Here is a 230,686-nt window from a genome sequence, read left to right as displayed (position 1 = left end):
TCGGATTGCGTTTACGCGAGCTTGGCGGAGTTTTTTGGCAAATCACTCACGCCGCCGAGGCCAAAAAGATCAAAGAGAGCATCGACCAACGAGTCAGGGAAGTCGCCAAACAACTTTCCATTGATCATCTCTTGCATCGACTTCCGAAAGAACTGAGCGGTGGACAGCGCCAACGCGTGGCTCTTGGCAGAGCGATTGTGCGAAAGCCAGCCGTGTTTTTGATGGATGAACCCCTTTCCAATCTTGATGCGAAATTACGTATTCACACCCGCGCGGAACTGATTCGATTGCATCGGGAACTGGGGATTACGACCATCTATGTGACGCACGACCAGGTTGAGGCAATGACTATGGGGCAGCGCGTGGCCGTGATGAAAGATGGCCTGCTGCAGCAGTGCGACTCGCCTGAAAAGGTTTACAACGAACCCGTCAACAAGTTCGTAGCTGGCTTTATTGGCTCGCCACCGATGAATTTTGTCGAAGGATCCATCAAGAAGGAATCTGGCAAAACCTGGTTTGATTGTGGCGATTTCAAGCTCCCGCTTCCAGAAGGTAGGGGCACATCCGCTGCGGACGGGCAGAAGGTTTTCTTGGGCGTTCGCCCTGAGCACATCTATGATGCCTCGATGAATAACCCTGTCCCAACGACCCCTGAGAACACGATTGACGCTAGGGTTGATGTGATGGAGCCTCTTGGGCACCAATATATCGCTTATCTGAAGGCGGGCGAACACCAATTCCAGGCGAGCCTTGATAGCGGATCGAAGCTCAAAGTGGATGACCCAGGCAAATTTGCAATCAATTTGGGTGCCCTTCACATCTTTGATTTCGAATCTGAAATGGCGATCCATTAAGAACCCGTAAATTCCCTGGCAATATCACCAGGTTCGAGTTCTAACTCATGCGAAATTTTTTCATTCGTCTGTATACTTTTGAATGTCTCAACTTAAATCGATTGGGACATTGTGAAAGGGAAGAATTTAGATGAATAAGACACTCGCACTAGCCGGAATGCTGGCGATTACAGTTTGCGCAAATGCACAGGCGCCAACTTTTCGATTGACAAAGACAATCGTGATGCCAACCTCGATCTCGGGTTCCGATCCGTTGTTGGGTCAGCTCGTGAATAGCGTTGTCGTGTTGCCATCAGGAGAGATGTTTATCACTGGTGCACCAACAGGCACAGGTGTAACCTCCGTGAACTTGCTCAAGTTGACAAACTGGTTGACTCCAAACGGCGTGATGACTGTAGCTCGAACCGACACTCAGACCAACGGTCGGTCCACTGAAATCATGTACAACGGCACCTACCTGTTCTGGGCAACCTCGATTGGTCAAGGCGCTACGAGCAGCACCGACTTTGGCACGAACCAGATGGAAGTGTTTAAGGTGAACCCAGCAGACGGTACGCTGGTCCCAACGACGACGGTAACGAATCCGTTCTTTGATGGAATTCTCTCAGCAGCTGAAATGAGTTCACTCGTTAGCTCAGGAACTGGAATTCAAGACATCACGATTGACCCTCAGAACAACGGCGCAGGTGAAGCTCTGGCAACAGACCGAAACGGTAGCCGCGCAGTTCAACGCTATCTCAGCGGTTCGGGCGGATCCACTACTACGATCCTGCCGGGCGCCTCGCCGATCTTGACTTCGCCAAATACTCCTCGATCGCTCTCGTTCGATTCGACTGGTAACGGCGTTTTCATGCGACACGAGAACGACCTGATTCGATTCAATCGCACCGCATTTGGCCAATTGGACAACGGCGTTCGAATCGCAGATCTCACCAACGTGCCAAACGTTCAGTTCCAGAACAGCTTGATCGTTCCAGCAGGTACTGGATACGACGAGTTCTTCATGATGAACGACTTCAGCTTGAATGGCGCTGCAAACCTCGTCACACCAACCGACCCGATCAACTCCAATGGTCTCGTGATCATGGGTAACGCTGCTACTGGCGATCGAACTGGATATCCAACGATCGGTTCTGCAACCTTTGGTTCGCTGACTCCGACCTTCTCGATTCCATTCTCGACCCGCGCAGTTAACTTCTCCTACGCAAGCGTAGGCGGTACTCCATACGTGTTCGTTTGTGCAAACACTTCAGGATTCAAGGCTGTTTACGTTTACCAATTGAACGCTGACGGACAAGTTGACCTGACCAAGACCCTGACGAGCTGGGTGGGTTCGGACCGCACCATTAGCGTCGAAGTTCGCGATCCAGCTAACGCCAATGCAGTTGTCGATGTTCTTAACATTGGCGGCGCTAACGGTACGGCAAGCTCATCAACGATGTACTCCACCTTCCGCGGCACAGCTGATCTGTACTGCAAGCCAGAAGGCTATCTCGGAAAGAAGGTTGCAGGAGTGTCACTTGGTTCTTCAGCAGCTAGCGCTACGTTTAGCTTCATCTGCGGTGACGTGGACGGCGACGACGAAGTCGGTGCAAATGACTTCGATACCGTCGTTCTCAACTTCGGTGTCAGCCCAGCGACCATCGCTCAAGGCGATGTCGATGGCGACGGAGAAGTGGGTTCAACCGACTTCGACATCGTGGTTGCAAACTACGGCCTTACTGGAGACTAATCCAGTTCGGAGATTAGAAACAAAAATGCCCTGCGAGATCACTCGCGGGGCATTTTGTTGTCGTAAAATAGGGTTACTGCCATGAAAGAGCGGTCAGAATTTGACCCCAAAGGCGATTTGCTTTTGAAGTACGCGATGGACAAGAGACGCCGCAGTCTCACCATCAAGGCAGTTCTCTGTGCGGCTTTTTTGGCCTTGATTGGCATCAACTACTATGTTGGGGTCGTCCGGCACGATTTCCGTTTAGTTGGCGTGGAGCTCGCGATGATCGCGGGACTTTTGATCTTCGCCATTTGCATCACCCTGTCTGTGATCTTGTTTTGGCTCAATTGGAACATCGCTGATGCCGCGATTGGTAAAGGGGACACTCGGCCAAAGGCGATTTCTCTGATCGTTATCGCTTTTGTTAGTGCAGCGTCAGCAGCGATCTTTGCTGCGATGACTATTACAGAAAAGGGGTCGCCAATGATCCCTCTTGGACTGTTTGCGCTGCTGTTCTGGCTTTTTGTTACGGTGAATGGCCTAGGCTATCTCTCGAGATTCTGGGCGGAATACTCGCTTAAGCGACCGCGGTTTCGGCAACAGGACGAGGCTTCTTCGCAATCGCAACTCCCGTAAGAACAACGATCATCCCAGCGATCTGCCACGCCGTCGGTGGCGTATGGAGCAGGATTGCAGCAAACAAACTGGCCATCACAGGAACACCGAATTGATATAGCATGGCTTGGCTCGCACCAACCTTTTTGACACCATCGAAGAACGCGAAGAATCCATAAGCGCCTGCTAGGAAGCTGACGTGGGCAAATTGAGCCCAATCGAACGCGGTCAGAGTCGTCCAATGCGTGGAAACGAGCGATTGGTAACCGTAGGGAATCAAGACGAGCAATCCACCCGGCATCGACAAAGTCAGCACCAAGAGAGGGTCGCGTTCCTTGGTGCGATGTCGACTGTAGACGACCGTTGCTGCCCAGCAAAACGCCGAGACAAGAATCAAGATGCTGCCCAACAGCTCATTCGTACCGGCGGCATGAGCCGGACCGACCACCATTCCCACTCCGACAATCGAAAGTGCAACACCGATCAGAGCTGCAAATCGAAACTTCTCATGCTTCAAAATGACATCAATGAATAGCACCCAAAGCGGGGAAGTCGCCAACAAGATTGCGCTTTGGGACGGGAGAATCAGCTTCATGCCTTCAAAGAAGAGCACCGTGTAAATCCCCATCGAAAAGAACCCAAGGAGCAGAAGCCGAATAGATTCCTTAAGATCGGGATAGCAGAGTGGCATTCGCCTGAGTTTGCAAATGACAACAACAGCCAATTGCATGACAAGAAATCGCCCCAACGCAAGCCCCGAGGGCTCAAAGGCGTGATACAACTGCTTGATTGCGATGAAGTTGTAGCCCCAAGCGAGGACTACTCCAAAGAGCGGCCAACTGAACGCTGAATGGCGCTTTTCAGGATTCAAAAGGGCCTGTCCACTGGGGGAACGGGACGCTCCTTCTTGGCTACCTTCACCGCTCGTTTGGCCCGTGAGCTAGCATCGTTTACAGACCAAACGTAGGCCGCGAGCGCAAAAAACAGGGGAATGAGAATCATTCCATTGAACTCGGTAGCTTTAGTTTTGCCGATGCCCACCATTCCCATTAAGCCCGAAAAACCATTTGGGATCAAGGACGCCCAAACCATGCTCGCAACAAATACGCCAGCCATCGTCAAACCGGTAGTCAGATCACCCATAACGATCTGCCCGGCACCAGGAAAGAAGCCAGAGAGAAGGGAAGCGGCCTTGGTGAACTCCGCCTTATCCGAATACGATAAAGGATCTCCGGCACCGAGTTTTCGGAGCACCGCTTCACCATATAGCCCCTCGATTTGAGGATGAATCGGGTAAATCAGAACGGCCTCGCTTAAGAGTGCTTCTGCCTTGGCATACTGCTTTCGAGACATCAAGTCTTCGTGCAACGCCAATATGACTTCGGCGGAGCCGGGAGCAATGGCCGCGGCTTCTTCAAGCGCTTTGGCGGCCAGGTCTTGATTACCACGCATTATAAAAACCGACATTTGCCGCAAAAGCTGTTCGGCTTTCTCTTGCTGCTCTGGGGTCGGCTTTTCCATGAAGATTCTCTATCGCTAGATTAGGTCTGAATTCGGCTGCATCGAGTTCCAGAGCGATTCCAGATCATAGAATTGACGTCTTTCTTCGCGCATGACGTTCAACACCACATCGCCAAAATCGACCAGAGCCCATCCCGAACCGGACGAGAGTTCGCTGCGATGTGCTCGAATACCGAGTTCTCGCATCTTCTCCAATGCGCGTTCTGTTATCGAATTGACGTGGGTGTCACTGTTTCCGGTGCAGACGATGAAGAAATCAGCGACGGAAGTCTTGGCGCGCACATCCAAAACCTCGATGCGATCGGCCTTGATATCGTCGATAAACTCGACGATCTTGTCCTTCTTCTCTTCAGAAGTGAGTGTGTTTTCAGCTTTGTTTGTAGAGTCCATTTTGCAAAATATATTCGGCCACCAGCGGGTGAACCAGGTCGGTTATGTCGCCACCACGGCGAATCAAATCTCTAATTTTCGTGGAGGAAATCTCGTTTGGCTCCATTTCAAAGAGGTCAAGCTTGTGGGCTAGCCTCGATGTGTTGGTCTCCATGATTTCTTCGATATCGGTGCCCGGTCGGACGGTCACCGCCAACCGGCACATTCTCAAAATTCGATCAGGGTAATGCCAACCAAAGAACCCGTTGAGCGAATCGCCACCCAAAATGAGCCAAAAACTCGCTCCAGGCATTCCTTTTTGCAGTTCTTCGATGGTGTCAACGGTGTAACTTGGCCCACCGCGAGTGATTTCTAGGTCCGAAACCATCATGCCAGGCTCGTCCGAAACCGCCTTTTCGACCATCTTCAGCCGCTTGTTTGCACTTGGAGTACCTTCAACTTCGGCTTTCAAAGGATTGCGATTTGCCGGCACCCAAAGGACAGCGTCAAGACCAAGTTCGGCCTTTGCCGCCTTTGCCACTGCCATGTGCCCCAAATGGGGAGGATTGAACGAACCGCCAAGAATTCCGATCTTCATGCTTGATCCGTAAATTGGAAAACGGCACTACCCACATAGACCGTATCTCCTTCTTCTGCGCCCGCCTTGCGCAACGACTCGATGACTCCCATTCGCGCCAATCGGCGATGAAGGTAACGGACCGCATCACGATTGGTGAGTTCGGTCATCGCGACCATGCGATTGACTTTCTTGCTGATGATCTCCCATCCGCCTTCTTGGGCCTTAACGACGTGAATTTCATCCTCAACAACCTTCGGCTTTACCACCAAGTTGACTTCAAGCGGAGCCTCATCTTCTGCCTTCTCGACCTGCTCCAGCATCGCGAAGAGAAGGGGATCGATATTCGTACCTACGGCAGCGGACACGGCGTACATCGGGAATCCGAAGTCAGCAAATTTGGATTTGATATCCTCGAGCTCTTCCGCGCTCACAAGGTCGGTTTTATTCAAAACGATGATGCGAGGGCGATCGAAAAGCTCTTGCTGATATTGCTTGAGCTCGTTTTCGATCAAATGGAAATTCGTGATCGGATCGGTTTCGTCGATCGGGTTGATATCAACAACATGCACCAGAATCTTGGTCCGTTCAGCATGCTTCAAGAATCTGTGGCCAAGCCCGATTCCTTCGCTGGCGCCCTCGATCAAACCCGGAAGATCGGCGACTACGAACGTCTGATCGGCAATGCTCACCACGCCGAGATTTGGCGTGATCGTTGTGAATGGATAATCCGCGATCTTTGGTTTTGCGGCACTGATTCGGCTGAGGAGAGTGCTCTTTCCGGCATTAGGAAGCCCAACCAACCCGATATCCGCCAGCAACTTGAGTTCCATTCGGACCTTGCGGGATTCGCCTGGTTCGCCCTTCTCGGCAAAATTCGGCACCTGGCGTACGCTGGAAACGTAGTGCAGATTTCCGTGCCCTCCACGTCCACCTTTGCAGATGATGAACTTCATCCCGTGGATATTAAGGTCCACGAGCTTTTCGCCCGTTTCGACGTCGTAAACAACAGTACCAACTGGAACCTTGAGTTCGATCGACGCGCCATCTTTGCCACGCTTGTTCAGAATTGCGTGAACGCCGTTATCTGCGCGGAATTTTGAACTCAATTTGAAATCGTATAGGGTGCGCTTATGCTGCTCGGCGATCAGGATGATGTCGCCGCCTTTGCCCCCGTCCGATCCATTTGGCCCGCCTCTTGGGACGTGCTTTTCGCGGTGGAAGCCAACCGCGCCCGATCCACCAGTACCACTGGTGAAATCGACTTCAACTTCATCTATAAAATTACTCATTGGGCCTCCTTTGTTGATTTTTTCTTCTTAAACAACCGATTTCGATTCTTTGACTTTGCTTGTGGAGCAGGCTTTGGGGCGGGTTCTTCGCCTTCCATACCAGGAATCAATTGAACTTCAATCGTGTCGGTATCGAAGTCAATCATCTTCACAAACTCTTTGATCGCAGGGATCATGATCTCTCCGACCACCAAAATCTCATGGGCAGGGTAGTCGAGAACTTCATCCAACCGGCCCAACTCACGGCCGTTTTGATCGACGACTCGCATTCCGATCAGGTCTGCCGTATAAAACTCGTCTTCGTCAAGCTCAGGGCGATCTTCGGCCGGCACGCAGAGAAGACATCCTCTGAGGGATTCTGCTCCCTCTGGAGTGCTGACTCCACTTAGCTTGATCCTTGCTTGACCTTTGTGCCAGCTCGACCAGGTGATTTTGTATTCCGATTCACCTATCCAAAGCTTTTGTCCCACATCGAATCGTTCTTCGAAGGAAGTCATCGATTCGACTTTGACTCTTCCATCAATGCCAAAGACCCCAACCACCTTCCCAACGGGAACCATGTCTGGGGCCTTTGAATTGCGACTCGAAGTCAAGAACTAGTCCGTATTGACTTTGACATAGCTTCGGCGCCGAGCCTTTGCTGCGGCAGCGCTCACCAAAGTACGCAAAGCAGAGATAACGCGTCCATTTTTGCCGATCATTTTGCCCACGTCTCCGGGAGCAACCGAAATGTAGTAAACGGTATCGCCGCGCTCATTTCGAACGTCGACGGAAACCGATTCCGGCTCGCTGACGATGGACTTGACCAAATGATCTACTAACTGTTCGTGATCCATAACAGGAGATTATTCGGTCTTGGCTTCTTCAGCTGCGGGTGCTGCTTCTTCAACTGCGGCTACTTCTTCGGCTGGAGCGGCTTCTACCGGAGCAGCTTCTTCCTTAGCAGCAACTGGAGCTGGAGCAGGTTGCTCAATGACGGACTTTGCCGATTGAGCTGCAACACGCTTATCCAAAAATTTGTACTTTGCCTTTTGATTCGGGCGAGCCTTGAAAAACTCGTCCAAAACGCCTGCTTTCTTGAGCAAAACGGCAGCGGTTTCTGTAGGTTCTGCGCCGTTCATGAGCCAATAGAGAGCGCGCTCATTCTTGACAGTGATGTGCTTTTCTCGTGGGACCGGATTGTAGGTGCCCAAAATTTCAGCAAACGCCCCATCTCGACCAGAAGTGGACTTTGTCACCACAAGTCGGTAGAAAGGTCGTGCCTTTGTGCCTTTTCGTTGAAGTCGAATCTTAACCAATAATTTATCTCCTAAATCGCTTGTTCTTTTTGAGTCGCTGTTCGAGTTTTGAAAACTGCTTGAATTGTTTTCGCGTTTCGTAAAGCTGCTGGATCAATCGGTTCACCTCTTCGACAGGCACACCCGAGCCAGCGGCAATTCTTTTCCGCCTCGAACCATTGATTATATCCGGATTGCCACGCTCTTTTGGAGTCATTGACAGGATAATTGCTTCAATCCGGTTCACATGACCATCATTTATACTGTTCAACGCCTCTTCTGGCAGCGCAGTCGATAGCCCCGGAATCTTCTTCATGATCGACTGGATCGGCCCCATCTTCCGCATCATCTGGAAGTTCTGGAGCATCATGTTGAAGTCCATCTGCCCTTTTTTCAGGGCGTCTTGCATCTGATCTTTGTCTTTTTGATCAATGGCGAATTCGGCTTGCTCGATCAGTCCGAGAACGTCGCCAAACCCGAGAATTCGGTCCGCCATCCGCTCCGGATAGAAAAGGTCCAGCGCAGATACTTGCTCGCCAAGGCCAATAAATCGCACGGGAACGCCTGTCACAGACTTGATGCTGAGAACCGCACCACCTCGGGTATCGCCATCCAGCTTTGTGAAAATCGTTCCGGTCAGCTTGAAACGATCGTCGAAAGCCTTTGCCACATTCACGGCTTCTTGGCCAGTCGTCGAATCCAATACCAACAAAGTCTCATCGGGACTCACGGCCCGATAGATCTGGGCGAGTTCGTCCATCAAGCCCTCATCAATGGTCAATCGTCCAGCGGTGTCCACCACCAAAACATCGCAGAACAGATATTTCGCGCGTTCTAGCGCCTTCTGAGCAATTTGGGGCGGGGAAGAGCCATCTTGCAAAGCGAAAACGGGAACGCCAATCTGCTCCCCCAAGGTCTCCAATTGCTTGATTGCCGCTGGACGCTGGACGTCGCAAGCGGCGAGCATCGGCTTTTTCCCTTGGCGCTGAAGCCATGCACAGAGTTTTGCAGACGTCGTCGTCTTACCGGAGCCTTGCAATCCGCACATCAAAACGACAGTCGGAGGGGAAGAGCTCCAATTAAATTTGGTTTCTGCGCCACCAAGAATCTCGCGCAGCTTGTCCCGGACAATCTTGATCAGTGTTTGGTCGGCATCGAGGCTTCCAAAAAAGTCCTGTCCGACGGCCTCGGCCTTCACGGAGTTCACAAACTCCTTGGCGACCTGGAAGTTGACGTCCGCCTCGAGCAGGGCAGTCCGAACTTCCCTCATGAGCTCGTTGACATCATCTTCAGACAGCTTCCCCTTGCCCCTCAGTCGGGCAAATCCCTGGGCTAAGCGTCGGGTTAAGTTGTCCAGCATATTTTTGACATTGTACCGGGCAGATCAAACCTAAACCTTTGCTTCAAGTTCGCCGACACTTGAGACTAAGGGATTTTGATATTCATGTCGAACAACAACGGTTCAAAGAAGAATTGGAACAGCGCGGCCGCCTGGGCCGCATTTGGAATTGCGATTGGCGCGGGCGTCGCTCTTTACATTGCAACAAAAACAAAGGATGGCGAATCCAAGTTGACGGAAACGCTAGAAGACCTCTTTAAGATTTGTGAAACGGATTGCAACTTGCTCGAGTCTCAGATCGGAAACGCCCGAGCTAGCTAATCCCAGCCCGGGCTTCTCCACCGTGATTATCATTTTCTGATAATCATTATTATGTTACTATTGAATTGTTGCCACGGCTAGTGGCGATTACGCGGCCCTATGCCCACAAGATTTCTGTGTTCAGCGCCGTGATTGTCTCCTTGTATCGCAGCCCTTCTTCATAAGTCATCGTTGGATTCGTGTGCTTGATTCCTCGGTGGCTCAGCAATTTATTGAAAACGGAAATGTTTTCGTTCGGCCCCGCAAAATCTTCCGCGCCCGGCCCGAACGCCGTCAAGATCGTGTATTCGGTGCTGTGTTGACGCCCGCTCCAACAAACGTGAGTTACGTTACTGGTTGCAATCGCCAGCGCGCTATGGACCGTTCGGTATTGTTCGATTCCGATCAGGGATCCAGCGGTGGCAACGGCGTCGGTGACGAGCTTCAGGCCAGACTTGTCGAGCGAAATTCCGAGATACATGTCAATTAGATCATGAATGTCCGCGTCGGACTTGCCCGGGAACAGTTTCACTAGCTCTTCATAGCTCTTCGACATCTTGTGTGGCGTCTTCAGTCCTGCGGTCGAATCGAAATACTCATTGCCTGCGCCGATCAATCCAGGATTCGAATTGCCGTGGTCACTGGTCACAACGATCAATGTGTCATCTCGGCTCATTGCGTAATTCAGCGCAACTTGCATTGCTTCTTCAAATGCGATCTGATCAAATAGGATGCCGCCGAAGTCATTCGCGTGCGCGGCGTGATCTACTCGACCGCCTTCTATCTGCAAAATGAATCCTTCGGGTGATCCGTCTAGCATCTTGATGGCGCTTTCGGCCATTTCAGCCAGCGTCGGAACCGCCTTCACAAGCTTGATGTCGTTATCCCGGTCGATCGTGTAGGGAATTTGATCATCGGCATATAGCCCCAAGAACTTCCCTCCTTGCTTGCTATTCGCTGAATCTGACCGGTTGGTGTGGACTTCGTAGCCCGCCTTGATGAACTTTTCACGCAATTCTGGGCTAAAGAACTTCCCTCCGCCTCCCATCAGCACGTCAACGCCCAGCTTCAAGTACTTTTCCGCGATGATGGCTTCCTCTGCCCTGCTCCAGTGCGAAATGGAGAACCCGGCCGGAGTTGCGTGAGTGATGCTACAAGTCGTCACCAAGCCTGTCCGCATCTTTGCTTCTTCTCTTAACAAAGAATAGAGAGGCCTTAATTCGGTTTTATCGGGCAGCGTGTTGAGCATCCGATTCCAGACGTGGACGCCGCTTCCCCATGAACTGCTTGCCGCAGCAGAATCAGTCACCAGCGAACTCAGTGAGTGGGTGATCATGCACCCACGAATGGCCTGCTCGTGCCGCATGAATTCCATCCAGTGACTGCTCTTGCCATGCTCTTGGCGCATGTATTGGTCACACAACGCCGGAACGCCCGCACTCATTCCGTCGCTAACACAATAAATGATGTTCTTGGCTTTCTTCGGTTTTCGGGACTTTGGGGAGCCCGAATTGGCCAGCGAAGGCAGGCCAAAAGTTGCCAAACCGGCACCAATTCCCAGAATTCCGCGACGACTGATTTGACTGTGTGACATGAGGTTATTTTAGTTGAATCCGATTAAGATTAGGTTACGAGTTTGAACGTTATTTTGTGACCGATTCCGGCGCGGGCCAGTTTTGGAATGTCTTCCTGGATCACCGTCGCCACGTGGGCATATCCCCCGATCGTGGGTCCATCCGGCCCCAAAACGATGACATCTCCCCCTGGAGTCAACTGCACCGCGCCTACAACTGCTGGCCGGCTCTTCTCCAGACCTGGTGCGCCGACCTGCAGCCCTCGGAGTAGCCTTCCCTTTCGATCGCTTCTCATTCCAACTTCAAGTTCAATATTTAGAATTCGACCACAGAACACCGGATCAATTTCTCGAACACTTATTTCTTGGTTTTCGGCCTTGTATCCCAACAACGACTCATCATATTGTTCGGTTCCGGATGCAACATATGTCACTGCTCCTGGAGTCCCAAGTGGCAGTTGCAACCGCTCACCTTCAGCCAATTTAACGATCTGCGAGAACCGTCGCTCACCGGTGACCGCAACAAAGCACTCCTGTTCAGCCACGAACTCAGCCCCGCCGTATCCGTGACACTCAAAAGCCTGAGTCGCTCCGACGGCTTGGATCGCAGATTCAAAACTCTCCCGATCGAGAGGACCTCGAATCGGAACTCCAAACCGCCTCCTCCCGCCGACTGCCTTTCCGACAATTACAATAACATCGGTTGGAAGGAAAACTCTTAGCAAAACTCAAACCCCATTTCTTCGCATGCGATGCGAACATGGCGCGCTAACTTCCCTGCCCCTGGGCGGTCTCCGTGGATGCAGAACGTCTCGATTCCTAGCTTGGACAGCTGTTGAACTTGACTAACCATTTGGTTAATGTCCTCGAGTTCTGCACCAGATTCACCACGAGGAATCAGACCCCTAAATTCCGGCAAATACCCTCGCTCCACGAACCCTTCACGGATGAACCTCACACGCGCTTCGTTGGTAATCGCTTCGATGCTAGAACCAGGAATTCCCATCAAAGGCAATCCAATATCCCGAATGCATTGGACAAACTCGTCGTGGTCAACCCTTAAAAATGAATATGCCGCGCCGTGAGGTTTGATATATTTCGCATCGGGAATAGCAGATGCGCCTCTCCGGCATTGTTCAACCAAACTCTCAATCCAATCCTGAGATTCCTCTAATGAAGGCACGCGGCGACCCATCGATTCTCGGTCAGGAAACCCGGGATGAAGTCCAATTTCGACGCCCGCATCCCGCGACAATTGCGCTGTCATCAGGGTGACATCCGAGTTCCCTGCGTGTTCTCCGAGCCCAATGTTGGCCTGTTGGATGACTGCCAGCAATTCGATATCTTCGCCGAAACCTTCCCCAATGTCCGCGTTTAGCTTCATAACTTCTTGCCAACCATTTGGTTAAATTCAGCTTCGCCAATCCGAGTGAGTTTGAGCGCATCACCGGGTGAAATTGGGAAAAAGTCTGTCCCTTCGTCGGCGATCTGTAACGGCGTTCGGCCAATCAGATTCCATCCTCCCGGAACTTCTGCGGGATAAATCCCAAGCTGACCAGAAGCTATGGCGACCGAACCGGACGGAACTCTTGCCCTCGGCGTTGGGCGCCGCGCCAAGTTTTCGAGAATGCTTGGCAACCCAGAACAATATGGAAATCCAGGGACAAAGCCAATCGCAAAGCAGGTGTACGTCTGGTCGCAGATCAATTTCGAGAGCTGATCGACGTCCAAGAGTAGCCTTTGGCAGACCTCCCGCGTGTCTAGACCAAGCTCAAAACAAACTGGCAATTCGTGTACCCGTTGGCTCAGCTTCGATGAATCCTGAATCGCATCGAGCACCGCGCTTTCCCAAGCCACTTCGTCGACTTCGCCATACAAGCCAATGGATTCGAAGGCACCGACCACTTCGATACATCCTGTTGGAAGTTTTTCGACAAGGCGGGCGACAGCAGCGGGCGCGACTCCAGGCTGGAGTCCATGAAACAACAAGCAATCTTCGGAAAGCCTAATTTTTTGCACAACCTGACCGTAGGACTGTATACCTATTGCGACGTAACGCGAGGAAAGCTAGTACCATCCAATAGCAGGAGAACGAAATGAATCTCTTTAAAACTCTAACTACAGCTGTCGTTGCTTTTTCGGCGCTCACCATTTCGGTGGCACAGTCCGATTTTGTTTCGGGCACATATTCTGGACGTGGAACGGTTGAGCGAGCCGGAGGTTCGCTAAGCGTTGATCGAATCTCGATCAATTACGTTCGCGGTGGTAGCGGCAGCGTGTCGCTGATCGGGTCAAAAACCTGGACCTATACCGGTCGTTGGTTTGAAAGCGGTCGCGACAACTACGAGATGGAGATTCGCTCTGCTTATGGCGACAGCCGTGCAGAAGGAACCGTCATTGTCGGAGTTTCGGACGGCCGTGTCTCTTCCGTACGAGTGATCGACGGCTACGCAAAAGGCGATCGATTCAAAGCCAATTTCTCCGTCAGCCGAAAAGAAGACGATAACGGTGGAAGCGGCGGATCGAACTCAAACGCAATTTCTCTCTCCGATTCCGGCACCGGTTCGGGCCGCTATTCGAAGCCAAAAGGTACCGGAAGCATTTCGCGGATTTCGTTCAAGGCCACCCGTGAGCGGGAATTTTCTCTCAGCTCAAACGCAGGGACAATCAAAGGCACTTACCGCCGAAGCGGAAATGACTTGCTCGTTGAAATCGATAGCTTCGAAGGGCTTCGATCAGTTACCGGATCAGGCAGAGTGATGCTGAGCTCCGACAATCGCACCGTTCTGGGATTCGATGTAAGCGGCAGTGGTCGTGAGGGCCGATTCAATGTGAGTTGGCGCAGAGAGCGAGAAGATAACGGCGGAGGACCAAGCCGCCCGGATACAAATCCGAGTTCGATGAGCTTCACTGCGTATGGTGAAGGTGATGCGCGGTTGCAAACGACTCTGCTGAAGGCCGATACCATCGACCTGGCACTCAATCGAGACCGCAAGTTCGTGCTGATCGTCACCGACCTAAAAACCGGTGAGCGCATCCGGTACGAAGGCGGGTGGGAATACACCAACGGCACCGAAATTGCGTTGGATGTCAAGACTGCGAATGGTCGCCGAACCAAAGCGAGCGGCAAAGTCCAATTGACTTCAGAAAAGCGGCTGTACACCATCTCGCTCGTCGGAAGCGTTGAAGGCAATTCGAGCAACAAGACCACGATCCTGAATTTCAAGAATACGGGTCGAAAACCAGTCAACTAAATTCAATAAACTGGTATCCATCGGGCCAAATCCCCATTCAGGATTTGGCCCGATTTCGTTGCGAAAGGTACACTCTAGGGCATGGATTTTGCCCTGACGCAAGAACACGAATTGATTCGAGAATCGGCCTATAAGTTTGGCCAACAAGAGGTTTTGCCCGGCCTCGCCGAACGTGACCGCGAACACAAATCGGACAAAGGCATGCTGGAGAAACTCGGCAGCGCCGGGTTCTTAGGAGTCTGCGTCCCAGAAAAGTTTGGCGGCATGGGCGCCGATTACATCAGCTTGGGGATCGCTTGCGAAGAACTTGAGCGCGCGGATTCCACGGCTCGCGTCGCGATGAGCGTCCATGTTGGCTTGCACAGCATGACCTTGATGCAATGGGGCACACCGGAGCAGCAACAACGATGGCTTCCAGACCTTGCAGCCGGAAAGCGATTTGCTGGATTCGGCCTCACCGAACCCAATGCAGGCTCCGACGCAAGCAACCTCAAGACAACTGCCACCAAGGACGGAGACCACTACGTTTTGAATGGCAGCAAGATCTGGATCAGCTTGGCCGACTACGCCGACCAGTTCCTAGTAATTTCTCGCCTCGCAAACACCGATGCCAAGGCACCTTACGCCGCGTTTATCGTGGATCGCACGACGCCTGGATTCGGCAGTGCAGCCATCAAAGGCAAGCTCGGCGTGCGCGCGGGCAACACAGGCGAAATCACTTTCTCGGACATGCGCGTCCACAAGGATTGCATGCTGGGTGAAGAAGGCGACGGATTCAAAGTAGCGATGTCTGCGCTCGATCATGGCCGGTACACCGTGGCCAGCGGCGCCGTCGGAATCATCACCGCCTGTCTTGATGCTTGCAATGCGTATTCAAATCAGCGCATGGCAGGCGGCGAACCTATTGGTAAGAAGCAGCTCGTCCAGCAAATGATCGCGAGCATGGCGAAGGGCCGAGACATCGGGCGACTTCTCTACTACCAAGTGGGCTGGATGAAGAACAAGGGATTACGACACACACGAGAATGCAGCATGGCAAAGTGGGTGAACTGTGAAGCCGCGTTTGATGCCGCCAACAAGGCGATTGAAATCCACGGCGCTAACGGATTCTGCGATGAATTCCCAGTGGAACGGTACTTCCGAAACAGCCGAGGAGCGATGATCTACGAAGGAACTCACGAGATTCACACGATCATGCAAGCGGAATACGAGCTCGGATATCGCGCTGATCGACCACTCGCCAAAACTTTGCCAACACATCCTTTCGCCTGACACGAGCGAAAACAAATAGCCCCCCTGTTGCTTCGACAGGGGGGCTTTTTTAATCAATTAGGACTTCTTCGCTCTTCCCTTTAGCCAGAAGATTCCCAGAATCGGCAGCCAGATCGGACTGAAGATGAGTAAGTTGATCAATGTCGCGCCCAGGAATCGGGACGCTCGCATGAAGTTCTCGCTCGCGTTCTTCCAGGTTTGATCGGTCCAATTCTCGCTTTCCTTTTCCGTGAACTTGGATTCTCGGAGCGATAGTGCGATCCTCGAAACGGCGACTTGGCTATTCATGGATTGCAATGTTTGCTTCTGCGAGGTCAACAATCCGTTGATGTAATCAAGATCGTATTGCAATTGAGCCTTTTTGCTTCCGCGGGCACCAATCATCTGCTTCTTGATTTCACGGGCCTTCTTCTCCAAGCGATCGACTTCTGCACGCGAAGCGACGGTGCTCTTCGTGATGTCGTCTGCCGTCGAACTCTCTGAGATTACATCGCCAAACTTGCGAATCCGGTCTAGAGCGGTGGCGTATTTGCTTGCAGGTACGACGACCATCGCGAACGCGGTTGGAGCTGTTCCCTGCTGACGCATGAAATTCTTGTTCTCCAAGAATCCGCCCAAACCACGAGCGACGAGTTCAACTTCATTGATCGTTTCGTATACATCCTTGACCCCCACCTCCATCGAAGAGGACTGAATGACGTCACGATCTGCGCGAAGGGTCTCTGGCTGCCCATTCGATGGCGAAATAGCCATTCCAGATGAGCCCCCGTTGTAAGGCGCATCTGAAACAGCGCTCTTTTCTGACTGGGCGCGTGTTTCAGCATCTTCATGAAGTTGAGCTGACGCTTCCCCACTCTGTTGAGGGGCAAATTCCATAGCCGAGTCGCTGATATTCGGTGCACTTGCCGGAGCTAGACCCGCATCACCGGAGCCTCCTGACGAGAGCATCGGGCTCATCCAAGTGAACGCCATAACGATGAGCACAAACGCGCCAGTCGCGGCAGCCAACCGGTTTTGAACAAACCACGGTTGAGGCTTCGGGGTGGCAGCAATTTTCGATATCAATTCTTCCTTTCCGGTCACGGGCACCGATTGGTGCGCAGCAAATGATTGACTAATTTTTTTGAACATGGCAACCTCGCGTTGCAGTTCGGGGGAATCCTGAATTGCCCGTTCGACCTCAGCCGCCCGACTAGCGGGGAGTTCGCCGTCTAGGTATGCCTTTAAGTCTTCACGAATATTCACAAATTCACCTCCAAGTCTGGTTCAACGCTCTTACGAAGTTGCACGAACGCATAATGTAGCCTCGATTTGACAGTGCCGACCGGCACATTCGTGAGGTGAGCAATCTCCTCGTAGGTCAGACCCTCGAGTTCATGCAGCACCACCACTTCTCTCTGCTCGATCGGGAGGTTTAAAAGAACTTCTTCTAAGAACACCCGATTCAAGATGTCGTCGTTCGGTGCTGTACTACCTTCGAGCAGCACCGCATCGCTAAGGATTTCCCGCCCCAATTTTCGGCTTGTCACCCGGCAATGATTGAGTGCAATACCCAACAGCCAAGTCTTGACCGATGATTCGCCGCGAAATCCCTTCAACGCTTTTTGAGCAGTGATAAATGTCTCTTGTGTCAAATCTGGAGCCAGGTCCTGACCGCATCTTCGGGCACAAAATCGCCAGACCGAATCGTAATGTTCGGCAACCATCGATTCTAGCGATGGCGGGTTCATTTTATGCTTCCAATTTAAGGTCAGCACCTTCAATCTGTGCAACTCCGAAAAGTGAGTGACGCGACGACGCCAAACTGTTCAATAGCCAAGACGAGTTTTTGAAAAAACTATTTTCAAAAATAAAATTGCCCACCGAAGTTCATTCGGCGGGCAATTCATCAGAGGATTGGTCTCGACTTAGCTTATGCCTTTCGTCGCTTTCGCGCGAGAGCTACCACGCCAAGAGCGAGTGCAGTCATCGAAGCTGGCTCTGGAACCACTTCAACTCGGTAGTTATCGAGGTAACCCGAGTCGGTTGCACCAGTTGCGGTCGATACCTGGAAGTCAGCATCAGCGATGTTTGTTGCGGTGAGGTCAGCAAACGGGATCGTTGCAGCACCGGTAACGCTTACGCCATTGACCTTGAGGTCAAGTCGCTTGGTGGTGTAGTTCAAGACTGCTTCGAAGTCAACAAACGTGTTTGCAGCGACCGCTGGGCCAACCAAAACGTTGACTGCACTAGCAGCTGCGTCGAACTGTTGAGTCGTCGTGTTGAATCGTGCGGTGACGTAAGGTCGAATCGCACCGCCCGACATCGTCAAACCAAATCGAGTGGTTCGAAGAGTTGCGGTGTTGTAGACGTCGATCGAATAGCCAAAGCTAGTACCTGCGGATCGAGCGATTGATGCATTGATCTTCACCAATTCGCCCGACGAAGGGGTGTAGGTGATGTCAGGGAATGCCCACGAGGTGCCTGCACCACCAGCAACGCCAACTGCCTTGGTTCCGACAGCAACAGTGCTTTGGACCTGGTAGTTTGCAGTACCGTCGATGAACCAGCCATTCTGGCCGCTGAGCGCACCGTTGGTATAGGTTTCAAATCCGCCTGAGTCAAATAACACCACTGCATTCGCAGAAATTGCGCCACCAATAACTAGGGCGCTCAAAATAAGTTTCTTCATAATTCTCCTTATTCAAAAAACAGCACCAACCTGAATTGATGCAACGAATTGAGTGTATCACGCCAAATTTGAACCTACACCCGTTCAAATACTAGATTGTCGATACAAGAAACGTAGTTACCGCTTTGTTGGCACGCAATTTGAGAAGTCGACTCATTTCGCTCGAAACAATAGTCCCCTAGAGGGCGTCCGGTACAATAAGCATATGCCCAAAGTCGTTTGGCTCAATGGAGTTGTCTCCCCTCTCGAAACTGCTACCGTTCCGGCTGCAGACCACGCACACCTTTACGGAGATGGCCTTTTCGAAGGCATTCGCATGTACTCCAAAAAGGTTTTCAAGTTGGATGAGCACCTCGAGCGGCTTTACCGAGGAGCGCATTATCTCGGGTTTGAAATGGACATCCCCGTTCATCAAATGAAGGAGATCGTGCTCGACATGTGCCGCCAATCCGAATTTGAAGACTGCTACATTCGGCTCAATGTTACTCGTGGCACAGGGCTGGGCCTAGACCCAAAGAATATCGATCGTAAGCCCAACGTGATGGTTATGATCAACAGCCTCGCGCTGTATCCGCCAGAGGCGTATTCAACAGGCCTGGAAGTCATCACCTGCTCTTACCGAGTCATTCCGGCCGACAGCCTTGATCCGCGAATCAAGTGTATCGGCCGCTATGCCAGCAACATCATGGCGAAAGCTGAAGCCAATCGCCGGGGTGCTGGTGAAGGATTGATGCTGAACCACCAAGGCTATGTCGCCGAGTGCACTGGCGATAACGTGTTCATCGTCCGCGGCAAAAAGATTTTGACGCCACATCCAAGCTGTGGAATCTTGCAAGGCATCACCCGGGACACCGTGATCGCACTTGCCAGGGGCGCCGGATACACCGTTGAAGAGACCTTCTTGACTCCATACGACATGCTGGATTGCGACGAAGCATTCTTGACCGGAACCGCCGCCGAGGTCATCGGAATGGTTCGCCTGGACGAAAAAGAAATCTCTGGCGGCAAACCAGGGCCTGTCACCCTAGAAATCACCGGACTTTTCCGAGAGCACACAAAATTGGGTACGCCGATTCATCAAGCAGCTACCGTCTAACTTTATGAACCGGTTTCGCGTTACAACGCCCGAGCAAAAAACTGGTTCATTGAGTTTGTTTGAAGTAGAAGAACAAGTCGGAATTCCAGGAATCTCGGGATTTATTGACCATTTGGTGGGTGCACCGAGCGCAGAAAATTCTCGGTGCCCAGCCTGCAATTTCTCCGTCTTAGAGTTCGTGGCGACCGGTTTGTTAGGTTGCCCGGTCTGCTATGTCGCTTTCGATCGAACTCTCAGGCAACAAGTCGGATCAAAAGATTTGGTATCTTAGCGTGAACGTAATGAATAAAACGTTGTTTGCAGTCGTAGCATTGGGAGCCATGATTGGCCTCCAGGGATGTGGAGGATCAGGCAATTCCAATACCCTGCCAGATCCAGAAGTGATGTTCATTAACGGCATCCCAGACACCACGAACATTGATTTCACCCTGAACGATGTTGCGGAAGCTTCGAACATTCCGTTCATGGGCACTGGCGGAGCGTTCAAGTCGGTCGAGTACATTCTCCCTGATGATGGCGGCTACGACATCGGAATTCGGCGAAACGGAACAACGACCTACCTCGACCTTTTTGGGACCGGATTCAACCGAGATACCGATAACTTGTTGGTTGCGGTGGGCTTGCAAAACCCTGGCAGCGAACCTCTTAAGCGCCCACTCATTTTGAGTTTCACTGTCGACCGAAAGGCTCCAACTGGAACCCGAAGCAGAATCGTTTTCCTCAACGGCTTGATCCGAGCAACTGGATTCGATACTCCGAACGTCACGTTCCAATCTGTGATTCCAGGCGATCCGTCGTCGATCGACAACCCACAGTTCGTCACACGAGACGTACCTTATTCAGAAACCAGAGTCTTGACAGTTGACGCCGGTGCTCGACGGTTCATCGTCCGCCGAGCTGATACCGACGCGCTGGTTCAGTACGCCAGCACTGATTTCACATTCGTCGCAGGCAAGATTTACCTTGCTTTGATCTCCGGCCAAGAGTCCAATCCAACACTGGCTCTGCAACCGACGATGCAATTCATCGAAATCGAAACTCAGGAATAGCTTTCCCAGTCCGTGATCTGCGATTCTTCAACGAGTTGTGGAGCGCGAAAATCCGAAGGCGGTGGCACGAAGAATGCCATCGCCTTCTTTGTTTCTGGATGCTCAAATCCAAGGTAAGCTGCATGCAGCATCAACGGCCCCTGCGCCCAATCACCAGTCGCATAAATCGAATCTCCCAAAATCGGATGCCCGCTCGAAACGCAATGAACCCGAATCTGGTGGGTCCGACCGGTCTCCAATCGTGCGGCGAACAGTGTGTCCCCTTCCACGACCTTCAGAACTTTGAAATGGGTCAGTGCGTGCTTGCCATCGGGATGTACCGCCATTTTTCGACGATCCTTTGAATCTCTGGAAATCGGTGCCTCAATACGCAACCTCGGGTTCGGAAATTGGCCTTTGCACCATCCGACATAGCGCCTTTCTGCAGACTTCTCAGCAATCTGAGTCGCGAGCTGGACGTGGGCTTGGTCAGTCTTTGCGATCACCATGAGCCCGGTGGTTTCTTTATCAAGGCGGTGCACAATTCCCGGGCGAAACGCTTCACTTCCCTGGCTCAGGCTCTGATTCCTCGCGAGTAGTGCATTGACGAGTGTTGCTTCGCGCAAGCCGGGCGCCGGATGAGTCGCTACTCCTCGGGCCTTGTTGAGGACGAGCAAAAAGTCGTCTTCATACACCACGTCCAAGTCCATCTCGATCGGTGTCAAGTCGTGAATCGGTGTTGGCATCACCTCCCCGAGAGACACGGACATCCCTTCGGCGAGCTTGAAACTTGGCTTGCGCTCTACGCCGTTCACCCAGACGCCTTCACTTTGAATCCATGACGAGAGCTTTGAACGTGAAATGTCCGGGATCATCCTGGCCAAAAACTGATCTAAACGTTCTTCTCGATCTGCCGTGAATTCCATGCTCCCCAACGTACCCCAAAGGCGGATAAACTATAGGTTCATGTTTGACCGGTACGAACCCAAAGAATTTGAAGCCAAATGGCGCGACGCGTGGCAGGAGGCAGATCTCTTCGTCACGCGAGAAGACCCCGAAAGGCCAAAGTTCTTTGGGCTCGATTTCTTCCCATATCCTAGTGGAGCTGGTCTTAGCGTTGGGCACTGTCGCAATTACATCCCTACCGACGTGATTTGCCGCATGCGGTACATGCAGGGCTACAACGTGCTGCACCCGATGGGATTTGACTCATTTGGCCTGCCTGCCGAGAACGAAGCGATCAAACGTCAACGGCACCCTTGGCCGATGATTCAGGAATACGGTGCGACCTACCGCCGCCAAATGGACTTGGTTGGCGTGAGCTACGATTGGTCACGCTCTTTCTTTAGCTCCGAGCCGAGCTACTACCATTGGACACAATGGATTTTCAAGAAGCTGTATGAGCGTGGACTGGCCTATCGTCGAAATGCGGCGGTGAACTGGGATCCGATTGATAAAACCGTACTTGCGGACGAAGAAATTATTGGTGGCCGGGCTGAGCGTTCTGGAGCATTGGTCGAAAAGAAGCTCATTCCTCAGTGGTATTTCAAGATCACCGAATATGCTCAAAGGCTGTTGGATGACCTGGATGATCTGAATTGGCCCGAAGGGATCAAGAACCAGCAACGCAATTGGATTGGGCGCAGCGAGGGCGTGCAATTCCGAATGAAGGTTGATGGCATTTCGACCGGAGAGTCTCTTGGCGCAACAATTCCTGGCTCTGAAATTGAAGTGACGAACCTGGACCACGACGTCAGCTTTGAAGTCTTCACAACCCGCGTTGACACGATTTTTGGAATGACGTTTTGCGTGCTCGCGCCAGAACACGCAATCGTTGATACCCTGCTCCAACACGCCTCGGAAGAGACGGTAGCCGCCGTTCGTGACTACCAAGCCAAGGCTAAGGAACTCAGTGACATTGACCGGCAAGCAGAGAGCCGGGAGAAAACTGGCGTCTTCACCGGATCGTATGCGATCAATCCAGCAAACGGCGCGAAAGTGCCGATCTACTTGGCGGATTACGTTCTGATGGGATACGGAACCGGCGCGATCATGGCAGTCCCCGCGCATGACCAGCGCGATTTTGAATTTGCAATCAAGTTTGGAATTTCCGTTGTGCCGGTCATCCAGCCGGATGAACCGTTTCTCAAGAAGTACTCGGCTTCAGAGAGTTTCAACTTCAACCAAGAACTCGCGAACTACTCTGCCGACCCAGCCGCTTACTCAAAGTCCGTTTATGAGGCCAAAGATGGTGTCCTGATGAACTCCGGCGAGTACTCCGGACTTTCCGTCAGTGAGGCCCAGACCAAGCTCGGAGAGTGGATGGAAGCTCTAGAGATCGGACAGCGCAAAGTCAATTTTCGCCTGCGAGACTGGCTGATCAGTCGACAGCGGTACTGGGGTTGCCCGATTCCAGTCGTACACGACCGCGATGGCACTATGTCACTCGTGCCGGATGATTGTTTGCCAGTCGAACTCCCAGACGTCGAGAATTATCAACCCAGTGATGACGGCCAAAGCCCTCTAGCACGAATTCCTGAATTTCTCAACACGACGACCCCGGATGGAACGCTTGGTCTTAGAGAAACCGATACGATGGGCGGATTCGCTTGCTCGTCTTGGTACTTCTTGAGGTTCTGCGATCCGAACAATTTCGAGCAACCTTGGGATGTCGAGAAGGCAAACTACTGGATGCCGGTGGATTGCTACGTGGGCGGCGCGGAGCACGCGGTTATGCACTTGCTCTACGCACGATTTTGGACCAAAGTGCTTTACGATCTGGGGCTTGTCAAGTCGAAAGAACCGTTCGCTCGGCTTCAAAATCAGGGTCAAGTTCTTGCTATGACGCCATATCGCAAACCGAGAGAAGGTGAGCGACTGGATATCGGTGAGGACGGGATTCTCATCAGCTTTGAAGAAGCGAAACAAACCCCTGAAGACCAGTTGATCTGGAAGTGGGCGCGAATGTCCAAGTCCAAAGGCAACGTGGTGACCCCGGATGAAGCCGTCGAGCAGTACGGCGCGGATGCCCTGCGAGTGTACGAGCTATTTGTTGCTCCATTCGATGCGGACGTGCAGTGGAGCAATGAGGGGATGCAAGGTGCGGTCCGGTTCTTGAGCCGAATCTTCAAGTTGGTTTCTGATCTTCAGCCGCACTACGACTTGGAGTGGAGCGCGGGGATCATGCCAGACACCCCAGATGCGCGCAAGATTCGTCGGTGGACTCACCAAACGATTCAAAAGGTGAGCGACGATATCGAAAAGTTCTCGTTCAACACGGCCGTCTCCACGTTGATGATTTTTGTCAATAATCTTTCAGACTTCGTCAAGTCCGCCGATCTGTCCGGCCTGAGACTGCCCGTGAGTGAAGCCATCGACTCGCTGGTTCTTCTGCTTGCGCCAATCGCGCCGCACACCGCTGATGAAATCTGGGAGTCATTGGGGCACAAAGGATTCACATACCACGCGGATTGGCCCACATTTGAGCCTGAACTCACGGTCGAAGATTCGGTGACCGTCGCTGTACAAGTGAACGGCAAACTCCGCGATACGCTGGAGATGTCAGCAAGCGCTTCTCAGGACGAGATGGAATCTGCGGCAAAATCCAGCGAGAAGATCAAGGTCCACCTGGATGGAAAAGAGATCGTCAAGGTGATTGTTATCCCCAAAAAGTTGGTCAACATCGTTGTTAAGTAAGTCGCTCCCCTTGGTCTTTGTCCTCGCCCTCGCTGGTTGTCAAAAATCAGATCAGATCGTTGTGCGAACCGCCCAGGAATACGACGCCAACATGCACAAGGTCGAGCAACTCACTCGGCCGATCTTTGCAAAAGTGGATGCGGGCCAACCCCTCAGCGCTGAAGAAACCAAATCCCTCGAAAAGGCGGAAGCGATGTTCGTGGCGATGCGAGATTTCTTGCCGGACGTTCCAAACAACCACTTCGCCCTGGGGAGAATTTGCCAAGCGCTTGGCAGGCCGTCAGCAGCGCTTGGGCACTATGAACAGTCCTTAGCGATCCTAGAGCCGCTTCCAGATCGCAATACGGACGAGAACACGCTGTACGCGGAATCCAGTGCGAACATCGCCGAAATCCTTATCTTGGCGAATCGGGTCGAAGAAGCCGACCAAGCTGCCTACACGGCCCTGCGGGCGTTCCCGAATGACGAGAAATATCTGACGCTGGCGGCACGAGTGCGGGTTCAGCAGAAAAAGTACGCCGAAGCCAAATCTCTTTTGCAAAAGGCACTTAAATCTAATCCGGAATACTCGCCCGCAAAAACTCTCCTCAAACTGATTGAGGACTGAGGAATTGATCCGGCACCACTGCGCGAGTGTCATCAAACTTGCACGGCACAATCGTGGAGCAGCCCGGTTCTTGCATCGTGACACCAAACCAGATATCGGCAGCCTCAATGGTCACGGGATTGTGCGTGATGATCAAGAATTGAGTCGTGCCTTTGAACGTACGGAGCGCGTCCACAAACCGTTCGACATTTCGCCCGTCGAGAGGCGCGTCAACTTCATCCAGCACTACCAGCGGGCTCGGCTTGACTCGCAACAGCGAGAACAGGAAGGCCACCGCGCTCAAGGACCTTTCGCCGCCACTGAGTAGTTCTAATCGCTGAGTTTTCTTGCCTGGAATCCGAACATCCACCTCAACACCTGCAGTCAACACCGAGTCGCTTTCTGTGAGTCGAAGCGATGCTTCCCCACCTCCAAACAAGAGCGAGAACTGATTCTTGAACTCCTGATTGACCTGCTCAAACGTGGTCAGGAATTTGTCCCGGGTCATTCGATCGAGTTCCTTGACAACTGCCAGAACCTCTTCGACACTCTCGTGCACGTCGGCTCGTTGGACGCTGAGTTCTTCGAATCGCTCAGTTAAGCGGTTGTATGTCTCAATTGCGCCCACATTCACATCGCCTAAGGCGCGCAAGTCGCGGCGGAGGCGTCCTGCCACCATCATCGCATCTGGCGGAATTTCGACATTCGGTGCTTGCTGAAGCGCTTCCTCTTCGGAAATTCCATAGACCTCTGCGAGCCTCTGAGCGGCGTTGGCTCGCTTTGAATCCGCTCTAGCTCGGTCAATCTCAAACCGATGAATCACTGACGCAAAGTTATGGGAATTCTGCTCTGCCTTCTTGATCTCGTCGTTGATTTCAAAGCTGTTTTCGAGCAGCGACTTCTTCAAGTCGTTTTGCGCGTTCAATGCCTCGGTGAACTCTGCGAGCTTATTCCTCGCCTCTTCCTCAGCGATCTTCGCGGCCGCAATTTCGCCATCGATTTTGCTCCGCTCACCTTCAATGTTCTGAATTCGATTCGCGCGCGATTTGGCGCGCTCTTCGACGCTCATCAACGCCTCTTCGGCCCTTCGTCGACGGTCTACCGCATGCTCGAACCGTCTTCGCGCATCCATCAGCTTTTCTTTCGCAGCATCAGAATCAGCCGAGAGTTTGGCGATGGATTCGATCACTTGATTTCGAGAAAGCGCAAGTTGATTCTCGTCCGCTTCTGGCTGCAGTTCAACATTCAGCTGCTGAGCCAGATGGTCACATTCCTTTGCCAACCGGTCTCGCTCGCGCATGGTCGCCGCAAGCTCTTGCTCCAGCCGCCGAATCCAGGTCTGAGATTCATCGAATTCTTGCTTGGCATGTTGCACCGACTCTTCGGATTCCGCCAGGCTTGCCTGCGCAGCCTTGAGCTTTTCGTCATGCGCGGCCAGACCAGAATTTGCAGCCCTGATGCGGCTCTCAAGCGCTTCGATCTGCGATTCCAGTTGCCCGTGTTCGGCCCGGCGGTGAACGATCCCGGAAGTGTGTCGCGACGACTTTCCACCAGTGACTGCACCCGCGCTATGAATCACTTCCCCATCGAGCGTCACGATCCGCGAGTAGCCGCTGCCCTTCCCAAGCCGGAGGCCATCGTCGATCGATTCGACAACAAGAATTCTCCCGAGTAGGCTCTGGATCACCGGCAAGTACTCGGCGTCAACAGAAACCAACTCGCTGGCTATCCCGACGCTCCCTTTTTGGGAAGCTAACTTGCGCAATTCTGCCTGCTCGTAGTAGGGTCGAATCCGGTTTAGAGGCTGAAAAGTTGCGCGACCAGCGCGTCGATCTTTCAGCTTCTGGATTGCCGATTTGGCGTCCTCCTCGTGCGGGACGATCAGATCATGTACTGCGGCCCCAAGTGCGATTTCTATCGCCGTCGCCAGCTGCGGCTCGACCACGACCGCTTCGCCGACCGGCTTGTAAACGGGCTTTAGCTCGCCGGCTCGAACGAGTTCGAGAACAGCTAACGAACCTTGACTCAAGCCGTCATGAGATTCCAAAGTGGCCTCAAGTCCGCGCTTCTTCGCCTCGAGCGTCGCTAGCTGTGTCGCCAGCTCTCGAGCGGCCCGACCGATCTCCACTGATTCTGCTTGTGCGGCGTTGATTTGGTCTTGAATAGCCTGTCGTGAAGCCAGGACTTCATCCAACTTGGCGCGCTTTTGATCGGCATCCGACTTTGCACTGCCAATTTCTTTCTCGACAGGTTGTATATCGTGTTCGATCCCCTCGAGCTCGGAGCGAATTGTTGCCAACCGCGATTCGGCCTGGGCTGATTCTGCAACCATTCGGGCGTTTTTGGACGCGATCTCTCTTGCTGCGGCGATCTGGGCGTCAAGCGACTTCAGATCCGTTCGCAATTCTGCCATTCGCGATTCTTCCGTGCCAGTCGCGGATTGGAGTGAGTCCAAAACCTCCTTGGCGGCGGATTCTTCGGCGCGTGAGTCTTGAAGTTCTTGACTGGCTTTTGCGCCTGTCTCTTCGGAGTGTTGATGCTCCTGATGCAGGCTCTCTTCGAGCTCGTACAGACTCGTTTTGCGAGCTTCGCGCAGTTTTACGTCGGCTTGGGCGCGTTCGATCTCGGTCAACTGACTTTGTCGCAACTCGCGAAACGCATCAAGTTTTCGTTCCGCTTCTGCGATTTCATCACCAAGCACTGCAAGCTGAACCCTGAGTTCTTCGGCTCGGACTGTCTCGCGCTCGGCACCCGCCGCACCTTCTGCGATTTGCTTGATCAACGCATCAGCTTGAGCCACTGCCTCCGCGACTTCGTGCATTAGAAAACCGGATTCGATTTCAGTCAAAGCGCTTTTGAGTTGAAGGTACTTCTTGGCGAGTTCAGCTTCTTCGGCGAGGGGTTCGCGCTGGTACTGGATATCCGCCAAAATTTGGTCAATCCGTTGTAGATGGTCTTTCGCCGTATCCAGTCGGCGGACGGATTCTTGCCGCTTAGCTCGGAACCGTTGAACTCCAGCCGCTTCATCAATCCATGCTCGACGGTCTTCGGGCGAGGCACTCAGTGCTTGGTCGATCTCCCGCTGACCCACAATCGAGTACCCTGCACGGCCTAAACCGGAGTCAGCGAGGAGATCATAAATATCTTTAAGTCGGCAGTTCTTTCGATTGATCTGAAACTGAGAATCGCCGGAGCGCGTCAACCTGCGCGAGATCGCGACTTCTGCGGTGTCCAAAGGGAGTGAGCCGTCTTCATTATCAAAGATCAGGGTGACTTCGGCGTACCCAAGGGGCTTGCGCTTCGCCGATCCATTGAAGATGACATCCTGACTTGTGGCCGCGCGAAGTGACCGAGCGTTAGGTTCGCCAAGACCCCACATCATCGCATCCACGATGTTGGATTTGCCACAACCGTTCGGCCCAACAATCGAACAAAGATCACCGTTGATGTCGAGCTCGGTCCGGTCGGCAAAGGTTTTGAACCCAAAAATTCGGACCTTTTTTAGCCTCATGCAATCAGACTCGAACGTTCAGACGGGAAACCTATCCCGATTTTGTCAATTGTGGAAAACTCCGCTCAAACCTGTAGCAATTGCTGGGAAATCATTCAAACTATCAGGATCATGAAAAAGTTCATCGCTATCCTCGGCATCGCGCTTTTGGCATCGTTCGCTCTTGCCGGTCCAAAGCAATTGACTTCGTTTGGTGCGATCATGAACCACCTCAAGGCCGGCGGCAAGGTCAACCTAGTTCTGGACTACGGCCAAATGCAACTTAAGGTCGACAACGAAGTGGTGGAATCTCCAAAAGCGATTGGCGGGATGACCCTCGAACCTTGGGAGTTCTTTGAAAAGGGCGTGGTTCGAAACGAAAACGCCTACGTTGTCAGCAGCGAAACTCACCTCATTTCCAGTGCCCGCTACGGATTCGTTTTCAATTACGTCCGAGTTCGCATTTATGACAATGACAAGGTCGAAGTCAACGCAAAATACGTGACCACAGATTACAAGCAGACCGTGATGGACGAGACGTTTTATGGCGAAGTCTCTAAGAAGAAAGGCGACAAAAAGGGCGTCGGCGCATTTGCGCAATAATCCTTAGCTGGAATGTCTGCGCTCACCCACCGGCTCTTCATCAAGGATCTTGAGTTTTACGCTTATCACGGATTCTCGGACGAAGAGCAAGCAATCGGCCATCGATACGTCATGCAGTTGGAATTGCGAGTGGGTGGCAATTCTTCCGTCACCGATCAACTGACGGACACCGTGGACTATGGCGCGGTGGCTGATTTGGCTGTGCGAACAGCAACGGAAAGCAAGCATCGACTGATGGAGCATGTTTGCCATCGCGTCGGGACGGCACTGATCCAGGACTTCCCTCTCGTCAAAATTCTCACCGTGACCATCGCCAAGAAGTGCCCACCGATTCCTCACATCGCTGCTGAAGCAGGAATCTCGATGACATTCTCCCAAGGCGAACAGGATGCTTCCGGGAGCGTAGAATAAGCACGTGGACCAAATCGTTCTTGCTGCGCCCAGAGGTTTTTGCGCCGGTGTCGCCTACGCTATTGAGGTCGTCGAGCTTGCATTACAGATTCATGGCGCGCCACTTTACGTTCGACATGCGATTGTCCATAACGAATTCGTCGTGAAGAGCTTCGAACAGAGGGGCGTGATCTTTGTTGAAGATGTCAACGAGATTCCCGAGGGCATGCCGGTGGTTTATTCCGCGCATGGTGTTTCGCCCCAAGTTCGCGCCGATGCCAACGCTCGCGGATTGCAAGTCATCGACGCCACTTGTCCTCTCGTTACAAAGGTCCACAACGAGGCCAAGCGATACGCCGCAAAGGACTTTTTCTTTATCTACATCGGGCACGAAGGGCACGTCGAAGCCGAAGGCACGATGGGAGAAGCTCCTGGCCGAATGGTGCTAGTTGAAACTCCAGAGGACGTCGAAAAGCTCGAAATCCCGCACTACGACAAGCTTGCAGTATTAACTCAAACGACACTGAGTGTTGACGAAGTTACCCTCACCATGTCGGCTCTGAAGGCGAAGTATCCCCACCTCGAAACTCCTAGCAAAGAAGACATTTGCTACGCCACGACAAACCGTCAGGTGGCGGTCAAAGAACTCGCTTACCAGTGCGATTTGGTCCTAGTGGTTGGCAGCAAAATGAGCAGCAATTCAAATCGACTGCGAGAAGTCGCTGAAGCCAACGGCGCAGATGCCTATCTCCTAATGTCGCCTTCTGAAGTGGATCCCGCGTGGAAGTCGAAGTACAAAAAGGTCGGAATCACTAGCGGTGCGTCGACGCCGGAAAGTTTGGTTGAAGACATCATCGGCGCATTGATGGGGCCAGATTCAAAGGTGCCGATTTCCATTCTCGAAACAGTGCGCGAGGACGTGAAATTCATGCCCCCGCGCAACCTTATCGAGCTCGCAGTTAAGAACTAATCTCCTAACTGATCGTAAATGTGCTGAACAATGAGGCGCTGGACGTGCTTTCGCGTCTCATCCAGTCCGATACTGTGATCGTCCCGCGGATAATAGAACATCTCAAAGTTCTTCCCAAGGTCGATCAACTTCATACTCAGTCGCACGCTGTCTTGGAACAGCACGTTGTCGTCGAGCATTCCGTGCACGAGCAACAAATCATCTTGGAGTTTATCGGCGTAGGTGTATGGCGAAGTCTTGTCGAAGACAGCCTTATCCTTACTGGCTAGTCCAAGCCGTTGCCTTGTGTACCAGTGATTGTAGTTCTTCCACTCCGTTGGGCTAGCCACCGCGACCCCAGTCTTGAATTCGCCTGGCTGCGTCATTAGGATCATACAGGTTAAGAATCCGCCGTAGCTCCAACCCCAAACGCCTACACGCTTTTCATCGGCGAATCCTTCCTTCACGAGGTATCGCTTGACGGCGACCGCTTCCTCGCTATCGATCAAGCCCATTCGCTGGTAGTAGCCGCTGTTGAACTCACCGCCGTAACCCCAGCTGGCTCGGAAGTCTACGCACATCACAATGATGCCGAGCTTTGCCATGTAGTTGGCTTGATATCCGCCCCAGGACAGCTTGCCGCTGTTAGCGTACATGTTGTGGAGGATCACAGGATAACGCTTTCCTGGCTGGTAGTCCGGCGGCAAATACATCGATGCATGGATCGTTGATCCTTCTGGCCCAGGAATGTGCACGATCCTTGGTTTCACCCAAGTGATCTTGGAGAATTCGGGCAATTGGCTCACCGTCATCCGCTTAACTTCCGGCAAGATGCCGTAAAGCTCTGGGTTGGTTTTGTACTCGTTTGCCAGAGTAACGATCGATCGTCCATCATAACTAGCGAGCACATCGCCGGATTCCTCAAATTCGGTTGGCGTATTCCAGCCGAACTCGATTGGCATGTACTGCTTCGCGACACCCTTGTTGTCGAGGACCGTGATTTCACCCATCAATCCATCGCGGCTCTGGGTAGCCATGATGATGGAATCGCTATCCTTCGGTCGCTGCAAGCTGGCCACGTCGTAATCCTTCTTGAAGTACGGAGTCGGATTTTTCCCGCTCTTATCGATTTTCAAAATGTATCGATTGGTGAACTTGCCTTCCCAGATGTCTGTCCCGACAAGCACAGAACTTGAATCCCGCGTCCATTCAAACGGACGCCAGTTGTTGATGTAGTTCTTTGGCGCAACCTCGTGCAGGATCGGGAATTCCTTACCGGATGAACGGCTGATATAGCTCAAAGTCCATTCCTTGTGGTCTTCAGACTTCCAGCCGACCAAGAAACCTGAGCTGTCTGGTGCCCAACTCCAGCCGGCACCGCGCGATCCAAGTCCCCAGATTTGTCTTGGAATCGAATCAATGAACTTGATCAACCCGCCATCAATCGACACAAAACCGTATCGCTCGTTCATGGACTCGACATTGCCGTTCCACATTCGTGAGATCGGCCGAACGACGCTCCGCTCGCGCGTGAAGTCCATCATGATGTGGCTGCCGTAGGCGCCGAACGCGCTCCAGTTGATTGCCACCGTCTTGCTGTCTGGACTTATCGCGAAATTGCCCACAGCAGTCTCGCCGCGAGTGACAAAGGTGAGTTGTTTCAGAGCTCCGGACCGACGATCCATGCGCCAGACGTTCGAATTCGACAGGAAGCAAAGATACTTACCATCCGGCGAATATTGAATATTGCTGGCATCAAAGGAGCCGTCAAACAGAGGCTTAATCTGCTTTCCTTCTCGGTTAAAAATCCATGTCCTTCCGCGGTATCCGAGCAAGAATTCTTTGCTGTCCGGACTCCATACGGCACCACCGCCGAATCCCCCGTCGTACTTCTCTTGATCCTTCTTTTGCTCGTCCGTTCGGGCATCGTCTTGGTTCAAAAGGCGATCGATCTTGGAAGCGGCAGCGATCAAATTGATCTTGCCGGACGGGTAATCCATCAAGTACAAGTCGCGCATCCGCTCTCCAGTTTTGTTCCAGGCGAAGACAATGCGGCTACCATCTGGCGACATCGTAGCTCCGGCGGGACTGCGACCATGCAGAACCGGGTAGCTGTTGAGTCGTTCAAACGAGATACCGTCTTGATCTGGGAGAGGTTTTGCGAACGCAAATGAAGCCGACAATGCGGCAATAAAAACAAGGCTCCTCACAGTTTCAATTTACTGCAAAGAGCCTTGTCGAATGTTCCCTCAACTGAGAACTAATGTTCTTCTTCGTGATCTGTGCGAGTTTTCTCGTATGCGGTGATCAGTGCTTGAGACTCCACTGCTGGGAGCTCGTAATAATCGCTGAGCCTTGCTCGGAATCGACCGCGACCTTTGGTGATTGACCGAAGTTCCAGAGCATATCTCATCGTTGTGGCCATCGGCACCATTGCCTTCACGACGGTGCGCCCTCCGGGAAGATTGTCCATGCCTTGCATATGACCCCGCCGACCGTTGAGGTCACCGACGACTTCACCGACGCAGTCGTCAGGCACTTCAATTTCGAAGTCCATGACTGGTTCCAGAATCACCGGCTTAGCCTGTGTTGCAGCCGCTTTGAATGCAAGCGAGCCTGCAATCTTGAAGGCCATTTCGGAACTATCTACGTCGTGGTAAGAGCCGTCGTAGACCACTGCCTTGACGTCAACCACCGGATAACCAGCAAGGAACCCTTTGCCAAGGGTCTCGCGGACACCCTTTTCGATCGCCGGGATGAAGTTCTTTGGAATTGAGCCGCCAACGACTTCGCTTCCGAACTCAAATCCAGTGCCGCGTTGAACAGGCTCAAGCCTCAGCCAGCAGTCACCAAACTGGCCCTTGCCACCCGTTTGTCGCTTATGTCGACCTTGAGCCTTTGCGCTCGACTTAATCGTTTCGCGGTAAGGCACTCGGGCATCTTCAGTTGTCACCGAGACTCCAAATTTTGACTTCAACTTTTCGATGCTGACGTCAATATGAATATCTCCAAGTCCGGCCAAGATTTCCTGATGCAATTCTGCCTCTCGGCTATATCGCAGGGTTGGATCTTCATCCAAAAGTCGCTCGATTGCAGGACCCAACTTGTCTTCGTCCGCTTTGGAAACCGGTTTGATTCCAACGCGATAAGTCGGCTCTGGGAAGTCGATGTGCGGGAAGACAACCTTATCCTTGGTGGTCGAGAGCGTATCGCCGGTCTTTGTGTTTTGGAGTTTGGCGATCGCGCAGATATCACCAGCAACGACGCTGATCGCGCCTTCTTGCACCTTTCCGTGCGGATAGAACAAGTTATGGGCTTTTTCTTCCTGACCACTGGTCGTGTTCAGGAGCATCGCGTCTTGCTTGATCGTGCCGCTAAACACCCGTACGTAGTTGATTTTGCCCACATAGGAGTCAGCCGCGGTTTTGAATACAAATGCTGCCATCGGTCCGGCGGGATTCGGTTCCCAAGTAGTATCTTCGATCGTCTTTGGCACTTCGACTGGCGACGGAAGCTCGCCTACGATTCGGTCGAGCAAGGTTGCAATTCCGATTCCACTCATCGCAGATCCGACCATCACAGGCACAACTCGGCCAGTTTCTGTGCCGACTAGCAAACCGTGTTCGATCTCGTCAGCAGAAAGCTCTTGTCCTTCGAGATACTTTTCGGCGAGGGCGTCGTCACCTTCAGCGGCGGCGTCCATCATCTTTTCTCGCCGCTCCTCTGCCTCGGAAGCATATCCGGCGGGTACTTCTTCGATTTCCACGCCGCGGTCTTTGCCTTTGTAAACCTTCATGTTCAGGAGGTCGAGTACACCAGAGAATGCGGTTTGGTGACCGATTGGAATCTGCACGCCGACGATCTTTCGACCATATCGCTCGTGAAGCGTCTCCATCAGCCCTTCGTAGTCGGCGTTGTCGCGCTCAAGCTTGTTGACAAAAATGCACCGGGCGAGGCCGTGCTGTTCTGCGATTTCCCAGGCTAATTCAAATCCGACGTCCAAGTCTCGCTTTGCCTCACAGACAAAGATCACGGATTCGACGACCCTGGCGACGCCGTGAAGGTCTCCGATGAAGTCGGGATAACCTGGACAGTCGATCAGATTGATCTTATGGCCGTGCCATTCGATCGGCAAAATGCTCGCAGTGATCGAAGCGTGCCGCTTGACCTCCAACGGATCGAAGTCAGCTTGTGAGTTACCAGCATCGGTGGAACCTACGCGTTCTGTCGCGCCTGCGGTGTAAAGCATGTGCTCCACCAGCATCGTCTTTCCGGCTCCACCATGACCTACAATGGCAACGTTGCGAATTTTGTCGGGTGTGTATTGCTGCATAAAATCTCCTAGAAGAAGAGGGATGATTCCCTCCTAACCATACTATTCGACTCCCGATTCCATGGTTCCTTTACTATTGCCGAGGAAAAATGACGCGAATTCCCACTGCAATGAGGATGATTGCCAAGCAGATGTTTAGTCCCAGGCCGCCGAAAAGCCATTCCCAGCGTGAAGTGAAATGAGTGCTCGTCGGCATGATGAACGGGATCAAGCCTAAGACGATCACAATCCCGGCCATGGCAAAGCAAGCGCACCCTGAGCCGATAAAAAGGCAGCCGTTCCCCTTTCTAGGGTCTTCTTCCAACTGGCTAGCCTCCAAACGGAAGGGATTCTTCGAATCCGACCATCACGTTAAGAGCATGGATTGCACCCGCAGCACCGCACTTCCCATGCTTATCCGAAAGTACTTGCACGGTAACAATGCTATGCTGGTCTCCTTCCGTGATACGGATTCGATAGATGGCGAACGGCTTTCCCGAAACCAGAGCCGTATCCCAATCTTCTGACTGGGACTCACGCACAAAGAAACTCCGCTCGAAGCATTCTCGGTAGAGCAGTTCGATCTGGCCTTCGGCGGCCTGCGTCTCAACCTTTACCAACGCGGTCAGTGCGTACGCACTCCCAGTCTCCACTGGTTCTTGCTGATAGGCGACCCCGCCATCCCATCCGAGATCGGCGAGCAAAAGATGTAGGTTGTCCAGCTCACCGGGCACATTGCCAATCAGGACGGGTTCCTCGACGATAAGTCCGGCTCGGGCCAAAGGACCCACGGCGATCGAGCCCAAAATCCCGAGAGGATCGGGCAAGGCAAAAACTTCGGTGCAGACCATCGGATTGTTGTCGATAAGTTCGACCAATCCCCGGCAATCCGAATCGACGGAATCGATCAGGATGGTTCGGGCCCAATTGCCCTGGACAAAATGAATGTCCGGTGAATCAGAATCACCGGACATTTGAACTTGAGGATGCTCGCTAACGGCTTGGTTGAAGCCAGCCAACGAGGATCCTTTTACAACGATCTTGCTCGAGCTCATTATTGACGTTGCATCGTCATCGACATCTTCATAACTTGAGGCTTTGAAGAACTGGATTGACTTGGCACCGTAAAGTTCATGTTGATCGAGCTGTTGAGGAGGCTACCGTCCGCCATCATCAACATCATTCGACCTGCCCCAGACATCTTGCTTCCGCCCATGTCCCCGTTCATCTTCACAGTGATTTCTGCAGCTTGCTTACCAGCGACCGACTTCACGCCGGCGAGAGTGTAAGTTGCCTTGACGTTGCCGCCGCCCATCGACTTGACCGTGCCATTCCAAGATTGCCCGATCTTGACCGGTCCTTCTGGCAAAGTTGGGCCACCGGTTGCGGCCATGCTTCCAGAATCCCCGCCCACTACTCGGCCGCGAGTATCGACCTTGACCGTCGAAGTGCTCGGCTTTGGTGCGGTTTTAGATGGACCACCAGAGATGGTCACCTTCGCTTCAACGGTTGCGATTCCCTTTTGGTAATCCAACACCTTGCTGGCGATATTCATGCGCATCGGCTGTCCCATTTGGGCCATCGTCATGTTCGCGACGTACTTCATGGTCTGCCCTTTCACGTACTTGATTCGAAGCAAGTATCCACCGCCTTGTGCAGTGATTTGGGCATCCGCTGGCTTCGTGGCCATCGGTGACAAGAGGGCCAAGCCCAAAACGGCAGTAAATCCAAGTTTCTTAAACATTTTTAGTTCCTACGGAAAGTATCGGCCATAAGAGGCACTATTTCACGATTTCGAGTAGCTCGATTTCAAATTTCAACACTGAATTGGGCGGAATGTCCTGGCCTTGGCCATCTTCGCCATACGCAATGGCTGGTGGAATGATCAGTGTTCGCTTTCCACCCGGTCGCATTCCTACGACTCCCGCGTCCCAACCTTTGATCACTTCGCCCCTGCCAAGAGTGAACTCGAATGGTTGGCCGCGATCAACAGAGGAGTCAAACTTTTTGCCGTTCAAGAACATCCCCGTGTAGTGAACCTTGACCTTGTCGCCAGTTTTGGCGGCAGGTCCAGATCCGGGCTTGGTGTCCTTTGCGTCGTAATCGCCTTCGGCACCTTTCTTGACAACATAGAGCAACTCGACTTCGAACTTGAGGTCCGAGTTGCCTGGAATCGCTGGTGGGCGGCCTTCTGCACCATAAGCCATCGCTGCCGGAATCTCAAGCGTGCGCTTACCACCGACCTTGAGTCCAACCATTCCCTTGTCCCAACCTTCGATCACATTACCTGCGCCAAGGATGAACGAGAATGGAGGTTTTGAGCCGTCCATGTTTGCGTCGAACTCTGCCTTTGTTCCGCCGTGAAGCGTTCCCTTGTACAGCATCACGAGCAAATCGCCGGGTGCGGCGGCATCACCCTTGCCGGGTTTTGTGTCAGTGATCTTGAGTTCTTTGAGCGTGGCAACTCCTGAAACGGCACCTGAAGCCTGTTCCGTTTGCAATGCTGGGGTTGAGCTCGAAGTTGATGCAGAACCCGAACTTGCGGACCCATCCTGACTCGGAGCAGAATTGCAACCCACAGCGAGGAGCGCCAAGATTGGTATCCAATTGAAACTGATTTTCATGCGTAGCACTTTACCTTTTACGGACTTTTTGGTACACTTGCGCCCCCGATGGCCAAGAAATCCGCTAAAAATGAACCGGCCAAAGGTCCGGCAACCATACAAAATCGCCGAGCCACATTTGATTACCATGTGGAAGATACGCTTGAAACCGGCATTGAGCTTCGCGGAAGCGAGGTGAAGAGCTTATTTTTAGGCAGGGCGAACCTTACAGACTCCTATTGCCGGGTGAAAAACGACGAACTCTGGGTGTACCAAATGGACATCGAGCCGTACGCTTACGCACACCACTTTTTGCCTGAGCGTCGCAGGGATCGCAAGCTGCTGGCGAAACGGAAGGAGATTTCGGTTTTGGAACGCAAGTCTCTTGAGAAGGGGTTATCGCTCGTTCCACTGAAGGTGTACTTTAACGATCGTGGGCGAGCAAAATTGCTGCTCGGACTCTGTCGCGGCAAGAAAGACTACGACAAGCGGACCGCAATCGCTGAGCGCGAAACCAAGAGAGAAACGGCGCGTGTCCAACGCGGCGACTATCGCGATTAGAACAGTGGTTTCTTCTTGATCGCCGCCCAATTTCGCGGGAACGTGAGCGGTGTTCTGGCAACCTTTCGATAAATCGGGAAGACGCGCATTCGGTTATCAGGAAGAGTTCGAGTTTCGACGCGCTCCAATTGAAGCCCAATCTTTTTGAGTGCGGCATGGTCAAAGGACTCCCCTTCGACACGGAAAGGCACCACGACCCCACCCATCTTGACCGCGCGGGCACTGAGTTCCAACTGGATCGATAGCGGAGCCACTGCCCTGCCAGTCACAGAATCAAACTGCTCGACCAACCCGCATTCCTCCATCCGCTTTTCGAGAACCGTGTTGTTGGGTAGCCCACATTCGCGCAGGAAGCCGATCATCTTCCCGTTAGAATCGATCGAGGCAATATGCGAATCTGAAGCAAACAGCGCTAACAAAAACGATGGGAATCCGGGGCCGCAGCCGATATCCAGCCACTCCTTCCCTTCTAAGAACTCCATCACGAGCAATGATTCGGCATAGTGTCGAACGTCTGCTTCGATCTCTGGAATTCGGGTGAGATTTCGTTGCAAATTGACTTCGTATAGCCGTTCATGAAACTTCTGGAGTTCCGCCCACTGCGAGTCAGATGCCGAAATCCCCAGCCGTTCAAGCACAGATTGAGTGATCGGAAAAGGCAAAGCATCCATCAGCCCTGTCATTATGATGGGTGGATGAAGCGAACATCTCCAAAGGTAGGAAAGGTCGGAATCGAGCTGATGATCACCGGCGTACTTTGCGCAGTGATTGCGGCTGCTATCGCCAGATTTAGCATGGCGGGTGCTTGGGGGCTGGTATTTCTTGGCGGAACGCTGTATCTACCAGGCGGGTTCCTCACCGTAAGTCACTTTGACTTCAAGCGAGGAACCAAGATCTTTTGGGCGATGTCGATGATGCGGTTGCTGTTCGCTGCCGCCGTGATGTTAACCATCACCCAGAGCCTCACTCAGGCTTAGCAGTGACTTCCTTACGATCAGCACATTTCTGGCCGTCATAGCTCAACGTATTGATGATCTCTTCGACTTCCTTGGTCGCCCCGAGGTTGTCCGAATCCGAAGTCAGCGCGATCACGATGACCTCGCCCTTTTTGCCGATCACAACAAATTGTGAATTCACGGTCTTCCCAGATTCCTCGACCGAAAGCGAGATGAGATGTGCGGTCGCGCTTCCAAATTTGGCCGATTCGCGGCGCGTGAGTTTGACTTCGCCGCTTGCGATCGAAGCGATACCTTCCGCAGCCATTTCGGACCATTCTTCGGTCACTTCTTCGTGCTCTTTCTTGAGGTGGAATGCCAACACGGTGCCGTAGACTCCGTTTGCTGTCTCAAATCCATGTTGGGAAACGTCCTGCGCGTATTCTGCAAAATCGTCACCAAAGTCTTCAACCGAGGTCTTGTCCTCAGTCAACTTGGCATCAATGGTCAATGAGAGTTTCGTGTTTGGAACGTCGATCTTGATGGCGGTGGCCACCGAGAAGGCGATACACGCAAGAATTCCAATCAGGAATGAAGTCGTCGCTTTAGCACCCATGCGGGGCTTATGCCGCCTTTAGGCCAGTCCGCAATCCTGTAACATTCGCTGGAGTTCAAATAAATCGTAGTCGTCCAGCTTCGCGGCAGACTTCCGAACGATGTCAGCGTTAGCATGATCGCCGATCGTCTCATAAAACGCGAGCATCAATCCGTCGACGACTTTCCTTTCTGGATTGAGATCTCCCGCCAATTGCGCGGCTTTCAGGGCATCTTGGCGTCTTCCTGCGCCCCAAAATGCGACAGCAGTTCGGATGTAGAGGTAATCATCGCCGGGGCTGAGTTCCACTGCTGCTCGAAGCGCGTCCACCGCGGGTTCAAATCGCTTGAGCTGGATCAGCAAATCGGCCATCCAGGTGTGATAAAACGCATCGTCTGGTGCAAGAATCACCGCCATTTCGACATTGCGCAATGCCCGCTCTGGGAATCCGGCCGAGCGCAAAAGTTCCGCAAGCTTATACCGCAGATGAGCGTTGTCTGGATCGGCGTCGATCGCCTTTTCAAGTTCCTGAGCAGCGTCTGAATACCTGCCGTGCTTTCGAAATACTTCGGACAAGCCAACGTGAGGTTCAGGTCGGTTCTCGCCAGCCTTGATCGCCTTACGGTATTGCCGCAAAGCTTGGGGGAGCATATCGCCGTACTGGTATGCGTCAGCAAGATTGGATAGATTCTCTTGGCTCGCTCCGGATTCTTCGATGACCTTTTTGAACTGCTGAATCGCCTTTTCAAGTTGGCCCGCCATCAAGAGTTGATTGGCTTTTTCTTCGCGGGTCAGGTCAGATTCGGCCAAGGCTTCTTCGAGCTCAGGCGAATCGATTGCGGGGATGGCGAGCCCGAATAGGTTCGTAATCTCTTCGTACGACGGATGATCCGACATTACTTCGCCCCCAAAGGACGCACAACCAAAGTCGCTGGATAGCTTGAGCCTGACAGCGGCATTGTTTGAATTTTGATTTGGCGCGATTCTCCAGGTGCGAGCCGAAGCACTTTTACCTGAAGTTCCTCTTTGCTCTGCAAAACGGGTTTGGTTTGAAGTTCGCCATCGATCACGAAAAGCGCTCCCGAGTAGCCCGCACTGGCTTCGTAGGCGATTTCCACTTGGCTGGCCATGTTGGTCAGATTCCTGATCTTTGCCATAACCGTGTACATCACGCCAAAATTCCCTTCGAGGGTGGTGCGGTTGTCAACACTCGGAATCGGCGACTGACCAATCCTGATAAACGCATATTTGCCGCCAACATCGTATGCCGCCTCCAAATCACGGTAAGGCTTAACGTAAATATGTTCGCTGATCGGATGATCGGTCGGCGACCGGAAAACGGTTGTTGGCGCTGCGACGAGCCACGGCTTTACCGCATCATTCGCCTCGTTCCAGGTTGGTTCTTGATTGATCGGCCGGACAGTCTCTGTTCGGACGAGCAATTGCGACGGACCATTTGGCAGAAGCGACAGATAAGCAAGACCCGATCCCACCTGGTTTGGCGCCAGACGCAATGCCGACAGCAGCACTTTTGTTCGCGGAGGAATGGTGATCACATCTCCGGGTGAATACATGATCGCCTTGATAAACTGCTCGCCAGCACTCAGCCCAGCGCGAACGGGATCTTCGTCCGGTTTAGCGGAACTCTTAACCACCATCACCGATGCGGCCACAGGTGACGGATTGTACGCGACCACTTGCAAAACCATCGGATCTGGCGAAGTATTGATGTGATGGAAAAGCAGTCGGACAGGCTTGCCCTCTTCCAAATTTGCGCCAAAGATCGGCCCGAAAATTCTTACTGACTCTGGATAGTTGCTGTACCAAAGCTCTTTTTCTTCGAGCCGCTGTGCTCGAGGATTCTTCACCCAGACATCTACTTGGCCTTCGAAGGTTGATGTGCCCGGTGCCCTTACTCGGACCTTAACCGGAACTTGAAGCGTGACTCCCGAGCCGACAGAGGCCACTTCCATCCCGATGATCTCGAGTGTTGCGCCCTTAGCCATTTGGAGTTCATTTCGCACGGCGCTAATCACGGCGCTTCTCACCGATTCTACTGAAGCCGGATTGCCGTAAACGGTCACTTCAATCTTCTGATTGATTCGGGCTGCCGAAGGCAACACCTTGATTTTCAGCGTCAGGTTGCTGTTCTCGCTCTTCACCGTAATCGTGGTTTCGCCGCCAGAAACTGCCGTGAATTTGAATCCACCAATCACCTTTTCGGTCGTGACGATTTCAGGGTTATCGGAGCTGACTTCCGCGTCTTGCGCTTCGCTTCCGAACACTCGCTGGAACTTGGTCTCGCCCTCAGCCACCGACAAGAAACCGACCGGAATCTGTAACTCAGGAAGGTTGACCGCTTGAATCACGCGTGATTTCCATGTCGCGGCGAGTTCAGAGACTGAAACGCCTTGCGCTTTGGCCTCTGCCGCAGTGATCTTGACGACCGGCACATCGCCAGATTCGATCCACGTTCCGCGGGAAGTCGCGGTTGTCTTTAGCGGTGCGTTCAGCCCCTTTTCGCTCAAAGTCTTCGCGATGTTGGTGGCCCGTTGAACATTCGTCAGACCGTCTTGACCGGTTTTGAGCTCAAACACCGGAAATTCGTTGATGAAAACGGTCGCGCCTTCACTTCGAACGGTCATGGCGTATCCCACCGCAGAAATCACTGCGAAGAGCACCACAAACCAGAATCGAAGTTGGCTTTTCAATGTCAAACCATAGTACCTTTTGCAGGGTTTAGCTCACGGGTTCAAAACGCGCAGAAGACGTCGAAGTTTCCGTTTTGCTCATTTGCAAAATGCTGGCCTGGGCGGCGATCCGTTCGGCAATCGCTTTGAATTCGTGCGCTTGCGGAGAATCTGGTCTATGCAGAACGCTCGGTAATCCTTCGACAGAACTCAGCCCCACTTCAGGATCCAAAGGAACCGAACCGAGGTAGGGTGACTTGATTGTCTGAGAAAGCTCTTCGCCGGTGGTGCCGCCAAAGATTCGGTATTCCTTGCCGTTATCTGGGCAGACAAACACGGCCATGTTCTCGACGACGCCAAGAATGGGCGCATTCAACCTTCTAAATAGTGCCGCCGCCTTGCCTGCGATGCTCGCGGCGACTGGTTGCGGAGTGGTGACGATCACCACACCGGTAATCGGCGCCAGTTGGGCCAGGGACATCGGTGCATCGCCTGTTCCCGGAGGAAGATCCACGATGAGGTAGTCCAGTTCTCCCCATTCGACATCAGCGAGGAGTTGCTTGACCGTTCCCGCGACCATCGGGCCGCGCCAGAGTACGCTCTGCCCTTCTTCCAACAGGAATCCCAGCGACATGATCTTGATTCCGTGACGCTCGATCGGAACGATTTTCTTGCCACGCGTCAGCGGATATTCGCCATGACACCCCGCCATCATTGGGATGCTCGGACCGTAGACATCCGCATCCATCAGGCCCACTTTCGCTCCGGATTGTGCCAGCGCAACCGCCAGATTCAGCGTAACCGTGCTCTTCCCTACGCCACCCTTACCGCTCGCAACAGCGATGACCTGCTTTACATCTGGAATCAGATCCTCGTTCTCAGCAGATCGGGTGCGAACCCGGGCAGTCATCGTCACTGCGACATCCGAAACTCCTTCAAGTTTTCGCACGGCTTCGATGCATTGCGCCTCCAAAATCTCCTTCACTGGGCATGCCGGTGTTGTCAATTCGACGTTGAACGAGACTCTCGATCCGTCAATTTTGACGTCCTTGACGAACCCAAGCGTGACGATGTCGCGGTGAAGATCAGGGTCTTGGACAGCGCGAAGCGCATCCAAAACTTCGGTTTCAGAGATTGCCATGGTATGTAATACGAGAAGGTACCTTCTCGCATTGGACGACTTAGCGCCTGGAGGCCAAGATTTGCCGAACTTCGTCAGCTTGTTCGGGAGTATCCACCGCCAGCTCGGTGCCAGCAGCTTCAGACATCTTGATACGGATTCCGTGCTCCATAAACCTTAGTTGCTCAAGGCTCTCTGCAGTTTCCAGCACACCCATCTTCCAGGTTGCAAAGTCCATCAGCGCTTGCCGGCGGTAGCCATAAAGCCCAACGTGCTTTTTCACCTTCTCGATTCTTTGGTTGCGCTCAAAAGGAATCGCAAATCGGCTGAAATAGAGCGCAAATCCAGCTTCGTCAGTCACGACCTTTACCACGGCCGGATTGTCGAACTCGGATTCATCACAGTACGAATAAACGCTACTCATTTGGACGGAAGCATCGTCCATCAGTGGCTTTGCGCAGGCCGCGATGCTCGCCGATTGAATGAGCGGTTCGTCGCCCTGGACGTTGATGTAGAAGTCGGCTTCGACTAGCGAGGCGACTTCCGCAATTCGGTCAGTACCCGTTTGATGGTCGTGCGAGGTCAGTACCGCTTCGCCACCAAAGGCTCGCGTTGCTTCAACGATCTCCGCATCGGGAGTCGCGACCAAGATTTTGTCCGCGACATTGCTCTGCTGAGCGGCTTCATACACCCATTGGACCATTGGTTTGCCCAACAGATCCACCAGTGGCTTTCCAGGAAAACGGCTTGCGCCCATCCGGGCCGGAATCACAATTACACTTTTCATCTCAAATCAGACATCTAATGGTTGGACGAGGGGTTCGATTTCAAGAAATGCCCGAACAACCCGCTCATCAAACTGTTTGCCGCACTCTTCTTGAAGGATTTTCAGAGCTGCATCAGGCCCGACTGGCTCCTTGTAATACGAGCCAAAGGCGATATGGTCGAATGTCTCCGCGACACCAATGATGCGCGCACCCAGCGGGATCGCGTCTTGGCTGAGGCCGTCTGGATAACCTTTGCCGTCCCATCGTTCGTGGTGATGCCGGATCATCGGCAACGCGTTCTGCAGCCAAGGCAGGTCGCCGAGTACTTGGTCGCACATCGCGGCGTGCATCTGCAACGCACGAATATCGTCGTCGGTCAATTCTCCGAGCTTGTTGAGGAGGTCGCGGTCGATGGCGATCTTGCCGGAATCGTGCAGCAGTGCAGCGCGCCGAAGATCGACGAGATCTTCGTCCGAGAGACCAAGGCATTCGCCCGTGGCTACCGCATAGACAGCGACCCGCTCGGCATGCTCTGCCTCGCCTGGACCTGCTAGGTCAAGCGCACGCAGGATCGCTCGGATCGTGTCGTTTTGCGACGCTTGAAGTACGGATTCAATTTCAAAACCCATTCAGTTTTTCCAATTCACTCGACTAATTTTGTTATCTTAGCCCAGACTTTTGATTCTTGACCGCAACGAGCGAGTTGCATGCAATGTATCATTTGTAAATCATGTCGATGTCTGGAGAATTTGCCAAACCGAAGCCGAAGTCAAACTTGAGCATGATCCTCATTGTTTGTTCGCTGCTTTGCCTGTTATTGTGTGGCGGCGCGGGCTTCTTGGGATACCAAGGATTGCAAAAAGGGGTCAAAGCGATGGGGCCGGTACTCGGCTGCACCGTCGAATTGGCGGTGCTACATGCAAGTTTGAAGGACTACGTAAAGGAACACGGCAAGTATCCGACAGCAGATTCTTGGAAAAAGGAGCTCAAAACAGATTTTGTAAAGGGCGTTGCTGAAGCCAAAAAGGGAATGACGTTCTTTGGGTCAGACAATGGCATCACCTTTTCGGACCCGGAAGGGGTTTGGGGCTGCCGCGTTAATGCAACAAAAATCCATCCTTGGATGATGAATGAGGAAATCGCTGGGAAAGCTCCTGCAGAAATCAAGGGTGGCGACACCACCGTTAGTTTCTTTGAGGGCGAGGGCACCGAAAACGGAACCAAGCCTTATGTCAAGCGGACCGACAAGACTGAACCAATGGTGATGGGCGAACTGCGCGAATGGATGGCCGTTCAACTCGATGGAGAAATGACGACAAAAATCAAAGCGGGCGCTGGTTCTCCAGCTTCAAGATGATCTGGTGGTCATTTTGAGTGACTTAAACGTATAATCAGTACAAGAGCCCAATCATGTTGAATTTCAATCCAACTTCCCTACTCGCCTTTGGCCTAGGTGCCCAAGAACTGATGATCGTATTGGTGATCATCTTGGTTCTCTTTGGCGGCGCGAAGATTCCGCAACTGATGCGCGGTGTCGGCAAGGGCGTTGGCGAACTTCAGAAAGGTCTCGAAGAAGGCAAGAAGGCCATGAGCGACGCTCTCGAAGCTGACAAGCGCGAGGAAGCTGCTCGGCCCGCGCCTAGCAACACCGAGCCCCGATCTTAAAGATCGAATTCTGCAACCACAACGGTATGGTCCGAGGGACGCTCTAGCGCTCTCGGACCTTTGTCTATGTGAGTGTTTACACAGCGTTCTGCCAGACTTGGCGAAGCGTAAATGTGGTCGATTCGCCAGCCAAGATTCCTCGGAAAAGCGCTCTTGATGAACAGTTCCCAATAGGTGAAATGCCCCGCCCCTTGATGCTGTGCACGGTAAACATCAACCAGTCGATCCTTGACGATGTTTTCCAGACGCGAAAACTCCTCGGGGTGATGACAGACCTGTCCTAGCAGGCGGGTGTGATCATACACGTCGTCCGCGGTCGGAGCGACATTGATATCTCCTAGCCATACGAGGTTCGGATTCACCTGAAGCTCTTGGTGGATCAGCTCGGCAATCTTTTCTAGCCACCGGAGTTTGTAGTCCCACTTCTCCGAGCCAACCTTCGTTCCATTTGGGACATACGTGTTAATGATTCGCACGCCGCCGACTGTTCCCCTCAGAATTCGGCAATCTTCTGGCCAAGTCGGATCACCAAATCCATACTGAACCTGGCTGAGCGGCTCCTTTGTAAGAATCGCAACGCCATTGTATGATTTCTGACCCAAAACGGCGGCGTGATAACCCACTTCAAGGAACGCCTCGGTCGGAAATTTGTCATTTTCGCACTTGATTTCTTGAAGGGCCAAAGCGTCTGGTTCGTTCTCCGCAAGCCAGTCCAAAAGTATCTCCAGCCGGACCCGGACCGAATTCACATTGAAAGTAGCGATCTTCATGAGTTTTATTGCAGGTTACCACCCGGTAAAATTGGACGACCCAATGGACCGCTGGAACTCCGAAGCTATGCCTCGCGATCAGATCGCTTACGCTCTGACGCGGCGTGATTGGGTGCGTGTGGCCGTCAGGACCGATGCCTGCCTTATTTGCAAGGGTCCGAAAGTCAACGAAGCTGGCATCTGTTCAGTCTGCATTGCGACTCTCACGGACGTGGAAATCCAGCTTGTCGAGAAATGGATGAGCGGGGTCGGCCCATAAACGCGGCCATTTTCTTCTTTGGATTTCTGGCCGGACTGACCGCTTTCGTACTCTGGAAATCATCTCAGAAAAAGAAATCCAACATCGCCAGAAGTGAATTTTGGATTTACTTTGAAGGAGAAAAGCTGCCGCCTTCAGAGCGGGTGATGAGCTATCTTATGGCTCTCAAAGGGATGACGAGTGCAGAAGGTCTGTACTTCTCGGACGTTCGGTTGCACATTGCGCTGGTCAAACGCTCAAAAAATGTCTCCCTGTTTCGGCCCGACCTGTTCCATGCCAACGTCGAAGTCGATGGTGCCGCGCTTAGCCAGCTTTCCGAGTGCCATTCTCTTGTCCGGATTTCGTTTGTTTCAGAGGCGCCCCTGGTCAATCGCAATTATCTGAAGTTTATGCTTGGCCTCGCGCGGACCTACGCTGAACTTTTGGACGGCAAGGCGATCTACGATCACAACAGATCGATGCTGCTGACGGTCCAAGCATTGCCGAACGCTACGATCGGTATGGCCGAAAATCTGAGGATCATCAAGCAGACAGCGCCCGAAGGATTGGTCTTCTTGACATCGGGACTGGTTGGAATTCAGCTTCCAGAATTAGAAACTCTCCCAGTTCCAGAATCCGAGCGTACCAACGTGGAGGCAATTTTCAACCTGCTCGTTGAACAGATTTGGAACGAAGGATCAATTCCACAGACTGCGGAATTCGTGCATTACGACCAGCTCTTTCGAGCAGAAATCTCAGCCAAAAACAAGGTTCAAATCAGCCGAATTAAACGCTAGATGCGGTTTTGGCACGGGAATTGCTTACTAAGACCGTGAGCGTCACGGCAAAGAATCGTGGCGACGAAAGGAGAACTTAGAACATTCATTGGTCCAGGCCCCCAATTGCCTCCGGGGATTCAATCCTGGACCACTTTTTCTGAGCTTTGCAGCGCGGCAACCAGGTGCAAAATGGCTTCGCGCGGTGGTGGTTGCAGCGGAACTCGTTGTGGACCGATTTCGATATCCAGTTCCAGCATCATCAATTTCGCTATTCGGCTCGCGCCGTATTGCTTGATCGCCGCCGCGTACGCAGATGCTTTGGCGATTCGCTTTCCGCCCGAGCAAGCTTCGCGCACTTCTGAAGCTTCAAAAATAGCCACCGGCGAACAAAATGCGTTTCCACCGAACGTAAACTCGTCCGGCCTTGCAGTTTCGGATGTCGCAATTTCTGCGCAGATCTCACCAATTGGTGAAACAAACTTGATGGCACCGTGGTCCTCGAGTTCCGACCGCGTTTCCGGACCAATCATGTTGCGGTCATCCGCGATCATCACTCCCAAATCACAATAGTTCGCGATCGTCTTGAAGTGCTGTTTGAGCTCTGATTGAGTGTAGTCGCCATACATTGGCGGCGCCACAATCACCGCTCTAGCACCGTGCCGCTTGGCGTGTTGAGCCATATCCAGCGCTCCCATCGTGTTGACCGCAGTAACGTTCTGGATCACTGGAATCGCGTTAGACGACTCGCGAATGACTATCTCAAGCAGAGACTTTCGCTCCGAGTTCGCAAGCGATTGAAATTCTCCAACCGCGCCCGCAGTCAGCAAACCACCAGGGTTTGATTCAGTGAGCCGGCGCACGTGCCGCGCCAACCGCACTTCGCTCACCGTGGACATGTCGTCCGTGAACGGTGTTAGTGTCGGGATAATTAACCCACTGATATCGAATGGCTTCATTTGATCACTATGAAAGCGATTTTTTCGATCTCGCGCTCGCCAACCTGAACTCGGATTGGGAGTGGCACGAGTCCGGTGAATTCAGCTGGAACGATTAGTTCCACGCGAATCCTCGCCAGACCTCGAGATTGGTAGATACTGAAATTCTGGACGCCGCCCTTTCGAACAGCCCATCCTTCCGGCGCATCAACAATCGTCTTCCCCTTGATTCCGTTTTCCGATGCCGAGCGGAGCAAAATCTCGCCCTTGACCACCCTAGGCTCGCCTGGTTTTCCGCCATCAAGCTTCAAGTTAGGTTCAATATTTAATATATCGGTGATTCGATAGCTTGACTGAATAGAAGTTTCTGTTCCATCGACATTGGTGAGCCTTGCGTTCAGCACGGTGTAACCAAATGGTGCGCCGTTTGCAACCCGAGCGTCGTAATCCACAAACGCTCTGCCCTTTCGATCGAATTCAGGGAATGGCAGGTTCTGAATCCCGGTGAAGACGCTCGCAAAACCGGATGTACGCAAGTCGATACGCCCCACCTTGCCTTCGCCCTTGTTGACGAAATTGAGCCGAATCTTGATCGCTTGCCCTGGCGATACCGTGCGCGTGATGTACTCCGGAGCCCATTCTAGACCAGCCGGAATCCCGCTAGCGCGCTCCATGGCGAGCCGGACCGTGGAAGTTTGGCGCGGTGCGTATGGAGCAGGTTCTGCGCTTACATCACCGATCGCATCAACCCTGACGCCAATGTTCTGACCCAATTTGAACTTTGGCAGTACGGTGTCTGGAATCTGGAGTTCATAACGGAATCCGGTGCCTTCGTTAGCAGTCGCGAGTTGGACGGTATCCGCCACGAGCGGAACTTCTGCCCAGCTTGCACCAGTTGTCGCGTCGTTGATTAATCGACGCATCGAAAATTGTGGAGTCAAACGGACTTCGTAATTGTCATCTCCAGCGAGCCACCCGTCCCCGTTCAAGTCGAGCGAAATCTTAACTCCAGAAGCCGATTGGCTCGTGCCCGCGAAGTAGAGAACTCCTGGTTCCCACTGCATATAGGTCGTGCCGTCGACGCCCGTCGCTAGCGGATCCCACTCTTCTGCTTCAATGATTCCGTCTAGTTTGGGAGTCATCGCAAGCCGAATCGGATTGGACACGGAAAACTGCGAGACCGCCGGTGGAACCACTTGGGTCGGCGCAGTATCTTGCTGCGCAATCAGTAGGGCCAAGAATCCATTTAACATCTTGATTTACAAGACGTGGCAAATCGGTTTATCGCTTCAAATTCACGAACCTGGCGTAGGCTGGCTGGAATCCAACTTCGACCTTTCCTGTTGGGCCGTTTCGATGCTTGGCGATGATAATCTCTGCCGCTTCGACGTGGCTCGGCGGCAAATCCTGCGGCTGGTCGGCACCTTCTTCCTTTGCCTTGTAATAGGCATCGCGGTAAATGAACATGACAAGATCGGCTTCAGCTTCAATCGAACCTGATTCTCGAATGTCTGAGAGCATCGGCCTTTTATCCGGCCGGTTTTCTACTTGGCGGCTTAGCTGACTGAGCGCAATCACCGGCACATTCATCTCTTTCGCCAGTCCCTTGAGCGCGCGAGCGATCTCCCCGACTTCTTGAACTCGGTTCTCCGTCCGTCGGTTGCTACGCATGAGTTGCAAGTAGTCGATCACGACTAAGCTAAGACCATGTTCCGCTTTCAGCCTTCGCACTTTTGCCCGGAGTTCAAACGGAGTGATATCCGAGTTGTCGTCAATAAAGATCGGCAAGCTATAGAGCTGCTCGCAAGCATCCACCAGGCGGTCGTAGTCGTCGCCGCTCAGATTCGGCTTCTTCAGGATGCTCATGCTCATTTGGCTTCGCCCGGCGACCATACGCCTCACAAGCTGTTTGGCACCCATTTCAAGGCTGAAAACGGCAACGGCACCCTTCTTTTGCGCGGCGACGTGGGTTGCGATACTCATCGCGAAGGCGGTCTTACCCATCGCGGGGCGGGCGGCGAGGATGAGAAGATCGGTTTCGTACAAGCCACCAGTGATGGCATCTAGATCATAGAATCCGGATGGCGCACCCAAAATCGGCACGCCCGATTCATAGAGCTTGTCCACGTCCTCCATGAAGTCATGGGCGGCCGTACGCAGTTCCACGAAGCTCTTGCGGAGACGTCGCTTGCCCACTTCAAATACCGTTCGCTCTGCGCTTTCCAGCTTTTCATCGGTGGTGTCTTCCCCATCGTGGACTTGCTTAACGATTTCATATCCGGCCGATTCCAAGTTCCGGAGCATCGACTTGTCCAGTACGATCTCGGCATAATCGACCGCGTTGGCCGGAGTCGGAACAGATTCCGCGATTTGGATGAGGTACTCCACTCCGCCCGCGAACTGGAGTTGGCCTCGTTCCAACAAATCTTGCCTCACGGTGACCAAATCCACCGCTCGGCCGTTCATCGCAAGATTCGTGATGGATTGAAAAATCGTTTTGTGCCCGGGACGATAGAAGTCGTTCTCCGTAATCGCTTCCATCACCGGTTCAATCACCGCCGGACTGAGCATCATCGAGCCGAGAACACACATTTCTGCCTCCAAGCTATGGGGCGAAACAAAACTCTCGACGACGGCGTTCATAGGTGTCCATGTTACAGCTAAATCAGGGGTCTGCACTTAGGGAAATTGACAATATCAGGTTACTCCCGAGTTAGCCACATCGCTTTTCCACAAATTCTGGAAAACTATGGATTCTGGGCGATATCGCCGCGGGCGCCGTAGGTTTGAATCCGGGTTAATTCTCCGAGCACCCTACCCTTTCCTACTTCGGATTCGTACCAATCTTCGGCTCTCACGACCACCTCTCCGTACCAGGCATTGTGGGTAACCGCCGTCAGCGGTATTGCGGGAAAGAACTTCCGCAGTGTCCGGCCGCATCGCCCGCTGTGGTGGGATTTTGCGGCAAAGAGAATGCTGTTTGGAGTTCCAAGCAAATCAAGACTCAGGCTCACGTCTTCGAGCGTGTTGGTAGCATGCGGCTGCAGCGAAAGTCGGTCACGATCCACCCCACGGGAGACCAGTTGCTTAGCCATAGTTTCGGCGATCGGCTCGCCAAACTCAAACCACCTAGGGCCGATTTTCCGGTTAGAATCACCCTCTCGAACCAATCGTTTGAGATCATTTCTGCCAGATGATCCCAGTTCGCCTGAACCGTCCCAAAGATAAAGAGCACTTCTGCGGGCACCGGATTGTGGGGCAGGAAAACCGTGTTTGTGATGCTCTCGATCTCGTTCGCCAAGAGCTCCCGAGAATCGACTAATCGAGGAATTTCAAGCTGATTCTCGTAATCTTGGAAATTGTTCAACTGATTCGATGCTCCAATTTGAATTCAACTCAAGGCAATAATGGCGAGTTCCAACTTAGGCACCATCGACTCGTATAAAATAGTGAAATGAGTTCAACGGTTCCGACATCTGGCACAAAGGGGTGCAGTTTTGTTAGCGTGACCCCAACGAATGCGTTTGTACCTGAAGATTTCAAGGGCGATGACGCCTTGATGATCCAAACGGCCGAGGATTTTTCGCGAAAAGAAATCCTGCCAATTCAAGAACGGATCGACACTCAAGAAGAAGGCCTGATGCCCGAACTCGTTCGCAAAGCCGGTGAACTCGGATTTTGCGGTACCGATACTGCCGAAGCCTACGGCGGACTCGGACTTAGAAAGAACCTGTCTGCAAGGATGCTCGAATTCCTCAGTCTGAACGCGTCCTTTAGCGTCACGATCGGCATCACAAGCGGAATCAGCCAAGTCGGCCTCAACCTCTTTGGCACCGAAGAACAACGTCAGAAATACCTTCCGAAACTCACCAGTGGCGAGCAGATTGGAGCGTACGCGCTTAGCGAACCAAATAGCGGTAGCGATGCTCTTAGCATGACTACCCGAGCCGATTTACAAGGCGATCACTACGTGCTAAACGGCACCAAAATGTGGATCAGCAATGCGAAATGGGCTGATCAATTTGTTGTCATGGCCAAGATCGGCGGCGAGAAAGTGTCCGCCTTCATCGTCGAGCGCGATTTCCCAGGAGTCTCGATCGCTCGCGAAGAGCACAAAATGGGGCTCAAGGGCAGCAGCACTGCTCGACTAGTATTGGAGAATGCCAGAGTGCCTGCGGAAAACCTTCTTCACGAAGAAGGCAAGGGCCACCAAGTTGCGTTCAATGCACTGAACATCGGACGATTTAAGCTTGCTTCCATGAGTATGGGCCCAGCCCGAGAAGCGCTCTTCAATGCCGCTCAATACGCACAGGATCGAAAGCAATTTGGCAAGAGCCTTTCGCAGTTCGGACTGATCCAAAAGAAGCTCATCGATATGGCGACCCTGTTCTACGGCGCGGAGTCGATGATCTACCGCTGTGGCGCCGATATTGATCGAGCCTTCGAAACTCTTGGCGGCAATAATGAGGGCAACCGCAAGGCTGCCGAGGAATTTGCAGTGGAGTGCTCTGCCTGCAAGGTCTTCTCAACCGAGGTGGAGGCATTCATCGCCGATGAAGCGGTGCAGATTTATGGCGGCTATGGATTCACGGAAGAGTTCCCTGTCGCCAGGATTTATCGCGATTGCCGAATCAGCCGAATCTATGAAGGCACCAACGAGATCAATCGAATTTTCTTGGCGGATCGCTTGGTTCGAAAGGTCAATTCTGGCGAGGCCACCATCGCTCAAGAATCCGGTTCGTTTGTCGCTGAACTTGTGAACAAAGCGTACTCTGCCTTCATCGAAACCTACGGCACCGAGAACTTCGGAAAGCAGGTTCACCAGGTTCAACTGGGAGCCTTGAGCGACCTCACAATGCTGCTTTACGCCGAGCAAAGCGCACGACTTCGTGCCGCCAAGACAGGTGGTCTGAACCATGCACTCTATGCCAACTTTGTGAATCTGGTCAACTTGAAGGCCGCCAATGCCTATCAGTTGGCGATGGACGAAACGGTGACCCTTCCGAGACCGGCGAAAGTCGATTCCGATGCGATTTTGGCCGCGGTACTAGAAGGCAAAGCCCCGCTACGGCACTAAGACTGCGCAATGATTTCGGTGCCCGATGTGATGGTGGAAAGCACCCAATATCGGGATTGGAGACCTGCGGCTTTGAACGCATCGACCATGGCGTTGCCAATTTGGTCGTGATTCTGGGTTGCAAACGCGATGATTCCTGGCCCGGCACCGCTGAGGCAAGCTGCTTCTGCCCCGGCTGCCAGCGATGCAGTACGGACTTGCTCCGCTCCGGGGATCAACGGCATGCGATAGGGTTCATGGATGCGGTCGCTAAGCGCGCGCCTCAAAGTTGACAAATCCCCCCTTCGCAGTGCGACCAGAGCGAGCATAGCGTGCCCAATATTGAAAACCGTCTGAGATCTGGAATATTCAGCTGGAATCGCTGACCGGGCGGCACTCGTCAAAAAGTGAAAATCAGGAACGCAAACGACGACTTTTTGAGCAGCGAACTCTACTTGCTGAACAATGACGTCCTCGTCCTTGACCACGAGCACTAAGCCGCCCAGCAATGCAGGCGCAACGTTGTCGCCATGCCCTTCGATCTGGATCGCCCGCCGCAAGACACGGTCCAGGTTCTGTTGCGACCGAACGACAGTCAGTGTTTCTTCAGCATTGGAACGATGCACCGCATGCGCTGAGAGTGCGCTGGCAAAGATCAATCCTGCGAGCGTGGCGGTAGAACTTGAACCTAATCCGCTTCCGACCGGGATACCGTTCACGCATTTGATTTTGATCCCAGAATCGGTGGGGAGCATTCCCGGCCAGGTCTCGTCCATCATCGTCTTCGCCACAAGATTTTGGGAGTCAGAACTGAGTTTGCTCGCTCCTTCGCCGGACGTCTCGACGATAATCTCGCCTGGCTGGCCCGCAAGTTCAAGCGTGAATTCGTTCCAGAGTCCAAGCGCAAGGCCGATGCAGTCAAACCCCGGGCCAAGATTGGCGGTCGTCGCGGGGATTCGTACCGTCAACATCCGATCGCTCCTCGAAGTTCATCCTGTACGGCTGCGATCTTCTGCGGTGCTGAACTGGTTGATAATGCGGAATCGGGGTCTTTCAGCCCGTGGCCTGTCAGCACGCAGACCACAGTTTCACCCGGCTGAACTGGATTCTTCCGAAGGCCCGCGATCCCAGCCGCACTGCTTGGCTCGCAAAAAATTCCTTCCAATTGAGCGACCTTTTGATACGCTTCTATAATCTCGGCGTCAGTCACCGCCAGCATTCGGCCGTTTGATTCCTTGATAGCCTGGTTTGCCTGATCCCACCTTGCCGGGTTGCCGATCCGGATAGCGGTTGCCAGGGTCTCAGGTTGTTCAAATACGCGATCATAGACAATCGGCGCGGCACCTTCCGCCTGTGCGCCGAGAACTATGGGTAGAGTGCGCGATTCGCCTTCACTCACCATTTGGTTAAATCCCATCCAGTAAGCGGAGATGTTTCCTGCATTGCCAACTGGGAGGCAGAGCCAATCTGGAACTGCTGAAAGTTGCTCAACGACTTCAAACGCCGCAGTCTTTTGGCCTTCGAGTCTGGCCGGATTGAGTGAGTTTACGAGCACAACGTCTGTGTCATTGGTCAGATCGCGTACCATTTTGAGCGCGAAGTCAAACGAACCTTCGATCTGGAGCACCTGCGCGCCGTAGGCCATGGCTCCGGCCAGTTTTCCAAGTGCGACCTTGCCATCTGGAATGAGAACCACACAGTGGATGCCAGCCCGAGCGGCGTAGGCGGCGGCACTTGCGGCCGTGTTTCCGGTACTCGCGCAGATGACGGTTCGCGCGCCATGATGGGCTGCCTCAGTGATCGCGGTCGTCATTCCGCGGTCCTTAAAGGATCCTGTCGGATTTAACCCTTCATATTTGATGTACAGATTTGCGCCGGGACACGCCCATTCGGCAAGACGCGGGCATGGAATGAGTGGTGTGTTCCCTTCGCAGAGAGAAACCGCCTCGCCATGAATGTTCATGCGAGATCGATATCTGTGGATCAATCCTTGCCAAGCTGCCATTTGCAATCCTTATTTTTGGCGCAAATCGCCGCTGAGACAACCTTGGATTTACTTGAAGAACTCGAAATTCTCTAGTTTCTTCTTCACTGATTGCAGGAACTTGCCAGCAAGCGCGCCATCGATGATTCGGTGGTCGTAAGTCAAAACCAAGTTCATGATCGATCGAATTGCGATCATCCCGTCAATGATTGTCGGGACTTGCTTAATCGTATACGTTCCCATGATCGCGGCTTGTGGAGCGTTGATCATTGGCGTCCCAAGGACAGCGCCGTACGAGCCAGGATTGGTGAGCGTAAAGGTTCCGCCTTGAACATCTGAGACGCCCAATTGGTTGCCGCGAGCCTTTGCCGCAATCGCTTCCAAGTCCTTCGCAATATCGATCAGCGACTTGGTGTTACAGTCACGAATGACTGGAACGATCAGCCCTTCATCGCCATTCTTTCCGAGCGAGACCGCGACGCCCATATGCACGTTCTTGGTCATCACGATGTTGTTGTCTGGCATCAGGGCCGCGTTGACAAGCGGGAATTCAATCAGAGCTTCGGTGATCGCCTTGATAAAGAACGGAGTGTAAGTTAGCTTGACGCCGAATTGTTCGGCAAAAGTCTCTTTGTTCTTGGCGCGGAAGTTCACCATGTTGGTGACATCGACTTCGCTCAAGGTGCTCACGGTCGGTACAGCGTGACTTCGCACCATGGCTTCGGCAATCATCTTGCGCATACCGACCAGTGGCACGAGTTGCTGGTCTGCGCCAGCAACGGTTGGAGCCGGAGGCTTGGTCGGTTCTTGGAGTTTTGGCGCGGCGGCGGCAGGTGCGGCACCTTTGGCACCACCGGCAATCAGTGATTCCACGTCCCGCTTAGTGACGCGGCCACCGGCGCCCGATCCTGCCAGCGAATTCAGTTGTGCATCGCTGAGGTTATGGGCTTTTTGCATGGCACGGACGACCGGACTAAACCAGGTTCGCTTGCCAGCTTGCAATGGGTTCGGTTCGTCTTTCGCTACCGACGAGAACATCGAGTCGGCAATTTCGATTGTTGGAACATCGTCGCTCGAAGCCTTTGCCGCAGGAGCTGGGTCAGCAGAAGGTGCGGCGGCAGGAACTTCGCCAGCCTCACCAATTAGTCCCATGGCCTTGAAAACTTCGACTGGATCGCCTTCGGGAATGAGAATCTGTAGTAGGACGCCCGAAGCAGGTGCGCCCAATTCTGTATTGACCTTGTCCGTCATGATTTCGACGACCGGTTCGTCTTCTTTGACGGTATCGCCAACTTTTTTGAGCCAGCGGCTGACGGTTCCTTCGTGAACGCCTTCACCAAGTTCCGGCATTAAGATCTCTACAGGCATAGTTTTAAGTTTAGCCCAACAGGGCTTCCTTCATCAGGGACGAACGTCCAACTGATTTAGTCTTTCTTCCAAATTTTGTTTGACAATAGGCCATTCGGAGTCGATGATGCTGAACATCACCGTATCGCGTATGTACCCATCGGTCTGTATTCCGTGTCTTCGCAAAGTGCCTTCATATTGGGCACCGAGCTTCTTGATTGCCGATTGGCTGTGAGTGTTTCTGCCGTCCGTCTTGAGCTGCACCCGAATTGCGCCAAGTTTCTCGAACGCGTGTTGGAGCATCAAGTACTTTACCAGCGGATTCACCCATCCGCCGCGTACCTCGGGCCGGTACCACGTCAGCCCAATCTCGAGCCCTTTGGCTTCATCGCGAATGTCCATGTAGGCTGTTTCACCGACGACTTCTCCGTCTGCAACCACGGTGAACGAAACCGTCCTTGGGGAATCGATCCGGGCTTTTACGTACTCTTCCCACGCTTCGACCGTTGGCTCACTTGGCCGCAAAGTGACAAAGTAACCAAAAGTTTCGATTGGACAAATGGCACACAAAGCCGCTGCATCGTCAACAGACAGCGGTCTTAGTTCGAGCCGAGGCGATTTCAGCGTTATGGGTTGAACCCAAGAAGTGGCGCTCACTTCATTGCATCGAGGAAACTCGCGATATCTTCCTCGTTGACCCCGGGTTCGCCACCGGCCACATTGTTCAGCTTCCCTTCTTTCATCCAAGTTTCCAGTTCATCGACGAGCGAAAACAGATGATCAAATGAATCGACAACGAAGAGGAGTGGCTGATACTTATCGATCTCGAAATATTGGTTGATCACCCATTCGAGCTGAATTGGATACCGCTGGACATCAGGGGATTCGATGCAATATTCGATCTCACCGTAGCTGCTGAGCAAACCGCTGCCATAGACTTTTAGGTCGTAACCGTTTCCACGCATCAATCCGAATTCGATCGAGAACCAGAAGAACCTGGCCATGGCTTTGATCGTGTTTGCCAGCCGGTGGGCTCTGACTTCGTGATCCTTCGTCTCGTGCGCGATTTGTGCGGCTGTCAAAGCGCATTCGCCAAAGCGAACCAAGGTGTCCGCAAACGCCTTGTCGGTGTGCATCGGGACATGCCCAGCGATGTCGTGAAAAATATCCGGCTCTGGCAAGTAATCCAACTTGTCTGATCGCCGAATGGTGATCGTGGTTGGAAACTCTCGATTGCGAATGCTCTCGAAGAAGTTGAATGCCGGAACGTACCCACTGACGGCCTTGGCTTTGAATCCTGTGAGGGGATCTAGAAACTTGTTGACATCTTCCAGGCGTGGAACCCGGTTTGGATCGAGTGCTAAGTTAGAAATCCCGCGCATGAAGTGCTCATTGGCATACTTTTCCCACTTGGGCAGCATCCGAGCATAGAGCTTTCGCCACGATTCGTGATTCTCTTCAGAATACAGATCGTACGGTTGTTCGATGTACATTTCGCCATTAGCAATGGCGTTTTCGATAAAGGGTGCTTCGGTTGTGGTCAGGCCTGAGCCGGGTCCAAACGACGTTGGTTGAACTTGTGCCAATGAGGTCTACTCCTAGGTATTCGGCTTCCGCCGGAACTTAGGAATAGTTTAGTCCAATTCTCGTCTTTGCGATTCTCTTCGGTCCAGGAAAATACCGACCACGATGACGAGCGCGAGCATCACCATCGACACAAACGGCGAGATCTTGTAGATCACTTCGCGGTTGCCGGCCATGATTCCGGTCGCTCGGTGAAAATCATCTAGGGAGAAGGTGAAATATTCCCAAGAGAAGAAGACCGCGGCCAACATCGGGAGTCCGCCAAAGACGAACTTGGACCATCGCTTCCCTTTCTTCAACTGGCTCAGATAGCCGAGCACAAAAAAGATCCCGCCGACCGCATAAAACAAAATGAGTCGCATGAGCAGGCCGGTGCCGTCCAGCTGTCCTGCTTGAGCAAATGAAGAATTCAGTACGGAAATCATTTTTGTTAGCTATAGACAAGCAAATCTTGTGCCAATCGGTATCTTACTCGCTCGGAGTGCAGCTTGGGCAAGAAGCAGGCTCCCCAGTACAAATATCAGGACTATTTGTCGTCGATGACCCCGCGTCGGTCACATAGAATCCAGGGCCATTGAAGATCACGAGCGGCTTTTGAATCAACCGCTTTAAAGAATTTTCTGCACCACAATCGCAATCGGTGAGAGCATCTTCCGTGATTCGCTGGTCAACTTCGAAATTCTTGCCGCAGGTCCGGCACTCGTAAGCATACGTCGGCATTTGATGCTAATTGTGGCAGAATGAGAGTTCGACTTCATCCCCATGTTTGGAAATCAAGTTTTTACAATTGGTGATCTCGGCACCATCGGGCTGCTGGTTGGCCTAGAAATCCTGCTCTCAGCGGACAACGCGATCATCCTTGCGCTGTTGGTCCGGCATCTTGGCCCCACCGAACAAAAACGGGCTCTTACAATCGGACTGGCCCTTTCCTTTATCTTCCGGGCGATTGCAATTCTGTTCGCCAGCATCCTCAGCGGTCTTTGGTGGGCGCAATTACTGGGCGGGTTGTACTTGGTCTTTCTCGCTGTCAAGCATTTCTTGCCTGGCCATACCGAAAAAGACATCAAGGTTTCCGGGGCATCGTTTCAAAAGACGGTTTTTATCGTCGGACTTGCGGACGTAGCGTTCGCCATTGACTCGGTTCTGGTGGCGGTCGCAACAGAACCACATAAAGAGAAGATTTGGGTGGTTTACGCTGGCGCGCTATCCGGGGTCATTGCTCTGCGCTGGGCGGCAACCGTTTTCCTCAAACTTCTTGAACGGTATCCCTCAATTGAGTCGATGGCCTACCTGCTGGTGGGTTGGGCTGGGCTTAAGCTATCCTACCTCTCGCTCCACACCTTTGAGCACTACTGGGAGCATGATCTTCACAAATCATGGCCGCTTGGGTTCCATTTTCAAGAAGCTCCGACGTGGCTTTTCTGGGGTGGAGTCGCTGCGATTGTGTTGTGGGGATTCTGGAAAGCAAAGCAAGACAAACCGGATTCGCCTGAGGCCGACGTGATAGAAGAAGCCGAAGAAGTTTGGGAAGATTCGACGAAGACCGAGTAGGACTTTTGAACCCATTTCAACCTAAAAACAGTTGAATTTTGGCACTCTCGCCGGTATACTGCTAATAAGGATTCTGGCTCATTCGTAGAGCCTAATGATCCATTACATCCAATAGGACAATCTATGAAACTACAGCCATTACATGATCGAATCATCGTGAAGCGCGCTGACAAGGAACAGGTCACGGCCTCCGGCATCTTCCTTCCAGACAGCGCCCAAGAAAAGCCACAACGAGGCGAAGTGTTGGCAGTGGGTCCAGGCAAACAACTGGACAGCGGTCAAATTGCGCCGATGGATATCAAGGTCGGCGACTTTGTGCTTTACGGCAAGTACGGCGGCACGGAAGTCACCGTGGGTGGCGAAGAATTTATCATCCTCCGCGCAGACGACGTTCTCGCGATTGTTGACGGAGTTCCAGCAGGAGCAGCGAAGTAACGATGAGCGCTAAAGAACTCAAGTTCAGCGATGACGCACGCAAGATGCTCGAAGCTGGCGTCGACAAGCTGGCGAATGCAGTCAAGGTCACTCTCGGCCCTCGCGGACGCAATGTAGTTTTGGAGCGAAAGTTTGGTTCGCCAACCGTGATCAACGACGGTGTGACCATCGCTAAGGAGATCGAAGTCGAAAATCGATTCGAGAACATGGGCGCGCAACTCATCCGTGAAGTGAGCAGCAAGACCAATGACCTCGCAGGTGACGGCACCACGACGGCAACCGTTCTTGCCCAAGCAATTTTCAAGGAAGGTACGCGAAACGTCGCTGCCGGTAGCAACGCGACTCAAATCAAGGTTGGCATCGACAAGTCTGTCGGCTTGATCGTCGCCGAGCTAGCCAAGATGTCGATCCCAGTGACTAGCACCAAAGACGTGGCGACCATTTCAGCCAACGACGCTGAACTGGGCGAACTCGTTGCAGGCGTGATAGACAAGGTCGGCAAAGATGGCGTCGTCACCGTCGAAGAAGCCAAGTCGATGGAGACCACTGTCGAGCACGTCGACGGTTTGCAATTCGACAAGGGTTACCTCTCTCCATACTTCATCACCGATCCTAATCGAATGGAAGTCGTGTACGAAGATCCTCTTCTTTTGTTCTATGAGAAGAAGATTGCTAGCGTCCAAGACTTCTTGCCACTTCTTGAGAAGGTCGTGCGAATGGGCAAGCCGTTCATTATCGTTGCAGAAGATGTCGAGAATGAGTGCCTTGCTACATTGGTGCTGAACCGGTTGCGAGGCAATCTCCAACTGGCGGCCGTCAAGGCTCCAGGCTTCGGTGATCGACGAAAGGCGATGCTCGAAGACATGGCAATCCTAACCGGCGGTCAATTCATCACCGAAGACTTGGGTCTCAAGCTCGATAGCGTCACTCCAGAAATGCTTGGCACTTGCCGCAAGATCGTGATCACTAAGGACTCAACGACCGTGGTTGACGGCAAGGGCGATGCGGCTCAGATCGAAGGTCGAAAGAAGCAGATTCAACAACAGATCGAAACCACCGACAGCAACTACGACAAGGAAAAGCTCCAAGAGCGATTGGCAAAGTTGAGCGGCGGCGTCGCCGTCATCAAGGTCGGAGCTGCGACTGAAACCGCACTGAAGGAGCGAAAGGCTCGCATCGAAGATGCGCTTGCTGCAACTCGCGCGGCGTTGGACGAAGGCATCGTTCCTGGTGGCGGAACAGCTCTGATCACCGCTGGAAAGGTGCTGGACAACACCAGCCTGGAAGGCGATCAGCAAATCGGCCTCAACATCATCAAGAAGGCAATCGAAGCTCCGCTTCGCACGATCGCTGAGAACGCTGGTGCCGAGGGCTCTGTTATCGTCGATAAGGTCAAGACCAACGGAATCGGATTCAACGCTTCCACGCTTGCCTTCGAAGATTTGATGAAAACCGGTGTTGTCGACCCAACCAAGGTTGTTCGAACAACGTTGCAAAACGCGGCCTCCATTAGCGGCCTGCTGCTGACTACTGAAGCTGCAGTCGCCGATCTTCCGGTCAAGGAAGACGAAGGTCACGACCACTAAGCTAAGTTCAAATCCTAAGCTGTCCCCCTTGTTCTCTAGCTTAGAACAAGGGGGATTTTTGTTTTTTCTCTCAGTTCCGGTGATGCTAGCAACCTGCGATTGCTACTTTCGCAAGAATTCTTGCTCAATTTGGCGCAACCTTAACCTACTTCCTTCATTGGCACAATTTGAATATGGAATTCGAATTTTGGGAGAACGCGGTTCAATCGATTCGATACCTACCTTGCCATGTACAGGTTTGCGAATACCAAAGCGAAGATAACCACATTGGATCGATCAAAGATCAGTGGATGGGTTTCCATTGACTCGACCGCTCACCTGTGCATCGAAGACTATGGCGATCGCAAGTTCATCGTCGGGCAGGTACTGAAAGTTGCCCTATCAAACGCGGCGTTCAGAACAGAATTCGGCTCCCAAGTCCTTTCTGTCGAGAACGATCGAGCGATTCTGTCGGCACCTTCACATTTCCCTTACGTCGCACCAGACCCAGAATTCGAAATCCGAGGATTGCACCTCAAGATGAGTGTCTCGCAAGGGTCGGTCATCTCCGTTGGCTCAGTTGTCCAGACCGGGCTGATGAAGATGACGATTCAACTGCCGTTTCTTCTGGAGCAAGACAAACCTATCGATATCAAAGTTTCGAGCTTTCCAATCGCGGACAAAACCTACGACTTTAGAGGGCTTGTCATTGGGATGAAGGAGATTCGCGGCGGCGAAGACTCACTCTATGAATTCCAAGTCGCGGTCGAGTGTCAAAGCCGAATTGAACTTGTTTACTGGCAAAACCAGCTAGCCATGCTTCACGACCCTCATCATTCGAAGCTGGCGGGCCACAACGGTTCGAGATCGAGAGTCGGATAGCTTTCAGGAAGTTCGCCAGATTTTCGGAACAAGGCGGCAAATGCACCGGCACCGATCCCTTGGTGAGGGTAGAGCCGGTAACAAGGATGCTCCGAAAATCGACTCTTAAAATCAACATGCCGTGGAGATTCGATCCCTTGGATGCCTTCTAGCTCGCGGTGCATCCAGTTCACAACCTTCTCGTTTTCTTCGCGGTTGAACGTACACGTCATATACAGCAGATAGCCGCCCGGTGCCACGCAATCCCAGCTGTAGCCCAAAATTCTGCGCTGGCGGTTGACACAGAGCCCAATGTTGCGATTGTCAAACGCATCTCCGGGGTCGGTACCCTTGCTGAGCAAAGATTGCCCGCTGCAAGGTGCGTCCACAAGTACGAGATCAAATGCGGCCTTCGCCCGGCTTGAAAGTGCCGACGGGTCCATCGAAATCACTTCTGTCCGATCTAGCTTGCATCGCTCGATGTTGCTGATGAGCAAGTTGGCCCGCTTCCGCAAAACTTCGTTGCAGACCAACATCCCGTCCTTTTTGCCGCGCAAGAACGCGGTCCATGCACAGATTCCTTTGCCACCTGGCGCGGAGCACACATCAAGTATGCGCTTAGGTTCCGGTTCGCAGTTCAGCATCAAACTCGCCGCAAAAGCACTCGAGAGATCAAATGTGTAGATATGCCCTTTCTCATACGCGGGAGTTTTGGATGGCTTGAATCCATCCACCGTCCTTACGATGAATTCGGGTTGCCAAGGCAGTGGGCGCAGCTTTGGGAAGGTTTGGACTTCCGGTTTGCCATGCACAGAAATTATTGCCTGCTCCTTGGACTCGCCGTCAATTAACGATTCAATGAACCGAATCTGCTCCGACTCTTCTGTGAAAAGTTGGACTGAGAGCCGGCGCATTCCAGCGGTCACTCGAAGTCGTGGCTTAGGAATGGAGCACCTTTCTTGCAGCTTCCGCGAGCCGGTTCAGATCATCCGATCCGGTGAGGATATCTGGGCCAAACCGAACCAATCCTTGGCGTCCGTCCACCACAATCTTCTCGTCTCGGAATCGCTTGATGACTTTTTTGAACTCAGGCGTAGCAAATAACGCGTATCCAGCCCATTCATCTGGATTCTCAGGGACAAACCCACCGTATTGCGCCAAGATTTCGCGAATCTTGCCGAGCGTTTGCAGGTTATAGTCCCTCGAATTCTGCACTCCGACTTCGAGCAAGAAACGGAGTCCGGGCAGTGCCTGAGCTAGCGGAATGACCGAGAAAGTGGACTCATACCATCCCCACCCGCCTTCCGATCTCAGTGGCTCATTCTCTCGTTTGAACTCGAATGGATCCTTCTTGGCGAACCATCCGGTGTCCAGAGTTTTCATGCTGTAACATGCCGGATTCACGGCCAAGAAGCAGGCTCCTGGTCCTCCACGTAGATACTTGTAACTCCCACCGACGATGAAATCCGCTTCCGGATAGTTGAAGTCGATGACGCCAGCCGCATGGTAGCTATCGAGCACTACTTTCGCGCCAACCGAGTGTGCCTTGGTGATGATCTCCTGCACCCCAGGCATCACTTGCCCCGTGGTAAAGAAAACGAGACTCAGCACGACGAGGTCCGTGCCTGGAGCGATGCGGCTCAGCACATCCTCCGCCGTGAACTTCGGAATCCCTTGCTCGTTGGACGAGGGGTGCACCCAGTCGATTGTTGCGGCGCCATGCTCGGCGTACGCCTTGAGCACGAAGTCAATCGAATCAAATTCTAAGGTGGTGCTGACGACCTTTACGGGTCGATTCGGGTACGCATTTAATACTGCACGCAGTCCTTGACCAGCGCTTGACTTCGGGATGATCCCGTCACTGACCGGCCAATGCAAGAGTTGCGCAATGCCAGAAGTCCATTCGTTGAGCACTTTCATCCAGTGACTCCACGCTTCGTCCATGAGGTCCGGCCATGCGTCAAGTGCCTGAATCACGTCCTCTTGATACACATCAAGAGGTCGCCCAAGGGAGTGGTTTGCCAGATAAACCTCGTCCCTAGCCAGCACTCGCGAGAATCTAGGCCGGATGGTTTGTGCGATGATTTGCTCGTTCAGGGCACTCACTTGATTTCAGTCCTGACATCCCACAACTCAGGGAATAATCGAATATCGAGCGCCTTCTTGAGGAAGTTGACGCCTGAAGAGCCGCCGGTTCCAGTTTTGAAGCCAATCAACCTCTCCACCGTTTTCATGTGTCGGAAGCGCCAAAGAACAAACTGCTCTTCCACATCGACCAGCTTTTCGCACATCTCGTAAGCATCCCAATTGTTTTCGGGGTGCATGTAGATCTGTTTGAACACTTCGATTAGCTCTGGCGTAGCGGTGTAGGGCTTAGACCAGTCCCGATTCAGCGACGTCGCTGGAAGATCAAATCCTCGCCGGCTGAGATGCTTCAAGAATTCGTCGTAGAGACTCGGCGCATTGAGAGTGGCTTCAAGCTCTGCTTTGACTTCTGGCTTGTGTTCAAAGACATTGACTGCCTGGGGATCCTTGTTGCCCAACATGTATTCGATCAGCCGGTAATGGTAGCTTTGGAATCCACTTGCCCGACCAAGGAATGACCGGAATTGGGCGTATTCGGTTGGGGTCAAGGTTTCGAGGACGGCCCACTGCTCAAAAAGCATCCGCTGGATGTGCTTTACCCTAGCCAAGATTTTGAAACACGGCTCCAGATGATCGTTTTGCACGTGAACTAGAGCCGCTCGAAGCTCGTGGACAATCAACTTCATCCATAGCTCGCTCGTTTGATGCTGAATGATGAACAGCATCTCGTCGTGATGGACTGGCGCGCTTTGTGGGATCTGAGCGGCGAAAATCTCATCTAGCCGAAGATATCCGCCATAGTCCAAATCCTTCTTGAAATCGGTGTGAATCGAAGCTTCATATTCACGTGTGTTCATGGCTTCATTATCTCACGCGGCGAAACACTCGAGCGAAATTTTGCGATTGTAATACCGATATTGCACGCTTTTCGGAAAAATGATTTAGAATGCGGTATGCCGAAGAACAAAGGCTTTACTTTGATTGAGCTGCTCGTCGTGATCGCGATCATTGCGATCCTTGCTGCGATTCTATTTCCGGTTTTCGCGCAGGCGCGCGAGGCGGCAAAGAAGACTCAATGTCTGAACAACACCAAGCAGATTGCGCTCGCTGTCGTGATGTACAACACCGATAACGATGAGCGTTACCCGGCCTGGGCTGCGCTTTCCGCGCCTGTGAATGGTGGAAACACGAGCTTTGTCTCGCCAGATATTCAGATTTTGCCGTATATCAAGTCGGTCAACATTTTCACTTGCCCAGATGACGCAACGCCGCGAATGCCAGCGACGTCGGTTCCTTTCAACGACGGGAACTATCGCAAAATGGCTCTTCGAAGGTCGTATCAATATGTTGGCAATATCCACACTCGGGAAGCAAACGGATTTGACGCGAACACCGGCGTGACAACCTACATCGGCCCGACCACTTGGCTCTATTCAGGCCGAACCGATTCGGACATCGATGAGAGCGCGAATACGGTTTCGTGGCTAGAAGTTTGGCCAGTCGACCAGAACGACCCATACGTGGGCGGTATTTGGGGTAGCGGATTCATTGACTGCGATACTTACAAACTCGCTGGACGAAAGGTTGGAACCGGACCAGCACCTCCTGGATGCACCAACTGGTTGAATCGAAAGCCGACCCCTGGTCACAATGGCACCCTCACAAACACGGCGTTTTGCGATGGTCACTCCAAGGGCCTGACCTGGGGCAAACTTCGCGAGAACGACTTCGCAATGTTCAAAGCGAAGAAGTCAGCGACTGTATTCGTCCCATAAAAGCAAAATCCCGGCATGGCTCAAAGAGCTGCCGGGATTTTTTGTGCCTGATTGGCGTGCTTACTTGTCTTCTTTGAACTCAGCGTCGATCACGTCGCCGTCGCTCTTTGCGCCGCCAGCGGCCGCACCCACAGGCTCTTCCTCTTCAGAAGCTTGAGTCTGCTGGCTGCCTGACTTATACAGCTCTTCTGCGATGCGATGGCTCACCGATTCAAGTGCTTCGTGAGCGGCCTTGATCTGTGCGAGATCATCGGTCCCAATCGCCTGGCGAAGTTCTCGAACTTTGTCTTCGGCTTCGGTCTTGTCAGCATCGCTGAAGATGCTTGGATTGTCGCGCAGTTGCTTTTCGACCTGGTAGCAGAGCCGATCCGCTTCGTTCTTGACTTCAGCCGCTTCTTGCGCTTGCCTGTCCTTCTCAGCGTTGGCTTCGGCTTCCTTCATCATGCGATCTATTTCTTCGCGGTTCAAGTTGCCCGATCCGGTGATTGTGATTCGCTGCTCGTTGTTGGTTGCCTTGTCCTTCGCGGTCACTTGCAAGATGCCGTTCGCGTCGATGTCGAAGGTCACTTCAATCTGCGGAATCCGAGCTGGTGCTGGTGGCAATCCGGTGAGATTGAACTTACCGATGGACTTGTTATCCCGTGCGAGAGGTCGCTCACCCTGAAGAATGTGGATTTCCACTTCAGGTTGGTTGTCCACAGCCGTGGTGTAGACCCGGCTCTTCTTGGTAGGGATCGTCGTGTTTCGCTCGATGATCTTGTCGCAGATGCCGCCCTGGGTTTCAACACCCAAGCTCAGCGGAGTGACGTCCAGCAGCAAGATGTCTTTGACTTCGCCGCCCAGGATTCCAGCTTGAATGGCTGCGCCGATTGCGACCGCTTCATCCGGATTGACGCTCTTGTTTGGTGCCTTGCTGGTCATGCTCTGAACCAGCTCTTGCACCATCGGGATTCGTGTCGAACCACCGACCAGAATCACTTCGTCGATGCTCGAAGTACTTGCCTTCGCGTCATCGAGAGCCTGCTCGATTGGCTTTCGAATTCGATCCAACAAGTCAGCGCAAAGCTCTTCAAACTTTGCTCGGGTGAGCGTCATATCGAGGTGCTTTGGTTGGTTATCAACCGCGGTGATAAACGGCAAGTTGATATTCGTCGAGACTTGAGTACTCAGTTCGATCTTTGCCTTTTCGCCGGCTTCTCGCAGTCGTTGCAACGCATCGCGCTGCTGCAATAGGTCAATTCCCTGCTCTTTCTTGAACTCCGTAGCGATCCAATCCACGATCTTTTGGTCGAAGTCATCGCCGCCCAAGTGGCTGTCGCCAGCACTCGATCGAACTTCGAAAACGCCATCGCCAACATCGAGGACCGATACGTCGAACGTTCCACCACCAAGGTCAAAAACCATGATCGTCTCGTTCGCTTTCTTATCCAAACCGTAGGCGAGCGATGCTGCAGTCGGCTCATTGATGATTCGCAAGACCTTGAGCCCAGCGATTTCGCCAGCATTCTTGGTCGCCGTTCGTTGGCTATCGTTGAAGTATGCCGGAACGGTGATCACCGCTTGATCCACAGAAGTGCCGAGATACGATTCAGCGTCACCCTTCAGCTTTTGAAGGATCATCGCACTGATTTCTTCTGGAGTGAAATCCTTGCCAACCGCAGGAACTTCAACCACACAGTTACCCTTTGAATCTTGCTTCACGCGGTATGGCATTCTTGACGCTTCTTGGCTCACTTCACTAAACTTGTGACCCATGAATCGCTTAATGCTCTGGATGGTGTTTTCTGGGTTTACAACTGCTTGACGTTTTGCAGTCACACCCACCAATCGCTCGCCGTTGTTCTTGAATCCTACGACGCTTGGGAGCGTACGGGTGCCTTCTGCTGTCGCGATAACAATTGGCTCACCGCCTTCCATCACAGCAACAACCGAATTCGTCGTTCCAAGGTCAATTCCTACTGTTCTACCCATTCTGATTCTATCTCCTCAGTGAGACACTATCAAGATACTTGAGTGCTCTACACTAAGATTAACGCCTATTGTACCTTTCCCGTTCCAAATCCAGGACCCTTAGTCCCAAAAATTCCCACGAGATTTGCGGGTAAACCTCGTTTCATGCGTTTTGACTTGCGGATTCTAGGCGGCACGGTGGTGTCGAGTGCGGGCCAATCGATCATGGATGTCGGAGTGCGAAACGGCTCGATCATCGCTCTCGGCGATCTCTCTTTGGACACTAGCGACCAGACCATCGACGCGGCCGGCAACCTCATATTGCCGGGTGGAATCGACACGCAGGTTCACTTCCGCGAACCTGGTCCAACGCACAAAGAAGATATCGAATCTGGGTCGCGCGGCGCGATATTAGGCGGCATCACGACATTCTTAGAGATGCCGAATACGGACCCAACGACGACCACCGCGGAAGCTCTTCAAGCGAAAGTGGATTCCGCGCTGGCGACGTCTTGGGCAGATTTTGGGTTCTTTGTCGGTGCCTCAACGAGCAATATCGACGAGCTCGCCCAACTCGAAATGTTGCCCGGAACTCCCGGCGTGAAGATTTTCATGGGTTCATCGACGGGCACCTTACTCGTTGACGATCCGGACGATCTCAGGAGAGTTTTTGAGAACACTAAACGCCGAACGCCACTTCATTCAGAGGACGAGGCGCGGCTTCGTGCACGCAAGTCGCTAATCAGTAACGCACCGCACCCGCGCGAGCATCCCTTCTTGCGCGATGCTGAAGCCGCTGTGATCAGCACAAAACTCGCGATTGATCTGAGCGAGAAAACGGGTCATCCAATCCACATTTTGCATGTTTCGACAGGGGACGAGATTCGGTTGATTGCCGACGCCAAAGCACGCGCGCTCGGCACAACCTGCGAAGTGACCCCGCAACACCTGTTCTTCTGTGCAGAAGATTACGAGCGGCTCGGCACCCGGCTCCAAATGAATCCCCCGATACGATCCGCAGAACATCGAGATAGGCTTTGGGAGGCTCTAAATGCGGGGATATTCGATGTGTTTGGAAGCGATCATGCCCCCCACACGCTGGAAGAAAAGGCAAAGCCGTATCCCGAATCGCCGAGCGGAATACCGGGCGTCCAGACAATCTTGCTGATCCTATTAGAATTTGTGTCACAAGGCAGATTGACCCTTGAGAAGCTCGTCAAAATGCTCTGCGAAAACCCTTGCGCCCTCTACGGAATCGAAAGGAAGGGGTATATCCGAGAACGCAGTGATGCCGATTTGGTCATTGTCGATCCGAAGTCGGAATGGACCATCACCGATAACTGGATTCAGTCGAAGTGCGGCTGGACCCCCTATGATGGCGTTCACGCCCACAACAAGATCGAACACGTCTTCCTTCGTGGGCAGCACGTGGTGAGCGACGGAAAGCTGATGGATCGCCCGGCAGCCAAAGCCGTGACTTACAGTTGGAAAGGTACCCTTTAGGGAATGACCCGACAGGAACTTGTCCAGCTCTTCAACTACGATCTATGGGCAAACCGGCTCTGGCTCGCCGCGATCCCAAACCTTCCCTTCTCTGCGGAGGCGATTGAAATCATGGATCACGTTTTTCGAGCGCAAAGAATCTGGTTGGAGCGTTGCCTGAACGAACAAGAGATCGCTGTTGATGCCTCGAAGCACGATGCCCTGGCAGAAGACTTGAACGCGAAATGGATCGATTTAGTGACCATCGGCGATCCAGAAGCATTTGTTAGCTATGAGCGGTCGGGCGAAGTGCATTTTCAAACCCTCGAGCAGATTGCGCAGCATGTGATCAATCATGGGACTTATCACCGAGGACATCTGCGAGGACTTTGCCAGGCCGCAAACACGGCCGATTTCCCAGAAACGGACTACATTCTCTTCTGCCGCGAATCCGCTTGATTTAGGTAAATTGAAGCCATGCCAACTCTCGTTCTCGTCCGTCACGGTCAATCCTTGTGGAATCTGCAAAACCGCTTTACGGGTTGGGTGGATGTGCCGCTGACCTCTCAAGGCGAATCAGAAGCGAGGGCCGCCGGACAGAAGCTTAAGGGCATGCCGTTTGACGTCGCTTACACGAGTGCGCTTACACGGGCACAGCGCACCTTGGCTCTGATTCTGGAAGAGATGGGCAACCCAATCCCCATCATCCGCGACGAAGCGCTGAATGAGCGACACTACGGCGACTTGCAAGGGATGAACAAGGATGACATGCGGGAGATGTACGGCGAAGATCAAGTCCACATTTGGCGCCGAAGTTATGACATTCCGCCACCAAACGGCGAGGCACTCAAGAACACGGCAGAGCGAACTATCCCGTTCTACAATCGGTGCATCTTTGGCGACTTAAAGCAAGGTCGAAATGTCCTCGTGGTCGCTCACGGGAATAGCAACCGGTCCATCGTCATGGCGCTTGAAAAGCTGGATGGCGATTCGATTATGAAAGTCGAGCTCGCGACCGGAATCCCATTGGTATACGATGTCAGCTTGACCGGCGAAGTCATCAACAAAAAGATCCTGGACTAAACGGCGGCCTTGGCCGCCAATTCGGCAGCGAATTTTCCGCTGAGGGTGACCATAGGCATTCCAGCTCCAGGCTGGACTGATCCTCCTGCGTAAAAAAGGTTCTTGACCTTTTCATCGCGGCATCGTTGCGGCATAAACCCCCAGAGCCTCTGAGCCTCATCTGGGCCATAAAGCGATCCACGATAGTTCCCATCCCGCTCTTCAAAGGTTATCGGGGTTTGGACCCTGGTGACTTCAATTTCGGTTGGATCAACGATGATTCCGTACTTCGCTAGTTCAGTGATCAGATGCTCCACCGCAGTGGACTCCGTTGCCTTCCAATCCAAATGCGGCTCAATTGCGGGAACGGTGAACACCGCAAAGAGGTTTGAGCAGCCTTCTGGTGCCGTAGATGGGTCGTGGTTGCTGGTTTCGTTGATGTAAACAATGGGTGGATTGGGAATCTGCTTCTGGGAATAGAGCTGTTCAAATCCTTGTTCAAATCCATTCGGGATGAAAAGGTTGTGGATCTTAAGATCGGGATATTTGCGCCTAACTCCCAGGTGCACGGTGAAATAGCTATAGCTGGGTTTCGGACTGAGTTGATCGCCTAGCATCCGGCGCGTGATAGTTCGGTCCATATTGCTGATGACTACACCGGCTTCATGCGATCCGTTCTCGGTTTGAATTCGAGAAATCCGCTTATCGAATTGCATGATTGAAGTGACCTTTTGGCCGAATTCAAACTCCACTCCTAAGTCCGATGCTAGGTTGAATAGAGCTGTTGGGATCGCCGATATCCCACCACGGGGCCAGAAAACGCCTTCACGGACCATGAAGTAAGGAATCATGAACGCGCCAGGCGACGGGCTGTGATAGCTCTGCCCAGAGTAGCTAGGAAAGCCGTAAAAGAACGCTCGCAACAGCGGTGATTGAAACAGCCGATCGATTTCGGACTTTGCAGATTTTCGGACGCTGACGACTTTGGCGAACTTCATCAAGCCGGGATGAATCATGTCCCAGGGTTGGTTTATCGGTCTGCCAAAGATTGCATCCTCGACGCCAGGAACGACCGACTCTAGCCCTTGCATCAGCCGCCAGAAGTTCTCGTAGTCTTCTGGCGCGATCTCTTTGAGCGTGGCAAAGAGTTGAGACTCGTCAGCGCTTAGGTCGATCGGTTGCGCTTTGCCTTCTTGGTAGATCGTAGTAAAAGGATCGAGGCGGTCGAATTGGAGATAGTCCTCCATTCGCTTACCAGCACTCTTGAAGACTTCTTCGTAAATCCTCGTCAGGATGACGATGCTTGGGCCAGGATCGAACTTGTAGCCGCCAACAAGAATCTGGGCAGCTTTGCCTCCTGCCTTTGAACGCTGTTCAATGACTTTGACATCGAACCCGCGCAATCTGAGATGAATTGCGGCAGAAAGACCTCCAATGCCTGCGCCGAGAACCAAAGCATCTCGTGGCATCTTGGGAGTTAGTTGAGAATGGGCTGCAGATTCTCTTCGAGCGCGTCAAGTCGCTCGGTAATCGAGTCTTCTAAAGACTCCAAGCTGATCTGGTTATCGTCAACCAGACGCTTTATTGCCAGCGCGCCTACAGCTCCTGCGAGAACGCCTACCAGGAATATTCCTAATCGGTCCATGTGAATTCGTTTTACCTCATCTGAGACGCTTCAATATACGCACATCGGCCCTGGCAGGTTGCCAGGGCCGATGTGATTTTTATCCGTAAGTTCAGGTTACGGATGCGTTGTAATGGTCAGCAACGCCGTGTAGCTTTGAGCTCTTGCCGGCAAGGTTGCTGTCATCGTCACCGAGATGTTTCGAGTGACTTGCAACGTGTTGATTGTGAACGTTCCTTCGGTCTGACCAGCAGGAATCACGATGGACGAAACGTGTGTGACGAACAACGGATTGTTATTCGTGATGTTCACGAGCGTTCCACCGGCAGGTGCTGGTTGGTTCAGGACGATTCGGCCTGTCGATGAGGTGCCCCATGGCACAACATTCGGCGTTAACGTGAAGCTCGAGACTCCAGGAGGCAGCAACCGGATGGTAGCTGTTCGCGAAGAGCTGAAGAGCGACGCGGTGAGCGTGACATCATCAATCGCCGCAACCACTTGTGAAGTGATTGGGAAGGTGATCGATGTTTGACCAGCAGGAACTGTAATCGATGCAGGCATCGACAAGTTCGAGCTAGTGTCCGACAGGTTGAACGTGAGATCAATCGGCGCGGCCGCTGCCAACGCGATGGTCCCAGTTGCGTTTTGTCCGCCCGTCATGATGGTTGGCGACACGCTGAACGTGAAGCTCACCACTAGCGGGTTGATTGTCAGGTTGGCCGAAGCAACGGCGTAGCCTGGCTTGTTTGTAGTAACCGTGAGGATCTGTGGCGAAGCGACTGGCTTCGTTTGGATCTGGAAGTTACCTGCGGTTGCTCCCGGAGGCACCACGACCACGTCTGTGGCGAGTGGGTCATTAGGATCACCGTTGATGATGTCGCCTGCACCAGGATTGCTATTGGTCAGCGGGATTCGCAGACCGGTCAATCCGGCAGGTCGAGTCAGGTTCACCTGACCATTGACGATTCCACCAGCTGTGATTGTTGTTGGGTTAAGAACAACGTTCACGATTTGTGTATTGTCAACGAACAGGGTATCGGTCGCTGTCGATCCGTTCAGCAGAGCGGTGATGACAACCGACGAGTTTGTAGACACAAAGTTCGTTTGGATCGAGAACTCGACCTCATCATCACCTTGTGGGATTTGTACCGTCGCCGGGATCGTCACCGAAGTGGTGCCAGTCTGGCTGAGCGATACGATTGTGTTTGGACCAGCGAGACCTTGGATTCGGATGAATCCGGTGGTCACTTCTCCGCCGCTCACGCGGTCTGGAGCGATCGTCAACGATTCGACAATCGGTGGCAACAGCTGCAATGGCTGAGTGACACCGACACCACCGATGGTGGCTGTGATGTTGACGTCGGTCACCACATCGACTCCTGCGGTTGGAATACCGAAGGTGATCGAAGTTTGACCTGCTGGGATAGTGAGGTTTGTTGGCAAGGTCACCAAGGTGCTGTCAGCGTCCATGGTCACCGGAATTCCGCCTGCAGGTGCTGCCTGCGAAATGGTGATTGTGGCGTTGACGATTTCTCCACCAGGGATAGCGTTGGTACCCAACGTGAACGATTCCATCCAAGGACGAACGTTCAACCTTGCAGTCTTCGCGTCACCGTCGAGTTCGGCTCGGATATCGACGCTGGTTGGAGCAGCGACCAACTTGGTGGCTACTGTAACCGGAGTCGTGAACGAAACCGATCCTTGTGGGATGGTGATTCGAAGGTTAGTAGGACCGTTCTCGGTGTTAAACCGTGCAACGGTTGGGTTGCTCAATCGGAGGGTGACTGTTGCACCACCGTTTGGAGCTGGCGATCGCAACGTGACTTGCACGAGTGCGGTCGATCCAAGACCACCGGCCACATCTTGTGGAGTGACGGTGATCGTGTCAAGAATCGGCTGAATCAGCTTGAACTTGACGAGATATCCATCGTAACCGTCAGCCGAGAACTTGAATGCAAGTGGGCTTAGGAACGCGTTTGGAAGTCCCCATGGAGCAGTTGGGAGGCGGGTCAGTAATTCTCCGCCACCGACCCACGCTGCACCAGCACGGTCGCAAACGACCGTATTGACCCATTCCGCCGAATCTTCAGATCCCATCAACGTGCTGAACAGAAGTCCAGTTGCGGTTGGGTTGAGAACGGTCAAGAATGCATCTTGAGTGCCAGCTCCGAGAGTTGTATCCAGTGCTGCGATCTGCCCAGTGATGAACGGTGCAGCTGGAGTCAAGGTCATTGGGATCGTCGTTTCGGTTTGACCGCGGACGCATGATCCACCAACGTAGATGTTTTGGCGTTGATCCACCGCGATAGCGTACGGATCAAGGTAGTTGTCAAAACGAGTTGGTGCTGGCGGTGCGCCGACCACTTCGTTAACCGTTGGCTGATAGACAACGCGGGCCTTCAAACCAGTGCTGAACACGATTTGCGTACCGGAAGAGTTGATCTTCGTGACGACAACCTTGTTCTGTGGAGTTTGGTCGAACGCGCTGAGAGTACGAGGATAGTTGAACGAACGAGTTCGAGCAACCATGTAGATATTGCCGAGGCTATCGAGCGCAATCTGATCCGCACGATCTTCGTTACTTCCACCAATCACACCAGAGAACATGGTTGTTCCATCTGGGTTCAATTTGCGCAAGAACGCGTCACGCGATCGAAGCAAGTTGCTGTTCGCCCATCCACCAGTAGTGGTGGCAAACACGGTGCTCGTTGGGCCAAGCGTAGCGTTTCCAAAACCGGTTGGGGTTTGAACTTCCACTTCGCCGGTGAGAATGATCGATCCATCTGAATCCATCAGTCCGTGGTGAACCTGGGTAAAGGCGCTACCACCAACATAGCCGGACTTCGCTTGGTTGATTTGGATACCGCTGCCGCTCGTGTAGGTCAAGGTCATGTAATAACCTCGACTTGCATTTGCTGGCGGGGCTGCCGTAATGTCGCCCATCGTTTGCGCGTTACCGCACAGCAAGATTTCGACCGGACCCGACGAGGTTGTGGTCGGGCGGACCGAGAATCCGGAAATGCTGCGATCGTAGAACGCGTTGTACTCAGCTGGCAATGTCGCAACACCGCTGAACGTTCGGAAATTGGCCGGAACCAAACCGAAAGCATCCTTGGTGAAGCGAATAACGACCGCTGCATCGGCAGCACCTGCACTAGCAGCGAGTTGATAGTTACTCGTTGTCAACAAGGTGTTGTCGACGGTCATTGGGGCACGGACTTCCGGTGCGGCGGCTGCCGTGATGAAGTCAACTTGGAATCGGCCCGTAGGCAATGTCGTCGGAGTTACTGGGTTAGCAACAACGCTTGATCGTGGTGGCGACAAGAATCCAGGCAGTCCGCGAAGGGCGTTCTGAATGTTTGTTGCCGTCGCGTTGAAAACGATGTTTCCAGTTGTTCCCACGCCTTGCACAGTCAGCTTGAACGTACCGCCAGTTGGAGTGAAGCCCCAGTTAGTCGTGTCAGCATCAATGAACTGAGTCGACGCGTTGGTAGTAGGCAAAACTCGGTAAGGAGCGGCTTGATTCTGAACTGTCAGAGCAGTTGCGTTAGGATCGAATGCTCGGATTCGGATGTTCGTGCCAGGCAGAGGACCACCGGTGACAACAAAGCCGCCCGAAGGAATAGTAGTTAGTGCGTTCAGAGCGGTTTGCACATCATTCGCAGTTGCGTTGAATGGCAAAGTCACAACTTGGCTGGCATAGGTCAGCCGGAACGAACCGCTCGTTGGAGCAGGGTTGCCAGCTTGCAGCCGAAGAACTTGATCGATACCGCCGTTGAACGCAGGATTCTGCGTGGCAACTGCGAGCCAGACGTTACCGTACTGGTCGACTTGAACGAACCGACCCTTATCATTGGTTGCGCCACCGACGAAGGCGACGTAAATTACGTCGTAGTCGTCACCTTCAAACGCAGCAACAAAGGCTTCTGTTTGAACTGGTGTGACACCATATGGGCCAGCAGTGATTGGGAAATCGATGTTGGTTGTGAAACCGGTGAAATAAGCACGAGTCGCATTGTCCGACGCAACATGCCAAACCTCATCGAGAGATGGGACGTTGTCTGGATCGCTGGAAGTGCTTCCACCGAAGTGAGTTCCGTAAACCACAGGATCGATGACCAGCGGACGAGTGCGGTCGAAATCTGCAACAACCAAATTGAGGCGATAGCCACCCTTGGTTTCTGTGACTTCAAACTTCGAAGCCACTTGAGTTCGATTCGCGCCTTCGCCTTGATAGGCCAAGAGCTCGTTTTGGTGGAGCCAACCGGAATTGGTGAGAATTCCAACGTGGCCATCCTCGAACACTTGAACATCGTTTGCACCAACGATATCGAACGCGATCTGTGTCGCCTTCGAACCAGGATTAACGATCAAGTCGTAGCGTGGCTTTCCGTCCTGCTTGTAGTATCGGGCATCGACGCCTGGAAGAATGTTGGAAACCAGTGTCTCGTCGTACGAGTGGATTCCGGTGTGGGTCGGTCGACCGATTCCCACAAAATCAATCTTCGTATCGATCGGATTTGAGCCAGAAGCTTCGACCTTGCCTTTTGCGCCAACGAGATCAAATCGGACGACTTGACCTTCGCGGAACATTTGGCGCGGACGCGCACCGCTCTCTTCCTTCAGAAACGAAGCTTGTTCCTTTCCGTCGGTGATCTTGAAACTATCAAGAACAAAGCCAGTTCGGGTGACCCAAAAGTCGAGTCCGCCGGACTGGGTGACAAAGAGGGCCTGATTATTCCATTGACCCTTGTTCTCCAGGTAGTTGCCGCGAACCTGCGCCATAGCATCCTTGGTCGGATTTGTTGACGGTCCAGTCAACTTATCGACAAAGGAACTAGCGCTAGCCGGCGACACCAAGCCGAGAGCCCAAAGGAAGGCCCCTAAAAATAGCATCAATCGTGATAGACGATTCACTCGTTCAACCTCTCTTATTTACGCAGTATAGCGATTGGCACTACGTGCCGATGCACGATACCCATTTTTAGACGGGATTGCTGGCTCAATTGATCATACTTTTTTGATTCAGCGAGTCTTTGCCCCCAATTCTTGCTAGTTTCGGCATATCTTCAATTCAGAGCGCTGGATTTTTGGGATGCTGTGCCGATAATGAAAATCGGATTCGAATAAAGTCCTTCACCTATGAAACCGTTCATTAGCACGCGAGCAAGGTTAGTCCGAAAGTCATCGGGAGACCAATTCTATGGTTGGGTCACCGACGGCCCAGAGTCGCGGCTCGTGCTGAAACTGGATCATTACGACGAATTCATGGCCGGAGAGCCATTCGAGATTTTTCTGTCGAGCGTTAAGGCTTCAAGTTCAATCGAGTCAACCTATGTCGGGCTTGTCGACGGTCATTGCTATTTCACGGTGCCATCGCTGGTCCGAATGGACCCGCCACTTCCTCAAGCACGCCGCCGCTCGATGCTCCCGATGGGCACAATCATTACAGACTCGGGCGAATCGCACGAAGTCGAAATCGTCGATATCGCGCCACAAGGCATCGGAATCGAATCACCAATTTCATTCGAAACTGGAGACAAGGTTCGGTTTGCAGTCAAAACCGAAATGGGTCCGATTGAGATCAAAACCGAAGTCGTCTACAGCCGGTTTGGGCAGGGCGAGGACAGCGAAAAGTGCCGTGTGGGCCTCCAATTCGCTGCTCTCGGTCGCATTGATCAAGCGCGCTGGTCTCAGCTCCTCGCGAGTTAGCGCTTTACCCAGGGCTCGTACCGCGTGACCGTCTGGTCAGTTCGACCGTAAATCAACGGAATTTGAAGCTGTTCGCTGAGGTTATACAGGCTCGACCAGGGATAGTTGATCGGATCATTTTTTCGACCTGGTGGCACCGCGATGTACTCGTGGCTAGAAATCTGTTTGATTTGCCCCCGATATTTGGTGCGGCACAGATAACCAACAAGGTTTCTAACGGCTTTGACTTGATCGGCAGGATAATCGTGCTTGCCGTCGCCAACGTTCACGATTTCAATTCCGATCGAAAAGTTGTTGACATTCTCTCGCCCTAAGGAATCCTTGCTCGCACCTGCGTGCCACGCTCGGTAGAACGTGTTAACCATTTGGATAATAGAGCCATCTGGTCCAACGACGTAGTGGGAACTGACCTTGCTCTCTGGGTTCAAAAACCAATCAACGCAGCTGGCAGTCGTCGGTCCGGCGGTGTGGTGCAAGATCACCGTGTCGACAAGCGCATCAATCGGCCTCGGATTAAAGTGCATCGACTCGATGAACTCAACTTTGTTAAACCCAAAGGAATACTTCGGTTTGTCTTGTGCGCCTGAAAAGGCGATCATACTGGCGAAAACGACGCCGAATGCGATGCGTTGCATGCCTACACTTTATCCCAAAATCTTTCGGACTGCGAGTTCGACTTCGGCTTCGTCGATAGCCGCAACCAAAGAATCATCGCCCGGAGTCAGAACGGTGATGCCGTCGCGCGGAGGACACCAGAGCCGGTGAATCCCGTGGCGGAATAATCCAACAATCGGAGTATCTGTCCCTGCCGCAAGGTGCATGATTCCGTTATCAATCGAGAGCACCATTCGGGCTTGCCCGAGCGCTCCGACAACCTGCGGCAACGTGAACGCGCCCCTGAAATCCTGAACGATCCCAGCATTCACAAGATCATCTTCCGTGTCGGCTATGTTCCAGAACTCAGCTTGTTTCGCCTTCGGCGCGCCAATTAACCCGATGGTTAAACCGCTCGCCTTTAGCTTCGATAGGAGTGAAATCCATTTCTCGTGCGCCCAGAGCTTCTCTGGCAGACTCGCAGCGGTGGCAATCAAAACGTCTGGCACCGAAACTTTAGGGTCTGCTACTGGAAGACGGTAATTGGGCACGTCGCCGTCTAGATAGGCTAGTCGGCAGAATATCTCGCCGATAAATCCCGACTTCAAAAACGGATACCGGCTAGTGACTTCCTCTGAGAGCCACTCTTGATCCGCCCAGAGTGCACCGCGATCGTCTGACGGCCAGGCTAAGTCTCCGCGACCACCATTTCCGATACACGGACCACAGACGGCGGTTCCGAGCCCACAGAGCATTCCTGTGACTGATTTTGCAAATCCGGTCCATTCCACATTGACGACCAAGTCGTAGTCCCGATCTTCAGTTTGCTCGGCGATAACCTTTGCAGTTTGGTTGGGTTGAGCTCCGTGCGCCGGATGAGCAAAATCAATGAGGTCCGAGGCTTCCACCAATTCCCAGGTCCGCGTGCCACCGTAGTAATCCAGCGTGCAGGGCGAGAACTTTTCCCGGAGCATTTGCATCAAGGGGGTGCCCACCACGAAGTTTCCGATCGCATCGTTCGCCACCACGGCAATGCGGGGACGGTCAGGTAAAGATTCGCCTTGATATCGTTTCATGGGAAAACAAGCCAAAGTGGCACCACGAGTTTAGCACCGCTCGGTATATGATAGAGGCGATGTCGGACCGCAAACCCCTGCCGACCCAAGTCCGTCTGATGGGATGGATAAGCTTCTGGGCGGACGTTTGCAGCGAGATGGTCTACGTCGTGACGCCGATTTTCATGACGCAAGTTCTGAAGATTCCCCCCTCTATCGTTGGCAACATTGAGGGGATTGCAGAAGCGATCGTCAAATTCACAACTGGCGCGGGTGGAATCTGGAGTGATCGCATCCAGAAGCGCGTGCCCTTCGTACGTTCAGGCTATTTTTTGAGTGCTTTTGGCAAGCCCATCATGGCTTTTGCGACTGGTTGGCCGGTCATGCTTTTGGCACGTGGTTTGGACCGAACAGGAAAGGGTCTTAGAACAGCGGCAAGAGATGCGCTCATCACTGAATCTGTTGACCCGGAACATCGCGGGCATGCTTTTGGGTGGCACCGTAGCCTAGATACATGGGGCGCGGTTGCCGGGATCGCGGTATCGTTCGTCTTCATTCGGCTGCTGCCTGGCGAATACCGAACCCTGTTTTTGGTCGCGGCTTTGCCTGGCCTCATCGCGGTCGCGCTGTCGTTTCGGTTGAAAGACCAACCTGTAGAGACTCAAACCAAGACCAAATTGCAGTTCGATTTCAAGTCAGTCGGACGGAAATTTTGGTGGGGACTGGGGCTACTGGGACTGTTTGCCCTGGCGAACTCATCAGATGCGTTTTTGCTCGTTCATGCGAAGAGTCTTGGTTACTCAGACGACCAGTTGATCGGGTTGTATGCTCTGCACAATATCGTCTTTGCGTTGAGCTCTGCCCCGGCGGGCAAGCTCAGCGACAAAATCGGTCGGTGGGGCGTTCTGGCTGCGAGTTGGACTCTGTTTGCCATAGCTTATGCTGGGATGGCTTCCCTTCCGGCGGCTTGGATTGTGCTTGCATTTGCCGTGTACGGACTTCACGTCGGGATTTTTCGAGGGGTCAGTACGGCCCTCATTGCTGACCTTGCTCCTGCAAACGCGAGAGGCTCTGCGCTTGGGATTTTTGCCCTCGCCCAAGGGGTTCTGACGATTTTTGCCAACTTGATTACCGGCGTTCTGTACGACACCCGTGGAGCCTCCACCGCATTTCTCACCTGTGCTGGTATCGTCATGTTTGCCGTGATTTTGATTCCGCTTGAAGCAAGGATTACAAAAGGGAGCGCCGTTTGATCGTTGTCGGGCTGGATTGCGGTGGTTCGAGCACCAGAGCCGAAGCCATTCTGCTGGACGGAACAGTGGCCTTTGAAGGCACCGGCGGTTCGTCTAACTGGGCTTCGACGCCCCGAGATCAGCTGAAAGAGAGCCTTGCATCGGCCCTTGCAGGGGTTCCAAATTTTGAATCTGGCGTCTGCGCGATGGCGGGCATTTTGACCGAATCGGATGCGTACGCTGCGAAGGCGATTTTCACGGAACTTGGGTACGAGAACTTTGAAGTGGTTCCAGATTTCCATGCTTCACTACGCGCTTGCAATTCGGAAGATGCTGTCTGCGTGATCTCAGGGACAGGTTCGATCATCAGCAGTTTTTATGAAGGATCGGTTGTCAAATCCGGTGGGGGTGGCCCGCTGCTCGGAGATTGTGGAAGCGGCTTCTATTGCGGACGGCTCGCAATTCAGAAACTGCTTGAACCTGGATGTCCCGTGCAGTTTGTCGAGGTGATTCAGCCGATTCTGGATGAAGAGTTCGGAACCTCGGCCGTCAACGACGTTTTGGCGGAGATTTATCGGTCAAGGCAAGCGCCGGCCCCAAAGATCGCACGGGTTGGGAGCAAGATTGCCGCGTTAGCAACCGACAATGAAATGTGTCACGAAATCGTGATTGCGAACGTGGAATTACTCGTAACCCAAGTGAAGAACCATATTCTTTGTTATCCCCCGATTAACCAATTGGTTAAAGTTTTTCGCGCGGGTGGGTTCTGGGCATCAAGTCCGGTCGTACGCGAACATTTCGAGGTTCAATTAGGACTGGAAACAGCAGAAATACCGTTATCTCCCGTCCGCGGAGCATCGTTGTTGGCCATTAACCGAATTGAAAAGCAAGTATGAGCACTGAAAACAGAAATCCTCGATCCTATGGATTGGACCGGATGACTCCTCGAGAAATGGTCAGGTTGATGAACGAGGAAGAACTCGTCGTCATCAAATCGCTTCAAGGAGCCGAAGAAGCCATCGCCATCGCTGCAGAGCGAGCCGCCCACGCCTACAATTCCGGCGGGCGAGTGATCTATGTCGGTGCCGGTACTTCAGGGCGTATCGCCAAGATGGACGCAGCAGAAATGCCACCCACTTTCGGTATCGACGCATCCTGTTTTGTGGCACTTCACGCAGGCGGCGAAGCGGCTGTCGGTCAAGCCGTTGAAGACGCAGAAGACGACGCCCACGCACCAATCGATGATCTCAACAATTTGGCTCTAACTCGAAACGACGTCGTCTTTGGAATCGCGGCTTCTGGCCGGACGCCGTACGTCATTGGTGCGATCCGGCATGCACGGCAAAAAGGTCTTTGGACTTGCGCGATCGTCAATAACCGAAACGCTCCGCTGATTGAAGAAGCAGAGCATTCGATCGTTTTGGAAACTGGCCCAGAAGTTCTGACCGGAAGCACCCGATTGAAGGCGGGAACAGCGCAAAAGCTTGTTCTTAATCGTATCAGCACGATCGCAATGGTGCTGAGTGGCAAGGTCATCGAGAACCTGATGGTCGATGTCAAAGCGAAGAACGTGAAGCTTAAGGAACGTTGCGTCCGGATTGTGCGCGAGCTTTCTAACCTCACAGAAGACGAGGCAAGAGAGAGTTTGGAGCGGAACAATTGGAGCGTCCGCGCAGTGTTATCCGAAGCTAGTGCGATTAGTGGCTGAGTATGTGGCGAAGGCTATCGATTCTTGCTTGCAGCTCGGTGCTGATTTGCGGTTGTAACAAGTCATCCGCCCCAACGAGCGAGTCGACCGATTCCCGATCTGCCGCCGCCGATCCATGGGTGCTGAGCGAGACCAACCCAAAGGATCCGACTCCAGCCGTACTTTGGAACGGACAGGTTGGAATTAGGCTCAGTCGATCTGCCGCGCCTTTCGATTCCGAAGGCAATTCGCTTGAAGCGTTTTCCATCACGAACTACGAGTCTGGTGGCGAGGAACGTATTTTGCCGCTCAAGAACTGGTATTCGACGCGTACTACCCAGCCGCCATTTGATCCTGAGAAGATCGAGAACTATCAACAAACTCTCGACATGCGCACGGGAATCCTAGAAACTCGGTGGGCGATCGCGGATAAAGATCGTCACATGCTAGTGATCCGGGAGTCGATCATCGATCCAGCCGGGCCGCCTATCTGGGCAGAGCGTTGGACGACCAAGGTTGCCACCACCGCAGACTTGAACCGAACTGATGACGCTTTGACCAAAGACCAGTTCGAGACTTCCCAATACATTCCGGCGAACTTTGACAACGGTAATCCGCCGGCGGACGATTTTAAGGACCTCGCCAAACGCGCCAAGACTTATTGGGACGGTTTCTGGGAAACCGATATCGAGATTGACGGCCCAGTGGAAGACCAACAAGCGATTCGCTCGTTCCTGTTTTACTTGCGCTCATCGATTCACCCGGACAACGAAATGGCGATTTCGCCAATGGGGCTGAGCAGCACTTACTATTTTGGGCACGTCTTTTGGGACGCAGATGTTTGGGTCTTCCCTGCTCTCATGCTGTTGGATCCGGATCGCGCGGCAACGATTCCGCTCTATCGGATCAACAAAAAGGAAGCGGCGCGGCGAAACTATTTGAACTGGGTTGCCGCAGGTCGACCGGTGGGCAACGGCAAGAAGCTCGGCAATTCTCCAGCAGATCCGAAAGCGATCATGTACCCGTGGGAATCGAGCGTGACTGGGCTCGAAACTGTCCCGGGGCCAAGCCGATTCCAACATCACATTTCCGCAACTGTCGTCCACGGATTGCAACTGGCAAGCGCGCTCGGTTTGGTGGATATCAAGGATTCGAACGAGATCGGCCGCGCGGTGGCCCATTTTTACGCTGATCGAGTCACAGGCACATCGCTGAATCACACGATGTCACCGGATGAGAACTTCACCGGCGACAATGACCTCTACACCAATTGTGTGGTCAATCAGGTTTTCAAGCGGTATTTGCCGTCTCAACCGATGCTCAAGATGCCGCGTGACGAGAAAGGCAACCTGATCAATTACGAAGGTGACCGCGGCAAGGGATATAAGCAAGCTGCGGGAGTCCTGGCGATCTACCCGCTTCAAGATGAGGTTGCCACTCAATCTGCCAGCGACATGATGTCGAGGTTTGCTAACAAGACCATTCCAAATGGGCCTGCGATGACAGACAGCGTCAACGCGACGATCTACTCCCGCCTTCAACAACCTGACCTTGCCTATGCGGAGTGGAAGAAGTCCTGGAAGGATTTTACAAAGCAGCCGCTATTGCTGTTTAGCGAGAAGCGAAAGCGATCTCTGACGTACTTTACGACTGGCGCGGGGGGATGCTTACAGACTGTGCTCTACGGCTTCGCAGGCATTCGGATCGACGAAGAACCGGTTTCCGGCGCAAACTGGACCAAAGAGCTGAAAAACGGCTATTGGCTATCGTGCAAGCCGAATCTACCGAAGGCCTGGAAAAGCATGAACATCAAGGGCATCGTCGTGCTCGGCAAGAAATACGACCTCAAGATTTCGAACACGGACGTCTTTGTTTCGGAAGTCAATTAGCCCCGCGCGGTACAATAGCCCGTCCCCAAAAGGTTCGTTTAAAGGCTATGTTACGCGCAGGAATCGTCGGTTTGCCCAATGTTGGAAAGTCCACTCTGTTTAATGCAGTGGTGGCAAATTCGAAGGCTCAGGCCGCTAACTTCCCTTTCTGCACGATCGAGCCGAATGTCGGCATGGTCAGCGTCCCTGATTCTCGGCTAGAAGTTCTCGCCAAGATTTCCGGTTCGGAGACCATTCTTCCGGCACGGCTGGAGTTGGTGGACATTGCCGGATTGGTGAAGGGTGCCAGCAAAGGCGAAGGACTTGGCAATCAGTTTCTGGCCAACATTCGAGAAGTGGATGCCATCATCCATGTCGTTCGCTGCTTTGACAACGACGATATCATTCACGTCAACGGCTCGGTTGATCCTCTTCGCGATATCGAAGTGATCAATCTCGAACTGATTTATTCGGACATCGCCCAAATCGAACGGCGAATTGAACGCGCCCGCAAAGACGCTCGGATGAAGAAGGAAGCCCAAGTCGAAGTTGATGCGCTGGAGAAGATCATCCCGGTCCTGGACGAAGGCAAACCAGCGCGATCAGTCACCCTCACAGAAGACGAAGCGGCGGCCATCGCGCCTCTCGGATTGCTCAGCGGAAAGCCGATCATCTACGCCACCAACGTGAGCGAGGATGACCTTGCGAAAGGCAATGCTTGGGTTGACTCCGTCAAAGCCCTCGCCAGCAAGGAAGGCGCCGAAGTTGTCGTCATCTCCGCTCAGGTTGAATCCGAACTGATCGAGCTACCTGAAGAAGATCGCTCTGAATTTTTGAAATGTCTAGGAGTCGAAGATGGCGGCCTTCAGGAACTGGTCAAGGCGACCTATCACTTGCTCGGCCTCCAGACCTATCTGACAACAGGCCCTAAAGAAACCCGAGCATGGACAATCAAGCAAGGTATGACCGCGCCTCAAGCCGCTGGCGTGATTCACTCCGATTTTGAGCGTGGATTTATTCGAGCCGAAACAGTCTCCTTTAACGACCTTGTGGCCAGTGGCAATATGCAAGCTGCCAAGGAGAAGGGGCTCGTACGAAGTGAAGGCAAAGAGTACATCGTCCAAGAGGGCGATGTGATGCTCTTCAGATTTAACGTCTAACATACAAGAATCCCCGCCGAAATCGGCGGGGATTCTTGTGTCTGATTACTCCTCTGGGAGTTCTCCGCTTTCGACAATGCGCTTGTATTCGAGCGGATGTTCGCGTTGCATATCCTTCTCTCCTACTTCACCTGTGATGAAAACAGGATTCATCGGGAAGTGATGAGGGTTGAAGTGTGTGTTGTAGAAGTGCCACGTCGCGATGGTTAGGAACGCCAGAACCGCTTCGTCGCTATGGGCAATGAAGGCGATCGGGAGCCCGATACTTGGTAGGAACTGGCTGTAGAAAACTGGGTACCACAGAATCAATCCCGAGAACACCATGATCGGCATACCCCAGTAGACGGCGAAGTAGTCGAACTTCTCACGGAACTGGAATCGGTCGAATTCAGGTTCTTCTGGTGCCATTCCAAGGTGGTACTTCACTGTTCCGACCACGTCTGAGAAGTCCTTCTTTCGGGGCCACATCGTCCACGAATCCATCGAGAATCCAGCTTTCTTCCATCGGACGAGGAGTTCAATTGTGTGATAGATCCAAGCGATGATCAGAATGACCGCTGATACTCGGTGGACGAGGCGCATCACATCCATTCCACCCAGAGCCAGATATGCCCCTCGCATCACATCGTTGTTTGGATAGCGGATTGGCATTCCGGTAAGCACCAGCAGGATGAAAGTGATCATCAAGGTCAGGTGCTGGAGCCGTTGCGAAACGGTAAACCGCTGGAATCTTCGTTCGACTGGAAGGTCAATGTCGCGCTTGGGCTTTGAGGCGACATGGAACGCGCCAGATGCTGCACCCATGATGACTGCAGCGGCCGTGGTGTACAAGCCGTATGGCTGCTTCAGCACTGCTAGGATGATCGAGAGAACGAGGAAGAAGAACGCGGCAGCCACCGTAAACGCCACCGGACGAGTAACCGCGATCGGCTTCTTGCTGAACAGCGCGGCCTTCATGTCGAACGCAACGCCCATCAAGAGGAATCCAATCACACCAAACGTGAGAATCTTGAAGAACCACTCGATGGCTGAAAGAAGTGGATTGTCTTTGATCGTGATGTGTAGATGGCTAAATCCTGATTGGGCAAAGCTTGCAGTTGCCCCTGGGTGACAACCCGCTTGTCCGCAGGTCTTGGCCACGTTGGCGTCGTTGGTGGACGACTTGGGATTCGTTGCGGCCATCACCGAGTGGTTGGTGTGACAGTCGGTACAGATCGCCGTCTTAGAGTTCTCAAACTTCAAAAATGCTTTACCGTGGAAGCTGGCTTCATAACTGCTCACTGCTTCGGGATCAACGCCGTGGCGGGTCATGATCGCCTTATCGTTGTGGCATAGCGAGCACTTTTCGACTCTTGCCTTCTTTGTTAGCGTATTGCTCGGCTGAATCGCATGCGGATCGGTACCGGCAGTGTGGCAGGAGATGCAAGTTGGAACTTCGGTATCTGTCGCCGCTTTTTGGCCGTGGGCCGAGCTATTGAATGCCTCAACGACATCGGGATGACAGTTTTCGCAGGCGACCTTCGACTTCTTCATCTCGGTCGTATGCGGTGCATCCGCGGTGAATTCGGCGTGACAGTCCGTACAATCGTTTGACGCGTGGGGCGAGCCTTGAAGAGCCGCCATGTGGACACCAGGGGCACCTTCATTTGCCGGGTCGTGGCAACCGAGACATGTTTGATTCGCTTCGGAAACTGGAACGGCCTCCTCTGCCGGAGGCTCTTGCGCTTGGGCAAAAGCGAAGAAAAATGGTGTGATCGCGATCAGGAGTGGAAGGATGCCGAGGAGGAGCTTTCTCGTAGGTCTGATTTTGATCATAAAAGGTGAAATTTGGGATAGATTCTGGGGCTTTGACGGTTTGGGTTCCAGAGTCACAGTGCCCAGAAGCGTAGCTGTGACTCTGGAATATGTATTCGGTTAGTCTTTCTTGCCAGGCATTTTATCGGCCTTGATCTCGTCGATGTTCTTGCGACCATCGCCATCCGAGTCCTTGCCTTCAACGCTCTTCAACATTGCACTTGTGAGCTTCTTACTGCCGTTCAATGCTGCCTTCAAGTCGGTGCCGTATGGGTTCAGCGCGCCACCAGTTGTCTTAGCGTGGCAGACGGCGCACTTGGCTTTTCCAAGATTCGAGTCAGCCTTGACATTGTAAGTGTCATTGAACACTTTGCCCATCGTGCCGAGTGCGAGAGCCATCGCGCCCAAACCGAGAAGAAGAGAGATAGATGTGATTCTTTTCATTTTTGTTGATGTTCCTTAGTGAATGGGTGCAAGTTTTTTCGTTCCCTTGCGATTCTCATCAGAGCCTTGTTCAGGCTCTAAACTGTCGTCTGAAGTAGCCTTTGGTGCGCGGCGATAGAGCGCGGACATGAATCCACCGAGCGCCATGATTGCCGTGCCCAACCAAACGAAAATCGTGAGTGGCTTGTGATAGATCTCGACCGGATAGATCGGGCTAGCCAAGTTGAACTGGAGTGTTGCCGAGTTATTGGCAGCATTCATCGAAACCAGTGAGACCTTGATTGACTTGTCCAAGTTCGCATCGTGGTGAACCGGTCCAGAAGAATCTAAGCTGAGCTCAAGTTTCGGCGTAATCGTGTAGGTCTTGGTGCCGTCGTTGACCCGTAGCTCTGCTCCGAACTTGGTGCCGCCCATCCCAGCTTCACCTTCCCTCTTCATCCCGAGGTAGGTGATCGTGAACTGATCCACTGTCTTAGAATCGCCAACTTTGAACTCGATCGGCGTGGTTCCTTCCGATTGAGGTGGGTTCAAGGTGAAGTAAAAGTCGTAGTACGGGTGGCGCTTTATATCAGGCCAGATCATCGGATTTTCAGTACCGTCTTGTCCCTTAACATAGTACAGGCCAGGTGCAATGCTGAAGAGTGGTTTTTCACCTTTATGTGCATCAAAGATATCAAAGATGACCTTGTTGTTGCGGTCATATTTATTGGATGTCATTCCACGGTACTTAATGGCATAAGTGAAGGCTTGACCTGGATGTCCATCCATCACCATCGCTGTTAAGTGTCGTTCAAAACCTCTCGAAATGATCAGACCAACCATCAATACCGCAAGTCCTATATGAGAGACGAACGGCCCCCAAGCAAGTTTCTTTGCTTTTCGCACCTCGAATAGTCGCCAGGTGTTGCCAACAATGACCAACAAGCACATGGCGGTCAGGAAGAGAACCCAGCCCAATCCCTTCACGCTTAAACCGGCAGGAAAACTTACAACTCTTTGCAGCTCAGCGACCTTCGAAAATGGGCTGACAACCATTACAAGCATTGCAGTTCCTGTAATGCCGATCGTGATACACATTATCGTGTAGAACTTCTTGAAAATCTCTGTCATTGGCACCGACTTCCAAGAGACGAAAGGTGTGATTGCCAGCAGGTACATGATCGGCACAAAGAGCCAGGGCACAACCATGTGATATTGGTGCTCTTCGACCACCTTTGTCTTTTGTCCGGAGAGAGCCATGAAAAGTGGCACGCTCATTCCGATCCCTGTCGCAAGGCCAAGGCCAAGGAGAAAAATGATGCCGTAGCGGTAGAAATTCTCACGACTGGTACCACTTACCTTTGGAGTTTCGGCTGGCTTTTTATCACGATCCTTAATGAAGCGCGCGATCAAAAGTCCAAAGAACCCAAGGCAGGTTACGCCGAGGATGCTCATCATAATCTTGAGAGCCGATCGGTCCATTTCAGCGAAGCTATGGACGCTGGTCTCGCTAAGGATTCCTGAGCGAGTGAGATAGGTTCCGTAAACAAACGCAAGGAACGGCAAACCACCGAGCAGGATATTAGTGAATTGCCACTTCTTGCGTGCCGACTGAACGAGCACTCCGTGAACGAAAGCCGCCATGAAACACCAAGGCACAAAGCTGACGTTTTCAACCGGATCCCACATCCAGAATCCACCCCAACCCAGGGTTTCGTATGCCCAGAATCCGCCCATGCAGAGCCCAAGTCCGACCAAGGTCAACGAGATAATCGCCCACGGTCGCACGATCGGAATCCAGTTTGTATAGCTGCGCCGGATTAGTGCCGCAACGGCTAATGCAAATACGGCGGTAAGCGAGCCAAATCCAAGGAAGATCACCGGCGGATGGATGGTGACCCAGTAGTTTTGTAGAGATGGTGCAAGCCCAACGCCATCGGCAGGATTGGCGATTGTCTTCCCGTCGATGAGGTTCAAATTGAACGGAGATTCGTAAGCGAGGATGCCGGTGAGCGCAGCGAGAAACAGTCCATAGACCTGCAGAAACGGCTTCTTAAACTCGCCAGCATTCCTCGCGACGAGAACTCCAAAAAGTCCGGCGCAAAGCGCCCACAGAAGGAATGATCCTTCTTGTCCGGACCAGATTCCAGCGACTTGATATGGCCAGGAATTGGACTTATCGGCGTGAGACCAGACGTACTCGAACTCAAACTGATTGTTGACGAAGAGCGTGCCTAAGATCGCGAAAATTGAGCAGAGTCCGGCGACGCCTGCATTGAAAAACGATGCGCCAATTTTTGACGCCAATGTCGATGTCTTTAGAAACGTTAGAGATGCAAAGGAAACGATGAAGAGCAAACACGTTATGACCACCAAGAACTTGCCAAATTCCCCGAGCTGTAATGCCCAGGCTGGCGCGGGAGTTGGAAGTAAAGTCATGGAATTGTTCATTCAGGAATCCTCTTACTCATTAGTTCTACATTGGGCCGGCGGTTTCCTTCTAAAAAGTACTCCCGCCGACCAGGCTGATTCATGCGATGTTAGAGAAGTTTATTTCTCTAATTCAGCCTTTCTTGCTCTCGCAAGATCTTGTTCAATGACCTTCAGCTTTTCATTGAACGATGTCGTCAATGATCGAGAGGCAGAGATTGCTGGAGCGTCAATCGCTTCCATGTTAATGTTTGCGATTGTCAGCAAGTGCCGTGCATAAGGCGCGTTGTGTACGCCATAGCCGCGATCTCGAATGATGAAGTAGTAGTTGTGTCGTGCTCGCTTCAGTTGGATTGGCACTGTGGACTGGTTAGGACCGGTACCTGTTCCGTATTCAGCGGTGATAATGGAAGTGTAGTCCCAGAAGTCGCGGTTGCCATAGTGGGCAAGAGCGTATTCTTCCATGCGGGTTCGCAGTGCAAACAGCTTGTCAACGATGTCGCTCTTTGTTGTGTTAACGCGAGCAGCTGCGTCGGCAGCGGTATGGCAAGGCGAGCAACTCTTGTCGTAGCTTACGGTGAAGCTATGAGTTGAGCTTGGCATGTGGCACTTCGAGCATTGTCCAGGAATCGAGGCGTGTGCCGTATTCGATGGAGTTACTGGACCACCGGCTTCGACGCCGCCCAATCCCATCAACATGTTGTACTGGTTACTATCGTGCATGTTAGGGCGCGATGTTCCAGAGTTCAATGCGCTATCAGCTGGGTTTGCACCACGGCCGTTGTGGCATTGAGCACAGATGTGATCGAATGTGGTTGTCGAAGAGGCAGGTTGACCAGGGCCGATTGGCGTGGTCACGTCATTGAACGTCTTGTGGCGAAGTTGAACTTCATCACCAGTGTCGGTCAAGTTGCCTGTGTTCTTGTGAGGATTGTGGCAAGTTACGCAGTTGGCGGTATGGGGAACCGTATCCAAGGTGCGTTCGCCGATTTCAACGATTACGGAGTTGTTGACGTTGGCGATATCGACTCCGCCTTCGTTCAACTCGGTTCGGAACAATCCGCTGTGGCAGGAGCCACATCGACTATTCTTGCCGTAGGTCGTTGGGTTAACGATCAGGTCCTCTACTGGGTCCACGACGATCTTGCTGTGCTGCGAGAAGTTCCATTGGTCATAGATTGGACCGTGGCACTGGGCGCAAACGACAGGCGAAGTCAGTTTTGGACCGTTGAGGATGTTGGTGCTGGTTGGGTTGGCGGCGTGCTTGCTTCCAGGCCCGTGGCATCGCTCACAATTCACGCCTTTATCAGCGTGCTTTGTGTCTTTCCAGTGCTGGTACACGGACACATCAGCGCGTGCGCCAGATCCGCCGTGACAAGTTCCCGCAACACAACCTTCGGCACCGATGTACGAAGATCCCGCTTGGTCTGCACTCAATAGAGCTAAGAATTGCTGAGATACCGAAGGTAACCCGCCGCCTGAACCAGACGTTGGACCACCCTCGCCACCGCAACTCTGCAACGCTAATAAGCCAGCTGCAACGGGGACGATTGCGATTAATGTAATGAACCACCTAGATTTCATGGTTTTCTCCCTTAGTGAATAATCTTGCTATCTATTCCTTTTGACTAAAATTTCAGCGTGTAGCTAACGCTAACCACTGAAGCTCGGTACCGTGCTGAAGAGTCGATCTTGTCGTCGTATCGCCAAGGTGAAACCACGATTCCGAGCGTTTCAGTCGGTGAAAATGTGTGATTGAATTGACCCGTCAGCTGGGTCATGCGAATGTTGCCGCCGTATTCAAACACTGGATTGTCGTTACGGGCAAACGTATGGTTGAATCCAATGCTCCAGGCGTCCTTTTCGCCCATCGCTTGCGAATATCCCAGCGCGATGCTGGTCCAGGATGGGAAGAAGGAGTCCAGCGACAGACCCGTTTCGCTCACCAAACCTCTTGCGGCTGAAGTCTCGTTCAGCAGTTCGAAGTAAAGATCGGCGCCAGTTGAAACGTTGTAGTTCCCACCGAGCGCGATGGTGTGAGTCTTAATCTCCACGTCTCTGGCTGAGTTCTGGTCGAACCGCAGGCCGTAAGAAGCGTATCCGTTGAATCTGTCGTTTCCGCCGCGGACCGAGACGCTGAACTTGAGGCGATCATCCCAATACAATCCGCGAGAATCGTCTTCGGTTTGGAACGTGGGCTGCTTTTGCAAGTGGTTCCACGACCCTTTGACGGTGTAGCGAAGGCCATTGCCCAAGACGCCGTTTAGTGCTGCCTCCACGTTGTCCCAGGTAGGCACATCGACATAGGTCCGGTCATTGCGGAATCGTTCTGAACTCTTGCGCTGATAACCCAATGTCAGGTTGCCTACCCCCAATGTCTGAGCGAACTTCACCGAAGTGAGGAATCGCTGACGGACGGCGTTGTTTGCCACCATTGGCAAGTCCAAATCATCGCGCCGGACGGTGATGAAGATCGTACTGAGCGGATTAATAGCCCAATCACCACTCAACTTGAGCGACCGAACCTCGCCGACGGGCTTGGCAGGCTGCTCGATGCGGGTGTAGGTCGCGCTTCCTTCGAGGTTGGCAGTTTCGCCAACGGGATGCGCGTAGTTCACTCGAGTGGTGTGAAGAACTGTCTTTGGCAGAACACCCGTACGGTCGTAATGCCGACTGTCGCCGAACTGGACTCCAAGGTTTCCTCCGCTAACGATGGTGTCAACGCCAAAATTGTAGGTTTTGGTTACTGTTCGAGCATCGTCGTATGGAGCGACGTGATCCTTTTGCCTGGACTGCTGTCGATGCTGGAAGTACACGCTGGTGTCTCGGCCAAGCATATAAGTGGCATCAAGCTCGTAGTTGTTTCGGAATCCTCTTTCGGTCAGGACTGGGCTTGGATCGTGGGTCAAGTTTCGGCTCGCGCTGAACTTGATCAATCCTCTACCTTGATCTAGCCTAAGAGTGCCCTCGGCCACTGAATCCCTGTTCAGATCTCCGGCAAGCCGTAACTTGGCAAAGTCCTTTCCAGGGAAGAGCAGTTCGAGGCGACGAATTCCGAGTCCCTTCGATGGGTTTCCGTACTGCAACCACTTTTGGAAGTTGCCGCGGGATGTCCAAGCGGAGTATCCAATTTCAACCAAATGGTTAGTTGGCTTGACTTCCGCAGTCTCTTCAGGTTCTTCTGCTGGAGTTTCGGCAGGTGGTGCTTCTTGAGCCCATGCCAGGCCCATGCACACGACCAATGCGCCAAGAATCGGTAATCGGGTTCGTGTTGATAGAGTTTCCATTTTCTTTGCGCCTCCTTTTATGGTTGTAAGAATTTGTCGTCGGTCTGGCTTCCGTGTGGAGCAACGTGGCATCCAGCGGTCCAGCAAGTTCGGCCAGGATAGTGAGCGGCCAACTTTTCGGTATGGCATTGGGCACACATCCCGCGAGAGAATGAGGACAACAGGTTTGGATTGTTCGAGCCGTGAGGTCGATGGCATTCGCCGCAACCGTCACCAGTTCCCATGGAAACCGGATCGTGTTCGAATACGAATGGACCTGCTTGCTCTCGGTGGCAAGTGACGCAAGCCGACTTATCCGTTTCCACTCTTCCCTTCATCGTCTTGGATGGATGCGCGTCGTGGCAACTGCTACAAAGCATTTGCCCTTCTGGCACTGGATGGTGGCTGGTCAATCGGAACTGGGCCAATTGCGGCGCGTGGCATTGTCCACAAAGCTTCGCTTCAGAGGCCTTTAACAGCCCGTGGCTCGACTTCGTGGCGATCTTTGTTACGTCGGCCGGATTACTCGCGGCGCTAGTGCGAACGTCGCCCTTTTCAGGTGTTGGCGAGGAATCTGGGTGAATTTGGTGGCAGGAAACGCAAGAAAGGCCAGCTTTGGCGTGGCCTGATTGTTTCCAGTGAGCGTCACTCAGCGTTGCGTCGTGACATCTGAGACAGGCGGCGGAAGAGTCCTTTGCGTTCCACTTTTTAAAGGCAACGACGTCAGGATTGTCTTCCGACTGGTGAATCCCGCCTGCGCCATGACATCCTTCGCAACCCTGCTGATTCAGAGGGAGCTTCGAATTCTTCATCGGAGCGGCGTGGAGCGAACTAGGAAAAGCAGTGCTCTTATCTGGATGGCAATCGGCACAGGCCGCATCACCCAAGAAATCATCGGCGGTTGCCCGAGCAAAAAGCTGCTCGGCCCTTGACGTCGGAGTTCTGTTTGGGTCAGCCGCGAATGCACCGAAAACAAGAGATCCGATCCCTAGTGCTAAAAGAAGTAGATGGTATTTCATCCTGATCTCCAACTTGCAACTGTCCACTGTTCAAAACAAGGCAGTTTCGAATTAGTGCATTTCTAATTATGCGTGGCATTTTTGATGTTGTCAGGAGAAATTGAGTCTAGAGATGAGTTTTCAAAAAAATCAATAAATTCGATTTTGTAAAGCTTTACTATTTGATAATCCTCAGGTTCAAATTCATGAAACAAACTGCACTTTTTAGAAAAGTTACGACTTTGTAACTATTCAAAATTGTACGGTTTTAGGGCGAGGGCCTCGGAAGATCAGGGGCAGAACCTCACTGCGAAAAATACTTGGATTTTGCGGTTCGCCTAACAAAATCCGGCAAATTCGAGCATAATTGTGCAATTGCGCGCTGTTTGGCTGAACAAAGTTTTGCAGCGGCGCATTGAATGCAGTTCTTTTTTCAAAGAAATTGATAGGATAGGAACGAAATCATATGCGAATCATAACCCCTGCCTTAGTCGTTGCCGCAGTCGCCCTTGGCGCTGCCGCGAATGCAACGACCCAACTGAAGTTCACTGGCATGCAGTTGGCCAACGCCAATTCAGCAACCATCAAGGTGATGCCAAAGGCACCAGTCAACGTCAAGGTTGGCGCACTGCTTTTCACCAATGGTTCAGCGACCCTCAAAACCTACTGCGCAGACGCCACAAGCTTCTTGGATCACTCTTTCCACGGCTACAGCTCATTGACCCTCAGCCAGAACGGTAACACCAACCAGGCGAAGGCTGCTCGAATCATTGCCAAGTACTTCGATACAGCCACTTCGAAGGATCAACAAGCTGGTCTGCAATTGGCAATCTGGTCGGCACTTTACAATGGCGGCACCGCATTCAGCGCTGTTGGCCCAACCTTCAAGGCTTGGAACGTCAATTCCAGCTCGCTCAACTACGCTGCTCAGTACTTTGGCGCAGCAAACCAAGGCGCAAGCTTGAACAAGGTTGTGACCTTCTACCAGACTTCTGCTCAAGGCGGACAGTCGCAGCTGACCGTCAGCACGGTTCCAGAACCAATGAGCATGGCCGCTCTCGGCCTCGGCTTGGTTGGCTTGGTCCGACGACGACGAAACGCTCGATAATCTAGATTCGATTATCATCCTTTGGAGCGCGAGCATCGGTTGCTCGCGCTCCTTTTTGATGCTTTCTATCGGCACAGCAGCGCTAGTGCCAAAATGTGCGAATGGATTCTGGCCTCCCCCGATTGTGGAAATACGCGTCTAGGCACCGGCCCAAGGTCGTGCTGGCGACGATTTACACCACACTCGGCAAGGTGATGGACGTTGCTCCCGAGATTCTGATCGGCGTCGTTATCGATGTGATCGTCCGAGGGAAAGAGTCCTTTGTCGCCACTCAGTTCGGAATCGCAGACCGGTGGCAGCAGCTCCTCATTTTGGCGGCAATCAATGCGGTCGTCTGGATCCTAGAATCGACCTTCGGCTATCTGAGCACCCTCGCCTGGCGAGACATCAGCCAGACATTGCAGCACGAGATACGCACGGAACTGTACGACCATGTTCAGCACCTTGAGGTCGCGTACTTCGAGGACGCGACGAGCGGTGGGTTGATGGCAGTCCTGAATGACGACATTAACCAGCTAGAGCGGTTTCTCGACGGAGGCGCGGCGAGCATCATCGAGCTTTTCTGGAACATCATCCTCGTCGGCGCAGTTTTCGCGGTGAACTCACTGATCCTCACTCTCTGCGCGTTCATCCCGATTCCGATCATCGTCACCGGTTCTGTCCTTTACCAAAAGAAGTTATTGCCGCTTTATTCTCGTGTCCGAGAGGCGGTCTCCGAACTGAGTGCGACTCTCAGCACAAATCTTGGCGGCATCACTACTATCAAGGCTTTTACCGCCGAAGACCGCGAAACCAGACGACTCACTCAAGTCAGCGAAGATTATCTTCAAGCGAACCGAGACGCTATCAAGTTCAGTTCGGCGTTTGTGCCCCTGATCCGAATGGTGATCCTCTCGGGATTCACCTGCACGCTGGTCATCGGAGGTTGGCTTGTGCTGAATGGTCGGCTTCAAGTTGGCTCGTATTCGGTGCTGGTGTTCATGACCCAGAGATTGCTTTGGCCGATGACGCGGCTAGGGGAAACCCTTGACCAATATCAACGCGCGATGGCTTCCACGCGCCGGATTTTTGGACTCATGGACGTGCAACCTTCGATGGTTTCGGGAACGATGGCTCTTCCCTTGCCTGTTCGTGGTGCGCTCGCCTTCCAGGATGTGTCGTTCAATTATTCGGACGGCAAGCCGATCCTGAGTGAAATCAATCTCACCGTACCAGCCGGCGAAACCCACGCCATTGTTGGACCAACCGGGGCTGGCAAGTCCACCATTCTGCGACTACTTCTGAGGTTTTACGATCCCGTCATTGGAACGGTCACTCTTGACGGAGTGGACGTGCGGCAGATATCGAACTCCAGTTTGCGGGGCGCGATGGGCTATGTCAGTCAAGATGTTTTTCTGTTTCACGGCACCGTCCACGAGAACATCGCTTACGGTCGGCCGGATGCCAGTCTGGAGCAGGTACAGGAGGCAGCAAAGCTAGCCGAAGCTCATGATTTCATCACGCAATTGCCACATGGATACGATACGGTAGTTGGAGAGCGCGGGCAAAAGCTCAGTGGAGGACAACGCCAACGGCTCTCCCTCGCCCGGGCGATTTTGCGCGATCCAGCGTTGCTGATTCTCGACGAAGCCACATCGGCTGTGGACAACGAAACCGAGGCGGCGATTCAGCGATCTTTGGCGATCGTCACCAAGGACCGAACTTCCATCGTGATCGCTCACAGATTGAGCACCATCCGCCACGCAGACCGAATCTGGGTGCTTGAGTCAGGAAAGCTAATCGAATCTGGCAAACACGACGAACTTGTCGGAAGGGGCGGGCTTTATGCGGCGCTTTGGCGAGTTCAGACTGGCGAGGCAAATGGATAAACTATCCCAGTCGAACTCATGTCAACTCAAAAACCTTTTCAACTTCGCGGCGAGTACATCACCCTGGGCCAACTTCTAAAGGCGATTGGCGCCGTAGACCGCGGCTCCGACGTCAAGGAACTTCTCTACGACTTCGAGTTCTTTGTAAACGGGGAGCCTGAAAACCGGCGTGGCAGAAAGTTGCGGGCTGGCGATGTCGTTTCCACCCCCGATGGCGAATTCAAAATTGAGTAAATTCCGAGTAAGGAAGTCAAACCAAGGGCAATTTCAGTCTTTCAGAGCGCTGTCCATTTGATCTCGAAGGATCTGGAGGCACTACCAGAATCGGCCTTTACTCAAAAGTTCGGACCGAAAACGCGCACCGTCGCAGACATCATTTTTGAGATCAATTTGGTCAATGATCACATCGGGATGATGGTCCGCGGCGAAGAACCTTTTGAATGGCCTGAAAGCGGCTGGATTTGCGCTCCGGAGGATTTCGCATCGAAGCAAGTTGTCATCGATGCCTTCATGAAGTCTTCTGGCAAGATTCTGGAAACCATCGAATCGATGTCAGAAGAGGAAATCTGCGGGACAATCACCACCGAGCGCGGGGAGACCACTCGGTATGAGCGGTTCCAGTTCATGGCGATGCACATGTGGTACCACAGCGGCCAGTTTAACTACATCCAGACTCTGCTCGGCGACGACGACTGGCATTGGTGACCGCAGGCTAGAGCCTGACCTTTTGGGTTGATACTTGGCGATAGTCGTTTGCGGGATCATTGGTGAATCTCAGTGTAGTGAAGATCGCCGTTTTTTGATCCTCTGCAAATTCGGACTTCGTGATGTAATCGTAGTATAGGAGCAACTTGAGGTTCATCGCTCTTGTATCGAGTACGTACCCACAGTCTCGCCGTAGTCGTTCGCCCTCCCGGATCATCGGTCCTGCAACGAGTAGCAGTTTGGATTCATCCTTGCTCCACGCGTCGAACCGCCATGTGCCTTCCGGGTCGAACGACTTCGCGTACTGATACGCGCCATCTTTCAGTTGAAACAAGCGGAGCACGTACGACCCTTCCATCATGTCGATATCCGGTTGTTGGTAAGTGCCGTTTAGCGGTTTGTTCTTGCGACCTAGTCCCAATACAACCCACCGACCAGACGGCGAAACTGTCGCCGAAATCGCCATATAGGGCTCCAAAACTATCGGCAAAGCAAAGGAGTTGTCACCGCGCATCACACGGCACCATGCGGGAGACTCGAACAGCGCGCTTGTTCGAACTGACAATGGCATCTCAACTGGAGCAGCTGCCAACGCAATCAAAGCTAACCCAAGCATGAAGCAAGAATACACTGCTTTTAGGTTCTAATCGGGTACAATCAGGCCTATCTCACACGGCTCGGTTCGCGTTGGGTGTTGCCTGATTGGGCGACGTACGCGGAAAACCAAACCGAGACCGGAGGAAAAACCCTAAATCAATGGCACAACTAAGCATGAAGGAGCTCTTGGAAGCAGGAGTTCATTTTGGTCACCCAACACGAAAGTGGAACCCAAAAATGCGCCGATATATCTACGGCGCACGCAACGGAATCTACATTCTCGACCTTCACCAAACGATCAAGCTGTTTGAAGATGCGCTCGAATATGTCAAGCGCAAAGTCGAAGACGGCGGCAGCGTTCTGTTTGTCGGCACAAAGAAGCAAGCTCAGGCAGCAGTGAAGGAATCCGCTCTCCGATGCGGACAGTACTTTGTTTGCGAGCGATGGCTCGGCGGCATGCTCACCAACTGGAAGACCATGACGGCACGAATCAATCGATTGAAAGAACTCGATCGAATGGTTGCTGACGGTTACATGGAGCGACTTCCAAAGAAGGAGCAACTCAAGCGCATGGAAGAGCGCGAAAAGCTCAACCGATACCTTGAAGGGATTCGAAATCTGCAAGGCTTGCCAAGCGTGATGGTTGTCGTCGACGTCAACAAGGAAAGCATTGCTGTAGCCGAAGCACGCAAGCTGGGTATCCCAGTCGTCGCCATCGTCGATACCAACAGCGATCCAGACCTCGCTGATGTCGTGATTCCAGGAAACGATGACGCGATCCGCGCCATCCGACTCGTTATCGGTAAATTCAGCGAAGTGATCCTCGAGGCTCGCCCGATCAGCGACGCAATCATCGGCGAAGGCGATGTGATCATGACCGAAGACGAAGAAGGCGCAGCCATCCCAGTCGACGAAGAATTGATGCGAGCGTTCGCAGTCGAAGACGATACGCCAATCACAGTGGCCGCTTCAGCACCTGCAGTTGAAGCAACACCGGAAGCCGTTGTAACCGAAGAAAAGCCAGCCGAAGCAGGCGAATAACACTAAATTCTCTTTGGCAGACCAGACAAAACATTCCGTTTGGTCTGCCAAGGAACGACTTACTCAAACTTAAACAAAGGAGCAATACAAAAATGTCATTTACAGCCGCAGATGTCAAGCGACTTCGCGAAGAAACCGACGCCCCAATGATGGAGTGCAATGCCGCTCTGAAAGAAGCGAACGGCGACTACGACCGCGCAAAGGAGATTTTGCGAGAGAAAGGCAAAGCCGCTGCCGCAAAGCGCAGCGATCGATCCACCGCAGCTGGCCTCGTTGCTTTGGCCACAAAGCCAGGAAAGGTTGCTGGTGTTGTGGTTGAATGCGAAACCGACTTCGTGAGCGGCAACGCTGACTTCCAAGCATCGGTTCAAGCCATGGCTGACTCCGTTCTCGCAAATCTTGGCGCAGGAGCTACCTTGGACCAAGCGCTCGCCATCACCGTCAATGGCCATAGCCTCAAGGACGAAGTCGAAGCTTTGGTGGGCAAGATTCGAGAGAACATCGTTCTCAAGAAGGTGCTCGTTCTCGAAGGTGCACAGTACGGCTACTACCTGCACCACACCAAGGATAAAGCTGCGATCGTCACGTTCGACGGTGGCAACGACGGTTCGGAACCAGTAGCGAAGGATCTCGCGATGCAGGTCGTCTCTTTGACACCAGCTGTCTTGAGCAAGGACAATCTCTCACAGGAGATGCTGGACAAGGAAATGAAGATCGAAATCGACCGCGCTCTTCAAGAAGGCAAGCCTGAAGAGATGGCCAAGAAGATCGCAGAAGGCCGCGTTAACAAGGAATTCGTGAAGTCAGTTGTTCTCATGGAACAACCGTTCTTCAAGGATGGCAGCATCAACGTCAGCCAGCACGTCGCGAACAATGGCGGCGGCATGAAGGTCCTGGCGTTTGACCGATTGTTCGTCGGACAAGAATAATTCCGGTCTTACTGGCAAACAAAAGTGGTGGCACTGTTTTCAGTGCCACCACTTTTTTGTTCACAGATGCTCAGGAAACTTTCTTGCGGCGCTTTTTCAAGATGAGTCCAGCAAGGCCGACTCCGAGTGCGAGAAACTCTGCTGGCTCGGGAGCGATCACATTCGCTGGAACATAGGCGGAAACGGCTGGGTTATATCCTGCGCTTGGCGCTGTCATCACGTGACTGTCGTTAAAGAGTGGGGATGAGAAAAGATCAAATCTTGTGATTCGAGTTTTGGTCGTATCCGTCGTGTCCTGGCCAACGAGCCAAAAGCCGCTGTGTCCACCAACAAAGGCTGGCATGCCAACTGCGGTAGAGAACGCAAGGGTGTTGTAATTGTAACTTGTAAAAGTCGTATTGATATTCTGGCCGGTACTCTGAACATCGCTATATCCACCGAGCAAACTTCCCCCTGACAAATAGGTGAACAAGACCCCAACTTTCCCGTTTACAGGATTCACTGTGATACCTGCTTTCCCTAGAGTGGTTCCCGCTCCAACAGTGAGCGAAGTGTTCGTGACCGCGCCAAAAGTTAACGTAGTTAAGTCGAACGTCTGATACTGAATTTGATTGGATGCGTTTATTCCGAATACATGTAAATAGTTACCGTAGACGCAAGTAGTCATTCCAGTGATCGTATTACTAAACAAGTATGAAGTCGCGCTACCACTCGCTAGATTTACTCTACGCAGTACCGATGAAGTTATCTGAAAAACATTTGTACTTGTGATATCAATGGACTTTGCCGATGCCGTGCCATTGTAAATTCCATAGAGTTCGCCAGTGCTGTAATAATTTGCCCTGATGCCGGAACCAGCAGCGGATCCTGAGTAGGCGATACCATTGGCAGAAGTTGCTGCGATCATCGGCACGGATGCAGTCGAATAGCTTCCGAGCGCTACTCGATTCAAAGGATCGTACCGATAAACTCTGCCTTCTTGACTGGGTAGCAACAGCATATCGAACGACGCACTGCTTGCAGCCGCCACGGCTAACGCACTAAATATCAAAAGATTTCGTAACATAAGATCCCTCTGCCAACTATTGGTCACACCGGCTTGGTCTTCGAAACAAAACTTCGAAGACCAAGCCCTAAGAATTATACAGGAGCTTTAACCATCGGGAGCCAGTATTTTTACGAGCAGTGCTTACAATGCCAAGTCGCGTGGATTGAATTCAAACACTGCCGAGCCACCTGGAATTCCGTTCCCTGTAGGCAAAGTTGAGGAATATCCTGCTTCACCATCAAGGGCTTTGCTGTTGGCTGTCGCCTTGACCGAATCGAGCACAGTTAGCGTGAACGGTCCTCCCCTGAGCGGTTTTGCAAACGCCAGCGTTGCCGTGTTTGTCGTGCTCGAATAGCTGTAAACGAATGGAATCGATTCGCCCGTTTGCTTGTCAACCACCCTAAACGACTTTGCTGTTGCCGTTACCGCGGTGTGGAAAGTCACCTTAAATTGGGATATCGACTTCACAGTCGAATTCGGCGCGGGGGTCACTTCCACAATGCTCGGCCCGCCAGCAACAAAGGTCGTACTCGCTACATTGCTCGAAAGCACCCAAGCGTCTTCGTCGAAGGTGCAAGCGGTTGCTGGTCCCGTTAGAGGGATCACAAAGTTCTGAGTTCGAGCGTTGTTGAACACGGACTTCTGTTGTTTAACTCCCCCCACCGTCGGGCGGATGTCGATTGGCATGATGGTCGGCGCTGAACTTGCCGCCTGCAAGTGGTTGATGTAAACCAGGAGATAGTTCTTGCCGTTGCTGGTTGTAGTTTGCCAAGCCCACCTGTAGTCGGGCACTTCTTTGCCATACACGGCGCGGTTGAAAAACCAGCTCAGATCTCGCCCATAAACCTGCTCGCAGATCGCGATGAAATCGTCGGTGACGGCAGATTGATAGCTGTACGCATTTCGGTAAGCGCTCAAAATTTGGAAGAATTTTGTATCGCCGACAATGTGTCGCAATTGGTGCAATGTCCAGGCACCCTTCCGATAGGTGTAAGTTGAACTGAAGATTCGGTTCGGATCGGTGATGTTGTAGCAATACACCGAATCCGCGAAAGCAGCCGGCTTTCGGCTCGCCATTGCATTCTTATAGGCGGTGAAAGTTCCGCCTGATTTTCGCTCACTCCACAGCGCTTCCGTATAAGTCGCGAATCCTTCGTTCAGCCAAATGTCGTGCCATGTTCCGCAGGTGATCATGTCTCCCCACCATTGATGTCCGAGTTCGTGGGCGTTGACCGATTCGTTAAAGGTGCCCATGCCAGTACAGGTCTGGTGCTCCATTCCGCCACCATAAGTGAACTGATAGATGCCGTACTTTTCGTTCTTGAATGGGTACTCACCGTAGATGATGCCCAGAGTGCTAAGCATCGTCACGCAGGTCTGCCACGCATTTCGGTTCGTCGTGGTGTCGTTGTCGGGCCAAATCCAGAATTGAACTGGCATCGTTCCCGTGCTGTGCGTGTAGTTTGCGGTCCAAGTGTTATAGTTCGACACCGCGATGCTTGCCAAATACGGAGACATTGGATAACTGGTTCGCCAGCGATACCGGAGTTTGTTCCCCGCCACGACATCGGTGCCCAAAAGAACGCCGTTGGAGACCGCCTTCAAGGTGTTGGCACAAGTGACATTGATATCGAATGTAGCCTTGTCGGTGTTGTCGTCCTTATTCGGCCACCAACTGTAGCTGTACCAAGGTTCGCTAAGAGTCTCGAAATAGACCCCTCCACTGGCCCGCGTTCCGTAGAAAATTGAACCGAACGGGGCAGAGACTGCATTGCCTGAATACGAGATAAAGAGGTTGAACTGCTCGTTCATGACGTACGGGCGATCAAAATTCGCTCGAACCGTGCTGGAATCGATTCTGGTGTAGCTGATTGTTCGCCCGTCGAGGGTCATCGAGCCGATCGCGAAGGTGTTGCTCAAGCGAAAAGTGAACTCGGTTAGGTTGTTCCCTTTGGAGACCGCGGTGATCGTGTTGTCACCTGAAATTGCGTTGGTTGGAGGCGCGACCGAGATGTTGAGTGTGTTCTTCAATACATCTGTATCCGCCGGAACGTCGCGTCGATGAGCTGCGACTAGGTTCGGCAGATAGCCATGGTAGAACGCGCCCTGGAGCGAACGAGCGTGACCACAGCTTTCGATTGAACCGGATTCGGTTATGGCAAACCCAATACCTGTAACGACGAGAGACAGCGCGCTGAGAAAAAATTTCATGAAAAATCCAGAGGAGTAAAATGCGCCCCAACAAGGTTGGACGGAATAAACGGACTCTAAAGTTCTGATTCGGAGTCCGTGTAAATTCTACGAGAATTGACGACAGCGGCACTGATTCACCCCTAGAGACAGCGCCCATTTTGATTCGAGTTTCGGCCAACTTTCCCTATTTACGGTTTCCTTACGGAAGATTTCTATGATTCAGACTATCACTCGCAGGTTTTGCGAGGAGGAATCTAAAATGGTTACGAAAACAGCAAAATTGTTGACAGTCGCAGCTCTCGCGATTGGAGTGTCTGAAGCTACCCTCGCTCAAAGCGTGGTATCGCTCGTCCAGGCGAGCATCGTTTCGCAGCAGAATCAGGAAAACGATCAAGGTCCAAGAATTCTTAAAGGTGTCCTAAGGAACGTGGTGTTCGGAAGTTCAGCGAACATCACGATGGAAATCAACAATCACCAAAAGACATTTGTGGTGAACGACGCTACGAAGTACTCGATTTCGGGCAGTACGCAGAATCTGACCGCTGTCGCACAGAAATGTACGAATGCAGAAATCCATGTGCTCGTGACAAAGGCACAAGTTGGCACCCTCACCAACCAAATTTGGGACAGTTCGTCGTGGACCACTTATCTGAACCGTCACCAAGGCACGATGAATGGGACCGTGAAGTACTTTGGAGCGAAATTGCTTCAACTAGGCGATTACAACTTCACTATCAACAACAACACAAAGTTTGTACTCGCAGGCAAGGAAGTGCCTCGGGCGAAGCTCAAAGGCAAGACAACGTTGTGGGTGACCGGCGATGTGAAGAACGATGAAGCAGTTGCAAAGGTAATTGCGGACACGAGCGCAGGAGCAGGAGCCCAGACTTCAGGGGGCAACACTCGACCAGAGAGCGTTGGCACCGGTCGACCAACAAGTTCAAACAACAGCCGCCCGGATAGCGCAGGAACCGTCGCAGGTGCATCGGCAGCCAGCAATGCTCAGGCGCAACGCGGCTATCTGGTCAAGATTAAGTTCAAGATTTTGAACTCGAGCGACATGCCAAAGGGTGTCGTTGGGGATGCTGTAACCAGTGCCGCAAATGCAGTGTATTACAACGATGGCAAGCTGGAATGTTATGGAGAACTTAGCTTTAACGGCATCAAATGGTGGTCCCTCAATGACACCAATGCAGAGCGACTCAAAGCAAATGAGTACCTTGTTTGCAAGCCCAAGCAAAATGCCTCGTACGCCAAAAATGGCGGGTTTGTTGTAAAGTCGCCCGTACTGAAACTAACCGGTTCGATCATGGATGAAGACAAGCTGTCAAAGCCCGACACAATCTTCACCGTTAACCAATCAATCACGCTGAGTGAGCTGGCAGGCAAATCACCGAAATTGTACGAGTCATAGGAACATCTTGCCTTCATGTACGTTGAAGTCAAAGCTCTCTGAATTCTCCGGCCGCTGTTTATCTGGAGTACAGATTGGCTACTTCGCCCAGTGAACCTTTCACTGGGCGTCTTTCTGCATCGCGCATTGCCAACGGTATCGGCTAAAATTAAGGTTCATGGAATCCAGCGCAAATCCTTCCCCGCGGTTTAAACGTGTCCTACTCAAAGTGAGCGGTGAGGCACTTGCAGGACAACTCGGGTTTGGGCTAGATGCCACAACTCTCAACTACATCGCTGCCGAAATCGCTAAGGTCCATCAGGCAGGAGTTGATGTTGCGGTGGTCGTGGGCGGAGGAAACTTCATCCGAGGAGACGCCTTTTCGACTCAAGGAGGATTTGACCGGAGTACCGCTGACCAGATGGGCATGATGGGAACCGTCATCAACGGTCTTGCATTGCAAGCGGCGATCGAAAAGCATGGCATTGCCGTTCGCGTCCAAAGCGCGATCACCGTTAGCCAGGTTGCAGAGAGTTTCATTGTGCGAAGAGCGCGGCGACACCTTGAAAAGGGCCGAGTCGTTGTATTTGCCGCAGGGACTGGTAACCCTTATTTCACCACCGATACAGCCGGAGTGCTGCGAGCCTTGGAAATCAAAGCAGATGTCCTGATCAAGGCCACAAAGGTAGACGGCGTGTACGACAAGGATCCGAAGAAGCACGACGACGCCGTCCGGTACGACAAACTCGGGTTCGGAGAGGTCCTCGCCAAGAGGCTAGCGGTAATGGATCAAACCGCATTTACGATGTGCCAGGAACATAAGCTACCGGTGATCGTGTTAGACTTAAATCAGAAGGACGCCATGGTTCAAGCGGTGTGCGGAAGTCCCGTGGGAACCCTGGTAGAAGGAGACTAAAACATGGATGCACTTATTGAAGATGCCGAAAGGCGTATGAAGAGCGCGATTGACGCGATGCTGCACGACTTTGCGACTTACCGAACTGGGCGGGCCTCACCGGCGATCCTCGACCGAGTTCACGTGGACTATTACGGCACCGAGACGCCGATTAACCAAGTCGCCAACGTTTCCATTCCCGATGCGCGCACAATCGCGATTCAACCTTGGGAACGAAACATGGTGGCCGTCATCGAAAAAGCACTGCTAAAGAGCGACCTCGGTATCAACCCGACCAACGATGGCACCGTCATTCGACTGGTGATGCCCATGATGTCCGAAGAGCGACGCCGAGATTTGGCAAAGCAAGTCAGCGCGCGAGCCGAGCAGGCGATCATCGCGATCCGAAACGTTCGGCGAGATGCGATTCATCACGAACAAGCCAAGCTTAAGGCCAAGGAAATTAACGAAGACGAACTCAAGTCTTTCGAAAACAAAATTCAGAAGTCCACCGACAAGTTCGTGGAAGAAGCTCACACTCTCCAAAAGAAGAAAGAAGCTGAGCTGATGGAAGTCTAATCGCGGACACAAGTGGCGATTCGCAGCATGAACAAAGTTCAGGAACACGCGGTCCAGTCAGGTATTGATCTGGACCGCCTCCCTGCGCACATCGCCATGATCATGGACGGCAACGGCCGCTTTGCCCAGTCGCAAGGCTTCACCAGGCTTTGGGGGCATCGAAAGGGGTACAAGACCCTCCGATCGGTCTTGATGGATTCAAGCGAACTCGGGATCAAGTTCCTCACCGTATACGCCTTCTCTGCCGAAAACTGGAAGCGACCCAAAGATGAAGTTGACGGCCTGATGGAGCTGATCGAGCGCTCCATGCGCGACGAGATTCCGACCATGTTGCGCAACAACGTTCGCATGCGCGTGACGGGCCGGCAATCCGATCTTCCGGATTCCTTACAAGATGCCATCCGGCTCGCGACCGAAACTACCGCTCAAAACACTGGAATCACTTTCGTTTTGGCGGTGAATTATGGCGGTCGCGCCGAGATCGTCGATGCTTGCAAGTCGCTGGTGAGCGAAGGGCTGTCGGCGGATCAGATCACCGAAGAAGCGATTCGTAGCCGGATGTACACTCCAGAAATTCCTGATCCAGACCTGATTGTCCGTACTGCGGGAGAGATGCGATGGAGCAACTTCTTGCTGTATCAAGGTGCTTACAGTGAGTTGTTCGTGACCGATACGACCTGGCCAGAGTTCGGCCTTGAGCAATTACTCCGAGCCGTCAAGACTTTTCAAACACGGCGAAGAAAATTTGGCGGTCTCTGAAATAATGTTAATCGTTTCGTGAAATTTTGGCGCGATTTGTTTTGCAAGCACCTTCCCCCAAGCAATAGTACGGGATTTCGGCTAATTCGACGTTAAACTCACAGTTTTGAACCTTATTTCGCCTTGTTTCAGGCCGACTTTGGGATACAGTACCTCTTGTAGTTCGACGAACTACTTTTTTGCAATTTATTACGAGAGGATATGATGAAAATCGCTTTTAGCATCGCCCTTGGATCGGTTCTCGCTGGTTCTGCTTTTGCAGGCACCATTGCGTCGTTCGCAGATCCAACTTCTTCTGCTTCGCAGTCGATGTTTGTTTTTAACACCACGACCAACGTTTTGACAGGTAGCTACACCGGCACTGGTCTCACCGTTTTGACCCCAGGTCTCATCGGCGGCGGTTCAGTTTCGAACGCTAAGTTCACGACTTCGGCCATCGGATTCACCGCAATCCCAGGATCATCGTTCTACACTGGCGGTGCAGGCCAAGTTCGATTCTACACCGACGATGTCAACAACCCGTTCATGGTGATCGACTTCACTGGTGCAACCTTGTTCAGCCCGATCGTTTTCGGTGCGAGCGAGTTCACTGGTGCATCGACCGTCAACATCTCTGGTCCAAACGTTCCTGGCGGACTTTCGGGCGAACAGTTCTCGTTCTCGCTGGCTAACCCAGTTGCAAACGGAAACATGATCTCCTACACCTCTTCGTTCACCAGCTCGGCAGTGCCTGAGCCAGCAACGATGACCGCACTTGGTCTCGGCGTTGCTGCTTTGATTCGACGACGAAAGAAGAGCTAATCTAAGCCTTAAGTCACAAACAAAGCCGGTCCGAGTTTCGGACCGGCTTTGTTGTTTGTTGCTAGAGTAGATTCAGCGCAATACGGTCTTGCTGATAACCATGCGTTGGATTTCGCTGCAGCCTTCGCCGATTTCGGTGAGCTTGGCATCTCGCCACAACTTCTCGACCAAGAACTCGAAGGTCATTCCGCGGCCGCCGTGGATCTGGATGGCGCGATTGGTGGCCCGCATAGCGGTTTCGCTTGCGTAGAGCTTAGCCATGGACGAAGCGCGCACCACGTTCATGCCCTTGTCATACATCGTCGCGCCCTTGTGAAGCAGCAATCGAGCGGCTTCAATCTCCATTTCGCTATCCGCGATCATGTTCTGTACGGACTGCATGTCGCAAAGTCGGCGATTAAACTGCTCACGGGACTTGGAGTATTCCACCGACAGCTCGTGTGCCTTTTCAGCGATTCCGACAGCCATAGCTGCGATGCCGAGGCGACCACGATAAAGTAGACCGATTGCTTGTTCAAAGGTGCATGGCGTGTGCCAGCCGACCGCATTGGTCATCTTGAAGTGAACGGTGTTGCTTGCGCGAACCCCGATTGTGTGAATTCGGTTCACCAGTTCCCAACCAGGTTGCGGTTTTTCCAGAAGGAATGCGCTCTTGCCATCAGCACTGATCGACGGATCGACGTTAGCGGCGATGATGATCAGGTCAGCCGCACCGCCGTTGGTGATGAACATCTTTTCGCCGTTCAAGTGGAACTTGCCAGGCTCGCCATCGATTGGAGTCGCGGCCGTCTTGACTCGACGAGCGTCCGATCCAGCATCTGGTTCGGTCAAACCCCAAGCGAGCTTGATATCGCCAGAGATGATCCCCGGGAGGTACTTTTCCTTTTGCTCCTTGGTGCCGAAGGTCTCGATATGTGCCGTGCAAAGAGCGTTGATCGCCGCGACGTTCATACTGAGCGCAGGATCGCCCTTTGCAAGTTCTCGACAGGCCTCAACGTAGGCTTTGCAGGAATAGCCTCGGCCGCCGACTTCCTTCGACAGCGTCATGGACAGGAGGCCTAAATCGCCGAGTTTCTTCCAAATCTCGTTGGGGAAAGCGGTGTTCTCTTCCCATTTTCGGGTGTTGGGCAGGACTTCGCTTTGGACAAAGTTGCGGACAGAATCGATAAACTTTGCTTCTTCTTGATCAAGTTCAAAAATCATAAGGGTCTCTTCGTCGGGACACTCAGTGCTTGAGTCGAACTCCTATTGTACTAGGTTCAAGCGACTCGGCGGCGAGGGATGTGATAAAACAAATCCGCCCCTAAACTCTAGGTTTGGGGGCGGACAAAAGTTCCAGAAATTCCGGCTTAGGCCGTAGCTTCCTTGATGAACGCCTTGAACGCGTCCATATCGGCAATCGCGAGTTCGCTGAGCATCTTTCGATTGACTTCGATTCCCTTCTTGTTCATCGCGTCAATCAGCTCGTTGTACTTGATGCCATTTTCTCGGCAAGCAGCGCTGATTCGAGCGATCCAAAGCTGTCGAAACTCTCGCTTCTTGGCTCGTCGGTCGCGAAACGCGTACTGACCGGACTTCATCACCTGCTCATGAGCACGCTTGAAGACGTTCTTCTTTCGACCAAAATAGCCCGATGCTGCTTTGATCGTCTTTTTATGGCGCTTGTGGCGCATTAGGCCACGTTTAATTCTTGCCATTGATTCTTACCTTTCTCCTTGTTTGTGGTCGGGGCCGCACCGGTTCCCAGCCCAAATGGGCGGTAGCGGTAGTATGTGCGGCGAATGCGATTGAGTTGTACTCAGTCGAATGATTCTTGACTAGATTACGAGCATTCGGCGCACTCGGCGCTTCTCGCCCTTAAACAGTACCGGTTCACTCTCGAGCCGTCGTCGTTGCGACTTGCTCTTGTGGAAGAACATGTGGTTATTCGCGCTCTTCCGTCGAGTGATCTTGCCCGTTCCCGTGATCTTGAATCTCTTCGCTGCCGTCTTGTTTGTTTTGATTTTCGGCATCTTTCTTCTTACCTGTTGGCTTGGCTTTGGGGATTAACACCATCACCATCTGCCTTCCGTCCAGCGAGGCCGGCTTTTCGATCGTGCTCACTTCCGCCAGTCTTTCAGAGATGATTAACATCCTCTTCAGACCGTTTTCAGGGTGAGTTACCTCTCGAGCCTTGAATTGGCACACCACTCGCACCTTGTCGCCTTCCAAGAGGAACTTGTTGGCGTTGCGAATCAGCGTGTTCAAATCGTTCTCAGCTGTGTTCGGACGTAACTTTATACCCTTTACGTCCTGTTGTTTGCGCTTGTTGTCCTTTTCTCGCTTCTCCGTCTCGTATTTATACTTGCCGTGATCAACGATCCGGCATACCGGAGGCTGGGCCTGCGCGGCCACCATCAAAAGGTCCAATCCCTCTTCTTTGGCGAGAGAAAGAGCTTGTCTGCTCCCCATCACTCCAAGTTGCGAGCCGTCAGAGCCGACTACACGAACTTCTCGGAACCGCAAAATGCGCTCATTAAGCGGTGGCCCCTCGTCCCTGGGGGCATACCTTCGGAAAGGCTTCTTTATAGCCCTTCACCTCGATTGGATGTAAGCATTTTTGTCATCGTCGTTATTATATCGGAGTCTATCGAAAGTTTCCTAAGTTCTCGGAGCGATAGATTCAATCAATAGCCCGCCAAATACAAAATGCGGTGCCCGAATGAACGGGCACCGCATTTTGATCGACTAGCTTTGACGATTATGGATAGTCGCCAGACCAGCCATAGTGACTGACCATCAAGTCAAAGTCCGCAGACCCGACTTCGAGGTCGCCATTCATATCCGATTCCATGTAACCGGACTGACCATACTGCACCACGAGCATGTCAAAGTCACTGGAATCGACTTCGTTGTCGCAATTGACGTCTCCAGGGACCAACGACGCAGGTGCCAGGGCTCCGTTCGCATTGTTGATCGTCAGGGACTTGCGCATCGTCAAGTGACCTGGCAATGTCAGATACACCGAGTACGTTCCGTTAGCCAGACCAGCGTCCAGATAGAACCGGCCTGTGCTGTCTAGAACAGTCTTGAATTCTTGGAAGAAATTGCTACCAATGACTTCCACTTTCACAACTCGGCCTTCAACAGGACCCATCCAGTGAGGCATCAAGATGGTTCCATCTGCCCCGCCGCTTGGTGCCGGGCATGGAGTCTCGACGTCTGCAATAGTCGTCTTGTCCTCTCCGTTAAAGGTGACACCGTTCAGGTCGATCAGGATTGAGTTCGGAATAGCTCCGCCCGTGAGCGGCAATCCTTGCAATCCATAAACGTATTGACCGATCATGCTGTACATGTAGTCAGACGTGAACCACGACCGATTACCGAGCGGCGATCCCGAGCAGCCTCGATCATCGAAGTCGAAGTCGACGCCGCCAGCGCAGTTGTTTCCGCCGTTGGCCGAACTACCCAAGTTGAAATAGTTCGATGTATACGGCGTTGGCTGCACTTGCCATTTCAATGTCTGTGGATCGCACTTGTACATCAGACCGCGGGATCGGTGTGGATACGTGTTAGTGAACGCAGCCTTCTTGATCAACGGATTGACGTTGGTGGCATGGTAGTTCATCTGTTCGTAAACAGAAAGTCCTCCACCTGGTGCCCACGTACTACCCATGCCGCGCTCTGCAATCAACATCTGGGCTTCCATCACGCCAACGGAATTTCGTTGCTGTTGGAAGCTGATATCGCTGATAGGAGCCGTTGCATTGGGTTGGTTGTTTGTATTCACGAGGTCAGGAGTAGCGAGTTCAAACCGCTCTGTTCCAACCGGGCCGAATCCACCCGAAGCCGTGACATCGATTGACCACACTTCGTTGGCATTGCCAGCGGCGAAGTTATCGAAGTCTTCTCGCCATCGGGAGAAATACAGCCGGCCCTTGTGATACTTCAGAGCCCAGATGTTCTCGTCCCAATCTGCAAAACCGTCGCCGGTGCTACCGACTGGTGCGCCGTCTGCGGCCCATGGATCGAACGAGCCCAATTTCTGCCCGGCCATGTTGTAGCGATAGATCTTTCCATCGTCCATACAGGTGGCAAAGATTTGGTTGTGGTCGTAATCAAATGTCACGTCCCCAACTTCTGGGAATGCTTGGCTGCTCAACTCGAGTTCTGGGCGCGAGCCTGGGAACGCGTTTGGCAAGCTATTGATCAGAGGATCAGGTGCAGAAGGCATCCCGTTCCAACCGGATGTCGTGTCCTCGTTGAAGATCGTGACCTTTCCGGTTCCATTGGCGATCTTAAAGATTCGCCCGTGGAGGCGGCGGTCAGCGATTTCATTGGGCGACGGCGAGTGATTCCGACCAGGCGTTGCTGGCTGGTTGAAATCTTGGATTCGTGGAGCATAGTCACAGTTGTAAGCTGAGGTTTGTGCCACATAGGCATTGCCCTCGTTGTCAAAAGTGATCGCAAACACGTTGCCCATGTACTTCTTGGTCCAAAAGCAGTCCAATGGCACCAGTGAGGCGAAAGGTCCATCGAGTCCGTTATGGAATCCCATCGGTGTCAGCGCCCAATTGACGCCGAGCGTCGGAGGAGCGCACTGATACTGATCTTGATTGACATAACCGAACACCAAGTCGTCGCGCATCGGAGTTGACGGGCTATCGACGGTGTAAGAAGCGAAGCAAGTGACTGCTGAAACGGTTTTGCCGTTCAGAGCCGCCCAATCCGCGCCGTTGTAACTCACAGGAGATCCGTCTACAGTTGCGTTGTACGTTGGCCGCTTTGCGTAGCAAATTGGCGCACGGTTATCGCAGTTGTTGCAGTTCGGGAATGGGAAGCAAACGTCTTTGACGCAGCACTGGAACCCACCGTTGTACAGCATGATCCGAATGCAAACGTTGGTTCCACCCAGGTTTGCCCCTGTCACGACCGTCGAAATATTGATCAAACCACCCGGAGGTGTTGCCGGCACGTTGTGCACGATTGGATTCGTCGTAGCTCCGCCCAAACCGAGGGTCCAAACCTTATTCACCGTATAGTTCGTGAGGTTTTGGAGCGTAAAGTTGAGTTGGAATGTTCCATTCGGCAAGCACTCAACATGCTCTTCGATGATTTGGAAACAATCGCATTCAGGTGTTTTGAAGCAGAATTGCTCCGCACAACATTCGACCAAGTCGGGCGAATGGAATTCGAAGATGAAGCAATACTCTTCCTGCGGTTGGACCCCAGAAAGGGTGAAACTGATCGTCCCTGAACCGTTCCCTGGAATCGGAGGATTCACTGGAATCGGGTTCGGCGTGATTGTGCCAGGACCTAGCGGGGTGACATAGACCCAGCCGATGGCCCAGGGATTCAGGTTGTTCACCGTCACCGTGACCGTTGCATTGCCGGTTGGACCGTTTGGACCAACTTCCCAAAGAATTTTCGGAACGCCGAAGGTCACACACTCTTTGTGATAACCCAAATTCAGTGTGTATTGACCATTGGCAGCCAAATTAAAGTCGCCAATTCCAATCGGATTTGTCGTCACCAAGACACGCCCGTTTGTACGCAGCGGCGGGATAACGGTGTATCGGCCAGGCATCAATCCCGAGACCAAAATCTGCCCGGTTGGACCAGATTTCACTTGGTGATAGCCTTGTGGACCAACGAGTACAAACTCGTGATCTGCCAAGCCAACATCGTCAACGTCACGTATGCCGTTATCGTTGGCATCCTCATAGATCACACCTTGGACAACACCTGTCGGTCCCCCTTGGCTGAATCCAATCGCTATGCCAAACAGCGCGAGCATGACCGTTAAGATCACTCGCCAGATTCCAAAATAACTCCTCATTCGAAGCAAACCTCGTCGAAAAATTCAGAATGCAAAATTGCTCTTAACACTCCGAGTAACCCCACTATAAGAGAAACTTCGATTCTTGAATACAGTATTTTTACCAGTGTCTTGAATTGACCCGGTGGCCATGAGTGCTCCTGAACCTCCGAACGGTATCCTTTTGGGCAGTATGAGAGCTTGTGTCATCGGTGCCGGAACGATGGGAGCAGGAATTGCCGCCCACATTGCAAACCTTGGGTACGAAGTGCTTTTGCTCGACGTCACCGCAGATGCGGCTAAGAACCTGCTTGAGCGAGCGACGAAGGCTCGGCCGCCCCATTTCTATGGCAACGAAGCGATTTCACGCGTAACGACCGGTGGAATTGATGTTGATCTCCCAAAAGTCGCCGAGTGCGATTGGATTTGCGAAGCGATCATCGAGAATCTCGATGCCAAGCGTGACCTGTATCAGAAATTACTTCCCTATCTCAAGCCAGACGCGATGATCAGCAGCAACACTTCTTCGCTCCCGCTTGGGTTGCTGGCTGAAGGGTTCCCAGATACCTTTAGAATGCGCTTTTTGGGCACCCACTTCTTTAATCCGCCCCGCTATCTGAAACTTCTCGAACTGATTCCAACAGAGGACACTCTTCCTCACGAAGTCGAAAAGCAGACTAAGTTCCTCGAAGGCCAACTCGGACGGCGCGTCGTTCTGGCGAAGGACACTCCAGGATTCATTGCGAATCGGTTTGGAATGTGGTCCATGTTCCACGCGATCCACACCGCCGAAAAGCTTGGTCTATCCTGCGAACAAGTCGACGCTGTCTGCGGACCATTCTTAGGGCGTCCGCGATCCGCCGCATTCCGATTGAATGATCTGGTTGGTGCGGATGTGATGCAGTTCATCGCCGGGATCATGCACGAGCAATGCCCGAATGATCCATACCGTGAGACACTAGAAACGCCAGAATCTCTGAAGTTCCTGCTTGAAAAAGGGTGGCTAGGAAACAAGTCTGGTCAGGGCTATTACCGCCGCGAGGGTAAGTCGTTCTTGGTGCTCGACTTAAAGACTTACGCCTACCGAAATACCCTGGATGCCGAGTTCGACTCAATCGCCGCGGTCGCCAAAAAGCCGATTGGTGAACGAATTCGAACCGTTCTCGCCAGCAAAGATGAAGCCGGCGAATTCCTCCGAGAGCACCTCGTTCCGGTTCTTCAATACGCACACTATCTAAAAGAAGAGATCAGCCACACGGTCCAGGACTTCGACCGAGTCATGATGTGGGGATTTGGCTGGGAGATTGGGCCGTTTGCCCTGATCGACGCAATCGGCGCGGAACACCTCGGAATTCAAACCGAAAAGTTCTATGCTCCCGGGGCTATTCTTGGTCACAGCGGACAGTACGAACCTGCGAAGAACGAACCGGAATACCGTGGGCTCACGGAATACGCCGTACTCGAAGAGCAGCCAGGATTCAACGTCCGAGATCTCGGAGACGGGGTCCGTGCGATCTGCACCACCACAAAGATGGGTGTGATCACCCCCGAATTGGTCCAGAGTCTATTGACCTGGCTCCCAAGTCAGACCGGTCCGATGGTCTTCACTAGTGAGGCACGCGCTTTCTCGGTGGGTTACAACCTGAACTTCTTCGCTGAACGGGCAGAAGCCAAAGACTGGAACGCCATCGATGCAGGTCTCAAGGATCTTCAAGACCTCACCGTGCTTCTGAGCGAAAAGCAGATCATTGCAGCGGTCTTCGGGCATTGCTTGGGCGCCGGGTTCGAAATTGCGACGGCGTGTTCCAATATCATTTGCCATCCGGAATCGAACATTGGCTTGCCAGAAGCTCTTGTAGGGCTGTTGCCTGGCGGAGCTGGCACATGCCGAATGAGGCTGCGGTACCAAACTTCCCTTCAAGACCTGACCAACGGGCTGAAGACAATCGCATCCGGCGAAACGAGTGGATTTGGGTACGCAGCGCTTCAAAAGGGTTTCCTCAGACCTACCGATTCGATCGCAAGCCATCCAGATCGAGTGATTTGGGACGCCAAAATCATGGCTCTTTCGGCAGAGCCCCGGTCCATGCCGACTTGGAAGCAGATGGAAGGTCCACTTTCTGGGATGATCGACAGGATGATCGACGAGGAAATGAAGGCAGAAAGATTCTCGAACCACGATGCCACCATTGCCCACAAGATGAAGCAGGTATTCACGAAACCGACTTCATTTGAAGAGGCACTGGCCGTCGAACGCCAAGAGTTTATCGAGCTCACCCAAAGTGCACTTTCTGTTGCCCGAATTCGGCACATGCTCGATTCCGGAAAACCCCTCAGAAACTAGAGAAAATAATCGTTAGTCAGCGTTTCGAAAAAAATGGCTCCGACTTTACAATCGGAGCCTACGAGTTGGCTACTTCTTACGATTCGAATGTCAAATCGACATTCTCCTCGTAGTTTCTTATGTTTTCAGCACCTCTGTGTGGGTGCCACGGCTAGTGAGACATACCAGGATAAATCCTTGTTCCTGTCAATAGGTCTAATGTCTCATTTTGGGCGTCCACTGCCTGATTATCCCGGCGGTACAATAGGGGTTCTAGGCTCAATTTATGATTATTCTTGTTCCTGTTAAGAGGGTCATTGATCCGTACGCAAAGGTGCGTCCGCTTTCTGACGGAAGTGGGATTGATACAACCGGCGTCAAGTTTGAAATCAATCCATTCGACGAAATCGCCGTCGAAGAAGCCGTTCGACTACGAGAAAAGCATCCGGGAATCGAAATCGTTGTCGTCAGCATCGGTTCGGGAGAGTGCGAAGAGCAGCTCCGAAAGGCTCTTGCGATTGGTGCAGATCGCGCCATCCTGGTTGAAACAGATCATAAATACGATAGCCTCGGCATCGCGAAAGAGCTCAAGGCAGTGGTTGAATCGGTGAAGCCGGACTTGATTCTTATGGGCAAACAAGCGACCGACGACGATTGCAATCAAGCCGGACAGATGCTAGCGGCGATGCTGGATTATCCTCAAGCTTGCTTCGCCTCCAAGGTAGAACTCTCTGATCAGTCAGTAACGGTCAGCCGCGAGACGGACCTCGGAGTGGAAGTCGTTAAGATGGCTCTGCCCTGCATCATCACCACTGATCTTCGCTTGAATGAGCCGCGGTACATCGCTCTTCCGGGCATCATCAAGGCCCGATCAAAACCGCTGGAGAAAACAGCAGCAACGGTGACTCCGGCGCCAAAAACTCGATCAGTGAGGTTCGACGTCCCGGCGCCACGCGCTGCGGGAAAGAAGGTTGGTTCAGTCGCAGAATTGGTACAGGAACTCAAGTCGCGAGGAGCGCTCTAAATCATGTCAAAGCTATTAGGTCTTGCATTCAATCCATCTGATGTCGCAGGGATTGCCTCAGTCGCTTCTGCGCTTGGTTTGCCGTTCGATGTGGTGCAACTCGTTGGGGCTCCGGTAACCGATTCGGGTGCTGGCACCGTTCATCACGCGGGCTTGAACGACGTTCCACAAGCCGACGCCGTTGTAGCCGCTGTTCGCTCGATTGCAGGAGACGGCTATTCCCACGTCGCCGCAGTGAGCTCCATGGCATCAAAAGATGTCCTAGCACGGCTCGCAGGCGCGCTTGACTATGCGATGGTGACGGATGTTGCCGCGATCGAATCTACGAGCGTTTTCATCCGCCCAATCCTTGCGGGAACGGTGCTAGAAAAGGTCGAGGTTCTGACTGGGCCGGTAGTGTTTACTTTCCGCCCGTCTGGATTTTCTGCCGCTCCAGCCGGCGGTTCTAGTGCTATTGTTAGCCTGACAATCGGGCCGTCGAAGGCAGAAATTGTTCAGCTCGCAAAGCCAAGTGGAAGCCGACCTGATTTGACTCAGGCCAAAATCGTTGTTTCTGGTGGACGACCGCTCAAAGACGCAGACACGTTTGAATCTGTGATTGGAGGGCTTGCCGACGCACTAGGAGGCGCAGCGGGTGCGACCCGCGCCGCTGTTGACAGTGGCATCGCTCCGAACGAACTTCAAGTCGGCCAAACTGGGAAAATCGTCGCTCCGGACCTCTATATCGCGGCTGGAATCAGCGGCTCTACTCAGCACATGGCCGGAATCAAGGACAGTAAGTTGATCGTTGCGATCAACAAGGACGGCGACGCTCCAATCTTTGAAGCTGCGGACCTGGGCTTAGTGGCCGATCTGTTCGTGGCGATCCCAGAACTCCGATCGGTGCTCGGAAAGTAAGTTGCCAATTGACCTTCAAGATCAGCTGTTGAGCCGATCTTGAAGGTCTGCATTTTGCTGCAGAGGATTGTTGTTCCGAACGAAGGCACGCATGTCTTCGATCACCAACGCTTGATCGTTGACCCTTTCTCTCAGCTCTCTGAGCTCGACTTTCATCGCTTCCAACTCTCTTGAGTTTTGCTGAGTGCCTTGCCCATGTAAAAGTTGCATTTCCAGCATACGGCGCTTGTGACTCGAGAAGATTGCCACAATTGGAATCCCGAAAATCAAAGTGACTGCAACAAGACCAATTAGGTTTTCCATAGTGTTAAGCGTTGTTTCGAATGCTCTTTGGCGAGCGGTGATGGTCGTTCCGGCGACAAGCCTGAGCCAATGCAATTCCCGTGCCCTTAAATGCCGATTCGATCAATAAGTGATCATTTTGACCGGCGAGGTACCGCAAGTGCAAGGACGATCCGGATGCAGAGGCAAAGCCGCGGAAGAATTCCGGAACGCTCTGGGTGGCAAGAAGTCCAACTCGGTCGGACCGAAATTCTAGATCAAACCCCAGGAACGACTTCGATTGAACTTCGATCGCCGCCATGACGAGTGACTCCCCAGAAACGCCATGTCCCACACCGGACTTTTCAATCGCGGTGGAATTCCCGAGTGACTCAACCAGAGCCAAACCAAGCGCGCAGCCGACGTCCTGTACAAGGTGGAAATCGTCGATGTGCAAATCACTCTCGGCTTTAAGCCCAAGGTCAATTCCGGCGTAAAACGCGAACTGAGACAGGAAGTGATCAAAAATTCCTAGGCCTGTCGCGATATCTCTACGCGACCCACCATCCAAATCCAACACGACTTGGATCCGCGAGTGCTTCGTCTCGTGTTCCAACTCGCTAAATCGAACTTCGGATGCTGAATTCGCCATGGCCCCAATAGTGTATTGCAGGATACGCGAAATTGGGTATTCGGTTGCGTCCAAAAATGAAGAAAGCCCCGCGGAATTATGCGGGGCCTTCTGAGGTGCCTACACTGTGCAATCCGAGGATGGTCCGCAACGACTTACAGGTGTGCGTTCACCCTACATTCGGGGTTAGCGGCCCACGAACTGCACTTTTCGTGCGATGCGCCGCCTTTAAAGATGCTGCGCCAATGGCGCATTATCAGCAGGGACTGAAGTCCCCAGCGACTCTCGCTCTGCCTACGAGGTTAGCTGCCGGGTTCGGGCCAAGAGTTACCCTAGGCATCGCTGCCATTCACCCCAAACGGTGGTTCCCCCGTTCTAAGCCGTCAGGCCTAGACTCGGCGCGGAAGAATTGCTCCTTCCAACACTTAGTATAACGATTCTTTGGCGAAATGGAGTTCCTTTTCAGGGGCAATTCACACAAATTTCAACTATCGGAGTTTGATCTGTGTGAATGGAATCGTTCCGTCGCCCACCATCGGAGTCGCGCCGCCCGCTTCTTTCCACTTTGCGATCGCCTTCCGGCGAATCTCCTGCTTCTTCAGCGCGATCGTCACATCGCCCTGTAGAGCAAGTAATGCGGAAATTTCAGCTTGCTGCTTCGCCTGGGTTTCAATTGTTTTGGCATCAATCTTCGCGCGTTCGAGTTCATTCCTAGACGTATCTAGCTGTGTTCGAACAGCGATGGATTCGCTTACTTTGGCCTGAATCTCCTTGCTCGGATAAACCTCGCCAATGTAAACATCGTCGACGGTGATCCCATATTTACTCAGCAATGGCCCGAGTACCGCTTTGACTTCTGGTCCGAATTTGGCCCGTTCCTTGGCAGTCAGGTCGAAAATCGACCGAGTTCCAGCGACCGTGTTGACCGCATAATCCGCAGCCGAGCGAATAAAAACGCGCTGAATGCCTTCCAAATCCTCAGTTCCAAAATTTTGGAATGCAAGGAGAACGTTCTCGGGATCAACGTGAAATGCCACAGTGACGTCGACCGGCAAGATCGCACCTTCGATCGTGCTGGCGCGGACACTGTTGTCTCCTTGCCGTTCCCCTTCGTTCGCGGCTCGCACATAGCTAGCGTTCTTGATGGAGGTCGGATAGATGATCAGTTGCTCATTGGGCCAAACTGTCGTCAATTCCGGTTTCAGCAGTTTCTGCGAGAACCCGGTGACGCCGTTGAACTTAACGCCAACAGAACTCGGTGGGATCTGGCGCATACATCCAGACATCGTCAGGACGGCAACGCTTGCGACAAATATTGGTGTGTATTTCATCGTTTTGCCCCCATTGCGGCAAGCGCTTCTGGAGTAATGACCACGGTTTGACCGGGCTGACTTTGTATCTTCGGCAACTGCCCGTTCCAAGCGTCTACCGCTTGTTCCTGCAGTTCGAGTTCGAGCAGTTCGAGAGACTTCTCTTTCGTTGTCGTGGCTTGAAGATTACGCGCCTTGCTCTCGGCGTCCGCGCGAATAATCGCTGTTTGACGATTGATCTCCGCGATTTGAGATTGCAGCCTGGAGATAGTGAGCTGGGTATAGCTGTTCACTCGGCTCGTAATCTTAGAATCGAGGTCGCCTTGCGGTGTCGCGCCCAACAAAAGGCAGTGTTCAACCGTGATCCCTTTTGGTGCGAGCACTCTTTGGAGTTCGATGCGGAATTTCTCGCTCACTTCCTGCCGCTTCTGGCCCATCAGATCGAAAACTTCGTATTGAGTTCCAACGGAGTTCGCAGCATCGCGCATCGCCCGCCGAATGTGTTGCCTTTGAATTTCTTCGATTGGTAATGTACCAAATGCTTGGAAGGCTCGGAAGACATTTTCTGGCAAGACCCGGTAATACACCGCGACATTGAAGATCGTGGTGGCCGTATCGCTGGAAGTAATCTGAATTCCATCTGCCGAAGCGACTTCTCCAAAATTCGGGTCCTGCGAATAGATCGCCGCCTGCAATTTTGTTGGATACAAATACAGTGTCTGGAATGGGCCAACCCACAATCTCTGTGGCTTGTAGACGCGTTGCTGCAATCCGCCCGAGGCGTTGTAGATGACGCCCACATAACCGGCAGGAATCCACTCGAGGCGGCTGTATGCCCACAACCCGGCGATCGCCACGACGCCAACGCCGATGGCAAGTCGCTTTCGAAATCTAAATTTGCTTTTGGCGATTACAGGTGGTTTATTTTCGCTCATTGTTTTGGATCATCTCCCATTTCATTGGCCAGTTCCCTTTCGGCTTGGGCCCGCATTCGTTCTTCTTCTTCCCGTTCTCTTTGCCTCATTTTCGCAAGCTCAGCTTCGACTCGGTCGCGACTGTCCATCTTGCTCTCGGCATTTCGAATCAACGGAAGTAGAAGATATCTGACAGTCGCGTAGAGGACGAAGAGTGCGACCGCGAAAATTAGAATGTTTGCCAGGATGGCCATAGCTTCTTCAACTATGATAACGGAATCGCGTTTGTCCAAGTTGCAGTCCTAGCAATACAGGACTATTTCTTGTGCTGAATTCTTTCGAGTACTAACTCAGATTCACCCTGGTATCCTGTATCAAACCCATGGCGATCTTGATCAACAAGAACAGTAAAGTGCTCGTTTCGGGCATGACCGGCCGCGAAGGCACCTTCCACACCCAACAGATGATTGACTACGGCACGAAGGTAGTCGGAGGAATCACCCCGGGCAAAGGCGGGACAGTCCATTTGGGCGTTCCAGTTTTCAATACGGCAGTCGAAGCGGTTCGCCAAACTGGCGCCGATGCTGCGATCGTTTTCGTTCCCGCTCCGTACGCGATGGACGCAGTGCTCGAATTGGAAGACGCTGGAGTTCCGTTTATCACCTTGATCACTGAAGGCCTCCCGATTTTGGATTCTCAGCGCATGGTGAACATCATCGCAAAGAACGGAAAATCGAGATTGCTTGGCGGCAACTGCGCCGGGATCATCACACCGGGCGAATGCAAAATGGGCATTATGCCGGGGCACATTTTTGCTCCCGGACCAATCGGAATGGTTTCCCGCTCTGGCACCCTTACCTACGAAATCGTTTGGGAGCTGACCCAAGCCGGCCTCGGTCAAACAACGTGCGTCGGTGTTGGCGGCGACCCACTTCCGGGTACCCGATTTAAAGAAGTCCTCCAAATGTTTGAGGCTGATCCAAAGACTGAGGCCGTCGTGATGGTCGGCGAAATCGGTGGTTCGGACGAAGAAGAGGGCGCCGAATTCATCAAGTCGATGACCAAGCCTGTGGTCAGCTTTATCTCTGGCCGAACAGCTCCTCCAGGCAAGCGCATGGGCCACGCCGGTGCGATCATCAGCGGTGGCATGGGTACCCCGCAGAGCAAGGTGGACGCCCTTCTTGCTGCGGGCGCCCTCGTTGCCGATCAGACTAGTGACGTCCCGAGCCTGGTCAAGAAAGTCATGGGCAAAGTCACGGCCTAAGGCCAACCGTTATTGAATCGCCAAAACTACTTTGACGCCGCCGCCTCCTGCCCTCTCGATTCGAGAGTTCGGGAGGCGATGTTGCCTTGGCTGGGCGAGAATTTCGGAAACGCTTCTTCCATCCATTCCTACGGTCGCGATGCCCGGCATGCGGTGGATGCATCTCGGGAACAAATCGCCACTTCTTTGGGGCTTGACGCGCCTGAACAAGTCCTTTTCACATCTGGTGCAACGGAAGGCAACAATTGGATCCTTCGGAATTTCGGCGAAGGAGCAATCTCTCCCTTTGAACACAGCTCCGTCCTAGAACCCGGTCTTGAATTGAATTTCGCGATTCTCCCAAATCGTAATTACGTAGTCGATACCCAGGGCCAGCACCGGCTTGTAAGTGTGGTGCTCGTCAGCAACGAAACCGGCGCGGTGATTTCTGCTCCCAATCTTCAGGGAGCATTGGTTCACCGCGATATCACCCAAGCGGTCGGACACATTCCACTCGATCTCGAAGATGTGGATTTCGCGACCTTTGGCGGTCACAAACTCGGCGGCCAGTTAGGCGTGGGCGTACTGATCGCAAAGGACCCTACTCATTTGCAACCCTGGGTGCTCGGCGGAGGTCATGAGTTTGGTCTTCGCGCTGGAACGCTCAACGTCGCCGGCATCGTTGGTCTTGCGAAAGCCGTTCAACTCGCGGTAGACGAACTCGATCAACGATTGCACCATTTCTCGACACTTCGACACGCGGCACTGGATGCAATGCAGGGCGTTTCAGGCTGGGTGACAGACCCGGCGCATACGAGGTCGCCGCATATTTTGCACCTGGCATTTGATGATGTTCAGGGTGAAGCGATTGTTGTCGAACTCGATAATCTAGGATTTGCAATATCAAGTGGAGCGGCATGCGGCGCCGAGTCTGGAAAACCAAGCCGAACACTGGAAGCACTTGGATATTCAGCTCAGCATCAAAAAGGGGCAATTCGCATCAGTTTTCACCCCGAAAATACGCTGGATTCGACCAGCAAACTCATGGATGCATTGGTTAAGGTCGTACAGAACCTAAGGAACTGAGCAATAATATTGCGGAACCGAAACCTTTCACAAAAGATTTGCGTCTAACCTTGTTGGCACGAATCTTGCTTCCAATTTATCCTGGATGCCCCCTGTTTTAAGAAAGTTCTTGACAGAAATCGCGTTTCGTGTTACTAGTAAATAGGAACGACGACCGTGGCGAATACGTATTTCGTTACAGGAGTTGGTGATTGAGCTGTGTCTTCAGCGCAAGATTACCAATTTCTAGCACACGAAACAAGACCGTGGCGCGTCCAATTAAGGAAATCGAATTTTGATGGCAGTAGAAAACGGAATACAACCTACCGCACGGCGAGGAAAGCCAATTACAGTGCGAACCGCGGCTCGAGCAAATTACAGCTCGGCGGCTGCACACGTTTTGGTGGATGACCCAAACGCGGAACCAGTAGATGACGAGTTGTTGGATCTCGTCGAAGCTGAAGACGAGGTTGACGAAACCGAAGCTGCCCCCACGCACGATGACGGCGAAGAGCTGGAAATGTGGATGCGACAAACTCGTCGCGCCCACCTATTGACTCCTGCTCAGGAAGAAGACCTCGCAAAGAAGGTTCAGGCTCGCGATCTTGCCGAAGCTGGGAAGCTCAAGGAACTTGCCAAGCTCCTCAACCGTGCAAACGCTGATTTTGACGAGTACGACATTCGGGACATCGTGAAGCAAGGCATTTACGCCAAGCAGCACCTGATCGAATCGAACTTGCGACTGGTGGTTTCGATCGCCAAAAAGTACAACGCTCGTGGCATCCCTCTTGCTGACTTGATTCAAGAAGGCAATCTCGGTTTGATCCGCGCTGTTGAGAAGTTTGACTGGCGAAAAGGATTCCGATTCTCGACCTACGCGACATGGTGGATTCGCCGTGCAATTGCGCGCGCGATCATCAACCAGGGACGAACGATTCGAATTCCGGTTTACGTGGCTGAACTCATCAACAAGGTGATGAAGACGGCTAACCAGTTGCAGCAAGAATTGCACCGGGAGCCAACACCTGAAGAGGTTGCGGAAAAGGTCGGAATGTCTCCAGACCGCGTTCAAGAGATGATGCGGGTTGCGGTCGAGCCACTTTCTTTGGAAACTCCAGTTGGCGAAAAGGACAACTCGAGCATCGGCGACTTCATTCCTTCCAACAATATGCCAACCCCTGGTGACGTGACCTGGTCGCTGATCCGGCGCGAGGAGATTGATGGAATTTTGGGCCGGTTGACGTTGCGTGAGCGCGATGTAGTGCGACTCCGATTCGGACTCGACGACGGCCGCAGCCGAACTTTGGAAGAAGTGGGCAGCGCACTCAACGTCACTCGAGAGCGCGTTCGACAAATCGAACTCCGCGCGATGAAGAAGTTGCGGCACATCGGACAAGAACTGAGCTCGCAAGGGTTCTCAGTTACTCCTTCGCCGAACTAAACTCTAGAACGACAAAGTTAATGGCCCGAGGCATTTCTGCCTAGGGCCATTTTTGTTCAAGAAATTTCGCATGGTTTGAACGTAAAATCAATTGCGCATGGATATAGAATCACTGTTTATCATCGTCCCGATCGTACTTTTGTCGATCGCGATCCATGAATATGCCCATGCGAAGCTCGCCGACGCGGCGGGTGACCCAACGCCAGGGTTTTATGGTCGGGTGACCATGAACCCACTCAAGCACCTCGATCCTTTCGGAACCTTGTTTATCATCATGTCGAGCTTGGCGGGAGTCGGTTTTGGCTGGGGAAAGCCGGTCCCGATGGACCCTCGCAAAATGCGAAACCCGCGCTGGGATCATTTCTGGGCGGTGATCGGTGGGCCACTCTCCAATCTTATCCAGGCGATCGTGTACGCCATATTGCTCAGGGTCGTCATGATCGCGATGCCAGGTCAAATGTCAATCTTGTTGCTGGTTTTTGCGTATGGGATTCTGATCAACATATCGCTATTCCTCTTCAATCTCTTGCCACTCGGACCACTGGATGGCATGTGGATTGCGGGCACTTTTATGAATGAGCAGAACCGCCTGAAATGGACCCGCTGGAATTTGACCTACGGGCAAGCACTCTTCATCTTCATGATCTTGCCGGTGATCGATGGTCGAAGCATGGTTTCGGTCGTCATCGGTCCTCTCAGAAATTACTTGCAGAACATCCTGCTTTAAGAACTTCATTTTATGGAATCAAGAAAACGCATTTTGAGCGGCATGAGGCCGACTTCTGACCGACTTCACATTGGTAACTACGAAGGCGCACTTCGCAAGTGGGTCGAACTGCAAAGCGAGTACGAGATGTTCTGCATGGTTGCCGACCTTCACGTGCTGACAACCGCAGCAGACGACCCTTCCCCGCAGAATATCGAGCGCGCCAGCCTTGAAGTAGCGAAGGACTTTGTTGCGGCAGGGCTTGATCCGTCGAAGTGCGCGATCTTCGTGCAGAGCCAAGTGCCAGAGCACGCCGAATTAGCGCTACTCTTCGGGATGGTCGTTGGAGTTGGCAAGCTCCAATCGGTACCTACGTTCAAAGAGAAGGCCGCCGAAGTTCAAGGAGACCGAATCGTATCATATGGTCTGCTTGGCTATCCTGTCTTGCAAGCGAGCGATATTCTGCTCTACAAGCCGTACGGTGTGCCGGTCGGCAAAGACCAAGCGCCCCACCTCGAAGTCAGCCGTGAGATCGGCAGGTCGTTCAATGCACTTTTTGGCGAGGTCTTCCCAGAATTCGTCAACATCATCGATCCAGACGAATCGCGCAGCAAGCTTCCAGGTCTCGACATGCGCAAGATGTCCAAGTCCTACGGGAACTGTATCTGGCTCAACGACACTGAGGAAGGCACCGCAGAAAAGATCAAGAGCGCATTCACCACTCCGACAAAGATGCGCAAAACCGATCCTGGCATTCCCGAAGGATGCGCCGTTTGCCAGTACCTGAAGCTCTATTCTCCAAACTGGGAACAGCAGTGGGATGAAGACCGCAAAGGCGAGCGCGGCTGCATGCAGAACAAGACAGAACTGATCGCGGTCATGAACGAGTACCTGAGGCCTATTCGTGAGCGCAGGGCACAGCTCGACGACGCCACAATCTCCAAGATATTGGCAGAAGGAAAAGAGAAGGCTCGCGAAGTTGCAAGCCAGACTCTCACCGAGGCGAAGCGCGCCATGCGGCTATTGATCTAGAAACTCGGTAACCTAGGGCGATATGGAAATCGCTCTGTGCCTTTTGATTGGGCTTGCCGCAGGTGTCGGAAGTGGATTGTTTGGAATCGGTGGCGGCATCGTCATCGTCCCGCTTCTGATCTTGGCGTTCCAAATGCAGCAGCAAAAGGCGCAAGGCACTTCCCTATTGGTGCTCCTCGCTCCGGTCGGACTGCTCGCCGTAAAGAACTACTACGACAATCAGATGATCGACTGGGCCAAGGGCGGATGGATCGCGCTCGGGTTGTTCGCGGGCGCCTACATCGGCTCTAAGATCGCTGTGGGAGTAGACCCGGCGATCATGCGCAAGATCTTCGCTGGCTTCCTGGTTTGCGTAGCCTGCTATCTCTTTCTCAAAAAATAATCACGAACACAATTCCTTCGGATTTCCGTCCCTAAACGCAACCCATCAAGTTAAACGACCATGTCTTACAACGATAATTACAACTACGGCGCGGCTAAGCGATTCCGCCTGATCCTGAGGGAAGGCTCGACCAGCCGGGATATGGGCGGCGATGAAATGTCAGTCGCCGTAGGAATTGTTGACAACATTTTTGTCCAGGCTCTTGAATCTGGAACGAGCGATATCCACCTCCAGCCAGAGCGCGAGCAGCTCAAAATTCGGTTCCGCCAAGACGGTGTTCTCGTGGATGGCGGTCAGCTCCCACCGGAAACCGCGAGTAACGTGATTGCGCGTCTAAAGCTGTGCGCTGGCATGAGAATCGACGAACAGCGCGAAACCCAAGACGGCCGTATTGACATGGAATTCAATGGTCGTCGTCTGGCGGCACGTGCTTCTTGCGTCCCCTGTCTTTCCGGCGAAAAGATGGTGATGCGACTTCTGGACCCAGGTGCGATGAAAGTCGACATGAACAAGCTGGGTATGCCTGAAGAAGTGATCAAGAACTGGAAGCGCGCGATCAGTTCGCCCTACGGGATGGTCTTGGTCACAGGTCCGACGGGTAGCGGTAAGACCTCCACGCTGTATGCTTCCCTGCTGACCCTCGACAGCAAGACTCGAAACATCGTGACCGTCGAAGATCCAATCGAATACGAATTCGACAAGAACGTCGCACAAGTCCAAGTCACCGAGAAAATGACATTCCCCCGCGTCATGCGGTCGTTCTTGCGGCAGGACCCGGACGTGATGATGGTGGGTGAAATGCGTGACCCAGAATCGCTCGCTATCGGGATTCAGGCCGCCCTAACTGGCCACTTGGTTCTGAGCACGCTTCACACCAACAATGCGCTCGAAACCGTCGGGCGAATGGTCGATATGGGCGCAGAGCCATATCTTATCGCCGGCGTTGCGGTGGCAATTCTCGCCCAGCGCCTCATCCGATTAAATTGTCCCAAGTGCATCGAGCCGTGCCGGCCCGAAAAAGAGGAGATTGAGATGCTGCGCTTGACCCCCGAGGAGCTGGAACGAGGCAAATTCATGAAGGGTCGAGGATGTCCTGAATGCCGTGGTACCGGACTCAAGGGCCGCGTCGGTATTTTCGAACTCGTCGCGGGCACCCATGACTTGAAGCAAGCGATTGCCAAAGGCGCGGACTATGACTCCTTGGCCGAGGCTTCGCGCAAGCAAGGGTTCCGAACCATGCTCGATGACGGCAAGTTCAAAGTACTCAACGGCTGGACAGTCCCAGATGAGGTGATCCGAGCGGTCTATACCCAAGCGATGGACTAAGCCAGATGGGCTTCAAAGCCCTGGGTAAGGTCCGCTTTGAGGTCGTCGACGTGTTCAAAACCGCAATATAGCCGCACGACCCATCGAGGCTCGCTCCAGTTCATCGGATGCGCGGGGATGATCACAGCTAGGCTCTCAAAGCCACCCCAACTCACACCGATTTGGAAGAGGTTCAAGGACTCCACAAAGGCCTTAACCTTTTCCATTTCTTGAACCTTTGGCGCGAAACTCAGCAACGAAGTCGCCCCGCTCATTTGCTTCTTGAAGAGGTCATTCTGTGGATGATCCGGATCGCCCGCGAAGAAAATCTCATCCACTTCAGACCGCGATTTGAGATATTCGAAAATCTCGAAGGCCGTTCTTTGTGAGTGCTCCATCCGCATTGGCAGCGTGCGCAAGCCCCGCATCAGTAGCCAAGCTGGGAATGGCGGCAATAGCGCACCCAACCACTGCCCTTCTTCGGCCATCATCGCGTCCAAATGCTCGCGCGAACCGCACAAGGCTCCCGCCACAACGTCGCTATGCCCACCGATATATTTCGTGGCGCTATGAACGATGAGGTCGATCCCAAATGTCGCTGGCTGTGAGAAGAGCGGCGAAGCATATGAGTTGTCTACCATCGTCCGAATCCCTTTGGACTTGGCGAATCTCGCCACTGCCTCCAAATCTTGGAATCTGAACAGGATGCTACTCGGCGATTCAAGATAGATCAGCTTCGTTTCAGCCGTACATGCCGCCTCAATTTCGGCGGGATCATTGCCGGTCACGAGGGTGTGCGTGACTCCAAACCTTGGCAACCACTTCAAAATGAATTCTTTGGTTGGGCCGTACATCGTGTCCACCGCAACGATATGGTCACCTGCCTTTACACTGCACAAAATTCCGGCAGTGATTGCCGCCATTCCACTTGTGAAGATCTTGCAAGTCTCGGTCTTCTCGAGCATGGCGAGTTTCTTTTCAACCACGCTGAGGTTAGGATTGCCTACTCGGCTATAGATAAATCGTTCGTTGTCCGCCGAGTGATCGAACATCGTTCCCCAGAAGCTGTCGAAGTCTGGATAGACGAAAAGCGACGTCTGTACGATGGGCGGAACGACCGGGCCCGTGCCAGATTTCTCTTCTCCTAAGTGTTGCAGTTCTGTCTCGCGGTTCATGGTGCTTCTGAATTATGAAAGGTAACCTAAATTCATGCCAACCGTTTCCGATGTCCTCAATGCGATCGAGCAAATTGCACCGTCAAGACTTGCGTTCTCGTTTGACAAAATCGGATTGCAAGTCGGATCTCCGTCGGACGAAGTCGCCGAAGGCTATGTCTGCCTCGATGTGACCCCGGAAGTTATTGATCGGTGCAGGCCCGGGTCCGTAGTCGTTGCCCACCACCCGATCATCTGGGACCCGATCAAGAATCTTTGCGACAAGCGACTCCTGAACCTCGCGAGGTCGGGCGCGAGCTTCATCGCTTGCCATACGAATTGGGATGTCGCGCAAGGTGGCGTCAACGACACTCTGGCCAACCTTCTCGGTCTAGAAAATGTTTCGCCGTTCGGTGTGACACCAGAATCCAAATTGGTGAAGCTGGTGACCTTCGTCCCGAAGCCGAGCCTCGATGTTGTCATCGATGCCATCAGTGCGGCGGGCGGCGGGTCGCTGGGCGAGTATGAACGGTGCGCATACTATGCTGAAGGGGTAGGCACCTTCGAGCCGAGTCTGTCCGCCAATCCTGCAATCGGTCAGCCCGGCGAGCGGGAGCATGTCAACGAGTTTCGAATGGAAATGCTGGTGCCAAATGCAGCGGTTCGGACCGTGGAGGCCGCACTACGAGCGGCGCATCCCTATGAAGAGCCTGCATATGAATTTATCCCTCTCACTAATCGCGCGGAGCTCGCCATAGGCCGGATCGGAGAGCTACAAAATCCAATTTCCCTCACAGAGTTTGCCGACAACATGCATCGTATTCTCGGAACCGCGCCACAAGTGATGGGTGATCCGGACCAATTGGTCCAGAAGGTCGCGGTGATCGGAGGGGCGGCTGGGGACGAATGGCAATCCGCAAAGCAGGCAGGAGCGGACGTCTATATAACCGGAGAAGCAAAGCACTCGACTCTGGTGGATGCTGGATTTGCCAAATTCCCAATGATTCTGGGAGGACATTTTGCCACCGAGGCACCTGCGATGAATATCCTTCGCGCAAGGCTAGCCGAGGAAATGTCTGAGATCGAATGGCACGTCGTGCACCCAATTCAGTTTGGTGGAAAAACTTGGTAGCCCGGACGGGACTTGAACCCGCGATCTCCGCTGTGAAAGAGCGGCGTCCTAACCGCTAGACCACCGGGCCAACCGAAGCTCTATTATGACAAAGTTATGAGCAAATTTCTTGGGGGTAGCGGCATCAATTCGCACAAAAAAGCTCTTGGCCGGAATTCCCGATCAAGAGCTTTGGAGTTTTTGAGCTGACGAATCAGTCTTGAGTGATGTCCGTTCCGACCTGAGTTGGAACGGGTTCCGGTTCTGGATCCACATCAAATGGAGGTTCTTCAACTGGAGTTTGCGAAGCAATCTTGTCCCAGTTCGTTTGATCGACGGTGCTGCTGAACTTATCGCTGATGCGACGTGCGCCAGCATAGCGTTGAGCGTAATATCCCGACAGATCGTTGACTCGGATTCTGCCTCCGCCCGAGCTAGCATGGATGAACCGATTGTTGCCGATGTACATGCCGACGTGGCTGATTCGCGAACCGCGAGTGCGGAAGAACAACAGGTCTCCTGACCGAAGTTCTGACCTAGAAATCGAACGTCCCACTCCCCACATTTGAGCAGCCGTTCGTGGAAGGTTGATGCCGTGCTGGCGATAAACCCAACCCACAAATCCTGAGCAATCAAATCCGCTTCGGCTGGTTCCGCCATAAACATAGCGAATACCAAGGCAGGTGTATGCCGTATTGATCAAAGCGTTTCCGCTTGCGGTCGGCGTGCTCTTGCTTGCGACAGCTGGCTTTGTTGCAGGCTTGGTGGCGGCTGGCGCAGGCTTGGCGAGTGCAGTAACCTGCTTGTCTGTGTTCTTGAGCATGTCTGCCCGGACCCAACCGGACTTACCACCCGAGAACACGAGCTTGTACCATTCGTTCTTTCGATCGACGACACGAGCGACAGTGCCCTTATCCACAACAACAACCTTGCCGGAGTTGGTGCTTGCTTCTGTGCGAACAATCACCGACGCCTTAGCAATCTCGGCATTAACCGTGGTTACTTCTGGATACTTGGATGTAGTTGCCTTGGTCGGCGCCGACTTCACGACTTCAACCGGTTTGGATGCCGTTCGAGTTGGAGTTGCGGCCGCAGCATGCACCTTGACCTTCGCTCCTGCTTTCAGCGGCGAAAAACTGACTGATGGGTTGAGTGCTTTTAGTGCCTCAACGGTCATGCCGTACTTTCGTGCAATGCTCCAATCCGATTCTCCTGCGACAACGGTGTGAACCGCTGTTGGTTTGGAAGCGACTGCAGAACGGCTGGACTTCGAACCTGTTTCTCGGCTGGCAGTTGATCCCGACTTTGGAACTGTCAACTTTTGGCCGATTTGGATTCGATTCCAATTTACGTTTGGATTACTCTTATGCAATTCTGCAACCGAGATCCCATATTTTCGGGCGATCGTATGATCGTTGTCTCCCTTTTGAACGACGTGCGTTCGGTTCGCGAAGGACACGCTTACTAGTAGCAAGCAGGCCCATAAGGCGATGGTCTTCAAATTTCGACTAACCTCCTTTGGTGCCTGGAATCCTAGTGCCGTGAGAAACCACGACGATCCCTGACTGGGAACTAAGATACCCGGCGGCCCCTTTCCAAGTCAAGTTGACGAGGGCGGGTACCCTGTGATTTCGACTTCAAATGCTCTCGATTTTGATCGTAAACTGGAACACAAAGGACTGCCTTAGGGCATGCCTGGCCAGCCTGCGCGCCCACCCTTCTCAGGGCGAAACCGAGGTCATTGTCGTCGACAACCATAGTACGGACGGATCGGCGGACATGGTTGCCGCAGAATTTCCCGAAGTGATTTTGATTCGCTCGAATTCGAACCTCGGCTATGCCGCTGGAAATAACTTGGCTATTGCTTCAGCAAAGGGGGACTTTCTTCTCACATTGAACCCAGACACAGAAGTTCTCCCAAACACCCTCGATGCCACGCTGGCTGAGTTTTCCAGGCCCGAAGTTGGCGTAGTGGCCTGCAAACTCGTTGGGCCAGATGGCCAAGCGCAGGCAAGTGTTCGCGGATTCCCGACCTTGGCTGGCATCCTAGGAGACGTTATCGGCGCATCGAAATGGTGGCCAAATTCTGCACTCGGCAGCTACCGGCTAAGGAACTTTGACTATGCTCGAAGCCAGATTGCGCCACAACCGATGGGAACTTACTTGCTTTTCAAGCGGTCTGCTTTGGAGCAGGTTTCTGAAATGCCGAAAGCGTTCGACGAGCAATTTCCTATCTTCTTTAATGAAGTTGATCTGCTCTATCGGCTCAAACTCGCCGGGCAAAATTGCTGGTACACCGCTGAGACGAAAGTAAGGCACCTTGGCGGAATGAGCACGAAGCAAGTGCGCAAATCGATGATTTGGGAATCGCATCAATCACTTGTGCGCTATCTTGCAAAGCACCGGATTGGAAGTTCAATATTTCGCGCGTTAGTTTGTCAATTGATTCTTATCGGCGCGTGGGTTAGGGCAAAGGGGAAATATGAAGGATTTAGAGCTTAGTATTCTCATTTGCAGCTGGAACACTCTGACGGACTTACGCGCCTGTTTACAATCGTTGCTACCAGAAGTCGAGGGCAAGTCGATTGAAGTTATCGTCGTCGACAACAACAGCGAAGATGGTAGTCAAGATATGGTCGCCAATGAGTTTCCGTGGGTCGCACTTTATCCTCAATACCGGAATCTTGGTTTCACAGGTGGAAACAACTTTGGCCTCGGCGTTCGTAAGGGGCGGCACGCTCTTCTTTTGAACTCAGATACGATCGCCCATGAAGGGAGTATTCAAGCTTTGCTCGATTTCTTGAACTCTAACCCTAAGTACGGGATTATTGGCCCAAAGCTACTCAATACCGATGGTTCTTTGCAATTTTCTTGCCGAAAGTTCCCTAACCCAATTGCGGCGCTCTTTAGGAATACGCCGCTTGGAAAGCTCTTTCCAAAGAACAAGTTTACGCAGGAATACCTCATGTCCGATTGGGACCATTCGAGTCCCCGACCCGTCGATTGGGTCAGTGGCGCCGCACTTCTGATAAGCGAGGATTGTCTCTCATTCGTTCGAGGACTCGATCCAGACTTCTTCATGTTTTGCGAAGACGTTGACGTGTGCTACCGCGCTCATCAGGCCGGTTTTGATGTAATGTACTTTCCTGGCGCGGTGATTACACATAAGATCGGCGCAAGTACAAGTAAATCGCCGAATCGTATGATTTGGCGATTCCACCGCTCGATGCACCTTTTCTTCAAGAAACATCAACTTAGCCAATATTGGTGGCCAATTCGACCATTTGTCTATTGGGCAGCGGGTGGTGCGCTCTTCTTACGCGCTTCGCTATTCTTAGTAAAGAATCAGGTCGACAGAATACGGAGGTCGCGATGATGAAGTCTGAAAAAGTACCGCAGTTCTTATACTTTTTCGCTTTGTTCTTGGCACCTATCATTGGGGGTCAATTAAACATCGGTCCAAGGCCACTTTCTGGCCCCTGGTTGACCGAGTTGATTACTCCAAACCTTCCAATTACGGCACATGCCATCGTTGGCATGATCTTCATCGTTTCACTTTGTTATGTCTTCTTTGTTCGCAAAGTTGTACAAGTTTTGCCCTTTAGCTTCTTGTGCTCGTTTGGATTTTTCTTTGCGATTCTTATACTCTCTGTTGCGTTCTCGTCCTTTAAGTCCTTGAGCCTTGCGACTTGCCTCGAATGGCTCAGTTATGGAGTCGCAATGCTTGCCAGCGTCGCGCTGTTGGGCCGAAACTTGGGTCCAAAGATTGCACTCAGCGTGATCGGAGCCTCGTGCACATTAGTCGCGATCTACGGCATTTTGGAATATGGGCAAATGCGAGCGATCGACCCAACATGGCGCATCTTCTCATTCTGGGTGCAGTCCAACGCTCTTGGGGGAATGCTCGCGCTGGGATTCTTCAGCCTTCTGGTGATCGCGCTGATCTGCTCTGATCGATTGCAAGCACTCCTAGCCTATTCCGGCGTGGTTTTGATCGGGCTGGCCCTCCTTTTGACGCAGTCCCGAGGAACCTGGCTGTCTGTGATAGTCGGGCTTGTTACGCTGGCAATCCTCCTCGCGAGTTTCAAGCAGTCGAAGAAGCTCACAGGACTCCTCGTTCCAATCGGAATTTTGGCGGTGATGTTTGTCGGACTACAAGCGAGTACAAAGCCCGCAGGCGGAGCCGCAAGCCCTGCGAAAGCCGCGCTCAGCCGAACCGGAGACGCCACGACTTCGCACAGCGAGCAGTTTCGCAAGCTATTGTGGAAGGGCACGTTCGAACTCATCAAAGAGAACCCAATCGGATACGGCCTCGGCACTTTTCGCTACGAAGGGACTCGCAGTGGGTTGACCGCACCGACTCATTTTGCGCACCAAGGCTACTTACAGATCGGTTTTGAGGCGGGCGTGGCGGGCTTGCTTGCGTTCCTGATTTTTGGCGGTTTCTGGTTCAAAAAGGTTCTTTCTGGCGCAAGATCACTCAATGACAATCGTGCGATTCTTCTGGCCGGAGTTCTTTCCGCGGTAGTTGCTTGCGGTGTCGGAAACCTCTTTGATTCCCAATGGCAGCATTTCGGGATCGGGATCGTGTTCTTTGCGTTACTCGGAATCGGGTTGCAACTAGCAGTTGATGGTGGAACTCCAGAATTCATCCCCCAATCGACGCGGACGACGTTCGTCGCGATCTACAGTGCCATCCTGCTCATCCTTAACCAGCGGGCGATAGTTTCTGAAATGGCCAAATCAGACGCAACAACTGCCATCGCGCTTCAGCAAACCGAACGCGCCATCGAATGCGCGAACAGAGCGATTTCGATCAATCCCACCGATGGCGAAGCGTATGCCCTTCGTGCGCAAGTGGATCGCAATACGATGGAATCGGACCTAGCAAAGGCTTCGGAACTCAGCCCGAGTCCACGAAACTGGCGCGCGATGGCGAGGCTCGCTGCCCTGAAGCAGAACGACGAAGGGGTGAAGTACGCCCTGAGCCAAGCCGCAATTCGAGACCCCAACAATCTTCTCGCGCTCGGCTACGGCGTGTCATATTTCGCCACAGCTCATCCAGAACTGCAGTCGCCATCGCGTGAAAGCGATGAGTCGATCGCCGCGCTGGGCTATCTCAAGCAGATGTGGGCCGTACGAGAATCCCCCTACTTCACAGTTCGGGCGGTACCGGAACTCGTGCCCACAGAAATCGCGCTCGCTGAGCTCGAATATTGTCAAATGCCGGCTGTGAGCGCGGATCAGAGAGTCTCGATTCTCACTAACACGCTAGCGACATTGCGGCAATACTCCCAGATCACCAAGCCGCGAATCGAGCAACTTGGCCCTGGTCCTGATGGATTTGCTGGCGAGACGTTGGACGATTGCGCCGAGACGATGCAAAAAGGGCTCAAGACTATTGAGCTGTTGGCCGCTAGCTACCGTGCACTTGGCGAGCCTTCTAAGGCCGCCGAAGTCGAAGGCTTTGCTTCGGAATTCGCTCCGCCCAAAGGAATTTGATTCGGCTTTGGCGGGAACAGATAGGTTTCGATGACCTTGGCGGCGATTGGAACGGCAACTTCTCCGCCATGTCCGGCATTCTCCACGACAACGGCGATCGCGATCTTGGGATCATTGAGCGGTGCATATCCGACAAAAGCTGAGTCGGTTTTGCTACCACGACGGTTTTCGGCGGAACCGGTTTTGCCCGCCCATTCTAAGCCGTTGATTCGGCCCCGCTTTCCTGTTCCTGCGGACATAACCGAAGCCATCGCGCTTTGCAAAATGTCCCAGAAACTGTCGGGCGCATCGCTGTGGTGAATCTCGATCGGCTTCACCGATTCCTGTTGCCCGTTGGCATGGATGACCGTGCGAATGAAGGTCGGCTGATACATTTTGCCCCGATTCGCCACCAGCGAAACCATGTTTGCCAGCTCAAGCGGCGTAGCCGTGATCCCGCCCTGCCCAATCGCAAAGTTCGCGGTGTCGCCTGGATACCAGCCTCGGTCGTAGGCTCGCTTCATCCATTCGTCGGTCGGCACGTTTCCGCTCCGTTCGCCACGCAGATCAATGCCGCTCTTTGTCCCTAGGCCGCACATCTCGGCAGCTTTTCGGAGCGCGTCTGGCCCAGCTCGCAAGCCCAAATCTGCGAAGTAAGCGTTGCAAGAAGATTGGAATGCACGGTGAAAAGAAACACTGGAATGAAAACCGGTGCATCGTAGCATTCGCTTACCGATTTTCAAACCGTGCGCGCAATAGACCGTCCGATTCGGATCAAACTTCCCCGCGATGAGTGCCGCAATCGTCGTCACGATCTTGAACGTGGAGCCCGGCATGTATGGAGTTGCCACTGCGCGGTTCAGCAACGGCTTTCGCTCATCATCAATTAGAGCCTGATATTCGGGTTTGGAGAGTCCTCGCAGCCATTTCGTGATGTCGTATGTTGGTGCCGACACAAAGCAAAGAATGACGCCGGTCTTGGGTTCGATCGCGACCACAGCGCCGTTTCGATCTCCGAGGGCTTCGTAAGCGGCCTTCTGGACATCGTAGTCGAGTCCAAGGACCAACTTGTCTCCAGGCATGGCCGGCGTTTCTTCGGCGACCCGGGCGGGCTTGTTCTTGCCATCCATCACGACTTCTAGCCGTCCCTTGTCACCCGATAGATCCCGATCGTGCGAATACTCGAGCCCCATCTTGCCAACTAAATCTGGGACTTCCTTTTCCATCTTTTGGAATCGCTCAACGTCCTTCTTGTCCGGAGTGCGAACATATCCGAGGATGTGGCTAAACATCTTTGGTTCGCTATAGAAGCGGCTAGGTTGGGGCAAAACGTCCACTCCCATCAAGTCTTTTGCTTCGATGAGTTTTGTTGCCTGCGCGACCGTGATGTTGTTCACCGCCGGAACCGGAATCGACGGGCGCCAATACCCCTCGGAAAGGTTTTTGTTGATCTCGTCGACGGTCGCCCCGGTCAAAAAGGCTAGCTTTTCCAGCATTTCGGGATGCTTCTTCATCACCTGTGGAATCGCCGTAACGATGTATTCCGAACGGACCCCGGCCAATGTGCGGCCTTGGCGATCCACGATCAACCCCCTAGGTGCTTCGACTTCGACCATTGTAGATTTCAGTCGCTCCACTTTGGTTTGGAGTTCTTCGGCCTGAACCACTTGGAGCATCCAAAGCCGGAACAGGAAGAAGCTGAACGCGACAACAACCACCGCCGGGAAAATCAGCTGGCGTAGGTCGATCGAATTACCGCGTTCTTGATGAATCATGTCTTAGCCAGGGCCTTCTGGGAGCCCTTCTGGGCCGTCTGGCAGGCTCGGATCAGGACCGTTTGAAGGCGGCGGATCATTGCGCGGAGGAGGATCGTTCCGCTTCGGCGGCTCGGTAGCTGGTTGCTCATTCGGATCTCGATCGACACTCGGCACTGGATTTTCTTCTGGAGCCGCTGGTGTGTCTTCCTCTGGAGTTTCGTCAGTCGGTCGAGTTGGGCGTCGTTCCTTTAATCCTGGTCCATCTTCGTCGTTAATATCGATCTTCGCGCTGAAGTCTCCATCATCGAGTGTGTCCTTGACTGTCGGCTCGCCAAACTTCGATTGGGCACGGAGCATCACCTCGCGCCAAAGGCGAATCGGAACTTTGCCACCCATGACCCAGCTGGACATCGGCGTATAGGTCCACCGCTTTCGCTCTTCGTCGTATTGCTCATTGGCGACCCAAGCGACTGCGAGATAGTTATCGGTGTAACCGACGAACCATGCATCCTTGTTCTCGTTGGTGGTGCCAGTCTTGCCACGCGCTCGGCGCACGCCACTCGCAGAACTTCCCGTCCCTGAAGTCACAACTTCTCTCAAACATCGGTCGATGTCCTCGGTCGAACCCGTGCTCATGACGTTGCGAGTGATCACGGCTTCGTACTTTCGAACGAGTTTGCCGTCTGAAGTCAAAACTCGGCTGATGCCGAACGGCTTGACGCGGTCGCCGCGATGCTGGAACACCGTATATGCTTCTGCAAGTTCAATAGGGTGTACTTCAACGCCGCCCAAAACCATGGATGGGAACGCCTGAGTCACCGTCGACAATCCAAAAACGGGCCTGGCATAGCCGCGCACAAACACGCTGGGCCGGAGCATCATCATGGCGCGGACGGCTGGTGCGTTCATCGAAAACGCGATTGCGCTGTGGACGGTGGTGACTCCACCACGCCCTTCCACTTCCCAATTTTCGCCGCCGACATTCTCGCGGAATGTGTCTGCTCGAATCGGATCATACGGCGAAAGCAGTCCTTGCTCGAAGCAAGCGGAATAGACCAAAGGCTTGAACGAGGACCCCGGTTGACGCAGGCCCTGTGTGATCACATTGAACTGGTTTCGCTGATAATCTGCACCGCCAACCATCGCCAAGATTTCGCCTTGACGATTCATGATCATCATTGCTGCGGTTCGAACGCCGGAGCCACGGTAGTTCGCGACAAGGTTCTTCGCGCGATCTTCTGCGTACTCTTGCAGACTCAAATTGATCGTAGTTTCGATCGTGTAGCCACCGTCAGTGACTTCCGGGCCAATGTCCTTCCGAACCTGATCCAGAACGTAGCTCACAAAATATGGCGCCGCTTTGATGGTAGAACGCGTTCGCTCTTCCGCTTTCTTGAGGTGGACTTCTTCTGACTTTGCCTGAGCGTATTCTGCCCCGGTGATCATGCCCTCATCCTTCATGATTTGAAGAACATCGTTTCGGTTGGCTACCGCCGCCTTCAGATCATAGAATGGATTTTCATCGCTCGGGCGACGTACGCAACGGGCCAAAAGCGCCGCCTCGGCGATGGTCAGTTCGTCGAGGTCTTTGTCGAAATAGGTTTTGGCGGCGGCGGCAATTCCGTACGCACCCGATCCATAAAAAACTTGGTTCAGATACAGTTCTAGAATCTGCTTCTTGGTCAACGATCGTTCAATCTCAATCGCAAGAGCAGCGTCTTGAATTTTTCGATTGATGGTTTGCTCCGAATTCGTATAAATCCGTTTTGCAAGCTGCATGGTCAGCGTACTTGCGCCGCCCGCCATTCTCTTCTCGCGGACGTTTGTAACCAATTGCCGTGCGACTGCCCAATAATCCACGCCGTCATGGGTGTAAAACCGCTTATCTTCAGCTGCGAGCGTTGCCTTGATGACCGTTTGTGGCACGTCATCGATCTCAATCGGGATTCGGTATTCAGCAAGGCTCTCGTACAGTACTTTGCCGTCCGCGCTCATGATCCGAGTTGGTCCGGATTTGAGCGACTCCATGATGGTCGCGAGCTTCGGGATCTTTTCGGCAGCTTTGTTGAGCTCAAACGAGAACGCGAGCCCCACCAACATCACTGCGATGGCCAGCGGCATAAATACCACCGACAGCACAATCTTTGTCTTCCGCCAGGGGCTGGACTTACGGCGGGTGATCACCTTCCGCGGAGCTGGAGACGTTCGAGTAGCCACGTGTCAACTAGTATAACTCCACCAAAGGGCAAAGCCGTTCCTATTACTAGGACCTTTAGTTCACGCGACTTAACAAATCAGCCAATTGATTCTGCGGCAGTGGCCCCACGAGGATAAATCGCAGGCCATTTGAAACGCGCACAGCGGTGTTGATCTCGCGCGAACTGAGTTGCTCCAATCGCTGAGCATTCACTTTATCTCGAAGCACAAAAAGCGTCAATCGGCTACCCGTTCGGCTCACGTAAGATTGAGCCAGAGCTTTGCCATCTCCGTTCAGATCGATCATCCGTACGTTTTCAAGTTGGTAATCGCCAGTTCGTAGCCTGACAGCTCGTAAACCGTTCTTCGATGCCAGCTTATCGAGCACTTCGTCCATGGTCACGATCTTCGCGCCCTTGCGATTGATTTCAAAATCTCCAGGTTTGAAGTTCGGATTCAGGTTGACTTCGGTGTACTCCATGCTGCCGATGACTCGGCCAGCTGGGTCGAGCAGTTCTCTTTTGAGCACCATCGCATTCTGCGGCGAAACCCAAAGTCGCCCGACAACGTTGCCGCGCGGATCGCTGAAAATCAGCAGCCGAGTAGGAATTCGGGCGATTTCTCCACCATCTGCTTCTTTCACGGCGGGTCCCTTTTCCCCTCGGCGATTGCGCACCAAGTCGGTCAATCGCAACATCGGGTCTTCCAGTCTTGCCGGTCGAACTTGAATCTCGTTGGTTTCAGGGAAGTAATGAAATCTCTTACCGTCGCGGAACAACACGACTTGCCCGCGCTGAGCACCGGTGTTGCCGAACTCGATCCGCATTTGATTGCTATCCTTCCAGACGCGCTCGGTTGAGAGGCTCGACTCGGGGCCGATGCGAACAAGAACTCGGCGAGTTCCGGTGAAGCGCAATCTCTGTTGTTCGCGCATCGCGCGAGCAAGGAGTGGCGGCAATTCGGCCATCTGCCCGCGACCATTAGGAGGCCCTTGATGCGAAGGCCCGCGCTGTGCTCCAGCACAGGCAACAAGCACGATCGTCGAAAGCGACGTCAGAAGGATCGCAGTTCGTCTTCGGTCCAATAGATCACCCCGTCATTCACGGGCTTCTGGGTTGGCTCCGCGCCATCGCCCGTCCCCGTGTCCGATGCAAAAATCATACTCTCATGCGCCGCCAGCAACAACTCCTCGTTCGCTGGCTTACTTGCAAAATTGGATGTCCCCGATACTGATTTCGGTTGCGTCACCAGCATCAAACCCGCCACCATTGCGGCTGTTGCAGGCACTGCAAAAACCAGCCAAGGGGTTCGGCGTCGCTTTACAGGCTTTGCCAAACTGTTCAGCTTTTCATTGAGCTGACTGCGCCATTGCAAACTTGGCACTTCATTTTCGATTTCCCGCACGACCGAAGAAACCGAAGTAGAGCCCAATGCCGCATCGAGCGCGGCCATTTCATCGGCGGTCAGCGCTTCGTCGTTCAACAGCTTCCTTTCAAGTTCATTCAATTCGATCACTTTCGATACTCCTCCAGTGCCTTTTGCACTGCAGCGCGGGCCAAAAACAGCCGACTCTTTACGGTTCCGATCGGAATATCCAAGACATTCGCGATCTCCTCATACTCTAATTCTTCCTTATCGTGGAGCAGAAGTACCGACCGGAGCTTTTCGCTCAACCCAGCAATCGCGTCTTCCACGACATCCATCAATTCTCGGTTCATCGCCAGCGACTCGGGGCTGTAGCGATTGTCCTGAGCGTCAATCAGTTCGCCAGATTCGTCGGTGTCTCGAACTTCGGCGATGCTTCTTCCCCGCTTCCTAGCGGCGTCGATGCATAGATTGTGTGCAATCCGAAACAGCCAGGTTCTCAGGCTAGACCGCCCATCAAACTTGGAAAGGTTCTGAAACGCACGGATGAAAACTTCTTGTGTCAAATCCTCTGCTTCGTCAGCACTGGATACCGTCCGACGGACAAATCCGTGGATTCGGGCTTGGTACGCATCCACCAATCGGCCAAACGCCTCGAGATTGTTCCGACGGCATTGCTCGATGAGCGCCTGTTCGGCATACGGCTCCAGGTTTTCGCGATTGGTCAAGCGTTGTGCTCCAACAAAGGCAGACATTCTAATCAGCTAAACGCATTTCATGCTGATTTGTTCAGTCACCTTTCTTTGTGTAGCTCGATTTAGGCAAAATTTCTAGGCCTGTTACGGCACCGGATTCTCGTTGTTCGGCATCCAACACGCCGTTGAGCGCAGCGATCGCGACTTCCACATGCTCTTCTGCTGGCTCCTTTGTCGTGATCAATTGGGTCCACATGCCAGGCTTAAAGGCAATGTTCACCCACTTTTCATCGCGCATCTTTCCAGCGAGTCGCAGTAGTTCATAGCTCACGCCCGCAATCAACGGCAACAAACAAAGCTCGATCACGATGCGAACCGGAACATCAATAAAGAAGTTTCCTTGGTGCCCAGTGATCGGATAGCGCGGCACTAATGGCATCAAAAGGAATCCGACCAGAAGCACGATGACCGCGAATGAGGTCCCACACCTCGGATGAATTCGCGTGATCTGGATGCAATTGTCGATCGACAATTCCTGGTCGCGCTCCATCGCATTGATTGCTTTGTGTTCGGCACCGTGGTATCGGAACACTTCCTTGATCTCTGGCATGAAGCTAATGCCGTAAATGTAAGCGAAGAAAATGATGACCTTGATCAGTTCGCTGACGTAGTTGATCAGAGTGCCGTTGGTGACCTTGGCCGCTCGCAACATCTCTGCAAGAGCGTTTGGCATCACGTTGAAAACCAGAATGCCGATCCCTAAGGACACGATCATCGTGCCAGCAATCACCAAATCTTGCACTGCCTTTGTTGGCAGCTTTTCTGCTTCCTTGTTCGATTCAGCTGTGCCGTGTTCGGGGTCAGTTTGAACCTGCGCGGCGAAGCGCATCGCCTTGATCCCCAGCGCCATCGAATCCAGAAGCGCAAAAGTTCCTCGCAAAAACGGCTTTTGAAGCCATTTTTGCCTTCCGATCCAAGTCTTTTCGATCGCTTCCGTGGTGCGGACGATCGTGCCATTTGGTGCACGGCACGCAATGCTAAAAAACTTTGGCGACCGCATCATCACTCCTTCGATGATTGCTTGCCCGCCGTACTGCAGATATTCGCCCTTTGGCACAAACGGCATTGTACCTAGGCCTTCGTTCCGGCTAACTTCGGTCCCATTTCAACCCGAACCTGGGACTTTGGGTCTAAATGGGAGATGTTTTTGCCAATAATTCCGTATTGTCTGAACAGCTCGAGCTTTGGCTCGTCTAATTGAATGACATTGGAGGATCAAATGTCCATTGATACTATGAGAAAGGGGTTGGAACTTACGGAAGAAGAAGCGTTTGCTTTGCTTGGCTTGTGTATTACAAGTCCAAACAAGCTCGATCCAACTTCAGAAAAAGCAATACATAAACTGGCAGAATTCTGCCGAACACGGATGGTAGCAGCGGAGGCAACTTCGCGCGCTGGCCAACCAGTTGCTCCGCTCGGTTAACGCTGGGTTCGAAGTAAACTTAGCGCGGTTTGGACTCTTCCGGTCCAGCCGCGTTTTTGTTTTGCTTCATGGAAAACTTGGCTCCCTCCGAAAAACTCATCCTTGACCATTCACAAGCTGCTGAACTAGCGGAGAGATTTGGCACTCCGCTCTACGTGATTGATGAGCAGTGCTTTCGGAATAGAATTCGGCACTATCTCGCAGCGTTTCGTGCAGCCGCCCCGTCGGTGACGCTGACTTTCGCTAGCAAAGCCAATTCCCTCATCCAAATCTTGAAGATCGCGCACGAGGAAGGGTGCCTGATCGACGTCGCAAGCGAGGGCGAACTTCGCGCTGCTCTCCACGCAGGCATCCCCGCCAGCGATTGTCATTTTCATGGAAATGCGAAGGGCCGCACAGAGCTTCAGTTCGCGATCAAATCCGGAATCGGACAGATCATGGTCGACAATTTCCAAGAGCTCAACTGGCACATCAAACATCAAACGCCTTCGGAACTGATGTTCAGGCTGGCACCTGGAGTCGATCCCAAAACTCACGAAGCGATCTCGACCGGACAGGCAGACACTAAGTTCGGTTTCAATATCGGCGACGGTTCCGCACTTAAAGCGGTGAAGATGGCGCTCGACGCGAAACTCAATGTTCACGGCTTTCACTGCCATGTCGGATCACAATTGCTCGATCCCGAAGCTCAACGCGTGGGCGCGATGCAGCTTGCGCAATTCGCGATAGACATCTACAACCAAACTCAATTCCTAACCAAGGAACTGAATTTTGGAGGTGGACTTGGCGTGGAGTATGTTCGTGGCGAGTCGCCAATTTCCATCGACGAATATTGCGAATCCGTCTGTAGACCAGTTCTCGATCTGCTAGCACCAACGCCAATCAAACCGGTCATCACGCAAGAACCGGGTCGGTCCCTGATCGGCGAGCAAGGCGTGACTCTCTATCAAGTCTTAGCAAAGAAAACCGTGCCGACCGTCAACGGCGAAAAGACCTATCTTTCGGTCGATGGCGGTCTGAGCGACAACCCCCGGGTCGTGTTGTACGGAGCCAAGTACACCGTCCTGAACGCCTCGCGAAGTTCTGACCAGATGTCCACTTTTACTGTGAGCGGCAAGCATTGCGAGACCGACACGCTTTTTGCAGACGTTCAATTGCCCGCCGATACCGAGCCTGGCGACTACATCCAAGTGCTCTGCACAGGCGCGTATAACACGATGATGTCGAGCAATTACAACAGGTTCTTGAGGCCGCCAACAGTGCTCATCACTTCAAGTGACGAACCCAAAATCATCCAGAGACGCGAATCGTTTGAAGACCTTTTCGCTCGCGAGCTCAACTAGGTTTTTGAGCTTCCAGCTTGGCTAGGACTTCTTGCATCATCGCGTCCTGCCGACGCAGGTGTTCCATGATCTGCCGAATCTCCTTCTCCGCCTTAACGTTGGTGGTGTAGTCGTTCTCGGCGACCATTCGATCTCGCTTTGCCTGCCGATTTTCGCTCATTAGAACAATCGGACCTGTGTAAGCGGCCTGAAAACTCAGAGCAAGATTGAGCAGGATGAACGGATAGGGGTCAAAAGCCTTTATCGCCGAAGGGTTGATCATCAAAAAGACATTGAAACTAATCCAAGCGAGCAGAATGCAACTCTGGATGATGATGAACGGCCAACTCCCAATAACGGCCGAGATCTTGTCAGCGACACGTTCGCCCCGAGTGAGCTTTGACGCCATCTGCTCGTTGATGTTGGTAATCGAGGGGAACGAGTGCCCTGCAGGTGAATCCATATTCTGATTGACGAGAACAGCGCACAAAATGAGCCTGCCCCCGATGCGATCCTTTGCTCCAAAAGCTCATAATCAAACATGGATTTCAAAGAAGGACTTAGCTTCGACGACGTACTCCTCATTCCCAACCGGACCGAAGTCCTTCCCAGCGAGGTTGATACTTCAACCCAATTTTTGCCCGGTATCACCCTGCGCGCTCCAATCGTCAGCGCGCCAATGGATACAGTGACCGAAAGCCGGCTGGCAATCGCCATTGCCCGAGAAGGCGGCGTCGGCGTAATCCATCGCAATATGTCCATCGACCGTCAGGCCGAAGAAGTGGATCGGGTCAAGCGGTCGGAACACGGCGTTATTACGAACCCGATCAAGCTCTCGCCCGAAAAGACGATTTCTGAAGCGATTGCACTTATGGATCGCTACCACATCAGCGGCGTGCCGATTGTCAACAACGCCAATCGATTGGTCGGCATCCTCACTAATCGCGATATCCGATTTGAAACCGATTTCAGCAAGCCGATTCGCGAGCGAATGACCAAGAAGAAGCTGATCACCACCCACGTTGGCACTTCCTTGGAGCAAGCTGAGGCGATCCTCGCCGAACACCGAATCGAAAAGCTGCCAATCGTTGATGATCACGGCCATCTGATGGGCCTGATCACGATCAAAGACATCCTCAAGGTCAAGCGGCATCCGATGGCTACAAAGGATGAAAAGGGGCGGTTGATCGTCGGTGCGGCGATCGGCGCACTTCGCGATCCGTATGAGCGCGCCAAGGCGCTGTTGGAAGCAGGGGTCGATTTCATCGTGATTGACGCCGCACACGGCCATTCAGCAGGCGTGATGAATTGCCTCAAAATGCTCAAAGACAAGCTTCCTGAGCTCAAGGTGATCGCCGGTTCGGTGGCGACGGCTCAAGGCGTCAAGGACCTAGCCAAGCTCGGCGCAGATGGACTTCGGGTTGGCATCGGCGCAGGTTCGATCTGCACGACTCGTGTCGTCGCTGGCATCGGAGTTCCCCAATTCACGGCTGTTCAGGATTGTGCGAAGGCCGCGAAGGATTTGGGAATTCCAACCATCGCAGACGGAGGTGTTCGATTCAGTGGCGATCTGGTTAAATCGTTGGCCGCCGGCGGAACGAGCGTTATGATGGGCAACATGTTTGCCGGATGCGATGAATCGCCCGGCGACATCGAAATTTATCGAAACCGCGCCTACAAAGTTTATCGTGGAATGGGTTCGATTTCGGCGATGAAAGAGGGGTCTTCAGACCGCTACTTCCAGATCAAGGATAATCCTGCCGCGCTTGTGCCAGAAGGTATCGAAGGCCGAGTTCCGTACAAGGGCCCTCTGAGCGAAACGGTGGCTCAGATGATGGGTGGCTTGCGATCGGGAATGGGGTATTGCGGTGCAAATAGCCTTAAAGAGCTTCAGGATTCCGCGACATTTATCCGAATCACCAACGCCGGCCTGCTCGAAAGCCATCCGCACGATGTGGTCATCACAAAGGAACCACCAAACTACAGCAGTCCTTGGGCAAAAGTAGGCGACTAAGAACTCAAATGGGGCCATCGCCCCACATAGAGAACTTCTTCTTCGAGGGTCACGCCGAACTTCTCGAAAACAGCGGACTTTGCCTTCTGAGCCAGTTCGTAAATTGCTGTTGACGTTGCGCCGCCTGTGTTCAACATGAAGTTTGCATGCTTCTTGCTGAACATACATCGTTCGTGCCGGTAACCCTTCATGCCGACCGCTTCGATCAGGAAACCGGACGGAATCACGCCCGCCGTTCGCATGCCCTCGGTCAAGCCTTCAATGCTTTGGGCAAGTTCAAAATTGACAACATTTTTGAAAAATGAACCTGCACTCGCGGGAGGCGGCTGCTTCCCAATTCGCTGGCGTTGATAATTCCGCGCCTCGTTGTAGATAGCGGCCTTCTCCCGCCGAGGAAGTTTCATGCGCACTTTGAGAACGACTGCCTTCAAGCTGAGGTCTTGCCGCAATTTGGAATCTCGATAAGAAAATCCCATCCAATCGGGGGATACCCATCGCTGGCCAGATTCATCGAGGATTTCTAGCTCGGTCAAGAACTCGCTGACATTGCTTCGGTACGCTCCAGCATTGCTCACCAACGCGCCCCCGACCGAGCCAGGGATGCCTACTGCGAATTCCAGTCCGCCTAGACCGCGTTGTGCAGTGGCCAAAAACAGGTCTTGAAAATCGACCCCTGTGGAACACTCAACTTCTCCACTCTCCCCAAACTTCATCGTCTGAACGCTGTTCAAGATCACGAGTCCGGGCACGCCCTCATCTGCGGGGAGCATGTTGCTCCCGCGTCCCATCACGCGCATCGGCTGGTCAGAAGCAAGCCCCTCATTGACCGCTTCGATCAGATCTGGCATCGTGTGCACGCGCACAAATCGATCGGCATTGCCACCCGTGCGGAGAGTGCAGAACGGTGCGAGACAAACGGATTCACGTACGGGACTCACGGCTTGAGACCCCCGCTCACCTTTTTGGGTCGGCTGATACTCGGGAGCAAAACGTATTCTGGTACGAGGTCAACAGCGGTCGCCCACTTGATTCGGTCGAAAACCTGGGTCAGGTTCGCCGCTTTTGGAAAGGTGCCACCATCAGGGTCGAGGCTGGTGTACCCGCAACCTTCGAGTGAGTCTGATTCCACGATGTCGCCCGATGATGTGCGGACGAGCCAACGATCTTTCTTGAACGGAACGCTAGCAACACCGTCAGCCGCCATCAGATCAAAACTCAGGATTCCGCCGATTTTTGCGCCGGTTGTCCAGGCCCAAGTTTTCGCCATCATCACTCCGACTCGGGTGCCGCTGAAAGATCCGGGCCCGATGTCCGCCACAAAAGTTTCTACACGATCCAAATCAACTTCAAGCTGTTCAAGCAACTTGATCAACTGGCCGCTAGCATTTCGTGGGGCGTATACACTTGCTTCGGACACCAAGCCCTCGCCATTGAAAACTGCGGCGCTGACCAATGGGCTCGAAGTGCTGACGCAACAGATCATTTCGGTTCGGGTTCAAACCCGGTGGCGTTGATGAAGGTCAGCAACTCCTTCTTAACCGCCTTGAATTTTGATTTGTCGCCGTAGGTTCCGGACAAAATGTAGTAGTTGGCCGCTCCATCCGCTGCGCCGTAGAACTGCATGATCGCGTTTCCACTAACCGCACCTGTTCGGAAGATCGCAATTGTTTGGATTCCAATCGCGTTCGCCTTTGGTCCGATGTTCTCGCGCATCTCCACTTGAGAAAGTTTGTCGAGGTCAGAATCCACCATCTTCATCAGCGCGACTCCGGGGATTGGGCTGTCGAGCGAGCTGAAAACTTCTAGCTTGAATTCGAATCCCATTTTTTGGTGCTTGACGGTAAACGGTCCAGTACCAGCAACATCCCAGCCCTTTGGCAGTCGAAGTACGCCGGGCCGATTGGCCGCAGAAAACGGAACCTTGACCGGGCCAAGCGCATTGGTTTTTGGTCCGGTCGGCGCCAAGCTCACGGCTTGAGTGACAACGGGTCGATCAGCTGGTTTGATCGGGGCGTTGGTAATCCCATCCTCTGGAGTGGGCAAAACGCCGTCGACGGGTCGCATCGTGGCTAGAACTCCACGCCAGGCCGCTTCTGAATCGCTGAACGCGGGTCGAGGCGATTGAAGCCGGAAATGAAACTTGTTCGCCGTGTTGCTGAAGAGAATTCCGATCAACAAGCCTTGATCGCCCAACTTCCGGTCCGAATACAGCACAGAAGTCATCAATAGCGGCACGCCCAAGATTTCTTCATCCCATTGGCGATCGACGGTCCGCTTCATATCTTCGTTGACTTGCTTTTGAAGCCCTTGCCATTCATCTCCTGTCTTTTGGAAGTTGGTTTCAAAGACGTCTACGTAAGCTCCGCTCGGCATGGTGAACCGCTGCTTCACTTTGTCCTTCGATATCTTCCAGTTCGTCGGAACTTCCATCGAGACGCCGTGCGGCTGGCTGATATAGGTCTTGGTGTCAGCGACCACCGGCGCAGGACTCATCGCCAACAAAGAAATCAAAGTGCTGATCATAGCTCTGGATTACGGACGATTGGCAACGGGCACCAGCATCACGAACTTGGCACCCTTGCCCTCGACTCCGCGTTCTACTACGGTACCTCCATGCGCCTCTGCGATGCCCTTGACGATCGAAAGGCCGAGTCCCATTCCCTTAACACGACTGCTGAAAAACGGCTGAAAAATTACATCTTTTTGCGACTCCGGCACTCCGGGGCCGGTGTCCTCAACCTCGATCACCGCGTATTGGACGTGGGGGACCATCCGGGATATTTGTATGTCGTCCTTCGTCGCGAGCCTCGTTCGCACCGTCAGATTTCCCGACGAAATGTAGCTCAATGCATTTTCCACGAGTTCGCTGACCGATCTTCGGAACTTTCGAACGTCAAGTTCGACTTCTGGAATGTCTTCGCTGAGCTCCATCTGCAGCTCCACTTCCGACCGCTTCGGAAAGACTTCCGTCACGCTTTCTTTGACCACAAAGTTCAAATCTGCTCGGACGAGTGAGACTTGCGACGCAGACACGTAGTCACGAAACTCCTGTAGCAGCTCATCGATTCGAAGAACCTGAATCTCCAGATTGCGATGAATTTCTGCAATAGAATGAAGGTCCGGCGAACTCTCTTTCAGCAGAAAGCCAAGTTCATTGACTTCTCCCTTGAGCGCAAACATCCGGTTGCCGATCATGTGGCTGCTCTTAGCGCTCATCTCACCCCAAGCCGCCATGCGCTCCACCTTGATCGTGCGGCGAATCGAACCAATCCGGTCGAGCCCTGCAGCGGTTTGGTCCGATATTGATTCCAACAAACGCAGATCATCGTCGGTGAACCGCATGTCCACCAAGGGGTTGTCATTCTTGCCGCGCAACAGACGGAGCGCGCCGATTGGAATCCCGCGCAACATGATCGGTACGGCCAGATAGCTCGCTACTTGATCGCTCGGAATCTCGGTGAACTTCCCCACCCACCGTGGATCAGACTGCGGCTTGTTGAGAAGCAAACTCTCTCCGGTTTGGCAGACCCATCCGGTTAGCCCTTCTCCAGCGCGATAGCTCGCCTCTCCGACTTTCGCGCGAAGCGACCCAGTCGCTCCCTTCAAAATGTATTCGTCTCGATCTCGGTCGAGTAGAAAAACGGTGAATGAGTGGAAGTTGAGCACTTCCTCAGCGACATCCAAAATCTGAGAAATAAGGCTCTCTTCGGTATCGGCTCGGTCCAGTGCGTTACCAATCTGCATGAGCGCCTGTTCCCTTCGCTCCCGCTCTTCCCTATCGAAGATCACCGACGCGAGATGCGCCACACCTTCTGCCATCTTTTGATGGAGCGCGGTGTAGTGATTCTTGCGATCACTCTCGACATTGAGAACAGCGACAATCCGGCCGTGTCGATCCTTGACGGGGACGGCGACTTCACTCTGCGAATTCGAGAAGAGCTCTCGGTAACGCGGGTCTTTGTCCACATCACCAAGCCGCACCGATTCGCCCAGCATCGCGACCGCGCCCACGATTCCTAAGCTGTTGGTCTCACTGGGCTGGAACCGCAGCGCGTTCAAGTTGTCGGACCAATCGCTTCCACAACCATGCCGCAGTTCGACCCAACCTTCATCTTCATCGACAACCGCTAGAAGCGCATTTCGACTATCGGTGAGCTTCATCGCCGCGTTGACAAGCAGTTCCAGGGCGATGGTTTGAGTCTTTGCCTGCGCCGCCGTCTGGGCCAAACTGGCAAATACGTCGGCAGGGATCATGGCAACAGCATACCGCTTGCCGCTAAAATGAACCTATGCAACTTGGCAACCTGATGGAATCTGAGATCTTGTCGCAACCTGATTTGCTCGCGTCGCGATCTTCCGGTTACCTTGACCAGCTTTCATCGATGGTTGGCGGACAAAAGTACGAGATGGTGCTGATTGCCGCGCGGGGTTCTAGCGACAACGCCGCACTCTATGCCCGGTACCTGATCGAGATTCACCTTCGAATTCCAGTCGTGCTTGCCGCACCATCCACACTGACGCGCTACAAGAGTGACATCAAGTATCCGAAATGTCTGGCGATCGGTATTTCTCAATCCGGGGCTGCACCAGATGTGGCCGAGGTTCTCGCCAGGATGAAGGCGCAGGGGCATTCGACTTTAGCCATCACGAACACCGCCGGATCAAGGATGCACGAAGAAGCGGAGCACTGCCTTCTCCTTGAAGCCGGAACAGAGCAAGCCGTTGCCGCGACCAAAACGTATTCTTCTTCCCTTCTGGCGATGTACCAGCTTGTACGCGCTCTGGGGGCAGACCTTCCTGCGCCGAACCTTCCCTCAAGCAGTTGGGCGAACTTGACTCGCGAGGCTGCCCAAGAAGCGCTCGGACCGGTGCTCCGATCCACGATCCTATTCTCTCTGGCCCGCGGATACAACTTCAGCACTGCGCAAGAAACCGCCCTGAAACTCATGGAGTGTGCGCTGTTGCCTTGCAAGAGTTATTCGACGGCGGACTTCCAGCACGGGCCCAAAGCTCTTGCGGGTCACGGCACTTGCGCTTTGGTCTTTGGTCCCCGGCCAGAGGACATCGAAGCACAAGGGTGCTTGGTGGTCAGCGCTCCGGAGTATTCGGATGCCGCAGATTCCCCAATTGCCGAAATCTTCTTTGGGCAATGGATCGCGTTACTCGCGGCTCGCGCTCGAGGACTAAACCCTGACGATCCAAGGTTCCTCAGTAAAGTCACGATGACCCTGTAAAAAAAGAACTCCCCTCGATTTCCGTGGGGAGTTCTTTTTTTTTCTACTGACCTTTATTAGTCAATATCCTTTCGGGCTCGATCTCGGACGCGGTCGCGTCGCTTCACGGTGCCATAGTTGCCAGCGGCAGTCTCTGCCACAGCTGCGTTCTGAATCGCTCGGATGCGTGCTTGATCTTGAACAGCGGCGCCGATGAATCCAGCGGTCTCACCCTTTCGTCGCACGGTCGATTTATCCCAGAGCCACAGAATTGGCGTCGCATTGAAGATCGACGAGTACGTTCCAGACAGAATTCCAGCAAGCATCGTGACGCAGAAGAACTTGAGATCAGGCGTCGCAGTTCCAAAAGCAACCAAGATCGCGAGAGTCGCGATCACCGTCATCGAGGTGTTCAGCGACCGTGCGAACGACCGAGTGACCGATCGGTCACAAAGGTGCTCGAACGTTTCGCCTGGTTGTGGACGGTGGAGGTTTTCACGAATTCGGTCGAAGATCACGATCGTATCGTGAACCGAGAAACCGATGACAGTGAGCATCGCCGTGATAAACAGCGCGCTGACTTCCCAGCCCCAGATCGAACCAACCGCGCCAGCCACACCGACCACAAACAGAACGTCGTGGACCAAGGCACCGATAGCGGAAAGGCCAAACTTGAGACCGTTCTTTAATCCACCAAGCGCAACACCAAATCGTGCCGCCAGGTAGAAGACGATCAGCAGCGAGCTGATCACAACACCTTTCACGGCGTTATCAATCGTCTCTTGCGCAACGGTCGGACCAACGGTAGAGAAGTTCGAAGGAACGGCATTTAGGCCGGAAGCCTTGCCAACCTCTTCGCGGATTCCCTCAGAATTCAGATCGACGCCCTTGTGCGGCGGAATGGTCGCATATGCGAGCTTATTTGTTCCGTCCGAAGCGATCTTGACAACACTTCCTGGGAATCCATTGGTCTCAAATGACTTTGTGATCGAAGCGGAAGTTGCCGTGCTGTTCGCAGGCAGGATGAACACAGCTTCAGCGCCACCGCTGAATTCCACGTTTGGCTTGATGCCGCCCATGCCCACGCAAATGAGACCTGGGATGATCGTGACCAAGGAAATCAAGAACCACTTCTTGGTCCCCTTCATGATCGGCCAAGGATTCTCGTCAGCGGTCAGCTCGTACTTTTCGCCGAACCAGGATCGCTCCAAGCCGAACAGCTTCGGATTGTTTCCGATGCCGGAACCGACCAAGAAGACGAGCAGCGACCGAGTGATCACAACGGCGGTAAACATCGAAATCGCCACACCGATGATCAGCGTGCTGGCAAAACCTTTAACAGGTCCCGTGCCGAAAATGCTGAGTGTAATCGAGGTGAGAATCGTACAAGCGTTCGAGTCCAAAATCGCCGGGAAGGCGCGTTTGAATCCGAGTTCGACCGCCGTCATGAGCGATCGGCCGTCCCGCATTTCTTCCTTCACCCGTTCAAAAACGAGGATGTTGGCGTCAACCGCCATACCAACCGAAAGGATAAAGCCAGCAATCGCGGCGAGCGAGAAGGTTGCGTTGGTCAGCTTGAGCACCGTCAGGGTGAACAGCATGTACAGCAACAACGCCACCAAGGCCACAAATCCTGGGAAGATGTAGTACACCAGCAAGAACAGGCCGATCACGGCAAAGCTCACGGCACCGGCGGTGACCATCTGTGTGAGTGCCTTGCTACCGATCGTTGGGTCCACCGTCATCGAACTTGTTTCGACGAGCTGAACTGGAAGCGCACCAGCATTCAACAGCTCAACCAAGTTACGAACGTAGGCGGGTTCGAATTGACCCTCGATGACGGCATCGCCTTCAAGCACAGCGCCATCCTTCAATGGTGCGATGCTGATCACGCGACCGTCAAGAACGAATGCGAGGCTCTCACCACGGTTCATCACCGATCGAGACCATGCCCCCATCTTGCGTGCGCCAGACTCACTAAACTTGAAAGTCGGAATCGCCTGACCGCTATTCAAGTTTTGAATAGAGGCTTGAGCAAGCTCGTCGCCATCCAGAATCTTCGTCCAGCCGGCAATCATTTGCCGGTAGGCAGGATCCGAAGGGACGACTTCCTTACTCGGGTTGTTCTTGTCGATGAAGACTTCGTAGTAGTTGCCGTCTTCGCCCTTCTTGATTCCGCCAGCAGTGTACGTTCGATAGCTCGCACTTCTAGAAACCACAGTCGTCGCGTGATAGGCTTCGAGTTTCGCGGTAGAACCCAGCACTTGCCGTGCTTCTTCGAGATTCTTAAAGCCTGGAATCTCGACGATGAATTCAGTCTCACCTTTAGCTTGAACGCTCGGCTCGGCAACGCCCAACGCGCCAGAGGATCGGTTTTGTAGAATTCGAACCAAGTTACGGCGGATCAGCGGCAGCTTATCGCGCTGCTCTTGCGCCTTCTTTGGATCGGAATCGAACTGAATTCCGTAAGAAAGGCGAATGCCTCCCTGGACGTCTAGCCCGTACAGAAACTTCTCGCGCTGGAACAACCAGCCGGAGAGTCCTGCCAGAACGATGACGAGTAATAAGAAAAGATAACCTTTTTGCGACTGTGACTGCAAAGCCGACGACTCCTTTGATGCTCAGCCGAGGCTGAGGCAGTCCAACAGTCTACCCTTCAACGCTAAGCGCGCGTAGACAATTCAAGTAAGTCGATCATCAGCAACTTCCGATCCTCCTCACTGTTCGGCCACATTTCGAATTCGCCGCCCATCTCGGGATTACTTCGCACGTACCATCGCCCTGAAACCATGACTCCGTTCCAATGACCATCGTAATGATATGGAATTCCAACACCTTCCTGGCTGACCTCGGTGGTCCACGTGTAACGCCGAGTCAGCGTGACTTTTTGCGTTTTGACGTCATAATCCCCCGAGAGTTCGAAGTGACCATCATAGTCTGAGCCTGTCCCAACGATTGTGGTCTGGTCGATTCGAAGCTGGATAGTCTCGTTGATTCGAAAAAGGTGCTGAACCGAGAATCCCGCCCAAGGTCCTGATAACTGACAAAAATCCCTCATGGATAGCACCGCTGCACGATCATTTTATGCGAAATCGTGCCATTTCGGTAGTGGTAAATGAACAAATCCCTCCAGAATTTCTGAAGGGATTTGTTACTATTGGCTAATTCTAGTGTTAGATTAGCTTACGAATCGCGTCAATCACGTCGGAATCGTTCGGAATGCACTCCAGCTCGAGGTTTCGAGTGTACGGCATCGGGACATTGAGTCCTCCGACACGTCCAACCGGCGCATCGAGATCATCGAAGCAGTTTTCGTTGATCCTGCTTGCGATCTCAGAGCCGAATCCACCGCTCTTCCAATCTTCATAGACAACGGCTGCTCGATGTGTCTTTCGAACGCTATTGAAGATCGTTTCGGTATCCAGTGGAAGCAGAGATCGGACATCTACAACTTCGCAGGAAATGCCTTCTTCGGCCAGCTTTTCTGCCGCAGCGAGTGAAACATGCACCATTCGGCTATAGGCCACCAAAGTGATGTCGGTACCCTCGCGGGCGATTCGCGCCTTGCCGAACAGAACGGAGACACCTTCGCCAATGTTCACTTCTCCCTTGATGCTATACAGACCCGGGTTTTCGGTGAAGATCACTGGGTTGTTGTCGCGAATCGCAGTTCGGAGCATTCCGTAGGCGTCTTCTGCCGTTGCTGGTGCCACGACCTTCAAGCCTGGAACGTGCGCATACCATCCCTCGATCGAGTGGCTGTGTTGAGCACTGAGCTGATTAGCGGCGCCGCCAGGACCACGAACGACGAGAGGCACACTGGCCTGACCGCCGGTCATATAGTGAATCTTTGCAGCGTGGTTGATGATCTGGTCGAGAGCAAGGATGCTGAACGACATCGTCATCATTTCGACAATTGGACGAAGCCCAGTCATCGCCGCACCAATGGCAATACCGGTGAAACCAGGTTCAACGATCGGAGTATCGATGATTCGATCTCCGCCGTATTTTTCGAACAATCCTTGGGTCACGCGGAAGGTGCCTTGATATCGCCCGATGTCTTCGCCCATGACGAACACTTCAGGATCGGCATCCATTTCTTCGATGATGCATTGACGCAGAGCGTCACGATAAGTCATTTCTTGAATTGGCATTGTCTTAGTGGCCCTTCTCCGGTTCCATGTCGGTGTAAACGTGGTCGTAGACGTCTTGGACATCTGGGAACGGCGATTTGTCGGCCTCTTCGAGCTTGGCGTCTGCCCAATCCTCGATCTCCTCTCGGATGGCTTCCATCTTCTCTTCCGTCATGATGTTGTTCGACTTCATGAACTTCTCGAGTCTGGCGATCGGGTCGCGCTTTTCGTTCTCGATCTCTTCTTCCCGAGTTCGGTAGAGCTGGCGATCGTTGTCCGCCGCGCCGTGACCTGCAAATCGGTAGCTCATGATCTCAACGATGTATGGCTTTTGGTTGGTTCGGACCCAATCCACGATGCGCTGGGCATCTTCTTTGGCTTGGAGAACATCCATACCGTCTACTCGCTCGCTCTTGATGCCGAACGGCAAACCGCGCTTGTACAGTTCGGTATCTGCGGCGTGGTATTCCAACCGAGTACCCATCGCGAATTCGTTGTTCTCGATGATGAAGATCACAGGCAGGTTCCAAAGAGCCGCCATGTTCAAAGTTTCAAAGAACACGCCCGCGTTTGAGGCACCGTCGCCGAGGTAGCAAATCGTTACCCGATCTTCTTTGCGATACTTTGCCGCGAAGGCTAGTCCGGCGCCGAGAGGGGTGTGGCCCCCGACAATGCCCCATCCGCCAAAGAAGTTTCGTTCTAGATCATAGATGTGCATCGAACCGCCCTTGCCTTGGCTGTAGCCATCCTTGCGGCCCATGATCTCGGCGAACAGTTTCACTGGATCGCTACCCATGAGCAATGGCTGGGCGTGGTCTCGGTAGGCGGTGATCACATAGTCGTAGCCGACTTTGATGCTGTTGATCCAACCCACAGCAAGAGCTTCCATGCCGATGTAGACGTGGAGGTAGCCGCCGGCCTTGCCCGAACGATAAATCTGGTTGCACCGAGTTTCGAATGCTCGGATTTCGAGCATCTGTCGGTAGTATTTTTCGAGGTTTGCAGGGGATTCCTGCTTGTTGATATGCGCTGGTTTCGCCACGCGAAGTCTTCTCCTTGAATAGATCTTGGTTTACAAAATCCTACGTTGCGTCGCGGCGTCTGCGCCGTTGAAGACATGCGCGCAATTGAGTCGAGTATACCAATCCCCTGCTATTCAGACGAGAGTTTGAACCGAAAAATCGCTTAGTTTGTGCCAACGAGCCCATCAACAAATTGGCCCATCTTTCTAAACTTTTCGTATCGCTGCGCTTTGATCTGGTCTCCGCTCAGTCCTTCTAGGCTCAAAAACGCATCTTGCACTGCGGTTTTGACGTTAGACATCGCTTCATTCCAGTCTCGGTGAGCAGCACCGAACGGCTCGTTGATGATGCCGTCAATCAGTCCCCATTCCAATGCGTTCTGTGCTGTAAGGCGTAGCGCTGCGGCGGCTTTAGCACCCTCTGCGGGCTGTCGCCAAAGGATTGCGGCGCAACCTTCTGGCGGGATGACGGAATACACGGCATGCTCTTGCATCAATACTTTGCTGGCCGCAGCAAGCCCGATCGCGCCACCGGAACCGCCTTCACCGATGATCACGGCGATGCTTGGAACTTCCAGGTCGAACATGGCGAGGATGCTGGCGGCAATCGCTTCGCTGATGCCGCGCGATTCGCTTTCGACACCAGGGTCCGCTGCGGGAGTATCAACAAACGAGAGAACCGGCATTTTGCACCGATTGGCCATCTCCATCAGCCGGATCGCCTTTCGATACCCTTCAGGCTTGGCCATTGCGAAATTTCGATACTGCCGATCCTGAATGTTGCGGCCCTTTTGTTGGCCCAAAATCATCACGGGGCGACCGTTAAACATCGCCGGACCACCCACGACGGCATGGTCATCCCCAATTCGGCGATCGCCGCCGAGTTCCACGAAGTCGGTGCAAATTCCGCCAATGTAGTCGAGTGCATAGGGCCGAGGCTCAGCTCTGGCGACGAGAACTTTCTCCCATGCACCGAGCCTGCTGTACATCACTTTGATGATGTTGTCTCGGCGTTGCTCGTAGTAAGCGATTCGTTCTTCAGCCGCTGCGCGCTCTTCAGCGGCGCAGTTTTTTGCGATCTCCTTGGCTTTGGCCAAAGCTTCGTCGATTTCGAGAAGGGGCTTCTCCCATTCTTTCCAACTTTTTGCCATTAGTTCACCGCCTCCGAGAAGATCTTGACTAGCGTGCCCAAAGTGCTCTTGAGAATCCGTCGCTCGACGATCTTGTCGATCATGCCGCTTCTCAGCACGAATTCCGCCTTCTGAAAATCATCCGGCACCTTACTCACTTGGGCCTGGGCGCTGACACGTGCCCCGGCGAATCCAACTTGGGCGCGAGGCTCGGCAATGATGATGTCCGCTACGCTAGCGTAAGACGCCAACACACCTGCCATGGTGGGATCAGTAAAGACGGCGATAAACGGTACTCCGGCAGATCGACACCGCCCAACTGCGGCAGTGGTCTTTGCCATCTGCATCAAACTGAGCAAGCCTTCTTGCATGCGCGCTCCACCTGAGGCGCAAAAGATCACTGCAGGCACTTTTTGGTCAGCGGCTCGCTCTAGGGTGCGGGTGATCTTCTCACCTGCAACGCTCCCCATGGAACCGCCCATGAAGTGAAAATCTGCAACAGCCGCGCTGACCTTTCGGCCGTCGATGGTGGCCATTCCGCAGATGATGCTGTCATTGATCCCAGTCTTCTTCATCGCGCCTTCGAGCTTGTCGCGATAATCTGGAAATTGAAGTGGATCTAGGCTCTGGAGTTCAGAATCTTGTTCAACGAAGCTACCTTCGTCAAAGGTGATTTCAATTCGCTGTTGATGGGTCAGGCGATGATGGTGGCCGCATTGGGGACAGACCCATAAATTCTCTTCGAATTCGCGGCGGAATAGCGTCTTTTTGCAACCAGAACACTGCACAAAAGCGCCATCGAGTTCGGAGGATCTTCCGCGTCCGAAGAGCATAGGGTGTCAGGATACCCCGACATCTTGATTGGCTTATGCAGCGTCTTCTTCAGAAATCTCGACGTTTTTTGCGGGTTCGGCGCTGGAATAGTCCCAGTTGTCGCAGTCGAGTCGCTTGCAATACACCATGGTTTGCATTCGGCCATCGCTCATTTCGACTTGAGCTTTGTGCCCAAATCGACATTCTAAGCAGAGTTCCGGCTCCAGAAGTTTTACTACCTTCAACTGTTTTCCCGCCATTTCCACAATCCTTGTCCCTACACAGGGGGTTCCAGATTTCGGAAGGCGAGCACCCTAGCATTTATGCCAACAGCAGGAATAATTGACAAAAAGCCCGGCATTACTGCCGGGCTTTTTGAACTTGATAGGTCGTTCTTAGATTAGAACTTGTAGCCGAGGAACAGGCCAAAACCGCTGAGTTCCTTGTCTCCGTTGCCCATGTATCGCAAGTCAATGCTGAGTGGAGTTTGACCAGGAAGGTTGTAGCCAACGCCAACTTGGTAAGCGAACTTGGTTCGATTTTCGGTGACAACCGAGGATGTTCCTCTTGCTTCTGGAGCAGTGAGTACCAAGCCCGAGAATCGCGTAAACGCGACACCGGCGCCGGCCATGTAGTAGAAGCCGTTATCCATTGAAGCGACTACGTTGAACAGGATCGGCATGGTGCGCATGTCGCCCGACAATGAACCGAAGTCAGCAGACTTGTTCAAATAGTCCAGCGAGATCATGTACGAGTACTTCATTGGCGAATTGCCAAACTGTACATCTCGGAGTTTGTAATCCAAGCCAAATCCGAACCACGAATCAGCGGTGACGTCTCGTGTATCGCCATCGTTAGGTCGGAAAAGTCCAAGTCGAACGGTGCCACCGACAGGGTTACCTGCGGCGAACGCGGTCGAAGTCAAAGCGGCCAAACCGCACAAAGTTAATAGCAGGGTCTTCTTCATGATTCTCCTCAACAATTCAGGATAAATCCGTGCTGGAGTTTGCGATCCTGGCTACTTTCCTAAAGTTTCCAACCGCTCACGCAAATGCCTAACGGATTATCCGAACTGTCTTTATACTATTTCATTTCCGCCTGGAATTTCCAATCCTAGGCCTTTTGTGCCTCAATCACGATCTGATAACAGAGCTTTGTCAGCTCCACCAAGTCTTTGATAGGCACGAATTCTTGATGGGTGTGAATCTTGTCCATACCGGTTGCGACAACGATGGTGGGCACACCTTTAGCGTTATAGGCATTGGCATCACTTCCTCCCAAAGTCGTCCGCATCACAGGGTCTAGGCCAAGAGCCTCGCTCGCACGCTTTGCGATTTGAATCACCTTAGATTCTTCTGGCACCGTGTAGGCTTTGTAGTGCCGATCGTGGTGGATATTGACCACTGTCCCGAACTGCGCGGCCGCTTGCTCAAAACACTCGATCATGTGGGCGGTTTGGACATCAAGCTCTTCGACATTGGTGCTCCGAGCCTCTGCCCAGATACGAACTGATGGACATACCACGTTGGTTGCGGTGCCGCCTTCGATGATCCCCAAGTTCGAAGTTGTTTCCGGGCTAATCCTGCCCACTTTCATCTTTGAAATCGCGTGCGCTGCGACCACAATGGCGTTGATTCCCTTCTCTGGATCTTTGCCGCTATGCGCAGGTTTGCCGATCACCTCAATATCAAGCTTGTCGTGAGTAGCAGTGCGGTTGACGAAGCTACCGACTGGAGGACCTGTGTCCAATACGTATCCGAAATCGAGCCCGAGATCTTCAATCTTTAGCGCGAATGCGCCCTTTAGCCCGATCTCTTCTGCAACGGAAAACAGGAGATAGACATCACCGTGAGCGGGCTTGTGCTGTTGCAAAAGACGTATGCACTCGATCGCCGGGGCCATGCCAGCCTTATCGTCTGCGCCCAAAATCGTCGTGCCGTCCGAATAGATGACGCCATCTTTTTCGACCAATTTGAGTCCTGCAGTCGGCTCAACGGTGTCGAGGTGAGCCGAAAAGAAAATTTTCGGTGCGCTGGAATCGTTGCCGCGAAGTACTGCAATCAAGTTGTTGCAATTCCCGCCGATTTGGGATCCAGCGTCGTCTTCCCAAACTTCCAAACCCATCGTCTCCAACTCCGCCCGAACAAAGTCGAAACACTCCTTTTCCTGGAGTGCGGGCGCGTTGATCAGCACGAGGTCCTTAAAAAGCTTGACCAGCCGCTGTTCGTTTACCATCAGCTCAGTCTTCGACATCCTCGCCTGGAGTCCAGCCCTTTGCTGAGCATAAGGTCAGCGGTTCGACCTTCATATCCCGATCCACTCGAATCTGGCAGCTCAGCCTAAATTGACCGAGGACGCCGTCTTCTTCGAGCGAATCGTGTTCCACCTGCCCCATCTCTGGCTCGTCTGAGTGGAATTTCACGTTGCAAGTTGTGCATCGCGCATTTCCCCCGCATCGGTGGCTGATGTCAACGCCATTTTCTTCGATGGCTTTCACCAATTTCTTTCCGGCTTCGACTTCAAATGTGCCGAATCCAACAACCTCAATTGAGTGCTTTGGCATAAGCCGCTAGCATACCGTAGGGTATCATGCCCCCGAAATGAGCGAGTATCTTGCGCATTCTTTGATTCGGGATGTGCCCGATTTTCCGAAGCCAGGGATCATGTTTAAAGACATCACCCCTGTTCTTCAACACCCGGCAGCCTTTGCCGAAGCCATTGACGGCCTGGTGGCGTTGGCTCGTCAACATCAACCAGATGTCATCGTTGGGATCGAAAGCCGCGGATTCATTTTTGGGGTGCCAATCGCAATGAGTTTGGGACTTCCCTTTGTACTGACTCGCAAACTGGGCAAACTTCCCTACGAGCGAGTCACCGAGGAATATGCGCTCGAGTACGGCACGAACACTATCGAAATGCACACCGACTCGATCAACCCGGGGCAACGAGCCTACATCGTTGACGACTTGTTGGCGACCGGCGGCACTGCTGCTGCGAGCGCACGGCTCGTCGAGCGCTTGAATGGCAACGTCTGTGGCATCGGGTTCATGGTTGAACTTGAATTTCTGGAAGGACGCAAGAACCTTTTGGGCTACACCGTCGACTCACTCATTACTTACTGATATGAAAACAAAATTCATTTCGATTCTCGCGCTGGGCGCAGTTTTGGTCGCTTATGCGGCGGCTCCGTTAACCGTCGGTCAAGTCATCAAGGAGCCTAAGAAATACGATGGCAAAGATGTTGTGGTCAAAGGAACGGTCTCTGAGTTCAAGGCCAAGACCAGCAAGGCCGGCAACAAGTACACCGTCTTTAAGCTGAAGGGCGAGAACAAGGAACTCAGCGTCTATATGCGCGACCACATGGCAAAGCCAGTCAAGAATGATGACCTCGTGGTGGTCACCGGTCAGTTTGCCGCCGAAAAGAAGGTTGGCACCCAGACCTTTAAGAACGAAATCGACATCTCCAAGAAAGAAGGCAAGAAGTACGGCGTCAAGCTGTTGCCAAAGCCAAAGTCGTAAGCCATGTCCGGCCCCAAACTCGTTGCGATTATGGGGCCGACTGCGTCTGGCAAGAGCGCCATCGCAGAATCTCTTGCTGCCCAACTCGATGCTCAGCTGATCTCTGCGGATGCTTTTCAAGTCTATCGCGGACTGGATATCGGCACCAACAAGCCAGATTCACGAAGCAGATACGCCCTCATCGACATCAAGTATCCGGCTGATTCGTACGGCGCGGGTGAATTCGTGCTCGACGCTGTTCGAGTTCTAGAAAATTGTTGGGAAACGCGGCAGAACGTGGTGCTTGTTGGCGGCACCGGTTTTTACATTCGTGCGCTCCTAGAAGGCTTCGACGCGCTCTATCCACCACCGCCAGACGGATTGCGGGAAGAACTCGCAACCCTGTCATTAGAAGAAGCGCTTTCTCGCCTTGATCAGGTCGCACCGGGAACCAACGTCGACCGGTTGAATCCGATCCGAGTCAAACGAGCGCTTGAGCGTGCTGAGTCCAAATCCAAGCCGCTCAAATTCGAAATTCCACCGTTTCAAGTTACTAAATTTGGGCTTGATGTGCCCACTTCAGCGCTGGATCACAATATCAAAACTCGCCTCATTGAAATGCTCAATAACGGGTGGATTGAGGAGGTCCGTGCGCTCTCTACGCAAGGTTTCGATCCGAGTTGCCCTGCCTTTCGAGCGATTGGGTATTCTGAAATTTACGAGTTTCTGGAGAGTGGGTCAGACTGTTTTGAAGCGCTTTCAGACTCCATCTTTACGAGCACACGCCGGTACGCAAAACGTCAACGTGCGTGGCTGCGAAAAGAGCCAAAACTTCTATGGTTAGATATTTCTGAAATCGGATTGCCTATTTCGAAATCAATAGAAACTATCCTAAATCAAATAAGCAAGTAAACAACAGGATACAAATGGGAAAGTCAATTAATCTCCAAGACATGTTTTTGAACCAGGTTCGAAAAGAGAACATTGGTGTTACAATTTATCTGATGGGTGGCGTTCAACTGCGCGGTCAAGTTCGCGGTTTTGATGCATTCACCGTTATGCTGGATACTCCCGGCAAACCTACGCAACTCGTGTACAAGCACGCGATCACGAGCATTGTTCCCTCTCGGCCAATTGGTGGCGGACAGCACCACCGAGACGATCACGAAGAGCCAGCACACGACGAAAATTGATTCCATTCGAGAAATGTGAAGGCATCGGCAACGACTTCGTCCTCGTTCGAGGAAATGAAGTTGAACACCTTGATCTTTCGGCATTTTCAAAGTCCGTCTGCAACCGCCACACTGGGGTTGGTGCAGACGGACTTTTGGTTGTAGACGATCCCCGATCTCCTTCTCTTCAGATGTTCAACCCGGATGGGTCCGAGAGCGGGATGTGCGGCAACGGATTGAGATGTGCTGCGATTTGGTACCACGAGCGCGGGGCCGGAGATGAATTCAACATCTTGATGAGTGGGAATCAATATCCCACCCGGGTGCACCACCATCAAGCGAACATCTTGTTCCCGATGCCTGTCGCTGAAACCCAAGACTGCTCGTTAACAGATCAATCGTTTAGCTTAGGATCAAATGAGTTTTACGGTTCCACGGCATGGGTTGGGAACCCGCATCTGGTCATTTTTGTGGATGAACTCCACGACCAACATTTGGCTTTTGGTCCTGAACTAGAGGTCCATTCGATGTTCCCGCATCGCACCAACGTCCATTTCGCGCGCATCGATTCCCCGACTGAAGCCACCATGCTCACTTGGGAACGTGGTGCCGGTGCGACGCTAGCCTGCGGATCAGGAGCTTGCGCAGTAGCGTTTGTGGGATGGCAACTCGGCCGGCTCGACCCAACCGTATCGATCCGATTACCAGGCGGAACACTTCATATCAGAAAGATTTCGGACCAGCAATTGGAAATGGCTGGTCCGGCTAGATTTGTATTTACGGGCGAGTTCAGCGCTACTTGAGCATCTGCTGCAGACGCGCTAACTGCTGCTGAGACGCCGCCATCGCAGATTCCATCGCAGCGAACTTCGTCTTCAGTTCGACGGTCCGCTCAGAGATTCGAGTTTGCATCGACTTGATCTGGTCTGTCATTTCGTTGATCTGCGAATCCAGCCCAGTGTTGCTCGTCGTGAAAAGTCCGTTGGTTGTATTCGTAAGCGAGTCAACGATGTCGAGAAGCATCGATCCCACGCCTTTTGTGACCTTCAATTTGCCGATCGCACCGGTTGCAGTGCCCGTGTATTGAATTTGCAACCCTTCGGTTGTCGCATTGTCTGCTTTCCCGAGCAAGAACTGCCCGGAGCCGGTTGCGGCTTCACCATTGATCGTGCCTTGAACGTCTGTTCCGGTGATCTTAGTTGCTTGTCCAAAGGTTCCAATTCCAGAGTTGTTGCTCGCTGCGGAGAGGTTGCTCGTGACCAGAAAATCTGCTGCAGCACCGTATCGCTTGCTACGAACAACGATCTTTCCATCCACCAACTCGGCCTCAACGTTGCCGTTGAGACGGGAGTCCGCATTGATTCTCGATACCGTATCGCTCGCCGAACTGCCAGCAGATAGGTTGATGCTTATCGGTGTCGAGCCAAAAACTGTGCCTGTGAAAGTCAATGTCTCTTCGGCAGCCGAAAGTCCGGATTGCGCGACCGAAGAAGTGAACTGAGTCTTCTTGGCGACCTGAGTGATATTGACATCGTAGCCATCGCCAGATGAGCTCTTGGTCTTGCTTCCACTGGACACAAATTTGAGTTCGTTGTTTGCAGAAGTTCCAAATGTGCGGAGAATATTTGCGGTGCCCGTAGTGTCTGACTCGAGCTTCGATTTCAAGACTGATTCATCCAGCTTCAAAGCTGCGTTGGAGTCAAAAGTGATCCCAAGCTGGGTCAGGTTGTTCATTGAGCTTGACAACCCAGATACCGGCGTGAAAAGCATGTTCGACAACTGATTTAGCACCGTATTCGCCACGTTGTCGCTGAAGAAAATTCCGGATTCAAACGTGTCTGAGTCGAACTTAGCGTTGTCCCGGATGAACGAATTCAACCGATTGTACGCAGTCACAAAGCTCTTGACCAATCCAACGGAGGCGTCCGTGTCCTTACTCACAGAAATCGCCACCGACTTGGTTGGATCCGCCTTCACAAAATTGATGGTGGCGCCGCCAATGATCGACGTGTTTGTATTCTCTGCTGAGGTGAAATTAATGCCGTCTACCGAGAATTCGGCATCTGCGGCGCTGACCAAAACTGTGTCGTTGATCGCCGAGTAATTTGTCGATCGGGTGGTTGCCGTAAATCCAAACTCGTCGCCGAGAGTGATTGTCGGATCAGGAATACCTGCGATGCGCAGTCGGTACCCATCGGTTGCGTTTCCTTCGACGTCCGCCAGAACACCGGGAATGTTCTGTGCGTTGATGTCGTTCACGATATCGTTAAGGGACTTCGTAGAAGCGTCAAAAGCAAACTCAGTACCGTTCACACCGAGCTTGATCTCGCTCAATCCGCCATCAAGCATCGCCAGTGGGTCGGTGGGATTTGCAAATGTTCTAGAGTGAACGCCGTTCTCGACTTCGGTCTCCGCGGCAACGTCGATCAATCCAAGCTTTGCTAGCACGCCGTTATGGCGTGCGCGAGCTGTAGTTCCAACAACATCTTGCAATTCGATCGCGTTCTCAAGGCCGGTCTTTTTGCTCGTCAAGCTTAGATAAGCCTTGCCAGTTCCGCCGTTGATGATCGAAGCGGTGACATCAACGTTAGCGTCATTGATTTTTTGCGCAATCGAAGTGAGAGTGTCAGATGCTGAAACTGAAATCGAAGCATCGTTGACCTTAAATGACCCGGCCAAGCCCAGTGTTGAAGTAGGATTCGTTTGAGCCTTCGAAGCCAATTTATGGGCTGTGGCGAGCTTCTTGACGATGAGATCGTGGACGCCTTCGTCGCCACCAGATGTCGCTGTGACTGTCGCCAAAGAGGTGTCCGAGCTGGTCGTCTTCATTCCTGAAAACGAGAGCGGACTGTTGAATGCGGCAATGGTGGAATTGAAGCTGACGATCTGATTTCGAAGCTGATCGTAGGCCGATTTGCGGTTCTGGAGGATCGCTTGCTGCTGCTTGATCCGCTGAATCGGTTGTGATTCGAGTTCGATCAACCGCGAAACGATGGAATCAGTATCGATCCCACTCGCCAATCCGCTAAACGTAATTCCTGTACTACTACCTACAGCCATGTTCAAATCCCCACTTTAAGGATTTATTCCAGGTACCAACCGAATTGGCACCTGGAAAATTGCTAGCTCGTTAATCTTTGAGGCTTCCGATCAATTCCATTGCGGCGTCGACCTTGATCTTTGCGTTTTCGTACAATTCTTGCAATTGCTCTTCAGTGAAGCCGAGCCAATTGACGACTTGTTCGGAAAGCTCGAGTGCCTCGAAGCTGACTTCCTTGCCGTGAACCAACAGTTCGGCAATTCGCTCACCGACATGGACGGCATACAGAGAGTCGATTGGATCGCCATCGAAGCTGTCTTCGTGCCGCTTGACCAAGAGGCAAAGGTTTTCCGGCAATTTCCACTTGACCATCAGATCAAATCCAACTTCAGCGTGGTTTGTCTGTAGTCGAAGATTCTCGACATCAAAAATTCTGCTCTGCGAGTTCTCTGCTTCTTCCAACACGCTCAAATAACTTCGCGAAAGTTGGCTCAGCATGAACAAGCAGCCGATGTTTTGGAGCAATCCTCCCACGAAAGCAAGCTCAACTTCTTTCGCGTCAAATCGCTTCTTGCGGGCAATCCACTGAGCGGCCGAAGCTGTCGCAAAGGCCATTTCCCAGCATCGCATCTGGGCGTCTTTGGCCTGCGTTCCCACTGCGCTAAAGCTCGAAATCATGGTCACGGAAAGCACCAAGTTACGGACTTGTTGGTAACCCAGCATGACTACAGCTTGGTTCACCGAAGCCACTTGCCCACTCAAGCCAAAATAGGCCGAATTGACCACGCGCAACAGCTTTGAAGAAATCGCCTGGTCGGACCGAATCAATTGCTCGATTTCACCGACCGTACCGCTATTCGAAGACTCCGTCAATTGCAAAATTTTCACAAGAACGTTCGGCAACGGAGGCAACTCTTGAGTTGCCTTCGAAAGCGTGTCCTTGATAATCTGAGGATTAAGTTGAAATGCCATAACTCTTAACTATTCCGATTTTTGTCAACGAGCCCGTTGACATCCAAAATTAGCGCCACATTGCCATCTCCCAAGATGGTCGCTCCGCTGATTCCAGGGATTTCTCCGCAGAACTGGCTTAGCGATTTGATGACGACTTCACGCTCACCAATCAGTTTGTCGACAGCTAGACCGACTCGTTGCTCGGCTAAACCTACGACCACTACATATCTTTGGCCTCCAAGCCTTGATTCGTTAGGAGATTTTGCGGACTCCAGCACATTATTCAGGTCTATGAACGGAGTTGTTAGTCCACGGATAACAATCACTTGCCTGCCATTGACCCGTTCGATCTGCTTTTCGTCGACCAACAAAGTCTCTATGACCGAGCCAAGTGGGACAACATAGACGTTCGAGTTGAGCTCGACCAACAACCCACGGATGATCGCCAAGGTCAGCGGGAGTCGCAGACTAAATTTGGTGCCTTGCCCCAGAGTGGATTCGAGATCAATGATTCCGCCAAGCTTTTGGATGTTGGACCGGACGATGTCCATTCCGACGCCACGTCCACTGACCTCGCTTACTTCTTGTGCGGTGCTTAGTCCGCTTGCGAAAATGAGTTGGAGTGCTTCTTTATCCGTGAGGCGGTCAGCTGCGTCCTTAGTCAGCAAGCCCGACTGAATAGCCTTCGATTTGACCCGCTCAACATCAATTCCGTTACCGTCATCAACGATTTCGATGACGATATGGTTTTCTTGGTGCTTTGCGCTTAGCCAAACCGATCCACTAGACGGCTTTCCGCGCTTTGCGCGCTCGTCAGGCATTTCGAGGCCGTGATCGATACTATTTCGAAGAATGTGCAGTAGCGGATCGCCGATCACTTCAATGACGCTTCGATCGAGTTCGGTCTCTCCTCCCGTGATCTCGAGCTTGACGTCTTTGCCAAGCTTTTGGGCAAGATCTCGGACGACCCTAGGGAAACGGTTGAAAACGGTTTCGATCGGAGTCATTCGCGCCTTCATGATCTGATCTTGAAGGTCGCTGGTGATTCGATGGATGTGGCTCACCGTCTCGGTGAGCGCTTCGATATGGTGATCACCAAATTTGGTACCAAGGTCTGAGCCGATTTGGGCAATTCGCGTTCGATCAATGACTAATTCCCCGACCAAGTTCATCAGGTTGTCGAGCCGGGTCACATCGACGCGAACCGTTTGACCGGTTTCGAGCTTCTTTACGGGCCCTGCCGGCGCAGTCGGCGCGGCAGCAGTTTCTTCCTTGGCGACAATTGCAGCCGTGGCATCAACGACGTTGCTCGCTTCGGATTGGGGTTTGGTTTCTGCTTGGGCAGAAGAGGATTGTTCGGTAGCGGCGGTCCAGGGGCCGACGTGGCTCCATTCCATCTCGCTGATTTCGGAGAGTTTCTTCGCTAAATTTTCTTGTAGTTCTGTACTTTGGAATACGAGTTCAAATTCGAGTTCAAACTGTTCTTCTTCAAGTGCTTCTAAGCTCGGCTTGGCGACGAGGAGTTCACCTGTTTCTTGCACAGCACTGATCGCCATGAACGCTCGAACCCATTTCATCGCGCAGTCGGCCACCAACCGGAACTTGGCGTGGAACAGCTTCGAATCCGCCGATGCCTCGGTCAGGAGTTGAATATCTTCTTCAGTGAGCTTTGACTCAAACCCAGAAGCCGTATCTTGAACAGCCTGATCTCCGCCAGAGGAGTCGGTCTGGGTTGGGGCTGAAGTTCCGCCCACAAAGCCTTGCAGTTGTCGCACCAGCAGATCGCATTCGACCTGGTCTCCGGTCCCAGCCTCGATCGAGTCGATCATCTGCGCCAAGAAATCTTGGCAGCTCAATAGAGAGTCCGCGATCCGAGCTTCCATCTGGATGACGCCGTTACGCAGGTTGTCCAGGACATTCTCCATCTCGTGGGTGAGTTCAGCCATGTGGGTGAATCCCATCGCGCGAGCGGAGCCCTTGAGCGTGTGGGCGGCGCGGAAGATCACCTGAAGACGTTCAACGGAAGGATCCGTCTCCAGCTTCAGCGTCTCGGCTTCAAGCACCTCGAGTTGTTCTCGCGCTTCCTGCAAGAACAACCCGATGTATTGCGACATATCGAGTTCGTAGCTCATGAAATTGTTCTTCTAGTGGTGTCGAGGCTTAAGCGGCGAGGATAAGGTTCAAGTCGATAAGCGTGATCAATCCATGTTCGGTCTTCGCCACTCCTCTAACGAACTGGCAGTCTTGGTCTGCGACCAATGCCGGTGCTGGCTCTACCTGTTCCGGATCGAGGGTGATGACCTCGCTAACAGCGTCCACAACAATGCCGACCACGCCATCTGCCGAATCGACCACGATGATTCGGGTGTCGTCGCAGTCTTCTTTCGTGTATTGACCGAACCGTTTGTTCAGGTCGATCACTGGAATTGTCTTGCCTCGAAGATTCACCAAACCTCGCAGGTGGCTCTCTGTTCGCGGAATGGAAGTGACCTCAGGAAGGCGAATGATTTCGTTGATTTGAAAGATGTCGATGCCGTAATTTTCTTCGCCCAAGGTGAAGACAACCATTTGTTGTTCGGTGGTGAACTCAGTATTCTCAGCCATAGAATGAACCTCTAAGTCATATGTTCGGAGATTCACCCTGACAACTTTATGAGGAAAACCACTGGTTCTTTGCGGTTTTTTGTGCAGAATTGAGGTCGTTTTGCAGAACCACGAGATCGAAAGGACTGCATTGGTCGTCTAAAATCTGCGACAATGCATGCATAGCATTAGTGAGCTGATATGAAAAGATTTCTTTGGATCGGTGTGACGACCGTTCTTGCCTCGGGCGCGTGGGCAGGAACTATTCAGATTACTTCGCCGAGAACTGGCGACTTTTTGGGGCGAACGAACCAGCTTAAGTTCACCACCACCAACTCCTTTGCTCAAGCCCGTGTGGCCGCTACGATCACCAACGTAGCCAACCCGTTGATCCGGTTCACCAAGCAAGGCGACTTCGACCCAAACGACGAAAACAAGATCACCGGCAACCTTGATTTGAACTTTGACCGATCGACTCCAGAAGGTCTGTACACGATCGTTGTGACGGTCACTGAACCCGGAAACAGCTACCCTGTGACCACGATCAGCAATGTCACCATCGACGTGGTCGAACCGAAGTTTTTGGACAGCAATCCTTTGAGCGGTACTTTCGTCCGCGGATTGGTTCCAATTCAACTTAGTCTTCAAGAGAACAACATTGAAGAGTGGCGCGTGCAGGTGAATGGAACTGACATTCCAAACAACACCGGCAATACTTCGACCGTCAACGTCACCTGGGACACCGCTGCCATCGAACGCGACGGTTCACAGTCGATCAACATCAAAGTAGACGACAAAGCGAAGAACTCAGCGAATAAGGGGATCAATGTCACGCTCGACCGAGTGGCTCCATCGATCCAAATCCTGTCGCCAACATCGACCGCATTCCGCCCAGGCGCAACAATTCCAGTTGCCGTCGATATTCTTGACCAGTTCTCTGGATCGGTGACTCCGCTTGCTGTGGACGTTTCGATGTACACCACAGGCAACGTTTTGATTGGCAGGGTCGCACGAATTTCCGCCCGAAACAGCGGCAACAATCTGAATTGGACTGGACGGATTCGAAACACCCGAGTCCTTCCTCGACAATTCTATTTGAGGGTCACCGCGATTGACCGCGCTGGAAATCCTGCGACAACGCAACAGGTCACTGTAAATCTCAGATAAAATTCTTTCGATCATTACGTCACTACATGGAGGTCCCATTGAATCGAGTAAATTTGCGAACCATCACTTGCGCGTCTGCGCTACTTGTCGGCGCCGCTGGCTACAGCCAAATTCCTGATCTTCTGACTGCATTTGATGCGGGCGGACGATCCTTGGGTCTTGGCTCAACACTCGGAGCGAGTGGCAGTAACACTCAATCTGCGATCACCAACCCGGCCGGCTTGGGATACAGTTCGCAAGCTCAGTTCAACATGACCGCTCGGAACCTGACCGAGTCTGAGACTAAGATCAGCAATAGCTTTGTTGATCCGGACTACGAAGTGAGCGGCACGAGTGGTAAGCGGGTCATCACCCACCTTGGATACATCAAGCCGCTGGGCAAGAACGCTTCGCTTGGCCTGGCGTATTCGGTTGGCGGCTATATTCGGGATCGAAAGACTGGCACAAACTTGACCGACGGCAACCTGGTTTATCGAAACTACAATGAGTTGCTTCGAGCCAAGACCGACTTCTTCGCGATCTCCTACGGCAAGGCCTCCGGAGACTTTAAGCAGTCCTTTGGTGCGGGTGTGATCATGGCGAGCCACAACACGCGCAACAACCAGACCTATCAACTGTTCAATAGCAACGGAACTCCTGACACGGGCGACGATACTCAGATCCCAGTGACACCGCTCGAGAATTCGGGCACCCTGTTCGGACTTGGAGCTGTGGTGGGGTTGCAGTTCAACCCAGATGCGAACACAAGTTTCGGCTTTAGCTTGCGAACTCCGATCGAACTCTCTGGCGACGCCGCAGTGGAAGATTATTACAAGCGGATTCCAGGCAAATTCTCCGCTGGCATCGCTCGCCGCATGGATTCCGTTCGAACCGAAGATGACTCGCTGTTGGTCGGTGCGCAAATGGATTACTTCTTCGGAGGTAGCTCAGCTGGCATCATTCACCGAAAGAACAACCAGCTTGCTCTCGGAGTCGGCGCGGAATACGCTTTCCGATACCGTGGAGGTACCATGCCTATCCGGATCGGATTCCGAAACGTGGGCAAAGGCGGAGACGGATTTAGCCAAACCAACCATTTCACATTCGGTTTTGGCTATGCGCCAGATGGCTCGAACTACGCCATCGACCTAGATTTTGGTAGCTCGGACCGAGGAGCAAGCGATCTTTCGCTCTCACTCACCTACCGATTCAAATAAATAGATATCTTTGAGGGGCAAAAAAGAAGATTAGCATGAAGTTTTCACGGATTGGACTCAGTTTAGTTGCAGTCCTTGCGGCAAGCGTCGCATTTGGCCAAGCATGGTCAGATGCATACAACGCGGGTCTCAAGAGCGCGAAAAGCCTCAAGTGGGGCGAGGCTCGCGAAGCATTTGTTCGCGCAGCTTCCTTGAGGGCTGAGGACTACTCAGGCTCGACCAAGCTTCCCGGACCTGCCACCGAGCGACGGTTTTGGCGAAACGGCGCACCCTACTCACCTAATTTCGCTGCAGCATATTGCGGACTGAAGCTCACAAACGAGATCACCTCGGATGCAGACAAAACCGCATTGCTGAAGCAAGTCGCTGGTGAGTTCGAAGCGCTCGTTGCGAAGGGTCAAGACAGCCGAGAAACCTACTACTTCTTGAGCATGGCCTACTCGAATCTTCGAGATGTCGCCAAGCAGCAAGAACTCGAAACCAAGTACCAAGGCAAGAACGGCAAGTTCGATTGGAAGGTTGATGGCGAGTTCTTCACGCAAGAAGATAAGGCCGCTCTGGGTCAACTGACCGGAAACACCGACGTCATCAACTCCAACGGAGGCACAACAACGACCACCATCGGTGACGCTGGCCCTGCCCGAGTGATGGCCGACAAGTACGCATTGTTAATCGGAAACTCTGAATCTCGTGTCGAGGGAATGAAAGTTCCTTTCGCAGCATCAGACGTTCTGTTCCTCCGAGAAAAGTTGGTTCAATACGCTGGCTATGGCCAAGCGAACATCGACGTTATCTCGAACGCAGGCGCAGCACAGATGAAGGCGTCGGCTGAAGCATTTGCACAACGAGTCACCAATGGCGCCACGGTGTTCTTGTTCTTCTCCGGCGGAGGATCAAACCTCGACGGTAAGGACTTTTTGGCTGGAATCGACGCGAAGTCTTCGACAGATTCCGCTTCGATGTACTCTAAGGGCGACTTCTACAAGTTGTTCGTATCGAAGGGTTGCAAGATCTTTGCTTTCTTCCAAGTGAGCCGCCCAGTGGTTGCCGGTCGATACTTCGGCCTGGAAACTCCGATGGTGGGTTCCATCGCCCAAACTCAGGCCACCATTCCGAATGGATCGGTTTATAGCGTTGTGCGAAACGGTCAGGAAGTCGGATTGTTCAGCGACGCGATTGGTGGCGTGCTCGGTGAGTTCCGATCGAACCAAGTGCCAATCACCGAATTCGGCTGGAGAGTTTTCGACTGGATGCGCGGCGGACGCAATGGCGATTCCGGTACCGGAAGTCAGCAAGTTATGACTCTCCCGGTCATCGTGAACATGCTCTCTGACGAACGATTCTAATCTGAGTTCAATGACAAAAACAGCCCGGTTACCACGAGGAACCGGGCTTTTCTGTTTCAGCAGATTTCTAGTCGCCGAGAGCGTGCGTCAGGTCCACTTTCGAGTAGACCTTGCCGCCAAGTTGGTCGAGCAAAGTTGATTCGATCTCAGAGGCGACATGGTCGCGCTTTTCTGCATCCGCGCACTCCACCATCACCCGCAAGATCGGCTGCGTACCGCTGGCTCGGACGTTGACGCGTCCGGAGTCGCCAAGCTGTTCTTGTCCGGCCTGAATCACTGCCATGACCGCAGAATTTGTGTCCCAACCTTCCTTCCGATCGACTTTCAAATTGATCAGTAGCTGGGGGTGGTTCTCAAATTCATCCACGAACGAATCTGCGCCTCTTCCCTCTCTTCGTAGGACTCGAACCAATTCCAAAGCGGTGACCAGTCCATCGCCGGTTGGGCCGCGTTCGCTGAAAATGATGTGACCACTTTGCTCGCCGCCAACTTTCGCACCAAGCTTTTCCATGAGCGCACTGACGTACTTGTCGCCGACATCCGCTCGCTGGAGTTCGACTCCGTGGTTCCGGACGTACGATTCAAACGCACCATTGCTCATCACCGTACCCACGATGATCGCCGGATCAAATTGCCCGGCTGCGCGCCAATGGCTCGACCAAATTCCCATGGTACGGTCGCCGTTGATCAACCTTCCTTGGCGGTCGCTGAAGACGGCGCGGTCCGCGTCGCCATCATAAGCAATTCCGATCACGGCACCAGAAGATTTGGTGAGTTCCTGGATGGTCTCTGGCTTCGTGGCACCGCCTTCTTCATTGATGTTCACCCCGTCTGGGTTCACGCCGGTGGCGATCACCTGAGCACCGAGCTTTTCGAAAATCTGGACACCAAAGAAATATCCGGCGCCATGCGCGGCGTCGATCGCAATCTTCATCCCGTCGAGTCGTTCTGGAACGATGCTCTCTAGGAACTGCAAATAGCCTTGGATGACTGTTGGGTTGGGCTCAATTCGGCCAACTCTCCCGCCTAGGGGCCGATCATCAAAAGGTTCCGAAGTCAGAGCGACGATTCGACTCTCGCCGTCGGAGGGCAACTTCTTTCCGTTGCCAGCGAAAATTTTGATGCCGTTATCTGGTGCCGGATTGTGACTCGCCGAGATCACGAAACCCAGCGAGTAGCCGTTTTGCCGGGTAATCGTGCTGATCGCTCCGGTCGGAATCACGCCAAGAGTATCGACATCGACTCCGGCAGAACAGAGTCCCGCCGCGAGTGCGGCGCCGAGCATCGATCCGGACTTTCGGGTGTCTCGACCAACGACTACGCGATTTTTAAGCTTCTGCTCTTGGATGTAGCGCCCTGCTGCCAAGCCAATTGCGAAAGCGTCTTCCGGCAAGATGCCTTGGTTGGCGACTCCTCGAACGCCGTCCGTCCCAAACTTGATCGGGCTCATTCGCTTGGCGCCCTTGCAATCCGGACCCGTGCTGGCCGCAGTACTCTTCCAAACAGCGTGTACCCGGGTTCGATTTCATCCACAACAGTGTCAGGTTCAAATTCAGTAGTTTCAATGACGGCGATCGCGTCGTGAATCTCTGGATCAAAGTGCGAACCAACGGCAGGAATCCGAGTCATCGAGTTGCTTTCAAGCACCGATTGAAGCTGCTTTTTAACCATCGTGATGCCCTGCAAAATTGCGGCTGGGTCGGCTCCTGCGGAAAGCGAAGCAACGGTCCGTTCAAAGTTGTCCAGAACCGGGATCAAACTGCGCATGAACTCCTCGTTGGAGTACCGCCGGGAGCTTTCTTGCTCCTGTGCAGCGCGCTTCCGAAAGTTCTGTAAGTCGGCGAGCGAGCGCATCAATTGCTCGCGAAGTTGATCTCGCTCGGCTTCTACTTCCGACAATCTCGAAAGGTCGTCGTCAAATTCGCCAAGTTCGTCGTCGACCTCTTCAATCACTTGAAAGGCCTGTTCAGTTTCAATGCTGGTCATGTCTTCTGGCATCTGCATTCTTCTAAATTTCTACGTCAAATAACAGTAAATTGAACCCAAATTGGGGCTATTCGTCCTTGCTATGGCTACTTCGCACAAACACTCGAATCGGTGTTCCAGGCAATGGGTATTGCTTCCGAATCTGATTCTCCAAATAGCGCTTGTAGCTAAAGTGCATCGTGTCTGGATCGTTCACAAACAGCAGGAACGTCGGAGGACTCGTCGTCACCTGAGTCGAGTAGTAAATCTTCAAGGCTCGGCCCTTGCTAGTGTAAGGCCGTCGAAACGCTGCTTCTTGAATCAGTCGGTTCAGCTGGCCGGTCGAAATCCGGAACATCCAGTTGTCGATGCTATACAAGACTGCATCCAGCACCGGCTCGAGCCCAGCACTTTCGATTGCACTTGTAAACACGATCGGCGCATAGTCGCAATCCGGCAGTTCATCCCGAATCCGCTTTTCCATCGCCTTCTTTTCGACCGATTTGGTGCGGGGGCACCCGTCTGGTGGCTCCTTCTTGTCCCACTTGTTGACAGCGATCACCAAGGCTCGGCCGAGATCGTGGCTGATCTTCGCAACCCGCTTGTCTTGGTCCGTTAACCCTTCGTCGCCGTCGATGACGAGCAACGAGCATTGGGCGCGCTCCACGGCCCGGGTACTCCGCAGAGCCATGTAATACTCGACCGTGCCTTGAATCTTGCCCCGGCGCCGAATTCCCGCCGTGTCGATCAACCGGAACGACTCATTCTGATACTCGATCAAAGTGTCAATCGCGTCTCGTGTCGTACCGGGGATGTTGCTCACAATCGACCGAGTTTCTCCGGTAAACGCGTTCAGCAAACTTGATTTCCCGACATTTGGTCGTCCGATGATGGCCAGCCGAATCTCTTCCCGCTCTTCCTTCGGCTCCGATTCTGGCAATGATTCAACAATCTCATCGAGGACGTCGGCGACTCCTCGACCGCTCAGGCCACTGACCGGAAAAACACGCTCAAATCCGAGTTCGTAGAATTCGGTCGCAAGCCCTTCTCGGCTTGGGTTGTCGGCCTTGTTCGCCACGACCATAACCTTAGACTTCGCGCTACGTAGCCGATCGGCAAGGTCGCGATCGCCCATCGAAAGGCCGTCTACGCAGTCCACAAGAAAGATCACGACTTCAGCTTCTTGCAGCGCAATTTCGGCTTGGAGGCGAATCTGCTCCACCAACGGGTCTTCATCGCCGAACAGGATTCCGCCGGTATCCACCAAGAGGAACCGCTTGCCGCGCCACTCTGTTTCGGCGTAGAGTCTATCCCTGGTGACACCAGGTTGGTCCTCAACGACGGCCACACGCTTTCCAACGATTCTGTTGAAGAGCGTGCTTTTGCCGACATTGGGCCGACCTACGACTACGACTGTAGGTAATTTGAGTGCCACGGGAGTCCTATAGGATACCGCCTCCGACAAGGTATCTTACGAAGTTCCCATGCTATTACTGGATTCCAAACCACCAGAAATGCACTCCGAAGTCAGAACTGCCTACATCGCACCGATGGTCAACATGCCGATCATTGGGTCGCAAGACAAGCGAGTCGGAATCACCATGGGGATCCAGTGGGCGCATCCTGAAAAGCGGCTTACGCTCAATGGTCACAGGCTCTATCTTGTATTCGAATCTCAGTTGTCATTTAGCTATGGCGGCGGCTGGAATCGGCGACCCCGAGACAAAGCATGGGCGATTGCGAGTCTCGGCCTTGCTCGGTACGAAGTGATCGGGCCTAGCAAGCGCGGATTCTTCTACGAACTCGGTTGGGGACTACACCTCGCCAACGAGTCCACATTTGATCTGGACTCGAGGCTCAATAGCACGCCAACATTAGGTGGTGGGATCATTTTTGACCGTGCTGGAGCGACCTACCAACTGGGTCTTCGTTGGTATCACATCTCGAATGCAGGCACCGTCGGTCACAACCAAGGCCAGAATCAGCTGCTTCTGCAAATTGGGGTTCGATTCTGAGCGTTCATTACGAACTGCTTTCGATTTGCCCGATCACCAAAGCTCGGCGCGGACGGCTGCACACGCCACACGGGGTTGTGGAAACGCCTGCGTTCATGCCCGTCGGAACTCAAGGCACCGTCAAAACGGTGTCTTCTGACGAAATTCGCGCGATGGGATTCCAACAAATCCTCTCAAACACCTATCACTTGAGCCTGCGACCCGGAGAGGAGCTCGTCCAGAGGCTGGGTGGCCTGCACAAGTTCATGGATTGGGAGGGCTCTATTCTCACCGACTCTGGAGGTTATCAAGTGATGTCGCTGAGCTCGATGCGTGAGATCAACGACGAATCAGTCCGGTTCAAGTCTCACCTCGATGGTCACGAGATCGTGATGCGCCCTGAAGACTCGATCACGATTCAAGGCAAGCTTGGTGTGGACATCAGCATGTGTTTGGACGAGTGTCCGCCTTATCCCTGTACGAAAGATGAGGCGGCGGCAGCAATGCGAAGAACCCACCTCTGGGCACCACGAAATCTAGCCGCAGCTAAGCCAGATCAAGCCGTCTTCGGCATTGTCCAAGGCGGTGTCCATGAAGATTTGCGCACCGAATCCGCACAATTTCTCTCAGAGCTTCCATTCGCTGGGATGGCGATCGGCGGGGTCAGCGTGGGAGAACCCACAGAGATGCAGTACCCGGTGGTGCAGTTCACTGCTCCCTTGCTTCCTGCCCAAAAAGCCCGCTATTTGATGGGCGTAGGGCATCCGAAAGACATCTTGCACGCCGTTGCCAGCGGCGTTGATCTGTTTGATTGTGTGCTTCCGACCCGTATGGCTCGCCACGCCACTCTGTATACGCTTCGTGGCCGCGTGAACGCGATGAATCAGAAATGGTCTGAATTCGATGGTCCACACGATCCCGACAGCGTTTTTCATCCAACACGTAACACTTCGGCGGCTTACCTGCGGCATTTGTTCAAAGCCAAAGAGCCGCTTGGTGCGCGGCTGGCTTCACTGCATAACCTCTGGTTCTACTCGCGGCTGATGTCCGAAATCCGTAGTGCCATCGAAAACGGCTCTTGGAATGAATTGATCCAGCGATATGAAAATGCCTGAAGAATCGTGCGGCGAATAGTCGGGCTCAGGCGTCCTCATCGTTGGGGCTTTGCCCCATAAGTCCAGTACTTCCAGACCGGGATCCGGCGCAACGGGGCGCCTCTATTTTGTCGTTTGTGAAGGTCGGACAAAGTGCAAGAGAGGGAACCTAAAATGACGCCAAAAGAAGCTGTTAAATTTGTTAAGGAGAACGGGTGCGAGCTAGTCGATATCCGATTTACGGACCTGTTTGGAATGTGGCACCACTTCAGTATTCCAGCCTCCGATTTTGGAGAAGGGATCTTTGAAGATGGATTGGGATTCGATGGGTCCAGCATCCGTGGATTCCAGAGCATCGACGAAAGCGACATGCTGCTGGTGCCCGACCCAGCGTCGATTTTTGTGGACCCGTTTGGCGAATACAAAACCGCCGTCATCATGTGCGACATCGAAGATCCGATCACCCGACTCCGATATAGCCGTGATCCACGGTACGTCGCCAAGAAGGCCGAGGCCTATCTCAAATCAACCGGTATCGCTGACACCGCGTTTTTTGGCCCTGAGGCTGAATTCTTTATTTTTGACTCGCTGACCTACTCCAATCACCCGCACCACACTGGGTTTGAAATCGATAGTGTGGAAGGACATTGGAACTCCGGGACTCGCGGGCATAGCTCGACAATCGGTCCAAAGGGCGGGTACTTCCCTTGTGCTCCCGTGGATAAGCTGCAAGACATCCGAAGCGAAATGATGTTCAAGCTCATCGAGATTGGTGTCCCAATCGAAGTGCATCATCACGAAGTCGCGACTGCAGGACAATGCGAAATCGACATGCGTTTCGACACTCTCGTGAGCATGGCGGACAAGCTCCAAAAGTACAAGTACGTCGTCAAAAACGTGGCCGCGCAATACGGAATGCAGGCGACATTCATGCCGAAGCCGCTCTTTGGCGATAACGGTAGCGGAATGCACGTACACATCTCGCTATGGAAGAACAGCAAGACGATCATGTACGACGAGGCGGGCTACGCTGGACTTTCGGACGAAGCTCGATGGATGGTTGGCGGAGTGCTGAAGCATGCCGCATCGTTGCTTGCCTTCTGCGCACCGTCGACGAATTCATATCGACGGCTCGTGCCAGGCTATGAGGCTCCGATCAACTTGATTTATTCATCCCGAAATCGATCTGCGTGTGTCCGAATCCCGACATACAACAAGTCGCCGAAGGCTAAGCGAATCGAATTCCGCGCTCCAGATCCGACCGCAAACGGCTATTTGGCAATGACGGCGATTCTGATGGCGGCGCTGGATGGAATTCAAAACCGCATCGAGCCTGCCAAGCCGATTGACAAGGACCTCTACGAGCTTCCAGCCGAGGAGAAGAAGGGCATTCCGCAGACGCCAGGTTCCCTACGAGCAACGCTTGAGGCCCTGCTCCATGATCATGAATACTTGCTCAAGGGTGATGTTTTCACGCCGGACTTGATCGAGACCTATATCGATTTCAAGCTCAAGAACGAATGCGACGCGATCGACCTTCGACCGCATCCATACGAGTTCTTCATGTACGCCGACGCCTGAGAAACGTCCAGGTTTTTCGCGTAACCCTCCCCATCTGCTGTGGGGAGGGTTTTTTCTTTGCAATTGATTCAAAATAGGCACTATGTCGCAAGATAAACTGTGCACTTATGATCCGCTCATCGAGTTGATGAACCGGTTTGAAACCTTGCGGCTCACGACCGACACGGAGGACGCATTCGCTGAACTCAGTGTTGAAGATAAGCTCAAAAAGCATATCACTGACGGCGTAAAGAAGAATCTGGAGCGGCACTTAGACCTCGCGCTGGAATCGTACGCCCCCCTAGAGATTATCAACCAGATTCTGCTCGACGGCATGAAAACCGTCGGCGAACTCTTTGGAGCGGGAAAGATGCAGCTGCCATTCGTGCTGCAAAGCGCCGAAGTGATGAAGGCCTCTGTGAGGTATCTCGAACCCAAAATGGACAAGGCTGAGGGTTCGGAGAAGGGCTCGATTCTGTTGGCCACCGTCGCTGGGGATGTGCATGATATTGGCAAAAACTTGGTCGATATCATCCTTTCGAATAATGGCTACCGAGTCGTGAATATCGGTATCAAGCAACCGATTAATGCAATTTTAGAGAAGCAAGCTGAACACAATTGCGACGTGATTGGACTAAGCGGTTTGCTCGTAAAGAGCACCTTGATCATGAAGGACAATCTGCTCGAAATGAACGAGCGCAACCTGCACAATATTCCGGTGATTCTCGGCGGAGCGGCACTGACCCGAGGATATGTTGAACAAGATTTGGCAGAGTTGTACAACGGTCGAGTGGCATATGCACAGGATGCTTTTGAAGGTCTTCGGCTGATGGAAGAACTGCGCTCCCCCTCCACAGCTGAGGTCGCAACCGCACCGAACCCAGACCGAGTGAAGTCGCACCGCGTCGATACTCTGAGCCAGGATCTGTATGAGTTTGATGGCACAAAGAGTGACACTCCTCCCGCAGAGCGAACCCCGCAGTTACCTTTTTACGGAGTGCGGACCCAAACAAAATTCGACATTTTCGAAATCTACAAGTTCATCAACCGAACGGCGTTGTGGCGAGGTCAGTGGCAGTTCAAACGTCCGGCCGAAATGGACAACTTGGCGTTCCAAACTTATCTTGAGCAGAACGCGGGGCCAATCGAAGAGCGGCTCCAGCGCGAACTCGCGGCCGTGCTTGAGCCCAAGGTCGCTTGGGGATACTTCTGGTGCCGATCAGAAGGCAACTCACTCATTATCCTGAATGAGGATCAGAAAACAGAGCGCACCCGGTTCACCTTCTCTCGCCAATCCGATGGCAGGCGACTATGTCTTAGCGACTTCTTTAGCAGTTCCGAGCCCGACGTTGTAGGATTTCAGATCGTCACCGTCGGGAGCAAGGTGAGCGAGCTCGAAAGAAAGCTGTTCGCGGATGGCAAGTTCCAGGATTACCTCTATGTTCACGGGATGGGAGTCGAGACCGCCGAGGCCCTTGCCGAGTATTGGCACAAGCTTGTCCGGGCAGAAATGGGAATCGCACAAGATGATCCAGAAGAAGTCAAAGCCCTGTTCGGCGTCAAATATCAGGGTTGCCGGTACAGTTTTGGCTACCCTGCGTGCCCAAATCTCGAAGATCAGGCGCAGCTATTCGAATTACTGGAACCGCAAAAGATTGGCATCGAATTGAGCGAGGAATTTATGCTCGTACCCGAGCAGAGCACCAGCGCGATCATCGTGCACCACCCGAGCGCAAAGTACTTCAACATCCGATGATCGACTCAACGACCGACTCGTGAAATTTCCGTCGGAACTCGATGATCGCCGTGTTTTCGCGTGTTGGATGCACCCGATTGGTGAGCAATCCCGCAAAAATTCCTAGGTTCGGATCAATCCAAAGGGAGGTTCCGGTGAACCCCGTGTGCCCGAAGCTCTCGGGACTAAACAATGCGCCGGCGCTGGAGTCGCTGGAACCTGAATGAGTGTCCCACCCGAGCGCACGGGTGGAATCGGCGGATTGCTGCTTGGTCCAGCCTTGAATGACCTCGGGGCGAATAAACCCTTCCCCGCCTCGAAGAATCAGCTGGGCAAACCGAGCGACGTCTTCAGCAGTGCCGAACAGGCCAGCATTGCCCGAAATTCCGCCCAAAGAGCGTGCATTTTCGTCATGCACAACTCCAATCGGAGTGCCTTCTTCGGTCGGAGCAATCTGCAAGCTCAAACTTGCCGGAGGGTTGAATTGAAACTCCATCCCTGTTGCCTCACAAATTCTGAAGAACGGCCATGTCCAGGATTCGGGATAGACCTCGCCAGAGATGCGCTGGAGAACCGTGGCGAGGACAATAAAGCCGACACAGCTGTATTCAGTGCCCGAGCCGGGGGCACGCACTAATGGTTCGGAGAGAACTGCTCTGAGCCGGTCGTCGGAAGTTCCCTCTAACTTCCAAAAATCGCGATGAGCGGGCAGCCCGGAAGTGTGCGTGAGCAAGTGGCCAATCGTCACTCCGTGGTGGAACTCTGGAATCCAATTTCGAACTTCCGAACCGAGTCCAAACGCCCCATCCTGAAAGAAGCACATCGCGCTTGTCGTCGTGCAGATCGGTTTCGTTAAGCTGGCGAGATCATAAATCGTGCTCTTCGAAACAGACTGCCCATGCTGGTAATCCAAACATCCAACTGTGCCGAAATGAGCTCGATCGGCGGTACCCACACAGAATGATGCGCCAGGGAAAACTCCGGCTTTCACCGCAGATTCGCACTGGCGCGTCAATGATTCGAGATCGATTTCAGTCAATGTCGACCGGAGCTTCCTTAATATCCTCACCTTCCATCGGAATGAACGGCAAAGTTAGCATCCCGGGAATCGAGCAGATCACCACCACGATGAAGAATGTGGAGTAGTGCACGGCCGGATTGGTGGCGTTGTTCGACTTGACGACGTCAAAGACCATTCCGCTGATAAGCCGAGCGACCGTTGCGCCGAGCACCATCAGACCGGTTGCGATGGCGTACACAGCGGTCTCCATTTTGCGGCCACGGCAAAGGAACAACAAGTACACCATATACGCCGAGAATCCGAACCCATAGCCGAACTGGTCTACGGCGATGAGTCCATAAACAAATTCAAGATTGACCTTGGTCAATGCGGCGTAAACGTAAAACAGATTCGGAATATTAAGCGCCATCACCATCGGCCAAAGGGCCTTTTTGATGCCGAATTTCCCGATCACAACGCCTCCCAAAATTCCACCTAGCGCCAGCGCGATCACGCCAACCGTGCCGTTGATAAATCCTACTTGAGCCAGATCAATGCCCAATCCACCCTTCTCCGCCGGGTCTTGGAGAAACGGGCCGCTCATCGTTCCGATCATCACTTCGCCGAAGCGGAAGAATAGGATGAACGAGAGCACCCAGAACATCTTTGGACGGTCAAAGAATATCTTTGTTGGCTCTTGCATCCCGGTCTTCGTCCACATGTTCCAACCGGCGAGCATTCCAACCAGAATGGTCCCGAGCGAGATGGCGAGCTGTACAGGCATGGCCAGAGACTTGTAGCCGTAGTACGGATTATTCGGGTCAAGTTTCTCGAAGAACAGAGGCGTCCCAAATTTGGCGAGCATGTCATTGAACTGGTAGCCGAACAATGGACTAACAACCGGGCCTAGGGTCCAATAAATCAATCGCACGATCAAGATCAGGGCCGCGAGCAACAGGACGATCTGAACAAACCGTGAGAGCAGTTCGCCGATCTTGATCGGGGAGTGCTTTTCGTCGGATTCAGGACGCGGCAACATCTTGAGGTCATAGACCATCACCAACCCGTAGATCGCGGCCCCGGCCAAGATTGCATAGGACCATGAGGTGGTCGGCGCCGTCCCCGCCTTTTGCATGTTTGCGGCAACAGCCACCAATCCACTCGTCGTAAAGATCGCGCTCAGCCGGAAGAACATCGATCGGATTCCGATGAAGTACGAATGATTCTCAGGCTTGACCGCCAGAAGATAAAATCCGTCCGCCGCGATATCGTGGGTGGCGCTGAGGAACGCCAGGACAAAGAAAGAAATCAGAATTCCAGTCAGCCATCCGGGCGTCTGCATGGTTAGTGCGGCGGCAGCGATGCATGCCGTGATTGCGAGCTGAGTGTAAACGATCCAGGACCGCTTGGTGTCCCGCCGGTCAACCAATGCTCCCCAGAACATCTTAAGGGTCCAAGGCCATCCAATCAATGCCGTGAACACCGCAAGATCCTTGTTCTCGATCTTGAGGTCCTTCAGCATGATTCCGGTCATCTGCTGCACCATCGTGCCTGGCAGACCTTGTGCAAAGTAGAGCGCCGGAATGATGAGCCAAGGCGAAATGTATGCCGCTTTCTGGAGAGCCGTCGGGGAAGGTTTGGCCGGATCGATTGAACTCATGATAGTGTGAAATTCACTTTAGCACGATCATCTACCAGGTTGTTATCCCGCGCAAAATCAGCCCGGAACTAGGATTGGTGCATTCGATTTCAATGCTCTTGATTTCGGAGTTGGTTTCGAGCTTGAAAACCGGCGCGGCGATGTTCTCAACTTGAAACGCAGCCAATGGCTTTTGTGAGTCGTCTGGTGCGGTCACGTGGGTGCAATAGTTCACTTTGAATTCCGATTTTTGCCCCGACGCCTGAATGACGGTGACCCTCGCAATTTGGTCATGGTCTCCAAGTGCAAATTTGGATTCAAATGCAATCGAGAAGGCACTCGCGCGGTGCGGAGCCACGGTTATCGTCCTGATCTTCGGAGAGCTCTTCCCGACCTCAGTCAGAGGGCAATAAAAGTTCAGAGGCTCTAACAACTCAAAATTCACGTTACCGATTCGTTTTGATTCGGCGACTTTGCCGAGAATCCAATGATTTCCCTTTCGAGGATTTAGCGGCAAACGCTCCGCGAAGTAAAGCCTCTTGAATGCGTCGTTCAGATCGTACGAGGGCTTTTCACCACTCCAAGCATGCTCAGCTGCCAGAGCGTAAGCAGAGAACTGGGTTCTTGCGCGGAGCATGTTGTCCAAATTGCTTTCGTAACCAGCCCATGTGGTCTGCAGTGCGCCCGAGCCCGCGAGTTCGGCTGCCTTAAAGAACCCTTGAATGTTTTGTGGCCGGTTCCAGGTGCTCGCCACGACATCAAAACCTTCAGACTTAAAGAGATCAATCGAGCGATAGATTTTTGGGTCAGCGTTGTTGATGTAGTGCCAATCGGCGATGATCGCCCCTTTCGGCAGCACCTCCCTTCGGCGCTTGGCCTCTTCAGGATTGGTTCCGTTCGTGGCATCGGGAGCCTGGCCGGGCGCAAGCAGATTGTCGCCCCACAGCATCATTTTGACGCCCTTCTTTTGAGCATACGACGCGAGCCACGGAACATGGATTCGCCACAAGTTCGTAAGCGTTTTTGAGTCTGTCGACATCCCTCTCAAGTTCACTTCGTCGAGCCCAAAATGCGCGATATCGGGATTGAAAATCTCAAGAGCCTCATTCCAGATTCCCTCCAGAACTTCGCGGGATCGCGGCTTGTTCGGATCGATCGTAAACGGCACTTGCGGGTTCAAAGCGATGTCGAGGTTTTTCCCATTTTCGAAGAGCCAGCCCATATGCCCAAAGCTCTGAATGAGCGGAATTGGACGGATGCCTGCCTCTTGATATTTGGTGACCAGCGAGGTGAGCTGCTGCTTTGACATCGTGATCCCGGTGTTCGTCCCCGGAGTTGATTCCCAAGCCGTACGTTCGCATTGCAGCACCACCCGATTCATCATCATCGGGTTCATCAAATTCTGAATCAGCCTTGATTGATAGCCGATGGCTCGCGGTCCGACGAAGGTATGTAACCCCCTGAAGTGGATGCTCGGCCGATCCTCGATAATGCATGGTTCGACGCTCAGCTTGCCCTTTTCAGTAAAGGTGAGGTTGGCAAGTCGCATCAGCCCAAACTTAAATCCGGCAGGTTCGCTTGCTGTGATGGTTGCCGATTTTGAATCCACGCTGAGGCGATATCCTTCGCTGACTATTGAGGAATCCTTTTTGAAACTGATCGGCACTCCGGCGCTTTCAATGACTTCAAATCGGCTCTTGAGCCACGAGGTTGCAGCCTCCCAACCGGTGATTTGATCGCGACCCAACTGTGGCTTTTTCCATGAGATCGCGAGAGGTGTTCCGCTTCTCTTCGCGTAAGATTTCGGCTTCGGGATCAGCGGCAATTTAGTCTCTGCTGGCACCAGTGCCGTATTGGCCACCTTTGGTTTCGCCTCGACCGGGACCGATTGCGATGGAGAGCTCTTTGCGGTTTCGATTTGGTATTCGACTCGGAATTTGGCAGGAAAGGACCGTGAGACTGGAATCTCGCTGTCCCCGAACCACCATAGTTGTTTGCCGACTGCAAAGTCCCCCGAATATTGTCTCGCATCGAACAACAGCGGATTGGCCCCTTTCACCGATACATTGAGATTCAAGAGAGGATTTTTGAAAGCGAATTGATTCGATGGTGAGCCAATTTGCCTTGCTTCTGGCGTTGCAGACGGGACCGGCGGCTTTGTAAATGTTCGCGCAGTGACCCCGGCCGTTTGTACAGTGCCTTGAAGAAATGCCGGCGCCCAAAGATGGCCAAATGAAGCCTCGATCATGCAAGGATCATCGGAATTCCAGGCCAGTTCATATTCCGCAATGAGCGCGTTGCCGACTCTACGAAAATCGATTGTGCCGCTTGCAGCGGAATTGGGGTTGCCAAATGTCACCCGGGTTCCTTCTGGAGTTCGGGTGATTACCTGATCATCCCAGTTGGAACTGTAATAGCCTTTGGTCCAGCCTGGCGCGTAGTATTGGAAGAACGATCCCTGGACGATGTTGACATCCGATGCAACGACCTTCAGCCCGCTTCTGGACTGGTAATCGAACGACCAATCCCCCATATTGGAAGACGAAATGAGATTTGCGAGGACTAATCCGGCGAGCACATTCTACGGACGTTCGAACCCCGGCAGTTGATCACACGAGATTAGATTCTGATTTGCCCAAAATTTCCAGAGCGACATCTTCGGCTACGGCGAACGCAAGAGTTGTTCCCAGATCGCCGGTGATGTTCACCAACCGAACCTTTGGCTTGACGCGCAAGACGTTCACCGGGCCACCAGGGCCAGTCGAAACAAACGAGATCCTTCGATCGACAACCTCATATTGCGTGTCGTCAATTATTTTTCGGCTGGCATTTAGGAGGACTCGGTCAACTTCTTCGTCTCTGGGAAGTGTGTTCGAATTAGTGCCGCGATAAGAAGAGCCAATGACGATTGTTCCGTGGCGCAATTGCGTGGCAAAGTGATCGATTCCAAATTCGAGTTCAGTTTTGAAACGGTCTAGAATTTCGTTCCTAAACTTCGGCAACGATGGGCAGATGACAAAGCTCGGAGCATGATAAGTGTAAAGCGGTGATCGTAAAAATGCACCAGTATCTAACCTCTCGCCCGTTGGTTCTATGCGGATTTGCTGAACAGCAGAGATGCCGAGTTTTGCGTTCTTAAAGACTTCCGTGAAAAGCGGTTGGTACTCGATGCCAGCGCAAACGATCACTTCGGATGCCTGAACCATCACGTCGTCGTTACCAACATAACCATCGTCGACTCCAGTCACCAATGTGCCGAAATAGAACTCGACATTCATCTGAGTTCGAAGATGTTCAACGAGGTCCGCAATGAATCCGCCTGGATCAATTGCAAAGTCGGATGTAAAGTGCAGACCGCCAATTACGGACTGTTGATTGACCATTGGCGCAAATTCGAAAACTTGCTCATTTCGCAAGACTTGTGCGCTCGAATGGACCTGAGTTTGGCGTTCTGCAAACTCGTGGTAGAGCACCATGTCCAGTTCAGCAGTTGCGAGGGCAATGCCTCCGAATGGATTGATCCAAGCATCTATTTCTGCGATTACTTCGCGCCAAAGAACGCTGGATCGATTGGCCAGGTTACGCACTGGGCTGGGAGCCAATTTGGACGGCGAAATAATTCCGTCACTAAATGAGGAATAGCTACTTGGAGCGGGGTTCTTTTCGAACACCACCACTTCCAGTCCCATTTTGGACAGCATATAGGCGTGAGCAAGACCCAGAATCCCAGCGCCCACGACCGCAATATCAACCCTCTTCATCGAGTGCGAAACAAAAAATTGCCAAACGGCAAAACAATCATATCTTTAGACGACGTATGAAGTCCATTGACGCATGGAATATCCAGTTTTTATGCTGATATTCGCAAGTATTGTTACTGTTGCATGCAAAAAGTGCTGGGAATCTACGAGAATCCCAGCACTTTTACTTGCATAAATGCAGAGTGACTAAGCAGCTCGCGCCATTCGTCCAAAGTTATCTTTGTCGATAGCGCGCATTAGCGCTTCTTCAAACTCGACTTGACCTGTCTTATAGAGCTCCGCCAGGTTTGCGTCCATTGTCTGCATTCCGGCCTTTCCGCCAGTTTCGATGATGGACTGCATTTGGTGAGTCTTTCCTTCGCGGATCAAGTTCTTGATAGCAGACGATCCGAGCATGATCTCAATCGCAGCGCGGCGACCACCACCTAGTCTTGGGAGCAGTTGTTGCGACACAACGCCTTCGATCGTGTTGGCGAGCAACACACGAATCTGTTCCTGAGACTCTGGCGGGAAAACGTCGATGATTCGGTCGATGGTCGAAGGTGCGTTGCGAGTGTGCAACGTTCCAAAGACAAGGTGACCAGTTTCCGCGAGCGTCAGTGCCGCTTCAATTGTTTCAAGGTCACGCAATTCACCAACGAGAATGATGTCTGGGTCTTCACGAAGTACGGCTCGAAGTGCATTGTGGAAACTAAATGTATCACTGTGCATTTCGCGCTGGTTGATCACCGACATCTTGTGAGCGTGAAGGTATTCGATCGGATCCTCGATCGTCATGATGTGCCCTTTGCGCGTCGAGTTGATGTCGTCGATCATCGAAGCGATCGTAGTCGATTTACCCGAACCAGTTGGGCCCGTCACCAGGATTAATCCGCTGGTTCGTTTGCTCATTTCGCGAATAACTGGAGGCAGACCGAGTTCGTCAAAAGCAGGAATTCTCTGAGGAATCACACGCATGACGCCGCCGACGCTTCCACGCTGGACGAACATGTTAACACGGAATCGTCCTAAACCCTTCACCGGATAGCTAAAGTCAAGTTCGTGAGTGTTCTCAAACTTTTGTAACTTGTCATCGTCGATGGTGTCGTACAGCAGCCTTCGAACGTCAGCTGGCATCAACGGGGCATACGGCAGTGGTGCCATTTCACCGTCAACACGGATCATCGGCGGGAGTCCGACCGTAAAGTGAACGTCCGAGCACCGTCGTTCGACGGCCATGCTCAAAATTTCGTCAATGTGAATGTCCGCAATGGACTGACCGCCATCGTATCGACCGTTGACGTTGCGACCTTCGTTATGAGCATCAAATGATGTGGCGTTTCTATCCGCACTATTCAAACTGCTCAGGTCGTTAAGGTCGACTTCTGGCTCTGGCGCCTTGTTTTCCTTCTTAGCAAACAAGCTCAAGACCTTGTCAGTCGTATCCGACGCCGGTTCCGAGTTAGCGACCGGAGGTGTGGAGCTGACAGGCGGTGCTGAACTCACTGGAGGTGCTGCAGCAACTGGCGGTGGTGCAGTGAAGCCGTCATTCGTCACCGGCGGCGTGGATGGCAAAGCCGGTTCAGGCTTTGATTCCGCCGTAACAGGTGGCAATCCAGTCATCCCTGGTGGTGGCAAATTCGTATTGATCGTTTGAGTTACCGGTGGCAAATCGCTAGCTGCAGATGTCGGTTCAGGAGCAGATGCGAATGCCGATTCCTTTGGTGTGGCGACAGGCGGCTCGATCTCCAACATCTCTGGTCGCTGGATGGACGGCATGCCGATCGAATCAGACTTGGTTTTTGCACCCGTTGCCGAAGCATAGGGGTTCTCAAGCTTTTCGCCTGGCTTCGCCTTTTCTAAAAGCTCTTCGTGCTTGGCAAACGGTAAATCGCCGAAGATGTCGCTCGCCGATTTGGCTGCTGGCGCACTCGCCGGCGGAGTAGCTTCTTCAGCTTGAGCTGGTGGAGCCGACGCCTCTTGAACGGCTTCAGCTGGCTTCGGCGCAGCGCTCAAACGCTTTAATAAGTCGCTAAGCTCTGGGCTCGATGCCGGACTCGATGCCGCCGGTGGTGCCACTGGAGGCACGGTAGGTGGCAAGTCCGACGAGTTCACCACTGGTGGAGCCGCGGCAGCCAATTCTTCAGGAGTCGGCGGTGCTTGAGGTGGCGGAGTTGGCTCCCCATCACCGTTCGACGACAATTTCTTCCAATCAAATCCAGACATGTTTTCCCTTTTTCCCTTTTTCGCCATCAAGCCGCAGGCTTGTTAGCCCCTTTCAAAAACTGTTGGTGAGCATGCTCAACCCAGGTCTCGGCCGTCATCGAATCCACTCGAAGGATCTCTAACGCCCAACTCGCAAGCGGCATTTGACCATCTTCTGGCCTGCCAAATCGTCCCACATTCACCAGCGTGAACCCAATGTTCACGACTGCTGCCAATGGCGCTTCAACTTCGCGCTCTCGGGGATCATCCAAGTAGTTGATTCCCTCTACCAAAGCTTCTGGGAATCGCCATGACCGTGCCATCTCTTGCGCGACATCCACGTGGTCAACCGCAAAAATTGTTCGCTCCGCAAGCCGTTCGGGCGCCCCCTTCTGAACGACGTACATCACCTTGTCGTATCCGGTCGGATCCGACTGATCGATCAGCGTTTTGCCGAAGATGTGCAGGAGTCCACACGTATAGGCTTCATAAGGATTGATTCCTACTTGGCTTGCAATCCACTTCGACATGGAGGCCACGTCGACAGAAAGCCGCCACCAGTCTCGCCGTCGAAGGCTTTCTTTATCGTTCTTGCCTACGAAGAAATCGAACACGCCAGCATTTAGTGCAAGCTCTCGAATCTGCTTGAAACCGAGCATCATGGATGCTTCGCGAATCGACGTGATTCGCCGAGGCAAGGAGTACTGTGCAGAGTTGGCCATGGCGATCAACTTCGTGCAGAACCCTGGATCAATTTCGACAGCCTTCTCAATATCTGCCGGTGATCCATCCTCTGAATCAGAAATTTCGATCACTTTGTGCACCACTTGGGGCAACACAGCGACCTCGCTGATCTTCGCAAAAATCTCTCTTAGACTTTTCGCCTTATCGGTTTCTAACTTTTGTGCCATGACAATAACTAACTAGCTCCCTTTCCTTATCGGTTATGAATAGACAACTCTCAAGATCTCATCCACGCTGGTCACGCCCGTCAGGATCTTTATCAAAGCATCCATCTGGAGCGTTTTCATGCCGTTTTCGACCGCCAAGCGGCGGATAATGTGGCTTGGAGACTTCTTCAAAATTTCATCGCGGATCGGGTCGTTGATTTCCATGAGTTCATGGATTCCGGTTCGGCCTTTGTATCCGGTCTTCTTGCACTTCTCGCACCCGGCGCCCTTGAAAACGGTGATGACGCCGTTCGTTTCCGCTCCAAAATCGTCTGGAATCGGGAATCCGTACCGCTTGAGCTGATCCACATAGATCGAAACGGGTTCCTTGCAATGCGGGCAGATGTTTCGCACGAGCCGCTGTGCCAAAACGCCGATGATTGAGCTCGAAATGAGGAACGGTTCGACTTCCATGTCGATCAGTCGTGTTGGCGCACTTGGAGCGTCGTTGGTGTGCAACGTACTCAAAACAAGGTGGCCTGTCAGCGCCGCCTCCATCGCAATCGTTGCGGTTTCGTTGTCACGCATTTCGCCGACCATGATGACGTCAGGGTCTTGCCGCAACATCGCGCGCAGACCAGCGGCGAAGGTCATGCCAGCGCGATTGTTGACCGCGCACTGGTTGATCCCCTCAAGTTCGTACTCAACAGGATCCTCAATCGTGATGATGTTGTTGGCACCATCGCTGATCTGGTTCAAAATCGAATAGAGCGTCGTCGATTTACCTGAACCCGTTGGACCAGTCACGAGCAAGATGCCGTAACTTCGGCTCGCCATGTCTTGGATCAGATTCAGATTGTCAGGCAGGAAGCCGAGCTTCTCAAGTCCAACATTGATTCCGCCCTTATCCAAAACACGCATGACGATCTTTTCACCGTGGATCGTCGGGAGAGTGCTCACACGGAAGTCGTACGGCTTGCCGTTGATGACTGCGGAAATTCGGTTATCTTGCGGCGCCCGCTTCTCAGCGATGTCCATGTTGGACACAATCTTCATTCGGCTGGTGAGCGGCGCAACGACCTTCTTTGGAAGGTTCATCACCTCTAGCATCACGCCGTCAACACGATAGCGAACGACCATGCCGTCCTTTCGAGGCTCCATGTGGATGTCACTGGCTCGATCGGCTACCGCCTGATTGATAATTAGATTTGCCAAACGGATGATCGGAGCATCGTCGTCCTCGATGTCGTCATCGTCGTCATCCTCCAGAATGCTTGGACCAGCTTGTGCCTGCTGATCGCTATTAAAATCTCGGAGAGCGTGCCCAAGCTGCTCGGTCACGTGCGAGTCAAGCTCGTAGAACTTGATAATCGCATCTTTGAGTTCAGACTCCACCGCAATCAGCGGCTCGATCTCGCATCCGGTCGCCATTCGAACTTCGTCGATGACAAAGATATCGAGCGGCCGGGCCATCGCGACCGTGAGCTTGTCGCCAACGCGTTCTAGCGGAAGCGCACAGTGCCGCTTGGCAATGCTGGGATCTAGGCTACTGAGCGCGTCTCTTTCTGGAGAGATATCGCTCACATCGCAGAATGGAACGCCCCAGATCTTGCCCGTGCAGCGAACTTTGTCGCGCTCGTCGATCATTCCGAGCATGACGAGGACCTGTGCGATTGGCACACTGCCGCCCAACTCGCGCTGACGTTCGAGCGCGGTTTCAAGCTGTTCAGGCTGAATTAGCCCTTCGTGTATGAACAGTTCTCCGGTTAGCATTGGCCTCTAGAGAGTGTTGTTCCGCACTCTTACCAGGAACCACCACAAGTATTTTTACTAATCGCGAAATCGCGGTATTGGGGCGATTTGGCTCGTCCGAAATTCCATTTGGCATCGGGTATCCTCTTTGTTCCGCCGTGCCCAGGTGGTGAAATTGGTAGACGCGCTGGCTTCAGGTGCCAGTCCTCGCAAGGGGGTGGAGGTTCGAGTCCTCTCCTGGGCACCATTCCAAACTCGCGGTTCGCGGTCTTGACCGCTTCCTGATGCGCGCACTATGCGATTCATACTAAAATAAGCTCAGAAATTCGATCGTATGTGGCGCGTCGAACTCCTTGGAACGCCGAAAATCACCGGCTATGGTCAGGTCATTGACCGCTTTGAATCGAAGCGAGTGTTGGCTCTCTTGGGCTATCTCGCTTTGCGCCCTGGGCAACGAATTCTTCGAGATGAACTTTGCGACCAAATCTGGCCCGACGCCCCGATTGAATCCGCCAAAAACAGGCTCAAGCAAGCATTGGCGTCGTTAAGGCGACAATTAGAGCCCCCATTTATCCCGGCCGGGTCCGTGCTGTTCGCCGATCGCACCTTTATTGAGCTTCGACCAGAGTCTTACCGTTGTGATGTGCTTGAGTTATTTGAGCTACTTGATGACGGTCGAGAAGATGAATCGAGAGAGCGATTCGCCGGTGAACTGCTTCCAGGAATTTACGACGAGTGGCTGGAAGAACATAGGTTCCGAGTCGACTTTGCCGAACTCCAAAAGTCGCCAGTAACTTTGAAGCCTGCACAACACGCGACATCCTCCGAGGAGTTCAAGCAGTCGGTCCCTGCTTCTATCAACTCGTTCATTGGAAGAGGCTCTGAGTTATGTCAGCTCGAAGACGAATTCACACGGACGCGATGGGTGGTGCTCACGGGACTTGGCGGACTCGGCAAAACACGTCTCGCTCGGGAATTTGGAATCACCCAAAAGAACTGCGACGTTCATTTTGTCGGCCTCGCTCATATTCACCAAGCCAGCTCAATTCTAGAGGCTATTCTCGCGCGATTAGGCGTTCCCGATGCGAGTCAATCTTTGGCTGAGGACACGCTTAGAGTTGCGTTCGGAGGCCGCCCCACGTTACTCATTCTCGATAATTTGGAGCAGATAGACCCAGCGGATGCCGCTCGAGTTCTCGCCAGTCTCCTCGAAGCCGCTCCGACGCTTCGGCTTCTATGCACTTCCCGGATTGAGCTCAAGCATGAATGTGTCAGCGAAATTAGGTTGAGGTCGTTGTCCATCCCATCGCTTGATGACGACATTATTAACACAACTCACTGCGAATCCGCGAAGCTATTCTTGGATCGCGCGCGGATGGTTCGGGCCGATTTCCAGATCACTCCGCAGAACTTTGAAGACATGCGCGAAGTATTGATCCAATTGGACGGGCATCCCCTATCCATTGAGTTGTGTGCCAGGTGGTCTCACGCATTGAGCCCAAAGATGATAGTCAGTCGACTTGCCGATGCTCATCACCTACTCGTTTCGCGATCCAAATCGAGAGAGGAACGCCATTACTCTCTAGAAGCCACGCTGGCTTCTACGATTGAGATGCTTTCTCCTGAATCCCGCGAATTGTTGGGCGAACTGTCCAATTTCGCCGGTACGTTTCGGTGGGAAGTTGCAGAAAGTGCTTTTAACTCGCGCGCGAATCTAGACCATCTTTCAGAGCTGATCGGGGTGACGCTCGTTCGCGTGGCCTATGACACCGAACCAACTCGATACTGGATTCCCGAGAACATTCGGCAATTCGCCAACAAACTCCAAGGATCGAGCCAATCGAACCTGCAGTTTGTCCAGACCTACCTTTCCTTAGCTCGCTCATGTCGCAATAGCGAACCGATCACTTCCCTCGGGCTTCTCAATCAGGCCGACTGGATTGAATTCCTGAAGTCGGAGTGGTCGAACATGACTCGAGCAGTGCTGGATTTGTTAGAGCGAGGAGAAATTGATCAAGCCATCCAGCTCATTTTGGATACCGAGTGGTACTGGAGCGTGTTTCAAACAGATTTTGCCTTGATACACATGATTCGGCACCACGCAAAATCCAGGGCCTTGGCCCGAGTGCTGGAATTGCATTATTTGAAGCCAGTTTCTGCTGAAAAGGTAGATGCTGAACTCCTGGAAATGTTGCAGCAAGCGCAAAGTGTTCAAGATTCTGATCTCATCGCCGAGATAAGCCTGCGAATCGCAAAACTGCGACTCCAAAGGCAACAAATGGGGGAGGTGGACACCTTTGCGCTGATGGCATATGAAAGATTCCAAGAAAAGAAGGATGTGCTTTCAGCCGGTGTGGCCCAGCATATCCTTTACAATTTTTACTTGGAGGCGAAGCAAGAGGAACCTAGCCGAATCGCGCACAAGTTAGCGCAAGAGCTATTCCAGGAAAGTCAAAACTCGGTCCAGCTTGCCGCGCTGAATTACACCGAAGCTCGATCGCTTTACATCACGGGCCGGTACGAGGAAGCCATTCCTGTCTTGTACCGATGCCGCGACCTTGGCCGGGCGCTTGGCAATCGGCGGTACCAAGGGCGGACTGCCAATATGTTTGGATGCGTTCTGAGGTTCCTTAATGAGGAGTCCTTGGCCAGGGGCTATTTCTACTGCTCCCTCTATGCAAACGCCAAAATCCATGAAATTCGAGCGGCCCATTTTCCGCTCTGGAACTTATTCCTGAGCCTCGGACGCTCGGGAGAATTTCAAACAGCAGTGCCGATCATGGGGCTTGCACTTGCGATTTACGATATTTACTTTGGTTCAATAACAGATGCGGATGACATCAGAAATCTGGAGGAATTCAAACAAAATGCCACCGAAGCGCTTGGTGTTGTCCAGTTTTCAAGATTGCAAGCGAATGGTTCGAGCTTCACTCAACAAGAAATGGTGCGCTTCCTTCGCCGTTCGTTGAGCAGTGATCTAGAAGCTCACAAGGACGAGCTGATAGAGTTTTTCGGTCCCGAAGAAGAGATTTTTTAGCCAATTTACGCTTTCCTTACGATGAAATCCTAAGATTCGAAATGTGAGGGAAATCGATAAGGACAAGTTTGGTGATTCTGAATCGGTGCTCGGGATGCCGTTGCCACAAACGCGCTCGGGCTTTGCGGAATTCAATCAACCTCATTCAGGCTTGGTTGGTGCGTCGAATCATGAAGTTCCGTACCTTGATGATTCGCAATGTAACGACGTTCCTGATGTGCCTCACATTCAGCCGGAGTAATCGGAATCATGTTTTGGAAATCATTTGCATTCAACATCAGCATCTGCGTTGCATGTGTCGTCATCGGTGGCTATTACATTGCCGCACAATCGATGCAACTTCCCGGCTCTGAACAATTGCGAGGCCGTTGGAATGCGGTCCAGCGTCATACAGGTACAAGCGGACATCGGATGCACAATCCCAAGCCAAACGGTCCTTACGATCTGACTGTCCTCGGAGTCGTCGCAGTCTTTACTCTCTATAAATCCATTCAATATCGAAACAAATAAAACTATGAAAACGCCAATACTACTCTCTCTATCATTCTTAATCCTGATCGCTGGCCTCGGCTGCGGCAGCGGAAGCAGCACCGAAGTTGTCGCCGCGGATGGCACAAAGGCGACCGTGAACAAGGACGACGGTTCCATGAACGTTCAAACCCCTGATGGAGGATCTGCATCGATGGGTGGAGGAACTAAAGTCACCGAAGATGACGTGCATATGCCGTTCTATCCCGGTTCGACGGACGTAGAAGGTCGAGCCTTTAAGATGGACTCTCCAACCGAGCAAAGTGCAATGAGCGTCCGGTCGACAGCTGATGATCCTCAAAAGGTTGCCGATTTCTATACAGCGAAAGTCAAGGATCTCAAGTTCAACAAATTTGAGGCCAATGGCGCGACGAACTTCATGGCTGAGTCAAAGGCCGAGGATGGTTCTAAGTTCGCCATCACGATCTCCAAAAAAGCGAGTGAAGCAACTACGGAGATCACCATCGCTTACGGTTTGGAAAAGAAAAAGTAATTTGCTCTCTCCATCTCAGACAAATACCACCGCCAAAGTGGAACTATTTTTCGCGAGATGTGGTATAATCATTGTACTCCGAAGGGGAGTAGCACCTGAGCAATCAGGGGAGCCGCGTCGTCATTACGTCCGAAGGGCACTCAGTCCGTAAGACCGGCCGGTTCACCAACGCAAGACCTTCGCTATCTCGAATAGCGAGGGTCTTTTCATTTTTGAAATGATCCTGGAGTCAATTGATCGACAGGTGAACAAAAATGAAATGTCCCGTTTGCAATGACATCCAGCTGATGATGTCTGAAAAATCTGGAGTTGAAATTGACTATTGCCCTTCCTGCCGCGGCGTATGGCTTGACCGCGGCGAGTTGGACAAGATTCTGAGCCGAGCCGTAGACGCAAATCCTGCAGCTCCTCGAATCCCGAACCAGATTCCTCCTGCTCCACGACAAGACTATCGCTACGACGATGATGACGATTATCGACGTGGATACAAGAAGAAAAAGAAGAACTGGTTAGAGGAGATTTTTGATTAACGCCATGCAAGAACTTGCTGGTATTCCAATGTGGATTTGGGGCTCGTTCATGGCGTTTGTTCTCGCCATGCTCGGGCTCGACCTCGGTGTCTTCAACAGAAAGGCGCACGAAGTCAAAATGAAAGAAGCCCTCATTTGGAGTGGCGTCTGGATCGCGCTTGCGTTGGTCTTCAACGCTGGCATCTTCATGTTTTGGGGCAACATCTACCCCAATAGTCAGTACACCCCTCAAGAAGCAGGTACGGCGTTCTTCACGGGCTATCTCATCGAGAAGGCGCTCAGTGTCGACAACTTGTTTGTGTTCTTGATGGTGTTCTCGTACTTCAAAGTGCCCGCCCTATACCAGCACCGAGTGCTGTTCTACGGCATTATCGGCGCGCTTTTCTTCCGAACGGTGTTCATCGCACTTGGCGCGAGCATCCTCGAAAAGTTCTTCTGGAGCATGATCATTTTCGGTTTGTTCTTGATTCTCACCGGCATCAAGATGTTGGTTGTGAAGGACAAGGAGATGCAGCCCGACAAGAACCCGCTCAACCGACTAGTGAGCAAGCTCATTCCGGTGACACCCGATTATGTCGGCCAAAAGTTCTTCACAAAGATCGACGGCAAGCTGTGGGCAACCCCACTGTTCGTCGCGTTGGTGAGTATCGAATTTACGGACATTGTGTTCGCGGTGGACTCGATCCCGGCGATCTTCGCGATCACCAAAGATCCTTTCATCGTGTTCACATCGAACGTGTTCGCGATTCTCGGTCTACGATCGCTGTACTTTGCGCTGAGCGGCCTGTTGAACCTGTTCCACTACCTCAGCTACGGATTGTCATTCGTACTGATGTTCGTGGGTGGCAAGATGATCTACGGCTATGTCGAAAAGGTGATCTTCCCAGATTGGGGCAAATTCCCTGTGCTCCTATCGCTCGGTATCATCGCCGCGATCCTCATCATCTCGGTGATCGCGTCGATCAAGTTCCCGCCTAAGGAATCGAAGCAAGTCCCTGCTTCGCAATAGACGCGACTGCATCCCAAAGGGCCGGATTCACGGCCCTAGGGATGCGTTCTAGGATCGCTGCCGTTTGGGTGAGATACCTCTTGCGTTTCTCACCCTTTCTAGTCTGCAGAGCACAGATAAGATTGCTCAAGCGATCGGCCAACTTGATGGTTTGCGCGTCCGGTTCCATCCTGGTGGCAATGTCCTCAAGCAACAGTTCGCTACGAAGATCGCGCAGTTGATCTTTCGAGAGGTGACCCACTTTGGTAGGTTCTGTTCGGGTCAATTGACCGACAAGCTCGACAATTCGCTCCGAAAAATGAACCTGCAACTCTTCGATTGTTGCCCCGCCATGCTCCAAGACATCGTGCAAAAAGGCGGCTGCAATCATCTCAGGATCGGTCACCCCGCCGATGTACCGCACAAAGTTTGCGACTTCGATGACATGGCTGATGTATGGCAATGGAACATCGCCGTCGCGAAAGTCGCCTGCGTGCTTCTCGATCGCAAACTCGAGCGCGGCGGTAATCCAATCCTGGTTCATTCCAAAAGATTCTACAATCTGGAAGTCCTATGGTTGTCGCTGTCGTCAATTTCGCTATTCGGCCAGTTTCTAGCGTCCAAGAATTCTTGGGCCATTGCGATGCGCTGCTGGATCAGTCCAAAGGAGCGGATTGGGTCGTTTTCCCTGAATGCCACAGCCTTGAGCTCGCTTCGCTTTTCCCGCAATTAGAAGGAAGAGAATTGATTCAAGCATTAGCTGAACTGACTCCTTCACTCGAACTCTGGGCTACGGATGCAGCCAGAAATAGCCATCAAACAATTGTGGCTGGGACAACTTTCGTTCAAACAGAATCTGGTCCCGTACATGTGGCATCGACGCACAGCCCTGATGGCAAAATCGTGCGGCAACCCAAAAACCAGATGACCCAATTCGAATCTGAAGATTGGGGATTGTCGATCCAAACCGGATTGAAACCCCAGCCAAATCCAAAGGTCGGCATCTTGATCTGTTATGACAGCGAGTTCCCGGAAGCGGGCCGCGCACACGCCGAAGCTGGGGTTGAACTGCTCGTTGTTCCTGCGTTCACCGAGACCCAGCGCGGGTTCCAACGCGTTCGGTGGTCTTGCCTTGCACGCGCTGTGGAGAACCAGATTTTCGTCGCTCACGCGAGTTTGGTCGGAGGGCTCAACCGAGAACCGGTGCCGAGCGCATACGGATCGAGCGCGATCATTGCGCCGAGTGTCACCCCATTTCCGGAATCGGCGATTCTAGCCGAAACTCCGCTAAGCGTCGAATCGGTGGCTATTGCAGAACTTGATTTCGAGCTTCTCAGCCTAGCAAGAAATCAGGATGACGTGCGGAACTGGCACGATCGCAATCGTGTCAATTGGTCGGTAACCCAAGATTGAAGTTGAGAGGCCCGGTTCTAGCGGGCTCGCTTCGCGCCGCGATTACTTGCCCCAAGCTATCAAACAGCGCCGAGGTAGCGTGACCAAATCGCGGGCGAAGCCGCGCAGTGCCACAAGCGACAATGCACCTTCGGCCTTCGGGCAGATCGACAAATCCAGCAAACCCACCTTCTGAAATCTTGACCTTTTGCCCGCGCCACAGGATCCAATCCCCTTCAAAAGTTGGGGGCTCTTTCATTGTTTTCCAAAGCGCCAACAGCTTCGCGTTCTTTCGCGGATCGCCATAGATCAGCTTTCGGTCCAAAACTTCGGGCAATTCCTCGTCCGTTTCTCGCGGAGGTCGGCGCATGATCGTCGATGGTGCCGATTGACCTTGATGCACCCATCCTCGATACCGATCCATGCTGCCAGAAAGACTCTCGGGAACTGAAGTTTGGTCCACGTTGCGCAAGATTCGGAACCAAGGATCAAAGGTCACTTGAACCGGCTTCTTGCCGACTTCAAAACTGACTTGTTCGGTGGTCAGCCCCTTGCTCAACGGCAACCGAACAATCTCTTCGGTGCCATCGGCGTACTTGACTAGGCACTCCATTCGAACGCGGTATGGCTGACCCAAGAAGCGCATATCGCCCGATACGACCCATTTTTTATCGTCAGATTCGGACTTCACCCCGCTCATCTCGATCACCGGATAGCCGGGCTTTCGCAGCCACTGATCAAAGAACCAGCGCATATCGCGCTCGGCTTCCAAAGTGACAATTTTCTCGAAATCTTCCCATTCTCCGAGTTGACCCGGTGTATGAGTTTTCAGCCACCTTTTCATGGACGCCACCATCACCGGAGAACCGATTTCGGCTTCCAACATATCGAGCACGATCCCGCCGCGCCGATAGCCAATGCCTGATCCGGCAGGACCAGATTCGACGCCAGCAGAAATCGCCGAGAGCCCTCGATAGCTGCCCATCGCGCTAGCGATTTCTCGCTGAGAAAGTTTCAAATCGACCTTGTTCCCATCCACCCCGTCTCGGAAGTACAGATTTTCGAAGTAAGTGGCAAAGCTTTCATTCCAGAGTGACTTCAAATAGTTGTTCGGAATGACGCCGCCCCAAAGGCTGTGAGCTGGCTCGTGGGGTTCGACCTCTGGCAACCATCCTTCTTCGTAGGTGGCAAAACTGTATCCCTCCAATGCGCCAGGAGCGTAGCGAGAACTGATCAAAGAGCCAAATCCAGGATATGGCCAAGAAGTGAACTTTGAGAGAAACTTCACAACCTCGCCGTTTGCATCGACTTGGATTTCCAAATCGGAGGTCTTGGTATCCATCCCTGCAGCCCAAATCCAGACATCACCAATCTCCTTCTTGACCTCGTGATACTGACCAGATGCTGCCGAAAAGACCGCAATTGGCAAACTGTTTTCCCAGATCGTATGGGCCACGTCTCCTTCGACCTTCACCGATTTCCGGGTGCCGTGCGAATAGGATTTCCAATCTTTCGGCGCGATGATCTCAATCGTCGAGGTGGCCGCTTGACGCGCGATGCTTGGCCACCACTGTGATCCAACAAGCATCATTTCGTCGGATTGAACCGACCCTTCTTGCTGGCCCGGTTCGAGGCGGGCGGAATACTTCAACTCCATCGTGAAGGCGTTCTTATCGGGCATCGGCACGACAATCGTTCCACCGGCTTGAGCAAAGGGCACCTGTCGGTCATCCATCTTTGCCGACCCCACGCGAAATGCACGGTCGAGCCTGACGATGATTTCTTTCTGCTTTTTCCCGACAACAACCAGCTTGGTTTTGACGTCGAGATGGACCGTCTTGGCGGCAGGTTCTACGGCGATTTGCATGTCGTAGTGCTTGGTCTGCAATCCGAAGTCGACCGTTTCTGGAATCTTTGCACCAATACCATTCGGCAGAATTTCAAAGACCTGCTCGCCGATATCCTCACAAGAAATGTTGGTGGTAAAAACGGCCAAACTTCTTTTCGTGACAGGGGTGACCATCCCTTCCACCGACCAGCCGCTTTGACCGCCGCCGTAAACTCCGTTTGTGGTTAAGAATGCAAAGTTCCCCGGCTTGCGGTTCGCCGGGAGCGTCAAGTCATTGAGCGTGGCCACATCCCGCGCCCGAGCAAGTTGATCCATCGTCGCCAAAGGATCTTGTGCTACTAGGGCGCAAAGGGCAAAAACTACCGTAGAAACCATGCTCGTTGAACTGTCCAGAGTCTAGGGCATTGCAACAAGCCCAGGAATTAAGCCATAATACCGCTCGCGAGGCGAGGTAGCTCAGGGGTCAGAGCGAAGGATTCATAACCCTTAGGTCGCGGGTTCAATTCCCGCCCTCGCTACCATCTTTTTCTTCATTTCGCTCCAGAAGTCCGATGACAGCGACAGCTGCTTTGTGACCGATTTTCGCTTGGATCAGGCTTCGATACTTGCCATAAATCCGCTCTTTTCCATTTCGGTCGGTCACGATCGTGTTCCACAAAATTGGATCGCCCGGCCCCATCAAGTTGTGGTCGAATACAAGGAACGCCGTGCTGATCCGGTGGCCAGACTTCAGAACGGTGTGTTCGACGCACCGCCCATTGTAATCTGCCATGAGGACCCCCGCCTCATACCAACTGCAAGGTACGGGCACCATCCCTTCTAACTTGTAATAGTACGCGCGGCCACGAGGTCCCACAGCTTTATCTTACGACAGTTCTGCGAATCTTGAAAGTCGAATGAGGCAAATTCCTTTATTCGGCGCGCAAGGCCTCAATCGGATTCAATTGAGCCGCGCGGTATGCCGGATAAAAGCCGAACACGATTCCGATGAGGGCAGAGAAAACCATGGCGCCTACCGCTGGACCGACTGGAAATGGCGCCGAGAGCCCTCCCTCGTTCGGCCATTTGTTCACCATCGTCACGAATGTGATCAACAGCCCTAACATCCAAGCGAGCCCCATCCCGATCAATCCTCCTACTAGAGTGAGGGTCGCGGATTCAATCAAGAACTGGGTAAGAATTGCACCATTTCGAGCACCCACGGCCTTGCGTAGACCAATTTCGCGCGTGCGCTCGGTGACCGAAACTAGCATGATGTTCATCACGCCGATGCCGCCAACTAGCAACGAGAGAGCAGCAATCGCAGCAAAAATCACACCGATCGTGCTGAGAATTGTCTGGAAAATTTTCAGGACGTTTTCGCTTGATTCAACGTTGTAAATCGGTCGGTTCCCTGATTTGAGCATCAACGCTTGCCAAATTTTGTCCATGACATCGTTGATCTTCAGCCCTTTCTGAGCGCGCATCAACAATAGGTCCACGTTGTCTCCACCTAGCCACTTATCTTGAGCGGTACTTAACGGGACAAAGAGCACCTTCGAGTTTCGGTTACCCATCAACTCAAGGTTTTTCGTGATACCGACCACTTCGACCGTGAGTCCGTCCATCTGGACGGTTTGCCCCAGAGGGTCTTTATCGCGGAAGAGATTTTTGGCAACGTCTTCGCTAATTAGCGCGACGCTCGTTCGAAGGTCTTGGTCTTGCTTGCTGATGTACCTTCCCTTCACCAACTCCACTGTGTTGAGAGTCACAAAGTTCTGATCAATCGCCTGGACCCGAACATCCTTGAGCTTTTCACTGTTCCACTTCACTTCCCTAGAACCTGCTTCGCGGTAGCCGGAAGCAAGCTCAATTTCGGGAACACGGGACATGATGTAATCCACATCCGTGTTTTTGAGCCCAGCGACACTGCCGACGCTCATGTTATCGGTCATCCTCGGATTGTAAGAAACATAGATCGTGTCCGATCCAATCTTGGAGAATTGACCCGCGATGTAGCTTTGGAACCCACTCAAGGTGAGAACGATAATGCTAACGCTCATCACGCCGATGATCACACCGAGCATGGTCAGGAATGCGCGCATTTTATGCGTGCGCAGCATGTCCAACGCGATCAGGAAGGCGCTAAAGACGTTCATTAGTCGGTTATTGAAGCACCCTCTCGCTTAGGTCCGGAATAGGATGGTCGGCGAAGCTTCATGCCGGTGGTAACCCCGCTGACGACTTCAATAAAAGAAGCCGATTCCTTTCCGATTTGTATTTCTGTCTTTGTGCCTGGATCTTCTGGTTTTGCCTTATCACCGACGACGTAGACAAATGCCTTACCGTTGGATTTCTCGACGAAGTCCACTGGAACTCGGTGCTTCGCGACAAAATTCTGGACTTCCATCGTGCACTTTGCGGTCATCCCGCTCTTGATTTCTTCCAACTGATCCTTGATCGTCACCTCGACTTCATAGCGGACGACCGTATCAGTGGCATTCGTGCTAGTAGTCCTTGCTGGAGCAACCTTGGTGATCGATCCATTCAAGACCTTGTTTGGAAATGCGTCAACGACAATCTTTGCAGGCATTCCGACCGAGAGCTTCGCCACATCGATTTCGTTGATTTCGAGCTTGATGATCATCGAGCTTCGATCTTCGAGACGTGCGATTGGAGTACCGCTTGAGAAACTGCTCAGGCTGGCCACGAGTTCCCCTTCTTGAACCAGCTTCTTGGTGATCACCCCAGCGTACGGCGCACGAATTTCTGTTTCACTGAGTTGACGTTGGCTGTCTCGCAGAACCGAGCGAGTTTGGTCGGCTTGAGCCATCGCTTGTCGCTTACTTGCGATCAAAGCATCGACGTCTCGAATAGCAATTTCGGCTTCGCGGACTGCAATGCGAGCTTGTTCTAAGTCGCGGCGTTTGATATCAACCTGTGAACCGTTGGCCTTGGCGCTGTTGAGGTCCGCTGTTGCTTGCAATACGCGGGAATCTGCCTGAGCGCGTTCGTTCAATTGTTGCGCACGAAGCAAATCACTCTTCTTTTGGGCGGTGGCCAATCGGCTTCGCGCAATGTCTACTTGGGTGCGTTGATTTTCGACTTCGCGCAAACTCACATACTCTTGGCTGTAGAGCGTCTCCATCCTCTTCAACTCGCTCTCGGCGAGGCTCGCGTTGGACTTTGCTTGTTCCAATTCAGCTTGGACAACCGCGCGCTCGTTTGGCTGGGTTGTGTTGATCAACAAATCGCGTTGCTTCTTTGCCGTATCCAAAGCTGCTTGAGCGTTCGAAATCGCCGAACTTGTCAGAACCGGTTGAACAGAATTCTCTCTTTCAAGCTGAGCCAATCGACTCTTTGCTTTTTGCAACGTGGTTTGAGCGGTTGCTCGGCGTTGCTCGATTTCGATTTCTTGCCGCGCTACAGCACTTTCAGCGCCACGCAATTGAGCGCTATTTTGTTCAACTTGGAGCCGGGTTTCGGTTGGATCAATGATCGCGATCAGATCTCCTGCGCCAACTTTGTCGCCTTCTTCAACGAGCAGTTTTGAGAGTTTTCCTGCGGCGCGGCTCTTTAGCTCGACAACCCGAATCGCATCAATCGTGCCTGATTCGACCACGGAGACGTTCATCGTCCCGCCAGCCACCTCGTACTCAGTCTGTACTTTTGGCTTGCTCGCATCCAATTTTTGCTTCTGCAGCATTGGCACCAAAATCCCCCCGGTACCGCACACTGCGACGATTAGCAAAGTGATCCACACCCACGGCTTTTTCATACGCACCAGTTTATACGTTCCAAGGTTGCGAGAAATGAGCCGAAGTGCCTATAAGATTTTTCGATATCGTCTACGGTAGGTCAGGAAAATTCCAAAGTTCTGGATGGATGATGTACACCGTGTTGTTTGAAACCGCCCAAGCCCGGACAAACGCGTCGTAATCGTAAGTCAGTCGGATTGGCTTCTTTCCTGGGTCGTTGAAGATCAAATTGCCTTGAGCATCTACTCCCACCAAGACCACTAAATGACCATCGTTGTCGTCCCTTGCAGGCTTACCTTTGAGCAAGCCATAGCTCACCGAAGTGATGACCGGAATTCCCTTTTCTAAAAGTTCTCGGATCTGGCTGACGTTTTCGAGCCGGGCCACGTGCGCCGAAATCCCAGGAAGACTCGCGGCGAAGGATGCATTGAAGGCCCAGTTGCCTGTCCCGTTCCACGCCGGGTCAAACACGCACTCCTTGACCGCAGGAACGTCATGGTCGATCGCGGGCCGGTTGAGTTGCTTGGCCCAGTAGCTCAGAACCATGCTCACGCTTGTCGGACTGCACAGCACGTTCCCGCCTGGATAGTCGCCCTGGGCCCGAATTGGCACGTCGAGCGGTGCGATCGGAGCAGGCCGTGCTGATGCCGGCGCAGCGTAGGCCCAAAATGCAAGATGGAAATGGTTGAGCTTCGGCAAATCTCCAAAGATATTTGGGAAAAGCCGCACCTTCACTTTGAGCTCGCCGCCGGTTCCCAGCATCAGAAGTGTGTCTGTATCGACGTAGCCGGCGTCCGTCTTCTGAACCGCCAGACTGGATCGATTTTGAAGTCCCACACTTGCTGACCAATGCCCAAATCCGAAGGTACGTCCCGCTGTCTCGATGAAAACTTCGATCCTTCCACCACTTTCAGTGCCGCTGACATCCCAGCTCGGCACGCACTCTTTCCAGGCGATTTCTGGATTGATCGACTTTGAAACCATAGTTCCGTTGATCAGTTGAAAATCGCTCTGTCCATCGAGCTTGATATTTCGAACCGAAGGGGAGATCGCCATGGCAGATTGGATTCCTCCGCAAAGAAGCAACAGGAGCATTTTGCGCATACGCCCATTTTAGACGAGCTGATTTGAGTTCTGCGGAACGTTTGTGCCATAATTCCAGATTCCAACGCGCCCTCGGGTGTTTTGGAACGCGAATCCACGCGCGAGTGGCCTCAATTAGCCCATGCGCGCCGATCACTGCACCTCGCAAATCGGTGGCCCTCTGCATTGCGATTCCGATCAATTAGGATAAAAATGGCAACTTATAGAGGACGAAAAAACGACATCTGCCGAAGAGTCGGTTTTAACATTTGGGGCAAAGCAAAGTGCCCAAGCAATAAGCGACAATACGCAAACGGTCAGCATGGCGCTAACAACAAGGACAAGCGCACCAGCGAATACGGCGATCAGCTTCTCCAGAAGCAGATCATCCGACGCTACTACAACATGCTCGAAAAGCAGTTCCGGTTGACCTTTGACCGCGCACATCGAATGCACGGTAACTCCGGTCTCAACTTCTTGCGACTGCTCGAACTTCGACTTTCCACCGCTGTTTGGCGACTGGGCTATGCCAAGACAATCTTCCAGGCTCGACAAATGGTCAGCCACCGACACATCTGTGTAAACGGCAAGATTGTTAACATCTCGAGCTACACCCTCCGCGTCGGCGATGTGGTCAGCGTTCGAGAGCGAGAAGCCAGCCAAAAGATGGCTCGCGAAAATCACTACGAAGGTGCCGCAGTTCCGGCTTACATCGAAGTGGATGTCGCTGGCATGAAGGGCAAGATCATTGCTCTGCCAGAGCGCGAAGACTTCCCAAGCTTCTTTAAGGAGCAGGCCGTCATCGAATTCTACGCTCGTTAATTTCTTAGCGAGCAAAACAAAATCCCCATCCGGTTTCGGATGGGGATTTTTTGTATTTCAAATCGATCAATCTTCGCCTGGGAGAAGCGCGCCGAACTCTTGCACCCAATACAATTTGTACTTGGATGAATCCGAGAAATAGAACCCGACCCCGATATGCTCGCACTTGTCGCAGAGAATCGCCTCTCGGTGGTGCGGACTGTCCATCCAAGCCTTGATCACTTCTTCTTCCGATTGTTGACCAGCGGCCAGGTTTTCTCGCAAGATTCGGTAGCCCTTGTATCCGAAGGTCGGCACACGCTCCGCGATTGTTCGACCTTGGTGATCGGTGTGGTCAAAGTAGTTATTAATCGCCATGTCTTCGGCCATCCATTGAGCCGCCTTTTCTAGTCGATTATCGTAGGTTAGCGGCGTGAGGTTGAACCTGGCGCGTTCGGCGTTGGTGAGGTCGACGATTTTCTGGATGAGCCGTTGTCGCGCCGAGACCTTAGGTCCCGTATCGACGGTTTGCGCGGTGTGTGCTGCCATTGGCAACAACAACAGCCCAACGAGAAGGTGGCGAATCATACAACTGTTCGGTTCCATCTATTGACGGAACCGATCATGGATGGATTACTAGGAATTCAATCAATTGCTCGAAAAAAGCTTCTTGGCTTCAGCCACGACGTTCTCGACATTGAATCCAAGTTTGTCCATCGCGACCGGGCCAGGTGCGCTCGCGCCGAACCGATCCAACCCTACGTGAGCTGAAGCATATTTTGCCCAGCCCATCGTTGTTCCAGCTTCCACCGAGAGTGTTGGGATGGATTTTGGCAAGACGCTAGACTTGTATGAATCTGATTGCCTTTCGAACAAGAACCACGACGGCAGGCTGACGACGCGAGTGGCAATGCCTTCAGCTTCTAGGCTACTTGCGGCTTGCATCGCGAGCATGACTTCACTGCCCGTGGCCACGATGATCAGCTTCGGATTCTCCGCCGATTTGAGTACATATCCTCCCTTGAACGCTGGATGATCCATTGCGAATTTGGGCGAATGAATCTCCAAATTTTGGCGGCTGGTCACGATCAAACTCGGGAAGTCTTTTGCCGTGGCGGCGATTGCCCAGGCTACCAAAGTCTCGTTGGCATCCGCCGGACGGAAGACGTTGCAGTTCGGGATCGCTCGGCAAGCGGCCAGGTGCTCTACTGGCTGGTGCGTTGGTCCATCTTCTCCCAAACCGATAGAGTCGTGGCTGAAGCAGAAGATCGTTGGAATATGCATCAGCGCAGCGAGGCGAACTGATGGCCTGCAGTAGTCGCTGAACACAAAGAACGTACCAGCCATTCCTCGGGTGCCGCCATGGAGCGTGATACCGTTTGCGGCGGCTGCCATCGCGTGTTCTCGAATCCCAAACGCGATGTTTCGGCCGGCGCGATTCTGCGGGGAGTACCATCCGCCTCCCTTGATCTCGGTCATGACGTTATTGGTGAGGTCCGCACTGCCACCGATGAGGCCGGCAAAGTCATTTCCAACTGCCGCGACAGCGACTCCATTTGCGCCGCGTGTGGCGACCGGCTTGTCGAATTCTGGCGTCGCCAGGAGCGATTCCAAGCTCGCTTCGCCCGAGATCAACTTCGATAGCTCTGCATGTTCGGCTGGGAAGCTGGCAGAATACGCTTTCATCGCTTCGGTCCAAGCAGTTTCTGCCGCTACACCGGTTTCGACGGCCCCCAACATCTGCTCGCTCACTTCCTTTGGGATCCAGAACGTCTTATCCTCAGGCAGACCGAGCGCACGTTTGGTCAGTACGACTTCTTCTGCGCCGAGCGGCGATCCATGCGACTTCTCGCTATTAGCCTTGTTTGGACTTCCGAACCCAATGATCGTTTTGGCTACGATCAAAGTTGGCTTTGAGGACTCGGACTTCGCGGCATCGATTGCACTCGAAACTTGATCGATATCCAACCCGTCCACATGAAGCACTTGCCAGTTCATCGCTTCAAACTTTTTGGAGGTGTCTTCGGTGAAGCTCAAACTCGTGTTGCCGTCGATAGTGATGCTGTTGTCATCGTAGAGGCAGATTAATTTGCCCAGGCCGAGATGGCCCGCTAGCGAGCAAGCTTCCTGCGCCACGCCTTCCATGAGGTCGCCGTCGGAGCAGATCACGTAGGTGAAGTGATCGATAATGTTGTGGCCGGGCCGATTGTAGCGAGCGGCCAAATAAGACTCCGCTATCGCAAATCCGATGGATGTGCTGATTCCTTGCCCAAGCGGCCCAGTGGCCATTTCGACTCCGGGCGTATGGGTATTTTCAGGGTGTCCTGGAGTCCGGCTTCCCCACTGACGGAATTGGTGGATATCTTCCATCGTCACGTCGTAGCCCGTGAGATGAAGCAATGAGTAAATCAGCATCGAGCCGTGACCAGCACTCAAGATGAACCGATCTCGATCGAACCACTTTGGGTTCTTTGGATTGTGTTTTAGGTGACGTGACCACAAAGCATGCGCCATCGGGGCGCATCCCATCGGCATACCCGGATGGCCGCTCTTTGCCTTCTCCACCGCGTCTATCGCCAAGCCGCGAATTACGTTTACACACAGATTATCGAGTTCCGATTGCACCATCGCCACGATGCAAAGGGTACCCCGATGAACCGACCCACCGGGCCCATGCGTCAACCTCTCAGAGGTAGCATTCTCGAACGGATGATTCTTGCCGCGATTTTGACGCTCATTGCCACTCCCACCGCTCCCGCCAAATCGTGGGGGGTCACCGATGTCGGCGGTTTGGTGTGGAACAACGCATCCTATTCCCCTTTTGGAGCAAGAATCGAAGGCACGGGTGAGCAAGTTCGGACAACTCTTTCAGCCGGTGTTAAAGACCTGCTAATCGAGATGCCTGCTGATGGCAGAGCCTGGCCCGATACGTTGGCCGCACTCCAGAATTCGGACGCCAGATTCTTCTTCACGATCCAAAGCAAAGCACCGACCAGCGAAGGAGTAGATGTCTCTCCTGAAGCTTATCGCCTCACTGGGATAACGGGGCCGATGGACCTAGAAGCCAAGCTGCCTGGTTACAAGAGCGCGCTGGTGGTGATCAGCGAGACGAATGGTCAGATCGCAAAGCACTTCAAGGCCAAGATTGATCCTGCTGGCAACCTTCGAGAGCGCATCGTGCCGCCACACTCCGGTGAGTTTGTCATCCTCGTCTACCCGATTGGCACCCACCCGACTTTTGTAGACGCCTGGGAAAAGTTTGATGCTCACCGCGACCGACTTTTGGCAGCGGTCAAGCAGTATGGCGATGAGCCAGGTCTACGAGGCATCTTCAATCCCGCGGGCACGGTGCTCAGCTTCCCGGACGCTAATACAAGGTTTGTCCCGACTTCGCGACGTTTTAGGATGGAGTTTGAGGCTTCATTGAAGCAGAAGTACGGCACTCAGCGCCGACTTGAACAAGCTTGGAACATCTCTGCTTCCGATTTCACTGCGGTCAGCCAGATCGCGCGGCTTGTACCACTTTGGTCGGCGAAGCGCGGGGTCAATTATTTGTGGGATCCAGATACCGATCAAATCTACTCATGCAACAGCCGCTCGAGTAGCGTTTGGGCGGATATTCAAGAGGAGCTTCAGACCACCCTGCGCCGGCGATTCATCAACCTCAGCCGAAATCTGCAAGAGATTGCGCATGTCCCGGTCATCCAACGATGGGCGGGTTGGAACGGACCTTACGAGGGCAATGCGGCAGGGTTATCGGGTTGCAGCGTGATGCTGGAAGGCGATGGCTTTTTGGAAGTTCTGGATAACGTTGCGCGCGCGGCCAGTACCGGTAGTCGATGGGCCAGCGCGCCATTGATTTACGCGGAAGACATTAAGCTGGCGGCATCAGATGATCGACCACGATTGATTCAGACGATCGTAGAAGAGAGCGCAACCATGGGACTGTCAGGATGGTTCGTCTCGCCAAAGTCCGCAGAAGATTTGGCTTGGATCGCCTCCATGAATAACCTTGGAGCCGAGGCGCGAAGCGTGGTGACCAGCCGAACCAGCGTTCTGCCTTTCCCAGAATCTGCCCGAAATCCAGCCCAGCCCATGCGTTTGGGCGGAGGGACTTGGTGGCTGCCCGCTCCCATCGAAGGAAATCGAATCGACCTCGGGAAGTCATTTGCCGGATATCGAATGCGTGGAAACGAGGGGGATCAGGTCGTTCTTTGGCCATCGAAGCCGCTGGAATCGAAGAAGAAGATCAAGCTGATGCTTTCTGATCCGAAGTCCGTCAAAGTGCGGACTCTTGACAACCGGCCAATTGCGTTTAAGATTCAAAAAGGAATTATCGAACTAGACCCGTTTGACGAACCGCTTTCGGTTTTGACGACCGAGGTTCCCGTTCCCGAGATCGCCATCGCTGAGGCGATGAATGAACTGAACGGACTCGTCGCGGCCCTTCCAGCCAACATGCAGAGTCTCACCGATGATATTGAGGCGTTCCGCCAGGCAACGACGATGTTGAAGACGAACCCTGGTGGCGGGTTCCAGGCCATGCGAGTGCGATTGGAGCGGCTGCGCCGCTCTCTGAGTCCATTCATTTGGATCGAAGCCGAGGCGAGCCGCAATCATAACTTCAGCGACATCATTTCATCGCCAGGTGCTTCAAACGGATCGGCGCTCAGCCTCGAGACCGTCTTGACGCCGTTGGAAGGAGTCTTCAAAGCAACCTATAACGTGAGCCCGAGATTCGAAGGGGTTCACCAAATCTGGGTGGCGATGAATGGTGATCGTAGGGCGATCAGTTCGCTCAACGTCCGCCTGTTGAACGAGAGCTTTGGCGCGCAAAGTGGCAAACAGAGCGTCTATGGGGCAGACTTTGGATGGGTGAACTTCGGCCAAGTGAACCTAGGGTTAGGTTCACAAGAGCTCTCCATTGAGGTGAAACCGCCTTTATTGAGCAAGCTCAGCGTCGATGCGATTCTGCTCAGTCCGGCAGGTTATCGACCGGATGGCGTGCGATTGAATTGGGATTTCCCGACCGCTCCCGGCAGAAACTAGAACCCGTGATACACCATAAATGACTTCGAGAGGCCTTTGAACTTCTCGACGATCAGGGTGCCGTCTGGGAACATTTTCTGAAAATCCGATTTGGAGATCAGCAAAATTTCGTCAACAATTTGTTCAGCCTCTGTTCTACTCGACGCTGGACCTGCGAATCCCACTCGACGCTTTTGAATCATTCGTATTCTCATCTCTCGAGGCAGGAATTGCCATAGCGGGAAAAGAAAATGAGGCTCTATCGGGAAGTATTTATTCGGAGTCTGCACGAAATATCTCTTGCCAACTCGGCGGACTTCCGAAGCCATCTTGAATTGATTTTCGGTCGTAAATAGGTGCTCAATCACCGAATTGCTGTACACGATATCAAAGGATTGATCTGCATACTCAGGCATTGAGATCGCGTTACCAGCCACGCTAGTTACATTGGGCCAATCGCTGTTTCGAGGATTGAGATTCATGCAAACAATCTCGACACCCTCAACTTGGAAACCAAGGACCTTCCAATAGTTCGGTTCGCCGCCAACATCCAAAATTCGGCATGGCTTAGGCACATTTTCAAGAAGATCCAGAAAGAGCTTCATGCGCTTTTGGCGCATTTGTCGACCTACCGATTGCTCGCCAGTGTAATAAACGTCGTCGCTCTTAAGCATAAGGTGTCCCGTATATTACCCATGTTCCATAAATGCAAAAAGAACTCCTGGAATGAATCATCCGGGAGTTCTTTTTGTTTTGATGCCACTTAGATCAGGTCTTGATCTGAATGTCAACGCCGCTAGCAAGATCAAGGCGCATCAATGCGTCGATCGTCTTGTTCGTTGGATCGTGAATATCGATCAAACGATTGTGAGTGCGGATTTCGAAGTGCTCCATCGATTCCTTATCGATGTGTGGACCGCGAATAACGCAGAATCGTCGCAAATTGGTCGGCAGTGGAATCGGTCCACTGATTCGAGCGCCAGTCCGTCGAGCGGTTTCGGCAATCTTTTCAGCAGACTGATCCAGCACGCGATGATCATACGCTCGGAGGCGAATTCTTACACGAGGTGCTTTCATAAATTTTCTCAGTCGCGAATTCCAGGCTAAGCAGCACGTGCTTTCGTCCCCAACCTCGCAACCCGAATATGATACCCGCTAAGCTCGCCGCCTTCGCAACAATCCAGCAATACCCAAGCCAACTGCTAGCATCGTTGCAGGCTCTGGAACCACTTCGAGACTAGAACCGGAAGCCTTCCATCCATGCCAGTCTCCTTCGTAGGCTCCGCCGATGATGCCGAGATTGCCCTGGTAGATACCAGGAGCGTTGGACGGAGTTGCCTTCCAACTGGAGTGAAGGTCTTGACGGCTGGAACTCGGAGTGATGGTCTGGTTGAACCAGTTACCGATGAAGTTGTCTAGGACCAACTGGTCTGAATTTCCTGGGTCACCGAGCCCAAATCCTGCGACATACCAAGTCGTTGTTTTGATGTCGCGATTGCTCGAATTGTGGAATTCAACAGAAGCCTGGCTGATTTGATTTGGACCAATTGCAGCCGGACTCATCGTGGCCGTCGCTTCGGCCGTCAGCGAAGGAATAACTTCGATGAAGTTATCAAAGGATGCGAGAACGTCCTCTGCGGTATCGCTGTTCCCGCCAATAATCTCCACCCGAAAATCGTACAGTCCGGCATTCACCGAGCTGTTGACAACGCCGCTTCGCCGCAGGATTCCATCAAAATTCCAGTTCGCTTCGCCATTGATTGCGGTTCCCAATTCGTAGGTGTGCCCGGAATATCCGCTACCCAAATCACCGTAAAAGAAAGTCGATGTATTCAGATTGATATTCGGGTCCCACGACACGCCCGGGATAAAGTTGATGGCATTTATGAACAAGGTTGGGTCGGTCGCCGCCTTGTAGAAGTTCACGCCGTACTTGGTTTCTGTCCAAGCGAGCCCGGCATCGCTCTTGAGAGCAGAAAGTGTGTCGCCGTGACTTCGGGTGAAACTTGGATCGGCAAAGGCCAACCCACAAACACTCAATCCTAACGCTAACGTAATTAGTCGAAATTTCATTGCAATTCTCACAACCCAGGGCTAAAGGATGCCCCAGCAAAATGATCGTACATAAAAAAATCGAGCCGTTCCAGAAGAATCACGGAACGGCTCGAATTTTGACGGAAGATCGTTATATTTTTGGTGGCTTCGGGCCCGGAACACCACCGGCGGCCTCGGCGCCCATAAACATCCCTGCGATGCTCTTTTGAAGATCCTCGACGGATTGCGGCGAGAACGGCACCAACATGATCTTGGCGTTGCTCTGACCGATGTTGTTGAGCATATCGTAATGCTGGTTGAGGATCAGTAGTTGCATCACCGCGTGGTCGTCCGCGCCAGACATCCCCTCGCGCATCAGTTCTGCAGCGATCTTGATACCTTTGGCGATCTCGATTCTCTGGTTTGCAATTCCCTCACCTTGGAGTTTCTTGCTTTCGGCTTCCGCTTCGGCCTTCTTCACCATCTGAATTCGGTGAGCTTCACCTTCGTTTTCTGCGGCCTTCTTGAGGTTTTCAGTCTCAAGCACTTTGTTCATTGCTGCCACAACTTCGGCGGCGGGCATGATTTCGGTGACCAACGAGTTGGTGATCTGGAATCCGAATTGTGCCATTCGAGTGCTCAGTTGCATGTTTACCGCTTCACCGATGGAGTCTTGGTGAGCGAACACATCTGCAAGGTTCATGTCCGCGACTTTTGCCCGAACGGTGTTGCTGACGAACGCCGAAATCTGCTCTGCCGGATTGGCGAGCAAATAGAACGCTTCGTACACAGAAGTCGGAATGACGATGAACTGGACGCGGACAAAAACGCTGATGAAGTTGTTGTCTCGCGTCTTGAATTTGCCTGGGATATCGAGTTCGCGAACCTGTAGAGACACCCTCCCACGCACGCTTTCGATGAGCGGAATCTTAAAGTTGAGTCCTGGACCGGCGGTTCTCACAAATTTCCCGAGCCGCTCGATCACAGCAACTTCTTGTTGCTGCACGATGAAAAGCCCGGAGAACAGGATGATGACCCCCAGAACAGATAAGACGATCGTTACAATATTTTCCATTGTCGCCATCAACAAAGACGCAGAATTGTGGTGTTACGTTGCAATCCAGCCCTGCCTCACCGAGTAAGCTATAGGCTTCATGTCGTTGCCACAAATTATCCAAGGTGGAATGGGCGTCGCAGTATCCGATTGGCGCCTCGCTCGTGCGGTTTCGATGAAGGGACAGCTCGGAGTAGTCTCCGGCACTGCCCTCGATCTCGTGATAACTCGCCGGCTCCAAGACGGTGATTTAGGTGGTCACGTAAAACGTGCGCTGGATCATTTCCCAATTCCTGAGATGGCGAAACGCATTTGGGATCGCTATTTTGTAGCTGGGGGAAAATCTCCAGACGAGCCGTACAAATCCAAGCCGCTTCCTTCTGCTGAACCGAGCCAATCGCTTTTAGAACTCATTACGGTCGCAAATTTTGTTGAGGTGTTTTTGGCCAAGCAGGGCCACGACGGTCCTGTCGGAATCAACTTGCTTGAAAAGATTCAAGTTCCGACCCTCCCATCGCTCTACGGTGCGATGTTGGCAGGTGTCGATTACGTTTTGATGGGTGCCGGTATCCCGCGCCATATCCCCGGTGCGCTGGATAAGCTCGCAAAGCTCGAGCCAGCATCACTTCCAGTAGATGTCGCGAACGCTGAACCAGGCGAGAACTGGGCGACCCACTTCGATCCAAGAGGATTTGTCGCCGCTGGCATTCAGCAGCTCAAGCGACCAATGTTCCTTGCCATCGTGTCGAGCGCATCGCTCGCGATCATGCTCTCGCGCAAGGCGTCCGGCAAGGTCGATGGTTTTGTGATCGAAGGCTGGACCGCTGGTGGGCACAACGCACCACCTCGGGGCAAGATGGAGCTCAATGAAATCGGCGAACCGATTTATGGCGAACGCGACGTGGCCGACCTCGCGCAGTTCCGCGAACTCGGACTACCATTCTGGCTTGCAGGATCGTACGGAACCCGCGAAGGACTTCGAAAGGCTCAAGATCAAGGAGCTGCTGGAATTCAAGTCGGCACCGCGTTCGCATTTTGTGACGATTCGGGAATCGACCCGCACCTGAAGTACGAGGTCTTACGAAAGAGTCAGGCTCAACAGGTTCATACTTACACCGATCCGCTTGCTTCACCGACCGGATTTCCTTTCAAGGTCGTTGGCCTAGAAAACACATTGTCCCAAGCCAAGGTTTACGAGAACCGCGAACGAATTTGCGACCTCGGATACTTGCGCGAACTGTACAAGATGGAAAATGGCAAGCTAGGCTATCGATGCCCAAGCGAACCGATTGACGACTTTGTCCGAAAGGGTGGCGATGTTGCCGAGTGCAGCGGACGAAAGTGCATTTGCAACGGTCTTATGGCCACCGTTGGTATGGCTCAAGTGCGTAAAGACGGCACAAAGGAACTCCCGATCATGACGGCAGGGGATGAGGTCCACTCGGTTGCGCAGTTCGTGCCAGAAGGCAAGACGAGTTACTCTGCGGCGGACGTGATCGAGTACCTGCTCGGAGCGCTGGTACCCGATCGTCGATAGTCCGCAAAGTTTCTAGCGCTGATTCATCAGCGGCCAGTCGATTCGAACTCCAACTTTATCAATGAAGTTCGGATTAACTGGATTGATGTTGACGCCACGTCGGTACAAGAATCGTCGCAGGTTTTGTGACGACTGGACCGGAAGCGAACGCATTCGATCAGCGATCACACCGGTGACCACGGCGTTGGCGAACGAAGTTCCAGACCAAGACACCAAGTCACCATCCCAGAACGTGCTGACCAGGTTTTCGCCTGGGGCAGAGAATTTCAACCGACTGCTGAAGTTACTCCAAGGAGATTTGCGATCTTTGGAGTCAACACTCCCGACAGAAATCACCTTATCCTCTTTTGCAGGATAAAGCAGTCTCGAAAGCGCGTCATTCCCACTCGGTGCAACAACAGTGATCCCGTTTTCATCGCACCAGTCGATCATTTTGTCCAGACCTGGAATTTCGTCCAGCGAACCGAAGCTGAGATTCACGATTTCACAGCCGTTTGCTTTCGCAAATGTAAGCCCCTTGATGATGGACCAAGAAGTTGCAATTCCATCCGCATCCGCGACTTTGACGTTGACAATAGACGCGTTTGGAGCTAGAGCCAAAATCAAACCGGTCACAAATGTGCCGTGGCCGACCGCGTCATCGTAGGTACCACTTCCATTCGAATCCACTCGCTCTGGCTGGTCAATCGCTCGATGCTCACCGTTAAATGCGTTGTAGCTAGCGGCGAATCTGGTTGAAAGCTTTGGAAATTGGGAAGAAAATCCTGTATCAAGAACGCCAACCCGGACAGTTCGCTGCGATGAAGTGAACGGGGTGTACTGATATCGAATCTGCTGCATGAGAGTCGAGTTCAGCTCGTTCATGACTGCACTGCCAAAGACAGCCGCGATCTTTCCACCGAGTCTGCCCTGGCTCTTGGGTGCCTCACTGTGCCCTGGGGAGCACATATCGCATTGCTCGGTCGCCCATTCGGCAAGGTTCAAATTTTCAAGCATCGCCTCGACATTCTCGACGCAGAAGGTGTCGGGAACTTCGATCAATATGAATCGATCGAACGGGGTTGAATCCTCGATTCCCAAGCCAAGTGCAATTTTCACTTGCTCTTCATCTACGTTCGGCCTAAGCCGAGCAATCACGCTCCCGGCACCAAACGCGAACTGGCTCGTCGCGATGGTCATCAGTGCTGCGGTGACAATCCTATTCTTCATTTCTGACTTATATATCCTCGGAACTCAATAATCGATGCCCAAAAATAAGGGTGCGGCCGGACCGCTTTCACTGCATTCTGCGCGCTTTGTGCACAGTATACGGCGGATTTCCCATTTTTGAGCTGTTTGTGAAACACAGTCGTCCACAAAGGCGCAGTTTGATCGTCCACCGCCCATTGACCTGCGAAAACACTTTTCGCGCCTAGCGCCAAAAATGCTCTGCAAAGACCGTTGGGTTCAAATCGGTGGGCCGTACTGAGTGCGCCCGAGTGGCATGCTGCCAACACCGCCAAATCAACTTGCGCAGGACTGCGCGAAATTTCTGCTGCAAACAGCTCGCCGTCTTCAAATTCAATCGAAGAGAGCATCGGGTTTGCGGGCCGATAGTGCCCGTGAGCCGCGACATGAAGCGCTCGAATCGGCTCCGAATTGTTCAGGCTATCCCGAGCTTGCGCCACGGACGTGCACACTTCTGCATCTGGATAAACTTCTAGCAATCCTTCAAGCTCCGCCCGGACGTGTGGCAATTCGTCAGTCATTTGCACCCAGATCACGACACGGCCTTGCTTGAGCACGGTATCGCTGGATTCGGATCGCCCTGGCAAGAGAATGTGTCCCACCAAATGGTCTTGACAAAGTGCTTGCCATGGCACACTCCAGAAAATCCCTTCGGGAGCGATCTGGTGGATATTCTGGTTCAGTTGAAGCAAGTCCTGCAACTCAGCGATCATCTCACATAGCGCTGAATGGTCTGGTTCCGAACCGAGTCCTGGAGCACCAAGTTCAAAGTGGAGCCAGCGAAGCCTCTGGGTCAGTTGTTCTTTTGTGATCTTGAGCCTAGCGGCCGTTCCATTGCAGATTTGAAACAGATCGTTCCTTGCTTCCAGATAGATCGCGGTGGAATCCAGGCTCTGGAGTTCGAACCGTGGAATCAACACGGATTCGAGCCGCATGCTGGCCTCGGTCCAGCGCCGTTGCAAATTGGCGTTGCTGGCGAGCGTAACGCCTTTACGCTTTCCTTCCGTTGCATCCGGACCAGCTTCCTTTGCGAATTCGGCCCTTAGATTTTCGAGCTCAGACAATATCTCTTGGTCGTGGGAACTGTTCGCGCGCAAGACTTCGTCAACTAGCGCGATGGATCGAGCTTGTACGATGATTTGAATCGCTTCTTTCGTCGCTTGTTCCGTTCCTTCCGATAGTCGATCTGCGACGACTGATTGGATTGCATCAACTTTGTCATCGAGGTAGCTCATCAGCGAAACTCGGCTTTGGAGCTTCAGCCGGTCTTGCCAGATGGAATCGAGCATTCGTTCTTGAGATTGCCTTTTCTTTGCGCCAGTTACCCTCTGCGACGATAGTAAATGGAACTTCCACTCTTCGCTGCTGTCTTTCAGCTTGCCAAGCGCGCGAAGTGACCGCACATCGCCACGCTCCGCCATCAGCACAAAGTGCGGCGCAATGAGCTTTGAGAGTCGCTTTTTTTGGATTACTGCGATTCCGTCTTCCGCGCAAGCCCAATCCGACTTGGACCATTTCGTCTTGAGCGATAAACCAATACGGTTGACCTCAGCGACCCAGACCGGATCACCGTACTCGGAATAGATTCTTCTAGCCGTTGAAAGAGCGGATTTCGCTTCGCGGAGATTGCCTTGGTTGATGCGAGCTGTCGCGATCTCTTGCCAACATCCTCCACGGTGTACCGGCATTGCCTTTGCCCAAGGGAGTGAGAGTGCTTCCAGCGCGCAGTCTTCGGCCTCTGCATGGAGGTTGAGCGCGGCGTAAACCGCGGCAAGGTCGTGAAGAACTCGAAACGCTTCTTCGTCTTCACGGTCAAATTGAAATTTGATCTTCAGCAGTTCACTGAGGGCGACATCGAGATTTCCCCGAAGACGCTCTGCCGCCGCGAGATTCATTCTGGCAATTGAGGCATAGTACGGCATCTCCGCCTCTTCAAACAGGCTGATCGCCTCTCGCGTAACCTCGAAAATGGCCTCGCTAGAATCGGTGCCAAGCAAGCTCGTCGACTTCCCTACAAGTGCTTGAGCCAGATCCACTTTTGAATCTGCAGCACGAAAATGAGCGATCGCTCGTTCGTACCATTTTGCCGCTTGCAGATTGTTGTCGTACCAAGAAAAGGCATGACCAGTGTTCAACGCGACTCGCCCGGAGCCGATTTCCGATCCGCCCAGCGATCTTTCGTAAAGATTTGCCCCATACTTGGTTGCCTGGTTAGTCCGACCCGCCCGCGCCAAAGAATCAATGGCACCTACCGAAAAAAGTGCGCCGAGATCGGCAGGCGCAAATTCGCCAGCCTTCTCGAACTCGGGGACACTCGCCAACCACTTCCCTTGCAACCGCAGTGAAATTGCTCGCGCGCGATGACCGAAGTGCTGAAGCCCTGAAATGGATCGCAGTTCGGAAAGTGCATCTGCGAGTAGCTTCGCCCTTTGCGGCTTTGTGCCGAGTTCAGCGAGAAGTGCCGAAAAGGCTGCGTTTGCGAATTCCGGGCTAGCGGATTGCCGAACCAACTTTCGGGCCGCGGCAAGGCTGCTTGCCGCAAAAATCCTCTTTATGGTTTGATCAGTCGGCATTATCGAGGAGTTGCCTCCCGTTCGCTACCTCAATTCGCTGATCGAGCCGGCTAATTACGAGTTCTGGATGGTTAAGATCGCGAACTTCCGAGCGAAAATGCCCTGAAGCTTCGACTTCAATGGATTGATCGTCGATGGAGACACAGGAATCTGCAGGGGTCACTTTGCCTACGATTTCCCAGCCCAACGGGAGCGGTGTGTAGACCAGCCGGAGCTTGACCCCCTCGTCTTCGAAGCTGAAAGAATGCTGTTCAGACGCAGAACGAGCTTGTAATGCCAATTTGGGGGCAATTGGTTTGACCCAGCGAGCCACCCGCTGGCCACCGATCATCGTACCGATTGCACGGTTCAAGGCGTCGGCACTCGGAGTATCGAAGCGTTGTTGTAGAAACTGGCAAATCTCACCCAAACCAGCAAGCCGTTGTTGTTCAGCTGGCGAAACGTTCCCCAACACTGAGATCGGCTGCTCGTTCAGAGCAACCTCTACCATAGAAACCAAGCGATCATTTGGGCGATTGAACATAGTTCCTCCTCATAGAGTTTCGCCCACGGCGTCTTGATACATCCTCCTCAAAAAAGTGATTCTTTTGCAGAATTTTGCGTAAGCTCTCGATGCATCTCGCTCTTGTAGGACCGATCGATCCGAGCGGGATGTTGAGTTCCGAAGAGATCTGCTCGTATGAAGTGGGATGGTCCGAAAAGATGGCGGAAAGCAGCTTTCGGCATCGCTCATCCAGTGCTTCAAATCCAGCAAATGCGGCTTCGTATTGCATTCCATCCAGGATCAATGCCTCGGTGGCTTGCTCATCTTGGTGGATGACCTCTTCTAGCAGTTCTGTAGTTTCGTCGGAACTGGTGGTACGGCGTTGTAGCCGAGAGATGCGCACCGATTCGCGCCCAGCCGTAACGACCAACCACCTGCTGAGCCGACTCCCATGCTCGATTCGATCTAGATTCTTGTGGAGGGCGATAAAAGTCGCTTGATAGACATCTTCAGAATCTTCGCGGGAGAGACCCGCTTGGCGTGCTACCGAATAGACCAAGTTTGAATAGCTTCGAACGATTTGTTCCCAGGCACGCGTATCGCCGCGCCCTGCCCTTTTCAGCAGAATGTGTGCGGTTTCAGGTTCGAGCCATGCCATGAAGTACTTGTTGTAGTCTAGCGCAAATGGTGGACTACTGCTGGCCGCTCGCAAAATTCATCATGCCATCCACACGGTGAGAAAAACTTCATGAAAATTGCTGTATCAAATGATTCTCACCCTCCCTCTTCTTGAGCAGATCACGGAAAAAGGAAGCAGAGTTTGATGCAATGTGCCTTCTGGCTTAGGCACTTGCGACAAAAATCAGACTTTAGCCTACGGCCGGGATTAGCTTCGATAATGAAACGACAATCCTGATGAGTCAATCGCAATATTGCTCGGGAAAACATTCCTCATCGCTAGGGCCGGAATTGCTTATTCCGGCCCATTTTTTGTCACTCGGAGTACATCGCGATCATTTGATCTAGGGCGGCGTTCCATCCGGCCTCAAATCCCATTTCTGCATGCTGATTGCGATCAGCGCTATCTTTGTGCATTGCGATGGCGGTGTACTTTGCGCCGCCTTCTGCGGGCTCAATGAGGATCGCGCCAGTAAAGTTTGGCTCGGGCGATGGGCGAAAACCAGGCATGAGACAACTCGTGAAAATGTACGCCTTGCCAGGATCGGCGTGCAGCACACAGCCGGTCATCGGCGGTAGGGTTTCACCTTCTGGAGACTGCATGGTGACTTCGCACTTTCCTCCTGGCCGTGCGTCCACTTCTGCTGCCACAGTCTTCCAGGGCGCAGGCGTAAACCACTTCACCATCAGTGCTGGGACCGTCCATGCTTCGTAGACTTGCATGGGGGTGATCGGCACGATCCGCTCGATCTTCAAGTCCGTTTCTGGATTGAACTGAATTCGGTCAATCATGCCAGCGACTCCGCGATTCCCTTGAGCTCTGCCAACGATTTTGCCCAAGCCGAATCGAAATATTCGCGCATACTTTCCGGCGATTCGACAAGCACGTTGAACGAGCACACGTCGCCGTTTTGAACCAATCGGTACTCTTCCCTTGAATCAATCCAATCTGCTGCGCCTTCACCTTCGGTGACGATCTCACCATCAACAATCAACCCTAACGAGCAGAGCCAGCACTCTGAATCTGGTACCCACTTCACAATTTTCGAGGCCAATCCGCTCTCACCGTTCTCAGAAGTTGGGCCAAGAAATCGGATGACCTCGCCTTCTGCAAGAGTGCCTTCGTACCTGGAGCCTGGATGGAAGTGCGACGTCCACTTTTCGTAATGTTCTGGTGTCCAGATCGCCTTCCAAACTGTGGCAGATGGCGCAGAGATGTCAATGCTATAGCGTAGTTCTAACCGCTGACTCATGATTGTGAATTCACTCCCAGCATCCAGCTGATCCCAAACTTATCCTTGACCATTCCAAAAGCCTCAGACCAAAAGGTCTTGCTCATCGGCATGATGACTTCTCCGCCATTGGCAAGTTTGTCGAAGATCGAATGAAGTTCGGCTGCAGAATCCGAGCCTATTGAGATACTGAATCCTTTGAATTCCGTTTTGGTATCGTTGCCATCGGAGAGCCAGATGGTCGAGTTCCCTACCTTGATAGAGGCGTGCATCACCTTGTCCTCAAAGCCTGGAGGAATTGAGCCCTCCGGCATCGGTTCTGGGCTATCGCTAAAGCGCATCATCATTTCGAGTTCTGCGCCAATCGCGGATTGATAGAACTCGATCGCTTCCTGGCATCGGCCATTAAACATCAAATACGGGATTGTTGTGAGATTGCTCATGGTCTTCCGGCTAGATTACGCTATATCAGCCGACCAAAATCACCAAAAAATCCCCGGGCACATCGTGTCCGGGGATTTTCGGTTTAGCTTAAGTCAGCTAGCTAACTTACGCAATGATTTCGGTGATGGCGCCTGCACCAACCGTTCGGCCACCTTCTCGGATAGCGAACTTGGAGCCTTGCTCCATAGCGATTGGCTTGTCGTCCAACAACGAGATCGACATTCGAACGTTGTCGCCAGGCATACACATTTCAGCCTTATCACCCGAGGTGCTAAAGATTTCGTCAATGGTACCGGTAACGTCGGTCGTTCGGAAGTAGAACTGTGGCTTGTAACCAGGAACGAATGGGGTGTGTCGGCCGCCTTCTTCTTTCGACAAGACGTAAACTTCGCCCTTGAACTTGGTGTGTGGCTTGATCGAACCTGGCTTGCAGATAACCATGCCGCGCTCGATATCGTCTCGGTCTACACCGCGAAGGAGCAATCCGACGTTATCGCCAGCTTGGCAGCTATCCAGCAACTTGCGGAACATTTCAACACCGGTGCAGGTCGTCTTGCGTGGAGCTTCGGAAAGTCCAACAATTTCGACTTCAGTGTTGACGTTCAACGTACCGCGCTCGACACGACCTGTAGCAACAGTACCGCGACCGGTAATGGTGAACACGTCTTCGACAGCCATCAAGAATGGCTTGTCGTTGTCTCGAGTTGGGGTTGGGATGAAGCTGTCAACAGCGTTCATCAGTTCGACGATTGGTGCAAATGCAGGATCATCGATCGACTTGCCAGCTTCCAGAGCTTCGATAGCCTTAACTGCCGAACCCTTGATGACTGGAGTGTCATCGCCTGGGAAGCCGTATCGGCTCAACAGCTCGCGGATTTCCATCTCGACGAGTTCGAGCAATTCTGGGTCATCAACAAGGTCAACCTTGTTCATGAAGACCACGATGTGAGGCACACCAACCTGTCGAGCCAAAAGGATGTGCTCTCGGGTTTGTGGCATTGGACCGTCAGTGGAAGCAACCACGAGGATTGCGCCGTCCATCTGAGCGGCACCGGTAATCATGTTCTTAATAAAGTCGGCGTGGCCAGGGCAGTCGACATGCGCGTAGTGTCGCGTATCGGTTTCGTATTCCTGGTGCGAAATGTTAATCGTGATACCGCGGGCCTTTTCTTCAGGTGCGTTGTCGATTTCGTCGTACTTGACGAACTTTTGCGACAGACCCTTCATAGCCAGGGTACCGGTGATTGCTGCGGTCAACGAAGTCTTACCGTGGTCGACGTGTCCGATGGTGCCGATGTTGACGTGCGGCTTTGTTCTTTCAAATTTAGCTCTTGCCATTACTTTTCCAAATAATTTACTATCGTGACAGGAAAAAGCGGCTTGCGGATCGCGAGCCTCCAGCTCCAACACCCAATCAACGACTGTGGGGAATTGTACCCGCTGACCCTTACGATTTGCAAGGATTCTTTGGGGCTAATTCCTTATCAAACAGCATCAAATCACCCCTGATTCTTAGATGACAAATGCAAAAAGCCCGCCTGTGCTTTTGCACAAGCGGGCTCTGGTTACGGTGCTATTACTTCGCGGATTTAGCGATGATTTCAGCAGCGATATTGTTCGGGACTTCTTCGTAGTGCGAAGGAGTCACGTTTGGAGTTGCGCGGCCCTGAGTTAGCGATCGAAGAGTGGTCACATAACCAAACATTTCGCTAAGCGGCACGTGCGCATTCACCACAACGGTTCCGCCACTGCTGGCTTCTTGACCTTCGATTCGGCCCCGTCGCTTGTTCAAGTCTCCGATCACGTCACCGATGTTCTGCTCTGGAGTGGTGACTTCCACGTGCATGATCGGTTCCTTGATTACTGGATTGGCCTTCTTCATAGCTTCGCGGAAAGCGAGAATTCCAGCTTGCTTAAACGCGTTTTCGTTGGAGTCGACATCGTGGTAGCTACCGTCGGTGACGGCGACCTTGAAGTCAACAACCGGATATCCTGCCAACACGCCCGAGAGCATCGCTTCGCGGACACCCTTTTCGATCGCAGGGATGTATTCCTTTGGAATCGAACCACCGACGACCTTGTTCTCGAAAACGAATCCTTGACCAGCTTCGAGCGGGGTCATTTCGATCGTACAGACACCATACTGACCCGAACCACCCGATTGTCGAATAAATCGACCTTCGGCCTTGACGGTTTGCTTGACGGTTTCTCGGTAAGCGACCTGTGGCTTGCCTTGATTTGCCTGAACACCGAACTCGCGATTGAGTCGGTCCACAATGATCTCAAGGTGAAGTTCGCCCATACCACTGATGATGGTTTGGCTGCTTTCCACGTCTGTGAAAACTCGGAAGGTTGGATCTTCTTCTGCCAGTCGCTGCAAGCTCGCACCGAGCTTTTCTTGGTCTGCTCGGCTCTTAGGTTCGATAGCGATCTGAATGACCGGCTCAGGGAACTTGATCGATTCGAGCGAAACTGGCTTGTCGTTATCCGCAATCGTGTAACCAGTTCGAACGTCGTTCAGACCGATCACGCCGACGATTTCGCCTGCATACACTTCGTCAATGTCCTTTCGATCATTGGCGTGCATTTCCAAAATTCGTCCGATTCGCTCGGTTCGAGTTCGGAACTCGTTGGTTTGCGGTTCTCGGTAACTGACCGAAACAGGAGTACCCTTCTTCAGGACACCCGAGTAAACGCGGATGAAGGTCAAACGGCCGACGTACTTGTCAGACATGATCTTGAACGCCAATGCGGTGAATGGGTCCTTGTCGTCTGCCTTTCGCTCCAAATCTTCGTCGGTGTTCGGATCAACACCCTGAACTGCGCCCACGTCGAGTGGCGACGGGAGGTAATCCACAACGCAGTCGACCATGAACTGAACGCCCTTGTTCTTAAAGGACGAGCCCGAGATACATGGCACGATCTTGTTGGCCAGAGTTCCTGCTCGGAGAGCGGTTCGGATATCGGCTTCGCTGATCTCTTCGCCTTCCAAGAAGCGCTCCATGATCGATTCGTCGTAGTCTGCGATCGACTCAATCATTTTCTCGCGCCATTCGGCTGCGAGTCCGCGCAAATCTTCAGGGATGTCAACGACTTCAAACACCTTGCCATCATCGGACTTGTAGATGGTGGCCTGCATGGTGATGAGGTCGATGTAGCCCTTGTAGTCGCTTTCTGCGCCAATCGGAATCTGAATCGGAGCAGCATTCGCACCCAATCGCTCTCGCATTCGCGAAACGACGGTGAAGAAGTCGGCGCCGAGTCGGTCCATCTTGTTGATGTAAGCGATTCGTGGAACCTTATACTTGTTGGCTTGGCGCCAAACGGTTTCCGACTGTGGTTGCACGCCACCCACTGCGCAATAAACAGCAACAAGGCCATCCAAGACGCGGAGCGAGCGCTCAACTTCGACTGTAAAGTCAACGTGGCCAGGAGTATCAATGATGTTGATCTTGTGCTCAGGCTTATCGCCGTTGCTTCCTCGCCAGAAACAGGAGGTCGCAGCGGAGGTAATGGTGATACCGCGCTCTTGCTCTTGCTCCATCCAGTCCATGGTGGCTGCGCCATCGTGAACTTCCCCAATCTTGTGCGACTTTCCGGTGTAATACAGGATTCGCTCGGTGGTGGTCGTTTTGCCCGCGTCAATGTGGGCGGCGATACCGATGTTTCTTAAAAGATTTAGGGGGTGGGATCTTGGCATGCGTACTCTCTGTTTCGTTTACAAAAATTAGAATCGGTAGTGGGCGAACGCCTTGTTAGCGTCTGCCATTCGATGGGTGTCTTCCTTCTTCTTAACTGAAGAACCGGTGCCGTTGTAGGCATCAAACAGTTCAGCAGTCAGCTTGTCCACCATCGTCTTCTCACCCTTTCGCTTTCGAGAATTCTCGACGAGCCATCGGAGGGCGAGTGTGCGTCGGCGAACCGGTCGAACTTCCATTGGAACCTGGTAGTTTTGACCACCAACCCGGCGAGGTCGAACCTCGTTGGTTGGCAAGACGTTAGCCATGGCCTTCTCGAAGACTTCGAGCGCTGGAACGCCAGCCTTTTCTTCAAGGTTGGACATGGCGGTGTAAAAAATCTTTTCGGCAACAGTCTTTTTGCCGCCGATCATCATGCGATTGATAAACCGCTGGACCATCTCGCTGTTGTAAACAGGATCTGGAGTGACAATTCGCTTTGGAGCTTGACCTTTTCGTGGCATCTGTTATTCCTTACTTCTTACCTGCCGCTGCGCCTGGCTTAGGCCTCTTGGCGCCGTACTTCGAACGGCCTTGCTTACGGTTGTTGGTACCAGCGGTCTGTTGGGCACCGCGGACGATGTGGTAGCGCACACCGGGGAGGTCCTTGACACGACCACCGCGAACGAGCACGACCGAGTGCTCCTGCAGGTTGTGCCCAATGCCTGGAATGTAAGCGGTGACTTCAACTCCGTTCGTAAGTCGAACACGAGCGACCTTTCGAAGTGCCGAGTTTGGCTTCTTCGGGGTCTGGGTTCGAACGATCGTGCAAACGCCACGTCGAAACGGGTTCGACTTGAGCGCCGGTGACTTCGACTTCACGGCTGCCGTCTTGCGGCCATTACGTACTAGTTGATTTACTGTAGGCATTTAATCCTCAAATTGACTGACTGCCTTTTGGGGCTGGTTTCCAACAAAAAACCCCTTGGGCTAGGCTCCTTGGGGCGCAGGGCGTTCCTTTCGGTCTTGCGGTTCAAACGTCGGATCGTCCGGAATACTCGCTTTGCCTCCCAATTAAGCCAAAGACTTCAAATGCGCGACTAGCACGCACCCTTAGTCCACGCGAGATTATGAATGACACGCATCAATCGTGTCAAGGGTGTTACCGAACGTCTTTCTTTGAACCTTGTTCGGTATAGATGGATGTGCCCACGCCTTCTTGCAGGAAGAGACGGAGCATGCAGCTCAATTGATCTGCTTGTTGGAGGCTAATCTTGCTGGCGAATTCTTGGGTCAGAGCGTCCTGTAGGTGCGGCCAGACCTCTAAGCGGAGGTTCAATCCGGCCGGAGTGATTGCTGCAAAAGAGCTTCGACCGTCATCTGGGTTTGCTTCGCGTTGAACGAGTCCCTGCTTGACCAGTCGGTCGACGAGGCGAGTGACACCGCTCGGACTCAGCACCACGCGGTCTGCGAGTTCAGACATCGTCAAACGCTGATTCGGAGCTTCTTCCAGAGCTAATAGAGTGTCGTAAACATCCATCCCAACACATCCATGTTGAGATAGCATACGTTCGATTCTTCGAAGGATCGCGGCATGCG

215 protein-coding genes and 3 tRNA genes (1 of these 218 running past the window's edge) are annotated in these 230,686 nt (G+C 52.9%); 86 read left to right on the top strand and 132 right to left on the bottom strand.

Annotation, left to right across the window (positions count from 1 at the left end; translation table 11 throughout):
- The 3 genes from J0L72_03810 to J0L72_03800 form a co-directional block, all read left to right on the top strand.
- On the top strand, nt 1–854 hold the 3' portion of the coding sequence (locus J0L72_03810) for an ABC transporter ATP-binding protein (protein MBN8689903.1). 295 nt of this gene lie to the left of the window's left edge; 854 of the gene's 1,149 nt are visible here — the last part of the coding sequence; its start codon lies off the left edge, out of view; the stop codon is at nt 852–854.
- Between the two features lie 130 nt (nt 855–984).
- Nucleotides 985–2,586, top strand: coding sequence for a hypothetical protein (locus J0L72_03805; GenBank protein ID MBN8689902.1), 1,602 nt, complete (start codon nt 985–987; stop codon nt 2,584–2,586).
- A gap of 81 nt (nt 2,587–2,667) precedes the next feature.
- Entirely contained in the window at nt 2,668–3,204 is a 537-nt protein-coding gene (locus J0L72_03800) for a hypothetical protein (protein MBN8689901.1), read from the top strand.
- Here the strand turns inward: J0L72_03800 and J0L72_03795 are convergent.
- Genes J0L72_03795 through ffh form a run of 9 tightly spaced genes read right to left on the bottom strand, consistent with a single transcriptional unit; the run spans nt 3,146 to nt 9,579 of the window.
- A complete protein-coding gene (locus J0L72_03795; protein ID MBN8689900.1) occupies nt 3,146–4,054 on the bottom strand; it encodes a DMT family transporter in 909 nt (302 codons plus the stop codon). The two genes, J0L72_03800 and J0L72_03795, sit on opposite strands and share 59 nt — an antisense overlap.
- On the bottom strand, nt 4,051–4,704 hold the full coding sequence (locus J0L72_03790; GenBank protein MBN8689899.1) for a hypothetical protein: 654 nt from the start codon (nt 4,702–4,704) through the stop codon (nt 4,051–4,053). Before J0L72_03790 ends, J0L72_03795 begins: the two co-directional genes overlap by 4 nt.
- Nucleotides 4,705–4,719: 15 nt before the next feature.
- On the bottom strand, nt 4,720–5,094 hold the full coding sequence (gene rsfS / locus J0L72_03785) for a ribosome silencing factor (GenBank protein ID MBN8689898.1): 375 nt from the start codon (nt 5,092–5,094) through the stop codon (nt 4,720–4,722).
- The gene (nadD, locus tag J0L72_03780) at nt 5,072–5,671 is read right to left on the bottom strand and encodes a nicotinate (nicotinamide) nucleotide adenylyltransferase (GenBank protein ID MBN8689897.1); all 600 of its coding nucleotides are present in this window, start codon (nt 5,669–5,671) and stop codon (nt 5,072–5,074) included. Before nadD ends, rsfS begins: the two co-directional genes overlap by 23 nt.
- Nucleotides 5,668–6,942 (bottom strand): GTPase ObgE, encoded by a 1,275-nt coding sequence (gene obgE, locus J0L72_03775; protein ID MBN8689896.1) that lies wholly within the window; start codon nt 6,940–6,942, stop codon nt 5,668–5,670. Before obgE ends, nadD begins: the two co-directional genes overlap by 4 nt.
- Nucleotides 6,939–7,502 carry a 16S rRNA processing protein RimM gene (gene rimM, locus J0L72_03770; GenBank protein ID MBN8689895.1) on the bottom strand — a complete coding sequence of 188 codons (564 nt, stop codon included), beginning with the start codon at nt 7,500–7,502 and terminating at the stop codon, nt 6,939–6,941. Before rimM ends, obgE begins: the two co-directional genes overlap by 4 nt.
- A gap of 36 nt (nt 7,503–7,538) precedes the next feature.
- The gene (locus J0L72_03765; GenBank protein MBN8689894.1) at nt 7,539–7,778 is read right to left on the bottom strand and encodes a KH domain-containing protein; all 240 of its coding nucleotides are present in this window, start codon (nt 7,776–7,778) and stop codon (nt 7,539–7,541) included.
- A 9-nt stretch (nt 7,779–7,787) separates the two neighbouring features.
- On the bottom strand, nt 7,788–8,240 hold the full coding sequence (gene rpsP, locus J0L72_03760; GenBank protein ID MBN8689893.1) for a 30S ribosomal protein S16: 453 nt from the start codon (nt 8,238–8,240) through the stop codon (nt 7,788–7,790).
- A 4-nt stretch (nt 8,241–8,244) separates the two neighbouring features.
- On the bottom strand, nt 8,245–9,579 hold the full coding sequence (gene ffh, locus J0L72_03755; protein MBN8689892.1) for a signal recognition particle protein: 1,335 nt from the start codon (nt 9,577–9,579) through the stop codon (nt 8,245–8,247).
- A gap of 84 nt (nt 9,580–9,663) precedes the next feature.
- Here ffh and J0L72_03750 point away from each other — a divergent pair, with 84 nt between their 5' ends.
- Complete coding sequence (locus tag J0L72_03750; protein MBN8689891.1) at nt 9,664–9,879, top strand: hypothetical protein; 216 nt, start codon at nt 9,664–9,666, stop codon at nt 9,877–9,879.
- A gap of 97 nt (nt 9,880–9,976) precedes the next feature.
- Here the strand turns inward: J0L72_03750 and J0L72_03745 are convergent, their stop codons facing one another.
- The 4 genes from J0L72_03745 to J0L72_03730 form a co-directional block, all read right to left on the bottom strand.
- A complete protein-coding gene (locus tag J0L72_03745) occupies nt 9,977–11,452 on the bottom strand; it encodes an alkaline phosphatase (protein MBN8689890.1) in 1,476 nt (491 codons plus the stop codon).
- Between the two features lie 29 nt (nt 11,453–11,481).
- Entirely contained in the window at nt 11,482–11,727 is a 246-nt protein-coding gene (locus tag J0L72_03740) for a hypothetical protein (GenBank protein MBN8689889.1), read from the bottom strand.
- Between the two features lie 422 nt (nt 11,728–12,149).
- Nucleotides 12,150–12,815 (bottom strand): LamB/YcsF family protein, encoded by a 666-nt coding sequence (locus tag J0L72_03735; GenBank protein ID MBN8689888.1) that lies wholly within the window; start codon nt 12,813–12,815, stop codon nt 12,150–12,152.
- On the bottom strand, nt 12,812–13,417 hold the full coding sequence (locus J0L72_03730) for a carboxyltransferase domain-containing protein (GenBank protein ID MBN8689887.1): 606 nt from the start codon (nt 13,415–13,417) through the stop codon (nt 12,812–12,814). Before J0L72_03730 ends, J0L72_03735 begins: the two co-directional genes overlap by 4 nt.
- A gap of 110 nt (nt 13,418–13,527) precedes the next feature.
- Here J0L72_03730 and J0L72_03725 point away from each other — a divergent pair, with 110 nt between their 5' ends.
- Together J0L72_03725 and J0L72_03720 are read left to right on the top strand one after the other, a co-directional pair.
- A complete protein-coding gene (locus J0L72_03725) occupies nt 13,528–14,685 on the top strand; it encodes a hypothetical protein (GenBank protein ID MBN8689886.1) in 1,158 nt (385 codons plus the stop codon).
- Between the two features lie 81 nt (nt 14,686–14,766).
- Nucleotides 14,767–15,957, top strand: a complete 1,191-nt coding sequence (locus J0L72_03720) for an acyl-CoA dehydrogenase family protein (GenBank protein MBN8689885.1) — start codon at nt 14,767–14,769, stop codon at nt 15,955–15,957.
- Nucleotides 15,958–16,014: 57 nt separating this feature from the next.
- Here the strand turns inward: J0L72_03720 and J0L72_03715 are convergent, their stop codons facing one another.
- The 3 genes from J0L72_03715 to J0L72_03705 all read right to left on the bottom strand — a co-directional run bounded on the left by J0L72_03715 (nt 16,015) and on the right by J0L72_03705 (nt 18,628).
- Nucleotides 16,015–17,202, bottom strand: coding sequence for a DUF4349 domain-containing protein (locus tag J0L72_03715; protein MBN8689884.1), 1,188 nt, complete (start codon nt 17,200–17,202; stop codon nt 16,015–16,017).
- The gene (locus J0L72_03710; protein ID MBN8689883.1) at nt 17,199–17,687 is read right to left on the bottom strand and encodes an RNA polymerase sigma factor; all 489 of its coding nucleotides are present in this window, start codon (nt 17,685–17,687) and stop codon (nt 17,199–17,201) included. The genes J0L72_03715 and J0L72_03710 overlap by 4 nt, the downstream gene beginning before the upstream one ends.
- Before the next feature lie 182 nt (nt 17,688–17,869).
- The gene (locus J0L72_03705) at nt 17,870–18,628 is read right to left on the bottom strand and encodes a PEP-CTERM sorting domain-containing protein (protein MBN8689882.1); all 759 of its coding nucleotides are present in this window, start codon (nt 18,626–18,628) and stop codon (nt 17,870–17,872) included.
- 205 nt (nt 18,629–18,833) lie between these two features.
- Here J0L72_03705 and ilvE point away from each other — a divergent pair, with 205 nt between their 5' ends.
- Nucleotides 18,834–19,724: a branched-chain-amino-acid transaminase gene (gene ilvE / locus J0L72_03700; protein ID MBN8689881.1), complete on the top strand. Its 891-nt coding sequence runs from the start codon at nt 18,834–18,836 to the stop codon at nt 19,722–19,724.
- A gap of 281 nt (nt 19,725–20,005) precedes the next feature.
- Nucleotides 20,006–20,773 (top strand): DUF4397 domain-containing protein, encoded by a 768-nt coding sequence (locus J0L72_03695; GenBank protein ID MBN8689880.1) that lies wholly within the window; start codon nt 20,006–20,008, stop codon nt 20,771–20,773.
- Here the strand turns inward: J0L72_03695 and J0L72_03690 are convergent.
- On the bottom strand, nt 20,764–21,678 hold the full coding sequence (locus tag J0L72_03690) for an RluA family pseudouridine synthase (protein MBN8689879.1): 915 nt from the start codon (nt 21,676–21,678) through the stop codon (nt 20,764–20,766). The two genes, J0L72_03695 and J0L72_03690, sit on opposite strands and share 10 nt — an antisense overlap.
- A 40-nt stretch (nt 21,679–21,718) precedes the next feature.
- Here J0L72_03690 and J0L72_03685 point away from each other — a divergent pair, with 40 nt between their 5' ends.
- Together J0L72_03685 and J0L72_03680 are read left to right on the top strand one after the other, a co-directional pair.
- Nucleotides 21,719–24,448: a leucine--tRNA ligase gene (locus J0L72_03685; protein ID MBN8689878.1), complete on the top strand. Its 2,730-nt coding sequence runs from the start codon at nt 21,719–21,721 to the stop codon at nt 24,446–24,448.
- A 61-nt stretch (nt 24,449–24,509) separates the two neighbouring features.
- Nucleotides 24,510–25,055 carry a tetratricopeptide repeat protein gene (locus J0L72_03680; GenBank protein ID MBN8689877.1) on the top strand — a complete coding sequence of 182 codons (546 nt, stop codon included), beginning with the start codon at nt 24,510–24,512 and terminating at the stop codon, nt 25,053–25,055.
- On the opposite strand, the gene smc is transcribed toward J0L72_03680, so the two are convergent.
- Entirely contained in the window at nt 25,036–28,545 is a 3,510-nt protein-coding gene (gene smc / locus J0L72_03675; protein MBN8689876.1) for a chromosome segregation protein SMC, read from the bottom strand. The two genes, J0L72_03680 and smc, sit on opposite strands and share 20 nt — an antisense overlap.
- A gap of 111 nt (nt 28,546–28,656) precedes the next feature.
- Between smc and J0L72_03670 the strand changes: the two genes are divergently transcribed.
- Genes J0L72_03670 through ispH form a run of 3 tightly spaced genes read left to right on the top strand, consistent with a single transcriptional unit; the run spans nt 28,657 to nt 30,487 of the window.
- Nucleotides 28,657–29,127 carry a hypothetical protein gene (locus J0L72_03670; protein ID MBN8689875.1) on the top strand — a complete coding sequence of 157 codons (471 nt, stop codon included), beginning with the start codon at nt 28,657–28,659 and terminating at the stop codon, nt 29,125–29,127.
- 12 nt (nt 29,128–29,139) lie between these two features.
- Nucleotides 29,140–29,538 carry a dihydroneopterin aldolase gene (gene folB, locus J0L72_03665; protein MBN8689874.1) on the top strand — a complete coding sequence of 133 codons (399 nt, stop codon included), beginning with the start codon at nt 29,140–29,142 and terminating at the stop codon, nt 29,536–29,538.
- 4 nt (nt 29,539–29,542) lie between these two features.
- Nucleotides 29,543–30,487 (top strand): 4-hydroxy-3-methylbut-2-enyl diphosphate reductase, encoded by a 945-nt coding sequence (gene ispH, locus J0L72_03660; GenBank protein MBN8689873.1) that lies wholly within the window; start codon nt 29,543–29,545, stop codon nt 30,485–30,487.
- On the opposite strand, the gene J0L72_03655 is transcribed toward ispH, so the two are convergent.
- The 5 genes from J0L72_03655 to J0L72_03635 form a co-directional block, all read right to left on the bottom strand.
- Nucleotides 30,484–32,676, bottom strand: a complete 2,193-nt coding sequence (locus J0L72_03655; protein MBN8689872.1) for a prolyl oligopeptidase family serine peptidase — start codon at nt 32,674–32,676, stop codon at nt 30,484–30,486. The two genes, ispH and J0L72_03655, sit on opposite strands and share 4 nt — an antisense overlap.
- Nucleotides 32,677–32,726: 50 nt before the next feature.
- Nucleotides 32,727–34,799: an elongation factor G gene (locus J0L72_03650; protein ID MBN8689871.1), complete on the bottom strand. Its 2,073-nt coding sequence runs from the start codon at nt 34,797–34,799 to the stop codon at nt 32,727–32,729.
- Between the two features lie 308 nt (nt 34,800–35,107).
- Nucleotides 35,108–35,833, bottom strand: a complete 726-nt coding sequence (locus tag J0L72_03645) for a hypothetical protein (protein ID MBN8689870.1) — start codon at nt 35,831–35,833, stop codon at nt 35,108–35,110.
- Nucleotides 35,833–36,522 (bottom strand): hypothetical protein, encoded by a 690-nt coding sequence (locus tag J0L72_03640; protein MBN8689869.1) that lies wholly within the window; start codon nt 36,520–36,522, stop codon nt 35,833–35,835. The genes J0L72_03645 and J0L72_03640 overlap by 1 nt, the downstream gene beginning before the upstream one ends.
- Nucleotides 36,523–36,559: 37 nt before the next feature.
- On the bottom strand, nt 36,560–37,402 hold the full coding sequence (locus J0L72_03635; GenBank protein ID MBN8689868.1) for an FKBP-type peptidyl-prolyl cis-trans isomerase: 843 nt from the start codon (nt 37,400–37,402) through the stop codon (nt 36,560–36,562).
- 48 nt (nt 37,403–37,450) lie between these two features.
- Between J0L72_03635 and smpB the strand changes: the two genes are divergently transcribed.
- Nucleotides 37,451–37,942, top strand: a complete 492-nt coding sequence (gene smpB / locus J0L72_03630) for an SsrA-binding protein SmpB (GenBank protein MBN8689867.1) — start codon at nt 37,451–37,453, stop codon at nt 37,940–37,942.
- Here smpB and J0L72_03625 read toward each other — a convergent pair.
- A complete protein-coding gene (locus J0L72_03625; protein MBN8689866.1) occupies nt 37,939–38,613 on the bottom strand; it encodes a class I SAM-dependent methyltransferase in 675 nt (224 codons plus the stop codon). The genes smpB and J0L72_03625 overlap by 4 nt on opposite strands.
- A gap of 24 nt (nt 38,614–38,637) precedes the next feature.
- Between J0L72_03625 and J0L72_03620 the strand changes: the two genes are divergently transcribed.
- Nucleotides 38,638–38,919, top strand: coding sequence for a hypothetical protein (locus J0L72_03620; GenBank protein MBN8689865.1), 282 nt, complete (start codon nt 38,638–38,640; stop codon nt 38,917–38,919).
- On the opposite strand, the gene J0L72_03615 is transcribed toward J0L72_03620, so the two are convergent.
- The 6 genes from J0L72_03615 to J0L72_03590 are packed head-to-tail and all read right to left on the bottom strand — an operon-like array spanning nt 38,906 to nt 44,678.
- Nucleotides 38,906–39,493: a hypothetical protein gene (locus J0L72_03615; GenBank protein ID MBN8689864.1), complete on the bottom strand. Its 588-nt coding sequence runs from the start codon at nt 39,491–39,493 to the stop codon at nt 38,906–38,908. The two genes, J0L72_03620 and J0L72_03615, sit on opposite strands and share 14 nt — an antisense overlap.
- 18 nt (nt 39,494–39,511) lie before the next feature.
- Complete coding sequence (locus J0L72_03610) at nt 39,512–40,369, bottom strand: tetratricopeptide repeat protein (protein ID MBN8689863.1); 858 nt, start codon at nt 40,367–40,369, stop codon at nt 39,512–39,514.
- Nucleotides 40,369–42,183 carry a hypothetical protein gene (locus J0L72_03605; protein MBN8689862.1) on the bottom strand — a complete coding sequence of 605 codons (1,815 nt, stop codon included), beginning with the start codon at nt 42,181–42,183 and terminating at the stop codon, nt 40,369–40,371. Before J0L72_03605 ends, J0L72_03610 begins: the two co-directional genes overlap by 1 nt.
- A 28-nt stretch (nt 42,184–42,211) precedes the next feature.
- Nucleotides 42,212–43,303 (bottom strand): Mrp/NBP35 family ATP-binding protein, encoded by a 1,092-nt coding sequence (locus tag J0L72_03600; GenBank protein ID MBN8689861.1) that lies wholly within the window; start codon nt 43,301–43,303, stop codon nt 42,212–42,214.
- Between the two features lie 40 nt (nt 43,304–43,343).
- Entirely contained in the window at nt 43,344–44,069 is a 726-nt protein-coding gene (kdsB, locus tag J0L72_03595; protein MBN8689860.1) for a 3-deoxy-manno-octulosonate cytidylyltransferase, read from the bottom strand.
- A gap of 6 nt (nt 44,070–44,075) precedes the next feature.
- Nucleotides 44,076–44,678: an HD domain-containing protein gene (locus tag J0L72_03590; protein MBN8689859.1), complete on the bottom strand. Its 603-nt coding sequence runs from the start codon at nt 44,676–44,678 to the stop codon at nt 44,076–44,078.
- A 107-nt stretch (nt 44,679–44,785) separates the two neighbouring features.
- Here J0L72_03590 and J0L72_03585 point away from each other — a divergent pair, with 107 nt between their 5' ends.
- Entirely contained in the window at nt 44,786–45,406 is a 621-nt protein-coding gene (locus J0L72_03585) for a hypothetical protein (protein ID MBN8689858.1), read from the top strand.
- A 53-nt stretch (nt 45,407–45,459) separates the two neighbouring features.
- Entirely contained in the window at nt 45,460–45,714 is a 255-nt protein-coding gene (locus tag J0L72_03580) for a twin-arginine translocase TatA/TatE family subunit (protein ID MBN8689857.1), read from the top strand.
- Here the strand turns inward: J0L72_03580 and xth are convergent.
- A complete protein-coding gene (gene xth / locus J0L72_03575; protein ID MBN8689856.1) occupies nt 45,711–46,484 on the bottom strand; it encodes an exodeoxyribonuclease III in 774 nt (257 codons plus the stop codon). The two genes, J0L72_03580 and xth, sit on opposite strands and share 4 nt — an antisense overlap.
- On the opposite strand from xth, the gene J0L72_03570 reads away from it, so the two are divergent.
- On the top strand, nt 46,483–46,743 hold the full coding sequence (locus J0L72_03570) for a hypothetical protein (protein ID MBN8689855.1): 261 nt from the start codon (nt 46,483–46,485) through the stop codon (nt 46,741–46,743). The two genes, xth and J0L72_03570, sit on opposite strands and share 2 nt — an antisense overlap.
- Nucleotides 46,719–47,519, top strand: coding sequence for a hypothetical protein (locus J0L72_03565; protein ID MBN8689854.1), 801 nt, complete (start codon nt 46,719–46,721; stop codon nt 47,517–47,519). Before J0L72_03570 ends, J0L72_03565 begins: the two co-directional genes overlap by 25 nt.
- 119 nt (nt 47,520–47,638) lie before the next feature.
- On the opposite strand, the gene J0L72_03560 is transcribed toward J0L72_03565, so the two are convergent.
- The 4 genes from J0L72_03560 to J0L72_03545 all read right to left on the bottom strand — a co-directional run bounded on the left by J0L72_03560 (nt 47,639) and on the right by J0L72_03545 (nt 51,531).
- Nucleotides 47,639–48,457: a dihydrodipicolinate synthase family protein gene (locus tag J0L72_03560; GenBank protein MBN8689853.1), complete on the bottom strand. Its 819-nt coding sequence runs from the start codon at nt 48,455–48,457 to the stop codon at nt 47,639–47,641.
- Nucleotides 48,454–49,674 (bottom strand): hypothetical protein, encoded by a 1,221-nt coding sequence (locus tag J0L72_03555; GenBank protein MBN8689852.1) that lies wholly within the window; start codon nt 49,672–49,674, stop codon nt 48,454–48,456. The genes J0L72_03560 and J0L72_03555 overlap by 4 nt, the downstream gene beginning before the upstream one ends.
- Before the next feature lie 43 nt (nt 49,675–49,717).
- Nucleotides 49,718–51,079, bottom strand: a complete 1,362-nt coding sequence (gene dnaB, locus J0L72_03550) for a replicative DNA helicase (GenBank protein ID MBN8689851.1) — start codon at nt 51,077–51,079, stop codon at nt 49,718–49,720.
- 104 nt (nt 51,080–51,183) lie between these two features.
- Nucleotides 51,184–51,531 carry a YdcF family protein gene (locus J0L72_03545; protein MBN8689850.1) on the bottom strand — a complete coding sequence of 116 codons (348 nt, stop codon included), beginning with the start codon at nt 51,529–51,531 and terminating at the stop codon, nt 51,184–51,186.
- 359 nt (nt 51,532–51,890) lie between these two features.
- Between J0L72_03545 and J0L72_03540 the strand changes: the two genes are divergently transcribed.
- Nucleotides 51,891–53,513 carry an acyl-CoA dehydrogenase family protein gene (locus tag J0L72_03540; GenBank protein MBN8689849.1) on the top strand — a complete coding sequence of 541 codons (1,623 nt, stop codon included), beginning with the start codon at nt 51,891–51,893 and terminating at the stop codon, nt 53,511–53,513.
- Here J0L72_03540 and thrB read toward each other — a convergent pair.
- The 7 genes from thrB to J0L72_03505 all read right to left on the bottom strand — a co-directional run bounded on the left by thrB (nt 53,510) and on the right by J0L72_03505 (nt 59,127).
- Nucleotides 53,510–54,463 (bottom strand): homoserine kinase, encoded by a 954-nt coding sequence (thrB, locus tag J0L72_03535; GenBank protein MBN8689848.1) that lies wholly within the window; start codon nt 54,461–54,463, stop codon nt 53,510–53,512. The two genes, J0L72_03540 and thrB, sit on opposite strands and share 4 nt — an antisense overlap.
- Nucleotides 54,457–55,497, bottom strand: a complete 1,041-nt coding sequence (locus J0L72_03530; protein MBN8689847.1) for a threonine synthase — start codon at nt 55,495–55,497, stop codon at nt 54,457–54,459. The genes thrB and J0L72_03530 overlap by 7 nt, the downstream gene beginning before the upstream one ends.
- Nucleotides 55,498–55,545: 48 nt before the next feature.
- Complete coding sequence (locus J0L72_03525) at nt 55,546–56,844, bottom strand: 2-oxo acid dehydrogenase subunit E2 (protein MBN8689846.1); 1,299 nt, start codon at nt 56,842–56,844, stop codon at nt 55,546–55,548.
- Nucleotides 56,845–56,877: 33 nt separating this feature from the next.
- Complete coding sequence (locus tag J0L72_03520; protein MBN8689845.1) at nt 56,878–57,480, bottom strand: GNAT family N-acetyltransferase; 603 nt, start codon at nt 57,478–57,480, stop codon at nt 56,878–56,880.
- Nucleotides 57,477–58,316, bottom strand: a complete 840-nt coding sequence (locus J0L72_03515) for a phenylalanine 4-monooxygenase (GenBank protein ID MBN8689844.1) — start codon at nt 58,314–58,316, stop codon at nt 57,477–57,479. Before J0L72_03515 ends, J0L72_03520 begins: the two co-directional genes overlap by 4 nt.
- Before the next feature lie 141 nt (nt 58,317–58,457).
- Nucleotides 58,458–58,832, bottom strand: coding sequence for a hypothetical protein (locus J0L72_03510; protein ID MBN8689843.1), 375 nt, complete (start codon nt 58,830–58,832; stop codon nt 58,458–58,460).
- A 43-nt stretch (nt 58,833–58,875) separates the two neighbouring features.
- Nucleotides 58,876–59,127: an FmdB family transcriptional regulator gene (locus J0L72_03505; GenBank protein ID MBN8689842.1), complete on the bottom strand. Its 252-nt coding sequence runs from the start codon at nt 59,125–59,127 to the stop codon at nt 58,876–58,878.
- Nucleotides 59,128–59,169: 42 nt separating this feature from the next.
- On the opposite strand from J0L72_03505, the gene J0L72_03500 reads away from it, so the two are divergent.
- The 4 genes from J0L72_03500 to J0L72_03485 all read left to right on the top strand — a co-directional run bounded on the left by J0L72_03500 (nt 59,170) and on the right by J0L72_03485 (nt 62,840).
- Complete coding sequence (locus J0L72_03500) at nt 59,170–59,958, top strand: hypothetical protein (protein MBN8689841.1); 789 nt, start codon at nt 59,170–59,172, stop codon at nt 59,956–59,958.
- Between the two features lie 123 nt (nt 59,959–60,081).
- Complete coding sequence (locus J0L72_03495; protein ID MBN8689840.1) at nt 60,082–60,393, top strand: co-chaperone GroES; 312 nt, start codon at nt 60,082–60,084, stop codon at nt 60,391–60,393.
- A gap of 2 nt (nt 60,394–60,395) precedes the next feature.
- On the top strand, nt 60,396–61,979 hold the full coding sequence (gene groL, locus J0L72_03490; protein MBN8689839.1) for a chaperonin GroEL: 1,584 nt from the start codon (nt 60,396–60,398) through the stop codon (nt 61,977–61,979).
- Between the two features lie 267 nt (nt 61,980–62,246).
- Complete coding sequence (locus tag J0L72_03485) at nt 62,247–62,840, top strand: hypothetical protein (protein MBN8689838.1); 594 nt, start codon at nt 62,247–62,249, stop codon at nt 62,838–62,840.
- Here J0L72_03485 and J0L72_03480 read toward each other — a convergent pair.
- Genes J0L72_03480 through J0L72_03470 form a run of 3 tightly spaced genes read right to left on the bottom strand, consistent with a single transcriptional unit; the run spans nt 62,792 to nt 65,761 of the window.
- Complete coding sequence (locus J0L72_03480) at nt 62,792–63,733, bottom strand: RsmB/NOP family class I SAM-dependent RNA methyltransferase (protein ID MBN8689837.1); 942 nt, start codon at nt 63,731–63,733, stop codon at nt 62,792–62,794. The genes J0L72_03485 and J0L72_03480 overlap by 49 nt on opposite strands.
- Nucleotides 63,734–63,758: 25 nt before the next feature.
- Nucleotides 63,759–64,925: an aminotransferase class V-fold PLP-dependent enzyme gene (locus J0L72_03475; protein MBN8689836.1), complete on the bottom strand. Its 1,167-nt coding sequence runs from the start codon at nt 64,923–64,925 to the stop codon at nt 63,759–63,761.
- Nucleotides 64,922–65,761: a tryptophan 2,3-dioxygenase gene (locus J0L72_03470; protein ID MBN8689835.1), complete on the bottom strand. Its 840-nt coding sequence runs from the start codon at nt 65,759–65,761 to the stop codon at nt 64,922–64,924. Before J0L72_03470 ends, J0L72_03475 begins: the two co-directional genes overlap by 4 nt.
- A gap of 96 nt (nt 65,762–65,857) precedes the next feature.
- Here J0L72_03470 and J0L72_03465 point away from each other — a divergent pair, with 96 nt between their 5' ends.
- Nucleotides 65,858–66,679: a DUF1559 domain-containing protein gene (locus J0L72_03465; GenBank protein MBN8689834.1), complete on the top strand. Its 822-nt coding sequence runs from the start codon at nt 65,858–65,860 to the stop codon at nt 66,677–66,679.
- 60 nt (nt 66,680–66,739) lie between these two features.
- Here the strand turns inward: J0L72_03465 and dnaK are convergent, their stop codons facing one another.
- Nucleotides 66,740–68,650 carry a molecular chaperone DnaK gene (gene dnaK, locus J0L72_03460; protein ID MBN8689833.1) on the bottom strand — a complete coding sequence of 637 codons (1,911 nt, stop codon included), beginning with the start codon at nt 68,648–68,650 and terminating at the stop codon, nt 66,740–66,742.
- A gap of 144 nt (nt 68,651–68,794) precedes the next feature.
- Here dnaK and J0L72_03455 point away from each other — a divergent pair, with 144 nt between their 5' ends.
- From J0L72_03455 to J0L72_03445, 3 genes are read left to right on the top strand one after another with little or no spacing between them, the layout of a single operon-like run.
- A complete protein-coding gene (locus J0L72_03455; GenBank protein ID MBN8689832.1) occupies nt 68,795–70,132 on the top strand; it encodes a dihydroorotase in 1,338 nt (445 codons plus the stop codon).
- A gap of 3 nt (nt 70,133–70,135) precedes the next feature.
- Nucleotides 70,136–70,570, top strand: coding sequence for a hypothetical protein (locus tag J0L72_03450; GenBank protein ID MBN8689831.1), 435 nt, complete (start codon nt 70,136–70,138; stop codon nt 70,568–70,570).
- A gap of 18 nt (nt 70,571–70,588) precedes the next feature.
- The gene (locus tag J0L72_03445) at nt 70,589–71,194 is read left to right on the top strand and encodes a 2,3-bisphosphoglycerate-dependent phosphoglycerate mutase (protein ID MBN8689830.1); all 606 of its coding nucleotides are present in this window, start codon (nt 70,589–70,591) and stop codon (nt 71,192–71,194) included.
- Here J0L72_03445 and crtI read toward each other — a convergent pair.
- The 3 genes from crtI to J0L72_03430 all read right to left on the bottom strand — a co-directional run bounded on the left by crtI (nt 71,191) and on the right by J0L72_03430 (nt 77,693).
- Nucleotides 71,191–72,642 carry a phytoene desaturase gene (gene crtI, locus J0L72_03440; protein MBN8689829.1) on the bottom strand — a complete coding sequence of 484 codons (1,452 nt, stop codon included), beginning with the start codon at nt 72,640–72,642 and terminating at the stop codon, nt 71,191–71,193. The genes J0L72_03445 and crtI overlap by 4 nt on opposite strands.
- A gap of 8 nt (nt 72,643–72,650) precedes the next feature.
- Nucleotides 72,651–72,818 carry a hypothetical protein gene (locus J0L72_03435; protein ID MBN8689828.1) on the bottom strand — a complete coding sequence of 56 codons (168 nt, stop codon included), beginning with the start codon at nt 72,816–72,818 and terminating at the stop codon, nt 72,651–72,653.
- A 96-nt stretch (nt 72,819–72,914) separates the two neighbouring features.
- Nucleotides 72,915–77,693, bottom strand: coding sequence for a hypothetical protein (locus J0L72_03430; GenBank protein ID MBN8689827.1), 4,779 nt, complete (start codon nt 77,691–77,693; stop codon nt 72,915–72,917).
- Between the two features lie 246 nt (nt 77,694–77,939).
- Between J0L72_03430 and J0L72_03425 the strand changes: the two genes are divergently transcribed.
- The gene (locus tag J0L72_03425) at nt 77,940–78,509 is read left to right on the top strand and encodes a PilZ domain-containing protein (protein MBN8689826.1); all 570 of its coding nucleotides are present in this window, start codon (nt 77,940–77,942) and stop codon (nt 78,507–78,509) included.
- Here the strand turns inward: J0L72_03425 and J0L72_03420 are convergent.
- A complete protein-coding gene (locus J0L72_03420) occupies nt 78,506–79,144 on the bottom strand; it encodes an N-acetylmuramoyl-L-alanine amidase (GenBank protein MBN8689825.1) in 639 nt (212 codons plus the stop codon). The two genes, J0L72_03425 and J0L72_03420, sit on opposite strands and share 4 nt — an antisense overlap.
- Before the next feature lie 9 nt (nt 79,145–79,153).
- Entirely contained in the window at nt 79,154–80,179 is a 1,026-nt protein-coding gene (locus tag J0L72_03415; protein MBN8689824.1) for a glycosyltransferase family 9 protein, read from the bottom strand.
- Between the two features lie 59 nt (nt 80,180–80,238).
- Between J0L72_03415 and J0L72_03410 the strand changes: the two genes are divergently transcribed.
- The 5 genes from J0L72_03410 to ychF are packed head-to-tail and all read left to right on the top strand — an operon-like array spanning nt 80,239 to nt 86,105.
- Nucleotides 80,239–81,411, top strand: a complete 1,173-nt coding sequence (locus J0L72_03410) for an MFS transporter (GenBank protein ID MBN8689823.1) — start codon at nt 80,239–80,241, stop codon at nt 81,409–81,411.
- Nucleotides 81,408–82,286, top strand: coding sequence for a hypothetical protein (locus tag J0L72_03405; protein ID MBN8689822.1), 879 nt, complete (start codon nt 81,408–81,410; stop codon nt 82,284–82,286). The genes J0L72_03410 and J0L72_03405 overlap by 4 nt, the downstream gene beginning before the upstream one ends.
- A complete protein-coding gene (locus J0L72_03400) occupies nt 82,283–83,098 on the top strand; it encodes an N-acetylmuramic acid 6-phosphate etherase (protein MBN8689821.1) in 816 nt (271 codons plus the stop codon). Before J0L72_03405 ends, J0L72_03400 begins: the two co-directional genes overlap by 4 nt.
- 2 nt (nt 83,099–83,100) lie before the next feature.
- Entirely contained in the window at nt 83,101–84,966 is a 1,866-nt protein-coding gene (locus J0L72_03395) for a hypothetical protein (protein ID MBN8689820.1), read from the top strand.
- A 47-nt stretch (nt 84,967–85,013) separates the two neighbouring features.
- Nucleotides 85,014–86,105, top strand: coding sequence for a redox-regulated ATPase YchF (gene ychF / locus J0L72_03390; protein ID MBN8689819.1), 1,092 nt, complete (start codon nt 85,014–85,016; stop codon nt 86,103–86,105).
- Between the two features lie 45 nt (nt 86,106–86,150).
- Here the strand turns inward: ychF and J0L72_03385 are convergent, their stop codons facing one another.
- From J0L72_03385 to J0L72_03360, 6 genes are all read right to left on the bottom strand, one after another.
- A complete protein-coding gene (locus tag J0L72_03385) occupies nt 86,151–87,920 on the bottom strand; it encodes a cytochrome b/b6 domain-containing protein (GenBank protein ID MBN8689818.1) in 1,770 nt (589 codons plus the stop codon).
- A 99-nt stretch (nt 87,921–88,019) separates the two neighbouring features.
- A complete protein-coding gene (locus J0L72_03380) occupies nt 88,020–88,343 on the bottom strand; it encodes a hypothetical protein (protein MBN8689817.1) in 324 nt (107 codons plus the stop codon).
- A 15-nt stretch (nt 88,344–88,358) separates the two neighbouring features.
- A complete protein-coding gene (gene ccsA / locus J0L72_03375) occupies nt 88,359–90,773 on the bottom strand; it encodes a cytochrome c biogenesis protein CcsA (GenBank protein MBN8689816.1) in 2,415 nt (804 codons plus the stop codon).
- Between the two features lie 99 nt (nt 90,774–90,872).
- Complete coding sequence (locus tag J0L72_03370; protein ID MBN8689815.1) at nt 90,873–92,336, bottom strand: cytochrome c3 family protein; 1,464 nt, start codon at nt 92,334–92,336, stop codon at nt 90,873–90,875.
- Nucleotides 92,337–92,380: 44 nt separating this feature from the next.
- Nucleotides 92,381–94,039 carry a hypothetical protein gene (locus tag J0L72_03365; protein MBN8689814.1) on the bottom strand — a complete coding sequence of 553 codons (1,659 nt, stop codon included), beginning with the start codon at nt 94,037–94,039 and terminating at the stop codon, nt 92,381–92,383.
- Between the two features lie 17 nt (nt 94,040–94,056).
- Nucleotides 94,057–95,037: a hypothetical protein gene (locus tag J0L72_03360; protein MBN8689813.1), complete on the bottom strand. Its 981-nt coding sequence runs from the start codon at nt 95,035–95,037 to the stop codon at nt 94,057–94,059.
- A gap of 445 nt (nt 95,038–95,482) precedes the next feature.
- Here J0L72_03360 and J0L72_03355 point away from each other — a divergent pair, with 445 nt between their 5' ends.
- The 4 genes from J0L72_03355 to J0L72_03340 all read left to right on the top strand — a co-directional run bounded on the left by J0L72_03355 (nt 95,483) and on the right by J0L72_03340 (nt 98,697).
- Nucleotides 95,483–96,124, top strand: a complete 642-nt coding sequence (locus J0L72_03355) for a PEP-CTERM sorting domain-containing protein (protein MBN8689812.1) — start codon at nt 95,483–95,485, stop codon at nt 96,122–96,124.
- 101 nt (nt 96,125–96,225) lie between these two features.
- Nucleotides 96,226–97,992 carry an ABC transporter ATP-binding protein gene (locus J0L72_03350; GenBank protein ID MBN8689811.1) on the top strand — a complete coding sequence of 589 codons (1,767 nt, stop codon included), beginning with the start codon at nt 96,226–96,228 and terminating at the stop codon, nt 97,990–97,992.
- Between the two features lie 18 nt (nt 97,993–98,010).
- Nucleotides 98,011–98,226, top strand: a complete 216-nt coding sequence (locus J0L72_03345) for an RNA-binding S4 domain-containing protein (protein ID MBN8689810.1) — start codon at nt 98,011–98,013, stop codon at nt 98,224–98,226.
- 57 nt (nt 98,227–98,283) lie between these two features.
- Entirely contained in the window at nt 98,284–98,697 is a 414-nt protein-coding gene (locus J0L72_03340) for a DinB family protein (protein MBN8689809.1), read from the top strand.
- A 7-nt stretch (nt 98,698–98,704) separates the two neighbouring features.
- Here J0L72_03340 and J0L72_03335 read toward each other — a convergent pair whose 3' ends face one another.
- Nucleotides 98,705–99,262, bottom strand: a complete 558-nt coding sequence (locus J0L72_03335; GenBank protein ID MBN8689808.1) for a hypothetical protein — start codon at nt 99,260–99,262, stop codon at nt 98,705–98,707.
- A gap of 191 nt (nt 99,263–99,453) precedes the next feature.
- Here J0L72_03335 and rpsB point away from each other — a divergent pair, with 191 nt between their 5' ends.
- Nucleotides 99,454–100,335 (top strand): 30S ribosomal protein S2, encoded by an 882-nt coding sequence (rpsB, locus tag J0L72_03330; protein ID MBN8689807.1) that lies wholly within the window; start codon nt 99,454–99,456, stop codon nt 100,333–100,335.
- Between the two features lie 92 nt (nt 100,336–100,427).
- A complete protein-coding gene (gene tsf / locus J0L72_03325; protein MBN8689806.1) occupies nt 100,428–101,264 on the top strand; it encodes a translation elongation factor Ts in 837 nt (278 codons plus the stop codon).
- 70 nt (nt 101,265–101,334) lie between these two features.
- Here the strand turns inward: tsf and J0L72_03320 are convergent, their stop codons facing one another.
- Together J0L72_03320 and J0L72_03315 are read right to left on the bottom strand one after the other, a co-directional pair.
- Nucleotides 101,335–102,330 (bottom strand): PEP-CTERM sorting domain-containing protein, encoded by a 996-nt coding sequence (locus J0L72_03320; GenBank protein MBN8689805.1) that lies wholly within the window; start codon nt 102,328–102,330, stop codon nt 101,335–101,337.
- A 123-nt stretch (nt 102,331–102,453) separates the two neighbouring features.
- Entirely contained in the window at nt 102,454–104,523 is a 2,070-nt protein-coding gene (locus J0L72_03315) for a hypothetical protein (protein MBN8689804.1), read from the bottom strand.
- A gap of 241 nt (nt 104,524–104,764) precedes the next feature.
- Between J0L72_03315 and J0L72_03310 the strand changes: the two genes are divergently transcribed.
- The 5 genes from J0L72_03310 (at nt 104,765) to J0L72_03290 (ending at nt 108,932) form a co-directional block, all read left to right on the top strand.
- Entirely contained in the window at nt 104,765–105,919 is a 1,155-nt protein-coding gene (locus tag J0L72_03310) for a hypothetical protein (GenBank protein MBN8689803.1), read from the top strand.
- Nucleotides 105,920–106,076: 157 nt separating this feature from the next.
- Entirely contained in the window at nt 106,077–106,814 is a 738-nt protein-coding gene (locus J0L72_03305; GenBank protein ID MBN8689802.1) for a UMP kinase, read from the top strand.
- Between the two features lie 3 nt (nt 106,815–106,817).
- Entirely contained in the window at nt 106,818–107,372 is a 555-nt protein-coding gene (gene frr, locus J0L72_03300; GenBank protein ID MBN8689801.1) for a ribosome recycling factor, read from the top strand.
- A gap of 63 nt (nt 107,373–107,435) precedes the next feature.
- Complete coding sequence (uppS, locus tag J0L72_03295; protein ID MBN8689800.1) at nt 107,436–108,131, top strand: di-trans,poly-cis-decaprenylcistransferase; 696 nt, start codon at nt 107,436–107,438, stop codon at nt 108,129–108,131.
- Nucleotides 108,132–108,332: 201 nt separating this feature from the next.
- Entirely contained in the window at nt 108,333–108,932 is a 600-nt protein-coding gene (locus tag J0L72_03290; protein ID MBN8689799.1) for a PEP-CTERM sorting domain-containing protein, read from the top strand.
- Nucleotides 108,933–109,004: 72 nt separating this feature from the next.
- Here the strand turns inward: J0L72_03290 and J0L72_03285 are convergent, their stop codons facing one another.
- The 5 genes from J0L72_03285 to J0L72_03265 form a co-directional block, all read right to left on the bottom strand.
- Complete coding sequence (locus tag J0L72_03285) at nt 109,005–110,135, bottom strand: acyl-CoA dehydrogenase family protein (protein ID MBN8689798.1); 1,131 nt, start codon at nt 110,133–110,135, stop codon at nt 109,005–109,007.
- 146 nt (nt 110,136–110,281) lie between these two features.
- Complete coding sequence (rplT, locus tag J0L72_03280; GenBank protein MBN8689797.1) at nt 110,282–110,629, bottom strand: 50S ribosomal protein L20; 348 nt, start codon at nt 110,627–110,629, stop codon at nt 110,282–110,284.
- A gap of 120 nt (nt 110,630–110,749) precedes the next feature.
- Nucleotides 110,750–110,944 carry a 50S ribosomal protein L35 gene (gene rpmI, locus J0L72_03275; GenBank protein MBN8689796.1) on the bottom strand — a complete coding sequence of 65 codons (195 nt, stop codon included), beginning with the start codon at nt 110,942–110,944 and terminating at the stop codon, nt 110,750–110,752.
- Nucleotides 110,856–111,500, bottom strand: coding sequence for a translation initiation factor IF-3 (infC, locus tag J0L72_03270; GenBank protein ID MBN8689795.1), 645 nt, complete (start codon nt 111,498–111,500; stop codon nt 110,856–110,858). Before infC ends, rpmI begins: the two co-directional genes overlap by 89 nt.
- A 172-nt stretch (nt 111,501–111,672) precedes the next feature.
- Nucleotides 111,673–114,750 carry a hypothetical protein gene (locus tag J0L72_03265; GenBank protein MBN8689794.1) on the bottom strand — a complete coding sequence of 1,026 codons (3,078 nt, stop codon included), beginning with the start codon at nt 114,748–114,750 and terminating at the stop codon, nt 111,673–111,675.
- 130 nt (nt 114,751–114,880) lie between these two features.
- Here J0L72_03265 and J0L72_03260 point away from each other — a divergent pair, with 130 nt between their 5' ends.
- The 3 genes from J0L72_03260 (at nt 114,881) to J0L72_03250 (ending at nt 118,973) form a co-directional block, all read left to right on the top strand.
- Nucleotides 114,881–117,073 (top strand): hypothetical protein, encoded by a 2,193-nt coding sequence (locus J0L72_03260; GenBank protein ID MBN8689793.1) that lies wholly within the window; start codon nt 114,881–114,883, stop codon nt 117,071–117,073.
- A gap of 265 nt (nt 117,074–117,338) precedes the next feature.
- Entirely contained in the window at nt 117,339–118,076 is a 738-nt protein-coding gene (locus tag J0L72_03255; GenBank protein ID MBN8689792.1) for an electron transfer flavoprotein subunit beta/FixA family protein, read from the top strand.
- A gap of 3 nt (nt 118,077–118,079) precedes the next feature.
- Nucleotides 118,080–118,973: an FAD-binding protein gene (locus tag J0L72_03250; protein ID MBN8689791.1), complete on the top strand. Its 894-nt coding sequence runs from the start codon at nt 118,080–118,082 to the stop codon at nt 118,971–118,973.
- 21 nt (nt 118,974–118,994) lie between these two features.
- Here the strand turns inward: J0L72_03250 and J0L72_03245 are convergent, their stop codons facing one another.
- From J0L72_03245 to J0L72_03225, 5 genes are all read right to left on the bottom strand, one after another.
- A complete protein-coding gene (locus J0L72_03245) occupies nt 118,995–119,183 on the bottom strand; it encodes a hypothetical protein (GenBank protein MBN8689790.1) in 189 nt (62 codons plus the stop codon).
- Between the two features lie 97 nt (nt 119,184–119,280).
- Nucleotides 119,281–119,886: an imidazoleglycerol-phosphate dehydratase gene (locus J0L72_03240; protein ID MBN8689789.1), complete on the bottom strand. Its 606-nt coding sequence runs from the start codon at nt 119,884–119,886 to the stop codon at nt 119,281–119,283.
- A gap of 467 nt (nt 119,887–120,353) precedes the next feature.
- Nucleotides 120,354–121,196: a hypothetical protein gene (locus J0L72_03235; GenBank protein MBN8689788.1), complete on the bottom strand. Its 843-nt coding sequence runs from the start codon at nt 121,194–121,196 to the stop codon at nt 120,354–120,356.
- Entirely contained in the window at nt 121,193–122,110 is a 918-nt protein-coding gene (locus J0L72_03230) for a hypothetical protein (protein ID MBN8689787.1), read from the bottom strand. The genes J0L72_03235 and J0L72_03230 overlap by 4 nt, the downstream gene beginning before the upstream one ends.
- Nucleotides 122,107–122,343: a hypothetical protein gene (locus J0L72_03225; protein MBN8689786.1), complete on the bottom strand. Its 237-nt coding sequence runs from the start codon at nt 122,341–122,343 to the stop codon at nt 122,107–122,109. The genes J0L72_03230 and J0L72_03225 overlap by 4 nt, the downstream gene beginning before the upstream one ends.
- Before the next feature lie 128 nt (nt 122,344–122,471).
- On the opposite strand from J0L72_03225, the gene sucD reads away from it, so the two are divergent.
- The 7 genes from sucD to J0L72_03190 all read left to right on the top strand — a co-directional run bounded on the left by sucD (nt 122,472) and on the right by J0L72_03190 (nt 129,284).
- Nucleotides 122,472–123,353 carry a succinate--CoA ligase subunit alpha gene (gene sucD, locus J0L72_03220; GenBank protein ID MBN8689785.1) on the top strand — a complete coding sequence of 294 codons (882 nt, stop codon included), beginning with the start codon at nt 122,472–122,474 and terminating at the stop codon, nt 123,351–123,353.
- 12 nt (nt 123,354–123,365) lie between these two features.
- Nucleotides 123,366–124,418, top strand: a complete 1,053-nt coding sequence (locus J0L72_03215) for a cysteine desulfurase (protein MBN8689784.1) — start codon at nt 123,366–123,368, stop codon at nt 124,416–124,418.
- Nucleotides 124,419–124,917: 499 nt separating this feature from the next.
- Nucleotides 124,918–125,838, top strand: a complete 921-nt coding sequence (locus J0L72_03210; protein ID MBN8689783.1) for a sigma-70 family RNA polymerase sigma factor — start codon at nt 124,918–124,920, stop codon at nt 125,836–125,838.
- 97 nt (nt 125,839–125,935) lie between these two features.
- Nucleotides 125,936–126,565: a site-2 protease family protein gene (locus J0L72_03205; protein ID MBN8689782.1), complete on the top strand. Its 630-nt coding sequence runs from the start codon at nt 125,936–125,938 to the stop codon at nt 126,563–126,565.
- A gap of 12 nt (nt 126,566–126,577) precedes the next feature.
- Nucleotides 126,578–127,576 (top strand): tryptophan--tRNA ligase, encoded by a 999-nt coding sequence (trpS, locus tag J0L72_03200; GenBank protein MBN8689781.1) that lies wholly within the window; start codon nt 126,578–126,580, stop codon nt 127,574–127,576.
- 22 nt (nt 127,577–127,598) lie between these two features.
- Nucleotides 127,599–127,958, top strand: a complete 360-nt coding sequence (locus tag J0L72_03195) for a sulfite exporter TauE/SafE family protein (GenBank protein ID MBN8689780.1) — start codon at nt 127,599–127,601, stop codon at nt 127,956–127,958.
- A 60-nt stretch (nt 127,959–128,018) separates the two neighbouring features.
- Nucleotides 128,019–129,284 (top strand): type II/IV secretion system protein, encoded by a 1,266-nt coding sequence (locus J0L72_03190; protein ID MBN8689779.1) that lies wholly within the window; start codon nt 128,019–128,021, stop codon nt 129,282–129,284.
- On the opposite strand, the gene J0L72_03185 is transcribed toward J0L72_03190, so the two are convergent.
- The gene (locus J0L72_03185; protein MBN8689778.1) at nt 129,281–130,438 is read right to left on the bottom strand and encodes a PLP-dependent transferase; all 1,158 of its coding nucleotides are present in this window, start codon (nt 130,436–130,438) and stop codon (nt 129,281–129,283) included. The two genes, J0L72_03190 and J0L72_03185, sit on opposite strands and share 4 nt — an antisense overlap.
- 34 nt (nt 130,439–130,472) lie before the next feature.
- On the opposite strand from J0L72_03185, the gene J0L72_03180 reads away from it, so the two are divergent.
- Nucleotides 130,473–131,549: a Nif3-like dinuclear metal center hexameric protein gene (locus J0L72_03180; GenBank protein MBN8689777.1), complete on the top strand. Its 1,077-nt coding sequence runs from the start codon at nt 130,473–130,475 to the stop codon at nt 131,547–131,549.
- On the opposite strand, the gene J0L72_03175 is transcribed toward J0L72_03180, so the two are convergent.
- Both J0L72_03175 and J0L72_03170 read right to left on the bottom strand, forming a co-directional pair.
- Nucleotides 131,544–131,619 (bottom strand) — tRNA-Glu (locus J0L72_03175). The genes J0L72_03180 and J0L72_03175 overlap by 6 nt on opposite strands.
- A gap of 123 nt (nt 131,620–131,742) precedes the next feature.
- Nucleotides 131,743–133,002: a C40 family peptidase gene (locus J0L72_03170; GenBank protein MBN8689776.1), complete on the bottom strand. Its 1,260-nt coding sequence runs from the start codon at nt 133,000–133,002 to the stop codon at nt 131,743–131,745.
- A gap of 167 nt (nt 133,003–133,169) precedes the next feature.
- Between J0L72_03170 and J0L72_03165 the strand changes: the two genes are divergently transcribed.
- The 3 genes from J0L72_03165 (at nt 133,170) to J0L72_03155 (ending at nt 137,030) form a co-directional block, all read left to right on the top strand.
- Complete coding sequence (locus tag J0L72_03165) at nt 133,170–134,030, top strand: glycosyltransferase family 2 protein (protein ID MBN8689775.1); 861 nt, start codon at nt 133,170–133,172, stop codon at nt 134,028–134,030.
- On the top strand, nt 134,011–134,904 hold the full coding sequence (locus J0L72_03160; GenBank protein ID MBN8689774.1) for a glycosyltransferase family 2 protein: 894 nt from the start codon (nt 134,011–134,013) through the stop codon (nt 134,902–134,904). Before J0L72_03165 ends, J0L72_03160 begins: the two co-directional genes overlap by 20 nt.
- A 107-nt stretch (nt 134,905–135,011) precedes the next feature.
- On the top strand, nt 135,012–137,030 hold the full coding sequence (locus tag J0L72_03155) for an O-antigen ligase family protein (GenBank protein ID MBN8689773.1): 2,019 nt from the start codon (nt 135,012–135,014) through the stop codon (nt 137,028–137,030).
- Here the strand turns inward: J0L72_03155 and mrdA are convergent.
- The 6 genes from mrdA to J0L72_03125 are packed head-to-tail and all read right to left on the bottom strand — an operon-like array spanning nt 136,949 to nt 144,139.
- A complete protein-coding gene (gene mrdA, locus J0L72_03150) occupies nt 136,949–138,784 on the bottom strand; it encodes a penicillin-binding protein 2 (GenBank protein MBN8689772.1) in 1,836 nt (611 codons plus the stop codon). The genes J0L72_03155 and mrdA overlap by 82 nt on opposite strands.
- A gap of 3 nt (nt 138,785–138,787) precedes the next feature.
- Entirely contained in the window at nt 138,788–140,983 is a 2,196-nt protein-coding gene (locus J0L72_03145) for a transglycosylase domain-containing protein (GenBank protein MBN8689771.1), read from the bottom strand.
- Between the two features lie 55 nt (nt 140,984–141,038).
- On the bottom strand, nt 141,039–142,046 hold the full coding sequence (locus tag J0L72_03140; protein MBN8689770.1) for a hypothetical protein: 1,008 nt from the start codon (nt 142,044–142,046) through the stop codon (nt 141,039–141,041).
- Nucleotides 142,016–142,468: a hypothetical protein gene (locus tag J0L72_03135; GenBank protein MBN8689769.1), complete on the bottom strand. Its 453-nt coding sequence runs from the start codon at nt 142,466–142,468 to the stop codon at nt 142,016–142,018. The genes J0L72_03140 and J0L72_03135 overlap by 31 nt, the downstream gene beginning before the upstream one ends.
- Before the next feature lie 5 nt (nt 142,469–142,473).
- The gene (locus J0L72_03130) at nt 142,474–143,082 is read right to left on the bottom strand and encodes a sigma-70 family RNA polymerase sigma factor (GenBank protein ID MBN8689768.1); all 609 of its coding nucleotides are present in this window, start codon (nt 143,080–143,082) and stop codon (nt 142,474–142,476) included.
- Between the two features lie 34 nt (nt 143,083–143,116).
- The gene (locus J0L72_03125) at nt 143,117–144,139 is read right to left on the bottom strand and encodes a DUF1385 domain-containing protein (protein ID MBN8689767.1); all 1,023 of its coding nucleotides are present in this window, start codon (nt 144,137–144,139) and stop codon (nt 143,117–143,119) included.
- A gap of 434 nt (nt 144,140–144,573) precedes the next feature.
- Between J0L72_03125 and lysA the strand changes: the two genes are divergently transcribed.
- On the top strand, nt 144,574–145,848 hold the full coding sequence (gene lysA / locus J0L72_03120) for a diaminopimelate decarboxylase (protein MBN8689766.1): 1,275 nt from the start codon (nt 144,574–144,576) through the stop codon (nt 145,846–145,848).
- Here lysA and J0L72_03115 read toward each other — a convergent pair.
- Nucleotides 145,841–146,290, bottom strand: a complete 450-nt coding sequence (locus J0L72_03115) for a DUF1003 domain-containing protein (protein ID MBN8689765.1) — start codon at nt 146,288–146,290, stop codon at nt 145,841–145,843. The genes lysA and J0L72_03115 overlap by 8 nt on opposite strands.
- Before the next feature lie 78 nt (nt 146,291–146,368).
- On the opposite strand from J0L72_03115, the gene guaB reads away from it, so the two are divergent.
- Nucleotides 146,369–147,841 carry an IMP dehydrogenase gene (gene guaB, locus J0L72_03110; GenBank protein MBN8689764.1) on the top strand — a complete coding sequence of 491 codons (1,473 nt, stop codon included), beginning with the start codon at nt 146,369–146,371 and terminating at the stop codon, nt 147,839–147,841.
- On the opposite strand, the gene murB is transcribed toward guaB, so the two are convergent.
- From murB to J0L72_03090, 4 genes are read right to left on the bottom strand one after another with little or no spacing between them, the layout of a single operon-like run.
- Nucleotides 147,838–148,779 (bottom strand): UDP-N-acetylmuramate dehydrogenase, encoded by a 942-nt coding sequence (murB, locus tag J0L72_03105; GenBank protein ID MBN8689763.1) that lies wholly within the window; start codon nt 148,777–148,779, stop codon nt 147,838–147,840. The two genes, guaB and murB, sit on opposite strands and share 4 nt — an antisense overlap.
- Nucleotides 148,776–149,324 carry a hypothetical protein gene (locus J0L72_03100; protein ID MBN8689762.1) on the bottom strand — a complete coding sequence of 183 codons (549 nt, stop codon included), beginning with the start codon at nt 149,322–149,324 and terminating at the stop codon, nt 148,776–148,778. Before J0L72_03100 ends, murB begins: the two co-directional genes overlap by 4 nt.
- Nucleotides 149,321–150,364 (bottom strand): hypothetical protein, encoded by a 1,044-nt coding sequence (locus J0L72_03095; GenBank protein ID MBN8689761.1) that lies wholly within the window; start codon nt 150,362–150,364, stop codon nt 149,321–149,323. Before J0L72_03095 ends, J0L72_03100 begins: the two co-directional genes overlap by 4 nt.
- A gap of 9 nt (nt 150,365–150,373) precedes the next feature.
- Nucleotides 150,374–152,095 (bottom strand): GAF domain-containing protein, encoded by a 1,722-nt coding sequence (locus tag J0L72_03090; GenBank protein MBN8689760.1) that lies wholly within the window; start codon nt 152,093–152,095, stop codon nt 150,374–150,376.
- A 35-nt stretch (nt 152,096–152,130) separates the two neighbouring features.
- Here J0L72_03090 and J0L72_03085 point away from each other — a divergent pair, with 35 nt between their 5' ends.
- Entirely contained in the window at nt 152,131–153,075 is a 945-nt protein-coding gene (locus J0L72_03085; GenBank protein MBN8689759.1) for an SIS domain-containing protein, read from the top strand.
- Nucleotides 153,076–153,131: 56 nt separating this feature from the next.
- Here the strand turns inward: J0L72_03085 and secD are convergent, their stop codons facing one another.
- From secD to J0L72_03035, 10 genes are all read right to left on the bottom strand, one after another.
- Nucleotides 153,132–155,654, bottom strand: coding sequence for a protein translocase subunit SecD (gene secD / locus J0L72_03080; protein ID MBN8689758.1), 2,523 nt, complete (start codon nt 155,652–155,654; stop codon nt 153,132–153,134).
- Between the two features lie 62 nt (nt 155,655–155,716).
- A complete protein-coding gene (locus tag J0L72_03075) occupies nt 155,717–156,112 on the bottom strand; it encodes a hypothetical protein (GenBank protein ID MBN8689757.1) in 396 nt (131 codons plus the stop codon).
- A gap of 115 nt (nt 156,113–156,227) precedes the next feature.
- Nucleotides 156,228–157,202, bottom strand: a complete 975-nt coding sequence (locus tag J0L72_03070; GenBank protein MBN8689756.1) for an alpha-ketoacid dehydrogenase subunit beta — start codon at nt 157,200–157,202, stop codon at nt 156,228–156,230.
- 10 nt (nt 157,203–157,212) lie between these two features.
- Nucleotides 157,213–158,229: a pyruvate dehydrogenase (acetyl-transferring) E1 component subunit alpha gene (gene pdhA / locus J0L72_03065; GenBank protein ID MBN8689755.1), complete on the bottom strand. Its 1,017-nt coding sequence runs from the start codon at nt 158,227–158,229 to the stop codon at nt 157,213–157,215.
- Between the two features lie 143 nt (nt 158,230–158,372).
- Entirely contained in the window at nt 158,373–159,359 is a 987-nt protein-coding gene (locus J0L72_03060) for an acetyl-CoA carboxylase carboxyltransferase subunit alpha (protein ID MBN8689754.1), read from the bottom strand.
- Entirely contained in the window at nt 159,359–160,171 is an 813-nt protein-coding gene (gene accD, locus J0L72_03055; GenBank protein MBN8689753.1) for an acetyl-CoA carboxylase, carboxyltransferase subunit beta, read from the bottom strand. Before accD ends, J0L72_03060 begins: the two co-directional genes overlap by 1 nt.
- Nucleotides 160,172–160,204: 33 nt before the next feature.
- Nucleotides 160,205–160,396 (bottom strand): hypothetical protein, encoded by a 192-nt coding sequence (locus J0L72_03050; GenBank protein MBN8689752.1) that lies wholly within the window; start codon nt 160,394–160,396, stop codon nt 160,205–160,207.
- Nucleotides 160,397–160,551: 155 nt separating this feature from the next.
- Nucleotides 160,552–161,118, bottom strand: a complete 567-nt coding sequence (locus J0L72_03045; protein MBN8689751.1) for an outer membrane beta-barrel protein — start codon at nt 161,116–161,118, stop codon at nt 160,552–160,554.
- Between the two features lie 146 nt (nt 161,119–161,264).
- Complete coding sequence (locus tag J0L72_03040) at nt 161,265–162,404, bottom strand: M20/M25/M40 family metallo-hydrolase (protein ID MBN8689750.1); 1,140 nt, start codon at nt 162,402–162,404, stop codon at nt 161,265–161,267.
- On the bottom strand, nt 162,391–162,714 hold the full coding sequence (locus J0L72_03035) for a (2Fe-2S)-binding protein (GenBank protein ID MBN8689749.1): 324 nt from the start codon (nt 162,712–162,714) through the stop codon (nt 162,391–162,393). Before J0L72_03035 ends, J0L72_03040 begins: the two co-directional genes overlap by 14 nt.
- Before the next feature lie 37 nt (nt 162,715–162,751).
- Here J0L72_03035 and J0L72_03030 point away from each other — a divergent pair, with 37 nt between their 5' ends.
- Genes J0L72_03030 through dapF form a run of 5 tightly spaced genes read left to right on the top strand, consistent with a single transcriptional unit; the run spans nt 162,752 to nt 165,624 of the window.
- A complete protein-coding gene (locus J0L72_03030; protein MBN8689748.1) occupies nt 162,752–163,273 on the top strand; it encodes an adenine phosphoribosyltransferase in 522 nt (173 codons plus the stop codon).
- 1 nt (nt 163,274) lies between these two features.
- Nucleotides 163,275–163,670 (top strand): cytochrome c maturation protein CcmE, encoded by a 396-nt coding sequence (locus tag J0L72_03025; GenBank protein MBN8689747.1) that lies wholly within the window; start codon nt 163,275–163,277, stop codon nt 163,668–163,670.
- A 3-nt stretch (nt 163,671–163,673) separates the two neighbouring features.
- Nucleotides 163,674–164,561, top strand: coding sequence for a tRNA (adenosine(37)-N6)-dimethylallyltransferase MiaA (gene miaA, locus J0L72_03020; protein MBN8689746.1), 888 nt, complete (start codon nt 163,674–163,676; stop codon nt 164,559–164,561).
- A gap of 14 nt (nt 164,562–164,575) precedes the next feature.
- Nucleotides 164,576–164,842 carry an RNA chaperone Hfq gene (gene hfq / locus J0L72_03015; protein MBN8689745.1) on the top strand — a complete coding sequence of 89 codons (267 nt, stop codon included), beginning with the start codon at nt 164,576–164,578 and terminating at the stop codon, nt 164,840–164,842.
- Entirely contained in the window at nt 164,839–165,624 is a 786-nt protein-coding gene (gene dapF / locus J0L72_03010; GenBank protein MBN8689744.1) for a diaminopimelate epimerase, read from the top strand. The genes hfq and dapF overlap by 4 nt, the downstream gene beginning before the upstream one ends.
- Here dapF and fliD read toward each other — a convergent pair.
- The 4 genes from fliD to J0L72_02990 form a co-directional block, all read right to left on the bottom strand.
- Nucleotides 165,617–167,881 carry a flagellar filament capping protein FliD gene (gene fliD / locus J0L72_03005; protein ID MBN8689743.1) on the bottom strand — a complete coding sequence of 755 codons (2,265 nt, stop codon included), beginning with the start codon at nt 167,879–167,881 and terminating at the stop codon, nt 165,617–165,619. The two genes, dapF and fliD, sit on opposite strands and share 8 nt — an antisense overlap.
- A gap of 70 nt (nt 167,882–167,951) precedes the next feature.
- On the bottom strand, nt 167,952–168,833 hold the full coding sequence (locus tag J0L72_03000) for an HDOD domain-containing protein (protein ID MBN8689742.1): 882 nt from the start codon (nt 168,831–168,833) through the stop codon (nt 167,952–167,954).
- Between the two features lie 5 nt (nt 168,834–168,838).
- Nucleotides 168,839–170,947 (bottom strand): chemotaxis protein CheA, encoded by a 2,109-nt coding sequence (locus J0L72_02995; GenBank protein MBN8689741.1) that lies wholly within the window; start codon nt 170,945–170,947, stop codon nt 168,839–168,841.
- A 28-nt stretch (nt 170,948–170,975) separates the two neighbouring features.
- Nucleotides 170,976–171,419, bottom strand: a complete 444-nt coding sequence (locus J0L72_02990; GenBank protein ID MBN8689740.1) for a purine-binding chemotaxis protein CheW — start codon at nt 171,417–171,419, stop codon at nt 170,976–170,978.
- Nucleotides 171,420–171,599: 180 nt separating this feature from the next.
- Between J0L72_02990 and J0L72_02985 the strand changes: the two genes are divergently transcribed.
- The 3 genes from J0L72_02985 to J0L72_02975 are packed head-to-tail and all read left to right on the top strand — an operon-like array spanning nt 171,600 to nt 175,107.
- The gene (locus J0L72_02985) at nt 171,600–172,565 is read left to right on the top strand and encodes a hypothetical protein (GenBank protein MBN8689739.1); all 966 of its coding nucleotides are present in this window, start codon (nt 171,600–171,602) and stop codon (nt 172,563–172,565) included.
- A gap of 53 nt (nt 172,566–172,618) precedes the next feature.
- Nucleotides 172,619–173,761, top strand: a complete 1,143-nt coding sequence (locus J0L72_02980) for a hypothetical protein (GenBank protein ID MBN8689738.1) — start codon at nt 172,619–172,621, stop codon at nt 173,759–173,761.
- Nucleotides 173,762–173,796: 35 nt separating this feature from the next.
- Nucleotides 173,797–175,107 carry a caspase family protein gene (locus tag J0L72_02975; GenBank protein MBN8689737.1) on the top strand — a complete coding sequence of 437 codons (1,311 nt, stop codon included), beginning with the start codon at nt 173,797–173,799 and terminating at the stop codon, nt 175,105–175,107.
- Nucleotides 175,108–175,174: 67 nt separating this feature from the next.
- Here the strand turns inward: J0L72_02975 and glmM are convergent, their stop codons facing one another.
- The 3 genes from glmM to der are packed head-to-tail and all read right to left on the bottom strand — an operon-like array spanning nt 175,175 to nt 178,507.
- The gene (glmM, locus tag J0L72_02970; protein ID MBN8689736.1) at nt 175,175–176,557 is read right to left on the bottom strand and encodes a phosphoglucosamine mutase; all 1,383 of its coding nucleotides are present in this window, start codon (nt 176,555–176,557) and stop codon (nt 175,175–175,177) included.
- Complete coding sequence (locus J0L72_02965; protein ID MBN8689735.1) at nt 176,554–177,111, bottom strand: nucleotide exchange factor GrpE; 558 nt, start codon at nt 177,109–177,111, stop codon at nt 176,554–176,556. The genes glmM and J0L72_02965 overlap by 4 nt, the downstream gene beginning before the upstream one ends.
- 49 nt (nt 177,112–177,160) lie before the next feature.
- Nucleotides 177,161–178,507, bottom strand: a complete 1,347-nt coding sequence (gene der / locus J0L72_02960) for a ribosome biogenesis GTPase Der (GenBank protein MBN8689734.1) — start codon at nt 178,505–178,507, stop codon at nt 177,161–177,163.
- Nucleotides 178,508–178,556: 49 nt separating this feature from the next.
- Here der and J0L72_02955 point away from each other — a divergent pair, with 49 nt between their 5' ends.
- The 4 genes from J0L72_02955 to J0L72_02940 all read left to right on the top strand — a co-directional run bounded on the left by J0L72_02955 (nt 178,557) and on the right by J0L72_02940 (nt 183,476).
- Nucleotides 178,557–179,087 carry an acyloxyacyl hydrolase gene (locus J0L72_02955; protein ID MBN8689733.1) on the top strand — a complete coding sequence of 177 codons (531 nt, stop codon included), beginning with the start codon at nt 178,557–178,559 and terminating at the stop codon, nt 179,085–179,087.
- Nucleotides 179,084–180,181: a tRNA guanosine(34) transglycosylase Tgt gene (tgt, locus tag J0L72_02950; GenBank protein ID MBN8689732.1), complete on the top strand. Its 1,098-nt coding sequence runs from the start codon at nt 179,084–179,086 to the stop codon at nt 180,179–180,181. The genes J0L72_02955 and tgt overlap by 4 nt, the downstream gene beginning before the upstream one ends.
- 153 nt (nt 180,182–180,334) lie before the next feature.
- The gene (gene glnA / locus J0L72_02945; GenBank protein MBN8689731.1) at nt 180,335–181,741 is read left to right on the top strand and encodes a type I glutamate--ammonia ligase; all 1,407 of its coding nucleotides are present in this window, start codon (nt 180,335–180,337) and stop codon (nt 181,739–181,741) included.
- Nucleotides 181,742–181,823: 82 nt separating this feature from the next.
- Nucleotides 181,824–183,476 carry a B12-binding domain-containing protein gene (locus J0L72_02940; GenBank protein MBN8689730.1) on the top strand — a complete coding sequence of 551 codons (1,653 nt, stop codon included), beginning with the start codon at nt 181,824–181,826 and terminating at the stop codon, nt 183,474–183,476.
- On the opposite strand, the gene J0L72_02935 is transcribed toward J0L72_02940, so the two are convergent.
- From J0L72_02935 to J0L72_02905, 7 genes are all read right to left on the bottom strand, one after another.
- Nucleotides 183,463–184,494 carry a beta-lactamase family protein gene (locus J0L72_02935; GenBank protein ID MBN8689729.1) on the bottom strand — a complete coding sequence of 344 codons (1,032 nt, stop codon included), beginning with the start codon at nt 184,492–184,494 and terminating at the stop codon, nt 183,463–183,465. The two genes, J0L72_02940 and J0L72_02935, sit on opposite strands and share 14 nt — an antisense overlap.
- On the bottom strand, nt 184,487–186,115 hold the full coding sequence (locus J0L72_02930) for a hypothetical protein (GenBank protein ID MBN8689728.1): 1,629 nt from the start codon (nt 186,113–186,115) through the stop codon (nt 184,487–184,489). The genes J0L72_02935 and J0L72_02930 overlap by 8 nt, the downstream gene beginning before the upstream one ends.
- Before the next feature lie 31 nt (nt 186,116–186,146).
- Nucleotides 186,147–188,672 (bottom strand): hypothetical protein, encoded by a 2,526-nt coding sequence (locus tag J0L72_02925; protein MBN8689727.1) that lies wholly within the window; start codon nt 188,670–188,672, stop codon nt 186,147–186,149.
- Between the two features lie 31 nt (nt 188,673–188,703).
- Complete coding sequence (locus tag J0L72_02920) at nt 188,704–189,855, bottom strand: FAD-dependent oxidoreductase (GenBank protein MBN8689726.1); 1,152 nt, start codon at nt 189,853–189,855, stop codon at nt 188,704–188,706.
- Between the two features lie 186 nt (nt 189,856–190,041).
- A complete protein-coding gene (locus J0L72_02915; protein MBN8689725.1) occupies nt 190,042–191,097 on the bottom strand; it encodes a type IV pilus twitching motility protein PilT in 1,056 nt (351 codons plus the stop codon).
- A 989-nt stretch (nt 191,098–192,086) separates the two neighbouring features.
- Complete coding sequence (locus J0L72_02910) at nt 192,087–192,950, bottom strand: HDOD domain-containing protein (GenBank protein ID MBN8689724.1); 864 nt, start codon at nt 192,948–192,950, stop codon at nt 192,087–192,089.
- Between the two features lie 33 nt (nt 192,951–192,983).
- A complete protein-coding gene (locus J0L72_02905) occupies nt 192,984–194,702 on the bottom strand; it encodes a type II/IV secretion system protein (protein MBN8689723.1) in 1,719 nt (572 codons plus the stop codon).
- Between the two features lie 139 nt (nt 194,703–194,841).
- Between J0L72_02905 and J0L72_02900 the strand changes: the two genes are divergently transcribed.
- The 7 genes from J0L72_02900 (at nt 194,842) to J0L72_02870 (ending at nt 200,278) form a co-directional block, all read left to right on the top strand.
- Nucleotides 194,842–194,928 (top strand) — tRNA-Leu (locus J0L72_02900).
- A gap of 87 nt (nt 194,929–195,015) precedes the next feature.
- A complete protein-coding gene (locus J0L72_02895) occupies nt 195,016–197,718 on the top strand; it encodes a winged helix-turn-helix domain-containing protein (protein ID MBN8689722.1) in 2,703 nt (900 codons plus the stop codon).
- Nucleotides 197,719–197,761: 43 nt separating this feature from the next.
- The gene (locus tag J0L72_02890; protein MBN8689721.1) at nt 197,762–197,959 is read left to right on the top strand and encodes a hypothetical protein; all 198 of its coding nucleotides are present in this window, start codon (nt 197,762–197,764) and stop codon (nt 197,957–197,959) included.
- An 8-nt stretch (nt 197,960–197,967) separates the two neighbouring features.
- The gene (locus J0L72_02885; protein MBN8689720.1) at nt 197,968–198,228 is read left to right on the top strand and encodes a hypothetical protein; all 261 of its coding nucleotides are present in this window, start codon (nt 197,968–197,970) and stop codon (nt 198,226–198,228) included.
- A gap of 4 nt (nt 198,229–198,232) precedes the next feature.
- The gene (locus J0L72_02880; GenBank protein ID MBN8689719.1) at nt 198,233–198,739 is read left to right on the top strand and encodes a hypothetical protein; all 507 of its coding nucleotides are present in this window, start codon (nt 198,233–198,235) and stop codon (nt 198,737–198,739) included.
- A 254-nt stretch (nt 198,740–198,993) separates the two neighbouring features.
- The gene (locus tag J0L72_02875) at nt 198,994–199,269 is read left to right on the top strand and encodes a zf-TFIIB domain-containing protein (protein ID MBN8689718.1); all 276 of its coding nucleotides are present in this window, start codon (nt 198,994–198,996) and stop codon (nt 199,267–199,269) included.
- A gap of 28 nt (nt 199,270–199,297) precedes the next feature.
- Complete coding sequence (locus J0L72_02870; protein MBN8689717.1) at nt 199,298–200,278, top strand: TerC family protein; 981 nt, start codon at nt 199,298–199,300, stop codon at nt 200,276–200,278.
- Here the strand turns inward: J0L72_02870 and J0L72_02865 are convergent.
- Nucleotides 200,244–200,801 (bottom strand): HD domain-containing protein, encoded by a 558-nt coding sequence (locus tag J0L72_02865; GenBank protein ID MBN8689716.1) that lies wholly within the window; start codon nt 200,799–200,801, stop codon nt 200,244–200,246. The two genes, J0L72_02870 and J0L72_02865, sit on opposite strands and share 35 nt — an antisense overlap.
- Nucleotides 200,802–200,830: 29 nt before the next feature.
- Here J0L72_02865 and J0L72_02860 point away from each other — a divergent pair, with 29 nt between their 5' ends.
- Nucleotides 200,831–201,670: a hypothetical protein gene (locus J0L72_02860; GenBank protein MBN8689715.1), complete on the top strand. Its 840-nt coding sequence runs from the start codon at nt 200,831–200,833 to the stop codon at nt 201,668–201,670.
- Here the strand turns inward: J0L72_02860 and J0L72_02855 are convergent.
- On the bottom strand, nt 201,645–203,813 hold the full coding sequence (locus tag J0L72_02855; protein ID MBN8689714.1) for a hypothetical protein: 2,169 nt from the start codon (nt 203,811–203,813) through the stop codon (nt 201,645–201,647). The two genes, J0L72_02860 and J0L72_02855, sit on opposite strands and share 26 nt — an antisense overlap.
- Before the next feature lie 130 nt (nt 203,814–203,943).
- On the opposite strand from J0L72_02855, the gene J0L72_02850 reads away from it, so the two are divergent.
- Nucleotides 203,944–204,019, top strand: a tRNA-Met gene (locus J0L72_02850).
- Here J0L72_02850 and J0L72_02845 read toward each other — a convergent pair.
- The 4 genes from J0L72_02845 to J0L72_02830 all read right to left on the bottom strand — a co-directional run bounded on the left by J0L72_02845 (nt 203,998) and on the right by J0L72_02830 (nt 208,339).
- Nucleotides 203,998–204,354 (bottom strand): hypothetical protein, encoded by a 357-nt coding sequence (locus tag J0L72_02845; protein MBN8689713.1) that lies wholly within the window; start codon nt 204,352–204,354, stop codon nt 203,998–204,000. The genes J0L72_02850 and J0L72_02845 overlap by 22 nt on opposite strands.
- Before the next feature lie 55 nt (nt 204,355–204,409).
- The gene (locus tag J0L72_02840; protein ID MBN8689712.1) at nt 204,410–205,636 is read right to left on the bottom strand and encodes an ABC transporter permease; all 1,227 of its coding nucleotides are present in this window, start codon (nt 205,634–205,636) and stop codon (nt 204,410–204,412) included.
- The gene (locus J0L72_02835; protein MBN8689711.1) at nt 205,636–207,255 is read right to left on the bottom strand and encodes an efflux RND transporter periplasmic adaptor subunit; all 1,620 of its coding nucleotides are present in this window, start codon (nt 207,253–207,255) and stop codon (nt 205,636–205,638) included. The genes J0L72_02840 and J0L72_02835 overlap by 1 nt, the downstream gene beginning before the upstream one ends.
- Before the next feature lie 70 nt (nt 207,256–207,325).
- Nucleotides 207,326–208,339 (bottom strand): C39 family peptidase, encoded by a 1,014-nt coding sequence (locus J0L72_02830; GenBank protein MBN8689710.1) that lies wholly within the window; start codon nt 208,337–208,339, stop codon nt 207,326–207,328.
- 192 nt (nt 208,340–208,531) lie between these two features.
- On the opposite strand from J0L72_02830, the gene rpsD reads away from it, so the two are divergent.
- A complete protein-coding gene (gene rpsD / locus J0L72_02825) occupies nt 208,532–209,140 on the top strand; it encodes a 30S ribosomal protein S4 (protein MBN8689709.1) in 609 nt (202 codons plus the stop codon).
- Between the two features lie 66 nt (nt 209,141–209,206).
- On the opposite strand, the gene J0L72_02820 is transcribed toward rpsD, so the two are convergent.
- Both J0L72_02820 and tkt read right to left on the bottom strand, forming a co-directional pair.
- The gene (locus J0L72_02820) at nt 209,207–209,707 is read right to left on the bottom strand and encodes a CAP domain-containing protein (GenBank protein MBN8689708.1); all 501 of its coding nucleotides are present in this window, start codon (nt 209,705–209,707) and stop codon (nt 209,207–209,209) included.
- Nucleotides 209,708–209,767: 60 nt separating this feature from the next.
- Nucleotides 209,768–211,747, bottom strand: a complete 1,980-nt coding sequence (gene tkt / locus J0L72_02815) for a transketolase (protein MBN8689707.1) — start codon at nt 211,745–211,747, stop codon at nt 209,768–209,770.
- Between tkt and J0L72_02810 the strand changes: the two genes are divergently transcribed.
- Entirely contained in the window at nt 211,661–214,168 is a 2,508-nt protein-coding gene (locus tag J0L72_02810; GenBank protein ID MBN8689706.1) for a hypothetical protein, read from the top strand. The two genes, tkt and J0L72_02810, sit on opposite strands and share 87 nt — an antisense overlap.
- On the opposite strand, the gene J0L72_02805 is transcribed toward J0L72_02810, so the two are convergent.
- The 4 genes from J0L72_02805 to J0L72_02790 all read right to left on the bottom strand — a co-directional run bounded on the left by J0L72_02805 (nt 214,165) and on the right by J0L72_02790 (nt 217,256).
- Entirely contained in the window at nt 214,165–214,821 is a 657-nt protein-coding gene (locus tag J0L72_02805) for a class I SAM-dependent methyltransferase (protein MBN8689705.1), read from the bottom strand. The genes J0L72_02810 and J0L72_02805 overlap by 4 nt on opposite strands.
- Nucleotides 214,822–214,915: 94 nt before the next feature.
- Nucleotides 214,916–215,224: a 30S ribosomal protein S10 gene (rpsJ, locus tag J0L72_02800; protein MBN8689704.1), complete on the bottom strand. Its 309-nt coding sequence runs from the start codon at nt 215,222–215,224 to the stop codon at nt 214,916–214,918.
- A 78-nt stretch (nt 215,225–215,302) separates the two neighbouring features.
- Nucleotides 215,303–216,220, bottom strand: a complete 918-nt coding sequence (locus J0L72_02795; GenBank protein ID MBN8689703.1) for a PEP-CTERM sorting domain-containing protein — start codon at nt 216,218–216,220, stop codon at nt 215,303–215,305.
- Nucleotides 216,221–216,332: 112 nt separating this feature from the next.
- Complete coding sequence (locus tag J0L72_02790) at nt 216,333–217,256, bottom strand: SPFH domain-containing protein (GenBank protein ID MBN8689702.1); 924 nt, start codon at nt 217,254–217,256, stop codon at nt 216,333–216,335.
- A gap of 79 nt (nt 217,257–217,335) precedes the next feature.
- On the opposite strand from J0L72_02790, the gene J0L72_02785 reads away from it, so the two are divergent.
- Nucleotides 217,336–218,772 (top strand): nitronate monooxygenase, encoded by a 1,437-nt coding sequence (locus J0L72_02785; protein ID MBN8689701.1) that lies wholly within the window; start codon nt 217,336–217,338, stop codon nt 218,770–218,772.
- Nucleotides 218,773–218,784: 12 nt separating this feature from the next.
- Here J0L72_02785 and J0L72_02780 read toward each other — a convergent pair whose 3' ends face one another.
- The 12 genes from J0L72_02780 to J0L72_02725 all read right to left on the bottom strand — a co-directional run bounded on the left by J0L72_02780 (nt 218,785) and on the right by J0L72_02725 (nt 230,654).
- Nucleotides 218,785–219,981, bottom strand: a complete 1,197-nt coding sequence (locus J0L72_02780; GenBank protein ID MBN8689700.1) for a S8 family serine peptidase — start codon at nt 219,979–219,981, stop codon at nt 218,785–218,787.
- Complete coding sequence (locus J0L72_02775; protein MBN8689699.1) at nt 219,978–222,572, bottom strand: CHAT domain-containing protein; 2,595 nt, start codon at nt 222,570–222,572, stop codon at nt 219,978–219,980. Before J0L72_02775 ends, J0L72_02780 begins: the two co-directional genes overlap by 4 nt.
- The gene (locus tag J0L72_02770; protein MBN8689698.1) at nt 222,562–223,062 is read right to left on the bottom strand and encodes a hypothetical protein; all 501 of its coding nucleotides are present in this window, start codon (nt 223,060–223,062) and stop codon (nt 222,562–222,564) included. The genes J0L72_02775 and J0L72_02770 overlap by 11 nt, the downstream gene beginning before the upstream one ends.
- Nucleotides 223,063–223,075: 13 nt before the next feature.
- Entirely contained in the window at nt 223,076–223,714 is a 639-nt protein-coding gene (locus tag J0L72_02765; protein ID MBN8689697.1) for a sigma-70 family RNA polymerase sigma factor, read from the bottom strand.
- A gap of 335 nt (nt 223,715–224,049) precedes the next feature.
- On the bottom strand, nt 224,050–224,526 hold the full coding sequence (locus J0L72_02760; protein MBN8689696.1) for an SRPBCC domain-containing protein: 477 nt from the start codon (nt 224,524–224,526) through the stop codon (nt 224,050–224,052).
- Nucleotides 224,523–224,987 carry an SRPBCC domain-containing protein gene (locus tag J0L72_02755; GenBank protein ID MBN8689695.1) on the bottom strand — a complete coding sequence of 155 codons (465 nt, stop codon included), beginning with the start codon at nt 224,985–224,987 and terminating at the stop codon, nt 224,523–224,525. Before J0L72_02755 ends, J0L72_02760 begins: the two co-directional genes overlap by 4 nt.
- Nucleotides 224,984–225,409, bottom strand: coding sequence for a VOC family protein (locus J0L72_02750; GenBank protein MBN8689694.1), 426 nt, complete (start codon nt 225,407–225,409; stop codon nt 224,984–224,986). Before J0L72_02750 ends, J0L72_02755 begins: the two co-directional genes overlap by 4 nt.
- Nucleotides 225,410–225,515: 106 nt before the next feature.
- Entirely contained in the window at nt 225,516–226,748 is a 1,233-nt protein-coding gene (gene tuf / locus J0L72_02745) for an elongation factor Tu (GenBank protein MBN8689693.1), read from the bottom strand.
- 238 nt (nt 226,749–226,986) lie between these two features.
- Nucleotides 226,987–229,110 carry an elongation factor G gene (fusA, locus tag J0L72_02740; GenBank protein MBN8689692.1) on the bottom strand — a complete coding sequence of 708 codons (2,124 nt, stop codon included), beginning with the start codon at nt 229,108–229,110 and terminating at the stop codon, nt 226,987–226,989.
- Nucleotides 229,111–229,137: 27 nt separating this feature from the next.
- Nucleotides 229,138–229,611 carry a 30S ribosomal protein S7 gene (rpsG, locus tag J0L72_02735; protein ID MBN8689691.1) on the bottom strand — a complete coding sequence of 158 codons (474 nt, stop codon included), beginning with the start codon at nt 229,609–229,611 and terminating at the stop codon, nt 229,138–229,140.
- A 10-nt stretch (nt 229,612–229,621) separates the two neighbouring features.
- On the bottom strand, nt 229,622–230,017 hold the full coding sequence (locus J0L72_02730) for a 30S ribosomal protein S12 (protein MBN8689690.1): 396 nt from the start codon (nt 230,015–230,017) through the stop codon (nt 229,622–229,624).
- 232 nt (nt 230,018–230,249) lie between these two features.
- Nucleotides 230,250–230,654, bottom strand: coding sequence for a MarR family transcriptional regulator (locus tag J0L72_02725; GenBank protein ID MBN8689689.1), 405 nt, complete (start codon nt 230,652–230,654; stop codon nt 230,250–230,252).
- Nucleotides 230,655–230,686 lie beyond the last annotated feature (32 nt).

The sequence above is a fragment of the Armatimonadota bacterium genome (assembly GCA_017303935.1).
Lineage (GTDB): Bacteria > Armatimonadota > Fimbriimonadia > Fimbriimonadales > Fimbriimonadaceae > JAFLBD01.
This window is presented reverse-complemented; position numbering and strand designations above follow the sequence as displayed.

Excerpts from the sequence above, each read along its gene's own strand:
- J0L72_03805 (MBN8689902.1), top strand. The coding sequence starts at position 985 with ATGAATAAGACACTCGCACTAGCCGGAATGCTGGCGATTACAGTTTGC.
- J0L72_03800 (MBN8689901.1), top strand. The coding sequence starts at position 2,668 with ATGAAAGAGCGGTCAGAATTTGACCCCAAAGGCGATTTGCTTTTGAAG.
- J0L72_03790 (MBN8689899.1), bottom strand. The coding sequence starts at position 4,704 with ATGGAAAAGCCGACCCCAGAGCAGCAAGAGAAAGCCGAACAGCTTTTG.
- rsfS (MBN8689898.1), bottom strand. The coding sequence starts at position 5,094 with ATGGACTCTACAAACAAAGCTGAAAACACACTCACTTCTGAAGAGAAG.
- nadD (MBN8689897.1), bottom strand. The coding sequence starts at position 5,671 with ATGAAGATCGGAATTCTTGGCGGTTCGTTCAATCCTCCCCATTTGGGG.
- obgE (MBN8689896.1), bottom strand. The coding sequence starts at position 6,942 with ATGAGTAATTTTATAGATGAAGTTGAAGTCGATTTCACCAGTGGTACT.
- rimM (MBN8689895.1), bottom strand. The coding sequence starts at position 7,502 with ATGGTTCCCGTTGGGAAGGTGGTTGGGGTCTTTGGCATTGATGGAAGA.
- J0L72_03765 (MBN8689894.1), bottom strand. The coding sequence starts at position 7,778 with ATGGATCACGAACAGTTAGTAGATCATTTGGTCAAGTCCATCGTCAGC.
- ffh (MBN8689892.1), bottom strand. The coding sequence starts at position 9,579 with ATGCTGGACAACTTAACCCGACGCTTAGCCCAGGGATTTGCCCGACTG.
- J0L72_03750 (MBN8689891.1), top strand. The coding sequence starts at position 9,664 with ATGTCGAACAACAACGGTTCAAAGAAGAATTGGAACAGCGCGGCCGCC.
- J0L72_03745 (MBN8689890.1), bottom strand. The coding sequence starts at position 11,452 with ATGTCACACAGTCAAATCAGTCGTCGCGGAATTCTGGGAATTGGTGCC.
- J0L72_03740 (MBN8689889.1), bottom strand. The coding sequence starts at position 11,727 with ATGAGAAGCGATCGAAAGGGAAGGCTACTCCGAGGGCTGCAGGTCGGC.
- J0L72_03735 (MBN8689888.1), bottom strand. The coding sequence starts at position 12,815 with ATGAAGCTAAACGCGGACATTGGGGAAGGTTTCGGCGAAGATATCGAA.
- J0L72_03725 (MBN8689886.1), top strand. The coding sequence starts at position 13,528 with ATGAATCTCTTTAAAACTCTAACTACAGCTGTCGTTGCTTTTTCGGCG.
- J0L72_03720 (MBN8689885.1), top strand. The coding sequence starts at position 14,767 with ATGGATTTTGCCCTGACGCAAGAACACGAATTGATTCGAGAATCGGCC.
- J0L72_03710 (MBN8689883.1), bottom strand. The coding sequence starts at position 17,687 with ATGAACCCGCCATCGCTAGAATCGATGGTTGCCGAACATTACGATTCG.
- J0L72_03705 (MBN8689882.1), bottom strand. The coding sequence starts at position 18,628 with ATGAAGAAACTTATTTTGAGCGCCCTAGTTATTGGTGGCGCAATTTCT.
- ilvE (MBN8689881.1), top strand. The coding sequence starts at position 18,834 with ATGCCCAAAGTCGTTTGGCTCAATGGAGTTGTCTCCCCTCTCGAAACT.
- J0L72_03695 (MBN8689880.1), top strand. The coding sequence starts at position 20,006 with ATGAATAAAACGTTGTTTGCAGTCGTAGCATTGGGAGCCATGATTGGC.
- J0L72_03690 (MBN8689879.1), bottom strand. The coding sequence starts at position 21,678 with ATGGAATTCACGGCAGATCGAGAAGAACGTTTAGATCAGTTTTTGGCC.
- J0L72_03685 (MBN8689878.1), top strand. The coding sequence starts at position 21,719 with ATGTTTGACCGGTACGAACCCAAAGAATTTGAAGCCAAATGGCGCGAC.
- smc (MBN8689876.1), bottom strand. The coding sequence starts at position 28,545 with ATGAGGCTAAAAAAGGTCCGAATTTTTGGGTTCAAAACCTTTGCCGAC.
- J0L72_03670 (MBN8689875.1), top strand. The coding sequence starts at position 28,657 with ATGAAAAAGTTCATCGCTATCCTCGGCATCGCGCTTTTGGCATCGTTC.
- folB (MBN8689874.1), top strand. The coding sequence starts at position 29,140 with ATGTCTGCGCTCACCCACCGGCTCTTCATCAAGGATCTTGAGTTTTAC.
- J0L72_03650 (MBN8689871.1), bottom strand. The coding sequence starts at position 34,799 with ATGCAGCAATACACACCCGACAAAATTCGCAACGTTGCCATTGTAGGT.
- J0L72_03645 (MBN8689870.1), bottom strand. The coding sequence starts at position 35,833 with ATGAGCTCGAGCAAGATCGTTGTAAAAGGATCCTCGTTGGCTGGCTTC.
- J0L72_03640 (MBN8689869.1), bottom strand. The coding sequence starts at position 36,522 with ATGTTTAAGAAACTTGGATTTACTGCCGTTTTGGGCTTGGCCCTCTTG.
- J0L72_03635 (MBN8689868.1), bottom strand. The coding sequence starts at position 37,402 with ATGAAAATCAGTTTCAATTGGATACCAATCTTGGCGCTCCTCGCTGTG.
- smpB (MBN8689867.1), top strand. The coding sequence starts at position 37,451 with ATGGCCAAGAAATCCGCTAAAAATGAACCGGCCAAAGGTCCGGCAACC.
- J0L72_03625 (MBN8689866.1), bottom strand. The coding sequence starts at position 38,613 with ATGGATGCTTTGCCTTTTCCGATCACTCAATCTGTGCTTGAACGGCTG.
- J0L72_03620 (MBN8689865.1), top strand. The coding sequence starts at position 38,638 with ATGAAGCGAACATCTCCAAAGGTAGGAAAGGTCGGAATCGAGCTGATG.
- J0L72_03615 (MBN8689864.1), bottom strand. The coding sequence starts at position 39,493 with ATGGGTGCTAAAGCGACGACTTCATTCCTGATTGGAATTCTTGCGTGT.
- J0L72_03610 (MBN8689863.1), bottom strand. The coding sequence starts at position 40,369 with ATGTCGGATCATCCGTCGTACGAAGAGATTACGAACCTATTCGGGCTC.
- J0L72_03600 (MBN8689861.1), bottom strand. The coding sequence starts at position 43,303 with ATGGCAATCTCTGAAACCGAAGTTTTGGATGCGCTTCGCGCTGTCCAA.
- kdsB (MBN8689860.1), bottom strand. The coding sequence starts at position 44,069 with ATGAAAAGTGTAATTGTGATTCCGGCCCGGATGGGCGCAAGCCGTTTT.
- J0L72_03590 (MBN8689859.1), bottom strand. The coding sequence starts at position 44,678 with ATGGGTTTTGAAATTGAATCCGTACTTCAAGCGTCGCAAAACGACACG.
- J0L72_03585 (MBN8689858.1), top strand. The coding sequence starts at position 44,786 with ATGTCTGGAGAATTTGCCAAACCGAAGCCGAAGTCAAACTTGAGCATG.
- J0L72_03580 (MBN8689857.1), top strand. The coding sequence starts at position 45,460 with ATGTTGAATTTCAATCCAACTTCCCTACTCGCCTTTGGCCTAGGTGCC.
- J0L72_03570 (MBN8689855.1), top strand. The coding sequence starts at position 46,483 with ATGAGTTTTATTGCAGGTTACCACCCGGTAAAATTGGACGACCCAATG.
- xth (MBN8689856.1), bottom strand. The coding sequence starts at position 46,484 with ATGAAGATCGCTACTTTCAATGTGAATTCGGTCCGGGTCCGGCTGGAG.
- J0L72_03565 (MBN8689854.1), top strand. The coding sequence starts at position 46,719 with ATGGATGAGCGGGGTCGGCCCATAAACGCGGCCATTTTCTTCTTTGGA.
- J0L72_03560 (MBN8689853.1), bottom strand. The coding sequence starts at position 48,457 with ATGAAGCCATTCGATATCAGTGGGTTAATTATCCCGACACTAACACCG.
- dnaB (MBN8689851.1), bottom strand. The coding sequence starts at position 51,079 with ATGAACGCCGTCGTCGAGAGTTTTGTTTCGCCCCATAGCTTGGAGGCA.
- J0L72_03545 (MBN8689850.1), bottom strand. The coding sequence starts at position 51,531 with ATGGCTAAGCAACTGGTCTCCCGTGGGGTGGATCGTGACCGACTTTCG.
- J0L72_03540 (MBN8689849.1), top strand. The coding sequence starts at position 51,891 with ATGAGTTCAACGGTTCCGACATCTGGCACAAAGGGGTGCAGTTTTGTT.
- thrB (MBN8689848.1), bottom strand. The coding sequence starts at position 54,463 with ATGTTGACGGTACGAATCCCCGCGACGACCGCCAATCTTGGCCCGGGG.
- J0L72_03530 (MBN8689847.1), bottom strand. The coding sequence starts at position 55,497 with ATGGCAGCTTGGCAAGGATTGATCCACAGATATCGATCTCGCATGAAC.
- J0L72_03525 (MBN8689846.1), bottom strand. The coding sequence starts at position 56,844 with ATGCCTGTAGAGATCTTAATGCCGGAACTTGGTGAAGGCGTTCACGAA.
- J0L72_03515 (MBN8689844.1), bottom strand. The coding sequence starts at position 58,316 with ATGTACATCGAACAACCGTACGATCTGTATTCTGAAGAGAATCACGAA.
- J0L72_03510 (MBN8689843.1), bottom strand. The coding sequence starts at position 58,832 with ATGATTTCCGTACTGAATTCTTCATTTGCTCAAGCAGGACAGCTGGAC.
- J0L72_03505 (MBN8689842.1), bottom strand. The coding sequence starts at position 59,127 with ATGCCGACGTATGCTTACGAGTGCCGGACCTGCGGCAAGAATTTCGAA.
- J0L72_03500 (MBN8689841.1), top strand. The coding sequence starts at position 59,170 with ATGTTTGGAAATCAAGTTTTTACAATTGGTGATCTCGGCACCATCGGG.
- J0L72_03495 (MBN8689840.1), top strand. The coding sequence starts at position 60,082 with ATGAAACTACAGCCATTACATGATCGAATCATCGTGAAGCGCGCTGAC.
- groL (MBN8689839.1), top strand. The coding sequence starts at position 60,396 with ATGAGCGCTAAAGAACTCAAGTTCAGCGATGACGCACGCAAGATGCTC.
- J0L72_03480 (MBN8689837.1), bottom strand. The coding sequence starts at position 63,733 with ATGCGCCGGCTCTCAGTCCAACTTTTCACAGAAGAGTCGGAGCAGATT.
- J0L72_03470 (MBN8689835.1), bottom strand. The coding sequence starts at position 65,761 with ATGAACACACGTGAATATGAAGCTTCGATTCACACCGATTTCAAGAAG.
- J0L72_03465 (MBN8689834.1), top strand. The coding sequence starts at position 65,858 with ATGCCGAAGAACAAAGGCTTTACTTTGATTGAGCTGCTCGTCGTGATC.
- dnaK (MBN8689833.1), bottom strand. The coding sequence starts at position 68,650 with ATGGGTAGAACAGTAGGAATTGACCTTGGAACGACGAATTCGGTTGTT.
- J0L72_03455 (MBN8689832.1), top strand. The coding sequence starts at position 68,795 with ATGCGTTTTGACTTGCGGATTCTAGGCGGCACGGTGGTGTCGAGTGCG.
- J0L72_03450 (MBN8689831.1), top strand. The coding sequence starts at position 70,136 with ATGACCCGACAGGAACTTGTCCAGCTCTTCAACTACGATCTATGGGCA.
- J0L72_03445 (MBN8689830.1), top strand. The coding sequence starts at position 70,589 with ATGCCAACTCTCGTTCTCGTCCGTCACGGTCAATCCTTGTGGAATCTG.
- crtI (MBN8689829.1), bottom strand. The coding sequence starts at position 72,642 with ATGCCACGAGATGCTTTGGTTCTCGGCGCAGGCATTGGAGGTCTTTCT.
- J0L72_03435 (MBN8689828.1), bottom strand. The coding sequence starts at position 72,818 with ATGGACCGATTAGGAATATTCCTGGTAGGCGTTCTCGCAGGAGCTGTA.
- J0L72_03430 (MBN8689827.1), bottom strand. The coding sequence starts at position 77,693 with ATGCTATTTTTAGGGGCCTTCCTTTGGGCTCTCGGCTTGGTGTCGCCG.
- J0L72_03425 (MBN8689826.1), top strand. The coding sequence starts at position 77,940 with ATGAAACCGTTCATTAGCACGCGAGCAAGGTTAGTCCGAAAGTCATCG.
- J0L72_03420 (MBN8689825.1), bottom strand. The coding sequence starts at position 79,144 with ATGCAACGCATCGCATTCGGCGTCGTTTTCGCCAGTATGATCGCCTTT.
- J0L72_03415 (MBN8689824.1), bottom strand. The coding sequence starts at position 80,179 with ATGAAACGATATCAAGGCGAATCTTTACCTGACCGTCCCCGCATTGCC.
- J0L72_03410 (MBN8689823.1), top strand. The coding sequence starts at position 80,239 with ATGTCGGACCGCAAACCCCTGCCGACCCAAGTCCGTCTGATGGGATGG.
- J0L72_03400 (MBN8689821.1), top strand. The coding sequence starts at position 82,283 with ATGAGCACTGAAAACAGAAATCCTCGATCCTATGGATTGGACCGGATG.
- J0L72_03395 (MBN8689820.1), top strand. The coding sequence starts at position 83,101 with ATGTGGCGAAGGCTATCGATTCTTGCTTGCAGCTCGGTGCTGATTTGC.
- ychF (MBN8689819.1), top strand. The coding sequence starts at position 85,014 with ATGTTACGCGCAGGAATCGTCGGTTTGCCCAATGTTGGAAAGTCCACT.
- J0L72_03385 (MBN8689818.1), bottom strand. The coding sequence starts at position 87,920 with ATGATCAAAATCAGACCTACGAGAAAGCTCCTCCTCGGCATCCTTCCA.
- J0L72_03380 (MBN8689817.1), bottom strand. The coding sequence starts at position 88,343 with ATGAAAAGAATCACATCTATCTCTCTTCTTCTCGGTTTGGGCGCGATG.
- ccsA (MBN8689816.1), bottom strand. The coding sequence starts at position 90,773 with ATGAACAATTCCATGACTTTACTTCCAACTCCCGCGCCAGCCTGGGCA.
- J0L72_03370 (MBN8689815.1), bottom strand. The coding sequence starts at position 92,336 with ATGAAATCTAGGTGGTTCATTACATTAATCGCAATCGTCCCCGTTGCA.
- J0L72_03365 (MBN8689814.1), bottom strand. The coding sequence starts at position 94,039 with ATGGAAACTCTATCAACACGAACCCGATTACCGATTCTTGGCGCATTG.
- J0L72_03360 (MBN8689813.1), bottom strand. The coding sequence starts at position 95,037 with ATGAAATACCATCTACTTCTTTTAGCACTAGGGATCGGATCTCTTGTT.
- J0L72_03355 (MBN8689812.1), top strand. The coding sequence starts at position 95,483 with ATGCGAATCATAACCCCTGCCTTAGTCGTTGCCGCAGTCGCCCTTGGC.
- J0L72_03350 (MBN8689811.1), top strand. The coding sequence starts at position 96,226 with ATGGATTCTGGCCTCCCCCGATTGTGGAAATACGCGTCTAGGCACCGG.
- J0L72_03345 (MBN8689810.1), top strand. The coding sequence starts at position 98,011 with ATGTCAACTCAAAAACCTTTTCAACTTCGCGGCGAGTACATCACCCTG.
- rpsB (MBN8689807.1), top strand. The coding sequence starts at position 99,454 with ATGGCACAACTAAGCATGAAGGAGCTCTTGGAAGCAGGAGTTCATTTT.
- tsf (MBN8689806.1), top strand. The coding sequence starts at position 100,428 with ATGTCATTTACAGCCGCAGATGTCAAGCGACTTCGCGAAGAAACCGAC.
- J0L72_03320 (MBN8689805.1), bottom strand. The coding sequence starts at position 102,330 with ATGTTACGAAATCTTTTGATATTTAGTGCGTTAGCCGTGGCGGCTGCA.
- J0L72_03315 (MBN8689804.1), bottom strand. The coding sequence starts at position 104,523 with ATGAAATTTTTTCTCAGCGCGCTGTCTCTCGTCGTTACAGGTATTGGG.
- J0L72_03310 (MBN8689803.1), top strand. The coding sequence starts at position 104,765 with ATGGTTACGAAAACAGCAAAATTGTTGACAGTCGCAGCTCTCGCGATT.
- J0L72_03305 (MBN8689802.1), top strand. The coding sequence starts at position 106,077 with ATGGAATCCAGCGCAAATCCTTCCCCGCGGTTTAAACGTGTCCTACTC.
- frr (MBN8689801.1), top strand. The coding sequence starts at position 106,818 with ATGGATGCACTTATTGAAGATGCCGAAAGGCGTATGAAGAGCGCGATT.
- J0L72_03290 (MBN8689799.1), top strand. The coding sequence starts at position 108,333 with ATGATGAAAATCGCTTTTAGCATCGCCCTTGGATCGGTTCTCGCTGGT.
- J0L72_03285 (MBN8689798.1), bottom strand. The coding sequence starts at position 110,135 with ATGATTTTTGAACTTGATCAAGAAGAAGCAAAGTTTATCGATTCTGTC.
- rplT (MBN8689797.1), bottom strand. The coding sequence starts at position 110,629 with ATGGCAAGAATTAAACGTGGCCTAATGCGCCACAAGCGCCATAAAAAG.
- rpmI (MBN8689796.1), bottom strand. The coding sequence starts at position 110,944 with ATGCCGAAAATCAAAACAAACAAGACGGCAGCGAAGAGATTCAAGATC.
- J0L72_03265 (MBN8689794.1), bottom strand. The coding sequence starts at position 114,750 with ATGAGGAGTTATTTTGGAATCTGGCGAGTGATCTTAACGGTCATGCTC.
- J0L72_03260 (MBN8689793.1), top strand. The coding sequence starts at position 114,881 with ATGAGTGCTCCTGAACCTCCGAACGGTATCCTTTTGGGCAGTATGAGA.
- J0L72_03255 (MBN8689792.1), top strand. The coding sequence starts at position 117,339 with ATGATTATTCTTGTTCCTGTTAAGAGGGTCATTGATCCGTACGCAAAG.
- J0L72_03250 (MBN8689791.1), top strand. The coding sequence starts at position 118,080 with ATGTCAAAGCTATTAGGTCTTGCATTCAATCCATCTGATGTCGCAGGG.
- J0L72_03245 (MBN8689790.1), bottom strand. The coding sequence starts at position 119,183 with ATGCAACTTTTACATGGGCAAGGCACTCAGCAAAACTCAAGAGAGTTG.
- J0L72_03240 (MBN8689789.1), bottom strand. The coding sequence starts at position 119,886 with ATGGCGAATTCAGCATCCGAAGTTCGATTTAGCGAGTTGGAACACGAG.
- J0L72_03235 (MBN8689788.1), bottom strand. The coding sequence starts at position 121,196 with ATGAAATACACACCAATATTTGTCGCAAGCGTTGCCGTCCTGACGATG.
- J0L72_03230 (MBN8689787.1), bottom strand. The coding sequence starts at position 122,110 with ATGAGCGAAAATAAACCACCTGTAATCGCCAAAAGCAAATTTAGATTT.
- J0L72_03225 (MBN8689786.1), bottom strand. The coding sequence starts at position 122,343 with ATGGCCATCCTGGCAAACATTCTAATTTTCGCGGTCGCACTCTTCGTC.
- sucD (MBN8689785.1), top strand. The coding sequence starts at position 122,472 with ATGGCGATCTTGATCAACAAGAACAGTAAAGTGCTCGTTTCGGGCATG.
- J0L72_03210 (MBN8689783.1), top strand. The coding sequence starts at position 124,918 with ATGTGGATGCGACAAACTCGTCGCGCCCACCTATTGACTCCTGCTCAG.
- J0L72_03205 (MBN8689782.1), top strand. The coding sequence starts at position 125,936 with ATGGATATAGAATCACTGTTTATCATCGTCCCGATCGTACTTTTGTCG.
- trpS (MBN8689781.1), top strand. The coding sequence starts at position 126,578 with ATGGAATCAAGAAAACGCATTTTGAGCGGCATGAGGCCGACTTCTGAC.
- J0L72_03195 (MBN8689780.1), top strand. The coding sequence starts at position 127,599 with ATGGAAATCGCTCTGTGCCTTTTGATTGGGCTTGCCGCAGGTGTCGGA.
- J0L72_03190 (MBN8689779.1), top strand. The coding sequence starts at position 128,019 with ATGTCTTACAACGATAATTACAACTACGGCGCGGCTAAGCGATTCCGC.
- J0L72_03185 (MBN8689778.1), bottom strand. The coding sequence starts at position 130,438 with ATGAACCGCGAGACAGAACTGCAACACTTAGGAGAAGAGAAATCTGGC.
- J0L72_03180 (MBN8689777.1), top strand. The coding sequence starts at position 130,473 with ATGCCAACCGTTTCCGATGTCCTCAATGCGATCGAGCAAATTGCACCG.
- J0L72_03165 (MBN8689775.1), top strand. The coding sequence starts at position 133,170 with ATGCTCTCGATTTTGATCGTAAACTGGAACACAAAGGACTGCCTTAGG.
- J0L72_03160 (MBN8689774.1), top strand. The coding sequence starts at position 134,011 with ATGAAGGATTTAGAGCTTAGTATTCTCATTTGCAGCTGGAACACTCTG.
- mrdA (MBN8689772.1), bottom strand. The coding sequence starts at position 138,784 with ATGATTCATCAAGAACGCGGTAATTCGATCGACCTACGCCAGCTGATT.
- J0L72_03130 (MBN8689768.1), bottom strand. The coding sequence starts at position 143,082 with ATGTCTGCCTTTGTTGGAGCACAACGCTTGACCAATCGCGAAAACCTG.
- lysA (MBN8689766.1), top strand. The coding sequence starts at position 144,574 with ATGGAAAACTTGGCTCCCTCCGAAAAACTCATCCTTGACCATTCACAA.
- J0L72_03115 (MBN8689765.1), bottom strand. The coding sequence starts at position 146,290 with ATGGATTCACCTGCAGGGCACTCGTTCCCCTCGATTACCAACATCAAC.
- guaB (MBN8689764.1), top strand. The coding sequence starts at position 146,369 with ATGGATTTCAAAGAAGGACTTAGCTTCGACGACGTACTCCTCATTCCC.
- J0L72_03100 (MBN8689762.1), bottom strand. The coding sequence starts at position 149,324 with ATGATCTGTTGCGTCAGCACTTCGAGCCCATTGGTCAGCGCCGCAGTT.
- J0L72_03095 (MBN8689761.1), bottom strand. The coding sequence starts at position 150,364 with ATGATCAGCACTTTGATTTCTTTGTTGGCGATGAGTCCTGCGCCGGTG.
- J0L72_03090 (MBN8689760.1), bottom strand. The coding sequence starts at position 152,095 with ATGATCCCTGCCGACGTATTTGCCAGTTTGGCCCAGACGGCGGCGCAG.
- J0L72_03085 (MBN8689759.1), top strand. The coding sequence starts at position 152,131 with ATGCAACTTGGCAACCTGATGGAATCTGAGATCTTGTCGCAACCTGAT.
- J0L72_03075 (MBN8689757.1), bottom strand. The coding sequence starts at position 156,112 with ATGAGGGATTTTTGTCAGTTATCAGGACCTTGGGCGGGATTCTCGGTT.
- J0L72_03060 (MBN8689754.1), bottom strand. The coding sequence starts at position 159,359 with ATGGCAAAAAGTTGGAAAGAATGGGAGAAGCCCCTTCTCGAAATCGAC.
- accD (MBN8689753.1), bottom strand. The coding sequence starts at position 160,171 with ATGCTCTTCGGACGCGGAAGATCCTCCGAACTCGATGGCGCTTTTGTG.
- J0L72_03045 (MBN8689751.1), bottom strand. The coding sequence starts at position 161,118 with ATGAAGAAGACCCTGCTATTAACTTTGTGCGGTTTGGCCGCTTTGACT.
- J0L72_03040 (MBN8689750.1), bottom strand. The coding sequence starts at position 162,404 with ATGTCGAAGACTGAGCTGATGGTAAACGAACAGCGGCTGGTCAAGCTT.
- J0L72_03035 (MBN8689749.1), bottom strand. The coding sequence starts at position 162,714 with ATGCCAAAGCACTCAATTGAGGTTGTTGGATTCGGCACATTTGAAGTC.
- J0L72_03030 (MBN8689748.1), top strand. The coding sequence starts at position 162,752 with ATGAGCGAGTATCTTGCGCATTCTTTGATTCGGGATGTGCCCGATTTT.
- J0L72_03025 (MBN8689747.1), top strand. The coding sequence starts at position 163,275 with ATGAAAACAAAATTCATTTCGATTCTCGCGCTGGGCGCAGTTTTGGTC.
- miaA (MBN8689746.1), top strand. The coding sequence starts at position 163,674 with ATGTCCGGCCCCAAACTCGTTGCGATTATGGGGCCGACTGCGTCTGGC.
- hfq (MBN8689745.1), top strand. The coding sequence starts at position 164,576 with ATGGGAAAGTCAATTAATCTCCAAGACATGTTTTTGAACCAGGTTCGA.
- fliD (MBN8689743.1), bottom strand. The coding sequence starts at position 167,881 with ATGGCTGTAGGTAGTAGTACAGGAATTACGTTTAGCGGATTGGCGAGT.
- J0L72_03000 (MBN8689742.1), bottom strand. The coding sequence starts at position 168,833 with ATGGCATTTCAACTTAATCCTCAGATTATCAAGGACACGCTTTCGAAG.
- J0L72_02995 (MBN8689741.1), bottom strand. The coding sequence starts at position 170,947 with ATGAGCTACGAACTCGATATGTCGCAATACATCGGGTTGTTCTTGCAG.
- J0L72_02990 (MBN8689740.1), bottom strand. The coding sequence starts at position 171,419 with ATGGCTGAGAATACTGAGTTCACCACCGAACAACAAATGGTTGTCTTC.
- J0L72_02985 (MBN8689739.1), top strand. The coding sequence starts at position 171,600 with ATGAAAAGATTTCTTTGGATCGGTGTGACGACCGTTCTTGCCTCGGGC.
- J0L72_02975 (MBN8689737.1), top strand. The coding sequence starts at position 173,797 with ATGAAGTTTTCACGGATTGGACTCAGTTTAGTTGCAGTCCTTGCGGCA.
- glmM (MBN8689736.1), bottom strand. The coding sequence starts at position 176,557 with ATGAGCCCGATCAAGTTTGGGACGGACGGCGTTCGAGGAGTCGCCAAC.
- J0L72_02965 (MBN8689735.1), bottom strand. The coding sequence starts at position 177,111 with ATGCAGATGCCAGAAGACATGACCAGCATTGAAACTGAACAGGCCTTT.
- J0L72_02955 (MBN8689733.1), top strand. The coding sequence starts at position 178,557 with ATGCTATTACTGGATTCCAAACCACCAGAAATGCACTCCGAAGTCAGA.
- glnA (MBN8689731.1), top strand. The coding sequence starts at position 180,335 with ATGACGCCAAAAGAAGCTGTTAAATTTGTTAAGGAGAACGGGTGCGAG.
- J0L72_02940 (MBN8689730.1), top strand. The coding sequence starts at position 181,824 with ATGTCGCAAGATAAACTGTGCACTTATGATCCGCTCATCGAGTTGATG.
- J0L72_02930 (MBN8689728.1), bottom strand. The coding sequence starts at position 186,115 with ATGAGTTCAATCGATCCGGCCAAACCTTCCCCGACGGCTCTCCAGAAA.
- J0L72_02920 (MBN8689726.1), bottom strand. The coding sequence starts at position 189,855 with ATGAAGAGGGTTGATATTGCGGTCGTGGGCGCTGGGATTCTGGGTCTT.
- J0L72_02910 (MBN8689724.1), bottom strand. The coding sequence starts at position 192,950 with ATGGCACAAAAGTTAGAAACCGATAAGGCGAAAAGTCTAAGAGAGATT.
- J0L72_02905 (MBN8689723.1), bottom strand. The coding sequence starts at position 194,702 with ATGCTAACCGGAGAACTGTTCATACACGAAGGGCTAATTCAGCCTGAA.
- J0L72_02895 (MBN8689722.1), top strand. The coding sequence starts at position 195,016 with ATGTGGCGCGTCGAACTCCTTGGAACGCCGAAAATCACCGGCTATGGT.
- J0L72_02885 (MBN8689720.1), top strand. The coding sequence starts at position 197,968 with ATGTTTTGGAAATCATTTGCATTCAACATCAGCATCTGCGTTGCATGT.
- J0L72_02880 (MBN8689719.1), top strand. The coding sequence starts at position 198,233 with ATGAAAACGCCAATACTACTCTCTCTATCATTCTTAATCCTGATCGCT.
- J0L72_02875 (MBN8689718.1), top strand. The coding sequence starts at position 198,994 with ATGAAATGTCCCGTTTGCAATGACATCCAGCTGATGATGTCTGAAAAA.
- J0L72_02870 (MBN8689717.1), top strand. The coding sequence starts at position 199,298 with ATGTGGATTTGGGGCTCGTTCATGGCGTTTGTTCTCGCCATGCTCGGG.
- J0L72_02865 (MBN8689716.1), bottom strand. The coding sequence starts at position 200,801 with ATGAACCAGGATTGGATTACCGCCGCGCTCGAGTTTGCGATCGAGAAG.
- J0L72_02860 (MBN8689715.1), top strand. The coding sequence starts at position 200,831 with ATGGTTGTCGCTGTCGTCAATTTCGCTATTCGGCCAGTTTCTAGCGTC.
- J0L72_02855 (MBN8689714.1), bottom strand. The coding sequence starts at position 203,813 with ATGGATCAACTTGCTCGGGCGCGGGATGTGGCCACGCTCAATGACTTG.
- J0L72_02840 (MBN8689712.1), bottom strand. The coding sequence starts at position 205,636 with ATGAACGTCTTTAGCGCCTTCCTGATCGCGTTGGACATGCTGCGCACG.
- J0L72_02835 (MBN8689711.1), bottom strand. The coding sequence starts at position 207,255 with ATGAAAAAGCCGTGGGTGTGGATCACTTTGCTAATCGTCGCAGTGTGC.
- J0L72_02830 (MBN8689710.1), bottom strand. The coding sequence starts at position 208,339 with ATGCGCAAAATGCTCCTGTTGCTTCTTTGCGGAGGAATCCAATCTGCC.
- rpsD (MBN8689709.1), top strand. The coding sequence starts at position 208,532 with ATGGCAACTTATAGAGGACGAAAAAACGACATCTGCCGAAGAGTCGGT.
- J0L72_02820 (MBN8689708.1), bottom strand. The coding sequence starts at position 209,707 with ATGATTCGCCACCTTCTCGTTGGGCTGTTGTTGTTGCCAATGGCAGCA.
- J0L72_02810 (MBN8689706.1), top strand. The coding sequence starts at position 211,661 with ATGGCCGCTCTTTGCCTTCTCCACCGCGTCTATCGCCAAGCCGCGAAT.
- tkt (MBN8689707.1), bottom strand. The coding sequence starts at position 211,747 with ATGGTGCAATCGGAACTCGATAATCTGTGTGTAAACGTAATTCGCGGC.
- J0L72_02805 (MBN8689705.1), bottom strand. The coding sequence starts at position 214,821 with ATGCTTAAGAGCGACGACGTTTATTACACTGGCGAGCAATCGGTAGGT.
- rpsJ (MBN8689704.1), bottom strand. The coding sequence starts at position 215,224 with ATGAAAGCACCTCGTGTAAGAATTCGCCTCCGAGCGTATGATCATCGC.
- J0L72_02795 (MBN8689703.1), bottom strand. The coding sequence starts at position 216,220 with ATGAAATTTCGACTAATTACGTTAGCGTTAGGATTGAGTGTTTGTGGG.
- J0L72_02790 (MBN8689702.1), bottom strand. The coding sequence starts at position 217,256 with ATGGAAAATATTGTAACGATCGTCTTATCTGTTCTGGGGGTCATCATC.
- J0L72_02785 (MBN8689701.1), top strand. The coding sequence starts at position 217,336 with ATGTCGTTGCCACAAATTATCCAAGGTGGAATGGGCGTCGCAGTATCC.
- J0L72_02780 (MBN8689700.1), bottom strand. The coding sequence starts at position 219,981 with ATGAAGAATAGGATTGTCACCGCAGCACTGATGACCATCGCGACGAGC.
- J0L72_02775 (MBN8689699.1), bottom strand. The coding sequence starts at position 222,572 with ATGCCGACTGATCAAACCATAAAGAGGATTTTTGCGGCAAGCAGCCTT.
- J0L72_02770 (MBN8689698.1), bottom strand. The coding sequence starts at position 223,062 with ATGGTAGAGGTTGCTCTGAACGAGCAGCCGATCTCAGTGTTGGGGAAC.
- J0L72_02765 (MBN8689697.1), bottom strand. The coding sequence starts at position 223,714 with ATGGCATGGCTCGAACCTGAAACCGCACACATTCTGCTGAAAAGGGCA.
- J0L72_02760 (MBN8689696.1), bottom strand. The coding sequence starts at position 224,526 with ATGATTGACCGAATTCAGTTCAATCCAGAAACGGACTTGAAGATCGAG.
- J0L72_02755 (MBN8689695.1), bottom strand. The coding sequence starts at position 224,987 with ATGAGTCAGCGGTTAGAACTACGCTATAGCATTGACATCTCTGCGCCA.
- J0L72_02750 (MBN8689694.1), bottom strand. The coding sequence starts at position 225,409 with ATGAGCAATCTCACAACAATCCCGTATTTGATGTTTAATGGCCGATGC.
- tuf (MBN8689693.1), bottom strand. The coding sequence starts at position 226,748 with ATGGCAAGAGCTAAATTTGAAAGAACAAAGCCGCACGTCAACATCGGC.
- fusA (MBN8689692.1), bottom strand. The coding sequence starts at position 229,110 with ATGCCAAGATCCCACCCCCTAAATCTTTTAAGAAACATCGGTATCGCC.
- rpsG (MBN8689691.1), bottom strand. The coding sequence starts at position 229,611 with ATGCCACGAAAAGGTCAAGCTCCAAAGCGAATTGTCACTCCAGATCCT.
- J0L72_02730 (MBN8689690.1), bottom strand. The coding sequence starts at position 230,017 with ATGCCTACAGTAAATCAACTAGTACGTAATGGCCGCAAGACGGCAGCC.
- J0L72_02725 (MBN8689689.1), bottom strand. The coding sequence starts at position 230,654 with ATGCTATCTCAACATGGATGTGTTGGGATGGATGTTTACGACACTCTA.